Origin of the sequence: Klebsiella sp. HN106 (assembly GCF_051209435.1) — a bacterium.
Classification (GTDB): domain Bacteria; phylum Pseudomonadota; class Gammaproteobacteria; order Enterobacterales; family Enterobacteriaceae; genus Klebsiella; species Klebsiella oxytoca.
The window spans coordinates 57,672-284,995 of record NZ_JBLURD010000002.1; the positions used below are offsets into that span (position 1 = coordinate 57,672).

Below are 227,324 nucleotides of genomic sequence, written 5' to 3' on the forward strand. Positions count from 1 at the left end.
ATCAAACCGGGCAGCTCACGGAAGGCTCGTTGACGGCGCAGCAATGCCTCGCGCACGCGCGGAAAAGCGGCGACTTTAGAGGCCGTATTGGCCACATCCTGAGTGCGGATTTCCGCGCTAACGTCCTCCCCCTCCAGAATGACTTCCAGGCTACCATCAGTGGAGACAAAACGGACATCAAGATGCGCGGCCAGCGGCACCAGCGCCTCTTCGGATTCAACATCAACATGGTGATGCAGCGCAGCGAGAGCAAGAACGCGATAAATCGCCCCAGAATCCAACAGATGCCAGCCCAGCGTTTCTGCCATTGCCTTGCATAACGTGCCTTTGCCCGCACCGCCAGGCCCATCAATGGTGATTACCGGAACTGTTGCCGTCATCTTTTTCTCCTTTAGCAAGGCGCATAAATATATAAACGCCGCGCATTATACGCATCTCTTCGACGGAAAGTGAGCATTGGTTGTAAATTACGGATAACTGGAAATCTAATGCGGAAGAATTGTGCAATTATAGCGGGCTGATGGAGCATCAGCCCGGAAGATGAGGCAGTTTTACTTTTTATCTTCCGCGATACGGTCGCGGATATGCTGCGCGCGTTCAGCTGAAGGCGGGTGTGAATCGAACAGAGATTTACTGTGGCCGGCGTCAAGGCTGGCCAGTTTGTCGAAGCTGCCCACCAGCCCCTGAGTGCTGATGTTGCGCTTTTTCAGCAGATCGTAGGAGAAATCATCAGCATCGGACTCTTGAGAGCGGGAGAAAGCGGAGTTAATCATTCCCTCTGCGATATCGCCCAGCTGAGATTTAGACAAACTTGCAGCCGCTCCGCTGGTGGCTGAAATTGCATCACGCGCGGCAATGGTCGCATAGGCGGTTTGCATCGCTTTGCGCGAATGTCCCAGCGCTACGTGACCCAGCTCATGGCCCAGAACCGCTTCAACTTCATTATCGGTCATCATGTCCATCAGGCCGCTATAGACGCGGACGCAGCCGTTGGCCATTGCCCAGGCGTTGACGTCTGATGTCATGTAAACCTTATAGGTTACCGGCGTGCCGTTGATATTATTTCCTAACGCTTTGGCAATTTTATTCAGACGCTTGGTGTACTTACTTGAAGCGCCGGCCTTTTTATTTTCGCTATCCATTTGCTTACAGGCATCGTCGGAAAGCGCTTTGACTTCAGAGTCAGAAAGCGTTGCCGCTTTGTAGGCCGTCATCCCTGAACTTACGAGGGCGTTGGTGTCCACCCCCTGCATATTTTTACAACCTGCCAACAACGTGGCGGAAACCGCTAAAGCCAGCATTACTTTTGTATTTCTCATATCAATCATCCATTGATTAGCATATTAAATGCTTATAAATCCTGTATTTACAAGCAACCAAGGCTAGCATTTAGTTTTCCGCCCGACAAGCAGACATAAAAAAACGCCGACCCAAGGGTCGGCGTTTTCACCTAAAATTCGCGTGATTCAGGCCAGCGTACTGATTCGCGCCAGCTGTTCGAAGTAGTCCGGGAAAGTTTTTGCCGTACACTTCGGATCAAGGATGGTGACCGGCGTATCGGAAAGCGCCACCAGCGAGAAACACATTGCCATACGATGGTCGTTATAGGTGCCGATTTCAGCGAACTGGAGCTTCGCAGGCGGAGTGATGCGGATGAAATCCTCCCCTTCTTCAACTTCAGCTCCCACTTTACGCAGCTCAGTGGCCATAGCAAACAGGCGGTCAGTCTCCTTGACGCGCCAGTTATAAATATTGCGCAGAGTCGTGGTGCCTTTGGCGAACAGGGCGGCCGTGGCGATAGTCATCGCGGCATCCGGGATATGATTCATATCCATATCGATGGCGTTCAGTTCGCCGCGCGTGCAGGCGATATAATCATCGCCCCAGGTAATGGTTGCGCCCATTTTTTCCAGCACATCGGCAAACCGAATGTCGCCCTGCACGCTATCGCGGCCAATACCGGTGACTTTTACCGTCCCGCCTTTAATGGCTCCGGCGGCGAGGAAGTAGGATGCCGAGGAGGCGTCGCCTTCAACCAGATAATCGCCCGGCGAGCGATAGTGTTGATTGCCGCGCACGATAAATCGCTGATAAGACTGATTTTCAACCTCAACGCCAAAGGTTTTCATCAGGTGCAGCGTAATATCAATATAAGGTTTGGATACCAGATCGCCTTTAATCGCAATGACGGTATCCTGAGGCGCCAGCGGGGCGGTCATCAGGAGCGCGGTCAGAAACTGGCTGGAAACGCTGCCGTCCACTTCAACCTGTCCACCGCTGAAACCACCGCGCAGGCGCAGCGGCGGGTAATTCTCCTGCTCCAGATAATCAATCTGCGCCCCGCCCTGACGCAGCGCGTCAACCAGGTGACCAATCGGCCGCTCTTTCATTCGCGGCTCGCCGGTTAGCACAATATCGTTACTCCCCAGACATAACGCCGCCGCCAGCGGACGCATAGCCGTTCCGGCATTACCGAGGAACAGTTCTAATGCTTCAGCCGCGTGCAGTGGGCCGGCGTTACCGGTGACTTCACAGCGGGTACGGTCGGAAGACAGGGTGTAATGAACTCCCAGCGCGCTCAGGGCATTCAGCATGTGGCGTACATCGTCGCTATCCAGCAAATTGGTCAGCACCGTCGTGCCGCGGGCCAATGCCGCCAGTAGCAAAGCACGGTTAGAAACACTCTTGGACCCGGGCAGGTTAATTGTGCCATCTACGCGTGCGATGGGTTGTAACGTCAGGGATTCCATTAAACTCAACTCTCAAACAAACAGAATAATAACCCCGCAGACGAGCTGCGGGGATGAAAAATACGACAGCGATTAGCCGTGACGGCGTTCGAAGTCCTGCATAAAGTCGGTCAGCGCCTTCACGCCCGCCAGCGGCATGGCGTTATAAATGGAAGCGCGCATGCCGCCCACTACGCGGTGGCCCTTCAGCGCATGCAGACCAGCGGCAAACGACTCTTCGAGGAACAGTTTATCAAGCGCGCTATCGGCCAACTGGAACGGCACGTTCATGCGCGAACGGTTCGCCGCAGCGACATCGTTGCGATAGAAACCACTGTTATCGATGGTGCTATACAACAGGTCGGCTTTCTGCTGGTTGATTTTATCCATAGCGGCAACGCCGCCCTGCTCTTTCAGCCACTTAAACACCAGGCCGGAGAGGTACCAGGCAAACGTCGGCGGCGTGTTAAACATAGAGTCATTGGCCGACAGGATGGAGTAATCAAGAATCGACGGGCAGGCTATGCTGGCTTTACCCAGCAGATCTTCACGCACAATAATCAGCGTCAGACCTGCAGGACCGATGTTTTTCTGCGCGCCTGCGTAAATTACGCCATAACGGCTTACGTCAATTTCACGAGACAAAATAGTCGAGGAGAAATCCGCCGTCACGATGACATCGTCGCCAAAATCAGGCGTTTCTTCAATGGCAATACCATCGATAGTTTCGTTCGGGCAGTAGTGCAGATAGGCCGCGCCCGGAGTCAGCTGCCATTCGCTCATCGGTTTAACCGCGCGCTGGCCGTCAACGGTGATTTTGGCGTCAATCACGTTCGGTTTGCAGTATTTATGCGCTTCTTTAACCGCGCTGGCTGCCCAGTAGCCGGCATCAATGTAGTCGGCAACGGTTTTATCACCCAGCAGGTTCAGCGGGATACCAGCAAACTGTCCGCGACCGCCGCCGTGACAAAATAAGACTTTGTAATTGGAAGGAATATTGAGCAGGGAGCGAAAATCCTGTTCCGCCTCTTCAGCCACCTTGATGAACTCTTTACCACGGTGGCTGATTTCCATCACCGACGTCCCCAAACCGTTCCAGTCGCAAAGCTCCTTTTGCGCCAGTTTGAGGACATCCGCCGGCAGCATTGCCGGGCCTGAACTGAAGTTATAGACCTGAGCCATTTCCCCTCACCACTTGCTATGTTATTTACCCGCGAACCGTCGCGGGCATAAGTTATTCCTGTGGCTATCGGTTTTATCATTCAGTGACACGCACCGCAATGGCTAAAACTGAGCCTGGGGGAAATGCGGACTCGGTCACACAAAAGAATCTGCCAGCTTGACGTCATAAAACCGACATAATTGCTGTCAGGTGACCCTTTTTGCCCGACTGACCTTCGACCATTCTGCATTTGCGCAGCGAGGGCATAATTGTTTATCCCCAGCTCGTAGCGTAAGGATTGCGCTACAGCGAACGCAGGCGTACTCATCATCGTGAGGGATGGTGATAAAACGATCGGTAAAACGGGAAGGCAGAATGGAAAGCCCGGCTTTAACATCTTCATCCTCATAGTAATAAAGGCTGATCTGGCCGTTGGTTTCCAGAATGGCCAGCCGTACCTGACCCAGTTGCTCAACCCCGCTGATTCTCAGTTCCATAAAAAACTCGAATTCGGTCATATTTTCCGCCTGCAGTTTCTCCCAGGCCAGTTCGCCGTTCTCCACAACAATAATCGGCTTACCTTCCAGCAAGTCCTCCAGTTTTTCGCTATGCCCCATCAGCCACATAATCAATCGATACAGCAGAGCCAGGGTAATAAATACCGCCAGTACCGGCAGCATGGGAACATCATCATAAAACGCGACGTCCCCTGCCGCCGAACCGAGGGTCAAAATGATGAGGACTTCGAAAAGAGACATCTGGCGAACGCCACGCCGCCCGGTTATCTTAAGAAAAATAAATACCAGGACGAAGGTATAGAGGCTACGCAGTGCCACCTCGGCCAGAAACTCCACGGGCACTTTATCCAGTGCCATACGATGCCAGTCAAATGTCTTCATGGTTAACGCCTGAACAGTTATTGAGTGACATAAGCATAGCCAGACGATGGAGATAGCACCTGTCATATAAAACCCGTATCATTGCGCGCTTTACGTACGATAAAAGTGACTGCCATGACTCAAACGTTTATTCCCGGCAAAGATGCCGCCCTGGAAGATTCCATCGCTCGCTTCCAGCAGAAGTTGCACGACCTCGGATTTGATATTGAAGAGGCCTCATGGCTCAACCCGGTACCGCACGTCTGGTCAGTGCATATCCGCGATAAAGAGTGCGCCCTGTGCTTCACCAACGGCAAAGGCGCCACCAAAAAAGCCGCGCTGGCCTCGGCCCTTGGAGAGTACTTTGAGCGTCTCTCGACTAACTATTTTTTTGCCGACTTCTGGCTGGGCGAGACCATCGCCAACGCGCCTTTCGTTCACTATCCGAATGAAAAATGGTTCCCTTTAACCGACGATGACGAAGTACCGGAAGGCCTGCTGGATGCCCGCCTGCGCGCGTTCTACGATCCTGACGATCAGTTAACCGCCAGCATGCTGGTCGATCTGCAGTCTGGTAATGACGATCGCGGCGTCTGCGGTTTGCCGTTCACCCGTCAGTCAGATGGCGAAACGGTCTATATTCCGATGAATATCATCGGCAACCTCTACGTTTCTAACGGAATGTCCGCGGGCAACACCCGCAACGAAGCCCGCGTTCAGGGCCTCTCGGAAGTGTTCGAACGCCATATTAAAAACCGCATTATCGCTGAAAGTATCAGCCTCCCGGAGATCCCGGCGGAGGTGATGGCGCGCTATCCGGGCGTGGTTGAATCCATCAACAAGCTGGAGGCCGAAGGTTTCCCGATTTTCGCTTATGACGGTTCGCTCGGCGGCAAATATCCGGTTATCTGCGTTGTGCTGTTTAACCCCGCAAACGGCACCTGTTTCGCCTCGTTTGGCGCGCATCCTGATTTCGGCGTGGCGCTGGAACGTACCGTTACCGAACTGCTGCAGGGCCGCAGCCTGAAAGATCTCGACGTCTTCACGCCGCCAACCTTTGATGATGAAGAAGTCGCCGAACATGCGAATCTTGAAACGCACTTTATCGATTCCAGCGGCCTGATCTCCTGGGATATGTTTAAGCAGGATGCCGACTACCCGTTCGTGGACTGGAGCTTCTCCGGCAGCACGGAGGAAGAGTTCGCCACCCTGATGGCTATCTTTAAACAAGAAGATAAAGAAGTTTACATCGCCGATTACGAACACCTTAGCGTCTACGCCTGCCGGATAATTGTTCCGGGCATGTCTGATATCTATCCGGCGGAAGACCTCTGGCTGGCGAATAACAGCATGGGCGCACCTCTGCGGGAAACGATTCTTTCTCTGCCGGAAAGCGAATGGGAAAAAGAAGATTATCTGGCGCTTATCGAGCAAATGGATGATGAAGGCCTTGATGATTTCACCCGCGTGCGCGAACTGCTCGGTCTGGCGACCGGTAAAGACAACGGCTGGTATACGCTGCGCATTGGCGAGCTAAAAGCAATGCTGGCGCTGGCGGGCGGCGATCTCGAGCAGGCCTTGATCTGGACCGAGTGGACCATGGAATTTAATGCCTCAATCTTTAGCGCCGAACGCGCTAATTACTACCGCTGCCTGCAAACTCTGCTGCTGCTGAGCCAGGAAGAGGAGCGTCAGCCGCTGCAGTATCTCAACGCTTTCGTACGCATGTACGGCGCCGATGCCGTTGAAGCCGCCAGCGCCGCGCTTAGCGGAGAAGCACCGTTCTATGGGCTGCAGGCAGTAGACAGCGATCTGCTCGCTTTCCCGGCTCACCAGTCGCTACTGAAAGCCTACGAAAAGCTACAGCGCGCAAAAGCTGTATTCTGGGGTAAATAAGCTCACTTTACTGCCTGAATCACCGTATGATGAGGGGGCAAATAGGCCCCCTTTTTTTATGTTTTCCACAACCCGCAACCAGGTTGTAGCCATAAAGTTAATTAGTGGTGAGAAATAATAAAATGGTGCCGCAAATATTGTTAATATTTAATAAAAATACCCCATTTTAATTAACCGAAAAACGGGGGTAAAATGAAAATAATCAACATTATTTGTAAAATTTAAAATTTATTTTTTCGTTAAAAATCAAATAATTAGATATAAAAAACATCAATTCCACACACTAAAAGGGCCTATAGTTCCGGTAGGATATGATCTACATCAAATTCCCTTCTATAATGCTTTGTTAGTATCTCACCGCCAACTTACATAAAGAGAGAGTTAGTGTGAAAGCTGACAACCCTTTTGATCTTTTACTCCCTGCTGCCATGGCGAAAGTCGCCGAAGAAGCAGGTGTCTATAAAGCGACAAAACATCCGATAAAGACGTTTTATCTGGCTATCACCGCAGGTGTCTTCATCTCTATCGCTTTTGTTTTCTATATTACCGCGACAACCGGCACGGCCGGGATGCCATTCGGGGTTGCCAAACTGATTGGAGGCATCTGCTTCTCACTGGGTTTGATTCTCTGCGTTATATGCGGTGCCGACCTGTTTACTTCAACCGTTCTTATCGTTGTGGCGAAAGCCAGCGGAAGAATAACATGGGGTCAGCTGGCTAAAAACTGGCTAAACGTCTATGTTGGTAACCTGGTTGGTTGCTTACTCTTTGTATTGCTGATGTGGCTTTCAGGCGAATATATGACTGCCAACGGTCAATGGGGACTTAACGTTCTGCAAACCGCCGACCACAAAATGCACCATACTTTTATTGAAGCTGTGTGCCTGGGTATCCTGGCAAACCTGATGGTCTGCCTTGCGGTATGGATGAGCTACTCCGGCCGTAGCCTGATGGATAAAGCCATGATTATGGTTTTACCGGTGGCAATGTTTGTTGCCAGCGGGTTTGAGCACAGTATCGCGAACATGTTTATGATCCCGCTGGGTATCGTCATTCGCGACTTTGCGAGCCCGGAATTCTGGACCGCAGTTGGTTCAACTCCGGAAAGTTTCTCTCACCTGACCGTCATGAACTTCATCACTGATAACCTGATTCCGGTAACAATCGGGAACATCATCGGCGGTGGTCTGCTGGTTGGGTTGACATACTGGGTCATTTACCTGCGTGGCGACAACCATCACTAAGGGTTGTTTCAGGCAGTAAATAAAAAATCCACTTAAGAAGGTAGGTGTTACATGTCCGAGCTTAATGAAAAGTTAGCCACAGCCTGGGAAGGTTTTGCGAAAGGTGACTGGCAGAACGAAGTCAACGTCCGCGACTTCATCCAGAAAAACTATACCCCGTACGAAGGTGACGAGTCCTTCCTGGCTGGCGCAACTGAAGCGACCACCAAGCTGTGGGACACCGTAATGGAAGGCGTTAAACAGGAAAACCGCACTCACGCGCCTGTTGATTTTGATACTTCCCTTGCGTCCACCATCACCTCTCATGACGCTGGCTACATCGAGAAAGGTCTCGAGAAAATCGTTGGTCTGCAGACTGAAGCGCCGCTGAAACGTGCGATTATCCCGTTCGGTGGTATCAAAATGGTAGAAGGCTCCTGCAAAGCGTACAATCGCGAGCTGGACCCAATGCTGAAGAAAATCTTCACTGAATACCGTAAAACCCACAACCAGGGCGTGTTTGACGTTTACACCAAAGACATCCTGAACTGCCGTAAATCTGGCGTTCTGACCGGTCTGCCGGATGCCTATGGTCGTGGTCGTATCATCGGTGACTATCGTCGCGTTGCGCTGTACGGTATCGACTTCCTGATGAAAGACAAATACGCTCAGTTCGTCTCTCTGCAAGACAAACTGGAAAGCGGTGAAGATCTGGAAGCAACCATCCGTCTGCGTGAAGAAATCTCTGAGCAGCACCGTGCGCTGGGTCAGATCAAAGAAATGGCGGCTAAATATGGCTGCGATATCTCTGGTCCTGCTACCACCGCTCAGGAAGCTATCCAGTGGACCTACTTTGGTTACCTGGCTGCCGTTAAATCTCAGAACGGCGCGGCAATGTCCTTCGGTCGTACCTCCAGCTTCCTGGACATCTTCATCGAACGTGACCTGAAAGCCGGTAAAATCACCGAGCAAGACGCTCAGGAAATGATTGACCACCTGGTCATGAAACTGCGTATGGTTCGTTTCCTGCGTACTCCAGAATATGATGAACTGTTCTCCGGTGACCCGATTTGGGCAACTGAATCCATCGGCGGTATGGGCGTTGACGGCCGTACTCTGGTAACCAAAAACAGCTTCCGTTTCCTGAACACCCTGTACACCATGGGGCCGTCTCCGGAGCCGAACATCACCATTCTGTGGTCTGAAAAACTGCCGCTGAGCTTCAAAAAATTCGCTGCAAAAGTGTCCATCGATACCTCTTCTCTGCAGTATGAGAACGATGACCTGATGCGCCCAGACTTCAACAACGATGACTACGCTATCGCTTGCTGCGTAAGCCCGATGGTTGTTGGTAAGCAAATGCAGTTCTTCGGTGCTCGCGCTAACCTCGCGAAAACCATGCTGTACGCAATCAACGGCGGCGTTGATGAAAAACTGAAAATGCAGGTTGGTCCTAAATCTGAACCGATCAAAGGCGACGTTCTGAACTTCGATGAAGTGATGGACCGCATGGATCACTTCATGGACTGGCTGGCTAAACAGTACGTCACTGCGCTGAACATCATCCACTACATGCACGACAAGTACAGCTACGAAGCCTCCCTGATGGCGCTGCACGACCGTGATGTTATCCGCACTATGGCATGTGGTATCGCAGGTCTGTCCGTTGCTGCTGACTCCCTGTCTGCAATCAAATATGCGAAAGTTAAACCGATTCGTGATGAAAACGGTCTGGCTGTCGACTTCGAAATCGAAGGCGAATACCCGCAGTTTGGTAACAACGACTCTCGCGTCGATGATATGGCCGTTGACCTGGTTGAACGTTTCATGAAGAAAATTCAGAAACTGCACACCTACCGTAACGCTATCCCGACTCAGTCCGTTCTGACCATCACCTCTAACGTTGTGTATGGTAAGAAAACTGGTAACACCCCAGACGGTCGTCGCGCTGGCGCTCCGTTCGGACCAGGTGCTAACCCGATGCACGGCCGTGACCAGAAAGGTGCAGTTGCCTCTCTGACCTCCGTTGCTAAACTGCCGTTTGCTTACGCGAAAGATGGTATCTCTTATACCTTCTCTATCGTTCCGAACGCACTGGGTAAAGACGACGAAGTTCGTAAAACTAACCTCGCAGGCCTGATGGATGGTTACTTCCACCACGAAGCGTCCATCGAAGGCGGTCAGCACCTGAACGTCAACGTCATGAACCGCGAAATGCTGCTCGACGCGATGGAAAACCCGGAAAAATATCCGCAGCTGACCATCCGCGTATCCGGTTATGCAGTACGTTTTAACTCCCTGACTAAAGAACAGCAGCAGGACGTTATTACTCGTACCTTCACTCAGACCATGTAATGGTATTGACTGAAATCGTACTGTAAAAAGCGTACAATAAAGGCTCCACGCAAGTGGGGCCTTTTTAGCAATACCTTCCTGTCCCAGTCTCTTTTGTCCGCTGTCTATACTTTATGGATAACAGCCAAAACAGACTTAACACAGCCGGTTTGAGCTGTGCATGCACAGGCCCCGGACGGGCCGAATCTGGAGATATCACCGCAATGTCAACAATTGGTCGCATTCACTCCTTTGAATCCTGTGGCACCGTCGATGGCCCGGGGATCCGCTTTATCACTTTCTTCCAGGGCTGCCTGATGCGCTGCCTCTATTGCCACAACCGCGATACCTGGGATACCCACGGCGGTAAAGAGATTACCGTTGAAGAGCTGATGAAAGAGGTGGTGACCTATCGCCACTTTATGAACGCTTCCGGCGGCGGCGTAACGGCATCCGGCGGCGAAGCCATTCTGCAGGCCGAATTTGTTCGCGACTGGTTCCGCGCCTGTAAGAAAGAAGGTATTCATACCTGCCTCGACACTAACGGCTTTGTGCGCCGTTATGATCCGGTTATCGATGAACTGCTTGAAGTGACCGATCTGGTGATGCTCGATCTCAAGCAAATGAATGATGAAATTCACCAGAACCTGGTTGGCGTCTCTAACCATCGAACGCTGGAATTTGCCCGCTATCTGTCAAATAAAAACATCAAAGTCTGGATCCGCTACGTGGTGGTCCCTGGCTGGTCCGACGATGATGATTCCGCGCATCGCCTGGGCGAGTTTACCCGCGATATGGGCAACGTCGAGAAAATTGAACTGCTGCCGTATCATGAGCTGGGCAAACATAAATGGGTGGCCATGGGCGAAGAGTACAAGCTGGATGGCGTCCATCCGCCTAAAAAAGAGACCATGGAACGCGTGAAGGGAATTCTGGAACAGTACGGTCATAAAGTGATGTACTAAATTTCCCCACCCGGTAGCGCAAGCGCTACCGGGTTTTTGCCAAACTATGATAAGCATCAGGACATAAAGTATTCCGACAGCTTATTTGCCACGCTTTCAATAGAGAAAATGCGCTTCTGATGCGCTTTACGGTATTCCGCATAGCGTTCATCCTGCTCTTCCAGCGCGCTGAGGATCCGGTCGGCCACCATCATGGCGCCGGCAATTTCCGCAAATCCTGACTCCCCCTCCCCCTGTAAAGCCACCGCCGCCTGAAGATTCCAGTCAGATAAGCGGGCTAACGGCGCGAACGTCCCCCGCGTCAGCGACAATATTTTCACGCCCTGCTGCTTTGCCAGGGACAGGGACTGCATCATATCCGCCGAGGCCTGTTCAGTATGCACGACGATAATGCCGGTTTTTTGGTTATCAGCCAGCAACGGCATCGCCGCCGGATAAGAGCGATCGACAAAGCTGGCCGCCTTACCCATATTGATTAAATTCATTTGCAGGAATAACGCGACCGGCACTGCCGTGCCCACGGCATAGATAGCAATGCTGTTCAGGGCGTTAAGCCAGTCAGCTGCGGCTTTCAGCTCCTGGTAATCCACGATAGCATTACTGTCGCGAATGCTCGCCAGCACCGGCGCAATCTCTTCGTTCTCGTTGATACCGTTGTCTTCCGAACGCGCGGCGCCCTGCTCCATCGCCAGCGCGGTTCTGAAATCCGAGAAACCTTTAAATCCGAATGCCCGACAAAAACGGGTGATACTCCCTTCACTGGTATCAATGGAGTCGGCCAGTTCTGAAATCGTGTGACGCATCACAAAGTCAGGATTTTCCGTAATAAAACGGCTAACTTTCTCCAGTATCGGGCTTAGCCCTGAAGCTCCATTTCTTATGCTTATCAACAAGTTATTGTCTATCTGGCTCATGTTTTGCCTTATTTGCTCAAAATGCAAACACAGTCACATCTTTCGTCCTGCTGCAAAGATAATAATTATTATCTCACACAAACAAATAAAAATAATTATTTTTACAAACAGGAGAACATCGAATGAAAGGTCTCATAGTCTGTCGTACCGGTATGGGCAGCTCCTTAATGCTCAAAATAAAAGCACAAAAAATCATCGACAAACACGGCTGGAATATCGAGCTGGAACACGACGTCCTCTCAGGCTTACGCACCTGGCGAGATATTGATTTTGTCATCACTATGCGCGATCTCACCGATGAAGTCGAAGCCGCCGGATTCAGAGCTGTCGGCATCACCGACCTGATGAACAGTGAAGAGATGGAATCTGCGCTCACCGACATCGTTCAAAGCAACTAACCTCTCCCGGAGGCAATATGGATTTCCTCAGATTTATTGTATTCGACATTCTGGGCGTAACCCCACTTTTAGTTGGCTTTATTGCATTAATCGGCCTGTTAATCCAACGCAAGCCGATTGAAAAAGTGCTTTCCGGCACTTTTAAAACCATCGTCGGCTTTCTGGTATTCGCCGGCGGCGCTGGTCTGGCGGTGACTTCCTTGGGTAACTTTCAGACCTTATTCAGCGATGGTTTTGGCCTGAAGGGCGTAATGCCGCTGGCTGAAGCGCTAACCGGACTGGCGCAAACCAAATTCGCCATGTGCGTTTCGCTGATTATGGTGATTGGTTTTGCCTGGAACCTGTTCTTTGCCCGCGTGACACCGTTTAAATACATCTTTCTTACCGGGCAACATAACCTGTATCTCTCCGCGCTGCTTACCGTGACGCTAAAGGCGCTGGGCTACAGCGACATGACGACCATTATTGTCGGCTCGGTGCTGCTGGGGCTCGCCGCCTGCCTCTATCCGGCTATTGCGCAACCGTGGATGCGAAAAATTACCGGTAACGATGAGATCGCCATGGGGCACTACGTCACGCTGGCCTATGCCGCCTCCGGCTGGATCGGTTCTAAAGTCGGCGATCCTAAACAATCTACCGAAAAGCTGAATCTCCCCGGTTGGCTGGGGATCTTCAAAGATTACATTGTTTCAGTATCGATCTCGGTGAGTATTTTCTATTACATCGCCGCGCTCGCGGCCGGAAAAGCTGCGGTCACCGCAGCGGCCGGCGGCATGCACTGGCTGGTTTACCCGCTCTTTCAGTCGCTGACCTTTACCGCTTCTCTGTACATCATCATTACCGGCGTGCGCCTGCTGCTGTCAGAAATTGTTCCGGCCTTTCTCGGCATCTCGGAGAAGTTTATTCCTAATGCCAAACCCGCGCTCGACTGCCCGGTCGTCTTTCCCTACGCTCCAACCGCCACGGTTCTCGGATTTATCTCGTCTTTTGTCGGCGGGCTGGTGGTGATGGGTTTGCTGGCGATCCTCGGACAAACCGTCATTATCCCGGTCGCTATTCCCTACTTCTTCATCGGCGCCACCGCTGCGGTATTTGGTAATGCCTCCGGCGGCTGGAAAGGCGCGATTGCCGGAAGCTTCATCACCGGGATCCTGATCGGTATTGGCCCTGCGCTGATTTATCCGATTATGGAGTCCGTCGGTCTTTCAGGCACCAGCTTCCCGGAAACTGACTTCGTTGCCCTGGGTCTGGTCGTGTACTACATCGGTAAAATGCTGCCCTAAGAAGGAAAGAACATGAATATTGATGAACTGAAATCCCATGCGCTTGCCGCTCGCCGCGAGATAGTCACCATGATTTACGAATCCGGGATTGGCCATCCGGGCGGGGCATTGTCGATAATCGACATTCTTACCTGGCTCTATTATCAGGAAGTCGATCTGCAAGCCTCCCCGCGCTCGCGCGTGGTGATGAGTAAAGGCCACGCCGTCGCCGCGCAGTACGCCATGCTCTATCAAAAAGGAAAGATCGATCGCAGCGAGTTCCATACGTTCCGGCAGATCAACTCACGCCTGCAGGGACACCCAAGCATTAAATCACTACCGGAGGTCGATGCCACAACCGGTCTGCTGGGTCAGGGGCTGTCGATTGCTTTTGGTATGGCGGCCGCCAAAAAGCGGCGCAACGATCCGCACCGGGTCTTTGCCATCGTTGGCGATGGCGAAATGCATGAAGGCCAAATCTGGGAAACCTTACAGCAGGCTGGTCACATGAAAATGGATAATCTGGTCGCCATCTTCGATTACAACGGCTTCTCTTCCCACGACCCCGTTAATGAAGTCGTTAATCTCGAGCCGCTGGCGGACAAAATCCGCAGCTTTGGCTGGCATGTACTGGAGCTGCACGATGGCAATGATATGCATCAGGTTGCCGATACCCTGATGCTATCCCGCCATCTGAAAGGCAAGCCAGTCGCCATTGTGGCGCACACGACGAAAGGTTCCGGCGTCAGCTATATGGAAAACAACGGCGACTGGCACTCAAAAACCCCGAGCAAAGAACAATTTCAGCAGGCAATGGAGGAGTTACAGTGATGAAAGCACCCCGTGATGAGATCGGTAATGCCCTGATTGCGCTAAAAGAAAAAGGCTATCCCGTCGTTGTTATCGACAGTGATTTAGCCAGCTCAACCCGTACTGACCAGTTTCAGGCCATCTATCCTGAGGCCTTCTTCGAAATGGGCATTGCGGAAGGCTCCGCCATGAGTTTCGCGGTCGGCCAGGCGCTGGAAGGCTTTATGCCCTTCTATGTTAACTTTGCCATGTTCGTCACCGGCACCGCCTGGACCCAGCTGCGGCAGGCCTGCTACGCCAAAGCCAATATAAAACTCGTCGGTAGCCATCCCGGTATGGATGATGGACCTGACGGCGCTTCTCATCATGCGCTGGAGGACTTAGCGCTGACCCGCGTCCTTCCGGGATTAACCATCCTGACGCCAGCAGATGCGGAAGAAATCACCGAGGCCTTCGAGCAGGCGGCAAAAATAAAGGGGCCCGTTTATATCCGCGTTGCCCGCGAACCGATGCCGGTTCGCGACAAAAGCGTCGTGCCGCGGGTGAGCGATATCGCCGCCATCGCCGACAGCGGCAATGATTTTGCGATTCTTTTTGAAGGGACGGTTCTGGAGCAGGCCACCGAGGGTTATGAAAAGTTGGTCGCCAGCGGCAAAAAGGGCAAGCTGATTCACGTCGCAACCCTTAAGCCCTTTAATCAGCAAGAATTTTATCGGCTGGTTAATTATTGCCCACTTATCGCTACGCTTGAAAATCATACCGTCAACGGCGGCCTCGGTGGGCTGATCGCGGAAACCCTGGCGCAAAAGGCGCATCCGGCGCGCCTTACGCGGTTGGGAACACAGGATACATTTACCGAATCGGGTAACAGCAGACAGCTAAAAGCGAAATACGGCATTTCGGGAGAAGCGCTGTTTAATGCTCTACGCTAACCACCAGGCGAGCCGGTCAGATGGCGGTCGGCTCGCGCATAAAAGGAATGTGTATGGAAGAGACGCTGTTTTCCGCCTGTCAGTTCACCAGCCACTGCCTGAACTGGCGCAGCGCTGTTCAGCTCGCCTGCCGCCCGCTAGAGCAACAGGGGAAAATTACCGCCGGGTATGCCGGTGCGATTATCCACGCCACAGAGCAGGATGGCCCCTGGTATATACTGAGCCCGGGATTTGCGCTACCGCATGCGCGTCCGGAAGCGGGCGTGCTGAGCAAAAATAGCGCGCTTTCGCTGCTTTGCTGTAGCGAAGCCGTTGATTTTCCGGATCATCCCGGAATTCGGCTGATAGTCATACTGGCGGCGGCAGATAGCGAACAGCATATTCAGACGATCCAGCGGTTAGTCTGCTGGCTGGATGAGGGGGATAGACTTCAGCGATTCAGCACGGTGCAAAGCCAGACCGAGTTTGCCGCGCTTCTTGCTTCGCATTAAACCATAGCCAGGGCGTGCCCTGGCTATGTTCTGCATAAATCAGGCGTGCGCCACCGGCGTAGGATGGTGGCCCGCTTTGCGCAGCAGCGTCAGCAGATAGATGAATGACACGCTGGCGATCATGATAAACAGCAGATTATCAGAGAAATTCTGCATCAGCATCGCGGTAAGGGTCGGCCCAAGCAGGCTACCCACGGTATAGCTCATTAAGAGCGCCTGGTTCATCGCCACCAGCTGATGACGCTCCACTTTTTCACAAGCCCAGGCCATAGCCACCGGATAGAGCGTAAAGCCGGATGCCCCCAGCACGAACAGCGCTGGTGCCATTGCGGCCTGGCTTAACATTGCCAGACAGCCGAGGATTACCATAAATACCTGAACGCGCAGGACCAGCAGACGCCCGTAGCGATCGGCAAGACGGCCAATCGGCCACTGCCCAACGATACCCGCGCTCACCATTACCGCCATCCAGAAGCCAATGCCGGAATCGCTAACGCCCTGGTGGTTAAGCCATAGCGGCATCAGGCCATACAGCGAACCGAGAACGATGCCGGAAATAATGCAGCCGTTGACCCCATGGCGGGCCTGACGCAGCCGTAGCATTGGCCAGATACGCGCCGGTTCATGCGGTTCATCGGCCTGAGTCGCCACGCGAGCAAACAGCAGCGGCAGGATGGCCGCCAGAGCCAGCGCCGTCACCCACGGCAGAACGCTCATCAGATCCGTCGGCAGTTTGCTGACCATTAGCTGGCCCAGTACCGTGCCGACATAATAAATCATCATATAGGCCGCCAGCAGTCGACCCCGGCTCCGCGAAGTGCCGCTACAGACCAGCGCGCTCTCAACCACCACCCAAATCATCGCGCAGCCGACGCCGGCGATAAAACGCCAGCTGAACCAGCTCCAGAAGCCAATAGTGATACCAAGACCCACGCAGCCCACGGCAAAAATAACCGATGCCAGGTAATAGCTGCGGTTAAACCCCAGGCGCTTAATTACCCATCCGGCGAGCAACGTTCCCACCAGATTACCGGTAAAATAGGACGACCCCACCATTCCAACCTGCCAGGTCGGCATATTTTCATGGGCGAGCCAAAGCGGGACGAGCGTATTTAAAACCGCTATCGCCAGAGTCAACAGAAGCAGGCCACAGAGCAGCATTTGCACTGGCCGGGTGTAGATGGTCATGGATATAAACCGTGATGGAGTTCAGATTTCGTGCGCATCATGCCACTGCTGAAAACATTGTCAATCTACCTGAAATCAGGCCTGACGCGGTTTGCGGGGGAACGATTGAAGTTTTTTATCCAGCGGATCGTCAACAGAATAGTTATTTATATTATTCCATTGTTTTTATTAATTTATTAAAAAAAAGCGGTGGGAATATCAGTAGAAATATTTCATGAATCGACCGCACTTTTTATCGCGCCAGAAATCATAATTCTGGCGCGATAAAGGACGATTAGCTGGCGATTGCCATCCCGACGGTCATATGCAGGCCATAGAAGACGCCGCGGCCGATCGCTTCGCCAACCAGCACCAGCGCAAATGCCAGCCCCAGAAGCGGCAATGCGGGCTGATAGCCTTTGAGCTGCGGAGCTATCCAGCATACCAGCGCCAGCACCAGAGCCACCACGCGCCACGCCATCAGCGAACCATAGTTCGGCACCAGCGCCGAGGCCTGCTGGATAGAGCTATGGATTGTTGTCAGCTCCTGACCCTGCATCAGCACCACGGTCACGCTCACCACCAGCGCCAGCAGAGTCACCGCCGGCAGCAGGCGCATCGCCCAACCGTTGACGTCCGCAAAGCGCAGCAGCAGATACCCCAGCAGCGGACCGCCGATAAACATCGTCAGGAAAAAGCTCAGTGGCGTCCAGACCGTGTACCAGGTGGGCACCGTATCGATGGTGTTATAGACGCGGACCATCATCCAGACAAAGATTATCCCGAGCACCATGGTAATAACCAGCCAGAGGTGACGCAGTCCCGCGGGTAGCTTATTCACCACCGCCAGCAGCCAGCCAATGCCGCCGACGGCAAAGAACAGCGCACCGCTGGCGATTTCGTTGCTGAGCGATGAAGCCCCCACGCGATTAAGCGAGTTAAAAGCGCGCATCGGCGACCCAAGATGCAGAGTCGAGGCAATAAAACCTACGCCCATCAGCACCCACAGGCCAAACATACTTCGCACCACGCGCTGCTGCTGTTCACGCGTTAAATCGCCCTTTATTAGCGCCAGAGCCAGTACAATAAATCCGCCCACGACGCACTGACCCAAGACCGTGAAAATAATCAGCGGCCATTCATGCCATCCACTCCCCATCTCACACCTCCTTCGGGTTAGCCAGGTAGCCGGTGGTATCTCCACACGGTCGGCTGTTGGCATTAGGTTTAATCACAATGCTCGGCTTAGTGAAATGCGCCGAAGGCAGCGGCGCGACGGCAGCCAGCTGACCGTGTTTTTTACGCAGATCTTCAATCGGGCCGAAATCCAACGCGCGCAGCGGGCAAGATTCCACGCAAATCGGTTTTTTGCCGTCGGCGACGCGCTCGTGGCAGCCATCGCATTTGGTCATATGGCCTTTTGTCGCATTGTACTGCGGTGCGCCGTACGGGCAGGCCATATGACAGTAGCGACAGCCGATACAGACATCTTCATCGACGACGACAAAGCCATCTTCACGCTTGTGCATCGCTCCGCTAGGGCAAACTTTAGTGCAGGCAGGATCCTCACAATGGTTGCAGGCGATAGAGAGGTAATAGGCAAAGACGTTTTGCTGCCATACCCCATTATCCTCCTGCCAGTCGCCGCCGGCGTATTCGTAGATACGACGGAAGCTGACTTCCGGCGTAAGGTTTTTATAGTCTTTACAAGCCAGTTCGCAGGTTTTGCAACCGGTGCAACGGGCGGAATCAATAAAAAAACCATATTGAGTTGTCATCGGTTACTCCTTACAGCTTTTCAACCTGGACGAGGTTGGTATGCGATGGATTGCCTTTCGCCAGCGGCGACGGGCGTTGGGTGGTCAGCACGTTGATGCTGCCAGCCTGATCCACGCGGCCTGCGTCCGGGTTATACCAGGCCCCCTCACCCAGCGCGACCACGCCAGGTATCATTCTCGGGGTCACTTTGGCTTCGATATGGACTTCACCACGATCGTTAAAGATGCGGATCCGATCGCCATTAGCGATGCCGCGCTTCTGCGCATCCAGCGGGTTGATCCACATCTCCTGACGGCAAGCCGCTTTCAGCACGTCAACGTTGCCGTAAGTGGAGTGCGTACGGGCTTTATAGTGAAAACCGGTGAGCTGCAGCGGATACTTTTCAGCCAGCGGATCGTCATAGTTTTCAAACCCAGGGCTGTAGATCGGTAGCGGGTCGATGACATCCTGTTCTTTAAGCTCCCAGGTCGCCGCAATTTCCGCCAGCTGCGCAGAGTAAATTTCAATTTTCCCTGACGGCGTCGTTAACGGATTGGCGGCGGGATCTTCACGGAAGGCTTTATAGGCAACGTGGTGACCTTCCGGATCGCGCTGCTTGAAGATTCCCAGCTTGCGGAATTCATCAAACGGCAGCAGTGCCGGGATCGCTTTACGGGATTGTTCATAGAGATGACGTAGCCACTCTTCCTGCGTGCGACCTTCGGTGAAGCGTTGCTCAACGCCCATGCGCTTCGCCAGTTCGCTGGTCATTTCATAAATGGTTTTGCACTCAAAGCGCGGCTTGATGGCCTGGTCGGCAAAAATCACGTAGGACATGTTGCCGCAGGAAGCATCCAGCGCAAAATCCATCTGCTCCGAGGCCGTACAGTCCGGCAGCAGAATATCGGCATATTTTGCTGAGGAGGTCATATGGCAATCAATGACCACAATCATTTCGCACTTCTTGTCATCCTGCAGGATGTCATGGGTACGGTTGATTTCTGAGTGCTGGTTGATAAGACAGTTACCAGCATAGTTCCAGACCATTTTGATAGGGACGTCAAGCTTATCTTTGCCGCGCACGCCGTCGCGCAGCGCGGTCATTTCCGTACCGCGCTCAATCGCATCGGTCCACATAAACATGGAAATACTGGTTTCCACAGGATTATCCAGCGTCGGCATGCGTTCAAAAGGCAGGGAGTAAGAACCTTCACGCGCGCCGGTGTTGCCGCCGTTAATCCCGACGTTACCGGTTAAGATCGCCAGCATTGAAATTGCACGGGATACCAGCTCACCGTTGGCATGACGCTGCGGGCCCCAGCCCTGAGAAATATAGGCAGGTTTAGCGCTGGCGATTTCGCGCGCCAGCTGCACGATACGCGCCTGGGGAATGCCGGTAATCGTCGCCGCCCAGTCAGGGGTCTTCGCGATACCGTCTTTGCCCTGACCGAGAATATAGGCCTTATAGTGGCCATTGGCTGGCGCTCCTTCCGGCAGCGTTTTCTCGTCATAGCCTACGCAGTACTTATCGAGGAAAGGTTGATCAACGAGGTCTTCCGTAATCATCACCCACGCCAGCGCGGAGACCAGCGCGGCGTCGGTTCCCGGGCGAATCGGGATCCACTCGTCTTCGCGTCCGGCACCGGTGTCGGTATAGCGTGGATCGATAATAATCAGCCTGGCGTTGGATTTCTCCCGCGCCTGTTCCAGGTAATAGGTTACCCCGCCGCCGCTCATTCGGGTTTCCCCGGGGTTGTTGCCAAACAATACGACCAGCTTACTGTTTTCGATATCCGACGGGCTATTGCCATCGGCCCAGCCACCGTAGGTGTAGTTCAGGCCAGCGGCGATTTGCGCGGTGGAGTAGTCGCCATAATGGTTGAGATAGCCGCCGCAGCAGTTCATCAGGCGGGCAATCAGGGTTTTTCCCGGTGGCCATGAGCGAGTCAAAGTTCCGCCGAGGGTACCCGTTCCATAGTTCAGATAGATAGACTCATTACCGTACTCTTTTATCAGGCGCTGCATATTGCTGGCGATAGTATCAAATGCTTCTTCCCAGCTGATGCGCTCGAATTTGCCCTCGCCGCGCTTGCCCACGCGCTTCATCGGATATTTCAGGCGGTCCGGGTTGTAGACGCGTCGACGCATCGAGCGGCCACGCAGACAGGCGCGAACCTGATGCAGGCCGTCGTAGCTATCATCGCCGGTATTGTCTGTTTCAACATATTTGATCTCACCATCGACCACATGCATCCGCAGCGGACAGCGGCTACCGCAGTTAACCGTACAGGCGCTCCAGGTAACGGTTTCGCTGGTGGGACTCAGGCTATCCGCAGCGTGGGCAATGCGCGTGAAGGGTAAGGTAAAAGCGCTGCTGGCCATTGCCAGCCCGCCAATCGCCGTGGTTTTCATTAAACCACGCCGGCTCACCTCGGCAGCCAGTAAAGCATCGGGGGTTTTGGTTTTCATAGATACTCGCTTTGGTTGCTCACAATTAACTTAAAGCCGCTATATAGTTTTATATATAACGAAATTAGACTTTATTAGTTTTTTATGCTGGTTAATCCAAAGGGAGTATCTGCGTATTCGCGAAGTCGATTATTGCCCGGTATCAAGAAGGGGGTAAAAAAAAAGCGCCCGCAGGCGCTTTTGAGAAAAGAGTCGAAAAATCAGCCGATAAATTCAAGGCCGCGCATATACGGACGCAGCACTTCCGGAATTTCAATGCGGCCATCCGCCTGCTGATAGTTTTCCATCACCGCGACCAGCGTACGCCCAACCGCCAGGCCAGAACCGTTCAGCGTGTGTACGAGGCGAGTTTTCTTGTCAGACTTGCTGCGGCAGCGCGCCTGCATACGACGCGCCTGGAAATCCCACACGTTGGAGCAGGAAGAGATTTCACGATAGGTATTCTGCGCCGGTACCCACACTTCCAGATCGTAGGTTTTGCAAGCGCTGAAGCCCATGTCGCCAGTGCACAGAGCCACTTTACGATACGGCAGACCCAGCAGCTGCAGCACTTTCTCGGCGTGACCGGTCATCTCTTCCAGCGCGACCATGGAATCTTCCGGACGCACAATCTGCACCATCTCAACTTTGTCGAACTGGTGCATGCGGATCAGACCACGGGTATCACGGCCGTAAGAGCCCGCCTCAGAGCGGAAGCACGGCGTATGGGCGGTCATTTTGATCGGCAGATCGTCTTCATCAATGATTTCATCGCGAACCAGGTTGGTCAGCGGGACTTCCGCCGTTGGGATCAGCGCATAGTTGCTGCTGTCGGCTTCTTCTTCCAGCGGACGGGTATGGAACAGGTCGCCGGCAAATTTTGGTAGCTGACCAGTGCCGTACAGCGTGTCCTGGTTAACCAGATACGGAACATAGTTTTCGCTGTAACCGTGCTGTTCAGTATGCAGATCCAGCATAAACTGCGCCAGCGCGCGGTGCAGGCGTGCCAGCTGGCCCTTCATGACCACAAAGCGAGAACCGGTCAGCTTCACGGCGGCGGCAAAATCCAGCCCTCCGTGCATTTCGCCCAGCGTGACGTGATCGCGAATGTCAAAATCGAACTCGCGCGGGGTTCCCCAGCGGCTGACTTCAACGTTATCGTTTTCATCGCGACCGGCCGGTACGTCATCATGCGGGATGTTTGGAATAGCCAGCGCAATATCGCGGATTTCCGCCAGCAGCGCGTCCAGCTCGGTCTTAGCGGCATCAAGCTGCTCACCGAGCTTGTTCACTTCCAGGCGTAATGGCTCAATATCTTCCCCGCGCGCTTTCGCCTGGCCAATGGATTTCGATCGGGAGTTACGCTCCGCCTGCAGGTTTTCAGTTTGAACCTGCAGAACTTTACGACGCTCTTCCAGAGCGCGAAGTTTATCTACATCCAGCTTAAAGCCCCGGCGTGCCAGTTTTTCTGCGACTGCGTCTGGCTCGGTACGCAGCAGATTGGGATCGAGCATGCTTATCCTGTGCTTATCGAATTAATAAAGAAAAATGGCCGCAGAGCGCGACCACGGAAATAGTGTGACAACCTTACCGCAACGCCTCAATTATCGGTAGCGTTTTATCGGGCTATTTTGATCCTGTTCGGTTAACCAGGCGAGCTTTTCGCCTATTTTGCCCTCCAGCCCCCGGTTTGTCGGCTGATAATAGCGAGTTTGCGCCATTTCCTCCGGGAAGTACTGCTCTCCGGCGGCATAAGCATTAGGTTCATCATGTGCATAGCGGTACGCCTGCCCGTAGCCCATCTCTTTCATCAGCTTCGTGGGGGCATTGCGCAAATGCACCGGGACGTCGTAATCGGGACGTTCGCGCGCGTCGGCCATTGCCGCTTTAAAGGCGGTGTAAACAGCGTTGCTTTTGGGCGCACAGGCAAGATAAACAATGGCCTGAGCAATGGCGCGTTCACCTTCCGCCGGTCCGACGCGGGTAAAGCAGTCCCAGGCGGAGATCGCAACCTGCATCGCGCGCGGATCGGCATTGCCTACATCTTCAGAGGCAATCGCCAGGCAGCGGCGGGCAACGTAGAGGGGATCGCCGCCGGCGGTAATAATCCGCGCGTACCAGTAGAGGGCGGCATCCGGCGCGCTTCCGCGGACCGATTTATGCAGCGCGGAGATTAAATCGTAAAAGCGATCGCCTTTGTTGTCGAAACGCGCGCTGCGCTCGCCGGCAATTTCGGTCAGCAGTTCAACCTGCAACACGCGATTGCCGGAGGCGTCGGTTTCAGCCATATCGGCCATCATTTCCAGCGTATTCAGCGCCCGGCGCGCATCACCGTTGACAAGGTCAGCGATGGCCTTGCGCGTCTCGTCCGGTAGTACAATATTTTGCCCACCGTAGCCGCGCGTTTTGTCGCTCATGGCCTGATTAAGAACCTGTTCGATATCGTCGCTGGTCAGCGACTTCAGCAGATAGACGCGCGCGCGGGATAGCAGTGCAGAATTGAGTTCAAAGGAAGGGTTTTCCGTCGTCGCGCCGATAAAGGTGATAGTTCCATCTTCGATATGCGGCAAAAAGGCATCCTGCTGGCTTTTATTAAACCGATGGACCTCATCGACAAACAGGATCGTGCGGCGACCCGCATTGCGGTTTTGACGCGCGCGTTCAATGGCCTCGCGGATCTCTTTCACTCCGGAGGTAACCGCTGAAATACGTTCAACATCGGCGCTGGCGTAGCGCGCAATGACCTCAGCGAGGGTGGTTTTTCCCGTCCCCGGCGGCCCCCAGAGGATCATCGAGTGCAGGTGCCCGGCTTCAATCGCCCTCGGTAAGGGTTTACCCGGCGCCAGCAGGTGCTGCTGGCCAATGTACTGCGCTAAATTTTCTGGCCGCATACGGGCGGCCAGAGGTTGAAACGCGTTATCGGAAAAATCGAGCGACAGGTTGCTCACGTTCGCCTCTATTTACGTTGATCGTCCACCGTAACCCCTTGCGGCGGCGTAAAGGTGAACTTAGATGCATCCACGGCACCATTTTGTTGCGATTTCAGCTGATAGCTGCTGCGTTGATCGTCCTGTTCCACGGCGCTGAATTGATGAATCGTACCGTCACGACCCACATTGATGGTGAACTGCTTAAGATTACCGCTGCCGTTTTTCGGAGTCAGAACAAAATCGTCACCGTTCTGCTTAATGTTGTAGTTTTGCCAGTCGCTGGCCTGATTACGGGCAATCAGCATAAACGGCGTATTGCTGGTCGCGTCTTTTAACCAGGTGGCGGTGGCCTGCTCAACAAACGGATTGTAAAACCATAGCGTTTTGCCATCAGAAACCAGCACGCTTTCATCTGGCTGAGTCATGTGCCAGTTGAACAGATTTGGCCGCTTGACCCAGAGATCACCCTGCCCGTCCTGAACGGCATTACCGCTGCCGTCGGTGACCTTCTGCGTAAAACTGGAGTGGAAGCTGCTCACTTTATCAAGGCGGCTTTTTAAATCGCTGGCGGCATCCGCCCATACCTGGCTGACAACCAGACCGGACAGTAATGCACAGGTGATTGCGAGTTTTTTCATTATCATTCCTTTATGTGCGTCACTCCCGACGCGGGAGCCTCTTCTGCCAAATTTAGACCCGCTAACGGCGGCTAAACAGCAGAAAAGGCTGATTTTCACTTATTTACCCAGCTTAGCGGTTACTCGAAGGGCGGCGGAGCCAGCACTTCACGGTTACCGTTATGACCCTGCTCGCTCACAATACCCTGGGCTTCCATTTGCTCAATAATACGCGCGGCGCGGTTATAGCCAATGCGGAACTGACGCTGTACCCCAGAAATGGAGGCTTTGCGTTTTTCCGTCACAAAATTCACGGCCTGATCGAATAGCGGATCGAGCTCTTCCCCGCCATCGTAGCCACCGCCGCCGCCTTCGCTTTCGCTGTCGGAGGTGATGCCATCGACATACTGCGGACGACCGCGCGCTTTCCAGTCCTGAACGACAGCGTGAACTTCCTCGTCGCGCACAAAAGCGCCGTGCACGCGCACCGGAATCGTCGAGTTAGGCGCGGAGTAGAGCATATCGCCCATCCCCAGCAGAGATTCCGCACCGCCCTGATCGAGGATGGTACGCGAGTCAATTTTACTCGAGACGGTAAAGGCGATACGCGTCGGGATGTTGGCTTTGATGAGGCCGGTAATCACGTCAACCGAAGGGCGCTGAGTTGCCAGCACCAGGTGGATACCCGCGGCGCGCGCTTTCTGCGCCAGACGGGCGATCAGCTCTTCCACTTTCTTACCAACGGTCATCATCAGGTCGGCAAATTCATCGACCAGCACCACGATATAAGGCTCTTTTTTCAGTACCGGATGGGTTGCATCCATACTGTCGCCAGGCTTCCAGTACGGATCCGGAATTGGCCGTCCCATACGCGCGGCTTCGGCAATTTTCTCGTTGTAACCCGCCAGATTACGCACGCCCAGCGCAGACATCAGCTTATACCGACGCTCCATCTCGTTAACGCTCCAGCGCAAAGCGTTGGCGGCGTCTTTCATATCCGTCACCACCTCGGTCAACAGATGCGGTATGCCTTCATAAACCGACAGCTCGAGCATTTTCGGGTCAATCATGATGAATTTCACATCTTCCGGCTGCGCTTTGTAAAGCATGCTCAGGATCATGGCGTTGACCCCAACAGACTTACCGGAACCGGTAGTACCAGCCACCAGCAGGTGCGGCATCTTCGCCAGGTCGGCGGTTACGGGTTCGCCCGCGATGTCTTTGCCGAGGACCACGGTGAGCGGTGAAGGATTGTCGCGGAATTTCGCGTTATCCAGCACTTCGCGCAGGTAAACGGTTTGCCGTTTTTTATTAGGCAGCTCCAGGCCAACGTAAGGCTTACCCGGAATAACTTCGACTACGCGCACCGCCGCTGTGGACAGGGAACGGGCCAAATCTCGCGACAGGTTGGAAATACGCGCTGCTTTCACGCCCGGCGCCAGGTTAAGCTCAAAGCGAGTGATTACCGGGCCCGGTGAGTAGTTCACCACGTCGGCTTTAATGCGGAAATCGGCCAGACGAGCTTCAACCAGGCGCGCCATCTGCTCAAGCGCAAAGGTATCAATCGGCTCAACTTCAGCCGGGGGCGGCGTAAGCAGGTCAAGAGACGGCAGCAGCGTCGTCGGCTTCTGCAACGGGCGACTGTCGCCATTGCGCATCAACAACGGATGAATGAGACTCTCCTGCGGCTGTGGGGCCGGCTGCTGCGGGGCGTGCCCCTGAGAAGCATGCTGCTGCATCTGCGGATGTTGAGCCGGCTGATGCTGCGCGGATTGATAAGCCTGGTGCTGCACATTTTGCGGTTGCTGAGGGGCGTGCTGATGCGGCATCGGCTGCGGCACGGGCTGCAAATGCTGGACCGGCTGCTGATACTGCGGAGCAGGCTGCTGCACTTCCGGCAATGGCGTGAAGACAGGCTCGCTCGGCGCATCGTCAACTAACGTTTTCATTGGCGAGAATTCATAGTCAGCCGCAGAGAACGGATGCGATCCCGGCGGCTGCTCGCTTGCGTAGCGCTGTTGTTGAGATGCGGCAAACTGACGAGCCAGCTCGGCTTCAGCAGCGGAATCGTCATCTGCCGTTTCATCTTCGGCAGCGTAGCTATCACCATAGCGCTGATTTTGCGCAGCGGCGAACTGACGCGCCAGCTCTCCCTGCTCGAGCTCTGCAACTTCCTCGTCAGACAGCGAATCATCATAGTGCTGATGCTCAGCCTGACGCGCGCGCTCTTCGGCTAACCGCTGCGAAGGCAGCTTGATCCCGTAGGAGGCAAGTTCCCGGCGGGTGGGAACCCGAACGCGATTTGGACGAGGCAATTTCGGGCCAATGCCTTCTTTTACCTGCGCGCGAGGACCGCCCGAAGCCGGGCTAAATAACGGCGCAGCGCCGGATGCGGCAGAAGCGGTTGAGGCCGCGGCGGCGCTAGCTGCAGCCGCACCCGTTGCCTGATGGACCCCGGCCGCCAGTGCGCTCACGGCGGCAACATCTCCCGCCGGTGAAGACGGAGGCGTGATGGGTTTTGTCGCCACCGGACTGACGGGTTCAGGAATCGGCTGATACCAGGCGGCAAGCTGCTCGCGTTCACGCGCGCGTTTCTCTTCTACTTCTTCAAAGTAATACATCGGCGGACGCTGAGGCTTCACCTCCTCTTGCGGAGGCTCAGGCTCAACGGGGGCAGCATAGGGATCGGGCTGGTGCACTGGCGCCTGTTCCGGCTGGTACGCATGCTGCGGCTGCGAGAACGGTTCCGGCTGATAAGCTGGCTGCTGCACCGGAGCCTGCTCCGGATGGTACGCATGCTGTGGCTGTGCGATCGGCTCCGGATGATAAGCTGGCTGCTGCACCGGAGCCTGTTCCGGCTGGTACGCGTGCTGCGGCTGCCATGCCGGTTCCGGCTGATAAGCTGGCTGCTGCACCGGAGCCTGCTCCGGCTGGTACGCGTGCTGCGGCTGCCATGCCGGTTCCGCCTGATAAGCTGGCTGCTGCACCGGAGCCTGTTCCGGCTGGTACGCATGCTGCGGCTGCGAGAACGGTTCCGGCTGATAAGCTGGCTGCTGCACCGGAGCCTGCTCCGGCTGATACACGTGCTGCGGCTGCGCGATCGGTTCCGGCTGATAAGCTGGCTGCTGCATCGGAGACGGCTGCGGCTGGTACGCATGCTGCGGCGGTGTCACTGGTTCGGGCTGATAGACTGGCTGAGCGTCGTACCCTGGCAGTGGTTCAGCCCATGCCTGTGGAGCAGCGGTATCCTGCGCGGCCACTGCTACCGGATCGGCAATGCTATGGCCGTTCAACAGCGGATCGTATGGGTCAAAATCGCCAGGGCGTGCCGCGCTGACTCCGGAGAACAGAACGTCATCGGCATTGGCCGGACGCGCTGCGCTGGAACCAGAAAAGAGCACATCATCAGCGGCAACAGGCGCACCGCTGGCGCTATACTGAATCTCATCTTCCGCATCATCCATCCGCTTACCGGAGAACAGAGCGGCATCAGTTTTACGCCCCATCGGGTTAGCGAATTTTTCGGCCAGGCGCTGGCGGCGGGCTAAGGCGCTGCGTAGAATCCGCGCGCGTCGAGAACCTTGCGGCCTGGCGGGTTCATCATCGTCATATTCTTCTTCATCATCTTCATATTCCCCTTCATCAACCCAGGTGTCGTCACGACGGGTACGGTTGCTGGCAAACGTGAGAACAGAGAGAATCACACCGCCGATTTTTTCGGCAATGCTGACCCAGGACCAGCCGGTAAACAACGTCAATCCGGCCGCCCAGATGCAGAGCAGCGCGATTGTGCCGCCGCTGCTGTGCAGCAGAGGTTGCAGGGTGGTGCTCAGCAGACTGCCGATCACCCCGCCGGAGGCAAAGTACCAGATATCATCAGCGTTGATAGCCGCCAGCCCACAGGACGTGAGAATCAGCGCCAGCGCACCGATCAAACGCAGCGAGACGGCGAAATAATCGATGTACTCGTCGTTTTCCTGATGACGCCAGGCAAACCAGCAGCCGCCGATAATAATGACCGGAATGGTGTAAGCCATTACGCCAAAAATGAAAAATAGCGTATCGGCTAGCCATGCTCCGGGCGTACCGCCTATGTTATGAATAGGCTCGTGCCACGCCGTTTGCGACCAGCTAGGATCCGAGGGATTAAAGCTGAGTAAGGCCGCCATCAACCAGATGGCAAAAAGGGAGCAAAGAATGAGTAATGCCTCAAGGAGACGGCGCCCGCTACTCAGCTTTGTGAACTTGACTTCTTTGTCTTCGGTGTATTCCTGGCTCAAGAAAGGCTCTCCAGGTATCAGGCTGTTTCCTGCCTTCAGCTAAAACGGACAACAGTGCCGGGTCTCCCCGGCACTGTTGCTGTATGGATTAACAGGAGTGTAATCAAACTACGTCGATTTTGCACCTGTTCCGTGTTAGCGCGTCTTAATTACCAGACGATTACTTTGCTTGACTTCTTCCATTACCACATAGGTACGGGTGTCGTTTACGCCCGGCAGGCGCAGCAAGGTCTCGCCCAGTAGTTTACGATACGCAGACATATCCGGCACGCGGGTTTTCAACAGGTAATCGAAATCCCCGGAAACCAGATGACACTCTTGAATTTCTTCAAGTTTTTGCACAGCGGAGTTAAATTGCTCAAACACATCCGGCGCGCCACGATTCAGAGTAATCTCAACAAATACCAGAAGTGATGCATCCAGATAATGCGGGTTGAGCAGCGCTGTATAGCCCTGAATAAAACCCTGTCTTTCCAGTCGACGCACGCGCTCAAGGCAAGGCGTCGGAGAAAGTCCCACCCGTTTAGAAAGCTCGACGTTGGAAATACGCCCGTCTTTTTGCAATTCATTCAAAATATTACGATCAATGCGGTCGAGATCTTTGCCAGGGCGCTTCTTGCTATCTACCATTATTATTGTCTCTCTGTATTCCTTCCCTACTCCTGTTCCGACTCTGAGCCTTCACTGCCAGAGTCCATCCTGTCATTACCCTTACGACGATGGGTAACCCAGGGGTACGTGAGAAGCCCGTTGCCTGACGGCAGTCACCGACATCACGCATGGCGTCTGTCCACACCATGCGTAGATTTCGCTAACCCGGATAAAAATGGCATTTGCGTGCATTAAAATTCGCCACACGCTAAACACTGCTTTTCTTCTTCCATGAATGTTTTCGCAAAAGCACAGGGGATTGTCAAAGCAAAACATCGATTTTTAGTACAAGATGCCAGATATTCATTATCCTCCCCCGTTGATTCTCATGTTTTCCTCTTATAATTGTCCCCCTGACAGTAGAATTAGTTATATTCTTCGTTCGTTAAATCGCCAATTAATCGGCAGCTTCTATTACACATATCGTTAACAAAACTGCCACGCTCTTTTTTTACGTCCACAAATTCCCTACAATCCAGCGCATGTATGCTAATAAATTACGAGGATCTCATGGGCACGGCCAAACACAGTAAACTGCTTATTCTTGGTTCTGGACCTGCGGGATATACCGCTGCGGTCTACGCAGCGCGCGCAAATCTGCAGCCGGTACTGATTACCGGAATGGAAAAAGGCGGTCAGCTGACCACCACCACTGAAGTGGAAAACTGGCCAGGCGATCCTAACGATCTGACCGGACCGCTGCTGATGGAGCGCATGCACGAACATGCCACCAAGTTTGAGACCGAAATTATTTTCGATCATATCAACAGCGTCGATCTACAAAACCGTCCGTTCCGCCTGACCGGCGACAGCGGTGAATACACCTGTGACGCCCTGATTATCGCCACCGGCGCATCAGCGCGTTATCTGGGGCTTCCATCAGAAGAGGCATTTAAAGGCCGCGGCGTTTCTGCCTGCGCCACCTGCGACGGTTTCTTCTATCGTAACCAGAAAGTCGCCGTCATCGGCGGCGGCAATACGGCTGTTGAAGAGGCGCTGTATCTGTCCAACATCGCTTCCGAAGTCCATCTGATCCACCGTCGTGACGGCTTCCGCGCGGAAAAAATCCTCATCAAACGCCTGATGGATAAAGTGGAAAGCGGCAACATCGTGCTGCATACCAACCGCACCCTCGAAGAAGTAACCGGCGATCAGATGGGCGTGAGCGGCCTGCGCTTGCGCGATACGCAGAATGCTGACAATGTTGAATCCCTGGACGTTGCCGGGCTGTTCGTTGCTATCGGGCATAGCCCGAACACGGCGATTTTTGCCGGTCAACTGGAGCTGGAAAACGGCTACATTAAAGTTCAGTCCGGCATCCACGGCAACGCCACCCAGACCAGCATTCCTGGCGTCTTCGCTGCGGGTGACGTGATGGACCATATCTATCGTCAGGCGATTACCTCTGCCGGAACAGGCTGTATGGCTGCGCTGGATGCAGAGCGTTATCTGGATGGTTTAGCCGACGCTTGCAAATAATCTTTACAAGTCAGTAACAAAGGTAAAGAAGGCGACGAAAAGTCGCCTTTATTTTTGCCCCGTTGTAACATTGCCGTGCCCAAAAAACTCATAACTACACCTGCTAAGCGCGCAATGAATAAAACCCGTCAACAAGATTTAACCCGTTGGTTAAAAGATCAAAGCATTATCTCCCGTCGCTGGTTGATGATTTCCCGTCTCCTGGGCGTCGTTAGCGGCCTGCTCATCGTTGCTCAGGCCTGGTTCCTGGCGCGGATCCTTCATCGCATGATTATGGAAAATATTCCCGCCACGGCGCTGCTGCTGCCTTTTGTGTTACTGGTGCTGGTCTTTGTGCTGCGCGCCTGGGTTGTCTGGTTGCGTGAAAGAGTGGGTTTTCAGGCGGGCCAGCATATCCGCGTTGAGATTCGCCGCCAGGTTCTGGATCGCTTACAGCAGGCGGGGCCTGCCTGGATACAGGGGAAACCCGCAGGCAGCTGGGCCACGCTGATCCTTGAGCAGATCGACGATATGCATGACTACTATGCTCGCTATTTACCGCAGATGACGCTGGCGGCCAGCATTCCCTTACTGATCGTCATCACTATTTTCCCCATCAACTGGGCCGCAGCGCTGATTCTGTTGGGCACAGCGCCGCTTATTCCTCTGTTTATGGCGCTGGTTGGCATGGGAGCGGCCGATGCCAACCGACGTAACTTTCTCGCTCTGGCGCGCTTAAGCGGCCATTTTCTCGACCGCCTGCGCGGTATGGAGACGCTGAGAATTTTTCATCGCGGTCAAGCAGAGACGGAAAACATACGCGAGGCTTCTCAGGATTTCCGTCAGCGAACAATGGAAGTGCTGCGTCTGGCGTTTCTCTCCTCCGGCGTGCTGGAATTTTTCACCTCGCTCTCGATTGCGCTGGTAGCCGTTTACTTTGGCTTTTCCTATCTGGGAGAGCTCAACTTTGGCCACTACGGCGCCGGTGTGACGTTGATGGCCGGTTTCCTCGCGCTGATTCTGGCCCCCGAGTTTTTCCAGCCGCTGCGCGATTTAGGCACCTTTTATCATGCGAAAGCGCAGGCTATTGGCGCCGCAGATAGCCTGAAGACCTTTATGGAAACGCCGCTGGCGCAGCCAGAACGTGGGGAAAAAGTATTAAGCGATAATGAAATGATTAGCATCGAAGCCCGCGACCTGCTGATCAAATCCCCTGAGGGTAAAGTGCTGGCCGGGCCGCTGAATTTTTCCCTACGCGCTGGCGAGCGCGTGGTGCTGGTTGGGCAAAGCGGCTCCGGTAAAAGCTCGCTATTGAATACGCTAACGGGTTTTCTTCCCTATGAGGGCTCGCTCAAGGTCAATGGCGTTGAGTTGAAGAGTCTGGATGCCGACCGCTGGCGCCGTCTCCTGAGCTGGGTAGGGCAAAATCCGCAACTGCCGGCGGCAACGCTGCGTGACAACGTCCTGCTGTCATGCCCTGATGCCACCGAAGCACAGCTACAGCTTGCGCTGGATAAAGCGTGGGTCAGCGAGTTCCTCTCCCTTCTGCCGCAGGGTATTAACACGCCTGTCGGCGATCAGGCCGGTCGCCTGTCGGTCGGGCAGGCTCAGCGTGTCGCCGTCGCGCGGGCGCTGTTGGTACCCTGCCGCCTGCTGCTGCTGGACGAACCCGCAGCCAGCCTGGATGCCCATAGTGAGCAGCGCGTGATGCAGGCGCTGACCAATGCATCAACGCAGCAAACCACGCTAATGGTTACCCACCAGCTGGAAGGCCTTGCGAACTGGGATGCAATCTGGGTGATGCAGGATGGTCAAATTGTTGAACAAGGCAGTTATTCGCAACTGGCGACCGCAGGCGGCCCTTTTGCAACCCTGCTTGCTCATCGTCAGGAGGAGATTTAAATGCGCGCATTATGGCCTTACCTGGCGCTGTACAAACGACACAAATGGCTGCTGCTGCTCGGTATCGTGCTGGCGATCGTTACGCTGCTGGCCAGCATTGGCTTATTAACGTTATCCGGCTGGTTCCTGTCGGCATCGGCCGTTGTTGGCGTAGCGGGCATCTACAGCTTTAACTATATGTTGCCAGCCGCGGGCGTACGCGGCGCGGCGATCATTCGCACCGCTGGCCGTTATTTTGAGCGTCTGGTCAGCCATGACGCAACCTTTCGCGTCCTGCAGCATCTGCGGGTATTTACCTTCAGCAAACTGCTACCGCTCTCCCCCGCCGGGCTGGCGCGTTTTCGTCAGGGTGAACTGCTTAACCGGGTGGTTGCAGATGTCGATACCCTGGATCATCTCTATCTGCGCGTCATATCGCCGCTGGTAGGCGCGCTGGTGGTAATTCTCGTCGTCACCGTGGGGCTGAGCGTACTGGACGTTACTCTGGCTCTGACCCTGGGCGGTATTATGCTACTTACCCTGCTGGTGATGCCGCCGCTGTTCTATCGCGCCGGTAAGCCCGCCGGTGAAAGCATGACTCATTTCCGCGGGCAGTATCGCCAGCAGTTGACCTCATGGCTGCAGGGGCAGGCGGAGCTGATGCTGTTCAACGCCAGCGATCGTTACCGGCAGCAAATGGTAAAAACCGAAGCGCATTGGCTGGATGCGCAGCGTCGCCAGGCGGAACTGACGGCCCTCTCCCAGGCGCTGATGCTGCTGATTGGCGGAGTGGCGGTTATTACTATGCTGTGGCTCGCCTCAGCAGGCGTTGGCGGCGATACTCAACCGGGCGCGCTGATCGCGTTGTTTGTCTTCTGCGCGCTGGCGGCGTTTGAAGCGCTGGCGCCGGTAACCGGCGCATTTCAGCATCTGGGGCAGGTGATCGCTTCCGCAAAGCGCATCACGCAAATTACCGAACAAGAGCCGGAAGTCGCCTTCACTCAGGGCGAAAGCCAAAAGCTGGATCGCGTTTCGTTGAGCTTAAATCAGGTTACCTTCAGCTATCCGCAGCAGCCCTCCCCTGCGCTGGAGAAAATATCATTGCAGATCGAGGCCGGTCAGCATATCGCCATCCTGGGACGAACAGGCTGCGGTAAATCGACGCTGTTACAGCTGCTGACCCGTGCCTGGGATCCGGCGGAGGGAGAGATATTACTCAATGATCAGCCGCTGACGCAGCTTAACGAAGCGACGTTGCGCCAGGCGATGAGCGTCGTGCCGCAGCGCGTACATCTGTTCAGCGCGACCCTGCGCGACAACCTGCTGCTGGCTTCTCCGGGGGCCAGCGATGCCCGGCTTGCAGAAACGCTTGAACGCGTCGGTTTAGCCAGGTTGCTGGAAGATAGCGGCCTGAATAGCTGGCTGGGAGAAGGTGGTCGTCAGCTTTCCGGCGGCGAGTTGCGCAGGCTGGCTATCGCTCGCGCCCTGCTTCACGATGCGCCGCTGATGCTGCTGGACGAACCTACTGAAGGCCTTGATGCGACGACCGAAAGCCAAATACTTGATTTACTTGCTGAAGTTATGCGTGAAAAAACCGTGCTGATGGTAACTCATCGTCTGCGCGGGCTGGCGCGGTTTAATCAGATAATAGTCATGGACAACGGAAAGATTATTGAGCAAGGTAGTCACGCAGAATTGCTGGCTGAACAGGGGCGTTACTACCAGTTTAAGCAGCGTCTGTAGGCTACTATTGAATCATTGCCTGATGCGTTGAGGTAAAAATGCGGCTGGTTCAGCTCTCTCATCATTCCATCGCCTTCCCCTCCCCGGAAGGCGCTTTGCGCGAACCTAATGGTCTGTTAGCGCTGGGCGGCGATCTTAGCCCGGCGCGGTTACTGATGGCCTATCAGCGCGGTATTTTTCCATGGTTTTCGCCCGGTGACCCAATTCTCTGGTGGTCCCCCGACCCGCGAGCGGTACTGTGGCCGGAGAAATTCCATCTCAGCCGCAGTATGAAGCGTTTTCATCAGCGCTCCCCGTATCGCGTAACGTTGAATCACGCCTTCGGTCAGGTTATTGAAGGCTGCGCCGATCATCGTGATGAAGGAACATGGATAACGCAGGGTATTGTTCAGGCATACCATCAGCTACATGAGCTGGGGCACGCTCATTCTGTTGAAGTGTGGCAGGGAGAGGAATTAGTGGGTGGCATGTACGGTGTTGCACAGGGGGCGCTGTTTTGCGGAGAATCAATGTTCAGCCGAGCCGAAAATGCCTCCAAAACCGCACTGTTGGTCTTTAGCCAGGCGTTTATGCACGATGGTGGAAAATTAATCGATTGCCAGGTGCTAAACAAGCATACGGCTTCGTTGGGCGCAGTGGAAATTCCTCGCCGCGATTATCTCGACTATCTCTCCGTACTGCGGACGTATCGTCTGCCGGAGCGGTTCTGGGTGCCAAGGGTGCTATTTGCAGGAGAAGCATAAATGTTTTCAGCACATTTTTTGTCGGGATGTTATAATTGCGCGGTAGAGTAGCTTCTGCCCGTTGCCCCGCCGCCGTTTGGGAATAATAAGAGTCAGATAACGCCCATCGTTCTGTCACTCCCCCTTTACGTTTGCGCCTGTCGCCCGGTTTATCCGCGTGAATTACGGGCAATGCGCCAAAACTACTTCGGCGATTTGACGTAAAACTTTACATACTTGCTGAACTTCGGCATTATCTTGCCGGTTCAAAACTACGGTAGTGATACCCCAGAGGACTAGATGGCCAAAGAAGACAATATTGAAATGCAGGGCACCGTACTTGATACGCTGCCTAACACTATGTTCCGCGTAGAACTGGAAAACGGTCACGTGGTAACTGCGCATATTTCCGGTAAAATGCGTAAAAACTACATCCGCATTCTGACGGGCGACAAAGTGACTGTTGAGCTGACCCCGTACGACCTGAGCAAAGGCCGCATTGTCTTCCGTAGTCGCTGATCGTTTTCGCGCTTAACGCGCCAGATGCTGAAGGCCGGGATAATTCCCGGTCTTTTCATTTCTTTTATTCTCACGCCGTTTCCCTCTTCGGCTTTGACGGCCCTGTCTCTGCGCCCGTAAAATAATAGCTGGATTGTCCTGGCGAGAAAGGATACCCAATGAGCGCCCTGCAAATTATCTATCCCAACGATATGCTTCATCCGTCACAACCTGACGAGATGTTTTTAGCTGAGTACACTTATGCCTGCCAAAGCAGTATTACCTGCCTGTTACTCTCATCAGAGGCTGTGGCGCTGGGCGACTACCGCTTTTCATCCAGTTTTTCAGCCAATATGCCGGTACTGTGGCGCGGATGGATGCTGCACCCGGATGAGTACGAAAGTTTATCCCGAGCGGTGGAAAAGCGAGGCGCTCGCTTATTAACGTCATGCCAGCAATATCTTCAATGCCACCATTTGCCGGGCTGGTATGAAAGTTGTCGGGATCTCACGCCAGAAACCATCGTGACTAGCGAAGATGCTGACTTTGCTGCCCTCACTAAGGAATATGGTTGGCCTGCTTATTTTGTGAAGGACTATGTAAAGTCGCTCACAACCTCCCGCGGCTCAATCGCTCGCAATGCGCAAGAAATTGATGAAATCATCACATTGCTTAAACAGTTTCGCGGTGAAATTGAAGGAGGAGTTTGCCTGAGACGCGTGGAGAAATTTGATACATCCAGCGAAAGGCGATTCTTTGTTCTCGATGGCAAAGTTCATGCCGCAAACGGCGATATTCCTGCCAGGGTTAGCGAAATCGCCGCACGTATAAACAGCCCTTTTTACTCTATAGATGTTATCAATGATGAAGCTGGTGCTTTGAGGCTCGTCGAGATGGGTGACGGCCAGGTATCGGATATCAAAGAGTGGTCCGTTGAGCGTTTTGTGAAAATGCTGAGTGACTATGCGGTAAGTCAGGAAATTTAAGGATGGAATGCTGCTTTTACGGCAGTGAACTGGGCAAACCGCACCCCATCATATTGTTATTATTGAAATTAAATAATAAACCTCCTCTGCCATATTATTTTTAACCGGTTTTTTTTATTTAAAATCAACATGTTAAAAAAACGAATAAAAGGATTCAGAAGAGAGGCATAAAAAAACCGGCCCTGAGGCCGGTTTTGACGTTTCACGTAAGCGACTTAATGTGCCGCTTCCGGTTTGTGCTTTTGCGCGCTCTGGAAGGCGTAGGTCAGCGCATTTTTCTCTTTATCCAGCTCAACGATCACCTGACCGCCGTCAACCAGTGAGCCAAACAGCAGCTCGTTGGCCAGCGGTTTTTTCAGGTTGTCCTGAATCACCCTCGCCATCGGACGCGCGCCCATGGCCCGGTCGTAGCCTTTCTCGGCCAGCCAATCGCGGGCTTCCTGGCTTACTTCCAAAGAGACGCCTTTCTGATCCAGCTGGACCTGCAGCTCAACGATAAACTTATCCACCACCTGGTGGATAACCGTCGTGGACAGGTGATCGAACCAGATAATGTTGTCGAGGCGGTTACGGAACTCCGGCGTAAAGATCTTTTTGATCTCATCCATCGCATCCGGACTGTTGTCCTGATGGATAAGGCCAATCGATTTACGCTCGGTTTCACGCACGCCGGCGTTGGTGGTCATCACCAGCACCACGTTGCGGAAATCCGCTTTGCGGCCGTTGTTATCGGTCAGCGTACCGTTATCCATTACCTGCAACAGCAGGTTAAAGACGTCCGGATGCGCTTTTTCAATTTCATCGAGCAGCAGTACCGCGTGCGGATGCTTAATAACCGCATCGGTCAGCAGCCCGCCCTGATCGAAACCGACGTATCCCGGAGGCGCACCAATTAAGCGGCTGACGGTATGACGTTCCATATATTCGGACATATCAAAACGCAGCAGCTCAATACCCAGCGACTTCGCCAGCTGTACAGTAACCTCGGTTTTACCCACCCCGGTAGGCCCGGCAAACAGGAAAGAGCCGACAGGTTTGTGCTCATGGCCAAGCCCGGCGCGCGCCATCTTGATCGCTTCGGTTAAGGCCTCAATCGCTTTATCCTGGCCAAAGACCAGCATTTTCAGGCGATCGCCAAGGTTCTTCAGCGTATCGCGGTCGCTGCGGGAAACGCTCTTCTCAGGAATACGCGCAATTCGCGCCACCACGGACTCAATATCCGCCACGTTGACCGTTTTCTTACGTTTGCTCACCGGCATCAAGCGCGCGCGCGCCCCGGCTTCGTCAATCACGTCAATCGCCTTATCCGGCAGATGACGATCGTTAATGTATTTCACCGCCAGTTCCACCGCCGCACGTACCGCTTTCGCGGTGTAACGCACGTCGTGGTGCGCTTCATACTTCGGCTTCAGACCGTTAATAATCTGCACCGTCTCTTCCACGGAAGGTTCGGTGATATCAATTTTCTGGAAACGACGCGCCAGCGCGCGATCTTTTTCAAAGATGTTGCTGAACTCCTGGTAGGTCGTCGAACCGATAACCCGGATTTTACCGCTGGAAAGCAGCGGCTTAATCAGGTTAGCGGCATCGACCTGCCCGCCGGAAGCCGCGCCCGCACCAATGATAGTGTGGATCTCATCAATGAACAGAATACTGTTGGTATCCTGCTCCAGCTGCTTAAGCAGCGCTTTAAAGCGTTTTTCAAAATCGCCGCGGTATTTAGTGCCAGCCAGCAGCGAGCCAATATCCAGTGAATAGATAGTGCAGTCGGCCATCACTTCCGGTACGTCGCCCTGCACGATACGCCAGGCGAGACCTTCGGCAATTGCGGTCTTACCGACGCCGGATTCCCCCACCAGCAGCGGGTTGTTCTTGCGACGGCGGCACAGAACCTGAATAGCACGTTCCAGCTCTTTCTCGCGGCCGATCAGCGGATCGATACCGCCTACGCGGGCAAGCTGGTTGAGGTTGGTGGTGAAGTTTTCCATACGATCCTCCCCGCCTGCTTGCTCTTCACTGCTGCCAGGCTGGCTTCCGCTGTTATCGGAAGACTGGCTCGGCTCGTCTTTGCGCGTACCGTGAGAGATGAAGTTCACCACATCAAGTCGGCTGACTTCATGTTTACGCAGCAGGTATGCCGCCTGAGACTCCTGTTCGCTGAAAATCGCGACCAGAACGTTGGCGCCGGTCACTTCGCTGCGACCGGATGACTGGACGTGGAAAACAGCACGTTGCAACACGCGCTGGAAGCTCAGCGTCGGCTGAGTGTCGCGCTCTTCTTCCGTTGCAGGCAGTACGGGTGTGGTCTGTTCGATGAAGGCTTCAAGTTCCTGACGCAGCGCGACCAGGTCCACTGAACACGCTTCAAGCGCTTCGCGGGCCGAAGGGTTGCTAAGCAGCGCCAGCAACAAGTGCTCGACGGTCATGAACTCATGACGGTGCTCGCGCGCTCTGGCGAAAGCCATGTTTAAACTGAGTTCCAGTTCTTGATTGAGCATAGGCACCTCCCCCAAGTTTATTGCCTGCATTCAGGCTTTTTCTAGCGTACACAACAACGGATGTTCGTTCTCCCTCGCATATTGGTTCACCATCGATACTTTGGTTTCCGCGACTTCAGCGGTAAACACCCCGCAAATCGCTTTACCTTGATAGTGAACCGTCAGCATCAGTTGCGTTGCACGTTCAACATCATAAGAAAAGAATTTTTGTAACACGTCAATAACAAACTCCATTGGAGTGTAGTCATCATTGACTAATATCACTTTATACATAGATGGCGGTTTTAGCGCATCTTTAACTTCGTCCTCGATTAGCTGATCGAAGTCCAACCAGTCTCTCTTACTCATCGTCAGTGTTCATCATCGGTTGCTGTTGCCAACAGGCGGTGGCCTGTCGATGACCAGAGGCTATGCACATCACAAATCTACAATAGATCATAGATAATTATCATCTATTACTTCCATCCGCGATGTCTGTCACATTCCCCGGCAATAGCGTTAACTGCTTCAAATTTTGACGCATTTTTCACCGTCCCCGGTCGTCAATCGCTTGACGCATTTCCTGATTTCTCTAAATTGTAGTGGCGAGAGTTGGCGAGCAAATGAACAACTCGTCACTCCACTACCGGTTCATTCCATCTTACTTATAAGATTTACGAAGGATGTCGAAGTATGGAAATGGGTACTGTTAAGTGGTTCAACAATGCCAAAGGGTTCGGTTTTATCTGCCCTGAGGGCGGCGGCGAAGACATTTTCGCCCATTACTCGACCATCCAGATGGATGGTTACAGAACGCTAAAAGCCGGACAAGCGGTTCGGTTTGATGTTCACCAGGGGCCAAAAGGTAATCACGCCAGCGTGATCGTCCCTGTTGAAGCGGAAGAAACAGAAACAGCCGCATAACTCTTTTGCTTCATTGTGTACATCCTGCCAGTAAAATGCCAGTCCTTCTGACTGGCATTTTTTTATCGCTACTCCCGTGCCAGGGCGTCGACCGGGTCCAGACGAGCCGCATTGCGCGCCGGGAGCCAGCCAAACAACACTCCGGTCAGCGTCGAGCATAAAAATGCGGTCAGCAGCGCCAGCGGCGAAAAGCCGATTTCCCAGCCGGGCAAAAACAGCTGCAGCACGAAGGCAATCAGCAACGAAAGCGTCACGCCCAGCGCCCCGCCGACCAGGCAAACCAGCACCGCCTCAATCAAAAACTGCTGCAGTACGTCGCTGGCCCGCGCCCCGACAGCCATACGGATACCGATCTCTCGCGTGCGTTCGGTAACAGAGACCAGCATAATATTCATCACGCCAATCCCGCCGACCACCAGCGCAATCACCGCCACCAGGGTCAGAAACAGCTGTAGTGTATGTGTGGTCCGTTCCGCCGTTTTCAAGATGCTGTCCATATTCCAGGTGAAAACATCTTTCTTACCGTGGCGCAGTTCCAGGAGACGTAACAGCTGCTGCTCGGCAAGCGCGCTGTCGTAACCTTCATTGACCCGGACGGTGATGGAGTTCAGCCACGACTGCCCCATAACCCGGCCGGCCATCGTGGTATAGGGTAACCAGACGCGCAGAATTTTGCTGCTGCCAAACATCGACTGTTTTTCATCGGCAACGCCGATGACCGTCGCGGGCATGTTGCCGACAAGAATCACTTCGCCAACGACCCGCGCTTTGTGCGGAAACAGCTGTCGACGCGCGTTGCTATCGAGCACCACCACCTGCGCGCGGCTATTTAGCTGGAGTTCGTTGAAGGTGTTGCCTTCGCTAAAAGTCATACCGTAAACGTTAAAGTACTGCGCCCCCACGCCCTCAGCGCTAGCGGCAACGTCGATATTATCCGCCCGCAGACGCAGGCTTTTGGAGACCGCAGGGGTCGCCGAGCTGACCCAGAGCTGTTTCTGAATAGCAAGCAGATCGTCGTACTTCAGCGACTGCTGATAGCGGGGATCGTCATCGCCGAAATCCTTACCGGGATAAACATCAATGGTATTGGTGCCGATGGCGCGGATATCGGCCAGCACCATTTGCTTCGCGGCATCGCCCACCACCACAATCGACACCACCGATGCAATGCCGATAATGATCCCGAGCATCGTCAGCAGCGTGCGCATTTTATTCGCCGCCATGGCGCGCCAGGCCATGACCAGCGCCTCGCGAAAACCGCTACTGAACTGACGCCATGCCGACGGTTCGGCCGCCGTGCGCTGGCGCAGCGCGCCGCCTTGCGCGGAGCTCAACGCGGGCGGGTTACGCACGATCTCACCGTCGTGTATCTCAATGACCCGCTCAGCCTGAGCCGCCACCTGCGGGTCATGGGTGACGATAATGACCGTATGTCCCTGCGCTTTCAGCTGGTGAAGGATCCCCATGACCTCTTCGCCGGAGCGGCTGTCCAGCGCACCGGTAGGCTCATCCGCCAGAATCACTTCCCCGCCGTTCATCAGGGCGCGGGCGATACTCACCCGCTGCTGTTGGCCGCCGGAGAGCTGTGAAGGTTGATATTCTGCCCGGTCGCCAAGCCCCAGTCGTACCAGCAGCTCATGGGCGCGGGCCAGCCGCGCTTTGCGCTCCGCTCCGGCATAGACCGCCGGCACTTCCACGTTCTGCGCCGCGGTGAGATGCGATAGCAGATGATAGCGCTGAAAAATAAAACCGAAATGTTCCCGCCGCAGGCGCGCCAGCTCATCGCCGTTGAGACGTGCCACGTCGGTTCCGGCAACCCGATAGGTGCCGCTGGTGGGTTTATCCAGACAGCCGAGAATATTCATCAGCGTGGATTTCCCTGAGCCGGAGGCCCCGACAATAGCCACCATCTCGCCGGCGGCAATGCTCAACGTAATACCTTTCAGCACCTCAACGTTGCCATCGCCGGAGGGGTAGCTGCGGCGAATATCACGCAGTTCAAGTAACGCCGTCATTTCGCTGCTCCGGCCGCACCTTCGCCGATAATGACTTCATCCCCCTCTTCCAGCCCTTTCACCACCGCCACATCGGTGTCATTCCGCGCACCGATAACGATTTCACGCTCTTTAACTTCACCGGTACGTAGCAGACGCACGTGATAGCGGTTATCGCCGATGGCCTCCCCCAGCGCGCTCAGCGGGATGGTGATGACGTTTTTGACTTCCGAAAGCTGAATATGCACCTGGGCGGTCATCTCCAGGCGCAGGATGCCCTGCGGGTTCGGTACCTCAAAGCGGGCGTAGTAGAAGATGGCGTCGTTAACCTTTTCAGGCGTCGGTAGAATATCCTTCAGCGTCCCTTCATAGCGCGTCAGCGGATCGCCCAACACCGTAAACCAGGCCTTTTGCCCCGGCTTGAGATGGATGACGTCCGCTTCCGAAACCTGCGCCTTCACCAGCATGGTGCTGAGATCGGCCAGGGTCAAAATATTCGGCGCCTGCTGGGCGGCAATCACCGTCTGCCCCTGCAGGGTGGTGATTTGCGTCACTTCCCCGGACATCGGCGCCAGAATTTTGGTGTAGTCGAGGTTGGTTTTAGCCGTATCCAGGGTGGCCTGATTGCGTTTGACCTGCGCTTCAATCGTGCCGATTTGCGCCTCTTTCACCGCCAGGTCGGTCGCGGCGGTGTCCAGGTCCTGCCGGGAGACCAGCTGACGCTGCGCCAGCTGCTGCTGGCGAGCTAAAGTCGCCGCAGAGAGTTTACGCTCCGCGCGCGCCTGGTTGAGCTGCGCCCGCAGCTCCATCAGCGTCGCTTCAACTTCCTTAATCTGGTTTTCCGCCTGCTCCGGGTCAATAACCCCCAGCAGCTGGTCTTTTTTCACTTTGTCGCCAATCTCGACGCGCAGCGTTTTGAGCTGTCCGCTCACCTGCGCCCCGACATCCACTTTTTTTAACGCATCCAGCTTACCGGTCGCCAGCACGCTCTGCTGCAGATCCCCTTTACGCACCACCAGCGTCTGATATTGCGGCAGCGGCGCATTCAGTATTCGCCATCCCCAGACGGCGAGGGCCAGCACGACAATCGCCAGCAGCCACCAAATTTTCCTGCGCTTTCCATTTAATTTCATAACCATTCCTGATGTTTTAATCCGCAGAACCCGCGTCAATTCTATCTAAATGCGGTAACAGAATAACGTTCATTTTTAGCTGCGCTTAATTTTTGTTTAACTGAGGTTGAGTGACGTGCAGATGCAGACGCGCCGGAATCGCTCCCGGCACGAAGAGATAAACGTTGGTCGCCGCTAATCCGCCCGCCCGCGCGCCAGCCATAGCACGCGAGAAAACATTTTTTTCAACAGCGTCGGAATGGCGTCAACGCCGCGACGTCCGGCCTCCATCGCCACTTCAATCGCCAGGTCAGGCTTAGACGAGCGATGAATCGCTTTGGTGATCACCCGCCGCATATTCATAGGAATATTCATCGGCAGCTGCGCGACCCGATGATAAACATCATCGAATCCCTGACGATACATAAAATGTTCCATATCCATCGCCGGTAGCGCGGTGAGATGGTCTCGCTCCAGCATTTTATCGTCATTCAACAAACTGCGAACGGTGGCGGCGTATTTCTTCCCGGCTTCATCGCCATCCACCAGCACGTGCCACTCAATGCCCATTCGCCGGGCGAACTTAATCAGCGGTTTTAAACCCGACTGGGCAAACTCGATCACCTTCACCCCTTCCGCATCAAAGTGATGGCCGCACTGGCGGGCCAGTTCGTTGATAACCCAGGTTTCCGTCTCGCCTTCCACCAGCAGCCAGCAGCGGGCAAACAGCGATGAAGCGCGGTTAAAACGAATATGAAATGCGATGCGTCGACTGTCTTCTGCATTCATTCCACCAGGCCCCAGCCGCCAGGCCGACACCCGTGACGATTCACGCACCAGTCGGCACACATGCTCGACGGGCGTTAGCGACAGCAGCTCGCCGGAGTTCGTCGTCGTCACCCGCTGCAGCGGCAGCAAATTGAGCAAATGCCAGGCCACGGATAGCATAATGGGGTGCAGTCGGGTTTCCGGATCCTCAATTAACAGCAGCGGCCGCGCATCGCGATCGAGTCTGACGGTCCCTTTCGCCTGCAACAACGTGGAAAAGAGCCCCAATAAAATCACCCGATGGCTACGGCCGCCGGGTTTGTCGATCATACGGTTGATGATGTCCAGATAGCGCCAGCTGCGCTGTTCATCATGTGAATGGCGGCGCATCAGGCGGTGACGAGATTGCGCGCTGCTCTGCTCGGCAAAATAGTGCTCCAACAGCTGCACCATGGCCGACAGCCCCTGTCTGATTTGCCCGTCGGTTAAATTTTGCGGATGGTGCACCAGCTCACGGGAGAGAAAATCGAGCTGGCGGGCGGTAATTTCGATCTGCGGCGAATGCGGCACGGTACCGTTGTGGATCCGCCGCATAAAACGGGCATCGCGCAGGCGCAGCACCGGCATCAGCCGCACCAGGTGACGGGCGAGCTCATCAATATTTTCAACCTCCAGCGCTTCCCCTTCGCCGTTAATAAAGCTGCGCAGAGTCATCACGCTATCATCATCGGCAAGCTCCCCCTCCAGGCGGTAGAACACTCGCTGATAGCCATCGTCGCAGGGTACCCAGCAATTGCTGAGCGGCCGATAGCGGCGGACCCGATGGCGGCCCGGTTCATTTTCACGGAAGGTCAGAATAATATGCAGATGACGCTCGCGCCCCTGAACATCCCCGGGCGGAAACCAAAAATCTTCCCGAACAAAATGATAGAGATCGAACTCAGGCGACAGGAGCAGCGTCAGGGCATCCAGCAGGCTGGATTTACCCCATGCATTTTCGCCAATCAGCACGTTATTTTGCTCCAGCATCAACGATAACCGGTTGATGCCGCGAAAGCCTACTATTTCGACGCGCTCAAGATGCATATCCCCTCCGCTCGGTGGCTACTTTCTCCTTCAGTTATCAGCAGTATAGCGAGGTGGGGAGGAACATGACACACCCGCTACTCCGCGCTGCAGGATAAATCTTAAGCGTATGTATCCGCACGGTGACTATTCAGCTTGCAAATTACTTACCGGGTTGCCAGTTTTTTAATTTGTTCTGTTCTACACTTCAACTCGGTAGACATTACTGAAGGAATCACATCACCTTGCCCTAAATCAAGTTACCTCGATTTATATTGCTAGTGCGACAATGTTGAACGTCCATAAAATAGCGGCGCTTTATTTTTATCGTCGTTATTTATATCGATAAATAAAGACCGGCGCGGTTTTCCGCGCTCGTAACATTATTTTATTGAGGTGGTTATGTTTAGAAAATTAGCAGCAGAATGCTTTGGTACATTCTGGCTGGTGTTTGGTGGTTGCGGCAGCGCCGTTCTGGCGGCGGCCTTCCCGGAATTAGGTATTGGTTTTGCCGGCGTCGCGTTAGCCTTCGGCTTAACGGTATTAACCATGGCGTTTGCCGTCGGTCATATTTCCGGCGGCCACTTTAACCCGGCAGTCACTTTAGGCCTGTGGGCCGGCGGTCGTTTCCCGGCTAAAGAGGTGATTGGCTATATTATCGCCCAGGTTGTCGGCGGTATTATTGCCGCCGCTATTCTGTATATCGTCGCCAGCGGTAAAGCGGGCTTTGACGCCGCCGCCAGCGGGTTCGCGTCGAACGGTTACGGCGAACACTCACCGGGCGGTTTCTCCATGCTCTCCGCAATTGTGATTGAGATTGTCCTGACCTGCGGCTTCCTGTTGGTCATCCACGGCGCCACCGATAAAAACGCTCCGGCGGGCTTCGCCCCTATCGCCATTGGCCTGGCGCTGACCCTTATTCACCTGATCAGCATTCCGGTCACCAACACTTCTGTCAACCCGGCTCGTAGCACCGCGGTAGCGATTTTCCAGGGCGGCTGGGCGCTGCAGCAGCTGTGGCTATTCTGGGTGATGCCGATTATCGGCGGTATTCTCGGCGGCGTGCTCTACCGTACTCTGCTGGAAAAACGCAGTTAAGCACCCTCGCTTCTCTGAAGGCCCGGTTTCCCGGGCCTTTCTTTTTTTCGACTACTTTACTCAGTCCGGCGATTTGGGTAGTGTCAGGGACGCTATTTTCACTCTGCAAGGACCACGTCGTTCATGTTTTCGGGACTATTAATCATTCTGCTGCCGTTAATCGCAGGCTACCTTATTCCTCTCCATCGGCCGTCAGCCCTTAAACTTATCGCACGACTTCTGAGCTGGATCGTTTACGTTATTCTCTTTTTTATGGGAATTAGCCTGGCGTTCCTCGATAATCTGGCCAGCAACCTGTTGTCGATACTTCATTACGCAGCGGTCAGCGTCGTCATTATCCTGCTGTGTAATATTGCGGCTCTGATGTGGCTTGAGCAGAAAATGCCCTGGCAAAATCATCATCGCCAGGAAAAATTACCCTCGCGTCTGGCAATGGCGCTGGAATCCCTTCAGCTATGCGGCGTAGTCCTTATTGGTTTTCTTATTGGCCTGAGCGGCCTGCCTTTTTTACAACACGCCACCGAGGCCAGTGAATATACGCTGATTTTCCTGCTGTTCCTGATCGGTATTCAGCTGCGTAATAATGGCATGACCCTGCGGCAAATCGTTCTGAATCGCCGCGGAATGATGGTTGCGGTGGTGGTGATGGTGAGCTCACTGCTGGGCGGAATCATTAATGCCTTTATTCTCGACCTGCCGCTAAAAACCGGCCTGGCCATGGCCTCCGGCTTTGGCTGGTATTCGCTTTCCGGCATCCTGTTAACAGAATCCTATGGCCCGGTGATTGGTAGCGCCGCCTTCTTTAACGATCTGGCACGAGAGCTGCTGGCGATTATGCTGATCCCGGGGCTGGTACGCCGCAGCCGTTCAACGGCGCTAGGCCTGTGCGGCGCAACATCGATGGATTTTACGCTGCCGGTGCTGCAGCGCTCAGGCGGCGTGGAGATCGTGCCGGCAGCTATTGTTCATGGCTTCATTCTCAGCCTGCTGGTGCCCATCCTGATGGCCTTTTTCTCCGCTTAATACCTCTCAGGCGGTAGCCCTCTGCCGCCAATTTTGCGCTAAATCAATCTCCCTGTAAGTTGTATCAGAAATACCTTTTCTCCTCACGCGCTCGGGCATAACCTTAAACATGTATATTAAATATAACTTTAAAAGGTGTGACCATGTTTTGTGTGCAATGTGAACAAACCATCCGTACTCCGGCAGGAAACGGCTGCTCTTACGCGCAGGGTATGTGCGGGAAAACGGCCGAAACGTCCGATCTGCAGGATCTTCTGATTGCCTCTCTGCAGGGCCTCTCCGCCTGGGCGCTTAAAGCCCGTGAATATGGCATCATCGACCACGACGTCGATAGCTTTGCGCCGCGCGCTTTTTTCTCTACGCTGACTAACGTTAACTTCGACTCCCCGCGTATCGTTGGCTATGCGCGTCAGGCTATCGCCATGCGTGAAGCGCTTAAAGCCCAGTGCCTGAACATTGATGCCCACGCGACGGTTAACAATCCGATGGCCGCTCTGCAACTGGCCAGCGACGATCTGGGCGACCTGCAGCGTCAGGCGGCGGAATTTACTCCGAACAAAGACAAAGCAGCCATCGGCGAGAACATTCTCGGCCTGCGCCTGCTGTGCCTGTACGGCCTTAAAGGCGCTGCGGCCTATATGGAGCACGCGCACGTTCTGGGCCAGTACGACAACGACATCTACGCCCAGTACCATAAAATCATGGCATGGCTGGGTACCTGGCCTGCCGATATGAATGCTCTGCTGGAGTGCTCAATGGAAATCGGCCAGATGAACTTCAAAGTCATGAGCATTCTGGACGCCGGTGAGACCACCAAATACGGTCATCCGACCCCAACCCAGGTCAACGTTAAAGCGACCGAGGGCAAGTGCATCCTGATCTCCGGCCATGACCTGAAAGATCTCTATAACCTGCTGGAGCAGACCGAAGGCACCGGCGTTAACGTCTACACCCACGGGGAAATGCTGCCGGCGCACGGCTATCCGGAGCTGCGTAAATTCAAACACCTGATTGGGAACTACGGCAGCGGCTGGCAGAACCAGCAGGTGGAGTTCGCCCGTTTCCCGGGGCCGATCGTCATGACCTCTAACTGCATCATCGACCCAACCGTCGGCGCCTATGACGATCGTATCTGGACCCGTAGCATCGTTGGCTGGCCGGGCGTGAACCATCTGGAAGGCGAAGATTTCGCCCCGGTTATCGCCCAGGCGCAGCAGATGGCAGGCTTCCCGTACAGCGAGATCCCGCATCTCATCACCGTAGGTTTCGGCCGTCAGACCCTTCTGGGCGCTGCTGATACCCTTATCGATCTGGTGAGCCGGGAAAAACTGCGCCACATCTTCCTGGTTGGCGGCTGCGACGGCGCGCGGGGCGAGCGTAATTACTTCACCGATTTTGCCACCAGCGTACCGGACGACTGCCTGATCCTGACCCTGGCCTGCGGTAAATACCGCTTCAATAAACTCGATTTCGGCGATATTGAAGGCCTGCCGCGTCTGGTCGATGCCGGTCAGTGCAACGACGCTTACTCGGCGATTATCCTGGCGGTGACCCTGGCGGAAAAACTGGGCTGCGGCGTCAATGATCTGCCGCTATCGCTGGTGCTTTCCTGGTTCGAGCAGAAAGCGATTGTCATTCTGCTGACCCTGCTCTCACTGGGCGTGAAAAACATCGTAACCGGCCCGACCGCGCCAGGCTTCTTCACCCCGGATCTGCTGGCCGTGCTCAATGAGAAATTCGGTCTGCGCTCTGTGACCACCGTAGAAGAAGACATGAAGCAACTGCTGAGCGCGTAAGGAGCTATCCATGACCATGCCAACCTCACAATGCCCGTGGCGGATGCAGGTGCATCACATCCATCAGGAAACGCCGGATGTGTGGACCATTTCATTGCTCTGCCATGACTATTATCCGTACCGTGCCGGGCAGTACGCGCTGGTGAGCGTGCGTAATTCGGCAGAGACCCTGCGCGCTTACACTATTTCGTCCACGCCGGGCGTCAGCGAATATATTACGTTGACCGTTCGCCGTATTGACGATGGCGCGGGATCACAGTGGCTCACCCGCGACGTAAAGCGCGGCGACTATATCTGGCTGTCCGACGCGATGGGGGATTTCACCTGCGATGATAAAGCGGACGATAAGTTCCTGATGCTGGCCGCAGGCTGCGGCGTCACGCCGATCATGTCGATGCGCCGCTGGCTGGCAAAATATCGCCCGCAGGCTGATGTGCAGGTGATTTTTAACGTTCGTTCGCCGCAGGATGTGATTTTCGCTGAGGAGTGGCGTCAGTATCCGGTGACGCTGGTGGCGGAAAATAACGCTACCCACGGTTTCGTGGCAGGACGTTTAACGACTGAACTACTGCAAAGCGTGCCGGATCTGGCATCGCGCACCGTGATGACCTGCGGTCCGGCGCCGTATATGGATCTCGTCGAGCAGGAAGTGAAAGCGCTGGGCGCGACGCGCTTCTTTAAAGAGCAGTTCTTTACGCCAGTCGCCGTCGCGGCCACCAGCGGTCTGAAGTTCACCAAACTGCAGCCGGCGAAAACGTTTTATGCCCCGGTCGGCACCACGCTGCTCGAAGCGCTGGAAAGCAATAAGGTGCCGGTTACCGTCGCCTGCCGCGCGGGCGTTTGCGGCTGCTGCAAAACGAAAGTGGTTTCCGGTGAATATACCGTCAGCAGCACCATGACGTTAACCGATGCGGAAATCGCTGAAGGCTACGTGCTGGCCTGCTCCTGCCAGCCGCAGGGAGATTTGGTACTGGCTTAATGTTGTTGCTGGCCATGCTACGCGGTAATCGTCGGGTAGCATGGCTCTTACTGAACTGCCGGAACGGCAGTGAACCAATTCAAAAATGCCGATGCGATCGGTCATCCTTTCTAAGCTGCCTGTACGGCAGTGAACACTAGCCCGGCGCACCTGCCTTATTGTTTTATCATGCAATAATCAATAAAAGGCCCTTTTACCCTTTTTTAGGCAAGAATAAAAATTTTAAAAAATCAATATCTTAAAATAACCCCCAAAAAAAGGGTCTGAAAAACGAGCGGCGACACCCCGGCAAACAGGATGTGGCCAGGGTGAGGCAGAAAACACTGGTGCACTTACCGCAAGGCCGAGTTTCCACCAATGGAATATCGGCCTGCCCCGAGGAAGGCAATCGCCAGCGCGCCAACAAAGAAATAGACCAGACTCTCAATCGCCCACGCGCCTACCGCATCCAGCGCGAAGGTTTTACCCGTCCCGACCATTAGCCAGGCCACAACCATCGTGAATGCCAGCACCAGCGCCGCAGGGCGCGTCAGGATCCCCACAATCAGCAGACATGGCGCAACCACTTCTCCAGCTAAAACCCCATAAGCGATAAAGCCTGGCAGACCTTTCGCCACCAGCATGCTGCTGATGCCCCCCACGCCATCGAATAGCTTGTGTAATCCGTGAAACAGCATCAGGCCGCCAACGGCAAGTCGTAACAAAAGTTTGCCAAAATCATCATGCGACAGCAGTTTATTAACACCATTTAACAGAGATTTAACCATTTGAAATGATTCCTGTTTACCACCGAAGGTCAACACAGCGTATGCGCAATGTCCGACGAATAAAAGCAGCTGAAAATGAGGGGCAAACGGCGGGCGTAATGGTCATTTTCATCTAAGCTTGTAAGCGTTATCACTTAAGGAGATGGAAAACCATGAAACAGACCGTGGCGGCATACATTGCCAAAACTCTAGAACAGGCTGGCGTTAAACGTATTTGGGGCGTGACTGGGGATTCTCTTAATGGCTTAAGCGACAGCCTGAACCGCATGGGGACCATCGACTGGATGCCCACGCGCCATGAAGAAGTTGCCGCCTTCGCCGCCGGAGCGGAAGCGCAGCTTACCGGCGAACTGGCGGTGTGCGCCGGTTCCTGCGGGCCGGGCAACCTGCATCTTATTAACGGTCTTTTCGACTGCCACCGCAACCATGTTCCGGTGCTGGCCATCGCCGCCCATATTCCTTCCAGCGAAATCGGCAGCGGTTACTTTCAGGAAACGCATCCGCAGGAGCTGTTTCGCGAATGCAGCCACTACTGCGAACTGGTCTCCTCGCCGGAGCAGATCCCGCAGGTGCTGGCCATCGCTATGCGCAAAGCGGTGATTAACCGCGGCGTCTCGGTAGTGGTGCTCCCCGGCGACGTTGCGCTAAAACCCGCGCCGGAAAGCGCCAGCAGCCACTGGTACCACGCCCCGCTGCCGCAGGTGACGCCGGCAGAAGAAGAACTGAAAAAACTGGCCCAGCTGCTGCGCTATTCGAGCAATATCGCGCTGATGTGCGGCAGCGGCTGCGCCGGAGCGCATAAAGAGCTGGTAGAGTTCGCCGCGAAGCTGAAAGCGCCTATCGTTCACGCGCTGCGCGGCAAAGAGCACGTTGAATACGATAACCCTTATGATGTTGGGATGACCGGGCTGATAGGCTTCTCCTCCGGTTTCCATACCATGATGAACGCTGACACCCTGGTGCTGCTCGGCACCCAGTTCCCCTATCGCGCCTTCTACCCGACGGACGCAAAAATTATTCAGATCGATATCAACCCCGGCAGTATCGGCGCGCACAGTAAAGTGGACATGGCGCTGATCGGCGATATCAAATCCACCCTCAGCGCGCTGCTGCCGCATCTGGAAGAGAAAACCGACCGCAAGTTCCTCGACAAAGCCCTGGAACACTATCGCGACGCGCGCAAGGGGCTCGATGACCTGGCGAAGCCAAGCGATAAAACCCTTCATCCGCAGTATCTGGCGCAGCGGATCAGCCACTTTGCCGACGACGACGCCATTTTTACCTGTGACGTCGGAACGCCAACCGTGTGGGCTGCGCGCTATTTACAGATGAACGGCAAGCGCCGCCTGATCGGATCGTTCAACCACGGTTCGATGGCTAACGCCATGCCGCAGGCCATCGGCGCGAAGGCCACCGCCCCCGACCGTCAGGTCGTGGCAATGTGCGGCGACGGCGGCTTTAGTATGCTGATGGGGGATTTTCTCTCGCTGGCGCAAATGAAGCTGCCGGTCAAGATCGTTATCTTCAATAACAGCGTCCTGGGCTTTGTCGCGATGGAGATGAAGGCCGGCGGCTATCTGACAGACGGCACCGAGCTGCATGCGACCAACTTTGCCCGCATCGCCGAGGCCTGCGGCATTAAGGGCATCCGTGTCGAAAAAGCGGCTGACGTAGACCAGGCGTTGCAAACCGCCTTCAGTACCGACGGCCCGGTCCTGGTGGATGTGGTGGTCGCCAGTGAAGAACTGGCGATGCCGCCGCAGATCAAACTGGAGCAGGCCAAAGGTTTCAGCCTTTACATGCTGCGCGCGATTATTAGCGGCCGCGGCGATGAGGTTATCGAACTGGCGAAAACTAACTGGCTAAGGTAAAAATATCCTTTTCAATTCATACGCAAAAACATTCGTGTCGCATTAAGGCGGCAAGCCCGAAAATCCCCGGAAGCAGAAATAACGATGTGACCGGGGTTTGAGGGTGCAGCCAACGCAGAGGCAGCGCGAAGGATGAAGTGTATAAGGATATGTCATGATAGATTTACGCAGTGATACCGTCACCCGCCCGGGCCGCGCCATGCGGGAAGCGATGATGGCCGCCCCGGTCGGGGATGACGTGTATGGCGATGACCCGACCGTTAACGAACTCCAGCGCTTTGCCGCCGACCTGGCGGGCAAAGAGGCCGCTATCTTCTTGCCGACCGGCACTCAGGCCAACCTGGTCGCGCTGCTCAGCCACTGCCAGCGCGGCGAAGAGTATATTGTCGGCCAGGGCGCGCATAATTATCTCTACGAAGCCGGCGGCGCGGCGGTGCTCGGCAGTATCCAGCCGCAGCCTATCGACGCCGCAGCTGACGGTTCCCTGCCGCTCGATAAAGTCGCAGCCAAAATCAAACCGGACGATATCCATTTCGCCCCTACCCGGCTACTGTCGCTGGAAAACACCCACAACGGCAAAGTGCTGCCGCGTGAATATCTTAAAGATGCCTGGGAGTTTACGCGTCAGCGCGGCCTGGGGCTGCACGTCGACGGGGCGCGTATCTTTAACGCCGTCGTGGAATACGGCTGCGCGCTGGGTGAGATCACCCGCTACTGCGACTCTTTCACCATCTGTCTGTCTAAAGGTCTCGGCGCGCCGGTAGGCTCGCTGCTGGTGGGGAGCGAAGCGTATATTCGCCGCGCCATCCGCTGGCGGAAAATGGTCGGCGGCGGGATGCGTCAGGCCGGGATTCTGGCCGCGGCGGGCCTGTATGCTTTGCAGAACAACGTCGAGCGTTTAAAAGAGGATCATGATAACGCCGCATGGATGGCAGAACAGCTGCGCGCCGCCGGCGCGGATGTGATGCGTCATGACACCAATATGCTGTTTGTTCGCGTCGGTGAAGCGCGCGCCGCCGCCCTGGGCGAGTATCTGCGCGAACGCGGAGTGCTGATCAACGCCTCGCCCATCGTGCGCCTGGTGACGCATATTGACGTGAACCGTCAGCAGCTTGCCGAGGTGGTTAGCCACTGGCAGACATTTTTAAATCGCTAAGGAGTCCGGCGTGTCGCAGCGAATTCTGGTGCTTGGCGCCAGCGGTTATATCGGCCAGCATCTGGTGACAAGGCTCAGCGAGCAGGGCTTCACCGTGCTGGCGGCGGCACGCCAGATCGACAGACTCAAGAAGCAGCATCTCCCCGGCGTCGAGTGCTATTCGCTCGATTTAAACCAGCCTGACGCGCTACCCGCCCTGCTGGCGCAGGTTGACACCGTTTATTATCTGGTACACGGGATGGGCGAAGGCGGCGACTTTATCCGCCACGAGCGGCAGGTCGCCCTTAACGTCCGCGACGCGCTGCGCAAGACGCCGGTGAACGAAGTCATTTTTCTCAGTTCGTTACAGGTTGCAGAAGAGGAGCAATCCGATCATCTGCGCGCCCGCCAGATCACCGGCGATCTGCTGCGCGAATCGGGCGTACCGGTAGCGGAAGTTCGCGCCGGCATTATCGTCGGCGCCGGTTCCGCCGCGTTCGAAGTGATGCGCGATATGGTTTACAACCTGCCGGTACTGACGCCGCCGCGCTGGGTGCGCTCGCGCACCACGCCGATTGCGCTGGAAAACTTACTCTATTATCTGCTGCAGCTGCTGAACCATCCTGCGGCAGAGCATCGCATTTTTGAAGCCGCCGGGCCGGAAATTTTGAGCTATCAGCAGCAGTTTATCCGCTTTATGGCAGTCAGCGGCAAACGTCGGCCGTTGATCCCCATTCCTTTTCCGACCCGTTGGATTTCGGTGTGGTTTCTCAACATCATTACTTCAGTGCCGTCAACCACGGCCAGGGCGCTAATTCAGGGGCTAAAGCACGATCTGATCGCCGACGACCGCGCCCTGCGGGCGCTCATCCCGCAACCTCTCATCGCTTTTGATGAAGCGGTGCGCCGCACGCTAAAGGAAGAGGAGCAACTGGTGAACTCCAGCGACTGGGGCTACGATGCGCAGGCCTTTGCCCGCTGGCGCCCAGAGTACGGTTACTACCCGAAACAGGCGGGCTGCACCGTTAACACTTCCGCCAGCCTTGCTGCGCTGTGGAAGGTGGTCAACCAAATTGGCGGCAAAGAGGGCTATTTCTTCGGCAACGCTCTGTGGAAAACTCGCGGGGCGATGGATCTGCTGGTCGGTCACCGGCTGGCAAAAGGTCGCCCGGAAAATGAATATCTGCAGACCGGCGATGCGGTGGACAGCTGGAAGGTGATTATCGTCGAGCCGGAAAAGCAGTTGACGCTGTTATTCGGCATGAAAGCGCCCGGCCTTGGCCGCCTGAGCTTTACCCTGCGCGATAAAGGCGACCATCGCGAACTGGACGTCCGCGCCTGGTGGCACCCGCACGGTATGCCGGGACTCTGCTACTGGTTGCTGATGATCCCGGCGCATCTGTTTATTTTTCGCGGTATGGCCCGACGCATCGCGCACCTGGCGGAGCAAATCACCATCAAATAGAGTATAGGTACAGAATTCTTTCATGATTCTCATTGCATCGTAGTCAGAATCACGGAAAAATGCGCACGAAATTCTTTTGTTAAACAGTGGATCGATATGAAGGTACTGGTTACCGGTGCGACCAGCGGATTAGGCCGCAACGCGGTGGAATATCTGCGTAACAGGGGCATTAGCGTCAGAGCGACCGGGCGCAACGAAGCGATGGGCAAGCTTCTGAGCAAAATGGGCGCAGAGTTCGTCCCTGCGGACTTAACCGAGCTGGTCTCTTCGCAGGCCAAAGTGATGCTCGCCGGTATCGATACCCTGTGGCACTGTTCCAGCTTTACTTCACCCTGGGGCACTCAGCAGGCTTTCGATTTAGCCAACGTCCGCGCAACCCGTCGCCTCGGCGAATGGGCGGTTGCCTGGGGCGTACGCAACTTCGTACATATCTCCTCACCGTCGCTCTATTTTGATTACCACCATCATCGCGATGTTCAGGAAGATTTTCGTCCGCAGCGTTTCGCCAACGAATTCGCCCGCAGCAAGGCGGCAAGCGAAGACGTGATCCATCTTCTGGCGCAAGCCAACCCGAATACCCGCTTCACGATCCTGCGTCCGCAAAGCCTGTTTGGCCCGCATGATAAAGTGTTTATTCCGCGTCTGGCGCAGATGATGCAGCACTATGGCAGCGTTCTGTTACCGCGCGGCGGCAGCGCGCTGGTGGACATGACCTATTATGAAAACGCGGTGCACGCGATGTGGCTCGCCAGCCAGCCACAGTGCGACCTTCTGCCCTCGGCCCGGGCGTACAACATCACTAACGGCGAACCGCAAACCTTGCACAGCATCGTGTTGAAACTCATCGATGAGCTGGGGATTAAGTGCCGCATCCGATCGGTTCCCTATCCTATGCTGGATATTATCGCCCGCAGCATGGAGCGCTTTGGCAATAAGTCAGCTAAAGAGCCCGCCTTTACCCACTACGGTGTCTCCAAGCTGAACTTCGATTTTACCCTTGATATCTCTCGCGCTCAGCAGGAGCTGGGCTATCAGCCGGTGGTGAACATGGATGAAGGGATTATCCGCACCGCCGCGTGGTTGAAGGACCACGGCAAGCTGCACTATTAACCGCGCCCGTACTTTTCCAGCAGCGCTTCAGCCATCGCCAGCGTTTGCGCATCGGCAACGCCGTCCCAGCGCGCGGGGCGGAAGTGCATCTGGAAAGCCATAATCACCCGCTTTTGCTGCGCTGGGGTCATTTCCGGCGTCACCTGATAGCCGTAGCGCGCCAGGACGTCCAGCAGCTCGGCAGTGTCTACCGGCTCGTATGACGGACGCCCCTGCAGATAAAACGCCACGCGCCGGGCATCCGGCCATGCGCCAATCCCCTGCTCCGCCAGCCTGTGCCACGGGAACAGCGGCCCCGGATCGTCTTTGCGCTGCGGGGCAATGTCGGCATGCGCGACTACGTTCTGCGGCAGGATCTGATAGCGAGCGATGATGTCCTTCGCCAACGGGATCAGGGCGTCAATCTGCGCCGGATTAAACGGCGTAAAGCTTTTCACCCCCGCCGTTTTTTGCCAGCCGCGATTCTCCAGCTCAATGCCAATCGAGGTATCGTTAATGCGCGTGCTGCCGCGCCAGAAGCTGACCCCCGCATGCCAGGCCAGATCCTCTTCCGGCACCAGCTGCCAGATCCGCGGTTTGCCTCCGTGCAGCGGCGGTTTCTCCGGGATCAGATAGTGAGAGCTCACCTGATTATCCGTCAGCGTCGCTAAGGAAACGTCGAAATCATCGGCGGTATAGTGGATCACCAGCACTTTGATGCGCGGATAAGCGGCCTGCGCCGGATGGCGCGTATCCAGCTGATAGCCATCGCGATCGATAATACCTTTTTCGCTGGCGCAGCCCGCCAGCAGCAGCGCCAGCAGTACGCCTGCCCGGCATCGTTTCATCGGCGGGTCTTCACCGCGGTGCCGCTGACGCTGACCATCAGCATACTGCTGTCTTTTCCCACGGTTTCGTAGTCAATATCAATCCCGACCACCGCATTGGCGCCCAGCGCCTTCGCCTGCTCGCTCAGCTCTTCAAACGCAATTTCGCGGGCCTTGCGCAGCTCTTTTTCATAGGCGCCGGAACGACCGCCGACGATATCGCGAATGCTGGCGAAAAAATCGCGGAATACGTTGGCGCCGAGAATCGCTTCCCCGGTGACGACGCCGCAGTATTCAATGATGGGCTGACCTTCAAGGGTCGGAGTAGTGGAAAATTGCATGATGAAACTCCTTCTTTAGCGTTCAATGCGTTAGCTCTAAGGGTCAAGCACAATCCCTATCTGATACACTATGCTTGAAAAGATATTCTAACGTAGTGAGCTCATAAGGAAATCATCATGCGCTACAAAGTTCTTGCACTCGTCCTCCCCTGCGCGCTGGCGCTCAGCGCCTGTACTACCGTCACGCCTGCCTACAAAGATAACGGCACCCGTAGCGGCCCCTGCATCGAAGGCGGCCCGGATGACGTGGCGCAGAAGTTTTATGACTACCAGCTGCAGAATCGCAATAGCGATTTAACCGCGCTGCGTCCGTACCTGAGCGACGGTCTGGCAAAACTGCTGAACGACGCGCGTCAGGATCCGTCGAACAACGCCCTGCTGCAGTCTAATCTGTTCTCCAGCAGCAGTACCCCGGCCGACAGCGCCGAGGTCGCCAGCGCCTCCACGATCCCCAACCGCGATGCGCGCAACATTCCGCTGCGCGTGGAGCTAAAACAGGGCACCCAAAGCTGGAAGGATGAAGTGCTGATGATTCAGGAAGGCCAGTGCTGGGCGGTAGATGACGTCCGCTACCTCGGCAATAACGGCCATGCGCCGGCAGGCACCCTGCGTCAAAGTCTGGAAAAACGCTAACCGGCCGCTGGCACCTGGCAAAGAATCCCCGGTCTCCTTCAAGGCGCAGACCGGGGGCCGGTAGAGGCGAGGCTCATGGCTGAGCCGGGTAACAAAGCCAACGCTTCTGCGGCCTGAAGTATGACGGGTATAACCCGGTAAAATGTCGGTAATTACTCTGGTATTGCCGACATTTACTTCCCCCGCCTCCACGAAGCCATATTTTGTGCTAACTTTAAATGTAAACGTGGTTTACATTTAACTTTTAACGCATAAATATTGCATAACTATTCTGCCAAAGGTACTATTTGCGGCCTCAATTGCTATTTGTATCAGACTGCCCAGATGAGCATTAAATTAAACGGCATTAATTGCTTCTACGGCGCGCACCAGGCGCTGTTCGACATCACGCTGGATTGCCCGCAGGGGGAAACGCTGGTGCTGCTCGGCCCAAGCGGTGCCGGAAAAAGCTCGCTGCTGCGCGTTCTTAACCTGCTGGAGATGCCGCGTTCCGGCACGCTGAACATCGCCGGGAACCATTTCGACTTTACCAAAGCGCCTTCTGACAAAGCTATCCGCGAGCTGCGCCAGAACGTCGGTATGGTGTTCCAACAGTACAATCTGTGGCCGCATCTGACCGTGCAGCAAAACCTGATTGAAGCGCCTTGCCGCGTGCTCGGTTTAAGCAAAGATCAGGCTTTAGCGCGCGCAGAAAAGCTGCTCGAACGTCTGCGCCTGAAACCCTATAGCGATCGCTACCCGCTGCATCTTTCCGGCGGCCAGCAGCAGCGTGTCGCCATTGCCCGCGCCCTGATGATGGAACCGCAGGTTCTGCTGTTTGATGAACCTACGGCGGCGCTCGATCCAGAAATCACCGCCCAGATCGTCAGTATTATCCGCGAACTGGCTGAAACCGGCATTACGCAGGTCATCGTCACCCACGAAGTGGAAGTGGCGCGTAAAACGGCAAGCCGCGTGGTGTATATGGAAAACGGCCATATCGTTGAACAAGGTGATGCCGGCTGCTTCGCGCATCCGCAGACCGACGCGTTTAAAAACTATCTTTCACATTGATGTTTTCGGGGAAATGACGATGAAAAAAGTACTGATTGCCGCTCTTCTTGCGGGCATGAGCCTCTCCGCTACCGCTGCCCAGACCATTCGTTTCGCCACCGAGGCCTCTTACCCTCCGTTTGAATCGATCGACGCTAATAACAAAATTGTCGGCTTTGACGTCGATCTGGCGAACGCGCTGTGTAAAGAGATTGATGCGACCTGCACCTTTACCAACCAGGCTTTCGACAGCCTGATCCCCAGCCTGAAGTTCCGCCGTTTCGACGCGGTAATGGCCGGGATGGATATCACCCCTGAGCGTGAAAAGCAGGTGCTGTTCACGACCCCGTACTATGAAAACTCTGCGCTGTTCGTCGGCCAGCAGGGTAAATTCACCAGCATCGATCAGCTGAAAGGCAAAAAAGTCGGCGTGCAGAACGGCACCACTCACCAGAAATTCATCACCGACAAACATCCGGAAATCACTACCGTTCCTTACGACAGCTACCAGAATGCGAAGCTGGACCTGCAGAACGGCCGTATTGACGCCGTGTTTGGCGATACCGCAGTGGTGACAGAATGGCTGAAGAGCAATCCGAAGCTGGGAGCAGTCGGCGACAAAGTCACCGATAAAGACTACTTCGGCACCGGTCTCGGCATTGCGCTGCGCCAGGGCAATACCGAGTTGCAGCAGAAATTTAACGCTGCGCTGGAAAAAGTGAAGAGCGATGGGACTTACCAGTCTATCTATAACAAATGGTTCCAGAAGTAACGCTGAATGAACGAATTTTTTCCATTAGCAAGCGCCGCCGGGATGACCGTCGGCCTTGCCGTTTGCGCCCTGATCATCGGTCTGGTGCTGGCGATGCTGTTTGCCGTCCTCGAGTCGGTGAAGCTGCGTCCGGTCGCCTGGCTCGCAACCGGCATTGTCACCCTTTTGCGCGGACTACCGGAAATCCTGGTAGTTCTGTTTATCTATTTTGGTTCCTCTCAGCTGCTGCTGACCCTTTCTGACGGCTTTACTATTAATCTCGGCATTGTGCAGATCCCGGTACAGATGCAGATTGAAAATTTTGACGTCAGCCCGTTCCTGTGTGGGGCTATCGCGCTTTCTCTGCTGTATGCCGCTTACGCATCGCAAACGCTGCGCGGGGCGCTTAAAGCCGTTCCGCAGGGGCAATGGGAATCCGGTCAGGCGCTGGGATTATCAAAAGCCGCTATTTTCTTCCGCCTGGTGATGCCGCAGATGTGGCGCCACGCGCTGCCGGGCCTCGGCAACCAGTGGCTGGTGCTGCTGAAGGATACCGCACTGGTGAGCCTCATTAGCGTCAACGATCTGATGCTGCAAACCAAAAGTATCGCTACCCGAACCCAGGAGCCGTTTAACTGGTATATCATCGCGGCAGCAATCTATCTGGTCATCACCCTGTTGAGTCAGTACATTCTGAAACGTATTGATCAGCGAGCGACGCGCTTCGAACGGAGACCAGGCTGATGCTTGATTACTTACCCGAACTGCTAAAAGGGCTGCATACCAGCCTGACGCTGACCGCGGCCTCGATCGTCGTGGCGCTGATTTTGTCGCTAATCTTCACCATCATCCTGACGTTAAAAACCCCGGGGCTGGTGTGGGTCGTGCGCGGCTATATCACGCTGTTTACCGGCACGCCGCTGCTGGTGCAGATCTTCCTGATTTACTACGGCCCGGGCCAGTTTCCGTCGCTGCAGGAGTATCCGCTGCTCTGGCATCTGATTTCCGAGCCCTGGCTCTGCGCGCTGATTGCCCTTTCTCTTAACAGCGCCGCTTATACCACCCAGCTGTTCTATGGCGCAATCCGCGCCATTCCGGACGGCCAGTGGCAATCCTGCGGCGCGCTGGGGATGAGTAAGAAGGATACGCTGGCGATCCTGCTGCCGTACGCTTTTAAACGCGCCCTCTCCTCCTACTCCAATGAAGTGGTGCTGGTGTTCAAGAGCACGTCCCTGGCCTACACCATTACCCTGATGGAAGTGATGGGCCACAGCCAGCTGCTCTATGGACGCACCTATGATGTAATGGTGTTCGGCGCCGCCGGCATCGTTTATCTGGTGGTCAATGGCCTGCTGACGCTACTGATGCGTCTGGTGGAACATAAAGCGCTGGCCTTTGAGCGACGCAATTAAAAACGCATATCCAGCCAAATCAAGACGGGTAGTTCACTGAATTACCCGTCTTTTTTTATTCAAACCAAAATAAATATCCATATTTATTGAATATAAATTCATTTAGTGGCATTGTTACTGCCAGCCGCAGACACGGCACAACAACATAAGATTGACCGACGGGAGTTCCACGATGAAAAAGTTAGTTCTGGCCGCACTGCTTAGTTCTTTCGCCTTTGGCGCCGCTGCCGCAGAAAAAATCAGCTTTGGCGTTTCTGCAACTTACCCACCGTTTGAATCGATGGACGCCAATAACCAAATCGCCGGTTTCGACATCGACCTGGCCAACGCGCTGTGCAAACAGATGCAGGCCGAGTGTACTTTTACCAACCATGCCTTCGACAGCCTGATCCCGGCGCTCAAATTCAAGAAATATGATGCGGTCATCTCCGGCATGGACATTACCCCGGAGCGCAGCAAGCAGGTGGCGTTTACCGACCCGTACTACGCTAACTCCGCGCTGGTTATCTCGAAGAAAGATGCTTTCCACTCTTTCGCCGATCTGAAAGGCAAGCGCATCGGGATGGAAAACGGCACCACGCACCAGAAATACCTCCAGGATAAACATCCGGAAGTGAAAACCGTGGCTTACGATAGCTACCAGAATGCGTTCATCGACCTGAAAAATGGCCGTATTGATGGGGTGTTTGGCGATACCGCCGTGGTCAACGAGTGGCTGAAAACCAACCCGCAGCTGGGTGCGGCAACGCCGAAAGTCACCGACGCGCAGTACTTCGGTACCGGCCTCGGCATTGCGGTACGCCCGGATAACAAAGCGCTGCTGGAAAAACTGAACGCCGCGCTGAAGGCGATTAAAGCTGACGGTACCTACGATAAAATCAGCAAGCAGTGGTTCCCGGAGTAAACCCTCCCGGAGGCGGCGCTTGACGCGCCTGTCCGGGCTACCGGCCCGCAGACAGCCGTGGACCCGTAGCCCGGGCTAGCGCAGCGCGGCCCGGGAAGAAGCCACGCCAAAGTCTCCATCCCGGCGCATTCCCCGGGTTGCGGCGTAAACGCCTTCCCCGCGCTACCGGCCCGCAGACAACCGTGGCCCCGTAGCCCAGGCAAGCACAGCGCGGCCCGGGAAGAAGCCGCGCCAAAGTCTCCATCCCGGCGCATTCCCCGGATTACGGCGTAAACGCCTTCTCCGGGCTACCGTTGAGCAGACAGCGCTAAACCTGTATCCCGAGCAACCAATCCGCCACCTTAAACCGGCAGGGTAAACTGGAAACAGGCTCCTGCCGGCGCTTCAAGCAGGCGAATATCGCCGCCGTGCAGCTGCAGCATCCGCCGGACAATCATTAATCCCAACCCTCCTCTCGATGCGCTTTGCGCGCCAGGTTCCAGCACCGAAGGTCGTTCAAACAAGGTTGCCCGCAGCTCGCCGGCGATGCCCGGCCCGCTATCGGCCACCTCGACGATAATCTCTGGCCCTGCCCGCCGAGCCGCCAGGCGAATAACCCCCCCCTCCGGCGTATGACGAATGGCGTTATCGAGCAAATTGGTCAACACCCGTTCAATCATTGAGAGATCGGCGGTGACCGGCGGTAATCCGGCAGCCAGCTCCAGCTGCAAACCGATATTGCGCGTCGCGACGGGCAGATCGAATTTTTGCGCCACATCCTGCACCAGCTCGGCCAGCACGAACGTTTCCGGCTGCGGCTTAATCCCACCGTGCTCCAGGCGGGCCAGCTCAAACAGCTGCTGAGAAAGATGGCGCACTTTATTGCCCTGGCGCAGCGCGATATTCAAATACTGCTTGTTCTCTTCCATCGTCAGGCGATCGGCCTTCAGGCTTAACGTTTCCAGATATCCCAGCAAGGAGGTGAGCGGCGTGCGTAAATCATGGGAGATATTGGCAACGAACTCCCGCCGCTGACGGTCGCTATCGGCCAGACGATCCCACTGCCCGGCAATCTGGCGGGCCAGTTCAATAAAGCGGTTATGCAGTACGGCGACTTCGTTTCCCGGATTCGCCTCCGGGGTTTGCGCCGCCAGCGCCTTAATCGCATGGATGCTGTCCTGCTCATTCGTAGCCACCAGCGCGGTGAGCTGACGCACCGGGCGCGTGACCCACCGCCAGGCGAGCAGTCCCGCCAGCAGGCCGAGAGCGGCCACCAGCAGCAGAGTCCACAGCAGCAGGCTGGACAGTGTTTTCAGCCAGGCGCTTGCCGCCAGTTCATTAAAGGTTTCGCCCTGCAGAATGATATAGAGATAGCCGCGTAGCTGACCGTCCTGGCGCAGCGGCGCCACGCTAAATACTTTTTGTTTATCAAGGCTGCGCGGATCGTCGCCGTATACCGGCCACGCGCCGCCGGAAAGGAACGTCTGCACCGGCGCCAGATCGATGCGCTGACGTTTGATATGACCGGGCGGCGCAGCGTCGGCCAGCAGCTCGCCGTCGGGCGAAAGCAGATACAGTTCCACGCTGGGGTTGAAGGTCATCAGCCGGTCGAAAAGCGGTTTCAGCATCCGGCGGTCAACCTGCCCCTGAGCGTCCAGCAGCGGCTCGCGAGCGGCGATTTGCTGCGCCAGCCCGGCGGAAAGACGCTGGACCATCACGTTGCCGTACTGCGCGCTGCTGTAGAGCTGGATCAGGCAAACGGCTAACGCACAAAGCAGCAGTAACGAGGTAAACACCAGCGCCAGGCGCTGGCTGAGGCTGAGACGGCGGATCATGGCTGCGCCTCTTTGCGCTCCACGGCAAATTTATAGCCTTTACCCCAGACGGTCAAAATGATGTCCGGCTCCGCCGGGTCACGCTCAATTTTGGTGCGCAGACGGTTGATATGGGTATTGACCGTATGCTCATAGCCGTCGTGCTGATAGCCCCACACCCGATCGAGCAGCTCAAGACGGGAAAAGACCTCCCCGGGGTGACGAGCAAAATAGTATAAAAGATCGAACTCGCGCGGGGTGAGATCCACCATCTCGCCGCGCAGCTTAACGTCGCGGGATAGAGGATCGATGCTCAAGCCGTGGCTATTGATACGCCCGGCATCCATTAACAAATTTTGCCCCATCGCCTCCTGGCGACGGAACACCGCTTTGACCCGGGCGGTCAGTTCGAGAATCGAAAAGGGTTTGGCCAGATAATCATCCGCTCCCATCTCCAGCCCCTGTACCCGCTGGGTTTCGCTGGCGCGAGCGCTGATAATGATAACCGGCAGATAGCGGGTTTGCTGACGAATGTGCCGACAAATTTCCAGACCGTCTACGCCCGGCAGCATCAGGTCGAGGATCACCGCATCCCAAAGCTCTTTTTCCAGCAGGCGCAGGGCCTGGGCTCCGTCCGCCACGTGGACAATCTGATAGCCCTCATCCAGCAGATTCAGGCGCAGCAGCGCGGCGATATCTTCATCATCTTCAACCAACAGAATTTTTTTTGCCACCGGCAGCACTCCGCTATTCTTACGTTCTGATAAGCCAAGCTTACCCGATCTTTGCCGGCTGAAGAGTTCACATTTTGTTTATACTTCGCGAACCAGCAGGGTCAACACCTCATAGTGGGCGGTATGCGGGAACATATCGAATAGCTGGACGCGCGCGATGCGGTAGCCATTCAACCGGGCGATATCTTTCGCCATCGTGCGGGCGTTGCAGCTGGAGTAGATAATAAAATCCGGCGCCATACGGTTTAAATAGTCGCACAGTCCGTCGCCGATACCCCGACGCGGCGGGTTCACCAGTACCAGATCGGGAATTTCGCCTTCGCCGGCAGCAAACTGCGTGGAATCGAGCGCCTGGAAATGCAGATTCTGCAGTCCGAGCTGCGCCGCCGATTGTCTGGCGCAGGCGATGGCCTCAGCGGCAATCTCAATCCCGGTCAGGCGCATCTCCGGCGTGGCGCAGTGCAGACCAAAGCCGCCAACGCCGCAAAAGAGATCCCACATATGATTAACCGGTAGCTGGCGCACCCAGTCGCGAGCGGTGGCATACAGCCGGCTGGCCACCGCCGGGTTGGTCTGAAAGAAGCTTTGCGGGCGGATCCATAGCGGCACGCCGTTAAAGTTTTCCGCCAGCGCCTGCTGGTCGGTGAGGAAAATTTCCCGCTCTCCTTCCATGATGGCCATATGCACCGGCTGAATATTGGCGGTAATCACCTGCAGCTGCGGCAGCAGCGCCTGAAGCTCCGGCAGCGCGGCGCGCAGCTGGGCAAGCTTGGTCTCCGAACGCAGGACAAAGCGCAGCATCATACCGCCGTCGAACCGGCTTTCGGTCAGCAGAATGTACTTCAGCTCTCCGCGCCTGCGGGCAACGTTATAGGGCGTGAGCCCGGCGCGAGCGATAAACGGCTTGAGCGCAGCGAAGACGGGCGCGAAGCTTTGCGGATAAAGCGGGCAGTCGGTCAGGTCTTCCGGGGCGCCATCACGGTGCAGCATTCCGAGCAGCGGGCGCTCTACGCTACCGCTGACCACCATTTTCGCTTTGTTGCGAAACCCGCTTTCCGGGCCGCAAACCGGCGCGCACCATTCAGCGACGGGCGCATCGGCGAGAAGCGTGCGCAAATCGGCCATTTTATCGGCGAGCTGTTGCGATACCGGCAGTTCCAGCCACTGGCAGGAGCGACAGCGGCCCGCGTCATAGAGTGCGCAGTGCATAACAAGACCTTCAAAAAAACAGGGGCGGGGATTGTATCACCGTTACTGTAAACGGAAAAAGCGTCGGCACGGGGCCGGAACAAACAGCATGGCCAGCACCAGTAGATCCGGCAGCTTTTGCAGCACCAGAGAACGAAATATTTCGCGCTTCGATTCACCGGCAATGCTAAACAGCTCAGGATAACCGTAGCCCAAAGAAGCGGCCCACAGGTAGCCAATCACGATAATCTGCGTCAACAGGAACAGCCAACGCGCCCAGTTGCGCCCTTTTACCAGCGAAAACGCGCACCAGATTTCAATAAATACCAGCACCAGACTTGAGAGAAACACCAGGGTGAGCGCCCACGTCTGCACGCTGCGATGGACAAAATCCGCGATTCCCTGAACGCCAAGCTGGTTGAGGATCATCAGCAAATCCAGGCCGCGGATTAAAATAATGGCGAAGGCCGCCACCTGCACCAGCGCAGGAACGTTAAGACGAGCATGAGACGAACGCGTTTTAGTAAACAATCCCAACGTAAAGTCTTCCATGAAAACGGCGCCACAAATGCGGCGCCGATGTTAACTCTATTGCAGATTTTAGGTGGTTCAGCCGCTTCTTGCACGCTGGATATCGCGCACCCGCTGCTTTTCCGCGCGGGCCATCAAATACCAGGCGATAAAACCAACAATGCCGACCACGCCGAGGATTAACGTTGCCAGGGCATTAATCTCCGGGTTAACCCCCATGCGCACGCTGGAGAAGACCAGCATCGGCAGCGTCGTCGCCCCCGGCCCGGAAACAAAGCTGGCAATAACCAGGTCGTCGAGCGACAACGTAAAGGCCAGCAGCCAACCGGAGACCACCGCCGGCATAATCATCGGCAGCGTAATGACGAAAAAGACCTTCAGCGGCGCGGCGCCCAGATCCATCGCCGCCTCTTCAATAGAGTGGTCCAGCTCACGCAGGCGCGATGAAATGACCACCGCGACGTACGCGGTACAGAAGGTCACGTGCGCCAGCCAGATGGTCAGCATGCCGCGATCTGACGGCCAGCCAATTGAATGCCCCAGCGCGACAAACAGCAGCAGCAGCGACAGGCCGGTAATCACATCGGGCATCACCAGCGGCGCGGTGATCATAAAAGCAAAGCCGTTTGAACCGCGGAAGCGGCCAAAACGCACCATCACCACTGCGGCAATGGTACCGAGGATCGCCGCCGCCGTCGCGGCGCAGGCGGCAATGGTCAGGCTTAAGCCTACCGCGCTCATCATCGCATCGTCATGAAACAGCTCGCGATACCAGCGCGTCGACCATCCGGCCCATACCGTCACCAGCTTTGAGCTGTTGAACGAGTAAATCACCAGCATCAGCATCGGCGCATACAGAAAGGTAAAGCCAAGCAGCAAAATGACGATTCGCCACGGCGAACGGACTACCGGTAAATTATTCATCCGTGTTCCCCCACCTGTTTTTGCTGATGCTTGTGGAACCACATGATCGGTACGATCAGCAACAGCAGCATCACGATCGCTACCGCCGAAGCCACCGGCCAGTCGCGGTTGTTAAAGAACTCCTGCCACAGCACGCGGCCAATCATAATACTGTCCGGGCCGCCCAGCAGTTCCGGGATAACGAACTCCCCTACCGCCGGAATAAACACCAGCATCGACCCGGCAATAATCCCGCCTTTGGTGAGCGGGACGATCACCTGGAAGAAGGTCTTCAGCGGCCGGGCGCCCAGATCCAGCGACGCCTCAACCAGCGAGTAATCGATGCGCGTGAGGGCGGTATAAATCGGTAGCACCATAAACGGCAGATAGGCGTAAACAATACCGATATAGACCGCCAGGTTGGTGTGCAGGATCTCCAGAGGCTGGTCGATAACCCCCAGCCACAGCAGGAAGTTGTTCAGCACGCCGTTGCTTTTCAGCAGCCCCATCCAGGCATAGACGCGGATCAGAAACGACGTCCATGACGGCAGAATGACCAGCAGCAGCAGGATATTCCGGGTCGATGGCTTACTGTGCGCCACCGCCCACGCCAGCGGATAACCCAGCAGCAGACAGCAGAACGTCGAGATCCCTGCCACCTGGAGCGACTGCAGATACGCCTCAAAATAGAGAGGATCGTCGGTAAGCTGCAGGAAATTACCGAGATTCAGCGTTAACGTTAGCTGGCCGTCGGCCCACTCCAGCAGCTCGGTGTAGGGCGGGATCGCCCGCGCCATCTCCGCCAGGCTGATTTTAAAGACGATCAGAAATGGCAGCAGGAACAGCAGGATCAGCCATATGTAAGGCAGCGCAATCACCAGCTTGCGCCCGTGGGCCATCTGCAGCCGCGCCAGCCACAGCGCGAAACCGCCCGGTTTGTTTACGCCTGACGGGGGTTCTAATGTACTCATTGCCCTCTCCTCACACCGTCAGCACGACGCAGCTATCGGCGTCCCAGCATAAACGGACTTCATCGCCCCAGGTTGGCGCACCTTTGCGGTAACGGTGCTCGTTCTGCAGCTGAGCGCTGAGCATCTGCCCGCTTTTCAGGCGCACATGGTAGATAGACAGGTCACCGAGATAGGCAATATAGATAACCTCACCTACCGCGAAGTTATAGCCATCCGCCGGTGGGTCCTCGCAGAGCATAATTTTTTCCGGGCGCAGAGCCACCCACACCGGGACGTTATCGACGACGGAGGCATCGGGATCGACCTTCAGCGGATGCGTCAGGCCCGGGGAATCCAGCACCAGGCCATCTTCCTGGCGCTCTTTTACCAGCCCTTCAAAGACGTTAACCGAGCCGATAAACTCCGCGCTGTAGCGGGTAGTTGGGTGCTCGTAAATTTCCTCCGGCTCGCCGATCTGTACGAACTTGCCGCGGTTCATAATGGCGATACGCCCCGCCATGGTCATCGCCTCTTCCTGATCGTGGGTCACCATCACGCAGGTGACGCCGACGCGCTCAAGAATATCGACCACTTCCAGCTGCATCCTGTCGCGCAGCTTCTTATCCAGCGCGCCCATCGGCTCGTCAAGCAGCAGCAGTTTCGGTCTTTTCGCCAGGCTGCGGGCCAGCGCCACGCGTTGACGCTGACCGCCGGAGAGCTGATGCGGTTTACGCTTTGCGAACTCCTGCATATGCACCAGCGCCAGCATCTCCTGCACCCGACTGGTGATTTCAGCCTTAGGCAATTTGTCCTGCTTGAGGCCAAAGGCGATGTTCTGCTCCACCGTCATATGGGGAAAGAGCGCATAGGACTGAAACATCATGTTAATCGGCCGCTGATACGGCGGCACCCGCGCCAGATCGACGCCATCCAGGACAATCTGCCCGGCGGTAGGCTGTTCGAATCCCGCCAGCATGCGCAGCAGGGTTGACTTGCCGCAGCCGGATGCGCCCAGCAGGGCAAAAATTTCGCCTTTATAAATGGTGAGATTGACATCATCGACGGCGTGCTGGCCATCGAAGGACTTCGTTAAATTACGGATTTCGAGCAGCGGGGTCAGCGCTTTGGGGGTTTTCGCCTGCGGGCGAGGAATTACATCATTCACGGGGTGTTCTCCGGCAGAAATCAAATCATGGTGCAGGCGCACCATAACGGTGCACCTGTTGCCGGCAGCGCGACGCTTATCCGGCCTACAACTCACGGAGAATTACTTACCGCTTTTCACCTTCGTCCATGCGCGAGTACGCACGCGATCGATTTTCGGATCCTGGACTTTCAGGGTGAACAGCTTGGCGAAGACGTCAGCCGGCGGGTAGATGGCCGGATTGCTGCGGATCGCTTCGCTGACCAGCGGCGTAGATGCTTTGTTGCCGTTAGCGTAATAGACATGATCGCTAATATGCGCGATAACGTCCGGACGCATCAGATAGTTCAGGAATTGATAAGCCTCTTCTTTGTTTTTCGCATCTGCCGGCATAGCGAAGACGTCAAAGAACGCCAGCGCGCCCTCTTTCGGGATAAAGTAGGAAACGTTGACCCCGTTCTTCGCTTCTTTCGCCCGGTTAGCCGCCTGCCATACGTCGCCCGCCCAGCCGATCGCGACGCAGATATCGCCGTTCGCCAGGTCGTTGATGTACTGCGAAGAGTGGAAGTAGCGAATATTCGGACGCAGCTTCAGCAGCAGGTCGGTTGCCGGGCCAGTGTAGTCATCGGCTTTGGTGCTATTAGGATCTTTGCCGAGGTAGTTCAGCACGGTGGCGAAAATCTCTTCCGGGGCATCAAGGAAGGAGACGCCGCAGCTTTTCAGTTTCTCCAGATTTTCCGGTTTCATCACCAGATCCCAGCTGTCCAGCGGCGCATCTTTGCCCAGCACGGCTTTCACTTTATCGATGTTATAGCCTATGCCGGTTGTCGCCCACAGGTAGGGAATCGCGTATTTATTGTCCGGGTCGTGCTTCGCGACCAGTTTCAGCACTTCCGGATCGAGATTTTTCCAGTTGGGGAGCTTGCTCTTATCCAGCGGCTGGAACACCCCTGCCGCCAGCTGGCGCTCGAGGAAGCTGGCCGACGGCACCACCAGGTCAAATCCGGTGCTGCCCGCCATAAGCTTACCCTCCAGCACTTCATTGGAGTCAAAAACGTCATACACCACTTTAATACCGGTCTCTTTTTCAAAATTCGCCACCGTATCCGGAGCAATATAATCAGACCAGTTATATACATGCAGGGTTTTTTGTTCGGCTGCGAGCGAACCGGCAGAGACGGCCATCAGCGCACCCGTAACCAGACCTGTTAACCATTTTTTACCAAAGGCGGTCATATCTCTTATTCCTTCTCAATGCCCGTTAACAAGCGGGCTGAATATACGCACTTGTTCGCATGCAATAATCATGCATATTTTTTCAATGCCTAAGAAAAGGAGAGAGGACCTCTCCCGGAATGGTTGCCCGCAACTGGAAGCAGCGTCAGAATAACTGTAGCCAGAATAAGAGGCTATAGCCCAGGAGAAAAAAAGGGCTTTTATCAATTTTTTATGCAATAAGGGTCTATGTGATAAGCCGAAAACGGCGGAATGGCGGTGAAAAATTCTTTACAGAAAGGTTAACAACAGAATAATCGCGGGTAATACGCAGCCACCATGGCAGTGACTGCGCTATTTTTCGCCAGCCTCAGTGAAGAAAATGGTACTGAATATTCTCAGCTATCGGCTCTTCTTCCTCAGACTTATACAGCACCTGGTTAGCACTGGCTTCAAGGATGACCATCGATATCTGTTCTTCGCTCTGGCGGAAAAACCATGCAAACTGATCGATCGTCACGCCGACGCCGACGGTCAACGCCTGGCAAACCACCAGTTTCGGCAGATTATCATCCTGAATATCGAGGAAAGCTTTCACCGTCAACGAGCTGGCGTTAATCGCAGAAAGATCGGCGGAAAGCGGCAGGAGCGCGGAGGGTTTCACCTCAGCCAGCGCGGAGAAAAGCACCACGTTATCAACCAGGTCAAGTTTGGCATCAAAAATGCCTTCGAAATTTTGCATATGCGGCAGGTGCAGTGCCTGGCAGGAATCACACTCAAAAAAGCTGATGCCCAATTCGTCGAGCCATTGACGTAACGTATCAAGACCCGGAACGACCAGTGAATCCATATGACCTGTGACCTCTTACTGTGAAAAATGCGACGCCATAGCTTACGCAAAAAAAGCGCCGTATTCCATGACGGTGTCGCGAAAGGCAGCTATCCCCCCATTTTCAGACAAAATCCGGGCGTCGCTTGTCGTTCAATCCAGGCGATCATCTTGCCGGCAATATCGACGCCGGTGGTGGTTTCAACCCCCTCCAGCCCCGGAGAAGCGTTCACTTCCATCACCAGCGGTCCGCGCGTGGCGCGCAGTATATCCACGCCCGCCACGTCCAGCCCGAGCGTTTGCGCCGCCTTAATGGCCATTTCACGCTCCTGCTCGCTGATAAGCGCCACCGAGGCTACGCCGCCGCGATGCAGGTTGGAGCGAAAATCGCCCTCCTTCGCCCGCCGCTCAATCGCCGCGACCACTTCATTACCCACCACGAGGCAGCGCACGTCCCGGCCTTTCGCCTCGGCGATATACTCCTGAACCAGAATATGCGCATTCAGGCCGCGAAAAGCGTCAATAACGCTCTCTGCCGCCTGGCGCGTTTCGGCCAGCACAACGCCGATCCCCTGCGTCCCCTCCACCAGCTTGACCACCAGCGGCGCGCCGCCAACCATGGCGATCAGATCGCTGGTGTCGTCCGGCGAGTGGGCAATACCGGTGAGCGGCAGGTCGATGCCCTGGCGCGCCAGCAGCTGGAGCGAGCGCAGCTTGTCGCGGGCGCGCGTGATGGCTACCGATTCATTCAGCGGGTAGCTGCCGAGCAGCTCAAACTGACGCAGCGCCGCGGTGCCGTAGTAGGTGATCGCCGTGCCGATACGCGGGATCACGGCGTCAAAATGCGGGAGCTGGCGGCCTTTATAGTGAATTGACGAGGCCACCGGGCTGACGTTCATATAGCAGGAAAGCGGATCGAGGATTTCCACCTGATGACCGCGTTTTTGCGCGGCTTCGCGCAGGCGTCGACATGAATAAAGCGTTCCATCCCGGGATAATATGGCAATTTTCACCCTGCACCTCTGCGAAAAGACCCGCTCTGGCGGGCCTCTGAGTAGCAAACAACGTTTTAAATTAGCGCTGACCTGCGGAATTTCCTTGCGTCAGACCGGGTGCAGTTTACACGCAATCAGCGCGTAGCCCATCCCTGCTTATGCAGATATTCCAGAATAAATGGCCGGCTTTCTTTGACGATAGTCCGGCGGATATGGTCGCTCCAGGTATCGCGACGCGTGTTGCTGCCGCGAGAGAGATAATAGTGCGCCAATTGCTCGTCATATTCAGCAAGGACCGTCTCATCCAGCGGCTGATAGTAATTTTCATGAACCAGCATCGCCGACGGCATGCGCGGTTTCACTTCCGGATTATCGTCAGGCCAGCCAAGGCACAGGCCAAACAGCGGCATTACGTGCTGTGGGAGCTTCAGCAGCTGGGTCACCGCATCAATATTGTTACGCAGCCCGCCGATATAGACGCCGCCCAGGCCAAGAGATTCCGCCGCCACCAGCGCATTCTGCGCCATAATCGCGGTGTCGACGCAGCCCAGCAGGAGCTGTTCGGCGAGACCCAGCTGAGCGTCCGGGCAGATTTGCAGATTGCGGTTAAAATCAGGGCAGAATACCCAGAATTCCGCAGCCTGCGCCACGTGCTGCTGTCCGCCGCTCAGCGGCACCAGCTGTTGACGTATTTCCGGGTCGGTAACGCGAATAATTGAGGTACATTGTAAAAAACTGGAGCTGGAGGCTCCCTGCGCGCTGGCGATAATTGCGGCGCGCTGTTCTTCGCTGATCGGCGCGTCGGTAAAATGGCGAATAGAACGGTGGCTACGCAGCAGCTCAATGGTCGGCGTCATCTCGTTTTTCTCTGTCAGGCAATGATGAAGGGGAATTTTTCGTTTGCGTCAACTGCGGGGCAACAACTTTCGCCACACGCCAGATTAACGCCACGGCGGCCGGAAGCATCAGCAGGATCCCCGCGAAGATCATCAGCAGCGCCGCGGTCGGGCTGGAAAACGGCGCAGGCAGGCTGACGTACTGATTAAGCGAGAGCCAGGCCAGGGTCAACAGCACCATGCCGATAAACTCAACTACCAGAACGCTTTTGGGTAATGCTGCGGGCGATCGCATAACGCTCCTCCGGTCCAAAGCAATCACGCAACCGGGTAAAAAAGTCGCGTATCAGAGGGAGTATAGCGGTTTCATCAGCAGAATATTTAACAAACATAGCCTTAAGCCATCAAAGCAAAAGGCAGAACCTTCTTTTCCCCGTCGCCATAACGCGGCATGATACGCCCCATTCGCCATCCGGCTGAGGTTTAAGGAGAGAGAGTATGTTTACGGTAATTTTTGGTCGTCCAGGTTGCCCATATTGCGTTCGCGCCAAAGAACTGGCGGAAAAACTGAGCAACGAGCGCGATGATTTTAACTATCGCTACATTGATATCCACGCTGAAGGCATCAGCAAAGCCGATCTGGAGAAAACCGTGGGTAAACCGGTTGAAACCGTACCGCAGATTTTTGTCGATCAGAAGCACATTGGCGGCTGCACTGACTTTGAAGCCTGGGCGAAAGAGAATCTCGGTCTGTTTGCCTGAGACGACTCACTCCTCTGACGAGGGCTTGCGTCTGGTATCAAGCCAGGCGCAAATAAATAAAAAGCACAGCGCGCCCAGCGCGCACCAGAACACCGCGCTAAATAGCCACGCCAGTTCCTGCCAGAAAGATCGTTGAGTGACGAAGAATAACCGCATGACGACCAGACAAATAGGCGCAGCCAGCATAGCGCCGATAAGCGGACGCAGCACCCGCTGACCCGGGGAGAGGCAGCTTGCCGCCGCACCGGGTAGCAAAAAGAACAGCAGCCCGAGCTCAGGGTTACCGGTAGCCCGAAAGGCGCCTTTCATATGTAACAGCAGCGATAAGCAAACCACGATAAATAGAAAGAACCCACAGATAATACCGGCCCAAGCACGCTCAGATTTCACGACATCCTCCTGATTTTGCCTCTAACCAACTTCCACTTCGCCCAGTCAGATAAAGATTCTGGCAATCCATGCCAATAAAAGATCCCGTCAAGGTAATAACGATTGTTGCTAGCCGCAGCCCCCAGGAAAGATTAAACTATCGACTATATTTTGCTGGTTATAACGGGATGCCAGAATAGCGTTCGGGACAACGCGAACACTGGACCAACCTTAGACCAAATAACCATTTCCTTCAACAACTTACTAGTAAATGAGAAGTTGGCTTTCGTGAATATAAACGTCGCAGATTTGTTAAACGGGAATTACATCCTGTTATTGTTCGTTGTACTTGCACTGGGACTCTGCCTCGGGAAACTGCGTCTCGGGTCGGTACAACTTGGTAATTCCATTGGCGTTTTAGTGGTTTCCCTATTATTAGGGCAGCAGCATTTCAGTATTAACACTGACGCCCTCAATCTCGGCTTTATGCTGTTTATTTTTTGCGTCGGCGTAGAAGCGGGCCCCAACTTTTTTTCTATTTTTTTTCGCGATGGGAAAAATTACCTGATGCTCGCGCTGGTGATGGTCGGCAGCGCAATGCTGATCGCCATGGGGCTGGGTAAGCTCTTCGGCTGGGATATCGGCCTGACGGCCGGGATGCTCGCCGGCGCGATGACGTCCACTCCCGTGCTGGTCGGCGCCGGGGATACGCTTCGCCACTTCGGCATGCCCAGCGATCAGCTCGCCCTTTCGCTCGATCATCTGAGCCTCGGCTATGCGCTGACCTATCTGATTGGCCTGGTCAGCCTGATCGTCGGCGCCCGCTATATGCCGAAGCTGCAGCATCAGGATTTGCAGACCAGCGCCCAGCAAATCGCCCGCGAGCGCGGTCTCGATACCGACTCCCGGCGTAAGGTCTATTTGCCGGTGATCCGCGCCTACCGCGTCGGTCCGGAGCTGGTGGCGTGGGCTGATGGTAAAAATCTGCGCGAGCTGGGTATTTACCGCCAGACCGGCTGCTACATTGAGCGCATCCGCCGCAACGGCATTCTCGCGAACCCGGACGGCGATGCGGTGCTGCAGATGGGTGATGATATCGCCCTGGTGGGTTACCCGGATGCCCATGCCCGCCTCGACCCAAGCTTCCGTAACGGCAAAGAGGTCTTCGACCGCGATCTGCTCGATATGCGAATCGTCACCGAAGAGATCGTGGTCAAAAACCACAATGCCGTCGGCCGTCGCCTGGCGCAGCTGAAGCTGACCGACCACGGCTGCTTCTTAAACCGCGTCATTCGCAGCCAGATCGAAATGCCTATCGACGATAACGTGGTGCTCAACAAGGGCGATGTGCTGCAGGTCAGCGGCGACGCGCGTCGCGTTAAAACCGTCGCCGATCGTATCGGCTTCATCTCCATTCACAGCCAGGTGACCGACCTGCTCGCCTTCTGCGCCTTCTTTATCGTTGGCCTGATGATCGGCATGATCACCTTCCAGTTCAGTTCGTTCAGCTTCGGCATCGGTAACGCCGCCGGTCTGCTGTTTGCCGGCATTATGCTCGGCTTCCTGCGCGCCAACCATCCGACGTTCGGCTACATCCCGCAGGGCGCGCTGAATATGGTGAAAGAGTTCGGCCTGATGGTATTTATGGCCGGCGTGGGGCTCAGCGCGGGCGCCGGGATTAACAACGGCCTCGGCGCCGTCGGCGGTCAGATGCTGGCGGCGGGCCTGATCGTCAGCCTGGTACCGGTGGTTATCTGCTTCCTGTTCGGCGCGTACATCCTGCGCATGAACCGCGCGATGCTCTTCGGCGCCATGATGGGCGCCCGTACCTGCGCGCCGGCGATGGAAATTATCAGCGATACAGCCCGCAGCAATATCCCGGCGCTGGGATACGCGGGGACCTACGCCATCGCTAACGTATTGTTAACCCTGGCAGGTACGCTGATTGTCATCATCTGGCCGGGACTACAGTGAATTTTTTAAGAAAAAAAACGCGCATACGCAGAACTTTTTTTGCTGGCATCAGTCATAAGTAGTGCCACTGCTTTTCTTTGATGTCCCCATTTTGTGGAGCCCATCAACCCCGCCACTTAGGTTCAAGGTTGATGGGTTTTTTGTTGCCTGAATTTTACGGCCTTTAAAATCATTGAGTTACAAACCCTCTTTTTAAGTCATGGCGACAAAGTGGCGACAGCCTCAAAGAGCCAGCGCAGCCTGGCCTGAATTTGTGAGATGAGGCTGCACAGGATGGGCCTCTTTAGGTGTAGAAATTGAGCGAACAAAAGTCTCATGCGTTACGAACGTATTGCTGCAGTTGATATTCTGGCACTGGTGGTAACGTTCTTTGGTCATTGAAGAGACCTGGAAACTGCTGCGAGTATGGGCTGCACTTCCACATACTGGGCAAATCATCATTTTACATCCCCGCCTTTTTTGCTGAAATCGCAATAATGATACAACATTATTTCATTTCGTGAACTTTAAGTTCTCTTATGAAAACCTCAGTCCATTACTAAATCATCAATTTTCACTTCCAGCTCGATGCTGGTTGTAAATCCGCTATCCGGGTTTACCGTGTGCGTTAACGTGGTGATGGTCCAGCTGACATCATCAATGGGTTGTTTAAAGCCGATGACCTTCACGGGCATTTCCGTATAGAGATCCGCGCGGCCTTCTGCCAGCTGCAGGGAAAATGACGCCACACCACACTGCAGCCGCTTCCAGTTCATTTTTGCTGCGCGTTCCGCATTAGCGCGCTTGGCATAGGTCCGGTTCAGAACCAGGACGTTCTCATCCGTCCCGCTCAGGTAATCTTCTTGCTTTGCTTCCGGCTCTTTTGGTTTTGTCGTCTTCCGGCGGCGCTTCACTTTGGTGGTTTCTTTTTTCTCCAGTTCGCGCGTATGCAACAAGTGAGCAATTACCCCAGTGTACGCTCCCCTGTCCGCCTGGCTGAAGCGATGACTGCCACCGTCCCGGCGGGTAATAGTGATGACCGGCAGCGCTTTACCGCTGGCCGTTTTCCCCTGCCCCTGCCGGATAAACAGCAAATTACGGTCCTTCACTGAGGCAATCGCACCGTCCCGCCAGCTTCATCAAAAAGCTGGCGTCGCTCTCGTTGGTCTGCTCTAGGTGATTTACAGCCTGCCCGCTACATCATTGCCGATGGCAACCTTCAGGCTGTGCCGAGTGGCAATCTTCTTCACCACCTCACCCACTGTCGTTTTGTGCCAGGACTTTTCACGCCGTACATTTAGCGTCTCCCTGAAATCAGCGCTGCGGGCACGGATTGTCAGTCGGTCCGAGCTGCCGCTATGCTCTATCTCATCAACGGTAAATTTCCCTTTTGAAAAAAGCGGCAGGCCTTTCCATCCATATCGCTGATGGTATCGATTGAAAGACCAGTTGTTTCTCTATTAACGCTCAATTGTGATGTGAGGCGTGTTAAGAGTGATTGAAATGTAAGGGGTCATGATGCAACAATCTCCCGTTGGCTTGTGATTATTCTGGTTAAATAGTGACCAAAAACTTCACAATTCGGATAATAGGATCGCAATTTGGTTATATCAACTCAAAAAAACACATTTCGCCACATTAGCGGCAATCTAAAATCATCCATCATACAAAACTGTGGGGGACAGCAAATCATAGAACGCATACTTGCCGCCTACGATTTCACTTCGCGAAAAGCACTATGTAATCATCTGGGTATTCCGCAGAGCACAATGGCCAACAGGTATGCACGGGATACATTTCCTGCTGATTGGGTTGTTATTTGTGGAATTGAGACTGGCGTTTCAATTGAATGGTTATCGTCAGGTGTTGACATAAATGCACCCGTGTATCTCCCCGCAGACTCAACTCCAACACAAGGTATATCTCCGAGCAATCGATGTTCTAACAACACAAAGTACCCAATTGAGAACATAACTAATCTCAATCAAGGAGGAAAGGCGGCTATTGAACGTTTAGTTGAGGCATATGGCTTTACAACTCGGCAGGCCTTGGCAGACCACTTGGGCGTATCTAAAAGCACGCTAGCGAATAGATATATGCGTAATACATTTCCTGCAGATTGGATCATCCAATGTGCTTTGGAAACAGGTGTGCCTCTAGATTGGTTAGTATCCGGTATTGGCGAATCTGTTCATAAATCAACAAATGAAGTTTTCAAGCTTCAAAAATTTTGTCTTACTCAAGGAAATCTTAAGGAGGATGGTGAGTGCGTCTGGGATAAAAATTATATTTCTATCAAGGAAGACTCACTATATATCGTAGTAGATGAGAAACGATCATATATCTGCGATTCGAATTTCAATCATGTTGAAGATGGAAAATGGCTTATAGATATTGATGGGCAAAAAACATTGCGAGACATTGTTCTTTTATCAAATTCAAAAATACAAGTGCGGTATCAAGATAGTACCTTTGTGTATAACAAGAATGATATTACATTCATTAGCTTCGTGAGAGTTATTATTACTGAGGTCAAAAAATGAGTGAAACAAAGCTTCGCTGGTTTTTCTATACCTTTGTCATTGCAATCGTACCATTCATGGTAAGATTCCTTTTAGGTTTTACCACTAACATCAGCCCGCACATATTAACAATCTCTGATTTAGTAGCATTTTCATTAGTAATGCAAGTCTCGACTGTAGGGGCAGCAGAAATATTGAATGATGAGCACAAAAAATTTAAGACTGTTTGTTTTAGCATTACTACCGTCTTGATTCTTTTTTCTGGACTATACTATGCCTTATCCATTATTTCTGAAGAAAATCCAGAAATAATGAATCTCAACAGTAGCATACTTGTATTGTTTATTATTTGTTTATCATCAACACTTTTGAGTTTTACCGCACATCATAAACTTCAAAGCAATGAACAATTGTCAATGGAGGAGATGTAGACATGGAGAAATTTTTCACATATCTCAATTGGGTATCAGTACTAGTCTCTTTGATAGCTATTATTTATAGCGTTTACAATATCAGGAAAACTAAAAAAGAGCTTGATGATTACCAAAAACGATTAGAAATAAAGAAGAATCAATACAAAGATAAAACAAAGGAGATTTAGAATGAGTTCTGAAAATAATAACAATTCTATTAAAAATATAATTTATCTCGATTATGAGAAAATGTATTCACTCAGTGCACAGTTATTTAAAGGTGTTGTTTTTGAATCATTAATTGAAAAAGGATACAGTTTCTCCGAGAAGGATAGCATAAAAAACTTTGAAAACAACAACACGGAGAATGATAGTCGTAAGAATTATGTAAAACCTTATGACTATCATTATTCTATGTTCGAAAATAAGCTACATGAGCTTGACAAAATAACCACCCTATCAAAAGGCGCATTTAATGAAAAGATATCTTTCAACAAAATAAAAAATCATCCATTTATTAAATCCACTGGTGTAATATTAATAACAGACCCGGTTGCACTTACTAATTTAACCAAAGATTTTAACAAATTCAATGACCACCTTGCATATATAACTAATGCTGGAGAGATCAATGAATTATACTCAAAACTAAAAGAACTCACAAAAAATAACAAACAACAAATAGCTGATATACGCTCAAAAATAAAATCACTTGAAGATGAGCTAGCGTATATTCGTACATGTTCAAATCAGAAGTATCATGATAGCCTTGCAGAAATTTTAGAATTCAGTTATGGAACGGAAATAGAAATCAATCAAAACATGGGTGAATATATTATTTCTGGATTCTTTGAGAGGGAATTCCTCAAACAACCAGTGTCAACTATTTTAAAAAGGTACTCCAGAAAAACTGTTACAGAATTCACTATACTTGGTATTACTACTCAGTTTAAAACTGACGAATGGACTATACCTGATGTTGGATTCAATGACTTCAGAGGTGCGATCAAAGGACTTAACGAAGCAAACTATAATGTCGAAAAATCTTTTTTAGATGTAGCTGACAAAGAGTTAATTTTAGAACCTATAGCGATGTACACAGAATTATAGTAGTGCTTGTATGAAATAGCTTATATTATACATTAACCACTATTCTAAAGTACAGTTAAATTTAGCCCTCTGACATGGGGGCCTTTTTATGGCAGTACGTAAATTTGTAAATATGCTCTGCTCATAGTAAAATTGTGATTAGCCCACTTTTCTATTCTCTAAGGCTAACATAGAATCAAGTCATCTACATACAACAAATGAGTATGATTCATGCATACTTTTGCACAAGCACTCGCTTCCTTGCAGGAAGGGGAAAAACCCTCCCTGCTTATGGGAAATGGTTTTTCACAAGCTTGGTCTCCACAAATATTCAATTACCGGAATATTCTCGACAATGCCAACTTTGGTGCTCATGGAGATTTAATAAGAAAATTATTTCAAGAGCTAAATACATTCGATTTTGAGTCAGTAATGGATAAACTTTCATCAGCAAATAGGATAATTAAACACTATGACCCTCATTGCGAAATGATAAATCTAATCAACGAACATCAGGAAGCTCTGAAAACGGCACTTATCAATGCCATTTCTAATTCTCACCCAACATACCCACATCAAATATCAGGCAGGCAATTTTCTTCCGCGAGGTTTTTCTTATCTTGTTTTGAAGGATTGTTCACGCTTAACTATGATTTATTAATGTATTGGGCTAGAAATAAAAACAGCCTTGAGCCTTTAAACTTTGAGACAGATGATGGCTTTAGGGCTGGACGAACATGGCAACGCTATGACACTGATCAAGAAGTATTTTTCTTGCATGGTGCGCTACATTTGTATGAGCAAGGTTCTTTAATAAAGAAACATGCAAGTAGTGATAATGGTAACACTATTATCGAACAAGTTCAGATAAATTTAGATGAAGATGCTTTCCCTCTTTTTGTTTCCGAACCAACAAGTGAAAAGAAAAAAGAGAGAATTCTACACAATCCCTATTTAAACTTTTGCTACGCAGCGTTACGTAGGTTGAAAGGGACATTGTTCATATACGGACATTCAATGGATAAGAACGACAGGCATATATTTGACCAAATCCGAGAGAGTCAAATCACTAAAGTATATGTCAGTATTTATGGCAATGAGAATGATGAAAACAACAAAAAAGCTATAGCAAATGCTTATCGATTTTTATCAAAAGATGGATATAATGTTGTTTTTTTCATCGCAGAAACTGCTCCTATTTGGGGAGAAATACAAATTCCCGCATGATAAATAAACTAACGACAGTAGGAAATTTTGAAATTTACATTCAAACTTACCAACGCAGGAGATACACTCTTCATGAGTTTAAGTGGCGGCAGCGGTTGGCATCGCCCCCCTAATCGCCACTCCTTATAAAGGACCTAACCCGTTGAGAAAGCTATAAATATTTATTATTACCAACCCGCTTACATAAATGTTTTTTTGTCTTCTGCGCCCCGCTCACTCTCCCGCCAGCCTTCCCACCATCAGTCGAATTGCTTCTCTGGATAGCGGCGCTCTGTCGGTCACGAAGTGCAGCGTCATACCCTCGATAAAGGCGTCAAGCCCGCGGGCCGTTGCTGGTTCAAACCACTGTTCCAGAGTCTGCTGGCTGCGCAGCATCCAGTTTTGCATGACTGCTTTTAAATTCGGCTGGCTGCTGCAAAAAGCATACAGCTGATACATCAGCTCCATATTGCGTGCGGTGGTCACCTGGGCGCTGAATATCAGCTCGGCAATCGCGTCACAGGCCTCTTCGCGGCTATGCACATCGGCAAAAAACAGCTGATACTGCGCCGACATCTGGCCGGTAAACAGGCTGAACGCTTCTTCGACCAGCGCCTCGATACCGCTGAAATAGTAGGTCAGCGAGCCCAAAGGCACGCCCGCACAGGTGGCGATTTTCCGATGCGTGACCGCGTGGATGCCGTGTATCGCGATCGTGTCCAGCGTCGCCTGCAAAATCCGCTCCCGACGCTGCGGGTCGTTTGGTCGACGGGCCATCAGTGTTCCTCTCTCATTTAAATAGGCGCTTAATCCCTTAGCGGATGCTGGGCGCATTCCTCAGGCTGAATCGAATCATAGAGGTCAATAAAAAAACATTCTTCAGCAAGCAGCCTGGATGTACAAATGTACACAACCTTGCTACTGTTGTCTGCATCTCTCCACTCTCGGGCATTTACGGATGACAGCGCAAACCTCCCGCAGAGCCCTTCAGCTAAGGCTGTGGGCGCTCTTCATGTTCTTTTTTATCCCTGGATTACTCATGGCCTCATGGGCGACCCGCACGCCGGCGATTCGCGATCTGCTCGCGCTCTCGACGGCGGAAATGGGGATTGTATTATTTGGACTATCAATAGGTTCGATGAGCGGCATCCTCTGCTCAGCGTGGCTGGTCAATCGATTCGGCACCCGAAAAGTGATTCGTACCACCATGTCCTGCGCGGTGGTCGGCATGCTGGTCCTCAGCGCCGCGCTATGGTTTACCTCGGCGGTGCTGTTTGCTGTTGGCTTAGCCATCTTCGGCGCCAGCTTTGGTTCAGCGGAAGTGGCGATTAACGTTGAAGGCGCCGCCGTTGAACGCGAAATGAATAAAACCGTGCTGCCGATGATGCATGGTTTCTACAGCTTCGGCACGCTCGTCGGCGCCGGAATAGGCATGGCGGTCACCGGCTTCGGCCTGCCCGCCGCGCCGCACATTCTGCTGGCGGCGCTGGTGGCTGTCGCCCCCATCGCTATCGCCATTCGCGCAATTCCGGAAGGTACCGGCAAGAATGCAGCGGAAGCGGCGCGCCATGAAGGCAAAGGCCTGCCGATATGGCGAGATGCTCAATTGCTGCTGATTGGCGTCATCGTCCTGGCCATGGCCTTTGCCGAGGGTTCCGCCAACGACTGGCTGCCGCTGCTGATGGTGGACGGCCACGGCTTCAGCCCGACTTCCGGGTCGCTGATTTACGCGGGCTTCACCCTCGGTATGACCCTCGGCCGTTTTACCGGCGGTTGGTTTATTGACCGCTACAGCCGGGTGACTGTGGTTCGCGCCAGCGCGGTCATGGGCGCGCTGGGCATTGGCCTGATTATTTTTGTCGATAACCCGTGGGTCGCCGGCCTCTCGGTACTATTATGGGGCCTCGGCGCATCGCTCGGCTTCCCGCTGACCATTTCCGCCGCCAGCGACACTGGCCCGGATGCGCCGAAGCGCGTCAGCGTGGTGGCGATCACCGGCTACCTCGCCTTCCTCGTCGGGCCGCCGCTGCTGGGCTTCCTCGGCGAGCACTTCGGCCTGCGTAGCGCCATGATGGTAGTGCTGGCATTGGTGCTGGTCGCGGCCATCGTCGCCCGGGCGGTTGCGAAGCCACACTCTGAACCCGTGATGGAGAATAGTTAATGAGCATCAAATTGATTGCGGTAGACATGGATGGCACCTTTCTGAGCGATGCCAAAACCTATAACCGTCAGCGCTTCCTCGCCCAGTATCAGCGGATGCGCGAGCAGGGCATCCGCTTCGTCGTCGCCAGCGGCAACCAGTATTACCAGCTTATCTCCTTCTTCCCGGAGGTAGCGCACGAGATCGCCTTTGTCGCCGAAAACGGCGGCTGGGTGGTCAGCGCCGGAGAAGATGTATTTAACTGCCGGATGCCGCAGGAACATTTCAATACCGTCATCGATCATCTCCAGACGCTGACCAACATTGAAATCATCGCCTGCGGTAAGCGCAGCGCTTATACCCTCAACCAGTATAATGATGAGCTGAAAGCGGTCGCGGCGAAGTACTATCATCGCCTCGAACTGGTCGACGACTTTAATCATATTGCTGATGATGCGATTCTGAAATTTGGCCTCAACGTCCCGGACCAGCTGATCCCTGAGATACAGCCGAAGCTGCACGCCGCGCTTGGCGATATGGTAACCGCAGTCGCTACCGGCTACGGCAGCATTGACCTGATTATTCCTGGGGTACACAAGGCTAACGGCCTGCGCATCCTGCAGGAGCGCTGGGGGATCGAGAATCATGAAGTGGTCGCCTTTGGCGATAGCGGCAACGATATTGAAATGCTGCAGCATGCCGGATTCGGTTACGCGATGGCCAACGCCGCCGCGCCGGTGAAGGCCGTTGCTGGCTATCGTGCGCCGCACAATAACGAAGAAGGCGTACTCCATATCATTGATAAAGTGCTTAATCGCGAAGCGCCGTTCGTCTGAGACAGCGCCTGCTGCGGCGCGTAACGTCGCAGCAGGTCATTGGAGAGTTACTGCGGTTCGAGGGAGCTGCCTACGCGTTTGTCCTTCAGGAAGTAGACCATCATCGCCAGCCAGAGCACCCCGCTAAGCAAATTCAGCAAACTGAAGAGTCCGCTGCCGCCAGACTCATAGGCGTGCTTGCTCACTTCAATACCCACGGTAAAGATCAGCATTTGCAGCATCCCCATCGCCGCCGATACCGTCCCCTTGCTCATTTCGCTGGCAAACAGCGTCAGGCGCACCAGCCCGGCGTTAGCAAGCCCAATGCCGAAGGCGTAAACGCTCAGCCCGGCGGTCATCCACAAATAAGCGTGCGTCGAGGCGACCGTAGCGACGGCGGAAATCAGCAGGCCAAGCATAATTGGCCAGCCGCCGAGGATAATCAACGAACGCACCGTTTTGCGGGAAGTCTGGCGCGCCAGCACCAGGTTACCGGCGATCAACGCGCCAAAGATTGGCACCTGCAGCAAGCCATATTCGTAGCTGGTCGCCTGCTCGCCGCTAATGATAATCACCGGCGACTGGGCTATCCACGCCAGCAGCGGCAGGCTGACAAAACCGGTGGCCAGCGCGCCGGCGACAAAGCGCAGGTTTTTCAGCACTTCACGATAATCACGCCCCAGCTCTTTTACCGAGAGTTTCTCGCCCATGCGGGTGGCGGTTTCCGGCATCGCCCGCTGTAGCCCGAAGAAGGCGATAGCGGCCAGTACGGCAAACAGGACAAACATCATCTCCCACGGCAGGATATGTACCCAGGCCGCGCCCACCAGCGGCCCAAGCAGCGGCGCAATCAGCGCGACGTTGGCCATTAAGGCGGTAATCTTGATGCATACCGCCTCTTCAAAAGACTCCTGTATCGCCGCATAGCCAACCGCGCCAATAAAGCACAGGCTGATACCCTGCAAAAAGCGCAGCAGCGTGAACTGCTCAATAGTTTGCGCCAGCAGCGTCGCCAGGCAGGTCACGATAAACCACACCACCCCGGTCAGCATGACCGGACGGCGGCCGATGCGGTCCGAAAGCGGGCCCAGCAGCCACTGTAAAAACATACCGCCGGCGAGATAGGCGGTCATGGAGGTCGGAACCCATTCATTGCCAACGCCAAACTCTTCCACGACCGAGAGCATGCCCGGCTGGATCATATCATTGCCGATATAGGTGGCGAATTCGTATAACACCAGGCACAGCGGAAAGAGCAGCGCCTGACGTCCGAGGCGTTTGCCTGAAAGTGAAGAATTGTGCATGAAATCTCTTATTTAAATAAAACCGCGCAAAGTTTAATGAAAGTCGTGCCGGGGAGATAGCGAATTGTGAGCGATGGCGAAAAATATCGCCATTCTGCAACCTCTTCGCCACCAGCGAATAAAAAATCCCGCTGTATGTATTTCGTTTATGTTTCAATTAGATTACACACTATATACTCCTTTATTCAGTCTGTTAACGAAGATACATGCAAGATTTCACTCATAACAAACTGATAATTAAGAAAATACTGTTTTACCTTAGCGCCACCGTTTCTTAGGGTGGGCGGCTTGTTGATAACGGATTAAAGAGCCCGGACGTATGCTGGAAAATATTAACTACTCGCTGTTTGCATTACTCAATGCCACTCCCTCGTCCCCGTGGTGGGCGATAGAGATCGCGACGTTTATCGCCAAAGACCTGATTATTATTGTGCCATTATTGGTATTAGCCTTATGGCTTTGGGGTCCAAACCAGCGTCAGCTAGTATTTAAGGTGATGATGGCATTAGCCATTAGTCTTACGCTGTCATGGATATTCGGCGCGCTTTTTCCGCACGAACGGCCGTTCGCCGCCGGTATGGGTTATAACTTCCTGCACCACTCGCCCAACAACTCCTTCCCGAGCAATCACGGCACCATCTGCTTTACCTTTGCGCTGGCCTTTATGTTCTGGCACCGCCTGTGGTCGGGAGTCCTGCTTTTCGCCGTTGCCTGCGCAATTGCCTGGTCCAGGGTCTATCTCGGCGTTCACTGGCCGATGGATATGCTGGGCGGACTTCTCACCGCGATGAGCGCCTGTCTAAGCGCCCAGCTTTTGTGGCAAAGCGGCGGAAAGACCCTTTATCAGCATCTGCAGCGGCTGTACCGCCTGTTCTTTTCGCTACCGATTCGCAAAGGCTGGGTGCGCGAATAACCTGTTTCTCAGCCGCCGGTAAATTGCGGCAGAGCCCAACGCCTGCGCGTGACTAACCCTCTTTCGGCAGGTAAAATCGCCGCTGACGCCCTGTCGATGCAGGGCGCTTTAGCCTAGAGGGAATATGGAAACTCGTCGTGACGAACGCATCAGCCAGCTTATTCAGGCACTCAAGCGCAGTGATAAACTGCATCTAAAAGAAGCGGCCACCCTGCTTGGGGTGTCGGAGATGACTATTCGTCGCGACCTCAACGGCCACAGCGGCCCGGTCGTTTTGCTGGGCGGCTATATCGTTCTGGAGCCGCGCAGCGCGACGCACTATCTGCTAAGCGACCAGAAAACGCGCCTTGTTGATGAAAAACGCCGCGCCGCCCGCCATGCGGCAAAGCTGCTTGAGGCCCATCAGATGGCCTTTTTCGACTGCGGGACCACCACGCCGTGGATTATCGATGCCATCGACAACGCCCTGCCGTTTACCGGGGTCTGCTATTCGCTCAACACCTTCCTTTCCTTGCAGGAAAAGCCACAGTGCCGCGCGATTTTGTGCGGCGGCGAGTTCCACGCCAGCAACGCCATTTTTAAACCGCTGAGCCTGCAGGATACGCTAAGCCATCTTTGCCCGGATATCGCGTTTTATTCCGCCGCGGGCGTCGATTGCGAGCAGGGAGCGACCTGCTTTAACCTCGAGGAGCTGCCGGTTAAACACTGGGCGATGAAAAGCGCGCGCTACCACGTGCTGGTCGTCGATCACAGTAAATTTGGCAAAGTTCGGCCGGCGCGGATGGGCGATTTATCGCAGTTTGACGTGATTGCCAGCGACGTGTGTCCGGATGACGAGCTGCTTACGCTGGCGAAAGAAAAACAGATTTCACTTCTTTACTAAAACCGCGCCCCGCAGGGCGCGGCCTGCATTTTACGAGAACCAGCCGCCGAACCAGCCGTGCAGTTTCATCAGCACGAAATCGATCATCCGGCTAAAGAACCCGCCTTCATTGACCGCTTCCATAACAATCAGCGGCCGCTGTTCAATGGTTTTATCATTCAGTTTAAAGTCGATGGTGCCGACAACCTGACCTTTAGTCAGCGGTGCGGTCAGTTGCGTATCATTCAAAGTGTAGCTGGCCTTCAGGTTTTTCAACTGGCCTTTCGGCAGCGTGATGGAACCGGCATCGCCCGCGCCAAGCTTCGCTTCACTGCTATCGCCAAACCAGACGCGCTGGGTAATGAAGGTGGCATCAGGTTTAATCGGCGTCACGGTTTCATAAAAGCGGAAGCCCCAGGTCAGCAATTTTTCAGATTCGTTAAATCGGATACGGTCAGTTTTGGTACCGAGCACGACGGCAATCAGGCGCATGTCGTTTTGCGTCGCGGAAGAGACCAGATTGTAGCCCGCACCGGCAGTGGTTCCGGTTTTCACGCCGTCAGCGTTAAGGTTCGTGCTCCACAGCAGGCGGTTACGGTTCGGCTGACGGATTTTGTTGAAAGTGAACTCTTTTTCTTTGTGGATCGCATACTCTTCCGGCACATCATGGATCATCGCTTTGGTCAGCAGCGCCATATCGCGGGCGGTACTGAACTGACCCGGCGCATCAAGCCCGTGCACGGTCTTAAAGGTGGTATTGGTGAGGCCCATCTTCTGCGCATAGCCGTTCATCAGGCTGACAAAGGCGTCCTGGCTGCCCGCCACGTAGTCGGCAATCGCGATGCTGGCGTCGTTGCCGGACTGAATGATAACGCCCTTGTTAAGATCTTCCACCGACACCTGCATTCCAGGCTTGAGGAACATCACCGAGGAGCCGCGCAGCGCCGGGTTACCGGTGGCCCACGCATCGCGCCCGATGGTCACCATATCCGTAGACTTAATCTTACCCGCCTTTAGCGCCTGGCCGACAACGTAGCTGGTCATGATCTTGGTCAGGCTTGCCGGATCGAGTTTTTCATCGGCATTGCCTTCGCTGAGTACTTTGCCGCTGGCATAGTCCATCAGGATCCAGGCGCGCGCGTCAATGGATGGCGCATCGGGGAGTTGTTCCGCAGCCTGCACCGCAGGCGCGACGAGAAATAAAAGCGCGCAGCCTGCCGCGAGGCCGCGAAGGGAAAAAGCATCATGCGTCATAAGAGCCACCCAAGTATCCTTTCCAAACAAAAATATGCCGCCACACTCGTTCCGCGCCGCAGCAGCCGGTGAGTAAAGCGTACAAATGACCTTAAAGAAACAGCGAGTTGGTAAAGTTTTTAAAGTTTACGCAATAACCTCGCGCGGCGCTGCAAACAGCGCAATTTTTTTGATCGCGGTTGCCTAAATATTAACTTTATTATGGCATGCAAAAAAATAGTTTAGCAAATTCAATGATCTGCAATATTTTCAACGATATAGCTCGGTTGACTTCGGGACAAATGCGGACAAATGCGGACATTTGATTGCCCCAAACCGTGCCCCAAACGCCATTTTGCCCCAAAATCTGCCCCATTTTTACCCCCTTCAAACAGGGCTATCATCCTGCCTCATATCGTTGATCACGTGCGTTGCAACTCCGAGCACTTCAACCTCATCCATGGCATCACCTTCAATCGACTCCCCCTCTACCGTGATGAACGATCTACCCATTAGCTTTGCAAACTGAAGTTCGCCAGCAGAACGTATGAGCAGAATACTCCCCTGCTTAACCTTTAGAGACAAGTCCAGAACAACATACCCACGGTCGGTTGAGATAACTCGCGAGTTTGCTGTGATGTTGCACAGAGAATTTACTGTTAACGTGCTTTCAATGTAATCCGTAGCCGGTGACGGGAATCCCATGATCTACCCTCCAACAACACTGTTTGTATATACAGTAGTTATATTGAGATGGAAGATCAAGAGTGGTTGCGGCTATCAATTCATAACACAGAACAATGTATCAGTTGATTACTATACTTTTTTTATTTCAGTTAAAATCGTAATGAAAGTCACGGGCCAAAGAACTACAAACATTAAAAGTCCACAGAGGTTATTTAGCACACCTTTCGTTTCATCTGCTCCTGTGACCTGAGCGATAATCCAGAGTAACAATCCAAAACCAAAATACCATTCCATCAGCATTCAACCTCTCATAATTCTAAATTGCCACCTGAGTAGAGCAATTCTGTGCCTGCTGCCGGGTAGTTCCATCCTTCATCTTTATTTATGTTTCGGCAAACCGACAATGTCAGCCTCATAGCCAATTCCATAACGAATTCCGCTTGCATCAACCACTGGGCATCCTACAGACCAGTCGCTTTTATCAACCAGAACGCCCCTAAGCGTTTCGCCTTTTTGGGTTCTGATTATTACCTGCTGTCCTGCCCTTAAATTCAGGATGTTAATTCGTTTCATCCACATTAATCCTCTGATTATCCCGCCATTACTGGCGGGATATTAACTATGCGTCTATCGCGCCGGAAAATCTTGGAAGGCTTTTCAGATAGGCATAGGCCTGAGTTTCCGGGTCGTCTCCATTCAATGCGTACCCCTCATATACAAAATAATCTTCCATTAGTAGCGGGCCGCCTTCAGTGGCATAGAACCCGACATTGAAATTCAGTCTCAAGCGGTCCGGAGAGATAGTTATCGCCCCCACTGTGATAATGCAGTCAGTAACAGAAACGCCGTTAATCGTCTGGTCTAATTTAATTGACATAATTAATCCTTCATGATGAGAGTGACGCCGTATGTTGTTGCCGGAAGTTTGTTCCCTGACAACGTTGGCTTAATAACAATTGAAACAGATGTTGCAGTGGATTCTGCATAATTTGGAAATGCCTCAATTGGAAATGAGAGGCCAGATGGTGATGTTATCTGCGCGGAAACACCAGTCGGACGGCGACTCATATAACAGCGAGGTACAATCGTTAACGTGTGCGAATCAGCCGCCGCGGACAAAGTAAACGCTTCGTACCTGCTATCAATATTCCCCCTGTCCATATCCCCGTTATTATCGAGCACAGGAGAGGTGACGCTAGAGAATCTGTAATTTTTGATGGAAGTGTTGCCGCAACCCGCGCCGTTAGTTACGGCGACATCCGCGAATGAAACTTTAATACCGTCAATGACATTGCGATTACTAGAGTTAACTGTGTTAAATGCTGATGTAACCTTCTCATAGTCCGCGCTGTAAGACTGGCACTGGAAATTACTGATAAAGCAATCAGACATTGCATTCAGGATTATGCCCTGCCGGGTTACACCGGTATTCGTACTGTAGTGCAACACATTAACTTTACTGGCATTGCAGGCCTTTCCGTTACGCAGATGAACAGCGTAATTTGCAGTAGCCACTCCATGGTCATCAAGTAAAGTAAATACATTCTGAATATCTGAGTAGTTAGTATTTACCAGATATATTCCAACCGTTGTTGCATTTATGTGGATATTGCTTAAAGAAGCCTGATAAACGCCCAGCTTTCCTGCCGGGTCTGCTGACCATTTTTCATCGGTCACACCACCTACAATAGCGTTAGTAACATTGACAATATTCCACTTGTCAATAAAAACGCCTTCCGTATAGTCAGGACAATACCAGCAGTATTCAAGGAAATACATCCACGCATCTGAATGGTAGGTCTCCACCGTCCATCCGCCGCCTCGATGAAGTATGCCAATGCCCTGGAATTTATAGTTGTTATCCTTTGTCGAGCACCCCCGGATATTCAATCCATCCGTCTCATACCAGCCAAGAGAAATCAAGTCGAGCGCGACACCCCAGCCGATACCCGAAATCCGGCTGGATGCTGACCCTGCAATCCTCAGGTCCCTGAACATACCACGCCGTCGTGTTCTGTCCCCAATCTGTGCGCCGGCGGATGCCACCAGTCCGGAGCCATCCACTACCAGCGACCGGTTGTCCTCGTTAAAATCCTGCGTCGTCTCCAGCGTAAAACCCTCGTACACAACCGGGTCATCCGTTGCAGACAGCGTCTGAATAATTCCACACGAACCCGAGGTTTGCTGAATTTTTGTTTTATGCTGTCCCTTGCCAGATACAGTAATCCCGCCAGTAAACGTGACAGGTCCAGTAATTACGTAGGTTTTAGCCGCAAGATTCAATGCAAGCCTATTTGCAGAAGCAAACGTAAAAGCGGCCTGCAAATTACCGCCGAACATTTCAGGTGTTATTTCGTTAATAGCAGCATTCAGGAAATCATGCAGATTTTGCGTAACAACACCATCCTGCACGTGAGTGCTCAGCCAGGTACCCATACCCTCTTCGTCTGAACCCAGGTTTTGGCGAAGCGTGTCCCCATCCATCAGAACCAGGTGGGTTACATCGTTAGCAAAGCTTGTTTCATCAGTACCGGTAGTAGTAAAGCCTGTATCAGTCTCTTTACTCAGTCGGAAAAATTGTCCCTGAAAGCGAATATATTGGTTGCGGGCACTAAACTGGAATGGGCCGTCTTCATAGTCACCCAGGAACACATAGCCAGAGCTATCAAGGAAATGAACAAAGCGAGCCTCTTTGTCAGCCTGCGCAGCATCAAATTCAGTTTCCTGGGCTGTAAGTTGGGTGGAGAAACGAGATTCAAAATCCGTAAGTTTTACTGTGAATGCAGATTCCATCCCAAACCATGACATGCGACTACGGCCAAGTCGATCCGTCCAGAATGCCGATGTTATGTCGTTCAGAAAAAGGTCTAAATTCTGCGCATTATCGAATACGTTGCGCATGTCTGCCGACGGGACCGGGTCCCGCGTTAAATAAAATGGCATAGGGGTATTACCTCAGAAATGATGCAACAGAAAGGCTCTGGTTGACAGTATCAATTGATTCTTTGCCATAGCGTTATTCTGTGCTGATCGTTAATCGTTTCCGTTCGCCCCATGCAACGCCACGTTCCACTAAGCGCGGTTGATGAGTGATTACCATCGCCAGTGGCTGGATATAATGCGGATCCACTAACGGTAGCGTTGTACTCTGCAGCACCGTCATACCAGGCAAACGCATACGCGCCAACCTCATTTATTAATGCGGGGGGTTGCTTATTTGAAGGGCTGTAAACACGTTGGCCAGTATCGTAAATTCCCGAACCTGACTTAATATCTCCATCAGTAGCAAACTCTCCACTTTCTTTGAAACGGAAATATTTTCGTGTTCCGCTTTTATAAACAACGACACGATGCTCAAAATGGTCATCAGAAATGTCAGAACTGTAAAACTCAGCCCACATGGTCCCATTGGTACCATATGGATAAAAAATATTGGCTGAAGATCGAACCTCTCCGCCACTGGATGAGCCCGAACCAATAAAATACTGGGCTGAAGACCATGCGTTAGCGCCAGAGAGTAATGGAATTACCTCTCCCTTAGTTCCCGTATCGCGTGTAGATGCGCTACCCAGCCCTAAATTATTGCGAGAAGATGCTTTAGCCTCATCACCAGCATTCGATATTTCAGACAGATAGCTTGCGACCTTAAGATACCGTTCGTCACCACTTTTATTCAGCGCCTGAGTTAACTGAATTAATAACTTCGATGTATCACCATCGTCCAGCACATCCGTTTCTGTTTTATCTGCAATGAACTGAGCCAGAACACTCGCTATGACTGTAGCCTGGCGCAGGGCCTTATTTATCTGGCCGGATCTTGCTATGCCTGCTGTGAATCCTGTAGCTAAAGCAATGAGCGCTTCCCATTCAGGCTGAGTCGCAACATTTGCACCAGCGGCTATTGCGAACGGTTTAAAATTATTTTCCGCCATCAGAAGTTTTCTCCCCATGCGCCAGTTTCAAAGCCAGCGATATAGTCATTATCAACATCAAATCCAAAAAATTTATACCCGTTTGAGGGGGTTACGGTTTCTCTGACCCTGACGCCAGCAGCCTTAACCGTCAAAAGACCGGCGCGTATAACGAAAACAAATTCAGCTGGTAACTTATCAATGGGATTAATATCGTATCTTGAAGGCACGTAATCGGCAGGAAGTGTAATGAACGGCCCCCGGTTCATGCCTGAATCGAATATCAGCCTGTCCGTTACCGACATAAGATATTCTTCATCGATAACAATCAGCACTGAAATAGTCATATCCTGATTATCCAGAATAATCATTTTTATTCCCGTACCTGCAAGCGCAGTCTCCAGGATATTCGGTAGCGTACGGTTCTGGCCGTTCCAGTTATTGATGCCAATTCTTGCTTTCAGAACAATTCGGTAAACGTCGTCGCTCAAATAGGTTAATTCGTCGGTAGACTGGTAATGCCCCAACCACACTCCCTGATCCCAACCGACGCGCTCTTTATCCCACTCCAGAAAGACACCTGATATGGGCGCAGCGACTGTCCGGTCGATACCAATCCATTCACCGAGAATATCAAGCTGATTTCCTACCGCTGTGTCCACATCAAAAGCGGCGACCAGTCCAGAAGTTGCAGTCGACACATCAATCAGTGGGCGTGTTGAAAGGTCAACATGATCGACAAATTTCGGCTTCCCGGCGTGGTAATTGGTTATCAGGTCGGTGTATTTGCTCATGCCGTCACCGTTATCGCTATATTGTCCACGCTACACGACACTGATTCGTCATAGGCTATAACTACGTTGGCCGCTGCAACGGTCGCTTTCGACTTGCCGATCATCAGTTCCATGATGTCGTAATAGCGAGCATTACCGCCGCTGACCACGCCGAGGTTAGCCGGGGAGTAAACACGACTTAGTAACACACTGTCACCGATAGCCAGCGAATTGATATACGCCGCTACTGCCGCTTTAATTTCGTCTCCGACCTGTGAACTGTACCCGGTAAGCGCCTTAAGCGTGATTGAGACGTAAATCGGCACATCAACCGGACGGGAAAAACGAATGGTGTAAGGATTGCCGTATTTGTCGGTAACTATCACCGCTGTTGTGCCGTAGGTTGTTACGCCCTGCCCCTTAACACTGCGGATGGTGTTAGCTATTACCGTCGCATCACCACCCTCGACAATCGCCGAGATCGAGTGCGGAGGCAGTCCGTTAGAATCTGTCACCTCCTGGTCGTTCTCAAACAGCTTGTGACGGGTCACGCCTTCAACGTTAGCAATCGCACCGTCTACAGCATCAAACGGCGTGAGAGACGCCAACGCAACGCTTTGCGACTGCCTTACGCGCAACTGTGCGTCAGTTTCCGCAGCAACGCCCACGGTCGCCGCCAGGGGATTTGTAACCGACACCCAGCCCCGGGTAGGTGTATTGATGGTGGTTATGCTGCCCGCCAGCGCGGCTACTGCGCCGGTGCTGGCACACGTGGCCGTAGCAACCACCGTCCCATCAGTACCGATAATCACCGTCGCAGGCAGATTCCAGATAACGCTGTTGTTATCGCGCACTGAGCCATTCGTGATGGTTGTGCCGACTGTGCCGGTCAGAAGAAGGTCAACGGTTGAATTTGTCGCTGAACGCCGGGTGATGCCGTTAATTTTGACGTTGCTCGTCAGTGCATCCCCCAGCGCCGTCGCTGGTGAAAATGAGCGGTAAACTGAAATTGCGGTATTATTGGCGTCATGGATTGCCAACGCCACCAGCGCGATTAACTGACCATCTTTGCTATCCGGTTCGATATAAGCATCACTGCCGTAAATCTGCTGAAAGTATCCCGTCACAGTAGACAGGATGGTTTGATAGTCAGGCGCACTTATCCCCTCAGCGGTTACCGTTGCCGATAAGCCGAGCGATTCAAGGTCCAGAGCCATTACGCCTCCGAGGTTACTGTCGTGGTTCCGTAGATGGTTTCTACCGTTGCTGTGAACGTTACACGGCGCGTGCGGCCGTCAACGATAGTATTGAATGCGGTAATAGAGCTGACGCCCTGTGTTTCAAGAATGCGCTGGCGAATAGCCAAATTGTAGGTTTCGGGTCGCTGCTTTCCGAGTACGGACTGAATCCACGGCGTACCCTCTGTGGTATCGAGGAACCACTGACCGTACCAGAGCAGGAAGCGCGTTTTAATGGCCTGCGCGACGGCCTCCGGAGAGTTTACCAGCCAGGTGTCATCGCCCTGGCCAAACGTGTAATCCCCATCATCATCTTCTCGACGGTAGCGCATATGTCACCACCAGCGAATAGCCATAATTAATCGGGCGACGCCATACAGAACGACGGTAACAGCGACTGCCCTGATAGCCCATGCGGCTGCTGAGCTGATTTCTTTCGTCACCGGCGCGTCGATTTCTAAACCGTTTTTCATAGTCAACCTCAGTAGAATTCGTTTATAATTCACGCACGGTCTCCTTGCCGTAACAACATGGTCACAGGTTCCTCGTTAGTAACGGTAACGTTGAACATAAAAAACCCCGCACTGCTTGCAACAGTCGGGGTTTTGTTTTTTCCCGATAACAGGAAGTTATTTTTTATTGCTGCGCTGGGCAATTTTATTCGCCAGCGGTAACTATCCTCCCAGCGGAGCTGTATTGCTCCCACCAGATTCAACACCACCATGTGTATGCTTATCGACAATTGAGCCGTCCACCAACTGCAGGCGTCCGTCAGGCAGAATTTGAAGGCCGTTCAGGTTAAAGCCTCCCGGTGCCGTACCGTTGATTGCTCCGCTGGCAGGGTTAAGGCTCAACTTTGCTGACCCATCATCGCTGCGCAGTTCTACCGCGCTGGCGCTGATACCACTGATTTTCTTCGCTTGCGACTGCGGACCCACGATACAAAATGCATCCGACAAATCATGCATGCGGCCGTCTACTGGTTCCTGCACCCCGCCACTCTGCCACCAGAAATCAATGCAGCGGTCGGCAAAGATAACCAGGCACTCATCACCTTCTTTGATCGGGAAAGTCAGCGTACAGCCGCCGCCACGAGGAAAGACGACGGGAACATCCACCAGCAGCGGGAGGTTTACCGAGACCTCGGCACCTGATTCATCCTGCTCTGAGCCTTTAATGGCTGGCTGAACAACAGCAGTGACGGCATCCGTATCAAACGACTGGATGATGCCGGGAATGGAAACGCGCATAGCGGACATGATCGCCTGCGCCAATTGCGCGTCGGCCTGCTCTTTACTGCCGAGCTGAGCGTTAAGTGATACGGGCATTTACTTTACTCCGGGCATTAAAAAACCCGCTCAGAGGCGGGTTACTGATCAAATATCAGGATGTCAAAGGTAGATAATGCGTGTTACTGATCTTTGTTGAAACCTTGGATATGTGCCTTGCTTAAAACCACGGTTACATCGTGATTTGTTGCAAGCCAAATACCACTCAGAAAAAGACGGAAGGCAATTTTAAGCTTCTCTACATAAGGGCCTGATATTTTTATGCCAAAATCAGAAACATCCATAGTTTTACCTCCAGAGATTGGGAACGCAGTGCTACCCTTAATTAAGGATATGATACCACAAGGAGATTATAAGGTTCGCAGAAGAATACGTACTGGAGACTCTCTTGGTGCTGGTCTCGGCGCTTTGGTCGATGTAACCATTATTGTCGCCACCTCTTCACCAGCATGTATAGCTATTGCTTCAATAATCAGGAAATGGATTCAAACCAAACATTCAAAAAAAGTCACAATGACAACCGAAAATGGCTCAATTAAAGTTGAAAACCTTTCCGCAGATGAATTAATAAAGGTTATCAATGAATGCAAGCAATTAAAATTTAAAGATAGATAGCTTCCATTTAAAATAGCCCACAGAGGTGGGCTTAACCAGAAACCTTCTTACACGGAAACGACCCGATCACTTCACCTTTTGGCAGTCGTACGTCCAGAATTCTCTCGGTTCATCCATGTTCTTGCGGATCACTTCAACGTTGAGTATGGGTTTGCCGTTTCGAGCCACAAAATCCATTCCAAGCCAGCGGCCAGATTTAGCATCCGGAAGCATCCACTGTATTTTCACGTTGTTGTAATCATCCTTTGTCTTCAGAAAGGTGATTTTCTGAGACTCAGGCTTAGACCCGTTTATCCTTGCAAACCCATCCTGCGCTTTCCAGTTAATCCCAAACGGTCCGCAGGCCGTATCCGCAAAGGCAGGAGTGGTAAGAAAGAGAGTAAAAATACAAGCAATGATGTTTTTCTTCATGTGTATTGCGCCGCATCCAAACCTTTTGAGTTGAGCAAATCCCGAGCCCCTTTTGCCAGACAGAGTAAATCCATATACCACGCCTGCCCGCGAGTATCGCCAGTATAGTCAATACTGCCGACAATGTAATCACCATCGGTATTGATTGCAGCCAACTGCGCACCGGGAAGACTATCGACATAGATATTGCCGTCTGTGGTGGTTTCACCCAGTCGGCCCGGCAACTGTCCAACCTGGTCATTGCCGAGGGCTGCGCGATACACTGACGCCTGATCCAGCCGGATAAGGCCACCCAGTTTAATATTTGGATTTATCAGGCAGCGCACATTAACGCCCGCGCCCATCGTCTGTTGCGGCATACCCACCAGCCCGGTATCAGCATTAAGCACAATTGCTTCCTGAATATACTTATCCTCAGGAACGATATGCACCTGGTTGTTTTCATACCACCAGTTGGCCTTGCACTGCCCTGCCAGGCTGTACATCAGGCGGCCGGTATTCTGATAGATAACCCGCCCGCGCGGGAAGACCGTTGAACCAAAATCCGGTCTACTCCCTTCGGATATGCCGTACGGCCGTAGTGATTGCATGCCCAAATCAAACAGGTCGGCATGTTTCCAGCCCGCCGCCACTGTCGTTTTCACGCTGGCATTTAAATGCCCTTCCCAGCCATCGATGCACTGGATGAGTATCCAGCTATCGGTAACGTTCTCTTTTCCGGTAATGGTAAAGCGTATATCGCCGTTAAAGATGATACCGACATTTTTATCGGGGTAGTTGCCGCTACTGTCCGGCGTGCCGTTATACCCTGCTATAGCCCTCACGCGGGTAAACTCTTTCCCCATGATCCGGTTCTGAGTCTGAGGGGAGAGATTGTAGATTTTGAAGTTACCCACGAACCCGTTAAAGATTGTCGAGGGCATCTTCTGGATATTGAATGTCACTTTAAATTCCGACAGCGATATCCCATCGCCTTTATCGTCAATAAGTTGCAACTCAAAGTGCCGCATCCAGTTCTGAGACATAATCACTCCGTTACTGCGTAAAGATGGCTCTTAATGCCGAGGTCTGTTTCGGTAGGGTTGTCATTTGCCGGATCGTCGCAATCAACATAAAGGGAAAATCCCAAACCGAGATAGCGATACTGCGCCAGCAGGTCAGCACCTGTGATTAACGGGATGCCCTTTATCAAATCGACACCACTGCTATCCATAATGTCCAGGCACCAGAAAGCAGCACGCCATGTAACAGCCATTTGGAAGTTCTGCCCAGCAAGTGCGATAGCAAACTGCTGATTGTCTGGTGACAGGGGTATTTCAGATACAGCCATTTAACCTCCAGACACGAATCCGATAAACCGGCTCATTAAGGACTCATTTTGCGGAGTCGGCGTTTTTACCCCAGAGTTCTGCACCGCTGAAGTATTCGCCCCTTCTTTCATGTTCTCTTTGGCAGCAACGCTCACTGTCTGTGTCTGCGTTGTGTTTAGCTCCCTCAGGGTGAGGGTAGCCATCAGAACATTTTCACTGGTTTTATCAGTGGTCACATCCAGTACTCGTATGAGCATATTTGTATACTGGCGTTTACCTGTGGTGACACTGAAAGGTTCACGACTGCGCTGAAGGTCTAACAGTTTTTGATATGTTTCTGACGGGCTAATCCCCAGAGAGAGGCCAATTGACGACGTATCAAGCAGATCAAGCAGGGTTCCACCACCGGAGAAGCCGATCTCCATTACTAACTCAGAGGGACGCCGATAAGCATGGTCGGATACAAAACCAACTCCGTCGCTGGTCGGTTTCTCTACGGGGTGTTCTGTTATTTCCAGAGTGTCGCTATGCCGTTCAGTGATAACGACATCCGGAACTATCAGCCCAATTTTTCTCGTCTGCTGCTGAAACAGCGTAGAAAGGATGTCCATCAGCTCGGCCCCTTAGTCAGTTGCTGGGTTGCGCGGGCATTAACATTCCCCTGATTATCAGAAACGATTTTTCCGGCCTCTCTCGGGTCACTGACACCCGAAATATTGATAACCGTGCTCTGATTCAATGTCGCGCCAGCAGCACGATGCGCCAGAGGGCTATTCCAGTTTGAATAACCTTCTTTACGGGCCATGGATTGCATCAGCGCCCCCATCGTATTCGGATCTGACAGATTAAGCGCTGCCGTAGGAGAAACGCCCATCCAGCCAGCCACGTCACGTGCATATTTAGCCGGGTCGTTGTTATCGGCAGCAGGTGCCCAGGTGCTGACGATGTCCATGATGGTCTGTAGGCGCCTGCCGGTAGTTTTCCCGGTAAAGTATCGCATCAGCTGGTTTTTCATGGCCTCCCAACCTTCCAGAGCCGAACCGAACGAGCGAAAGCCACCACCACCTACAGGCCGTATATTTCCCGGATTATTGTTGCGGTCTGCCAGGGTATTACCTTCCCCACGGAAAAAGCGGCCAATGCTGCGAGGGTCAAATCCTGTTTTATCCTTTATCCAGTCGGCGGTGCTGTTAGCGCTGTCAGAAACCCCTGGAAGAGCATTTGGATTTGTACTCCCTTGATTGAGCAATGCCTTGCCAATACGCGCCGCTTCACTCCAGTTGCCGTCCTTTATGGCGTTGAGCAGATCGGCTATCAGGTTCAGCATTTTGCCAAACTCGCCCATCTGCGAGATGAAGTTACTGAAGTCCCATTTTAGAGACCAGGATTTAGGGTCAATACCCAGGAGCTTACCGAGCGCCTTCACCAGAGTAGAAACACTGTCCCGCAGCTCAGTAATGTTGGTGACTGCAGTATCAATCTCGCCTTGCCACTTTTCCCAATCGACGAAGCTTTTTCCACCTTCCTTCCAGGTCTGGTAATCCTCCCAGAGTAGCGCGATTGCCGCCACCAGCCCGAGAACCCACGTTACCGGTGAAGCCATCATTGCCCGATTCAGCAGCCACCACGCAGCAGTAAGCCCACCAATAAGCTCGATCAGTTCCTGAGACTGCCTGTCGAGCGAATCCCACCAGTCGCTGATCCCCTGGCCGACCTGGATAAGTCGATAGACAATCCTCCCTATTACCTCACCAGCCCAAAGGATGCCCTTAATCGTGGCGGTTATCACACCTTCAATTTTCGGGAAATTCTCCATAATCTGACGGCGCAGGGTGTCAATAGAGCCTGCCAGCCCGTTAGCCAGATTAGAGCCGATTTTATCCCGCGCCATGCCTGCCATAAGGCCGAAGGAGCGAAGCGAGGTCATGAACTTATTAGAGCTGACGGCGGCCACATCGGCGTTATAGCCAATCGCCTTCGCCATCGCGGTGTATTCGCCGCTGAACTGGCCAATACCGCGACGCATTGCCATCAGGGTGTTTTCATCCAGCCCCAGCATCTGCGCATACTGGTTAGCGCGATAATACGGCATATTGCTGAGTCGCTGGCCGACGCCGGTAAAGATCGTCGCCATATCCCGCATATTGCCGCTGGCGTCACGGGTCTGGACTCCAAGACGGTTCAGGAAACCTTCCGCGCCTGGGTTATTGCGGATAAACCGTGCCAGATTCTCAAGCGATCCACGCGCTGAGTCGGCGCTGCCGCCTACCTGGCTAACTGCATACCCGATTTGCTTAATGCCCTCTACCGTCGCTCCGGTGCGCTGAGAGGCCCAATAGAGGTTGTCGAGGCTGCTGGCTATTTTGGCGGTGAACGCGACAACAGAAAGAGCTGCCGCTTCGACCTTGACGCCCAGCTCAATCGCTTTCAGCGTCGTACCCGCCACTACAGCATCGAACTTTTTAGCACCGGCCTCATCAACGTTAAACCCAAGCGAGATCAGAAAGTCCTTGAGCGTTTCAGCGTTCATTGTCCTCTCTCCATTTCGCTATGCGATATTCGTTATCGGCTTTTAGGTCAAGCCAGTCATTCATGCGGGCAACATCGGCCAGGTCGACCGAGCCGTCTTTAAGTGCGGTGTAAGTGATGTACCCGGCATCCACCGGGCGCATCAGGAAGCTTTCACCCTCAGGAAGAGTTTCCAGCGTCAGGCCACTGGCGGGGTGGGCGTCTCGCTGGCGGGGAGTTCTTTCAAAAAATTTCCCAGACTATCGGCGACCACCCGCGCCACCAGCTGCAGCATGGTAAACAGGTCCGTATCGTCGAACATCAATACGCCCTGATCGAACACCTTCGCCCAGCCCTTTTCGTGCTGGCGGGACACGACACCCAGACACGGGTAAATCACCGCGTTAACGTCCTCATCCGGCAGCGCGGCCAGCGTATCGGCAATTTTCGGCAGTACGCTTTCCAGCACTGCACCTGAGTTACCCGCAGCGGCCTGCGCTTTCAGCATGGAAAATTCACTAACGAGCCCGGCCAGCACCGGCAGCAGCTTACGGCTGACCTTCAGTTGCTGGAATACGTCGAGTTTAGCGGTTCGGTAATTAACGCCCTTGATTTCAAATTCCATCTGTTAAAACTCCCCCAGCAGCTGGTCAATCTTGCCGCAGTCAAAAACCCACGACACTGTGTTACCAACCTTTGCGTTGGCGTGATCCGGCTGTTTCTGGAAGGCGCAGGAACGCGCTGTCGAGATGTCGCCAGAGACTTTGTTTCGCACTACGATGACGTTGTTACCCCAGGTGGCTGAAGACTGGCTCTGTGCGTTGTACATCAGAGACAGTTTTTTGTTGACCGGGGAGGTCTTAAGCAGCGTTACCGTGATGGTGCCGCTCTTACCGGCGTGTAGGCTGTGCATCACTTCCCCGTCAGCGCCGACAGTCATGGTGTTTTTTGCCTCTGCCATGACTACGGTGATCCCCTCTTCGGAGTTCGCCGATCCGTAACCCAGATCGATACTGCCGGTCGGGCCCGTCAGGGATGCAGAGACGTCAATAAAAGAGTAAGTAGACATTTAGTTCCCCTTAACGAACCACGTTGATCTGTACGTCGCCATAGTGAATGGCACCCGCCAGCTTAATTGCCGCCTGAATCACCGGCGACTTACGCGCTTCCCTGTCGGATTGCGCCTGGTTGGCTACCGCGTCGGCGTAGACGTAATAACCCTTGGTCAGGGTATCGCCGGATTCAATCTGGCCAATCGGGCCACCGTTCCAGACACCCGGAGCAATGAGGCCGTTATTAACCGCCTGATCCAGTGAGGCTTCGACGTTGGTCATTAACCGGGTCACGCCTGCGTCGGTCTGCGGGATTTTGGTGGTCGAGGTGTAAAGCAGGTTATAGAGATTGGTCTGAACGTAGTTCTGCAGCCAGTCCAGACCATGCCGCTCATCAAAGAAATCACCGTTCGCCATCACACCCTGCTGGATAATTGCCGTATCGTTGGCGTAGTAGACGTAGACGTTACCGTTAATGGCATCAATGGCTGCGGCCTGTGCGGTTGTTAGCGTCTCGTAGGTAATACCCGGCTCAGTTTTAAATTTCAGGGTGATGGTGGTATTGCTGCCGGTGAAATTCACCGTGAATGCGCGGCCAAAGGCCGAGATAGCGGCGTATTTGCTGCTTGAACTGTACTGCCAGAATGTACGGGCATAGCCAGCGGCTTTCAGTTTGTAGCCGATATTGTCGGTATTGCCGGCCACCAGCACATTCACATCAGCAGTAGTAACGGCCAGAATGCGGCTTAAGCTGGATGCCTCAATAGCGGCAGCAACGGAAATCACGTCAGCCTCAACCACATCGGCGCTGTCGGCAATTGCCAGCCCGTACCAGTTGGTATACTGAAGGCAGGCATTAACGGCCTGTAGCAGCGTCTCTACGCTACCCTCTTCAGCAGAAACCACCGTCTTCGCCCAACGGCCGATATAGACCAGCGTCGGTTTTGGTGACTGTGAAAAGAAGATGGTCGCCGCTTCGTATTCCGGGGAGTCAACGCCAAAATCATCGCCGATATCTTCAATGGCCGAATACTGGCGAATGCGCTCAGTCAACGGAATAATGGTAGAGGTTCCCAGGATAAGGAGCGCACCGAAGTTACGCCCCGTTGCCGCAACGGCTGACATAATGACGTCAACATTCACGACATTGGAAACAGGTAAGCCCTGTGCCATGTTTTAATCTCCAAAGAATTGAACTGGCGCATCGACCAGCGATTGAATGCCGTACTGGCGGGTAATTTTTCGACGCAGGTCAACGCTGATATCGTAGCGGCGTACCCACTGGTTATTGATGAGTTCGGGAAGGTTGAGGATCCGCCCCTGCTGCATAAACGTCAGCCCGGAGCGGTTAAGTTCTTCGTTATTTTGCGCCACCAGCAGCCCGTCACGAAAGCGCGTTGCCGTTGCCAGTCCCTGAGGACCGTAGAAACACAGAATCAGGCTGATAGTCTCATGCGACCACTGAGCAGTGTTCTCTTCGCCCTGCACATATGCGGGGTTAAAGTCTTCCTGAATACCGGTAATGCCGAATGCACACCAGGTGGTGCCGTTTTTAGGTATCTGCTTTTGTGGGTCGGTCCAGCGTGGGTAAACCAGCTTGGCATCCAGCCCGGTCACGCAGCGAATCCAGCGACTGATTAACCGCTCCAGTTCCGTATCGTAGGGTGGTGAGTCACCGACCGGTGCCAGATAGCCAGCCGATCTGCTGTCATCACTCAATTGGCGTTCCTCCGTCGAATTCCAGCAGCTCGCAATGTGCCTGGACGAACCCGGCACCGTACGCCGTATACGGATCGACAAACGTCACGCGATACTCTCGCCCGCGATAAGTCACGATATCGGCATCTAAGCCGGGCTGGCCCTGCGTCAGTCTGAACTGTGTCACGATGAGGATTGCGCCGTTAATGTTCTGTCCGGCAGCCATGCGCTTTGCTTCAAGCGAACGGTCGACGGTCACCACCCCGGAGAACGGAATATCCTGAGGCGTGTTAATGGGGAAGTTATCCTCATCGACCGTCTGCGTCTGCCGGTGACATACCAGCGTCAGGTCGACAAAATCAGGGTCCAGCAGAACCTCTGTCACATCGAGAAAGGGCATTATTTTTTCCTCACGACGTATTGAATCGCACGCAACAGGAAGCCATGAGCATAGAGAGGCTTATTACCTCGCAAACCAGCAGCACGACGTCGCTGGAGCGTCTTTTCAGATAAGGGTTCCAGCCTCTCACCGTCACCAATAACCGCCTTTGCCGCATCGCGGGCAATCTGGCCTGCGGCTTCAAGGTGCTGCTCCGCCATTGCTGCGTTACCCTCAAGGGCTGACTGAGCCGCAAGCTTTAACCGCTCAGTGGTTTTGTCCCGAGAATCTTCTATACCCATGTCGAGAAACGGCCTGGGCGGAAGAGTTACGGTTTCACCGTCGATCTCCACGGTCGCGCCAGTAGATTGCAGGTAGCCAATTTCAGCGTTGCTCAGTGGGGAATCTTCACGCGGTGGACCCGCAGGAATACCCACCAGCACATCAGTACCGGAAAGCTTATTCAGCGCATCCAGAACATCGGCGTAATTATCTGAGCGTATCGAGAGTCCGCTTTTCATTACGGCGTCCCCAACTGAATTGCTCCTGCACCAAACAGCATCAGATATTCCCAGAATTCAGAACCATACCGGGAGTTGTTCCAGAAGCCCGCGTTAGGGTCCAGTGTCGCGCTGGCGTCATAGCTTACCGAAACCTTATCCACTGATTTTGAAGTCTGTACGCCGCTATTTGCGCCACCAGCAGTACCCACAGCCAAACCACGCATGTCAGCGGCGTAAAGGTACAGATAGTGCGCGACATATAGCCCGACGACGTAAGGGAAAATATCCTCACCAAAACGCGATTCACTCAACAGGACATCAGCGAGAGCAAGCCTCGCCTGAATCATGGGGGTGGGGTACTTTGTTTCGTCATCGAACTGTGGGAATGCGGCTCTGAACTGCTCAGGCGTCGGTAGACTTTGATTTCTTGCCATTGGTGGTAGTCTCCGCCAGCTTCGCTTCGAGTTCTGCAATACGCGCTTCGTACTCAGCAATGCGCGGATCTTCACCCACTGCCGGGGCCTCACCATCAGGTGAGCAATGCGCTTTTACAAACCAATGCTCTGCAATGGCATCATCAACGTCATGAAAGCCTGCAGCGAATGGCGTGATTTTGTCGCCGTCGTTGAAGTTAAACGCGGTCAGTACATAGATTCTCTTCATCGGGATTCCTTAGAAAAAAGCCCCTGTGAAGGGGCTGTATCTGGATTAAATGCCATCCATGTAGTTCAGGGTTTCCGGGTAAACCGGTTCAACTGCACCCAGCTTGCCGTAGTAGGTCACCAGCTGATACAGGCCGCGATACTGGATCGGGACGCTCTGCAGCGGAACCATCGGGAAGCGCACAAACTTCTTATCGTTGGTGTAAGCCACCATGCGATCAGTACCGCCCACACCGCGACCTTTCATCCATTTAACCGGACGAATGTTCAGCGGCTTGCCGTTCTGGTGGTAGGCGATGGTGTTCGTCTCCAGATAGGTCAGAAGAGACTGATTACCGGCGCTGGAAACGATGGTGCTCGCAATAAACGAATACTGTTCAGGCGGGATCAGCAAATCTTCCGGCACTTTGGAGTAAGCGGAACGAGCCCACGCATTGCTCAGTACCTGGTTAATGCTGGCGCGGATCTCGTCGGCAGTGGAGGTCGCCCACGTTTTGGTCGCGTTGGTCGGCGTTACCTGAGACAGATTAAGCAGACCTTTAGCGCCTTTCGCCGCATCACCGATATAAACCTGCTCATCGGTATCCATGTTCCACTTCAGCTGCATGCCATCGTACTTCTGGGTATCGATAGGACGCCCGACCTGTGCCGCAGCATTCAGTTCGATAACGGTCCAGCCAAGCTCCATGCCCCATAATTCCAGCGGGAAGCCCTTTTTCTCGATATCAACATTGACACCTGCAATCGCAGTGGCCAACGGGCTGATCCAGTTTTTACCGTTGGCGTTAGGTGTACCGGCAGCGGCAAAGGTGGTGTTGGTGAAGGAGCTAATTTCGTCAGCGATAGAAACGTCTTCACGCAGCTGAATATCACGGCTCCACGTCTGGGAGGTCAGTGGCAGGTTCAGCGTTTGATCGAGGCGCTCCAGCTCGTGAATCAGAAAGGCACCAGAACTGTCGACTGTTGCCTGGTCAAATGTCATTGGCATTTGCGATTTCCTTAAATGTTAAAGGCCAGTTCAATGTTGCCGTTGGCATCGCCAGGTCCATTGAAATAAGCGTTGGTGAGCTGAACGGTGTTTTCGCCATCAGCAGCAGCGAGGAAGGCACCCAGAGGACTGGTATCGGATGGAGTGGCTACACGCATATAAACCTCACCACCAAGCGCCACTGCGCTGGCATCCGCGCCGAGGTTCACCGTCACATAACCGCGCTTCATGCAGTCGCCCGCGAAGTTATAGCCAGTACCGATCTGACGTACCTTGTCAGGCTGCGAGGCTGTCGGGTACGGGCGAACATAGATACCCACCACAACAGCCGCCGTGTCAGCCGCCTCAATCGGCACAAATTTACCTGCGGAGAACTTTCCGGCGAGTCCGTAGGCGGCAAAAGCCTTCGTGCTGTCCAGTGTCTGAGGTTCAACCGTCAGATCCTGCGGACGTGAAATTGCACCGGCGATGCCCGAAGACATCCGGTAGAGAATAGTGTTGTCCATTGAATGCCTCGTTAGCGTTTAGCCCAGAGTTCCTTCGCGGCAGCGTTAATCTCCGCGATGGATTTGGTGGTGTTGGAGTTGATAGAGCGGAAGCCGTCAGCGGTTTTGGCTGCGGTATTACGGTTTTTCGCCACTTCAGAGACAGCATTGAATGCCATATCAACGGTGGCTTTTTTCAGTTTGCTGATATCGGCATCACCCACGATAGAGCGCACCATCGCCTGATCGGCAGTTGCCAGAACTGAACGCTTGAACGCGGTAGGCTTTGCCGTAGCAGGTAACTGAATGCCAGGCTGAATCAGATCGGCACGATACGCGGCATCACCAGTAACAGCCCCTTCCTTTTCGTCCTTCTCTTCGTCATCGTCGTCTGCATCACCTGTTGCAGATGCCGGGGCGAGTTTAGCGACCGCCTCGATCAGCGCTTTACCCCACGCGGGAATTTCTTCTTCAGCATCACCAGTCCCCGGAAGAGCTGGACCCGGCAGCGGGCTTTGCGGTGAGAGATTAATCACCACACCACCCGGCGTAATCGAAGAACTTACGTCGTCATCACCGGTAATGCTTTCCGGCGCGTTATCGACAAGATTCGCCATTTCAGCGGCGTCATTGGTTTTTCGGGCCTTAAGAAGCCGGGTAAACCAGTTTTTAGTTGTGCTTGGCATAGCATCCCCTATTTTGCAACGAAAGCCAGCACGCCCATTAGGGACGAGGGCCATATGGTTACCGGTTATCGCAGATTGAATTGCGAGGCCGGGTGAAATTTGTTCGTAGTCTGCGTCGTAACCACAGCTCACCTCATCATCGCCATCATCAATTGCCTGGAGTCCTTCAGGGCTTTTGACAATGACATCAGCAAGCAGAAGATCGGACTTGTCGCCCTCCCCGCGCCTGACGTTCTGAATGTGTCCGTGCGCCAGAAGTCGCCAGTTCTCAGGAGCAACAAAAATAATGTCGCCATTGAAATCTCGCGGGTGACCTATCGTTACGGCCATGCCTTCAAAGGACGCCATGGCTCGCTCGCTAAACACCTGTTCAGGTGTCCGCCGTACGATGATTTTCCCCCGCGCATCAGGGGTAAGCTCTGGGCGCTCGGTTTTGTCGTACTCCTGCTCTCCTGTACGGCCGATCGGCACATCCTTGAACAGCACTGAGCCATCAGCGAGCTGGAAACGAGTGTTCCCCAGGCGGGTTTTAAAGAAATATTTCATGGTGTGTCGCCCTGTATCGGCGTCGCCGGTTTTGCCGCCTTTGCGTTGATATCTACGTGATATATCCAGAAATGCTTTTGGGTTGTTATTCAGGAATCGCAGTAACAAATCTCTTGCATCCTTATTTTCAGATGCCTCATTGAAAAGCTGTCGAACCTTTGAATTGAATCTGGCATCGCTGTCGCTTTTTGGTGGTTTTTCCAGTTCGGCTTTCCAGCTTCGGTAGGCAACGCTCTGCTTTTCATTCAGGCTGATTTTGTACTTACCTTCAAATTCCGGTTTCGGCTTCGTCAACTCGTTAACTGGCGTTGATTTTTCCGGCTGCGTTTCTTTATTCTTGGTCTGGGTGATGCTCTGCCCATTAAATTTCCCTCCCATCCCGGCTTTGACAACCCCATCCTCGCCAATCAAAACCGGTGTACCCGTCCCGCCGTTGGGGTGGACGGTTATCCACCTGTCCTCATCGATAAAATTGATTCTCACCATTGGGACTCCCGGGGGGCGTAATAAAAAGGCCGCTCATTGGCGACCTTCAGTAAAGAGATAATTGTTCGAAATACCGGGCTATTTAACATAATGGTTCTTACCCGCACCACCGAAAATGGACTGGATTAAAATGTCCCGCTAAAGCCCTGAAACCAGCATTTATCTGGACAGAAATGAATCCTTTTCGAACACAACATTTTGATAACATTTGACGGGTATGAGGCTTCGGTTAGATTCGCGGGTGAAAGCTGTATTTTCTAAAGTTATTACCTACAGTTTTGTGATGCTCTTTATCACTATTCGTAAAACCTTGGGATTTGCTTGTTGAGCAACGAGAAGCAAGTACCTGGAGTGCTCTTCAATAATCTCGCCATCAGCACAGGATGGCTCAGTGTAGAAGCTGCTATTGCCGCTATACACAGCAACTCCATCTTTGTTAATACCCTCGAAATAAGTGTAATAGTTGTGTTTACTCATTTTCTCGGCTCCGGTATCTGAACTTCCGACCAGCATTTGCAGTTAGGCAAACATCCCGCGTGGCCGGTCATTCCGTCGAGTGTTGGCGGGTTATCCCAGCGCACAAACTTATCTTTCATTTTGCGGTGTGATGGTCGGGTGCCAGCCCCTTCGATACGCCACCAGTAACCTTCAGAACCAACGGCCAGCGCTCGCGCCTGAGTCAGTGCACCGGTTGCGCGTCCAATCTCAGTGCGGGCTATCATTCTGGCCCTGCTGGCTGCAACGTCGCCGGACTGCATGATCATCTCATAGAGCTGATCCGGTCGCTCACCGTTGATAACGGCCTGTATCGCCCGCTGCTGAATGTCCTTAACCCGGTCTGCGGCTTCTATCGGTAGTGACTTCATCAGCTGAATCTGGCGATACACGATATCCTGAGCCACCATACCGACAGGCGTGTTACCCACCACATCGCGCAGCCCAGCGGAGATTTCTTCCGAGACAGAGCGCCACTGGCTCCACTCTTCTTTTTCTACCTGGGCGAACATCTTGCGGCCAACCATTTCGGCCCAATCGTCAATTATCCCGGAATAGTCAACCAGCGTGTTAGCAATGCTGTCAGCGCTTGCCTGTGAACCATCGTAAGAGGCCGTGACGATTTGATTTATCTGGTCGACTATCGCCAACAGGCTTTTGTGATACTGACGCTCCGATCGTCGGCGGAGGTTCGGTTTCAGATTCAGCCTCCTCCCACTCTTTCGCCGCATTTGCTATATCCTCATCAGAAATTGATGCACCTACGCCAGTGACGTCAGACATCTCTCTAAGGTCTGTCAGCGCAGCAGCCGGAGACATACCCAACTCACGCACAGCAGTAGCCAGCGCAGTAGTCGTATTGGTCGCTACCGTGGAGCGGTCGGTATCGCTCATCTGCCACAGGGGATTAAACTCAAAGGTGAAATCTTCCGGCAGCGGTTCGCCAAACTCCGAGCGATGCAGTACATCGAATAGCAAGCGGATGTGAGGCCGTAAATCTCGCTCCTGAAGCGTGCCAACGTCGTCGTAGTAGTTCGCAAGGTCAGCATCACCGGTTGAGAACCCCTTCGGCGACTGACGGAACAGACGAACAAGCGGGATTCCAACAGCCCCCGCAATATCTTCTTTAAACTCGCCAAGCAGGTCTGAAAGGCCCGCGAAAGAATATGAGTGAGTTTCAAATTCGTCCTCCGAATCAAACAGGGACATGCCCTCGTTCGTCTGGAACTGGCGGACCATATCCATATTTTTAATCAGCGCTTCGAATGGCTTACCGCCCACGGCGATAATCTCACGCAGCTTTTTAATCTTTGCCGTTCGCAGATGCGCCTTGTACGCCAACTGAGCAGCGCCAACGCTGGTACTGTCATAGGATGTCAGGCGGTCGAAAATACGCTCGACTATGGACATGCCCCACTCGTTCTCAGTGATTTTCTGCTGATAAGGCAGTTTCACACCATCCATGCGAATCAGGCGGCTGTGATGGACGGTCCACGCTGGAAGCCCCTGCGCTGTCGTCACGATGTCGTAGAACTCAGGCTTGCCGAGGTTAGGCCCAAGCGCTTTAATGCGCCTGGTGAGCTGCGGGTTAATCATCCAGCGGTCAAGTACGGCCAGCCCTTTAAAACTGCCCTTGCCAACCTTGTCCAGAATCAGCGGCGTCAGTGGTGCCTGCCCTTCAATCAGGATCAGCGCTACAGCCCCGCCATATAGCCTGGACCACTTCAACGTTTCGTTGATGCAATCCCACAACTGAAGCTCATCAAAGCGTGATTCCAGAATGCCACGGCGTTTCGGGTCAATCTCGCTGGTAATGCGGACGCCCTTTTTGGTCATGTCGTCCGCTTTCGAATCGACAGCAGCGCCAATAATCCAGGAGGAACGATAAGCCCACTCAATAAGCAGGCGGTTGCGGCTTGTATAGTTTGCCCGGTAGGTCGATGCGGCATGCTGGTTTGGCTGCTGCATGCCGACACGGGCAATAAAGTTATCGTACGAATCCGCCGTGGCGACTCGTACCGTTTTTTTCGCCATGGTGATACTCCGGTTTTTCGATACCCGTGACGGATCAGATAATTTGTTAAAAATCGGCCCGATTTAACATAATGACTGTTACCCGCACCAGCCAGATCCCTCCCATGATGAAATGTCCACCAAAGGCTTATTTCACTGGATTAAGTGGCTAAAAGCGCGTGAATAAAACATGCATAAACAGGGTCAAAAAATGAATAGCGTTAATTTTGCTCGAAGCGGCTATTTTCTGGTGTTTAGCTGTTTCCCAACGCTTCCCAGATATCCATAGCCGTATCGGTAGGAGCGAACGCCATGATGAAGGCATCGGCCACGTTCGGCGATGGCACATCACGCTTTGCGAGGTCCTTTTTGCTCTCCACCATCACGCGACCGTTTTTATCAAAGTCACGGTGTGGGGTGGTAAGTTCCAGCTTGAGCTTTTCCAGCAGCGGGCAGGATGAGTCGATGCTTATCAGCTCATCTACCGGGTACTGCTCACCATTGTTTATGGCGTTGAAGGTGTTACGGAAGCGGTCGGCCACCAACCACCAGGCTTGCGCTTTTAGGTTGGCGAAAAAGTCTTTATTCGGAATGCCAATGTATTCATTGTCCGGCTCGTTCACGCCAGCACCAGCATTGAATCGCTGGTAGTTAATGCGTGAAGCGTTCATGTTCTCACGCTTCCGATCCTCGTTTATCTCTGAGAATTTGGCACCAGCGGAAGCGCCCACCCCTATCGAGTCGTACACGATATCAGCATCACGCCCCAGAGCCGCCTGATAAGTTCGCTGGCAGCTCTTAAGCAATTCGTCTTCTTTCGCCTTCCACTCATCCGCCCAGTACACGACAGAGCCATGGCGATAGACGTTAGCGCACTTATCTGCACCGCTATCAGCAACATCGAAACCAATACGCTTACGCCCGCTTGGCTCGAAGTTAAGAATCTTATGCGCATCTACTGCCGCCTCTATCCATGACAGCTTAATAATAGCCGCATCATCATCAGACTCCGGCACCCCCTCGTAGACGTGCTTAAATCCATCCGGATCGCGCCGCTTGGCGGCCTCGATGACCTTCAGCATTGTGTCAGACAGGAACGGGTTTTCGTCGTAGTTGATTTTGCGTATCAGCGTATCTTCGGGAGGGTCGACCACAAAGTTACGCCATACGAAATCAGTGACCAGTCCAGGGTTAAAGATGAACCAACATTCTGAGCCCTCTTTACGGATGGTAGGCTCCAGTATCTTCCACTGGTACTCCGTCAGCGCGTGGGCCTCTTCAAGCCACAGCACGCTGATACCCTCCAGAGACTTAATCTCTTCAATGTTGCGCCAGAGCCCATAAAACACGAACTCAGACCCGGTGACCCGGTTAATAATTTTGTTGTTCAGAATGCGGAAGCGATGACGCAGGCCAAAACGCTCAATCTGTATTTTGAGCAGGGTATAAACCGACTCTTCAATTTTGTTCTGGATCTGACGGGCGCAACAAAAACGTAGGTTGTATTTGTTTGACAGGAATATAGCAAACCCAGCAGCATCCCATGATTTTGACGATGACCGGCCACCGAAAAGCACCTTGTTACGTGCCTGGGTAGTCCAGAAGTTACGCAGAGTCGGATTCAGCGTCGGTCTGGATGTCAGAGTAGAAGTCATTGAGGTCGCGCTCTCCGTTACCATCATCAATACCAGCATCACGGCGCAGGCGATCAGCCTCAAGAGACACCTTCTCAGTGGCGGCCTTGCGGTAGTCAGTATCAGCAAAGATTTTGCCAACCGTGGCCAGAGTGCCGACGATAGACTCAATCCGTACTGTGTTGCGCATCATGGCTTTGTCTGCCGCCACTATCAGTGCCTGAAGTTTGTCCCGCGCCTCATCGCTTTCCGCATCATCCATTAGGGTTATCCAGCGGCCTATATTCTCAGCTGCCGTCAGGTTATTAGCCCTGAGACGGAATAATTCATCCTCCAACTGTAGGGCTCGGGCATCTTCTATAACCTCATCTTTAAGAAGAAGGCGACGGGCATAACCACCGTGCTTTAATGCATGCTGGTTACCGGGCTTGAATGGGTTGGACGGAGGATCGGTACGCGATCCGCGAATCGGTTTCGTATCGTGTGGAGGTTCAGCTTTTGGTTGCGTACTTTTTTGTGTACGGCTAGCGCTGGCAGGCTTTTCGCTGGTACGCGCCTTGCTTTTTTGCGTACCACTTTGCGTACCGTTTTTGCGTACTTGCGTACCAGCCTTGCGTACCCAACCAAACTTCTTAGCTTTCTTCCTGATAGCCCCTTCAGTTACGCCGTATTGCTCGCCTATATCACGGAGAACAAGGACTCCGGCCCGGTATGCCGATTCGATGGCCTCCCAGTCCGGTTTTGACATGGTTCTTGTCCTTCTGTTAAAGCCATTAAAAAAGCCACCAGTAGGTGGCCTTTGTGATGGCTATAAATAGCTCAATAAGGCAGTTCTACTCACTTGCCTTTCATCGCCTCTTCAATAGCATCTGCCAAGGACTCAACATTTGCGATAGCAAATTTCATGTCCTTTTCTAGTTTGTCTCTCCCTGTGTAGCTGGAAGAGGCTGATACCGATGCTTTGATAATTTCTAAAGCTGCTTTTACAATTTCACCGCGGTTACGCTCTTCTTTTGTCGCGTAGGCATAGTTTTCAAACATGTTTAATCTCCATATAAACCATGCATATCATGGTACTTCTAATATTGGCGACTAATTTTAAATTTCAACGCGATAAGTTGTTTGAGGTCACAAAATTTGACTCTTTCCTGCTATGTTCAGTTCCCCGAATCCCATCTAATTGGCTATTCGCTCTTTTGAAAGCAGAGGCCGGTAATGTGGATTATTTATCCCGATGTGGGATTAAAATGTGGGGTTAAGATTTGGGCAGTTAGCCTGCACTGATTTGTTATGCGCCAGAATGTCGCGCTTCGTCTGACGGTCGAGAACATCGATATCGTGGTCTGTTAGGTAGATAATCCGTACCCAGTTGCACGCGGTATCAACGACTACCGGGGCGGGTAAATTGCTCGCGCAGCTCCCGATCAACATCGTCATCAGGCATATGGCTAACAGTCTGCTGTACATTGCTGGCCTCTTTGGTGACTTCTGCTTTTCTTGCTGCTGCGGCAACGGTAGCAGCGGCATTATCTTCGGTTCGTTGCTGATCGGCTTTGGCTTCCGCTTTATTAGTACCTTGCGCATGGCCTAACCCAAATGCGCCAGCGACAATGGCCAGCAACGCAGTTGCCAGACCAATAATCATTTCAATGCCCATGAGAACCTCACACCAGAACAGATTTAGCTTTCAGGAATCGGGCGCGTCGGTCATCAATGCCGTTCTGACCACCATTGATAATCTGAGTCACGCGCACTAAATCGCCCGGATATTTCAAACAACCGCTTGAGGTATAGAACCATGCGGCGCTGCGGGCTGCGTTAATATCTTTCTCCAGCAGTTCAGGGTTGCTGACTAAATCGAGTCTTAGCGCAGTGCCACATCTCAGGTAGTTATCCAGGAAGGTGATTTGCTTCAGTCCTCGCCCGCGATATTTCCAGCCATCACCTGCTGACTTATTGCCGTAGCGATTGCTGTAGGCCAGATTTGCGATTGCTCTCTGGCGTTCAAGCGGTAGCACCTTCTCCGATGATTTGCGCCCGAGTGAGTTTGCCTGGTCCTGCGTGATACGCTTTGCCTTCACAAAACCAGCCAGTCCGGCAACGCTGTAGTTAAAACTTTCGACCAGCTGGGTAAATGACGTGCTTTCGTGCCCACACTGCGCTATGAACATCGCCTGATCGAGTGGAGCAGTGATACCGAATTCTTTCATCGCAGCATCAATGTGCGGAAACCAGCGCGCAGCTAACCCGGCGCTTATACCAGCCGCCTTCTGGAATTGTGATTTGTTCATCAGTGCCTCAGTGCATCAACCAGTCGCGCCACATTCCCCCTGAACCAGAGAACCGCGCCGCAGATAAGAATGTTCGCCAGCACCACCAGCCAGTGGGATGACTCGTACAGGCCAAACAGGAAACGGAAAGGGATGCTGGCGTAAACCAGCACAGTGAAGTAAGCCATCAGCGATATCATGGGGCGGTGTCTTGACCCGTCGCGCCGGTAGAACATCAACGCAACAACAATTACAGCGCATATCACCGCATTGATGATTGCGCTCGGATCACTTGTTACCATTGCTTGTCCCTCCTCCACGTAAGCGAGAGAGAATCCCAAACAGGCTACCCAGGTCCTGACTGTTAACGAATGTCAGCAATTTAATGGCTATGGCTGCAACGATTACAGCACCTAGTGCATCAAGCGGCCTGTCGCTATACCCCGTCCATTTTGAGAAGTACGAACCAAGGAGAGGCGCGCCGATAACGCCGAAGATGAATGACGTGATGAAGTATCCCACCAGCTTAATGCGGCTAATATTCACCGCCGTTGCTACATAGAACACCGCACCAGCGAACGCACCAAACACCACGCCATAATCAATGCCAGTTGCAAGGCCGAACATGCTGGCCCCCATAAGCCCACCAGCCGCTACCGTAGTGCCAGAAACAGGATCGGACATTTAGCCCCCTCTATTGCTGTGAGTCCTCTCAAAACGAGGGGAGATAAAAAAAAGGGCCACCATTTGGTAGCCCTTTTTTGATATAAAAAATAGGTTTAAATATATGTAAAATATATTATGCGGCAAGAATAAAAGATGCATTTAATTGTTGCAACAAAGTGAAAGTGTCAACATATTGAACACCAAAGTGGTTACAAATGTTAGGAATCAGAAACTTGCGTTTACATTGTAAATCAAGTCTCTCATGCGTAACAATTGTTGCCCCTGTGGACATAGCTTTTGCTATAAGCCATGTATCAGCGCCTCTTAAAAACTCTTCCATTGCACCAACTGACATTGGCACACTCTGCTGTTTATCTGCAACATGTGCGGCAACAACAGCAACATTTCTTTGTGTATCTTCATCACTCATGGGTAGAAAGAAATGACGGTTATCCATAGACCATGTTCGTAACTCATCGTTACCGTTTATCAGCTCTTGATAGATACCTTGAATACTAAAAATATTATGCCCTGCACACTCGCGAAGAAGCCAATCCCAAAAGGCCGGACAAAAGGACATATTATAGTACTTATTTTTCGCCTCGATGAAGACGTTGGCATCAATCAAAAACATTAGTTAGGCACCAATTTCCATAGCATATTGTTTTAACTTTGCAGGAGATATACCGAGTAATTTACCTGCATCCCTCAGAAGCACTTTTCCGCTAAGTGCTTCATTTAATAAAACTTTGCTAAAAAGGGCGCTATTCTTATTCTTGGCAATTGCATAGAAGTTGCCACCACCCCCATCAGCATTGTTGAACTGGTTGATTAATTCTCTGTAATAATCTTGATAAGTATCGTAAGAGACCAAACCAAGATCGAATGCTCTTCGGATGATGACATAGCGACTCACATGGAAAGTCCTTGCGATATCGCTCACATTATCATTCAACTCTTTGTCTTCACTCCAGAGGGCAGTAACCTCCCTTGCGGGAGCCAGAAATTCTCCTGCAACTGCATTACAAAACCGTTCTTCTCTGCGATCCTCAAAAGCACCAACACTGGAAACCCCACTTTGTCCCAGCCACAAATGCGCTAGTTCGTGCAACAATGTGAACAATCTTGCGGAAGGAGCATCACGTAGATTAACAAAAACAACCGGTGCATGATTATCACTTATCGCAAAACCACGAAACTCGGAGACACTTAGAGGACGACGAGTATTGTTTTCAACAATGCCGCTTCGCATTACCAGTATTCCTGCAGCCTCAGCACCCTCGACAATCTTTCTTTGGTATTCTTCCCAATTCAAGCCCCTTGGATTTAAATCCTTAAGTCCAAGAGTCTGTCTGATGCTCTCAGCAACATCATCTGGATTACTATTGACATCATAAGAACCAATAAAACCAAGAGGCTCCGCGTTCTGATCTTTCAAATAATCTTTATACCATTCTTGTCGTCTTACTACAGAAGCAATGGTATCTTTCAAGTCCACGCTAATGTTTGCCAACCCATGATTACCAGGAGTTCTAAGATCAGGTATAGGTAGAACATCGATTGGAGGAGATGGCAGAAAAAAGAATGCGAACGGGATATGTAACTTACTTGCTAATTTTTGAGCCTGTCCAAAAGTTGGCTTTTGATCACCGCTGGACCAACCTATAACTTTTTCTAGCTTAACCCCTAAACTATGAGACAGATCTTCTTCAGACACTTGCGCTCTGGCACGTGCCCAATTGAAAATCTGTGGGTTAATGTAAGCTAAATCAGCCATTTGATTGTTGCCACTTGTGAATAAATTAATGATCCCTTGGGAGAATAGTAACCCACCAGCCATTTTTTACAACAAAAAACCCGCGCAATGGCGGGCCTTCAATGTTGTTGCTCAGTTCGCTTTAACGTCCCGAGCCTAACACAATTCAAGCATTTTCTGCGCAAGAGTTCAAGTAAAACCTGTCGCTATTTGTGCCGAAAGCATCACACATAGGTGCATAAAGCATCGATTCTGCAAGATTTAGCCAAACGTCGATTCTGCTTTCGCATGTGCGCAGACACCATTCTGGGTGTTTTTTGTTAAGGTCGCGAGCCATTGCTTTTTTACTCAGACGCTTGATATATCTGTCTTCTATGAGCGCATACAGACTCTTATGCCCTGAGCGAACCAGTATTTCTCCGAGAACTGAATTGATGGTCAGCGCCTCTTCATCAGTGCAGAACGCCAGTCCACTTTTATTTTTGCCGTTAAGAATCTCCTGAAAGAACGCTTCAAGCTCTGGCTTGGAAATGCCTGATTTCTTCATCCGGCGTAGTGCATCGTTGATAGCTGTTTTCGTTATCTTCCCGGATGCCAGCAATTGATTAAACATATTGCCGCCGCTACCACCGCCAATATACGACCAGCGGCCCCACATACGCAGCTTTCCCTGTATCCAGATGCTTTCCAGAGTGCGGAGGCGAACCATTTCACCTGATTTACCAACCTCAGAAGGGTTAATCATTTATTCACCTCATTTTTGATTTTCGGTTGCTCGGCGGCAAACTGTGCCAGCGTCATAAATGACTGGCCTTTCGCTTCCAATTCGGTACGGTTGATATAACTGAATTTCTCACCTCGCCAGGTCTTATCAAATACAGCTATGGCACCAGCAAAAAACGCGCTGGTCGGCCTTTGTTTGTCGTTGGCGGGTTTAAACCAGACAGGCAGATCGAAACCAATCCGCCCACGGATAAAGCAGACATGATCCGCATCTTCCGGCCACCAGGTTTCGCTCGTTGCGGATTTAACCAGGAAAACATAGCGACCGCCCTTCTCGCGTTGCGCAGCTGCGTAGTGCATGATGTGCGTCATGCCGGTGATGGCTTGCTTTTCGTGGTACTGAGAGCGGCTATATGGAGGATTGCCGAATGCTGCGCCGCCGAGTTCTGCCAGGCGACCAGACCAGTCTTGCGTCAGCGCGTTATCTTCTGCGGTGTACCAGACAGGGCATTTTGCATTGCTGTCATCAGCGAACAGGTCCAGCATCAATGGACCAAACATCGCGTTGATACCCCAGAAAAGCGGATCCGGCGTTCGCCACTGGTCGCCAACCTCTTTTAAATAATGGGATGGCGCATTGCGTAGAGCTGAGAGGGATTCGCAGTACGGATTAGTCATACGACCTCCATATAAGCACGAATGAAAGCCGCAGCTGCCTGGGCGTTTATGGCGTTGCCGTAGCCTTTGAGACGCCCGACGCGGTTGCTGCTTGCCACTCTTGCCACCCCGGGCTCGACTCGTCCCAGGCGTGAGGCAGCCCCATCAACCAGCGGGAATGTTCCGGGTTCAACTGGACGCCATTTGCCATCTCGACAAAAGAGCCAGCCCGCATCTCGCCAAAAACCGTTAACCTCAAGGGTGCTGATAACCCCTGTTCCGCAGCGTAATCCAGCCTGTCGAACGTCCGATCCTTCCCATCGATCCTGATGACAGTTTTCCCGCTCCCTTTGTGATCGCTCGCCGTTGGTGTTGGCCACGCTGCCAGCATTACGGTCCCTGGAAGCTTCAAGCACACTTTCGGTGACCCGTCCACATTCTTCCCACTGTAACAATGGGTTGATCCGGTTGAGTCGTTCGCCACCGGAGTTTGCCAGCCCGTTAATCGTGCCGCTCCGGAGACATGTTGTAATCCGCGCTTCGTCTCCGGCTGTGGATTCGTATTGGCTACCGGCGTGGGCCACCCAGTAAGCTCGCTCTCTGATGTGCGGCGCACCGATGCCCGCTGACGTAAACGGCACAAGCCCGAAGGCGTATCCCACTCCTTCCAGGTCTGCCTGTACAAGGTCGAACCATGTGTTTGCGTTACCGCTTGCAACCTGTTCGCCAAAGACATGCTGAGGTCTGCACTCGCTGATGAGATGGAAGAAGTGGGGCCAAAGGTGCCGCTCGTCAGCAAACCCATCTCCTTTGCCTGCCGCGCTGAAAGGCTGGCATGGGCAGGAACCTGTCCAGATTGGTTTATCGTCAGGCCATCCGGCGAGGCGGAGGGAATGAGACCAGACGCCGATCCCGGTGAAAAAGTGGCACTGGGTAAATCCTCTGAGGTCGTCAGGTGTGACATCTTCAATACTCCGTTCGTCAACTTCGCCAGGCGCGATGTGACCGCCGGCGATTAAATTCCGCAGCCATTCTGCTGCAAAGGGATCGATTTCGTTGTAGTAGGCCACCGGCGTCATACAGTGACCTCCCCCAATTCCTGAAGAACCTGCGCCAGCAACTCGCTCTCAGTACCGAATTTCTCTTCCCATGATTTACGACCGGCATGAATAGCAACGCCGTAACCACCAGTGCGATGGTGAGCGTGGCAAAGAGGAATTACATGGAAGTTATCTGCGCGGACAGACAAGCCAGTGCCAGAGCTGCAGTGATGTATTTCAGCGGGTGATTCACCGTAATCAAGGTTGCGGCAAACTATGCAGCCTAGGGCGGCTACGCGGCTAAGATGAAGCTTTTCAGCTTTTGTTTTGGTTTTGCTCATATCGCACCGCCTTGGCGCGACAGACAAACGGAAACACCGCGCACTGAGGCACGGCGAAAAATGGCGTTGCTGCATTTTTGCGTCATCACTTTACTCCGGTGATGGCGCGATAGGTTCGGTGTTCAGCCGAGGTGATTATTATAAATCAGCTTCTGTCCTGCTGGAAGAAGCTTTTACATTCCTCGTGAGAGGTTTCAGTATTTTTTATCTCACCCGGCTCTATAGGAGTGAGTATATATTTACCGCCTGGAAGGCTATCAAGCACGTAACTACCAGGAATGCGGATAGCCTCTATTAACTCATCAGTATTCATCGACCGCCACCTTATGAAGATATTTTTTCACCAGTGGCAGTTTCTGCCTTACAGTTATTGGTGCCTTTCACATTACCTCCAGTGCGAAATTATCTCGCTAATATCGAGCAGTGGCATCAGAGGTAATGCGCACTACCAATCAAAAATCAGAAAAACCAGTCGTCGGCACTTTCCCACGTTTCCTGCAGGATTTGCTCTATGCGCTTTTTATCACCATCAACGCCGCCCAGAACGGTCAATCCGTCAGTACTTGAGCGCCTTATATTTAGTTTGCAGCCTTCATAGTTTTGATGAAGACGGCGCAGCAATTCAACTTCAAGGGCGGGAATGGCCCCTTCTGGCAGTTTTTTAGTCTTGTCGATGGTTACTTCGATTTTCATATTATCACCCCACTCGATATACTGTATAAATAAACAGTACACCTAACTCATTGAATGAGCAATATCTTAAGAGCACAAAACGTTAATTTTTGTCAGGATTGATAAAAGGAAACCCGCAGCAGCGGGTTGTATTGCATAGAGAATTTACTGAGGTGCCTTTGGCTCGACCTTGCTGTGAACTTCCCAACGACTGATTCCGCAACTACCGCAGAAGTTAGCCAGGTAATCCAACCCGGACCATTCCCGGACACCCCCACGAGCGGCTTCTACGTATACGCCGATTTGCTTATCTCTCCAGAGGCCAAACAGTCGCCAGCTTCCGCTATCTGCATTTCTGACTGCCACAATACGGGTCATAACGCCGGTCTGATACAACTCGGTAAAGGCTGTTTTTTTTCTGGTTATCATTTGCATAAATAACAAACCTTAGATTTGTTGATAACAAATATGGTGTTTGTGTTTTATTGCTTTATCCTCTGCTCAGTATTTTTCAGGTCGTTTTCCGCGAAGAGGATTGCTGTTCTGGCGGAACGTAACCGTGCCTTGGCGTTTTTCTCTTCTCGTTCTAGGTTGGAGACGGCTTCGCGCAGCTCATCACGACGGTTATGAAGCTGCTGAATCTCTCTCACCACAGCCTCGCCATCAGTCGCACACTGAAGAACGTACTGGAAAGGGTCTACAGCGCAGCCGCATTGAAGGCACAGAATGATCCGCGCCTTCTCATCGACTTCAACGGCTTTATGCTTGCAGTGTTGCTGCCTGTAGTCCTTTCTGTCGGTTACGGTGATGTTCAGCAACTTCTCTTCGTCGCGCTTGGGCTGCACCAGAGTGATGACGTTGTCGCTATCATTTTCCATCTGGCACCTCCTGCGGGGCGGCTGCGAGCATGGCCTTGAACGTTTTGATACTGGCGTCATGCTTTGCACGTTCTTCTGGCGTCATGGCGTCAATGTCAGCGTTATAGTCGGCACGGCGTCGCAGTGCAGTCAGCAAAGTCTCTGTTTTGCACCCCTTGCCGATGATAAGACCTGGCTTTAACTCAACGGAGCACGGAAGAGTTGCAGGCACTACCGGCTGCGCGTGGCGATAGAGCGGGACATCTCCCGCCTCTGAGTTCTGCTTGCCCCACAGATATGCCGTCTCCCTCCCTCGGTCGATATAGCCCAGGTTGCGCTCGTCGGTATACGCCACCGGCTCGCTGTCCATTGCGGCTTTGCGGCGTTCCTGTAGCTCAATGCTCAGCAGGACATATCCCGGCATCCATTCGCCAACGTCAGCGATATGGGTGATTTTCACATTGATGTATTCACCTGTCGGGTTACAGCTACCGCGAGGTGTCTCCAGCAGGTGGAGGGTGTCGCCTACCCGATAATCACGGTCATTTTTGCGTAGCTCTGCGCGTTTAACGCCAGTACAGACAGCAGAGAAGAATTCAGGGTAAATTTTCAATTCGTGAGTGATTGCCTCTCTGGTTAATTTGCTGGTCATTTATTCATCCTCCACGCTGTTAGCATGGCAATAATGCTCACCATTCGGGCGCGTAGACGTTACGCCACAGCGCGGACATGGTTCAGGAAACGTTAGAACCAGCTGTTCAACAACCGTTGAAACTTCCTGCTGTTCAGCGTCGTCAAGCTGGCGCTTAAGTTCAAACTCCAGCGAATCGACGACTAAGAAGGAGAAGCCCTCAATTGAACTGCGCATAGCATCAATGATTTTTTCTTTCGTCAGGGCATCAGTCATGGTTGGCCTCCTTACCGCGACTAACAGACAAGTTTTTATTCACGATGGCATCCATCAGGCGTGATGCTGCAGCTTTCTGAGATGAGACATTCGCAATTACCGTTGGCCTTGTTTTCTCGCAGCTGGCGCAAATACCATCCCATGATGAAATGAGGAAGAAATCTTCACGATCGGCAATGCCGGTATTCATTACCAGATCCTCAATCATCAGCGTGACCCCGCGAACTCCCCGACCTTCGCTTAATCTCTGCACTGCGTAGCCGAAGGCGTTAATCATCACAGCATGGAACTGGATATACTCGCGTTTGTACTCGGCCTGGTTCGTACCTCGGCGAATATCATCTAAACCAGTCAGCATCAGCCACGCATTCCACAACCCCTCAAGATCATCTTGTGAACATGAACCGGAAAATTTTGCAGTGGCATCACTAAGGGCTTTGAAGCTCACCCACTTATCGCTTTTCGCGGGAACGACGTTATGCTCAAAATCGGTGACTTCAGAAAAGACATCGTGTGAGCTGATAAAACTAACCATCTCCTGCGCGTTCTTATCGCGCCCGTTATAGGCCATGTTGATAGCCGCAGATGGCTTCGAAACATTGTTGTTAATGTCCGAGAAAAACTGCTGTCGCGTCTTCAGTGGTAACTGGAGAGTAAGCATCATCGGCACATGGATCGGCTCATCAATGGTTCGGCAATACTCCGCAATACCGGCTGCGCGATGCTGACCATCAAACAATTTAATTTCTGCATCCATCGGGAAACGGGCCACCCCGACATTCGTATTACCGAACTCTTCGAATTCAACATACGAGTCGCAGTTACCTACCAGCGGTGGAATGATAAATGGCTCTTTGTTCTCGTATGCCTCAACAAGATACTGATAAAACTTTTTCGCCCTGGCTGGGTTCAGTTCTCGCTGCGAGCGTTCAAGAGTGTCCCCGTAATTATCGCTGGCGAGAACTCGCGTTAGTGTCCGTGCAGGAACAGTCAGCATCAGGACAATTGAACCGCCCTGAGTTCCACGTGATGCAGGGAACTCAAAGAAATGATCTCCTACTTTACTCATAATGTTACCTCCCCAAGTACCCAGCGCAGAGCATCAGCGTATTCACCGCTGGCAGCTTCGAGGGCTTTAGTGATTTCTTTGCGTGATTTGATGCGCGGCTTTGCCTCACCGAGAACCTGGCGCTGACGACGCGCTTTTTCATGACCAGTAGTGCCAGCGGTCGCCGCTTCGATTTCGGCTACCTTTTCCCTCTGTTCTTCGGGTTTTAGTGATGCCAGTTGACGCGCCTGGGTAACTGTTACTGTGCCGGACTCTACCGCGTCTTTGACTGCCTGAGTGGCATCCAGGAGGGATAGGGTAGCGCGTACAGTGGGGACGCTGACGCCGAACATCAGCGCGAGGTCTTCCTCGTCATGCCCGCGCTCCAGCGCATCAGCCATCTTTTTGGCTCTGCCCAGCGGTGTGTCGGCCTGGCGGATTTCGTTTGCGCTGACCATTGCCTGAGCCATGCGAACAGCTGAACCGCGTTTAGTGACTGCCGGAACCAGCAGCGGGGTTTTACCCTCTTTTGCCAGGCGCTTATTAGCTTCTAGGGTATGGCGCACACGCTGACGGCCATCGACCACGCAGGACAGCCCCGTTTCCGGGTCTTTCCACACAATAATCGGCTCCAGAACCCCCTGGTCCATGATGTTCAGCACCATGGCTTCACTGAGAGGTAAGTGAATACGCTCATCGTAAAGCGGGTGTGCCTTGTCAGTGACAATATGCAGATTTTCCGGCTCAAACATCAGAACGTTTGTCTTGCCGCTGGCACCGTATGCGTCGATTGAATTCTTAGCCATTTTTAACCTCGTTTTTATTAACCGTCTCAGCCCATTTTTCTTCCAGCTTTCTTCTGGCTTTATCCTTGCCACCAGCCCAGTAGCTTTGCTGGACTCGGTAATGGTCATACGGGCATTTCAGTGCTCCAGAGCAAGAGCCAAACGTATAATCTTTCCAGTGGTACTCAGGTAACGCGCCGCAATCAGGGCATTTCTGTAATTTCATTGAGCGACCCCACGACATTCCCGCAGAAGGCTTTCAAACCTCGCCCGAAGCCGGTTCGCGCAGCCAAACGGCATATCGTTGAAGCACCACATTGCCGCGCCATTCCGCATGCCGCTTTGGGTAATCTGACCTGTTCCGTGTAACTGGCGAAGCTGATTACCGACCGACGACATACCGCGACCCAGTGCAACGGCAATTTCTCTGGTGGTCAAATCAGGATTGGCCTTGAGAAATTCGATCATCGTGATTTCACCGCTGTATTCTGTTTTCTTGGATTTAGTTGTTTTCATTGAAAAAACTCCTTAGCCCCTGAAACCTTTCGGGATATCTGCCTGAACTTTGCCGCTGAAACCAAGGTTTCCGCCTACAGCAAGGTTTACCGGGCACAGCTTCAGCGCCAGCTCAGGCCATTTGTTACGTAATGTCTTCATGGTTTGAACTTTTGGGCACCAGAACTGATCGCGCTGAATGCGCTCAATCATGGTGCGGATTTGGTCGTGGCTGCAGCCATGTTCCTGGCGAAGCATGCGAACCTCGTTAGCCCATCCAACAAAGTTCGGTTCTCTCGGTCTTGCCAGAGAGCCATCAAATTCGGCGGCGCGTTCGTACATCTCGATGATGGTCGACCAGAACCACATCGCGAGATCGAAGTCATCATCGGTAGCCAGGTTACTGTCTTCGGTAGCGTCAGGAATGTATGCTGCCGGGATGACCGGTTCACGTCCTGACTCAGCAAAGTTATCCACAGGAAGAATCTCTCCCGCGTGGTTTTTATGATCTGTATGTAGTGATCTGTTTTTAAGATCTGTATAGAGATAGGATTCGGCTTGAGAGCCGTTTCCAGGATTCGGCTCTTGGGCCGTTTCCATTCGGCTCTTGGGACGAATGCATTCGGCTTGAGAGCCGTTTCCATTACTTTCAACAACTTGCTTTGATTCGGCTCTTAAGCCGTTTCCATTCGGCTCTTGAGCCGAATCCATGTTTTTCAATGGTTTATTTGAATTTCCCCCTTGCGGGAATATTTTGGCGATTAGTGCGTCCTGATCGACGCGGTAATGCTTCTTCGGCGTGCCGCTTACCTGCCGAAGTTCTTCCTCAATAACTCCCGCCAGGTACTGCTCTGTAATCTTGAACATTGCCTTTCTGACCACATCGCCGTCTTTAGCGCGAATTTCTTTAGCAAGCGCTGCGTGCTCTTTGTAAAACCAGCCATTTTCCAGGCTAGACTTGCCCGACCAGAACACCAGCTGATTGAGAATGGCCGCCAGCAAATGCTGCTGCCTGTCTCCTGCAAAGAAATCCAGATACGGTCCGGGGATCGTTATGCAGTTCCCCTGCCCCGACATGGCCTGAACAATTTCAAAAACCTGATTGTTCATTCCGAAACCTCATTGTGTAGCCGTAAAAACTCTCTCAATCCCACCCAGCCAATAGCCCCGCAGGCTTTGCGGTAGGAAACTTCTTTCTCTGTCGCTGTGAGTACCGTCACCATGTGGCCTTTGTGTCTGTGCTGGAAGCGAGAACCGGCCTTAGGAATGCCAGTGCCTGCACAATCTCCTTCAGACGGCTCATACGCCGGATACGCTCGTTTCAGGCGAGCAATCAATTCAGCAGCAGACTGGTTACACATAGTCACCTCCGGAATCAGTGGTATTTCGTTACTTCAACAGCGACAGGCTGATACGCCTTGCTGTATATGGCTTCAATAGCGTCGTCGTGCGCATCAATAGCCGTTCCGATGGCATGCTGGGCCGCCAGCAATGCCCGACGCTCTATCGTGTCGTAAATGCTCAGACGATGACGGATTTCACGCGGCAGAACGCGCAGGATTGAGGGAAGGAGCAGGCGGATTTTCTCGCGCTGCTGTTCGGTCTCACCCTTCAGCCAACGATGGAAGATATTCTGCTGATTGGCCCACGCTTTGCCCGGTACCAGGCGAAGCTCAGTCCCACCTGAACGCACATACTCTTCAGTAATGGCATTAGCTGCATATGCCTGACCGACTTCAGCAGCCCAGGCCAGCAGAACTATTTCAACGTGCTCGTGTTTGATTTCCATTAATCAGACTCCCTCTGCCGCTTGGTGATAATTTCTTCCGTAAGTCCACTAATCGGTGTTGGATGAAGGTCCGGGCGAAGTTCATGAGGGGTTACTACCCACCCTCCCATGCGACAGAGTGGGATGACGCGATCACTAGGGACGCAATTTCGGTTTATCCAATTTGCTACTGACTGGCTCGACTTAAAGTCGAACATGCGGGCGACATAGGAAACATTCCCAATCGCTCTAACGGCTTTCTCCGTTATGTTTTTGTATGGTGTAGGCATTCTTACCTCCTGTGAGTTGGTAAGTAGAGAATACTACACAAAGTAGAAAATGCAACTACTTAAAATAGAAATGACTAAAAACGCTCTCTGCCGTAATCTTCTACCTATGGTAGAAAAATCGAATAAGCATCAAGACTTCGCAGATCGACTTAACCAAGAGATGAGTAAAAAGAACTTGTCTGTTAAGCAATTAAGTCATGCGGGACAGGTCACCTACGAAATGGCTAGGCGGTATACGCTTGGCACAGCAAAACCGCGCGATGAAAAGCTGATGAGAATTGCGGAGTGGTTGAGCGTGCCTCCAGCCTGGCTAGACTACGGGGCAGTAGAAAACAGTGCTGAATCCAACGCAGCCCTGGAGACCGTCACCCTCACCCAACCAGAGAAAGGCGATGAAACAGAATTCGCGAGCTTAAGCGATGAAGAGAAACGCCTGATTCGAGTCTTCAGAAAATTCCCTGATGCAGAAGCAAACAACATGCTTCTGGCCTTTGAGATTCGCTATAAGAAGCTCCTGGAGTTCTATAGCGAGTACGCAGATCCAGACAAAAAATAAATCAGAAACAACCACACCAAACCCAGCAATGCTGGGTTTTTTTGTGTCTCCGCATCGTCAAAAAAAACTTTTAGTAGATATTTATTTCTACTTTAGGTGTTGACCAATCTACTTTATGTAGTATTCTCTACTTATCGACACAACGGTGCGATAGGTTAAACGTTCGGTTGGCCGCCTGAAGGCTAAAAATCAACAGACTTTGCAATGCAGTGAATGCGGCTATGCGCACGCGGCACAGTTAATCGGTATCACTCGTTTCTAAAAAGAGTGGGGTGGAAAAGAAGCTGTCGATACCAGTTGTTAACTGGCTGGTATCACCGGGAGGCACCCGGCACTGCATTGCAAGGTCTGTTAGGTACTCAACACGCATGAGGGAAAGGAGATGAGCAGAAACGGCTTTCGTTCACTGGTAATTGTTCTGGCTATCGGAATGGTTTTCTGGGTCGGGCTGGCTGTAGAAATTCTTTATGTTACGGGGGTGTTCAATGGCTAATTTTCTGCAAAGCAACCCGGTGGTTAAAGCAGCTCAAAGCAAACTCGCTATTGCGCAATTTATTGGTAACAGTGGCATGTGGTCTGATGCCATGGCGTCAATAAAAGATATTCATGAAGCAGCAAAGCACGAAGAAGACCGTATGTTTTGCGGTCGTACGGATGCGCTTTCAGGGCTTCAATTTCGTGATGTCGTTTTAAATTATGACCTGTATGGAGATTTAATTTCCGTCGATGCTGACTTGCTTACAGGTCAATATAAAGTAAATACCGAAGTTTCATTTTAATTATCACCAAAATATTCAATGCCTTAAATGGCAGGTACCCACACACCTAAACAAAGGAATAATTATGGATGCCGAAAAACTCCATTGCTATAGCTGCGGCGGCTCCTTTGCACGCGAAGAGTTGCAATATCGCCCTTCTGGCCGAGGAGCTTATCGCAAAGTGGCTTATTACTGCCCTATCTGTAACGAAAAGGAAAAAAAGAAAGACCAATTAAAGGCTACGCAGTCTTTAGTTCGTAAGTCATTACCTTCAAGGCCTGCAAACTTTCAATTACGACCAGCAGCGTGGAATAAATAATTATGAAAATAGAATTTAACGATAAAGGTGTAATCGCAACCGCTATTATAACCAGCACGGTATTCGAATTCCGCCTACACAACCGCGCCGTTGATACCGCCTTATTCCTGGCTCCTTCCGTTCGGTCTAAACGTAGCGGGTTCTTCATAATGAAAACAGTTATTTCCGGGAAAACATCACATGTGCTTCGTGCGTATAAAGCGCTTAAAGCGGAGGCTTCACGATGAGCTACACAACAGTAATACGAGTTTGGCCAGGCGAAAAATCAGAGACTGCTGAAGAGTTTCGCAATGCATGGGGCAGCGGTCCCGTAATCTGGAACGACATGGCTATCTGTTATCTGAGAACGGCCCCGCATGGTTATATGGCATGTATCGATAAGCTATGGCCTCTGGCCAATCGTGAGGACATTCCTCTTCATCACCGAGCTGTATTAGCAATGACATATGACCGGATGTATATCCTCAAGGAGCATTACTCCCGTGCAGCTGAATACATCCGGCTTTACCTTGCTGATTTCCCTCCAAATGAAGCCACTGTAAACCACTGGCCTTCTATCGCTGAATTATTTGAGGGAAATCCTGACTGTCCGGCAATTGGGCTATGGCTTACCTCGGTCTGTGAGGACCCATTTGCTGGCGAATGGGATGAAGAAGCGGAAGAGTATATGCAGCCAGACTGGTCGAGATACTGGAGTTTGTTTGATCATCTTGATGGATCCAGTATTTGATTTCCAATAATCAACATTAATCCGGGGAACTGATTATAGTTTCCCGGCCATGAGGTTATTTATGGCCGATATTACTCAAGAAGATGAATGGGTGATGGAAAAGGGAATTGTAGCGAAGATGTATATGACTCCCCGGCAAATTAAATCTTACCGGGAGGGGAGATGGATCGAGGGCATTCATTATAAGAAGCACCCACCAGATCCAAAAGCTTCAGAAGGAAGGGTAACGCTTCTCTACAACTACACCAGGATTAATAGGCTTGTCGGGGAAACATAATGAATATGCCTGCTGGCGTAGAGCTGCATGGGAAAGGAATAAGAATTAGCTTTCTATATCGCGGCATACGTTGCCGCGAAGTTTTGCGAGGCTGGACTGTATCAAATAGCAATATAAGAAAGGCTGGCAATCTCCGCGCTTTAATTATGAGTGAGATTCAGCAAGGTAAATTTGACTATGCAGAGCACTTCCCTGAATCAAAGGCGCTTAAAAAATTCACCACGACGCAAAAAATTAAAACATTCGGTGAATTATGCAAAGTTTATCTTGATGCCAAAAAGCTTGAGGTTTCAGCTGCATCATTCAGAGGCGCGGAATCACGGATAGCAACACTTTGCGCTATCGTCGGAAGTAATACGCATATTGCGGATATTCAGCATACCGACCTGTTGAATTACAGGAACGCGCTATTAACTGGTAACACCTTTAGCGATCACGCGCCCTGGCTTAAAAGAAAAGGTCGCGCTGTATCCACCGTCAACGGCCTGATGAACAACCTGACTGCGCTGCTCAAACTGGCGAACCTGAGCGGCTTTATCGAGCATACCCCTCACGAAGGTATAAAGATGCTTAAGCGCTCCAGGAGAGACCCAGATCCACTTCTCCAGAGTGAATTCGAAGGTTTCATAAAAGCGTTATCTCCTCGGTATGCTTTGCTCTGGACTACAGCTATCTTTACTGGCCTTCGGCATGGAGAGCTAACAGCTTTAGCCTGGGAGGATGTGGACCTTGATAAGGGTGAGGTTCACGTCAGGCGTAACCAGACGAATGAGGGCCTGTTTGTGCCACCCAAAACCGAAGCGGGGATCAGAACTGTAACCCTGCTTGAGCCTGCGCTGAACGCCTTACGTGAGCAATTCAAGCTAACTGGCGCATTAAGCAAAACCGAAATCACTTTCCATCACCGCGAACATGGTTTAACTGAACAACAAAAATTGCGGTTCGTGTTTATCCCGCCCAAAAACTGGCGCGGGGAAACGAAGTATTATGGCTCTCAGTCTCTGGGGTATAGTTGGGAGGCGGGACTAAAGAAGGCGGGAATTAGGAGCAGACGCCCTTACCAGTCGCGCCACACGTTCGCATGCTGGCTTTTAACTGCCGGAGCTAACCCTTCTTTCATCGCCGGGCAGATGGGCCACGAGAACGCGAAGATGGTTTATGAGATTTACTCAAAGTGGATCGGAGAGATGGACCGCAACCAGGTGGAAATGTTGAATAACAGTTTTTCTGACGTTGTGTCCCAAGGGTGCCCCAAACGCAAGGTAGTAGGCATAAAAAACGTTTAGTTTCAGTAGAATAAAATCACTTGCCGGAATATTAACTTTATTCCAACATGAATGCTCACTACGCCGCAATGGCGGCGAAATAAAAAGCAGGAGCGGATATGATTACGCTGTGGGGCAGAAATAACTCAACCAATGTGAAGAAAGTGCGCTGGGTGCTGGAAGAACTCGACCTCCCGTATCAGCAAATTCTGGCAGGCCTGGAGTTCGGTCTGAATCACGATCCGGCCTATCTGGCCATGAACCCCAACGGTCTGGTACCGCTATTGAAAGATGCAACGACCGATGTCGTGCTCTGGGAATCAAACACCATTATCCGCTATCTGGCCGCGCAGTATGGTCAGAATCGCCTGTGGGTGGAGTCGCCAGCCGAGCGCGCCCAGGGAGAAAAATGGATGGACTGGGCCAACGGTTCGCTCTCGCCTGCCCATCGACCCGTTTTAATGGGCCTGGTCAGAACGCCGGTAGAAAAACGCGATCCTGCCGCCATTGAAGCCGGTATTGCCGCCTGCGAGACGCTGTTCGCTATTCTGGACGACGAGCTGTCGCGCCATCAGTGGCTGTCGGGCGATGCCTTCGGCCTCGGCGATATCGCCGTCGCGCCGTTCGTCTACAACCTGCTGGAAACGGTAAAAACCTGGCAGCCGCGCCCGCATCTGCAGCGCTGGTACCAGCAGATCGGCGAACGTCAGGCCTGGCGCAACGTGGTGATGATCCCGGTCACCTGATTTTAACCCGCCGGACTCACCTTCAGCAGCTCACCGTTGGATTCGTCGGTTAACACATACAAATAACCATCGGGTCCAACGCGTACGTCGCGAATGCGTCTACCGCGATCGGTCAGAATGCGCTCCTGCTCCGTGACTTTATTGCCATCAACCTTGAGCACAATGAGCGATTCATCCTTCAGCGCGCCGATAAACAGCCTGTGTTGCCACTGCGGAAAAACCTGCGCGTTGTAAAACGCCATACCGCTCACCGCCGGCGACTTCTCCCAGACAAATAGCGGCGCTTCGGTGCCTTCCGCCTTTTTGCCTTTGGCTTCCGGGATCGGCAGGCCGCTGTAGTTAATGCCGTGCGTCGCCAGCGGCCAGCCGTAGTTTTTACCTTTTTGCACGATATTGATCTCATCCCCGCCGCGCGGCCCGTGCTCATGTAACCACAGCGTATCGCTCCACGGGTTTATCGCCAATCCCTGAGGGTTACGAATTCCGTAAGACCAGATTTCAGGCCTGACGCCAGACTGGCCGACAAAAGGATTATCGGCCGGGACCTTGCCATCAGCCGTTAGCCGCACCACTTTTCCCTGCAGCTTATCGAGATCCTGAGCGGTTGAACGCTGGTTATTCTCTCCGAGACCGATAAACAGATGACCACGACCGTCGAACGCCAGCCGTCCGCCAAAATGATTGCCGGTCGAGAGCTTCGGCTGCTGGCGGAACACCACCTGGAAGTTTTCCAGACGCTGGAGATCCTCGCTCAATCGGCCATAGCCCACCGCGGTCCCGGCTTTATCCTCATCCCCGCCCTCGGCATAGCTCAGCCAGACCCGGCGCGACTGGGCAAAGTCCGGTGCCAGCGCCACGTCCAGCAAACCGCCCTGCCCGTTAGCCCAGACCTGCGGTACGCCCGGGATCGCCGACGAGAGGCCTTTGTCGCGCTGCCAGAGCTTGAGTTCGCCGCCGCGCAGGGTAATCAAAATACCGCGATCGTCCGGCAGGAAGGCCAGCGCCCACGGGTGTTCGAGCTGGTTCTGCAACACCTCCACGCGCTCCCGGGCGGCAAGGACGGCAGTGGGTAACAACAGCGTGGTAAGCGCTATCAGGGTGACGGTCTGGTGCATGGCATACTCCTTTTGTCAGCAATGCTGATAAGGGTAGCCAGCGTGGGGAAGCGGGAAGGGATTTTTACATAACATTAATCAGGGGGAGCAGGCTCCCCCTGTCTCAGGCGTGGGTAATGGGGGCAAAATCATTCAATTTCTGAATGTTTAGCCGCAATACCGCCAGGCAGCTTTCCAGTTTATCTACGTTGACCGCAATGTAGGACGGGCAATCATGATGTCCGCTTAGCAGGCATACCGCCGCGGAAGCGACGGCTTCGCCCGCAAGGCGCAGGGCTTCCTTTTCCTCCGGCGCAACGGCGTGCTGCAGGCGCGGCGCGTATTCACGCATTTCATGGCACAGTTCAAACAAGTTATCACGTAGATGGTCGTTTTCGCTGACTGACATATAGCCTTTTGCTTTACGCAACTGTAAATAAGCATCAAGATCAATGGAGGCATTAATCAGTTTATTCATCAGGTTACGATACAGTCTGTCAACGTTCATCTCAGTTCCTCCTCTATCGTCCTTCACCATAATTATAATATGGTTATTTTTTGTACAAAACGCTGTGTGAGATCAATAATTCTCAGGTCATTAACATTATTTACAATGTTACAACTAAGATTATAATCCTCGCCTGCTCAACCTGCGCCCCTCAAGAAAAAATGTTATACGCTCTCAATCAAGATCAATTCTTTTTCATGTGATGGAAAATTATTTTTTTGCTGCAATGATCACAAATTAGCGCCATTCACATTGCCTGAAAATGTCACCGGGTGTCATATCACCTCACAAATATGTAATACGTATAACAAAACAGGTCGCAGCAGGTTGCTCTATCTTGCTTGTAACCTTTGACGCTATCGCTTGAAGGAACAGAAATGATTAATCCCGGCAGAAGAAACTATATCTTGTTGAGTCTTTTCGACTTCCTCTACCTCTTCGCCTGGTCCTCGACCATGGCATTCTTTGTTATCTGGACGACCCAGCATCTCGGGATTAGCGCCACGAAAACCGGCCTGCTCTACTCGGTTAACGCCTTTATTGCCCTGCTGATGCAGCCCTTCTTTGGCTTTATTTCCGATAAATTCGGCCTGAAAAAACGACTCATCTGGTTTCTCGTCGCCATGCTGCTACCGGTGGGTCCGTTCTTTATTTATTTATATGCACCGCTGCTGGTGCACAGCTTCTGGCTGGGCGCGCTGCTCGGCGGGGTATACCTGGGGATTATTTTTAACTCCGGCTGCGGGGTGATCGATTCGTATATCGATAAAATTTCGCGGCGCTACCAGTTCGAATATGGCCGCGTAAGGATGTGGGGATCGTTAGGCTGGGCCGCCGCGGCGTGGATCGTCGGTAAGTATATCGACAGCAATCCGAACCTTGCTTTCTGGCTGGCCAGCATCGCCATTGTGATTGCCGCGATCTGTTTTATGCTGACCAAAATCGAACTGAGCGAAGCGGAGATGCAGAAAACCAGCGCCCTGAAAGTTTCCCATGCCCTGGAGCTGGCGAAGAACGGGCAGTTCTGGATGCTGCTGGTCTTCACCCTTTTCGTCACGCAAATCTACGATACCTACGATCAGCAGTTTGCCCAGTACTTTTCCCTGCAGTTCCCGACGCCCGAGGAGGGGAATCGCTGGTACGGAATTCTGGCCTCCATTCAGGTGTGCGGGGAGACGCTGTTTTTATGCCTGATGCCGTGGTTTGTAAACCGCACCGGCGCGAAGTGGGCGCTGATCATCGCCGGACTGATCATGTCGGTCCGTATCGTAGGCTCCGCGATCCCGCTGGGTCCGGTGTGGATCGGCGCAGTCAAAATGATGCATGCGCTGGAAAAACCGCTGATCCTGGTGTCGGTATTTAAATTCATTGCCGCCAACTTCGACAACAAGCTGTCATCGACGGTTTACCTGCTGGTGCTGTTTGTCGCCTCCATCGCCACCGCCGTTTACTCGCCGCTGGCGGGGTATTTGTATGACACTATCGGCTTCGCGCAGACGTATTATATCCTGGGCGGTGTTGCCGGGGTATTTACGTTAATTTCGGTATTTACGCTTCGCGATAATAGAGAACCGACCGCGCCGGGGTCTGCGCCAGGCGCTGGCGTTGCGCAAAGCCATTAATCATCAATTCGCCCGGAAGCAGCTTTCGGGCGAATCAACGAAAACTCCACTGCACGCTCACCACAAATATCGCCGGGATAATAATCCCGGTTTCTACGCCGAAATAAGGGGTAAAATTGTACTGCAGGCCATGATAAATATAGGGAGAGAAACCGACGCCGGTCAGTTTCTTCGCCGTTCGATAGGTACCTGAATCGCCGCAATCGCTAAAAGCTTTAAAGAAGAACTCCCCGGTGTAGGCATAGACGCCCTTAAACGTCCAGCCATTTGTCCCCGCATACCAGTCTCTCCTTGCCCCCAGAGAGAGGCAGCGATCGTCAAAACTATTTTTCATGGTCCCGACTAACAGGCTGTACTTCGAATCTGCCGACAGCTTGCGCTCAACGGAAAAAAATTGATTATTGAATTTTTCGTTATATTGGCCGTGATTGCCGGTCATATGATAGACAAATGAACCGGTATTCACTGAATATAACGCCAGCTCGTCGGCATAAACTGGCGCTGTGCCAATCATTACCAGCGCGCACGCTGAACCACCCAACTTTTTAAACATCGGAAACCTGATAAAAAATGAAAATCCATAGCAGTGACTATTTTACTGTCTCTGGCTTAAACCTGATTTAAACCACCCTGCGCTGGCTCCGGCGGCAAAAGATGAATAACGGCGTTATTTTTCTCAACAATACGGATAATCAACGCCGTAAAAAGAGATGCTGCTGTCTGCGGGCTAACAAGAAAAGGAGTATAAACTTTCCGCCGATCTCTGTAGAATCCCTGCCCTGACCATCCCAATAATTGAACACTTTTTAAGCTATGAGCAATGTCACCCCTCAGCCGAAGATCGGCTTTGTCTCTCTGGGCTGCCCGAAAAATCTCGTGGACTCAGAACGTATCCTGACTGAACTGCGTACCGAAGGGTATGATGTGGTTCCCTCCTACGATAACGCTGATATGGTTATCGTTAACACCTGCGGCTTTATCGATAGCGCCGTGCAGGAGTCGCTGGAAGCGATTGGCGAAGCGTTGAAAGAAAACGGCAAAGTGATCGTCACCGGCTGCCTGGGCGCAAAAGAAGATCAGATCCGCGAAGTGCATCCGAAGGTGCTGGAAATTACCGGCCCGCACAGCTATGAACAGGTGCTGGAGCACGTCCACCACTACGCGCCGAAGCCTAAACATAACCCGTTCCTGAGCCTGGTGCCGGAACAGGGCGTGAAGCTGACGCCGCGTCATTACGCTTACTTAAAAATTTCTGAAGGCTGCAACCATCGCTGCACCTTCTGCATCATCCCGTCCATGCGCGGCGATCTCGTCAGCCGTCCGATTGGTGAAGTGCTGGCAGAAGCCAAACGCCTGGCCGACGCGGGGGTAAAAGAGCTGCTGGTGATTTCTCAGGACACCTCCGCCTACGGCGTCGATGTTAAACATCGCAGCGGCTTCCACAACGGTATGCCGGTTAAAACCAGCATGGTTAGCCTGTGCGAAGAACTGGCTAAGCTTGGCATCTGGGTGCGCCTGCACTACGTCTATCCCTATCCGCACGTTGATGATGTGATCCCGCTGATGGCGGAAGGCAAAATTCTGCCCTACCTCGATATCCCGCTGCAGCACGCCAGCCCGCGCATTCTCAAGATGATGAAGCGTCCCGGCTCCGCCGACCGTCAGCTGGCGCGTATCAAGCAGTGGCGCGAAGTCTGCCCGGAACTCACCCTGCGCTCGACCTTTATCGTCGGCTTCCCGGGCGAGACGGAAGAAGATTTCCAGATGCTGCTGGACTTCCTGAAGGAAGCCCGCCTCGACCGAGTCGGCTGCTTCAAGTACAGCCCGGTGGAAGGCGCGACCGCCAACGAACTGGCGGATCAGGTACCGGAAGACGTTAAAGAAGAGCGCTGGAACCGCTTTATGCAGCTTCAGCAGCAGATCTCCGCCGAGCGTCTGCAGGAGAAAGTCGGCCGCGAAATTATGGTGCTGATCGACGAAGTCGATGAAGAAGGAGCCATTGGCCGCAGCATGGCCGATGCGCCAGAAATCGACGGCGCGGTGTACCTCAACGGCGAAAGTAAAGTCAAACCGGGCGACGTTGTGCGAGTGAAAGTCGAACACGCCGACGAATACGATCTGTGGGGCAGCCGGGTTTAATTCCGCCCGCCAACCTGTCCCGGATAGCGGCGCTCATGCGCCCTATCCGGGCGACAAAACCGCACAGGATTAGCGTGCGATGTGCTTTCCCGGACACCTGTCCGGGCTGCACAATCCTCGAACGCCTAACCTTTTATCTTCGGATCCAGCGCATCGCGCAGGCCATCACCCAGCAGGTTAAACGCCAGCACCGTCAGAAAAATGGCAATTGCCGGGAACAGCGCCACGTGCGGCGCCATCACCATATCCGCCCGCGCCTCGTTCAGCATTGCCCCCCACTCCGGCGTCGGCGGCTGCGCGCCAAGGCCCAGAAATGACAGGCTGGCGGCAGAGATAATCGACACTCCGATGCGCATCGTAAAGTAGACCACAATCGATGATACCGTTCCGGGCAAAATGTGGTTAAACAGAATGTTAGCGTCGCTGGCGCCAATGCTGCGCGCCGACTCGATAAAAGTCTGCTGCTTAAGCACCAGCGTATTGCCGCGCACCAGACGCGCAAATGCCGGGATCGAAAAGATCGCCACCGCGATGATGACGTTCGACATTCCGCTGCCCATCACCGCCACGACGGCAATCGCCAGAAGAATGCCAGGGAAAGCAAACAGCACATCGCAGATGCGCATAATGATGCGATCCCACCAGCCTTCGTAATACCCGGCCAGTAGCCCAAGTACGGTGCCGATAGCCGCGCCGATCAATACCGCCAGTACCCCGGCGGCCAGCGAAATCTGCGCGCCGACCAGCACCCGGCTAAAAATATCGCGCCCCAGCGAATCAACGCCGAACCAGTGCATCATCGACGGGCCATCGTTGAGCCGATCGTAGTCAAAATAGTTTTCCGCATTGAACGGCGCGATCCACGGCGCCACGATCGCCACCGCAATCAGCAGCAGCACAAATATCCCCGCGCCCATCGCCACCGGCTGGCCGCGAAACCGCCGCCAGAACTCGTGCCACGGGGTACGTATCTGCCCGGGTTTAACCCCCGGCATCGCGTTGATAACCGCTTGTCTTCTCCAGTTGAGCAATCGCACCTTACTTATACCTGATAGCCGGATTAATGGCGGCATACAGTACGTCCACCACTAAATTAATAAGAATAAACTCCAGCGAAAACAGGAGCACTTCCGCCTGAATCACCGGGTAATCGCGCATCTCCACCGAGTCCACCAGCAGACGTCCGAGACCAGGCCAGTTAAAGACCTTTTCCACCACGATTGAACCGCCGAGCAAAAAGCCGAACTGTAGCCCCATCATAGTGACGACCGGGATCATCGCGTTGCGCAGGCCGTGCTTGAGCACCACCAGCGTTTCGCTGACGCCTTTCGCCCGCGCGGTGCGCATATAGTCTTCATGCAGAACATCGACGAACGAGGCGCGGGTAAAACGCGCCATCACCGCCGCCACCGCCGCGCCCAGGGTGAGCGAAGGCAGAATATAGTGCCGCCAGCTGTCGGCGCCCACCGTTGGCAGCCAGCCCAGTTCAACGGAAAAGATCTGCATCAAAAGCATACCGAGCGCAAAGGCCGGGAACGAGATGCCGGTGACCGCCAGCGCCATGCCTATACGATCCGGCCAGCGATTGCGCCACACGGCCGCCACGATCCCTGCCGCCATCCCGAAGATGACCGCCCAGCCCATACTGGCAATCGTCAGCCAGAAAGTGGGCATAAAACGGCTGGCGATTTCGCTGCTCACCGGGCGGCGGGAAGCCATCGAGGTGCCAAAGTCGCCCTGCAAAATGTTGCTGATATAGTGCCAGAACTGCACGTGCAGCGGGCGATCGAGCCCAAGCTGCTGGCGCACCATTCCCACCACCTGGGCATCGGCTTCCGGCCCGGCAATCAGCCGAGCCGGATCCCCGGGCAGCATATGCACGAACAGAAACACCAGCACCGCTACAATCAGCAGCGTGGGGATCAGCCCCAGCAGGCGTTTAATCACATAATTGAGCATGCTTCTCCTTGCGCAAATTCCCCGCAGCCTGCGCCCGGGGACCCACAACTCTCTACTTAAGATCCGCCTGTTCAAAGCTAAATCCGGTATCCGGCTGGATGTAGAACCCGGTCAGATTTTTACTGTGCGCCGAGACCAGCTTTTCTACGACCAGCGGCACCCACGGCGACTCTTTCCAGATAGTATCCTGCGCGTCTTTATACAGCCGCGTTTTTTCCTGCGCATCGGTGGTTTTCAGCGCGTCATTGAGATCTTTATCGACCTGCGGATTGCTGTAGAAAGCCGTATTAAACAGGGTCGGCGGCCAGTTTTGCGACGCAAACAGCGGCGAAAGCGCCCAGTCGGCTTCCCCGGTCGACGCCGTCCAGCCGGTGTAGAACATGCGTACGCCGCTCTCTTTCTGTCCCTTACCTTCAACTTCCGCCGCGCGCTGGCCCGCATCCATCGCCGTCAGCTGCGCCTTAATGCCCACCTGCGCCAGCTGCTGCTGGGTAAACTGCAGTACTTTCTGCGCCGTGCTGTGGTTGTGCGATGACCATAGCGTCGTGGTAAAGCCATTCGGATAACCCGCCTCTTTCAGCAGCTCACGAGCTTTAGCCGGATCGTACGGCCAGGCGCTGTAGCTTTCAGCATAGGCGATAGACGGCGGCACCACGCCGGTCGCCGGTGTGGCGTAGCCGGCAAAAGCGACTTTTACCAGCGCCTGACGGTTGATAGCGTAGTTAATCGCTTCGCGCACTTTGGGATTATCGAACGGCTTCTGCGTCACGTTCATGCTGATATAGCGCTGCATAATTGACGGGCTGGCCACCAGCTCTAGCTTGCTGTTTTTCTCCAGCAGCGGCGCTTGCTCGTAGGGGATCGGGAATGCAAACTGCGCTTCGCCGGTCTGCAGCATCGCCGCGCGGGTATTATTATCCACGACCGGGCGCCAGGTGATGGAGTCCAGCTTCGGCAGCCCTGGCTGCCAGTAACCGGCGAATTTTTTCACTTTCACAAAATCGGTCTGGTTCCAGGTATCGAGCTGATAAGGCCCGGTGCCAACCGGATGGAAGCCAATCTCTTTACCATATTTCTTCAGCGCCGCCGGAGAAATCATCGCCGTCGCCGGATGGGCCAGAATATTAATGAACGCCGAGAAAGGCTGTTTGAGGGTAATTTTCACCGTGGTCGGGTCTACCGCTTCGGTGCTGGCGATATTTTTATACAGGTTATAACGCTTGAGATGGTTTTCCGGGTTGCTGGCGCGATCGAGGTTCGCCTTAACCGCTTCGGCATTAAACTCGGTACCGTCCTGGAACTTCACCCCCGGATGTAGCTTAATGGTATACACCAGGCCGTCCGGGGAAACGGTATAGCTTTCCGCCAGCACGTTCTGTAGCTTCATCTCTTTATCGAGGCCGAACAGCCCTTGATAGAAGGACTTGGCGACGGCCTGCGACAGCGTGTCGTTAGCATCATACGGGTCGAGGGTCGTAAAATTAGAACCGACCGCCACCACCACATCTTTTGCGGCCAGAGCCGGAGCGGCTGTCAGCGCCGAGGCGACGCCCAGCGCCAACAGCCATTTGCCTGATACGCGTTGAGTCATGTTGTTCTCCTGAAATGCTGCATTATTGGTGTCGTTGTTAGCGCGCCAGCACGTCGGCGGCGGACTCTCTGGCGACAAAGTGCCCCGGCCCCACCTGCTGTAACGGTGTACTGATCCCCTCTTCGCCCCGCTTGAAGATGTTACCCGGCAGCTCGTCGGAGAGCAGCACGCGCTGCGGACGGCGATGCGCAGGGTCAGCCACCGGAACGGCGGCCATCAGTTTACGGGTATAGGGGTGCTGCGGGTTTTCAAACACGGCGCGGCGCGGGCCAATCTCGACAATACGCCCGCGATACATCACCGCCACGCGGTGGCTGATGCGCTCAACCACCGCCATGTCATGGGAGATAAACAGAAATGCGATGCCCATCTCACGCTGTAGATCGAGCATCAGATTGATAATTTGCGCGCGAATCGACACGTCCAGCGCCGATACCGACTCATCGGCAATCACCACTTTCGGATTGAGCGCCAGCGCGCGGGCAATACAGATGCGCTGCCGCTGGCCGCCGGAAAACTCGTGCGGGTAGCGCCACGCATGTTCCGGCTCCAGCCCGACGCGTTCCAGTAGCCAGCTGACCCGTTCACGGGCGGCATCGCCCTCCAGCAGCCGATGCACCCGCAGCGGCTCCATAATCGAATAGCCCACCGTTTGCCGTGGGTCGAGGGAAGCGTACGGGTCCTGAAAAATAAACTGAATATCGCGGCGCAGCGCCTGAAGCTTACTGCCCGTTAGCATATCAATTCGCTGGCCGTTGAAGATAATGCTGCCACCCTGGGTCTCTACCAGCCGCAGCAGCGCCCGGCCGGTCGTCGATTTACCGCACCCGGACTCGCCCACCAGGCTCAGGGTTTCGCCGGGCCATAAATCAAAGCTGACCTTTTCGACCGCATGCACCTCACGGGTTACGCGGTTGAGAATTCCGCTACGCAGCGGGAAGCGCGCCACCAGATCGCGAACTTTAAGGATCGGTTCTCCGGCCACAACGGTGTTCTGCCCCTCCGACGACGGGCTCTGGTTTAACAGCGGGAAGCGACGCGGCAGCGAAGTGCCGCGCATCGCGCCCAGCCGCGGCACCGCGGCCAGCAGCGCCTGGGTATACGGGTGCTTCGGCGCGCGAAAAATCTCTTCCACGCTGCCGGTTTCCACCGCTTCGCCGCGATACATCACCAGCACGCGGTCGGCGATATCGGCGACCACCCCCATATCGTGGGTAATAAAGATAACGCCCATCGCCATCTCTTTTTGCAGGACGGCAATCAGCTGTAAGATCTGCGCCTGGATAGTGACGTCCAGCGCGGTCGTCGGTTCATCGGCAATCAGCACCGCCGGACGACAGGAGAGCGCCATGGCGATCATCACCCGCTGACGCATCCCGCCGGAAAGCTGGTGCGGATAGCGTGAGAGCATGGCTTCCGCTTCCGGAATGCGCACCTGATCGAGCATTTTTTTCGCTTCGCGCAGGGCCTCATCATGCTTCAGGCCCTGATGTAAGCGGATAGATTCGGCAATCTGCTCGCCGATGGTGAAGACCGGATTGAGCGAGGTCATCGGCTCCTGGAAGATCATCGCCATATCCGCGCCGCGCACGCCGCGCATTTCAGCGTCAGACTGTTCGCTCAGCTCAATCACCTGCCGACTGCGACGGCGCAGAAGTAGCGCATCGCTGCGCACTTCGCTGACCGCCCGATCGAGCAGGCGCATCAGGGCCAGCGAAGTCACCGATTTTCCCGAGCCCGACTCGCCGACAATCGCCAGCGTTTCGCCGCGCCGCAGGGTAAACGACAGGTCGCGGACGGCGGAAAAAGCCTGCTGTTGCTGATTAAACACGACATTCAGGCCGCGCACCTGCAGAACATCATCGGCATCGATTTCTTGACTATGCGGCAACGCCCTTTCCTCTTATTCGCGATAAATACCAATCGTGGGCGTATCGCCCGCATAACACCAGGCACGGTACATGCCTTCGCTGTTAAACGGCAGCGCCACGTTGCCTTCTCTGTCGATGGCGATCAGGCCGCCGCTACCGCCCAGCGCCGGAAGCTTCTCCATCACTACCCTTTCGCAGGCCTCCTGCAGGCTGAGCTGGCTATACTCCATCAGCGCCGAAATATCGTAGGCCGCCAGGGTCCGCATAAACACTTCCCCGGTACCGGTACAGGACACGGCGACGCTGGCGTTATTGGCGTAGCAGCCCGCTCCCGGCAGCGGGCTGTCGCCGACGCGTCCCGGTAGCTTATTGGTCATCCCGCCGGTTGAGGTCGCCGCCGCGAGGTTGCCCGTCAGATCCATGGCTACCGCGCCGACGGTCCCCATTTTGTGCCGCTCATCCAGCGGCGCGGCGTGGTGATCGAGCACGATATCGTCGCCTTCCTGCGCCTGACGCAGCTGCAGTAAACGCTCAGGGGTAGAAAACAGGCTGTTATCGACGCGCGCCATACCGCGGGAAGCGGCAAACGCTTCCGCCCCTTCGCCAATCAGCAGCACGTGCGGACTTTGCTCCAGCACCAGCCGCGCCGCCAGCACCGGATTGCGTAAATGCTGAACGCCGGCCACGGCTCCCGCCTGTAGGCTGTAACCATCCATGACGCAGGCATCGAGTTCATGGCGACTATCGCGGGTAAACACGGAGCCAATACCAGCATTAAATAGCGGGCACTCTTCCAGCAGCCGAACTGCTTCGGTTACCGTATCCAGCGCGCTGGCCCCGGCCGCCAGCATTTTTTGTCCACTATCGACAATCGCCGACAGCGCTGCCACGTACTCCCGCTCGCGCTCCGGCGTCATCTGCGCGCGGCTAATCGCCCCGGCTCCGCCGTGAATTGCTATAACCGCCTTCCCCATCGCGCCATTCCTTAACGATAAAGTGTATAAATATCATTATCGTGCTGACTGTCCTATACAATTTTTGAATATAGAAAGAGCGGAGGGTGATGTAAAGCTTGTACCCAGGTGGGTTATAGCCCGTCTCTCTTTTCTGCCATATACCCGTCATACTTCAAGTTGCATGTGCGTTGGCTTCGTTACTCGGCTCATCCATGAGCCTCGCCCTGACGGGCCGCCGTTACACGGCGTTCAAATCTGTTCCGTACAGATTTGTCGCTCACCCCAGTCACTTACTGAAGTAAGCTCCCGGGGATGTAATGAGGGACATCCTTGTCCCTCACCAGAGGCAGCCTTCAGCTGTTCAAATTCGTTCCCGACGAATTTGTCCCTACGTCGCCGCCTGCCTGCAACGCGAATTATTTAAGGTATAATAGGCGTTTTCGATGTTTGCCCGCAGGAGAAACCCATGGATTTTACCGCCGGACTGATGCCGCTCGACACAGCCCTGACCCAGATGCTCAATCGTATTACGCCGCTGAATGCGACGGAAACCGTACCGCTGTTGCAGGCCTTTTCGCGCGTGACCGCCCATGATCTCGTTTCACCGCTCAACGTGCCCGGTTTTGATAACTCGGCAATGGACGGCTATGCGGTACGCCTGGCGGATCTCACCGACGGCGCAGCGCTGCCGGTCACCGGCAAGGCCTTCGCCGGTCAACCTTTTAGCGGTGACTGGCCGGCGGGCACCTGTATCCGCATTATGACCGGCGCTCCGGTGCCGGAAGGCTGCGACGCGGTGGTGATGCAGGAGCAGACGGAACAAACCGATGGGGGCATCCGCTTCCTCGCGCCGGTGAAAAGCGGACAGAATATCCGTCGTCTCGGCGAAGATATCGCCCACGGTGCGGTCGTTTTCCCTGCCGGTACCCGCCTGACCGTTGCCGAGCTGCCGGTTCTGGCCTCGCTGGGGATTGCCGACGTCGAGGTGATACGCAAAGTGCGCGTGGCGGTTTTCTCTACTGGCGATGAACTCCAGCTGCCGGGCCAGCCCCTCGCCGACGGGCAAATTTACGATACTAATCGCCTGGCGGTACACCTGATGCTGCAGGAGCTGGGCTGCGAGGTCATTAACCTCGGCATTATTCCCGACGATCCGGCTAAGCTGCGGGAAGTCTTTATCGAGGCCGATCGACAGGCAGACGTGGTGATTAGCTCCGGCGGCGTCTCCGTCGGCGAAGCAGACTACACCAAAGCGATTCTCGAAGAACTGGGTGAAATCGGCTTCTGGAAGCTGGCGATTAAACCGGGTAAACCTTTCGCTTTCGGCAAGCTCAACCACAGCTGGTTTTGCGGTCTGCCGGGTAACCCGGTTTCCGCAACTCTAACCTTTTACCAGCTGGTCCAGCCGCTGCTGGCGAAGCTCTCCGGCAACGGTGGGCAGGCTCAGCCGATGCGTCTGCGCGTGCGCGCCGCAACCCATCTGAAAAAATCGCCCGGACGACTCGATTTTCAACGCGGCGTGCTGCAGCGCGGTCCGGACGGCGAACTGACGGTTAACAGCACCGGTCACCAGGGATCGCATATCTTCAGCTCATTCAGCCTCGGCAACTGTTTTATCGTGCTGGAGCGCGAGCGCGGCAACGTGGAAGCGGGCGAATGGGTGGACGTTGAGCCCTTTAATCATCTGTTCGGAGGGCTGTAATGAGCGTGGAGCTGAGCGATGCGGAGATGCTGCGCTATAACCGGCAGATTATTCTGCGCGATTTCGATTTTGACGGTCAGGAGCAGCTGAAAGCCTCCCGCGTGCTGGTTGTCGGCCTCGGCGGGCTGGGCTGCGCCGCCGCGCAGTATCTGGCGGCGGCAGGCGTCGGCCTGCTTACCCTGCTCGATTTCGACACCGTTTCGCTCTCCAACCTTCAGCGCCAGACTCTGCACAGTGACGCCACCATCGGCCAGCCGAAGGTCGACTCCGCCCGCGCCGCACTGGCGCGGATTAATCCCCACGTTCAGCTCACGGCGCTCAACGCGCGGCTGGAAGACGAGGCGCTGGCGGCGCAAATCGCCGCCCACGATCTGGTGCTCGACTGTACCGACAACGTCGCGATCCGTAACCAGCTCAACGCCGGATGTTTTCGTCATAAAACACCGCTGGTCTCCGGCGCGGCAATTCGCATGGAAGGGCAAATCAGCGTTTTTACCTGGCAGGAAGATGAACCCTGCTACCGCTGCCTGAGCCGTCTGTTTGGCGAAAACGCCCTCACCTGCGTAGAAGCCGGGGTGATGGCGCCGCTGGTCGGCACCATTGGTTCGCTACAGGCGATGGAAGCGATAAAGTTGCTGACTCGCTACGGCAGCCCGGCGACGGGAAAAATCGTCATGTACGACGCCATGCGCTGCCAGTTCCGCGAAATGAAATTGATGCGTAACCCTCAGTGTGAGGTGTGTGGCACGCCTTAGCCCTTTTCCGGCGACTGCCGTCGCCGGATGATTTGTGACCCGCAGTGGCTTTTTAGCCTCCATTTTCCTCCCTCCTTCTGCTTGTTGATTTATATCAATACAACTTTCATTCGAAAGTAATTTAATCTTCATATGCAAACAAGAGGGTGAATCATGATCTTCAACATTCAGCGTTACTCAACCCATGACGGCCCGGGGATCCGCACTGTCGTATTCCTCAAAGGCTGTTCGCTGGGCTGCCGCTGGTGCCAGAACCCGGAAAGCCGCGCCCGCACGGCGGATTTGCTGTATGACGCCCGCCTTTGCCTGGACGGCTGCGACCTCTGCCAGCAGGCTGCGCCGGAAGTGATTACCCGTAAGCTGGACGGTCTGATTATCCATCGCGAAAAGCTCACCGATGCGCATATCGGCAAATTGCGCGACTGCTGCCCGACGACGGCGTTAACGGTGTGCGGCGAAGAGAAAAGCGTCGAAGAGATTATGGCCACGGTGCTGCGCGACAAACCGTTTTACGACCGCAGCGGCGGCGGCGTCACGCTTTCCGGCGGCGAGCCGTTTATGAATCCCGAGCTGGCCCGACAGCTGTTTGAGGCCAGCCACCGCGCCGGGATCCACACCGCGGTCGAAACCTGCCTGCACGTGCCGTGGAAATACGTCGAACCCGCTTTGCCGTTTATCGATCTGTTTCTCGCCGATCTCAAGCACGTCAACGAAGCGATTTTCCAGCAGTGGACGGACGGCAGCGCCCGTCGGGTACTGGATAACCTGCAGCGCGTCGCGCAGGCCGGAAAGAAAATCATCATTCGCGTACCGCTGATCCAGGGCTTTAACGCCAACGAAAGCGATATCGCCGCCATTACCGATTTTGCCGCTGACCGTTTAAAGGTTGGCGAGATCCACTTTCTGCCTTACCACACGTTAGGCATGAATAAATACCAATTACTCAGTCAGCCCTATACCGCTCCGGATAAACCGCTTGCTGCACCCGAGCTGCTCGCCTTCGCGCAGCACTATGCTCAGAGCAAAGGTTTAACGGCGACTCTACGAGGATAACCTTATGACAACGTTGAAACTGGATACTCTGAGCCCGCGCATACAGGCGCATAAAATGGCGCTGGTGCATATCGTCAAGCCGCCGGTCTGTACCGAACGCGCCCTGCACTATACCCAAGCCTATCAGCAGCATCTGGATAAGCCGATCCCGGTACGCCGCGCGCTGGCGCTGGCCCACCACCTGGCGGAACGCACAATCTGGATCAAGCACGATGAACTGATCGTCGGCAACCAGGCCAGCGAAGTTCGCGCGGCGCCAATCTTCCCGGAATACACCGTTAGCTGGATCGAAAAAGAGATCGACGACCTCGCCGATCGCCCCGGCGCCGGTTTTGCCGTTAGCGAAGAAAACAAACGCGTGCTGCACGAAGTGTGTCCGTGGTGGCGCGGTCAAACGGTACAGGACCGCTGCTACGGCATGTTCACCGATGAGCAAAAAGCGCTGCTGGCCACCGGCATTATCAAAGCGGAAGGCAATATGACCTCCGGCGATGCTCACCTTGCAGTCAACTATCCGCTGCTGCTGGAAAAAGGCCTCGACGGCATGCGCGCGAAAGTCGCCGAGCGCCGTTCGCGCATTAACCTGACCGTACTGGAAGATCTGCACGGCGAGCAGTTCCTGAAAGCCATTGATATCGTGCTGGAAGCGGTGAGCGAACACTGTAAGCGCTATGCCGGGCTGGCGCGCAGCATGGCCGCGACGGAGAGCCGTGAATCCCGCCGCGACGAGCTGCTGGCGATTGCCGAAAACTGCGACATCATCGCCCATGAGCCGCCGAAAACCTTCTGGCAGGCGCTGCAGCTGTGCTATTTCATCCAGCTGATTCTGCAGATCGAGTCCAACGGTCACTCGGTCTCTTTCGGCCGTATGGACCAGTATCTCTACCCTTACTACCGCCGTGACGTTGAGCTGGCACACTCTCTGGATCGCGAACACGCCATTGAGCTACTGCACTGCTGCTGGCTTAAACTGCTGGAGGTGAACAAAATTCGCTCCGGCTCGCACTCCAAGGCTTCCGCCGGGAGCCCGCTGTATCAGAACGTCACCATCGGCGGCCAGAATCTGGTGGACGGTAAAGCGCAGGATGCGGTGAACCCGCTCTCCTACGCCATCCTGGAATCCTGCGGTCGGCTGCGTTCGACTCAGCCTAACCTCAGCGTGCGCTATCACGCGGGCATGAGCAACGACTTCCTCGACGCCTGCGTGCAGGTGATCCGCTGCGGCTTCGGCATGCCGGCGTTCAACAACGATGAAATCGTCATCCCGGAATTTATCAAGCTGGGGATCGAGCCGCAGGATGCCTACGACTATGCCGCTATCGGCTGCATTGAAACCGCCGTCGGCGGTAAATGGGGCTATCGCTGCACCGGGATGAGCTTTATCAACTTCGCCCGCGTCATGCTGGCAACCCTGGAAGGCGGCCGCGACGCCACCAGCGGCCAGGTTTTCCTGCCGCAGGAACATGCGCTGTCAAAAGGCAACTTCGACAACTTTGAACAGATCCTGGCCGACTGGGATACGCAGATCCGCTACTACACGCGCAAATCTATCGAGATTGAGTACGTGGTCGATACCATGCTGGAAGAGAACGTGCACGATATCCTCTGCTCGGCGCTGGTCGATGACTGCATTGAGCGTGCGAAGAGCATCAAGCAGGGCGGCGCGAAATATGACTGGGTATCCGGTCTGCAGGTCGGTATCGCTAACCTCGGCAACAGCCTGGCGGCGGTGAAGAAACTGGTGTTCGACCAGGGCGTCATTGGTCAACAAGAGCTGGCCAAAGCGCTGGCTGAAGACTTCGAAGGCCTGACCCACGAGCAGCTGCGCCAGCGCTTAATCAACGGCGCGCCGAAATACGGTAACGATGAAGATAGCGTCGATATTTTGCTGGCTCGCGCCTACCAGACCTATATTGATGAGCTGAAGCTGTATCATAACCCGCGCTATGGCCGCGGCCCGATCGGCGGTAACTACTACGCCGGCACCTCGTCCATCTCCGCCAACGTGCCGTTTGGCGCTCAAACGATGGCGACGCCGGATGGCCGTAAAGCGCACTCGCCGCTGGCGGAAGGGGCAAGTCCGGCTTCGGGTACCGACCACCTGGGGCCGACCGCCGTGATCAGCTCGGTAGGAAAACTGCCAACCGGCTCAATTCTTGGCGGCGTACTGCTTAACCAGAAGCTGAACCCGGCTACGCTGGAGAATGAGTCGGATAAGCAGAAACTGATGGTGCTGCTGCGCACCTTCTTCGAGGTGCACAAAGGCTGGCATATTCAGTACAACATCGTGTCGCGCGAAACGCTGCTGGAAGCGAAGAAACATCCTGACCAGTATCGTGATTTAGTGGTCCGCGTGGCCGGATACTCGGCGTTCTTTACCGCCCTGTCGCCGGATGCTCAGGACGATATTATCGCCCGTACCGAGCATACGCTGTAAGCCACATCCCCCGGCTTGCGCTGCGCTTAGCCGGGCTACAGGTTCGAAGCCGTTTGCGGGCCGGTAGTCCGGGTAAGGCGTTTACGCCGCAACCCGGGGTTTTATGCTGCACAAGGGTGAACACAAACTTTCATTCGAAATAAATTTGTGCTCCCCATCACATTGTAATTAGAATGTTACTGGTCGAAGTTAAGCCAGGAGCATGTGTTATGACCGTTAAAGTTATCGTCACCGATATGGACGGAACTTTTCTCAATGACGCCAAGCAGTACGATCGCTCGCGTTTTCTTGCGCAGTTCGCGCAACTCCAGCAGCAGGGTATTGAATTTGTGGTCGCCAGCGGCAACCAGTACTATCAGCTGATCTCTTTTTTCCCGGAAATCCGCGACCAAATTTCCTTTGTTGCCGAGAACGGCGCGCTGGTTTTCGAACACGGTCAACAGCTGTTCCACGGTGAACTTACCCGCCATGAATCCCAGGTGGTGATTGGCGAACTGCTCAAAGACCCGCAGCTCAACTTTGTCGCCTGCGGCCTCGAGAGCGCTTACGTCAGCGATCGCGCGCCCGACGCCTTTGTCGCGCTGATGTCAAAGCACTACCATCGTCTGCAGCGTATTGGCAGCTACCATGACATCGACGATAAGCTGTTTAAGTTTTCCCTTAACCTGCCGGATAGCGAAATTCCGCAGCTTATCGACAAACTGCACGTCTCGCTGGACGGCATTATGAAGCCGGTCACCAGCGGTTTTGGCTTCGTCGATTTGATCATCCCCGGCCTGCATAAAGCCAACGGTATCAGCCGCTTGCTTAAGCGCTGGAACATTTCGCCGCAGGCGTGCGTAGCCATCGGCGACAGCGCGAACGACACGGAAATGCTGAAGCTGGTGAGATACTCTTTCGCAATGGCCAATGCCGCCGAAAGCATTAAAGCGGTATCGCGTTATGCTACCGATGACAACAACCACGACGGCGCGCTGAAGGTGATTCAGGCCGTCCTCGACCACGCCACCCCGTTCGACGAGTAACGCCTCTCCGGGGCTTACCGCCCCGATTTTCCATTTTGTGCATCTCCGCATAATTTTAAACTTGCATTAACTTAATTTTAACTTAAATTATCGTATGTAAGATTTAATACTTTCGAATGAAAGATGAGAGGTCATTATGGCTATTACCTGTACCTGTGAAACTTTACCTGCCGACCCAAAAGCGGCCATCCGCCAGATTAAGCAAGAGCTGCGGGCGCAAATTGGCGACGTGCAGGCGGTGTTCGATCGTCTGACGGCGCGAATCGCTGCGCGTGTGGAAGAGATTGATGCCCTTAAAACCAGCGGACAGGACGTCTGGCCGACGATCCCGTTCGCCGATATTGCCCGGGATCGGGTTACGCAAGCCCAGCGCGAGCTCATCAAGCGTCGCGGCTGCGTGGTGATCAAGAGCCATTTTCCCCGCGAACAGGCGCTGGGATGGGATAACTCGATGCTCGCGTATCTGGACCGCAACCATTTCGATGAGGTCTACAAAGGCCCCGGCGATACTTTTTTCGGTTCACTGGAAGCGTCGCGCCCGGAAATCTATCCGATTTACTGGTCCCAGGCGCAGATGCAGGCGCGCCAGAGCGATGAAATGGCCGCCGCACAGTCATTTCTTAACCGCTTGTGGACGTTTAACCACGACGGCAAGCAGTGGTTTAACCCGGATATCAGCGTTATTTACCCGGACCGCATTCGCCGCCGCCCGCCGGGAACCACCTCGAAAGGTCTGGGCGCGCATACCGATTCCGGCGCCCTGGAACGTTGGCTGCTACCGGCCTATCAGAAAGTGTTTGCCGACGTGTTTAACGGCAATGTTGATGCTTACGACCCGTGGGACGCGGCGCACCGTACTGACGTCGAAGAGTACACGGTCGACAATACCACCAAATGCTCGGTATTCCGTACCTTCCAGGGCTGGACCGCGCTCTCCGATATGATCCCCGATCAGGGCCTGCTGCACGTCGTGCCGATCCCGGAAGCTATGGCTTACGTACTGCTGCGTCCGCTGCTCGACGATGTGCCGGAGGATGAACTGTGCGGCGTCGCGCCGGGCAAGGTATTGCCGATTTCGGAAAAATGGCACCCGCTGCTGATCAAAGCCTTAAGTTCTATTCCGGCGCTCAATGCGGGCGATTCGGTATGGTGGCACTGCGACGTCATCCACTCAGTCGCGCCGGTGGAAAATCAGCAAGGCTGGGGCAACGTCATGTATATTCCCGCCGCGCCGATGTGTGAGAAAAACCTCGCCTACGCGCAGAAGGTTAAAGCCGCGCTGGCGCGCGGCGCTTCGCCGGGAGATTTCCCGCGTGAAGATTATGAAACCGACTGGGAAGGCCGCTTCACGCTGGAGGATTTAAATGTCCACGGCAAGCGGGCGCTGGGGATGGCGGATTAATCGTCGTATAACCCCTTAGGCTCAACGGCGGTGCGGCGGTTACCGGCACGTATCCGCCGCACCGAATCACGTACCGCCAGCGTACCATGCAATAATAGTGAGCCGTGCGGCGCATCGGGACGAATCAGCCTCTGCTGCAACAAATGTACTGCTTCAACGCCTAATTCATCGCGCGGGACGTGGACAGCGGTTAACGGCACATCCTGAATCGCCGCCAGGTTAAAGCCGTCGATACTCATGATAGAAATATCCTGCGGCACGCGTAATCCGCGCTTCTGCAGAGCAGCGATCGTCCCTGCCGCCATAAAATCACCGCCTACCAGAAACGCCGTTGGCAGCGGGCCATCACCGCGCTGATCCAGCCACTCGCCCACTTTTGTCTCAGTATCCCGGGCGCTGAAATTGGCGACGTCGATTAAATCCATGCTATCGACGAAGCGCAGATTCCGCGCACGCCACGCCTGCTTAATCCCCAGTAAACGCAGTTCCATGGTATAGCGGCGCAGGCACATCACGTTCATGATCGCCTGGTGCCCCATCTCAAACAGATAGCGGGCGGCGAATTGACCGATCAGTCGATGATCCGGCGCGACGGAAGGGAGGCGCATTCCGGCGTCGTGGCAGTTAATCATCACGCAGGGTTTAGCCAGGTCCGCCGCCAGATCGTGAATATGCGGATCGTCGATTCCCAGTAAGATGGCGGCCTGGGTCGATGTTTCATGCATACGCTGCAAAAACAAATTGGCATCGCTGTCATTCTCCTCCAGCGCGCAGTAGCGCAGATGCACCTCATGGGGCACCAACGCCGAATTGATGCTCTGAATAACGCGATAGTAGTAAATATCTGTACGCTCATCGAACGCCCGCTGAGGGGCAAAGACCACCAGATTATTGAGCAGCATTCTCCCGGCGGCGATACCGTCCATGACGCCCAGCTCGCGAGCGCACTCCAGAACCCTCTGGCGGGCTCTGGCGCTGGTATTCGCTTTCCCTGCCAGCACTCGCGATACCGTACTGACAGAGAGCCCCGTGCGGCCCGCTATTTCGCTCACTTTTAGCTTTTTATCCATTTTGTGATCGCGCTCTAATTTGCTGATGAAAAAATATTCATATTCAGAATATGAATATTTTTAAGGGAATTGCCCGCTTCTTACTGCGATCGCGATCGGCTCATGAAAAAATTTGCAGAATTGCCGCTAGGGTCCACCTCTTTTCTCCCTTAGCCTGAATTGGTCCACCACAAATCAAATAAGTCAACCAATCGTGGCGGAACAGCAGCATTATCGAACAACGAAACAGAAAATTTTAGCGACCACTCAGGAATCAGGCTGGTCAATTTTCCCTACTACATGTCTCGTGGAGAGTTCTATGAGCCAAGGTCTCAATAATGATATGGCGGTGAGTAAATCAGGCCGCATAGTAAAAAATCTGCGCTGGTGGATACTGGTGCTGTTTTTGCTGGGCGTGACCGTGAACTACATTACGCGCAACTCGCTGGGGATTATCGCCCCGGAATTAAAAACCTCGTTGGGTATTACCACCGAACAGTATTCATGGATAGTCGGCGCATTTCAGCTGGCCTATACCATTTTCCAGCCGCTCTGCGGCTGGCTCATCGACGTAATCGGCCTCAAGCTCGGCTTTATGATTTGCGCCACGCTGTGGGCCGTCGCCTGCATTGCCCATGCCGGTGCGGGAAGCTGGCTGCACCTGGCGATCCTGCGCTTTTTTATGGGCGGCGCTGAGGCTGCGGCGACGCCAGCCAACGCCAAAACGCTGGGTGAGTGGTTTCCAAAATCCGAGCGGCCGATAGCGGCTGGCTGGGCTGGCGTCGGTTTCTCGGTCGGCGCCATGCTGGCGCCGCCGATTATCTACTTTGCGCACGCCTCGTTCGGCTGGCAGGGCGCATTCATGTTCACCGGCGCGCTGGCGCTCTTGTGGGTCGTGCTGTGGTGGGCGTTTTATCATAATCCGGAGAAGCACCCTAACCTCGGGAAAGCTGAGCTGGCGCTGATCCAGCAGGATAATGAAGCACCGCCGGTCAAACTGCCCTTCTTTACCGCGCTGAAAACCGTATCAAAAAACAAGCGCTTCTACGGTATCGCCATTCCGGCCTTTATGGCGGAACCCGCCTGGGCGGTGCTGAGCTTCTGGGTACCGCTCTATCTGGCAAAAGAGCACGGAATGGATTTAAAGCAAATCGCTATGTTCGCCTGGCTACCGTTTCTGGCGGCCGACCTCGGCAGCGTCGCCAGCGGCTATCTGACCAAACTGTATACCCGCTGGTTCGGCTGTTCACGGGTGAACTCGGTGGTCGCCAGCTCCGTGACCGGCGCCTTCCTGATGATTTCGCTCGCCACCGTGGCGATCACCCGCGATCCCTATATCACCATCGTACTGATTTCAATAGGCGGCTTCGGTCACCAGATTATCTCCTGCATGCTCAGCGCGCTGGTGGTGGAGTCGTTCGATAAAGGACAGATGGCGACCGTGAACGGCATGCGCGGATCCGCCGCGTGGATCGCCAGCTTTCTGTTCTCACTGTTAATTGGGGTCACCGCCGACAAAATCGGCTTCAACCCGCTGTTTATCGCCATGGGGTTCTTTGACCTGATTGGCGCGGTATTCCTGGTGGCATTTATTGCTGAACGTCGCGCAAAACGCGCCTGAGAGTGGATGTAAAAAATGAAGACTTTGAAAAACTGGACTTTACGCCAACGGCTGGAGCACCACGTTGAGCTGACCGTCGACGGCCAACACACCCTGTGTCTGTACGTTCTGGAAGAGAATATGTTCCGCGTGCTGCTGAAACGGCACGGTCAGCTGGCGGTGGATCGCACCTGGAGTATCGCTCCCGGACAGGATGTGCCGTGGGAAGGCCGTCCGCGCGAAGAGCTAAGCGGCTTTAGCCTCCCCGCCTGGCAGCTCACGGAACAGGAAGGCACCCTCTGTATCGCCACCGAACAGCTGCGCGTTATCGTCCACCAGCCGCTGTGGCTGGAATGGAGCTATCGCGATGAAGCCGGCGAGTGGCAGCCGCTGGCGAACGACCGCCCGACCAGCGCCTATCTGGCGAATGCGCACGGCGACGGCGTTGCTCACTACCTGAGCCGACGTAAAGATGAGCGCTTCTACGGTCTGGGTGAGAAGGCGGGCGATCTGCAGCGTACCGGCAAACGCTATGAGATGCGTAACCTCGACGCGATGGGGTATAACGCGGTGAGCACCGACCCGCTGTATAAACATATTCCATTTACCATCGCGCAGCGTAGCGATGTCAGCTACGGCCTGTTTTACGACAACCTGAGCAGCTGCTGGCTGGATCTCGGTAACGAAATCGATAATTACCATACCGCCTATCGCCGCTGGCAGGCGGAAGCTGGCGATATCGATTACTATCTGTTCACCGGCAAGCGCGTACTGGATATCACTAAAGCCTTCGTTCGCCTGACCGGTAAAACGCTGTTTGGGCCAAAATGGAGCCTCGGCTATAGCGGTTCGACGATGCATTACACCGACGCGCCGGATGCGCAAAACCAGCTGATGAACTTTATCCGTCTGTGCGATGAACACGCCATTCCGTGCGATTCGTTTCAGCTCTCATCCGGCTATACCTCGATTAATGGCAAACGCTATGTCTTTAACTGGAACTACGATAAAGTGCCGCAGCCGCAGGTGATGAGCCAGGCCTTCCACGATGCCGGGCTGAAGCTCGCCGCCAATATTAAGCCCTGCCTGCTGCAGGACCATCCGCGCTATAACGAAGTGGCGGAACGCGGGCTATTTATTCGTGATTCACAGGCCGATGCCCCCGAGCGCTCCAGCTTCTGGGACGACGAAGGGTCGCACCTCGACTTTACCAACCCGCAGACCGTCGCCTGGTGGCAGGAAGGCGTGACAACCCAGCTGCTGGAGATGGGTATCGACGCCACGTGGAACGATAATAACGAGTATGAAGTGTGGGACGGCGAAGCCCGCTGTTATGGGTTTGGCCAGGAGATTGCCATTAAACATATTCGCCCGGTCATGCCGCTGCTGATGATGCGCGCGTCGCTGGAGGCTCAGCAGCGCTTTGCGCCGCACAAACGTCCGTATCTTATCTCTCGTTCCGGCTGCGCCGGGATGCAGCGCTATGTTCAGACCTGGAGCGGTGATAACCGTACTAACTGGGATACGCTGCGCTACAACACCCGGATGGGGCTGGGAATGAGCCTCTCCGGACTGTTCAACGTCGGCCACGATGTTGGCGGCTTCTCTGGCGATAAACCGGACCCGGAACTGTTCGTTCGCTGGGTGCAAAACGGCGTTATGCATCCGCGCTTTACCATTCACTCATGGAATGACGACCAGACGGTTAATGAAGCGTGGATGTATCCGGAAATCACGCCGGCCATCCGTGCGGCCATTGAGCTGCGCTATCGTCTGCTGCCGTACCTCTATACCCTGCTCTGGCAGGCTCACGCCGACGATGAACCGATGCTGCGCCCGACCTTCCTCGATCACGAGCACGATCCGCAGACGTTTGCCGAGTGCGACGACTTCCTGTTGGGTCGCGATCTGCTGGTCGCCAGCGTCGTCGAGCCCGGTGAGCGTCAGCGCCGCGTCTGGCTGCCGGCTAATCAGGACGGCTGGTACGACTTTGATAGCCACCAGTGGTTCGCAGGCGGGCAGTGGATCGTCCTTGATGCGCCGCTGGAAAAGCTGCCGCTGCTGGTTCGTGCCGGAGCAGGCCTGCCGCTCAGCGAACGCATCCGTCACGTCGATGCGCAAAAAGACGATCGTCGTGAGCTGAAACTGTTCCCGCTGAAAGGCGTGGGAACCCGCCGCGGCCTGCTGTTTGAGGATGATGGCGAAAGCTGGGGTTACCAGAATGGCCATGCGCTGTGGGTAGAGTGGGAAATGGTTTGCGATAGCGCCAGCATCAATCTGAAGGTCAGCGCGCGCGGCGATTATCGACCGGCGTGGAAAGCGTTGAAGGTGTCGTTACCGGCAGGGGAAACCCGCAGGCTGCTGGTGAATGGTGAAGAAAGGAGCGAGTGGCGGGTGTAGTGCGGATAAGGCGCAGCAGCGCCTCCGGGGCATTCAACCACTCTGTTCTCTGCAAGGGGCATTCTGCGCGCTGCTCCCGGGGGCGGCGCTCAAAGCGCCTTGCCCGGGCTACAGGTTCATCGCCGATTGCAGTGCGGTAGCCCGGACAGATGCGCAGCATCGACTCCGGGAATTCAGCTGCTCTGTTCTCTGCAAGGGGTATTCTGCGCGCTGCTCCCGGGGGCGGCGCTTAACGCGCCTTGCCCGGGCTACAGGTTCATCGCCGTCTGCAGTGTGGTAGCCCGGACAGATGCGCAGCATCGCCTCCGGGAATTCAGCCGCTCTGTTCTCTACAAGGGGTATTCTGCACGCTGCTCCCGGGGGCGGCGCTTAACGCGCCTTGCCCGGGCTACAGGTTCATCGCCGTCTGCAGTGTGGTAGCCCGTACAGATGCGCAGCATCGCCTCCGGGAATTCAGCCGCTCTGTTCTCTACAAGGGGTATTCTGCACGCTGCTCCCGGGGGCGGCGCTTAACGCGCCTTGCCCGGGCTACAGGTTCATCGCCGTCTGTGGGAGATACCCGGACAAGGCGCGCCAGCGCCGCAATCCGGTACAAACAACAGGAAAATTATTCGATACCTTTGCTGCGCAGATAATCTTCGTAGTTACCGGTGAAGTCCACAACGCGCTCCGGCGTAATTTCAATCACTCGGGTCGCCAGCGAGCTTACAAACTCACGGTCGTGGGAAACGAAAATCAGCGTGCCCTGATACATCTCCAGCGCCATGTTCAGCGATTCGATCGATTCCATATCCAGGTGGTTGGTGGGTTCATCCATCACCAGAATATTCGGTTTTTGCATCATCAGCTTACCGAAAAGCATACGGCCTTTTTCCCCCCCGGAGAGTACTTTCGCCGGCTTCTTGATATCGTCCTGGCTGAACAGCAGTCGACCAAGGATGCTGCGCACCGCCTGCTCATCGTCGCTTTCCTGTTTCCACTGGCTCATCCACTCAAATACCGTCAGATCGTTTTCAAATTCATATTCATGATCCTGCGCGTAGTAGCCAATCTGCGCATTCTCAGACCATTTAACGGTACCGTTGTCCGGCGCCAGATCGCCGACCAGGGTTTTCAGCATCGTGGATTTACCCACGCCGTTGGCGCCCAGAATGGCAACCTTTTCTCCCACTTCCAGCAGCAGGTTGAAGTTTTTAAACAGCGGGCCGTTATCAAAACCTTTAGCCAGCGCTTCCACTTCCAGGGCGTTACGGAACAGCTTCTTATCCTGCTCAAAGCGAATGAACGGGTTCTGGCGGCTGGAGGCTTTCACTTCGTCCAGCTTGATTTTGTCAATCTGACGGGCGCGCGAGGTCGCCTGGCGAGATTTAGAGGCGTTAGCGCTAAAACGGCTGACGAAAGATTGCAGGTCGGCGATCTGCGCTTTTTTCTTGGCGTTGTCAGCCAGCAGACGTTCGCGCGCCTGGGTCGCCGCGGTCATGTATTCATCGTAGTTGCCAGGATAAACGCGCAGTTCGCCGTAATCCAGATCCGCCATGTGGGTACAGACCATATTCAGGAAGTGACGGTCGTGCGAAATGATGATCATGGTGCTATCGCGGTCGTTGAGCGTCTGCTCCAGCCAGCGGATGGTGTCGATGTCCAGGTTGTTCGTCGGTTCGTCGAGCAGCAGAATGTCCGGATTAGAGAACAGCGCCTGCGCCAGCAGCACGCGCAGCTTCCAGCCGGGAGCGACTTCGCTCATCGGACCGTAATGCTGTTCAACCGGGATCCCCACGCCGAGCAGCAGCTCGCCGGCGCGCGCCTCAGCGGAATAGCCGTCCATCTCGCCATATAGCACTTCAAGGTCAGCCACTTTGTAGCCGTCCTCTTCGCTCATCTCCGCCAGGGAGTAGATGCGATCGCGCTCCTGCTTCACTTCCCACAGCTCGCCGTGGCCCATAATCACCGTATCCAGCACGCTGAACTCTTCAAACGCAAACTGATCCTGGCGCAGCTTACCGATACGCTCGTTCGGATCGAGGGAGACGTTGCCCAGCGTCGGCTCAAGATCGCCGCCGAGGATCTTCATAAAGGTCGATTTGCCGCTACCGTTGGCGCCAATCAGGCCGTAACGGTTGCCGCCGCCAAATTTGACGGAAATGTTTTCGAACAGCGGCTTACTGCCGAACTGCATGGTGACGTTGCTGGATACTAGCACGGGGTTATCCTGAAAATAGAGAATGAGAAGTGTGATGAACCAGACATTATGCCAGCAATTGCTTCACTTTTCACGGGCCGTTATAAAATCATCACTGCCGCCTGTGTTAGGGTCGTTGTCACCTTGCGCGGTTATACTACTCAGTGCGTAATTTTTTACCCTAATCTGGAAGGAACCTATGACCACAATCTCCCGCCATCCGGCCTTCTTATCGCTGCAGGGCGGTATCAACTTTCGTGACCTGGGCGGCCAGCGTACCGCCGACGGCCGCCGCGTGCGGTCGGGGAAGCTTTTCCGCTCCGGCTCGCTGCATATGATGACGACCGCTGACTTAACCCACCTGGACGCTATCCCGCTCAGCCGGGTGATAGATTATCGCGATCCGGGAGAAGTGCATCGCAGCCCCGATAAGCTGAACGAAACGGCCCACTATCTCAACGCCCCGGCGAATCCGCACGTTCGCGACGTCAACGCTAAAGTCACCGAGCTCAGCGCCGCCACGCTCAATGCCCTTAACGGCGAGCAGTTTATGCTGGAGCTCTATCGCCAGCTGCCGTTCAACAACGCCGCTTATCGCCAGCTGGCCGGTTGGCTGATGGAACCCTTCGACGGCGCGCTGCTGCAGCACTGCGCGGTGGGCAAAGACCGCACCGGCGTTGGCTGCGCATTGACGCTGTTCGCCCTCGGCTGCGATCGCCATACGGTGATGGAAGAGTACCTGCTGACCCAGGGCATGCTGACTGAGGTCGAGAATTTCATGCTCGATTCCCTCGGCGATGAACTGACCGCTCGCGGCCGGCAGAACCTGGCGGAAATCATGACGGTTCATGAGTCTTATCTTGCTGCCGCGCTTTCTCAAATCGACGACCGCTACGCCAGCGTCGATGCCTGGCTGGAGAAAGAGTATCAGCTTACGCCGCAGGCGCGTGAAGCGCTCCAGTCGCGGCTTCTGGAGGGGTAATCCCCTCCCGTTTTCAGGCGGCAGGGCCAGCGTTGACGGGCTACACTCTCGGTCACAGGAAAAAAATGTGATTTCGTACACATCTCATTTACCTGTTTGGCGGAAAGCACATATAATGCGCTCCCATCGACTCCCTGTTTAAACTGACAAAGGCCTGTGCGGCATTAACATCGCCCACGACATAAAGATTATGAAATTATCAACACTCTTCGCGGCAGCCTTCGCCATCGTGGGCTTTTGCAACACAGCTTCTGCTGTAACTTATCCTCTGCCCACCGACGGCAGCCGTCTGATTGGTCAGAACCAAGTGATCACCATTCCGGAAGGCAACAAGCAGCCGCTGGAATACTTCGCCGCCGAATACCAGATGGGTTTATCCAACATGCTGGAAGCCAACCCGGGCGTGGACACCTTCCTGCCGAAAGGCGGCACCGTGCTAAACATCCCGCAGCAGCTGATCCTGCCGGACACCGTGCATGAAGGTATCGTCATCAACAGTGCGGAAATGCGCCTCTACTACTACCCGAAAGGCACCAACACCGTTATCGTGTTGCCGATCGGTATCGGCCAGTTAGGTAAAGACACGCCGGTCAACTGGGTCACCAAAGTTGAGCGTAAAAAAGCCGGTCCGACCTGGACCCCTACCGCCAAAATGCATGCGGAATACCGCGCGGCTGGCGAACCGCTGCCAGCGGTTGTTCCGGCCGGTCCTGATAACCCGATGGGCCTGTACGCCCTGTATATCGGCCGCCTGTACGCCATTCACGGCACCAACGCCAACTTTGGTATCGGCCTGCGCGTCAGCCACGGCTGCGTGCGTCTGCGTAACGACGACATCAAATTCCTGTTCGAAAACGTGCCGGTCGGCACCCGCGTTGAGTTTATCGATGAGCCGGTAAAAGCGACGACTGAGCCAGACGGCAGCCGCTTCATTGAAGTTCACAACCCGCTGTCCACGACCGAAGAGCAGTTCCAGGGCGGTGAAATCGTGCCGATTAATCTGACCAAATCAGTGCAGGCGATTACCAGCCAGACTGACGTAGACCAGAGCGTGCTCGATCAGGCGATTCAGAACCGTTCCGGTATGCCGGTGCGTCTGAACTAAACGCGCATAATGCAGAGAGTGGCGGGCCCGGTGCCCGCCATTTTTTTAACCGTTATTGACCAGAATGATTCCGCCGTGATCGTAGCGATAGTGGCAATGGGCATACTCCAGCGGCGTACCATCCTCCAGATAGATCACCTGTTCCACCTCCAGCACCGGGTCGGTCGCTTCGCAGTTGAGATGTTCTCTGTCCAGCGCCTGCGGTTTCATCGCCCGCACCACCCGATACGAGCCCATCATTTTAAGCCCCAGCGTCTCCTGTACGTAGCGAAACACCGAGCTTTGCAGAATCGTTTTATTCAGGTCGGGCACCAGCGCAACGGGCATCACGGTGAGATCCAGCGACACGGGCTCCTCATTGAGCAACCGCAGACGGACGAAATCATAGACCGGGGCATCGGCGTCAATCAGCAACGAGCTTTGCTCTTTTTCCGTGGGGAAACGCAGCTCGAAGCGAATCACCCGGCTGGTGACTTCCCCTAAATGTTCCCAGGTTTTGGTGGCGCCAAAATAGTCGCTGCCGGGTAGCTCCCACTGCGAAAGCTGGAGGAAATTTTTGCGCACGAAGGTCCCCTGCCCCTTACGGGTGTAGATAAGGCCTTCGACAATCAGCTGGCGCATCGCCTGTTGAATGGTCATCCTGCTGGTGCTGAACTCTGCCGCCAGGGCGAACTGATCGGGTAACGGCGCGCTGGCGGGATACTGGCGGCTGATAATACGTTTTTTGATTTCCCGCGCGATACTCAGATATTTGGCCGTCATTCCCCGATCCTTTTACGTGACTGATTGTGGCTGGCGGGCAGAATATACCATCTGCCCGCGCGAGGCGCCGCTACATCTCTGCACCATGACTATGGATGACCCGTTTCAGCCAGGCATAGCTTTTCTTCGGTACGCGCTTAAGGTCCTTGAGGTCGTGGTTTTCCCGGTTCACGTAGACAACTCCGTAGCGTTTACGCATATCGCCCTGCGAACTGAGGATATCGATCAACCCCCAGCCCAGGTAGCCAATTACCTGCGCGCCATCGTCAAATATCGCCTCTTTCATGGCGTTGATATGGTCGCGATGATAGGCAATGCGGTAGTCGTCAGCCACCTGGTTTACGCCGTCCCAGGACTCAATCACCCCAATGCCGTTTTCTATCGGGAACACCGGCAGACGCCAGTCGTTGTAGTAGCGGGTAATAATGGTGCGAAAGCCCAGCGGATCAATCTGCCAGCCCCACTCGGTGGCCTCCAGATAGTCATTCTTTTTATCGCCAAACTGCATGTAATAGTTGACCGGCGTGCCCGGCGGGATCGGGTCGCTATCCAGCGCTTTGCTGGCATAGTAGCTAAAGGCCAGATAGTCGATTTTAACCTGCGCCATCAGCGTCAGATCCTCTGCGCGGTAGATATCCTCCAGGCCTTCGCGGGCGACCACGTGCATGACCTCAGGGCTGTAGCCCTCTCCGGCAAAGGCGCGCAGCAGGTTCTGGTTTAAAAACTCGTCCAGCTGCTGGGCGCAAAGAATATCGCGCGGTTTGCAGGTAGCGGGATAGACCAGCGCATGGGCCAGCATCCCGCCCATCAGACACTGCGGCTTAGCCTGGTGCAGATACTGCGTCAGATGAACGTGGGCCATCATCACGTGATGCTGGATCTGATACAGCTCGCGCAGGGTCTTCTCGCCGCGCATATAGCCTGAAATCAGAAACGCGTCCGGCATATGGTAAAGATTCTGCTCATTAAAGGTCAGCCACCACTTCACCTTGTCGCCAAAGCAGTCGATCATCTTCTGCCCGTAACGAATAAAGGCTTCCATCACCCGACGGTCGGTAAAACCATTAAAGCGTTCAGCCAGCGACAGCGGCATATCGAAGTGATACAGGCAAATCATCGGCTCAATGCCACGGGCAATTAACTCGTCGATAAACTGGTGATAGAAAGCAATACCTTCTTCATTGAACTCACCGTCGCCTTCCGGGCAAACGCGGCTCCAGGCAATCTGGAAGCGGTAACAGTTCATGCCCAAATCCTGCATCAGGTCGAAATCTTCCCGATAGCGATGGTAGGAGTCGGTCGCCACCTTCCAGTCGGAAGCAAATTCCGCCGGCTGACGAATATCGTAAACCGACATCCCTTTTCCGCCCTCATTCCACGCCCCTTCGGTTTGCATACTGGAAACCGAGTTACCCCATAAAAAATCTGCCGGCAGTGTTCTGTTCATCTCTCGCCCCTATGACTAGTCATATAATTTTCATGACTAGTCATATAAACGAATTTTCATTAGCAGGCAAAGTCGAGGATCGTTTTTTGTGAGCGCCACGGATAAAAAAAGCCGGATCGCGACGCGGGCGATCCGGCTTAGAGGAAAAGAAATTACTGCTGTGCGAGCTGATTGCGGCGATATTCGCCCTGACGCTCCAGCATCCAGCCCGGATATTCCCGCGGCAGCGCGCTGACCGCATCAAGCCGCGACAGTTCATCCTCGTTCAGGGCAATGCGGGTCGCCGCCAGATTATCGGTAAGCTGTTCGACCCGCTTCGCGCCAATAATCACGCTGCTCACCGCCGGCTGGTGTAGCAGCCAGGCCAGCGCGATTTGCGCCACCGAAACGCCCTTCGCCTCGGCAATCTCGCGCATCACATCAATACAGTCAAAAGCCCGCTCTCTGTTCACCGGCGGGAAATCAAACTCCTGACGACGGCCGCCGCTCGCCGACTGCCCATCGCGATCGTACTTACCGCTGAGCAGACCTCCCGCCAGCGGGCTCCAGACCATCAGGCCCAGCCCTTCGCTCTGCATCATCGGCACCAGCTCGCGCTCCAGATCGCGCCCGGCAAGCGTGTAGTAAGCCTGCAAAGAGGCAAAGCGCGCCAGCCCAAGGCGTTCGGAAATGCCCAGCGCTTTCACTATTTGCCATGCCGCCCAGTTCGACACCCCGATATAGCGGACGTGGCCGTGCTGCACCAGATTATCCAGCGCATACAGCGTCTCTTCGATCGGAGTCGCAGGATCGAAACCATGAAGCTGATAGAGATCGATATGATCGAGCTGCAGACGACGCAGGCTCTCTTTGACGCTGCTGATAATGTGATAGCGCGAACTGCCGCGCGAGTTCACGCCTGCAGTGCCGGTTTCGCCAAAGACTTTAGTCGCCACCACCACGTTTTCACGCGGCACTTTCAGATTCTTTAGCGCCTGGCCGGTAATCTCTTCCGAGCGTCCTTCTGAATAGACATCAGCGGTGTCGATGAAGTTAATGCCCGCATCCAGCGCGTTGCCCACCAGCTGCTCTGCCTCCGCCTGGCGCAGCTGCCCCACTTTCCCCCACAGGCCGCCTTCACCACCGAAGGTCATGGTGCCCAGGCACAGCTCAGAGACAAAAAGGCCGGTATGACCCAATTTTTGATAACGCATAGGACTCTCCTTCAATCAGGGTGATTCACTGCCGTGAAGAGAGTTATACCCCGGAAAAGGAGAACGCGAATGTGGCGTTTCTGTCCGTTTCTTGCCCAATTCTCTGAATATCAGAGCTGCAGCAGGCCGTATCCCACCAGCGCCGCCCACAGCAGCATGGGGAGCGAATAGAGATGGAAGCGCCACCAGATGCGACGATCGCCAGCCATGCGCAGCGCAATCAGGTTGGCCAGGGAGCCCGGCAGCAGGCCAAATCCGCCGACGTTAACCGCCCAGGCCAGCAGCGCCGATGGTGGAACGTAGTTGAGCAGTAAAATAGTTGCCGGAACGTTGCTGATGAACTGCGACAGACCAATCGTGGTCAGCCACAAACCTCCCGCCGAGAGCTGGCCAACGCCGTTGAGCGCATGCTGTAGAACGGGGAGCTGAGTCAACAGGTGAACATCGATAAACATCGCCATAAACACCAGCAGCAGCGTCCAGTCGACGTTAACGATCACCGCCCGCGCGAGCAGCAGGAAACCCAGCGCGATCAGCGCCAGTCCCCACAGCTCCTGTTTTAGCTCCAGGGCGGTCAAAAAGACGACATAGAACGCCAGGCAGCTCCAGACCAGCTTTGGCCGCCAGGAGGGCACCCTGTCGCTGCTCTGATAATTGAGATGCCTGGGGGGGAAACAGAACCAGCACAGCGCCAGCAGTGTCATCATCATCGCTGCTGCCAGCGGCAGCATCTGGCCGATAAAGGCCGGGAATGAGAGGCCGGAGCGCCCCCATAGCAGGATATTTTGCGGGTTACCGATAGGGGTTAACAACGACCCGGCGTTCACCGCCAGCGCTTCGAAAATGATTAACCGGCTGGTCGGAATAGCGCACCATTTTTTCAGGGTCAGCGTGAGCGGCACAACGATAAACAGCGCCACATCGTTGGTTAAGAAGGTGGATAGCAGCGCGGCCGCCAGCACCATAAATATGGCCAGCTGGCGCTCGGTGACAAAACGGCGCGCCATTTTGCGCCCTATTACGTCAAAATAGCCGCTCAGTTCAATGCCTTTGGTCAGTAGCATCAGCCCGCTAAGGGTGATAATCGTATGCCAGTCAATGGCGTGTAGCCAGCCTGCAGGGGCAAACGGTACAAAGAAGCTTAAAACAACGCCGACAACCAGCAGCAGGTGTAGAAAGCGGTCGCGGATCAGCGACTGAACAAAGACGAGGTTCATTCTCCCGATGACCCCTGCTTGAGGGTAAACTGTTTAAACATCGCCAGCGTCTCTTCGCTGACGTGGTGCTCCATACCTTCGGCGTCGCGACGCGCAATCTCCGGGCTAACGCCAATCACCAGTAAAAAGTTTTCCACGATCTGGTGACGTTCGCGGCTTTCATGCGCCAGCTTCTCGCCTTCAGGCGTTAAAAAGATCCCCCGCCAGGGGATCTGTTCGATCAGCCCAACGCTGGCCAGTCTTTTTAACATTTTGGCAACTGTTGGCTGCGACACCCCAAGCCGCGCGGCCATATCCACCTGGCGGGCTTCGCCCACTTCCATTATCAGATCGGAAATCAGCTCCACGTAGTCATCAATCAACTCCCGACGATGCGCCTCGCGTACCTGACGAAATCCCTCAACGTGTTCTTCGACATTCACTAGCTGCGTCACTTTTTTTGTTATTGGCTTACCTGCGCGACGGTTCATTGTGCTTCCTCATTCCTGTGACGCATCAAGCATCATATAAAAGGATCCCCATTGTAATGGATCGCGCACAGAGAACAAAAAATTAACGTTTTAGCCATAGCTATAAAATATAGCCTGTGCTATATCTGTATGTAATACACACATCCTTCAAGGAGCGAAGGACGAAGTTACAGGAGGTCGATATGAATGAATTCAAGAGGTGCTTAAACGTGTTTACCCATTCTCCTTTTAAAGTGCGGTTAATGCTTGTCGGGATGCTGTGCGATCTGATCAACGGCAAACCGCAGCAGGATAAACCCAACAACTAATGCGGCGTCGCGGTACGCCGCTTCATTTTTCTGTCACAAATTCCTGCCACACTGGCTGATTACTCAGCGCTTCAGCGACTTTTTTCAAGTTTTGTAAGCTTTCTCCCAAAACAATCCGTTATGGACTGTTGACCTTACCATTTGCAAGCCCTATCTTTTGTCAGCCCTGCCACTACTGCGGCTCGCAGAGACCCTCTTCACGCACTGTCCAGCAGGTTTTACCCCTTGATGCCAGGGGATACACATGGCTCTTTTTGATTGTTTACTATGAATGTCACGCTGAAAGAAACGCTGGTCGCCCGCAGGCCGGTACTGAACCCATGGACAGGATTCTACTTTTTACAATCGCTGTTTATTAACCTGGCGCTGGGCTATGAGTTTAGTCTGCTCTATACCGTTGCTTTTGCCTGCGTGCTACATCTGCTGTGGCGGAGCTTTCCGCGCGCGCAAAAAGTAGTCGTTGGCGTCTATTCACTGCTGGCGGCTATGTACTATCCGTTTGGCCAGGCCTACGGCGCGCCGAATTTCAACACGCTGCTGGCGCTGCACGCCACGAACATCGAAGAGTCCACCGAAATCCTCACCATTTTCCCGTGGTACAGCTATCTGCTGGCCGTGTTTATCTTTGCGCTCGGGGTGATTGCCGTGCGCCGCAAACCGGAAGCGCCGGCGCGCTGGGGGAAAACAGATACGCTGGGACTGCTGTTCTGCATCGCTATTTTCTTTCTGCAACCGGTGCAAAACCTTGCCTGGGGCGGCGTCTTTAAGGTCATCGATACCGGCTACCCTGCCGTCCGCTTCGTTAAAGATGTGGTCGTGAATAATAGTGAAGTACTGGATGAGCAGGCGCGGATGGCGCAGCTGGCAAATATGAAAGACAGCTGGCACGTGCTGGCGGTAAAGCCAAAGTATCATCTGTACGTGGTAGTTATCGGAGAGAGCGCGCGCCGTGATGCGCTCGGTGCCTTTGGCGGCCACTGGGACAATACGCCGTTCGCCAGCTCGGTCAAAGGCTATTTATTCAACGACTATATCGCCGCCAGCGGTTCAACGCAGAAATCCCTCGGATTGACCCTGAACCGGGTGGTCGATGACAAACCGCAGTTTCAGGATAACTTTGTCACCCTCGCCAACCGTGCCGGTTTTCAGACCTGGTGGTTCTCAAATCAGGGGCAAATTGGTGAATATGATACGGCGATTGCCAGTATCGCCAAACGCGCAGACGAAGTTCAGTTCCTTAAAAACGGCGATTTTGAGGCCAACAAAAACACTCAGGATGAGCAGCTATTAAAGCTGACCGCGCAGGTGCTTGCCACCCGCCGTACCCAGCCGCAGCTAATCGTCCTGCATTTGATGGGCTCACACCCGCAGGCCTGCGATCGCACCAAAGGCAAATACGCCGTTTTCGTGCAGTCGAAAGAGACCTCCTGCTATCTCTACACCATGACGCAAACCGATACGCTGTTGAGCAATCTTTATACTCAGCTACAAAATTCGGGGGAAACCTTCTCGATGACCTATTTTTCCGATCACGGTCTGGCCTTTAAGGAGCGCGGGAAAGAGGTGCAGTATCTGGCACACGACGATAAGTACCAGCAGAATTTCCAGGTGCCGTTTATGGTGATCTCCAGCGATGATAAAGCGCATAAGATCATTAAAGCGCGACGTTCCGCCAACGACTTTCTCAGCTTCTTTTCGCAGTGGACCGGTATCAGCGCTCAGGAGATCAGTCCGCGCTATCGCTTTATCTCAGAGCAGAAAGCTGGCCCTATCTACATCACTAACTTCCAGCTGAAGAAGGTCGACTATACCCATCTGGGTACCGACGCGTTCACCGTCAATTAACACGGTTGCGTGAACCGCAGGCAAAAAAAATCCGCCCCTTGAGGCGGATTTTTTATATCACCGAAGTGATTAGAAGCGGTAACCTACGCCAGCGATCCAGGTGCCAACGTCAACGTTACGAATGCGAGACTGCTCGTAGGAGAAGTCCAGAGCAACGTTTTCGATCGGGTTGAACTGCAGGCCAGCACCGTAAGAGAAACCGTAGTCGCTCATGTCAGTTTTGTTCGGGTAGCTGTTGTTCTGGAATTTACCGTAACCAACACCTACTACGCCGTAGATGCTTGCCCAGTCATTCAGACGGTAAGCCGGACCTGCGGTGATGCCGTAGTACTGGCCTTTTTTGTAAACGCCAGACTCAGAACGATCTTTCTCGGTGTAGGTGAAAGAACCGATAACACCCAGCGGGTTGTTGTCTTGCTCGTAGCGGTACTTCAGGTTGAAACCGCCTGCTTTGTTAGCTTCGCCCTGCATGTCGCTCTGAGCGTAACCACCGGTAACGGTAGAAGTCGCAGCGAAAGCAGTGGTGCCTACGGATGCAGCCAGAACAACGGCCAGTGCTGAAAAACGTGCAATTTTATTCATAACCACCTCAAATGTGTTTCTAATAAGTCCTAAGTCTTAAATATAACAAAAACTTTTGGGAAACTCTTTTCACTTTACATTGTCTAACGTACTTTTTCATGTAACTAAAGGTTTCTACGTTTCTATAACAAACTGGAAAACAAACCTTTTTTACAAATATAGACCTATTAAGGCCTATAAAGCACCCGACGTGTATCCAGATTATTCCTAATCTTCTGGTGAATTTATCTTCGCCCCCGCGCTATTGTACTGCTTTCACTCCCCTTTTTTTCAACAATAGCTCAACCGGCGCGGGGTAATTCATTTACACTGGAACCTTTACCGCATTTGACAAAATTGACAGGAGAAAGGATGCCCGGCTCGTCCCGCAAAGTACCGGCATGGTTGCCGATACTGGTTATTTTAATCGCCATGATTTCCATTCAGAGTGGCGCATCGCTGGCCAAATCGCTGTTTCCGCTCGTCGGCGCGCCCGGCGTTACCGCCCTGCGCCTGGCTCTCGGTACCTTCATCCTGGTGGTTATTTTCAAACCCTGGCGTCTTCGCTTTGCGCCGGAGCAGCGTCTGCCGCTGCTCTTCTATGGCCTGTCGCTGGGCGCAATGAACTACCTGTTCTATTTATCAATTCAGCGCATTCCGCTAGGCGTTGCCGTCGCGCTGGAATTTACCGGCCCCCTGGCGGTGGCGCTCTTTGGCTCCCGCCGCCCGCTGGATTTCGTCTGGGTAGCGCTGGCGGTGCTTGGACTCTGGTTTCTGCTGCCGCTGGGGCAAAGCGTTGCCCAGATCGATCCCATCGGCGCGCTGCTGGCGCTTGGCGCCGGCGCCTGCTGGGCGGTCTACATTCTCACCGGCCAGCGCGCAGGGGAAGAGCATGGTCCTGCCACGGTCGCCATGGGATCGCTCATTGCTGCGGTGGTCTTCGTGCCGATGGGGATGATTCAGGCCAGCGATACGCTATTTCAGTGGGGACTATTGTTACCGGGCCTTGGGATCGCCATTTTATCCACTGCTCTGCCCTATTCTCTGGAGATGGTGGCCCTCACCCGGATGCCCAGCAAGACCTTTGGCACCCTGATGAGCATGGAGCCCGCTTTGGCCGCGCTTTCCGGCATGGTGTTTCTTGGTGAAACGCTAACTGCAACCCAGACCCTGGCGCTCGGGGCGATCATTCTGGCATCAATGGGCTCGACGCTGACAATGCGCCGGGAGACAAAAATTCAGAAAGTCGACATCAGCTAAAGAACAGGCCCTGAGCAAGAAAACCAGTCAGGGCCTTTGATTCATAAAGATTTTTGCCAATCCAACAGCCCTGCGCTATCAGACCGATAGAGACTACCGCCGCTGCAAAGCTCAAATCCGTTGCTATACTTAATTCCGCAAGTTATTGGGATGAGACGCTCCGAATAATTCGAATTTGAAGTATGACGAGTACAAATATCAAGAGGATATGACATTATGAGTACCGCAAAACTGGTTAAAACTAAAGCAACGAATCTGCTCTATACCCGTAACGACGTCGCAGATAGCGCGAAGAAAGCGACCGTTGAGCTGCTGAATCGCCAGGTGATCCAGTTCATTGACCTGTCTCTGATTACTAAACAGGCTCACTGGAATATGCGCGGTGCAAACTTCATTGCCGTTCATGAAATGCTGGACGGCTTCCGCACCGCGCTCGTCAACCACCTTGATACCATGGCTGAACGTGCCGTCCAGCTTGGCGGCGTGGCGCTGGGTACCACTCAGGTCATCAACAGCAAGAGCCCGCTGAAAAGCTATCCGCTGGATATCCATAGCGTCCAGGACCACCTGAAAGAGCTGGCCGACCGCTATGCCATCGTCGCCAACGACGTGCGTAAAGCCATCGACGAAGCAAAAGATGAAGATACCGCTGATATCTTTACCGCCGCTTCCCGCGACCTGGATCAGTTCCTGTGGTTCATCGAAGCGAATATCGAGTAAGCCAACTGCCGTCAGCCACGCTGGCGGCTTTTTTATTTCTTTTCCCCACGCCCCGCTTCGCACCACATTAGTGCATGAGATTGTTCAAAATACGCGCCAAAGTAAATCAATTGTAATAATCACCTCACACAATCGTTACATCAAGATTGTTTTAACATCAGGGTTTGCGTTAAAAATGCTCTTGTTATGCGATGCGCTTATGACGCACCAAAATAGCGCCCCATATCGGTGCGTTTAACGTTATCCCTTATCAAAATCGTGCAGCAGGAATTATCCTGGTTGTTATAAAACAACAGGTTGTAAAACTGGCATGATTTTTTCATAAGGCAACTCGTTCTCGCAGGGGATCGTCCCGTGGATATAAAAGGAAATGCTATGAAGTCTGTATTTAAAGTTTCACTGGCTGCACTGACCCTGGCTTTTGCGGTTTCTTCTCACGCCGCTGATAAAAAACTGGTTGTCGCTACCGACACGGCGTTTGTTCCGTTCGAATTTAAACAGGGCGATAAGTACGTCGGTTTCGACGTTGACCTGTGGGCTGCCATCGCAAAAGAGCTGAAGCTTGACTACACCCTGAAGCCAATGGACTTCAGCGGTATTATTCCGGCGCTGCAAACGAAAAACATCGACCTCGCGCTGGCGGGGATCACTATCACTGACGAGCGTAAAAAAGCCATCGACTTCTCTGACGGCTACTACAAAAGCGGTCTTCTGGTGATGGTGAACGCAAATAATAACGAAATTAAGGATGTCAAAGACCTGAACGGTAAAGTGGTTGCCGTGAAGGGCGGTACCGGCTCGGTTGATTACGCGAAAGCCAATATCAAAACCAAAGATCTGCGCCAGTTCCCGAACATCGATAATGCCTATATGGAACTCGGTACCGGGCGCGCCGATGCGGTTCTGCACGATACGCCAAACATCCTTTACTTCATCAAAACCGCAGGTAACGGTAAGTTCAAAGCGGTAGGCGACTCGCTGGAAGCGCAAAACTACGGTATCGCTTTCCCGAAAGGTAGCGACGAGCTGCGTGAAAAAGTGAACGGCGCGCTGAAAACTCTGCGTGAAAACGGCACTTATAACGAAATTTATAAAAAATGGTTCGGTACTGAACCTAAATAATAATTAGCGATGCTCTCTTCCAGGCCTGCTGTGGTCTGGTAGACCTGGAGCTTTCCGGGCTACCCGTCAGCAGGCCTGAATAGTTTTCTCAGAGGAATTTCCTCTGTTTTCGACACGGTAACAGGAACATATTATGCAGTTTGACTGGAGTGCCATCTGGCCCGCCATCCCCATTTTGCTGGAAGGCGCCAAAATGACGCTGTGGATTTCGGTCCTCGGCCTGGTCGGCGGTCTGATAATCGGTCTGGTAGCCGGTTTCGCCCGCTGTTTCGGCGGCTGGATTGCCAACCACATTGCGCTGGTCTTTATTGAAATCATCCGCGGCACCCCGATTGTGGTGCAGGTCATGTTCATCTACTTCGCTCTGCCGATGGCCTTTAGCGATTTACGTATCGACCCGTTCTCCGCGGCGGTAGTCACCATTATGATCAACTCGGGCGCCTATATTGCGGAAATTACCCGCGGCGCGGTGCTGTCGATTCACAAAGGCTTCCGGGAAGCCGGCCTCGCCCTGGGTCTTTCTCGTCGTGAAACTATTCGCTACGTAATCCTGCCGCTGGCGCTGCGCCGTATGCTGCCGCCGCTGGGCAACCAGTGGATTATCAGCATTAAAGACACCTCGCTGTTTATTGTCATCGGCGTAGCCGAGCTGACCCGCCAGGGCCAGGAAATTATTGCCGGTAACTTCCGCGCGCTGGAGATCTGGAGCGCCGTTGCGGTTATCTATCTGATCATCACCCTGGTGCTGAGCTTTGTTCTGCGTCGTCTTGAAAGAAGGATGAAAATCCTGTGATTGAATTTAAAAACGTTTCCAAGCACTTTGGCCCAACCAAAGTGCTGCATGATATCGATCTGAAGATCAACCAGGGCGAAGTCGTGGTGATTATCGGGCCGTCCGGCTCCGGTAAATCGACCCTGCTGCGCTGTATTAACAAACTCGAAGAGATTACCAGCGGCGAGCTGATCGTCGATGGTCTGAAGGTCAACGACCCGAAGGTTGATGAGCAGCTGATTCGCCAGGAAGCCGGGATGGTGTTCCAGCAGTTTTATCTGTTCCCGCACCTGACCGCGCTGGAAAACGTGATGTTTGGCCCGCTGCGCGTACGCGGCGCCAATAAAGCGGCGGCGGAAAAACTGGCGAAGGATCTGCTGGCAAAAGTGGGCCTCGCGGAACGCGCGCACCACTACCCTTCCGAGCTTTCAGGCGGCCAGCAGCAGCGCGTAGCTATTGCCCGGGCGCTGGCGGTTAAACCTAAAATGATGCTTTTTGATGAGCCAACTTCCGCGCTCGATCCCGAACTGCGTCATGAAGTACTGAAAGTGATGCAGGATCTGGCTGAAGAAGGCATGACCATGGTCATCGTCACCCACGAAATCGGCTTCGCCGAAAAAGTGGCTTCCCGCCTGATCTTTATCGATAAAGGGCGCATTGCCGAAGATGGCGATCCGCAGGTGCTGGTCAACAACCCACCAAGCCCGCGTCTGCGGGAGTTTTTACAGCACGTCGCCTGACCCCAGCCCGGCTCTCCCTTCGCGGGAGAGCCGCTTTCCAGAATCATCCCAACCTCGCGCTCCGGATCTCGTCTTCTATACTTAACGGTTTGAGATGCAATGGAGGTGCCTGTGCCGCGGATTTTGTTCCTGCTCGCTTTACTCTTCACCGCTCCGCTATGGGCCGCGACGCTGCCCGGCGTTCCGGCAACCACAACGGACCACTCCAGCAGTAGCGAACCCGATCTGGCGCAGAAAAAAGCGGCCTACGGCGCGCTGGCCGACGTGCTTGAAAACGCCGATGCCCGCCAGGAGCTTATCGATCAGCTGCGTAAAGCCGCCGCCACGCCGCCGCCGGACAGTACCCCGACGCTGACGCCGCCGGAAATTAAAGACGAAACGACGGTGCTGGAAAACGTCACTCAGATCAGTCGTGAATATGGCGAACAGCTTTCGTCGCGCTTCTCCCAGCTATGGCGCAACATCACCGGCTCTCCGCACAAACCATTTAATTCGCAATCGTTCATCAGCGCCGCCTGGCATTTCCTGCTGCTTGGTGGTCTGGTCTTTGCATTCTGGTGGCTGGTACGCCTGGCTGCCCTGCCGCTGTATCGCAAAATGGGGCACTGGGGACGACATAAAAACCGCGACCGCAGCAACTGGCTACAGCTGCCGGCCACGATTGCCGGCGCATTTATTTTCGACCTGCTTCTGCTGGCCCTGACGCTGTTTGTTGGCCAGCTATTAAGCGATCGCCTGAACGGTAATAATCCCACTATCGCCTTCCAGCAAAGTCTGTTTCTCAATGCCTTTGCGCTGATCGAGTTTTTCAAAGCCATTCTGCGGCTGATTTTCTGCCCACGCATCCCGGAGCTACGCCCGTTTAACCTTAGCGATGAAGCGGCAAAATACTGGAATCTGCGCCTCAGCGCGCTCAGCAGCCTGATTGGCTACGGGCTGATCGTTGCGGTGCCAATTATCTCCAACCAGGTTAACGTGCAGTTCGGGGCGCTGGCCAATGTGGTCATTATGCTGTGCATTACGCTCTGGGCCCTGTATCTGATATTCCACAATAAGCAGTTAATTACCCAAGGGCTTATCCATCTTGCCGACCGATCGCTGGCCTTCTTTAGCCTGTTTATCCGCGCCTTTGCTCTGGTGTGGCACTGGCTGGCCTGCGCCTATTTCATCGTGCTGTTTTTCTTCTCGCTGTTCGACCCCGGTAACAGCCTGAAATTTATGATGGGCGCGACCCTACGCAGCCTGGCCATCGTCGGCGCCGCCGCGCTGGTCTCCGGTATTCTGTCGCGCTGGATTGCGAAAACCATCACCTTGTCGCCGGAAACCCAGCGTAACTATCCTGAACTGCAAAAACGACTTAACGGCTGGATCTCCGCATCGCTGAAGGCCGCGCGCATCCTGACGGTCTGCGTGGCGATTATGCTGCTGCTCAGCGCATGGGGGCTGTTCGATTTCTGGCAGTGGATGCATAACGGCAGCGGGCAAAAAGCGGTTGATGTGCTGATTCGTATCGCGCTGATCCTGTTCTTCTCGGCGATTGGCTGGACGCTGCTCGCCAGCCTGATTGAAAACCGGCTGGCATCGGACATTCACGGTCGCCCGCTGCCCAGCGCCCGCGCCCGAACGCTGCTGACGCTGTTTCGCAACGCGCTGGCGGTGGTGATCAGCACTATTACCATTATGATCCTGCTTTCGGAAGTGGGGGTGAATATCGCCCCGCTGCTGGCTGGCGCGGGCGCGCTGGGCCTGGCAATTTCATTTGGCGCGCAGACCCTGGTCAAAGATATTATTACCGGCATTTTTATTCAGTTCGAGAACGGTATGAATACCGGCGACCTGGTGACGATAGGGCCGCTCACCGGGACGGTGGAGCGCATGTCGATTCGCTCCGTCGGCGTCCGTCAGGATACCGGCGCTTACCATATTATTCCGTGGTCTTCGATAACCACCTTCGCCAACTTCGTTCGCGGTATCGGCTCGGTGGTGGCCAACTATGACGTTGACCGGCATGAAGATCTGGATAAGGCTAACCAGGCGCTGAAGGATGCGGTCGCGGAAGTGATGGCGCAGGAAGAGATTCGCGGGCTGATCATTGGCGAGCCATCCTTCACCGGCGTGGTAGGCTTAAGCAATACCGCCTTCACCCTGCGCGTCACCTTTACCACCCTGCCGCTCAAGCAGTGGACGGTCAGATTCGCCCTCGATACGCAGGTGAAAAGGCATTTTGACCTCGCAGGCGTGCGGGCGCCGGTACAAACTTATCAGGTTCTGCCGATGCCAGCACCCGCAGGACCGCCTGCCCCCGCCGAGCCCACGTTATAGCGTGCGGCGACGTTTGGCCTCATCCATAAAGGTCCAAGCGATAAAGCGACTTTGCTTATTCCCCTGGGCCATCTCTTTCTTCACCACTTTCACCGCGCCGACGTCGGTCAGCGCGCGATATAGCGGCGGCAGGTTGTCGCCGCGAGAAACCAGCGAAGTAAACCATTTAACCTGACGAGCAAAGGGCTTGCTCTCTTCAATCATCTGCGTAATAAAGGCCACCTCGCCGCCTTCGCACCACAGCTCCTGCTGCTGACCGCCAAAGTTCAGCACGCTCTGTTCGCCCAGCCCAAGATTGCGACGTTTACGCTCGCCGCCCGCCTGCGCGCTGGCAGCGGAATCATGAAACGGCGGGTTACAGAGGGTCGCATCGTAGTGTTCATTTTTATGAATAATGCCGTTCAGAATCGCGTTGGCATCTTTTTGACGGCGCAGGCGGATCTGGCGAGTGAGCCCCGGATTGCCGTTGATGATAGCCTGGGCACTGGCGAATGCCTCGGCGTTCACTTCGCTACCCGTAAAGCGCCAGCCGTACTCGTGCGCGCCAATGAGCGGATAGATGCAGTTTGCGCCCACGCCGATATCAAGAATGCTGGCGTTAGCCGGGATCGTCCCGCTATCCAGCGCCAGCAAATCGGCGAGGTGATGGATGTAGTCCGCCCTGCCCGGCACCGGCGGACAGAGAAAGCCGTCGGGAATATCCCAGTGTTTCACCGCGTAAAAATGCGCCAGCAGCGCTTTATTCAGCGCCTTCACCGCCAGCGGGTTGGCAAAGTCGATGGTCTGCTCACCCACCGGATTAAGGGTGATGAAGGCCTGCAGCTCAGGATGGGCCTGGCACAGCGCGGGCAGATCGTAGCGTTGATGGTGACGGTTACGCGGGTGTAACCCCGGTTTCTGGGCTTTCATGGCATTCTCCTTTGAACAGCCGCGTAAGATACCCGTTGACGGCGGCGCGGTAAATAAGTGAGTCTGGATATCTTCTTTATTTGTCACGAGTGTCGTATGTACTTCTACCAACCTTCGCAAGGACACGGGCTGCCGCACGACCCGCTTAACGCGATTATCGGACCACGGCCTATCGGCTGGATAGCTTCCGTGGATAATAGCGGCCAGCATAATCTTGCGCCGTATAGTTTTTTCAACTGCTTTAACTATCGGCCGCCGATTATTGGCTTCGCCAGCAGCGGCTGGAAAGATAGCGTGCAGAATATCGTTGAGACCAAAGAGTTCGTCTGGAACCTCGCCACCCGCCCCCTGGCGGTCGCGATGAACGAAACCTCTGCCAGTATCCCGCGTCACGAAGATGAATTTGTCCGCGCCGGGCTCACTCCCGCCGCCAGCCGCCTCGTCAGCGCCCCCCGGGTAGCCGAAAGTCCGGTCAATTTTGAGTGTCGCCTGTCGCAATGCATCCAGTTAACCACCGCCGAAGGGCTGGCGGTTGATACCTGGCTGGTGCTGGGCGAAGTTGTGGCAGTGCATATTGATGAGTCGCTGCTGGAGGACGGGATTTACCAGACCGCCAGGGCTCAGCCGATTCTGCGCGCGGGCGGTCCCAGCGCCTATTACGCCATTGATGAAAGCCTGCGCTTTGACCTTGTGCGTCCGGACGCCCGCCAGACGTTTATTCCGACTCCCCCGACCGGCAAGCTCCCCGCCGGGCTGGTCGGGAAGCAGCTTTTTATCCGCCTGTTATCATCCCTTTAACCTCCCCTGCGGAGGCCTGCGCGCAAACGCCCTTCAGTATCCCTCTCTCCACTGCCTCACCCCTGGATTTTCTCTGCAGTGAACATGACTCCTTGTCTGGTCATTTTTTGCCCCCATATTTCCTATACTAAAGAAAGACGAGATAGCGAGGTGGACTATGGCTTCAGGCTGGGCAAATGACGACGCGGTGCAGGAACAAATCGATAGCACTATCAATGACGCGATTGCACGGGCGCGAAATGAGCTGTCATCGGGTGAGAGCAACAAATTTTGTGAAGAATGCGGAGAACCGATCCCCGAAGCGCGTCAGCGCGCGGTCGCGGGCGTGAAATACTGCATAAAATGCCAGCAGGAGAAAGATTTACATAACAATACATTTTCAGGATATAATCGTAGAGGTTCCAAAGATAGCCAGCTTCGTTGACCGATATTTACCGTTCATTACCGCATATCGCGTTATCTTTTCGCGCACGTTTTTTGGCAAGCGGCGTGGCAATATGTGCCCTTAAAGCCCTCTGAACTTCATCCTCACGGGTTTTGCTTTTCCCGGCCAAAATAATTTATTAATATTCAATAAATTAATACTTATTCAAAAAATTAGATGGACACTGTTAATTTCCTTCGATTTTATCTCCCGTAAAAAACCGTGATACTTATCACATCGACGCAACATCGTCCCCTGAACAGAACAACCTGCGAGAGATTAACTATGAAAAACATGAAATTTGCTGCCGCTGCCATCGCCCTTTCCGCTTTCTCTTTTGGCGCATTCGCCGCCCAGCCGGTGACCTCGGCTCAGGCAGAAAGCATGAATAAAATTGGTGTAGTTTCCGCTGAAGGCGCGACGACGCTGGATGGACTGGAAGCTAAACTGGCTGAAAAAGCAGAGGCTGCCGGCGCGACCGGTTATAGCATTACCTCAGCTAACAGCAACAACAAACTTAGCGGTACCGCGGTTATCTATAAATAATCGCCGCGACTTGCCGCTATTTCCTGTAGCCACATCCTGTAATGCCACTGTTTTAACCCTGTAAGATCCTTTAATACCCTTGCCTTGCCCGTCCACGCCACTGGACGGGCTTTTTTTTGCCTGCCGCTACGGTTACCAGCGCTCAGCCACCTTTGCCAGGCCCTGTTCAAGAGACGGAACGGCGCCGGTGGCCACAAGACAGCAGGCCAACTGAATTCGCAATGATTGCGGTAGCGGTGCGCTCCCGACGATGCAGCGCTCAATCCAGCGGGCGGTGACTTCAGGATCTTTTGACTCCGGCAGGGCGAGTGCCTGCGCGGCTACGCTATCCTGTCGTTCATTTACCACCCGCATACCAGATGCATCAATCAGGCTAATCTGCGGACAGCGCTGCGGGTTGGCGTAAACCTCCCCTTCGGTACCGTGCATCAGCAGCGCCCGCCCGCCGATTTCGGCAAAGAATTTCGCTACCCGGCCGACGTATTCCGGGTGTGAAACGCTCGACAGGCGCAGCGCCGCCTCTTCCGCAAAGGGTGTCGCCAGCTTGGCCAGCGTGTGGGCGCTGTTGCGCACGCCCATGCGCCAGCGCATCGCCAGCTGTTTTTCCAGCGGTGGGCAAAATGCGCCGACCGGAACGTAAACCGGCTGATGGCTATCCAATCGCGCCTGGGCCTGACCCGCGTGAAGCGTCGCCGGGATACCCATCAGTTCAAAAATCGTTTCCGTCACCACGCGGGTCGGATCGTGGCTCACGCCGTGGACGATGACCGGGAAGCCGAGCTTATGCAGCAGGACGGCGAGCAGAGGGGTCAGGTTTGCCTGTTTACGCGCGCCGTTATAGCTGGGGATCACAATGGGCATCGGTTTGGCGACCGGCGGAGTCAGCTTAATCGTATGCGCCTGCATCGCTTCATAGAAGCCCTTCATCTCCGCTTCGCCTTCGCCTTTAATGCGCAGAGCGATAAGAATGCCGCCGAGCTCAAGCTCAGGCACCTCGCCGTTAAGCATCCGCGAGTAGAGCGCGCGGGCTGTCTCCACATCCAGGTCGCGGGCGTGGTTCTTTCCGCGCCCGACTTCTTTAATAATCTTGCTGTAGTCCATTGCAGGCTCCTCTGAGCTTCTCACATCGTCGACATTGCACCACTATCGCCGCTTGCGACGCGTCGGTTTTGCTTTCGTTTTTACTATAACCTCAGGGACGGCAGGCTGCTCTATCGGAAATACGGGTAATGCGTTCAACAGGCGCTTACCGTAATTTTTGGTTAACAGACGTTTATCATAAATCACCACCTCTCCCCAGCAGCTATGACTGCGGATCAGGCGCCCCACCTGCTGAATCAGGTTGAATGACGCGCTGGGCAGGCTCTGGACTTCGAACGGATAGCGGTTGAGGCTTTTGAGCCATTCACCTTCGGTGATCACCACCGGGCTGTCTATTGGCGGGAAAGCTATCTTATGGATATGCACCTGGCTTAACAGCTCGCCTTTTAAGTCCAGACCTTCCGCAAAGGATTGCAGCCCAACCAGTACGCTGCGCTCGCCGCCTTCAACGCGTTTGCGGTGCAGCTCCACCAGTCGGTAGCGGGGCTTATCGCCCTGAACCAGCAGCAGCAGGCGCAGATCGGTCACGTGCTCGAGAAAACGCTGCATCGCTCTTCCGCTGGCGAACAGCACCAGCATGCCGAGATGCTTTTTGCTCTCGACCTGTTCACGGAAATAGGCGGCCATTTCGGCAATATGCTGCTCTTCGTTATCGATAAGCGGTTCATAATGCATCTGCGGAATGACGATTTTACCCTGTTCGACGTGGTTGAAGGGCGAATCCAGCGCCACAAAGCGATCTCCGGCTTTCTCTTTCAGCCCGCTCATCTCCTGCAGGCGAGAGAAGCTGTTCAGCGAACGCAGCGTCGCAGAGGTGACGACGATATGCGGGACGCTGCGCCAGAGCAGCCTTTCCAGCTGATCGCTGACGCGGATCCCCACGCAGTGGAACCAGATATGCATCTGACCATCGCGCAGATCGCGGGTAACCCATTTAGTCACCGGTGCGCCGGAGGACTGCGCCAGCGACGCCAGCCGCCACAGTTTACTTTGGCTTTCAAACATCCCCAGCGCGCGGTTCATCTGCAGCAGAACCCGGTGCAGACGCACCACATCGTGCGTGCCGGTTTTTTCGCCCAGATCGTTAAGGAACAGCTCCGCCAGGCCGCGCAGCGTTTCGGTGAGTTTCGCCAGCCGCTGGCAGATCTCCATGACTTCCTGCGGCAGTTCCCCCATCGGAAAGCGATGCTCCGCCTCCTGGCCGGCCGGCATGTAGAGATTGAGAATATTATTCAGCGAGGAGATTAGCTCGAACAGCTCCTCGCAGTGTCCAGTCAGACGTTCGGGATTCGCCAGCGGCGGCGTGGTCTTAGGGCGAAACTGCTCCATGCAGGTTGCAACCAGCTTAGTGAACAAATCCAGCTGCAGGCGATACCACGGGGCGGTAATTTCAGCGCTCATTTCCAGCGCATCGCGGGCGACCTCCGGCAGATGGTGGCCTTCATCAAGCACCAGCAGTAGATGCTTCGGCTCCGGCAGCACCGCTTCGCTCTCCATAGCCGCCATCACCAGCGCATGGTTCGCCACCACCACTTCCGCTTCCTGGATTTCCCGTCGGGCGACAAAGAACGGACATTCGCGATAATAATGACAGTTTCGATTCAGGCAGCTGGCTTTATCCGTGCTCAGGCGGCTCCACAGAGAATCATCCACGTTTTTGTCGGTATGATCGCGCAGGCCGTCCCATTTGTAGCTATCGAGATCCGCTTTCAGCGTTGCGCACAGCTTCTGCTCCGCCTGGTTGTTAGGCGTGAGTTCGTCATCAAGAAAGGCCAGCAAATCCTGCTGCGTCGGTTCCGTGCTGGCAAGCGCGGCCAGGTTACGCGGGCAGACGTAGCGCCCGCGGCCAAAGGCGGCGGTAAAGCGCAGATCGGGGATGATTTTGCGCAGCAGCGGCAGATCTTTACTGTAGATTTGGTCCTGCAGCGCAACGTTGGCGGTGCTGACCACCAGCGTTTTTTGCTCTTCGCGGGCAATAGCAATGCCAGGGATCAGATACGACAAGGTTTTGCCGACCCCGGTCGGCGCTTCAATCGCCAGGTGCCGCCCCTCTTCTCCGGCGAGCGTCTTCGCCACATCGGCGATCATCTGCCGCTGCGGAGGCCGGGGAATAAAGTCAGGAATTTGTTCCTGAAGCGCCTTATACCAGGCGGCGATTTGCGCTTTCAGCGCTGCGGTCAAAGCCATGAGAAAACCTGAATACTGTATAAACAGCCACTATTGTGCCATTTTTGCCGGGAGGGAGGTATCCCTTTTTCGGCAAACAGGAAGCGGTCTCGCAGAATCAGGTTGAAGTCGGTTTATGCAGCCACAACCAACGCTCGACATCCACTTAATGAATAATGTGTCATAACGTTATTTTATCCGGGCTGAATATAATTTTCAAAATACCAGCACAGTCACCAAAATCGCTATCAATTTAACTTTATGGGCATTCAAAAAAACATGAAGATGTTTAAAATCATCTAAACGAATTCCGAAAAATATCGTCAAAAAGACCGTGAAATTAAAATTAATCCTTTAATTTCAGATACATTAAGAATATCTACACTCATAATATATTATATCTTAAACGCTAATCCGTATACTGCTTTATGAACCCGCAGGGTCTGTAAATTATTGAGGGTATATATGGTTGCTTTTTTAATGTTATTAGTATCTGTCATTCTTTTGATAGTTGCAGGTTATAACTTTGTTAGTTATTGCAAAAATCGTAAAAATAGTTCATTGCCAAAAGTAAGATCTCATAAAAGATAAATAGCGAGCGGCAACATTGAAGTCAGACTTAGCGGGAGAGTGTTAAATTTTAATCGCGATGTGTTCTCAAAGGAACAAGCTGCGGTAGATTTCCCCACCGCAGCCAGAACAACTTTACTCAGCCGCAGCAGGTTTGCGCGGGCGGCGACGGCGAGGAGGCTTACCGTCCTGAGTGCGCGCTTTCGGCGCTTCGCCATCGGTGCGACGCGGAGCAGCCTGCTGGGCACGACCTTGTCCCTGACCACCACGTCCCTGGCCGCTCCGGCCCTGGCTCTGACCGCCACGACCGCCGCCGCGCTGCTGCTGGCGACCGTTCTGAATCGGCTCGGCTTTGATCGACGGATCCGGCTCGTAACCCGCAATGGCGATGCGCGGGATCTCTTTCTTCAGCAAGCGTTCGATATCATGCAGCAGCTTATGTTCATCTACGCAGACCAGCGACAGCGCTTCGCCCGTTGCCGCAGCGCGCCCGGTACGACCAATACGGTGCACGTAATCTTCCGGCACGTTTGGCAGCTCGTAGTTCACCACGTGCGGCAACTCTTCAATATCCAGACCGCGCGCGGCGATATCGGTTGCGACCAGCACGCGGATGCCGCCGGATTTAAAATCAGCCAACGCTCGGGTACGCGCGCCCTGGCTCTTGTTGCCGTGAATAGCGGCGCTGCGGATGCCGTCTTTATTGAGCTGTTCCGCCAGGTGGTTTGCGCCGTGTTTGGTGCGGGTAAAGACCAGAACCTGCTGCCAGTTACCTTCGCCGATCATCTGCGACAGCAGCTCGCGCTTGCGCTTTTTATCGACAAAATGCACCAGCTGGCTCACCTGCTCAGAAGCGGTGTTACGGCGGGCGACTTCGATTTCCAGCGGGTTATGCAGCAGCTTTTCCGCCAGTGATTTAATGTCGTCGGAGAAAGTTGCGGAGAACAGCAGGTTCTGCCGCTTTGCCGGCAGCTTCGCCAGCACCCGGCGAATATCGTGAATAAAGCCCATATCCAGCATACGGTCGGCTTCATCCAGCACCAGCACTTCGACTTTGTCCAGGCTCACGGCGTTCTGATGCTCAAGGTCCAGCAGACGGCCAGGGGTTGCCACCAGAATATCGACGCCGCTGCGCAGCTTCATCATCTGTGGGTTAATGCTTACGCCGCCGAAAACCACCAGCGAACGAACGTTAAGGTATTTGCTGTAATCCCGGACGTTCTCGCCAATCTGTGCCGCCAGCTCGCGCGTCGGGGTCAGGATCAGGGCGCGCACCGGGCGACGACCTTTGGCGTGGGGTTCTTTTTGGATCAGGTGCTGAAGCAGCGGCAGCGTAAATCCCGCCGTTTTGCCGGTACCCGTCTGGGCGCTGGCCATCAGATCGCGGCCCTGTAATACTGCCGGGATAGCCTGCTGCTGAATAGGGGTTGGCTCTACGTAGCCCTGCTCAGCGACGGCGCGCAGGATTTCAGGATTCAGGCCAAGGGAATCAAAAGACATAACAACTCCGAACCGCCCCGGCCCGTCACAGGCGTAGTTTTCAGGGAGATTATTGCGAAAGAGATGGCAAAAACCACAATGCCATGAAGTTGCGCAGTCTAGCAGATTTTGTGACGAACCGCATAAAATCTGCCGAAAAGAATCCTCTGCCTCACAAACGACAGCTCCCCGTTCTGTCGATGAGAAGCGGCGATGGCGCTTCGCGCCAGGCGTCCTCGAAATAGCACGTTTAATGCCTCGACAGGGAAGCCGCGAACAAAAGCAGAGAAGCGCCGCCGCAGGACGCGGCGGCGAAAGCAATTAACGCAGGCGATACTTAATTTTTTCGACCATCCTCGCGGTGGAAATACCGTAGCGATCGTGCAGGGTCGGCAGCGCGCCGGCCAGCAGGAATTCGTCAGGCAAGCCAACGGTATCCAGCTCGCAGCGCACGCCTTTGCGCATCAGCAACGCGGCAACCGCCTCCCCCAGTCCGCCAACCGAAGTATGGTTCTCGGCAGTAACCACCAGGCGACCGGGCTTCGAGGCCTGTGCAATAATCGTTTCTTCATCAAGCGGTTTGATCGTTGGCACGTGCAGTACGGCTGCGCTGATATTATCGGCCCGCAGCTTTTCGACCGCCTCGAGGGCGCGCATGGTCATCAGCCCGGAAGAGATAATCAGCACATCGTTGCCATCTTCAAGCAGCTTCGCCTTGCCCAGCTCAAACTGATAGTCGTACTTATCCAGCACCAGCGGCACCTTACCGCGCAGCAGGCGCATATATACCGGACCGTTATGGTCGGCAATCGCCGGTACCGCCTGCTCTATCTCCAGCGCATCGCATGGGTCGACGATGACCATGCCGGGAATGCCGCGCATGATCGCCAGATCTTCCGTTGCCTGATGGCTCGGCCCGTAGCCGGTGGTCAGGCCCGGGAGCGCCGCGCAGATCTTCACGTTGAGATGCTCCTCGGCAATGACCTGATGAATAAAATCATAGGCGCGGCGGGTAGCAAAAGCGGCATAGGTGGTGGCGAAGGGAATGAATCCCTCTTTCGCCATTCCTCCCGCCGCCCCCATCAGCAGCTGTTCCGCCATTCCCATCTGGAAAAAGCGATCCGGGAAAGCCTGCGCGAAAATGTGCAGATCGGTGTACTTTGACAGGTCCGCGGTCATACCAACGATTTCTGGTCGCTGCGCCGCCAGCTTCGAGAGCGCAACGCCAAACGGTGCCGGAATCGTCGCCTGACCTTCGTCAGCAATAGAAGCGATCATCGCGGACGTTTTTAAACGTGGTTTACTCTGGCTCATTACAGCACTCCTTCCGGTTTGTTGGCGTCCAGCACCGCAATCGCTTTTTGCCACTCATCGGCATCGACGCGAATAAAATGGTTTTTATCCCGGGTTTCGAGGAACGGGACCCCTTTACCCATCAATGTGTCGCATAAGATGACCCGCGGCTGGTTGCCCGCATGATTTTTCGCGTTATCAAAGGCGGCCATCACCGCCGCCAGATCGTTACCGTCGACGCGCTGCACGTACCAGCCGAAGGCGGCCCATTTTTCATGCAGCGGCTCAAAGCCGAGAATTTTGCGCGAATCGCCGTCCGCCTGCTGTTTATTCACGTCAACGATGTTGATCAGGTTCGTCAGGCCGTAATGCGCCGCCGACATCGCCGCTTCCCAGGTGGAACCTTCATCCAACTCCCCATCCGACATGGAGTTGTAGACCCAGGATGTGCTCCCTTTTTGCCGCAGCCCCAGCGCCATCCCGACGGCAATAGAGAGCCCCTGCCCCAGCGAGCCGCCGGACATCTCCATACCCGGGGTGTAGGTCGCCATTCCCGACATCGGCAGGCGGCTGTCGTCAGAACCGTAGGTTTCCAGCTCCTCTTCCGGGATAATTCCCGCCTCCAGCAGCGCCGCATAGTAGGCGATGGCGTAATGGCCGTGAGAGAGCAGGAAGCGGTCGCGCCCTTCCCACCGCGGCTCTTGCGGACGGTAGGTCATCGCGTGGCTGAACGCGGTGGCCAGTACATCCGCATAGCCTAATGCCTGGCCGATATAGCCCTGACCCTGAACCTCCCCCATGCGCAGGGCATAGCGGCGAATCCGCCACGCCGCCGCGGCGACTTTTTGTGCTTCGGTGATCTTCATCTGCTTGCCTCGCTTAGTGGATTAACATGCCGCCGTTTACGTCAAGAGTGATACCGGTAGAGTAGGAAGAGAGATCGCTGCCGAGGAATAGCGCGGCGCGCGCGATGTCAACCGCATCGCCGAGGCGGTTCATCGGGATTCCGGCGAGGATGTTGGCCGTCATTTCGTCGGTCAGCTTACCGGCGGTGATATCGGTCTGGATCAGCCCCGGGGTAATGCAGTTGACGCGGACGTTGTCCGGACCCAGCTCGCGGGCCATCGCTCGCGCCAGGCCAAGCACTCCGGCCTTTGCCGCACTGTAGTGCGGGCCGCCGAAGATACCGCCGCCGCGCTGGGCGGAAACCGACGAGATACAGACAATGCTGCCCGATTTTTGCGCCCGCATCGCCGGGATAACCGCCTGCGACATCAGCAGCGTACCGCGCAGGCTGACATCCAATACCGCGTCATAGTTGGCACGTTTAATGTCCATCAGCTTCAGCGGCTGGGTGATACCGGCGTTATTCACCAGCACGTCTACCCGACCATATTTCGCCAGAATCTGTTCCATTGCCGCCTGAACCTGAACTTCATCGGCGACGTTTGCCGCCAGCCCGAGATGGCCTTCGCCTAATGCCGTCGCCGCGGCTTTGCTGGCTTCGCCATTGAGGTCGATAATGACCACTTTAGCGCCGTTTTCGGCAAATAACTTCGCGGTAGCAAAACCCAAACCGCGTGCGGAGGCCGCGCCAGTAATAATGGCGACTTTATCTTTTAATAACATATTTTTACTCCATGACATTACGTCATATTAATTAACAGGATATATTTCCGTTATTGTGGCTCATCGAGAAAGAGAATAACCAGCAAACCAATTGCTGCGCAGATACCAAAATAAGTAAATACAGAATTAAAGCTGCCGGTCTGGTCCAGTAAAAATCCCGCAGCCATCGGGGCAACAAATCCGCCAAGGTTGCCACCGCTATTAATAATAGAAGAGGCGATCGGATAGGTTTTACTGTCCGAAACGGCCATACCGTAAGCGGTAAAAGCCGGCCAGCCGATATTTAAACAAAAGCCGACGAAGAACAAACCAATACAGACCGCCAGGGTACTCGCTGGAATATTCAGCATGATTAACATCATGACCACCGTTGAAATAGCGGTAAACATCATGGTGGGTTTACGCCGACGGCCTAATACTTTATCTGAAATCCACCCTCCGGCGATCGCGCCAATAAAACCGCCGATGCACGGCATACTTGCCACAAAGCCCATGCTCATCACATCAAAACCGCGCTCTTTGACTAAATACAGCGGGATCCAGGTTAATAATCCGTACAGTACGCTAACCATCATAAAATAGGCCAGACAGTCACCGAGAATATTTTTTGAGGTAAATAATCCTTTCGCCGTATCGATAGGCGCCATTTTCTTCACTCGAATAATTTTATCCAGCCAGGTAAAACGATTGGCAATTAAGATATTTTCGCGCACAAGGTTATCATCGGTTTCACGCCCGGCATTGATCTCTTCCAGTTCGGCTGGTGAAACAAATCCGCTCTCCGAGGGTTTTGACTTAACCAACAGGTACCACGCTATCGCCGCCACAATCCCCGGTATCGCAAAGGAGAAAAAGACCCACCGCCACCCCCAGGTTACCGCAATCCACACCGCCAGCGGCGGAACGATGATCGGCGCAAACATGGTAGCTGCAATGTAAACGCCCGTCGCCGTGGCTTTCTCTTTCGGCGGGAACCAATTGTTAATGGTTGAAGCCAGTCCTACCGGGCACGGCCCTTCGCTAAGACCCAGTCCCAGACGCACCATTTTCAGACCAAAAACGGAGCTCACGGTGCCCATCAGCCAGGTAAAAGCGGAAAAGCCGAAAATGGATAGCGAAACCAACCCCCGGGTACCGCGTTTGGCAATAAAGAATCCTGCCGGGATCTGACTTACCGCATAGCCCAAAAAAAACATGCTGGCGATGGCCCCGGCTTCAAAGTTATTGATATGAAACTCATCAATGATAAACGGCAGCACCGCGCCGATATTCGTTCTGTCAGCGTAATTTATGGCATACACCAGAAAAATCATCGTCAAAACCACGAAACGATATTTTGTTTTCCTGGCGTCAGTACAGACAACAGTCTCTATACGTGACATAGGGTATCCTCATTATTGTTTTATGTTTTTGTCGCGAACCTTACCGCATCGCGCCTTGGTATCAGGCCTGTGGTTGCAATATAACAACCCAAAAAAGAAAGGGTATTCAAAAAACCTCAATTATGAGTGAGAAAAATTTGCTTCGTGACTGCACGCAAATTCCTGCGAATTATGTTGCCTGGCATCCCTCGCCCTAAAACTGTTAACTTCATCACGAATTACGCCATTACTTATTTTGTCTCTATGTTATGCTGATGTGCCATTGTGGAGATAAGGGCGAGCGTAGCTTCTTGCGAAGTAAAAATAATACCACCAGACATTTTCTATTTGCTGGAGAAATGATGAATCAGCCGCTGCAAAATAAAAGTTTACCGATGCCCTCCTTACGCAATATTCAGGCATTTATTGAAGTGGCGGATACCGGCAGTCTCAATCTGGCCGCAGAGCATCTCAATATTACGGCCTCAGCGGTCAGCCATCAGATAGCCAGCCTGGAACAGTATCTCGGAAAGAAAATATTTTCCCGCAGCAGTAAAGGCATGGTGTTAACCGCAATTGGTGAAAAATATCTTAAAGAGGTTTCCGGAGCGTTAAATATTATTGGCCAGGCCACCAATCAGGTGATTAACGATATCCATCAGGATTATTTACGCATTCACTCCGCGCCCAGCTTTGGGCTCCTGTGGCTGATGCCCCGCCTGAATAAATTTCGCCAGGCCTGGCCCGAGCTTAAAATTAGCCTGACCTGCTCTTATGAAAGTATCCAGTTCTCCCGCGATAATATTGATATCGATATTCGCCATGGGCTCTCACAATGGCCGACTCTGGTGGTCAAAACCATAAAAAATGAACGCATGCTCCCCTATAGCTCATCAACTTATTTAGCCAGCCGCGAAGTTCAGACTATTGAAGACTTACTGGCCTGCGATCTTATCCACTCCGACAGCACGCTGATCGGCTGGAGCAACTGGTTATCCTGGCACAAGGTTCGCGGCTGGAATAAGAGATTTATTTTTAATTTTGACCGTTCCTATATGAGCATTGAGGCCGCACGCATGGGTATGGGCATTATTCTTGAAAGTAATTTGCTGGCCGGTCAGAGCGTTCGGCAACGGCACCTCGAGCCGGTTTTTTCCAGCGACGCGAGTATGCCGGTTAACGCCCATCACTTCGTTTTGCCGCACCCTAACGAGCAAAAAGAGAAAGTGAAGATCTTTTTTAACTGGGTTGCCGAAGAGCTCAGTCATGAGGGATTTCATATCTAATCGTCGATGCTGGACAAAGCAGCAACCTGCGCCTAGAGTTAATCAATCGATTGATTAATTCTTTCAGCGTGATGACCACCACACCGACTACCAGCAAGGGAGAGCAGGCGAAAAGCCAGCTCATCGCCGCCGCTATCGCCCAGTTCGGCGAATACGGCCTGCACGCCACGACCCGCGATATTGCCGCCCAGGCCGGGCAGAATATCGCTGCGATCGCCTACTATTTTGGTTCTAAGGACGATCTCTATCTCGCCTGCGCCCAGTGGATCGCCGATTTTATCGAGCACAATTTCCGCCCCCACGCGCAGGCGGCAGAAGCGCTATTCGCTCAGCCTCTTCCGGACAAAGCCGCCATGCGCACTCTGATTCTGCGCGCCTGTCAGAATATGATTTTGCTGCTGACCCAGGATGATACGGTTAACTTGAGCAAATTTATCTCCCGCGAACAGCTATCGCCGACTGCGGCCTACCGGCTTATCCACGATCAGGTCATTGCTCCGCTACACTGCTACCTGACCCGTTTAATCGCCGCTTATACCGGCCTTAACCCTGACAGCACGCAGATGGTGCTGCACACGCACGCGCTACTTGGCGAAGTGCTCGCCTTTCGTCTTGGTCGGGAAACGGTGCTACGCCGCGCGGGCTGGGCTGAATTCGATCGGCAAAAAACCGAGCAAATTTTTGAAGTTATTACCTGCCATATAGATTTCGTTCTGGAAGGATTATCGCAAAGGGGTCTGGAGTCATGAAAAAACCGCTCATCGTCGTTGTGCTGCTTCTCCTGCTGGCCGCTGTCATTGGCGGAGGCTGGTGGTGGTACCAGAGCAGCCAGCAAAAAGAGCTCACGCTTTATGGCAACGTGGATATTCGCACCGTTAACCTGAGCTTTCGCGTGGGCGGACGGCTGGCATCGCTCAGCGTCGACGAGGGCGATGCGATAAAAGCCGGGCAGACGCTGGGCGAGCTTGATCGCGCGCCCTACGAAAACGCCCTGCAGCAGGCGCAAGCCAACGTTTCCACCGCCCAGGCGCAGTACGACCTGATGATGGCGGGATATCGCTCGGAGGAGATTGCCCAGGCCGCCGCCGCGGTCAACCAGGCGCAGGCGGCTTACGACTATGCGCAGAACTTCTATCAGCGCCAGCTGGGGCTACGCAAAAGCAGCGCCATCTCCGCGAACGATCTGGAAAACGCCCGCTCCTCGCGCGATCAGGCCCAGGCGACGCTGAAATCCGCGCAGGATAAGCTGCGCCAGTATCGCGCGGGGAACCGTCCGCAGGAAATCGCCCAGGCCAGAGCCAGCCTCGAACAGGCGCAGGCCGCGCTGGCGCAGGCGAAGCTGGACCTGCACGATACCACGTTGACCTCGCCGTCCGACGGAACGCTGATGACCCGCGCCGTCGAGCCGGGCAGTATGCTTAGCGCGGGCGGTACCGTAATGACGCTGTCGTTAACCCATCCGGTATGGGTACGCGCCTACATCGATGAAACCAACCTGGGCCAGGCCCTGCCGGGGCGCGAAGTGCTGCTTTACACCGATAGTCGCCCGGATAAACCCTATCGCGGCAAAATCGGCTTCGTCTCCCCTACCGCTGAATTCACGCCGAAAACCGTGGAAACCCCGGACCTGCGCACCGATCTGGTTTATCGCCTGCGAATTGTGGTCACCGATGCCGACGACGCGCTGCGTCAGGGGATGCCGGTCACCGTCGCTTTCAGTCATGGAAACGGCCAATGAGCGAAGACGTGATTACGCTGAGCGGCCTGACCCGGAGCTTTGCCGGGATGGACCGCCCGGCCGTAGCGCCGCTGGACTGCACCATTCACTCCGGCTATGTGACCGGTCTGGTGGGCCCGGATGGCGCCGGAAAAACCACCCTGATGCGCATGCTCGCCGGGCTGCTGAAGCCCGACGCAGGCAGCGCAAAGGTGATCGGCTTCGACCCGATTGCTGACGATAGCGCCCTGCACGCGGTGCTCGGCTATATGCCGCAAAAATTCGGTCTGTATGAAGATCTGACGGTGATGGAAAATCTCACGCTCTACGCCGACCTGCGCAGCGTGACCGGCGAGGCGCGGGAGAAAACCTTCGCCCGGCTGCTGGAGTTTACCTCTCTCGGCCCCTTTACCGGCCGGCTGGCGGGTAAGCTTTCCGGCGGCATGAAGCAGAAACTCGGCCTGGCCTGTACCCTCGTCGGCGAGCCGAAGGTGCTGCTGCTGGATGAGCCCGGCGTCGGCGTCGACCCCATCTCACGCCGCGAGCTGTGGCAGATGGTACACGAGCTGGCGGGCGACGGGATGCTGATCCTCTGGAGCACCTCCTACCTCGACGAGGCCGAGCAGTGCCGGGACGTTCTGTTGATGAACGAGGGCCAGCTGCTTTACCAGGGAGCGCCAAAAGAGCTGACGCAAACCATGGCGGGACGCAGTTTTTTGATTTCCAGTTCCCGGGAGAATAACCGCCGCCTGCTCCAGCGCACCCTGAAGCTACCGCAGGTCAGCGATGGCGTCATTCAGGGTAAATCGGTACGCCTGATCATTAAAAAAGAGGCCAGCATCAGCGAAGTACGGAACGCTGCCGGTATGCCGCCGCTGGAGGTCGCTGAAACCGCGCCGCGTTTTGAAGACGCCTTTATCGACCTGCTCGGCGGTGCCGGTACCGCCGAATCGCCGCTGGGCAAAATTATCCATACCGTGGAAGGCTCCCATGAGGACACGGTGATTGAAGCGCAGACCCTGACCAAGAAATTCGGCGATTTCGCCGCTACCGATCACGTCGATTTTCAGGTCAAACGTGGGGAGATTTTCGGCCTTCTCGGGCCTAACGGCGCGGGTAAGTCTACCACTTTTAAGATGATGTGCGGCCTGTTGGTCCCCACCTCCGGTAAAGCGCTGGTTCTGGGGATGGACCTGAAGGTCAGCTCCGGCAAAGCGCGTCAGCATCTGGGCTATATGGCGCAGAAGTTCTCGCTGTACGGTAACCTTTCCGTTGAGCAGAACCTGCGCTTCTTCTCCGGCGTATACGGCCTGCGCGGACGGGCGCAGAACGACAAAATCGCCAGCATGAGCGAGGCGTTCGGCCTGAAAAGCATCGCCAGGCAGGCCGCCGACGATCTGCCGCTTGGCTATAAACAACGCCTGGCGCTGGCCTGCTCGCTGATGCATGAGCCGGATATCCTGTTTCTTGACGAACCCACTTCCGGCGTCGATCCCCTCACCCGCCGCGAGTTCTGGCTGCATATCAACAGCATGGTCGATAAAGGCGTCACGGTGATGGTGACCACCCACTTTATGGATGAGGCGGAGTATTGCGATCGTATCGGTCTGGTCTATCACGGCAAATTGATCGCCAGCGGCACGCCGGACGATCTGAAGGCGCTGGCGGCGGATGAAAAACAGCCTGACCCAACGATGGAGCAGGCATTTATCACCCTCATCCATGACTGGGATAAGGAGAACGCCGGTGAGCGCTAAACTGCTATCGTGGCGGCGCGTACGCGCCCTGTGCGTGAAAGAGACGCGGCAGATCGTCCGCGACCCCAGCAGCTGGCTGATTGCGGTGGTGATCCCCCTGCTGCTGCTGTTCATTTTTGGCTACGGGATTAACCTCGACTCCAGCAAGCTGCGGGTGGGCGTGCTGCTGGAGCAGCAGAGCGAAGAGGCGCTGGATTTTGTCCATACCATGACCGGCTCCCCCTATATTGACGCCACCATCAGCGATAACCGCCAGGAACTGGTGCAGATGATGCAGGCGGGACGCATTCGCGCCCTGGTCACCCTACCGGTGGACTTCGACCAGAAGATGGCCCGTCCCGGCGACGACGCGCCGATCCAGCTCATCACCGACGGCAGCGAACCCAATACCGCTAACTTCGCCCAGGGCTACGTCGAAGGCATCTGGCAAATCTGGCAGCAGCAGCGGGCGGAAGATCGCGGTGAAACCTTCGAGCCGCTGATCGACGTGCAGATGCGCTACTGGTTTAACCCGGCCGCCATCAGCCAGCATTTTATTATCCCCGGCGCGATTACCATCATTATGACGGTGGTCGGCGCGATCCTGACGTCGCTGGTGGTGGCCCGCGAGTGGGAACGCGGCACGATGGAAGCGCTGCTGTCGACCGAAATTACCCGCGCCGAGCTGCTGCTGTGTAAGCTGATCCCCTACTATTTTCTCGGCATGCTGGCGATGCTGCTGTGTATGCTGGTGGCGGTGTTTATTCTCGGCGTGCCGTTCCGCGGTTCGCTGGTGATTCTGTTTTTTATTACCAGTCTGTTTTTGCTGAGTACCCTGGGCATGGGGCTGCTGATTTCCACCATCACCCGTAACCAGTTTAACGCCGCGCAGGTCGCGCTGAATGCCGCGTTCCTGCCGTCAATCATGCTCTCCGGGTTTATTTTTCAGATAGACAGCATGCCGGCGATAATTCGCGCCGTGACCTACGTGATCCCGGCGCGCTATTTTGTCAGCACTCTGCAAAGCCTGTTTCTGGCGGGCAATATCCCGGTGGTGCTGTTGGTGAACGTGCTGTTCCTGATCGCCTCGGCGGTGATGTTTATCGGCCTGACGTGGCTGAAAACCAAACGACGTCTGGATTAATTTGCCTGCGCGCCCCCCGGTACAAGGGCTGGCAAACGGGTAGCCCGGATAAGCGCAGCGCAATCCGGGGATCACAAAGAGAGAATATGAGATGTTTCATCGCTTATGGACGTTAATCCGCAAAGAGCTACAGTCGCTGCTGCGTGAACCGCAGACGCGGGCGATTTTAATCATGCCGGTACTCATTCAGGTGCTGCTGTTCCCCTTTGCCGCCACGCTGGAGGTGACTAACGCCACCATCGCCATCTATAACGAAGACAACGGCAAGCACGCCGTGGAGCTGACCCAGCGCTTTGCCCGCGCTAAAGCCTTCACCCACGTCCTGCTGCTGAAAAGCCCTCAGGAGATAAGACCGACCATTGACGAACAAAAGGCGCTGCTGGTCGTGCGATTCCCGGCAGATTTTTCGCGCAACCTCGATACCTGGCAGACCTCCCCTCTCCAGCTGTTGCTTGATGGGCGCAACTCCAACAGCGCGCAGATCGCCGCGAACTATCTCCAGCAGATCGTCAAAAACTATCAGCAGGCGTTAATGGAAGGCAAAGCCAAACCAAACAACAGCGAGCTGGTGGTACGCAACTGGTATAACCCGAATCTCGATTACAAATGGTTCGTCGTGCCGTCGCTAATCGCCATGATCACCACCATCGGCGTGATGATCGTCACCTCGCTCTCCGTTGCCCGCGAGCGCGAACAGGGTACGCTCGATCAGCTGCTGGTCTCGCCGCTGGCAACCTGGCAGATCTTTATCGGTAAAGCGGTGCCGGCGCTAATCGTCGCGACCCTGCAGGCCACCATCGTGCTGGGAATTGGTATCTGGGCCTATCAAATCCCCTTTGCCGGCTCGCTGCTGCTGTTTTACTTTACGATGATTGTCTACGGCCTGTCGCTGGTAGGATTCGGCCTGCTGATTTCGTCACTGTGCTCCACGCAGCAGCAGGCGTTTATCGGCGTGTTCGTCTTTATGATGCCGGCAATTCTGCTCTCGGGCTACGTTTCGCCTGTGGAGAATATGCCGCAATGGCTGCAGGATTTGACGTGGGTAAACCCGATACGTCACTTTACCGATATCACCAAGCAGATCTATCTGAAGGATGCGAGTCGGGAAATTGTGTGGGGAAGTTTGTGGCCGCTACTGGTCATAGCGGCCACCACCGGCTCAGCGGCGTATGCGATGTTCCGAAGAAAGATCGCGTAGTTTTTTATCTTTCGCCAGCAGTGAAACCACCGCCGGACCTGCCAGTATGGCCAGCCCGGCGAGGGCTAACAGCAGGTTGTTGTGCAGCACGCGCGACAGCAGCCACAGCACGATTACCGCCGCGCCGAAGTACCAGGTGGTGGTGAGCTCCTCAAGGAAATCACCGACGTCGCGCCAGCGCTCATCGTGGTGACGCTGCAAGAACAGCATCGACAGTAACGTGACGCCGTACAGCACGCACAAACCTAATCCGACGCGCACCAGCGCGCCGCTCATCCAACCCATCACCAGTACTGCCACGACCAGTAGATGCAACATAATCTGCCAGCAACTAAGACCCGTTGCGACGCGTACACGTTGTTGCCACTTCATGGCTTCTCTCCTGAAGGATTTTTCTCTGCTACTCAGAGTACCGCACTTTACGGAAAATTCCGTATCACCGCATCTTTTTGTGACCTCTACTACACTATTTCCTACAGGAAAGTGACATTGCCCAGAGAAATAAGGACAACCAAATGCCGCGATTTTCGCTAAACGTGCTGACAATTAACACTCATAAAGGGTTCACTGCCTTCAATCGCCGCTTTATTTTACCCGAGCTGCGCGAAGCGGTGCGTAGCGTCAGCGCCGACATTGTTTGCCTGCAGGAGGTGATGGGTGCGCACGAAATTCATCCGCTGCATATCGAAAACTGGCCGGATACGACCCACTATGAATTTCTTGCCGATACCATGTGGAGCGATTACGCCTACGGTCGCAATGCGGTTTATCCGGAAGGGCATCACGGCAACGCGGTACTTTCTCGCTTTCCTATAGAACATTATCAAAATCTGGATGTTTCGGTCGGCAACAGCGAAAAGCGCGGCCTGCTCTATTGCCGCATCGTCCCGCCCGAAAGCGGGATCGCTATCCATGTGATCTGCGCGCATCTGGGTCTGCGTTCTCATCAGCGCCAGGCCCAGCTGACGATGCTGGCGGACTGGGTAAACGGTTTGCCCGCGGGCGAGCCGGTGGTAGTGGCCGGTGATTTTAACGACTGGCAGCAGCAGGCTAACCGCCAGCTTAAAGCCCAGGCCGGGCTGGAGGAGATTTTTACCCGCGCCAGAGGGCGCCCGGCGCGAACTTTCCCGGTCAGCTTCCCTCTGCTGCGCCTCGACCGCATATACGTAAAAAACGCCCATGCCAGCCAGCCCAAAGCGCTGGCGTTAAAACAGTGGCGTCATTTGTCCGATCATGCACCGCTTAGCGTGGAGATACATCTGTGAAATGCAGCTGGCAGGAAGGAAACCGCATTCGGCTATTAGAAAATGGCGATAACTATTATCCGGCATTATTTGCCGCTATTGATCGCGCGCAGCAGCGGGTGATTCTGGAATCCTTTATCTGGTTCGAGGATGACGTCGGCAAGCAGCTGCATGCCGTGTTGCTCAAAGCGGCCCAGCGCGGCGTGCGCGTAGAAGTCCTACTGGACGGTTACGGCTCTCCGGATTTGAGCGAAAGCTTTGTGGGCGAACTGACGTCGGCCGGGGTGATTTTTCGCTACTACGATCCGCGCCCGCGGCTGCTCGGCATGCGCACCAATTTATTCCGCCGCATGCATCGTAAAATCGTGGTGATCGACGACGTTACCGCCTTTGTCGGCGGAATTAACTACTCCGCCGAGCATATGACCGATTACGGTCCCGAGGCCAAACAGGACTACGCCGTGCAGGTTGAAGGGCCGGTGGTGCTCGACATTCTGCAGTTTGAACTGGAAAACCTGCCCACCAGCGAAGCCACCCGCCGCTGGTGGCGCCGCCGTCGGCATAAGCCCGAAGTCAACCGCAATCCCGGCGAGGCTCAAGCGCTGTTTATCTGGCGGGATAATCAGGATCATCGCGATGATATCGAACGCCACTATCTGAAAATGCTGACCACCGCCCGCCGGGAAGTGATTATCGCCAACGCCTACTTTTTCCCCGGCTATCGGCTGCTGCATGCGATGCGCAACGCTGCCCGCCGCGGCGTACGCGTCAAGCTTATTGTCCAGGGCGAACCGGATATCCCGATTGTTAAATTCGGCGCACGTCTGCTGTACCACTACCTGGTCAAAGGCGGCGTGCAGATTTTTGAATATCGCCGCCGTCCGCTGCACGGCAAAGTGGCGCTGGCGGACGACCACTGGGCCACCGTCGGCTCCAGCAACCTCGACCCGCTCAGCCTGTCACTCAATCTGGAAGCCAACCTGGTGATCCACGACCGCGAATTCAACCAGACGCTGCGCGATAATCTCAATGGCTTAATCGCCAACGACTGCCGCGAAGTGGATAAGCGCATTTTGTCGAAACGAACCTGGTGGCGGCTCGGGATTAGCGTGCTGGCGTTCCACTTCCTGCGCCACTTCCCCGCGTGGGTCGGATGGCTTCCGGCCCATACGCCCCTGCTGTCGCGCGTTCAGCCTCCGGTTCAGCCAGAAATTGAAACCCAGGATCGCGTGGACCCGGAAAACCAGGAGGTCAAATCCTGATGGCGAAATCTCACCCTCGCTGGCGGATGGCGAAAAAAATCCTGACGGTGCTCTTTTTTATCGCCGTCGTTGTGCTGCTGGTCGTTTACGCACAGAAAATCGACTGGCAGGAAGTGTGGAAAGTGATTCGTGATTACAACCGTACGGCGCTGCTCAGCGCCATAGGCCTGGTTATCGCCAGCTACCTGATCTATGGCTGCTACGACCTGCTGGGACGCGCCTACTGTGGCCACAAGCTGGCTAAACGCCAGGTGATGCTGGTGTCGTTTATTTGCTATGCCTTTAACCTGACGCTCAGCACCTGGGTGGGTGGGATTGGTATGCGCTATCGGCTCTACTCGCGCCTCGGCCTGAGCGGCGCAACCATTACCCGAATTTTTTCGCTGAGCATTACCACCAACTGGCTGGGCTATATTCTGCTCGGCGGCATCATTTTTAGCTCCGGCATGGTGAAGGTGCCCGAGCGCTGGTATATCAGTCAGTCGTCGCTGCAAATTCTCGGCGTCATTTTGCTGCTGATTTCCGCGTTCTATTTATGGGCCTGCGCCTTTGCTAAAAAGCGCCATCTGACGATAAAAGGCCAGCGGCTGGTTCTGCCCTCCTGGCGCTTCGCGATATTGCAGATGGCGGTTTCCAGCCTGAACTGGATGGCGATGGGGGCGATTATCTGGCTACTGCTGGGTCCACAGGTGGACTATTTCCTCGTGCTCGGCGTGCTGCTGGTCAGCAGCATTGCGGGAGTTATCGTGCATATTCCGGCAGGGATTGGCGTGCTTGAGGCGGTGTTTATCGCCATGCTTTCCGGCGAAGAGATTTCGCGCGGCGCGATCATCGCCGCCCTGCTCGCCTATCGCGCGCTGTACTACTTCCTGCCGCTGCTGCTGGCGACCATCGGCTACCTGATTCTGGAGAGCCGGGCAAAGCATCTGCGGGCGAAAAACCAGCGCAAGCTGGCGGGTGAGAAGTAAAAAATCCCCGGTCGCGGATGCTGACCGGGGCTGCAGTTTCACGCGGTTTGGTAGATATCGTGGATATCTGCCGCTATTTTATCCACTCCTCCGTTGATGAACTTGCCCGGTGGCGCTTCGCTGACCGGGCTACAAGTTCACCACCGTCTGAAATCCGGTAGCCCGGAGAGATGCGCAGCATCGCCTCCGGGAAACTTTGCTTCTGACCAAAGCTACAGGTTCATCGTTTTCTGCGGTCTGGTAGCCCGGATAAGCGCATCGCGCCGCCATCCGGGAACAAATTAACGACGGTTGCCGAAAATGCGCAGCAGCATCAGGAACAGGTTGATAAAGTCCAGATACAGCGTCAGAGCCCCAAGAATCGAGTATTTACGCAGCGTCGACGTATCGCGAACGTCAATCTGCTCGCCGATATTTTTCAGCTTCTGGGTGTCATAGGCGGTCAGGCCAACGAATACGATCACCCCGATGTAGGTCACCGCCCACATCAGCGCTTCACTCTTGAGCCAGAAGTTAACCAGCGACGCCAGCACGATACCGATGAGCGCCATAAACAGCATATTGCCGAAGCCGCTCAGATCGCGTTTAGTGGTATAGCCGTAAAGGCTCATCACGCCAAACATCCCGCCGGCAACCACGAAGGTACTGGCGATCGATGAGTAGGTATAGACGAGGAATATACTGGATAAGGTGAGCCCCGTTAGCGCCGAATAGAGCATAAACAGGGTCGTCGCCATACCGGCGCTGAGGCGCTGCACCATGCCCGAGAGCACGAACACCAACCCCAACTGGGCGATAATTAGCCCAAAGAAGGTAATTTTGCTGGAAAAAACAAACATCATCACCGCCGGGGTGTTAGCGGCAAACCACGCGATAAACGCCGTGAGCAGCAGTCCGACCGTCATCCAGCCGTATACCTGCGCCATATAAGTTTGTAGCCCGCTGCGCCCCTGGACGATGGTACCGGAACGAGGATATCTGTCCATGACTGTCTCCTGATTAACGAAATTTATCTTCTAAGCGTACCACACTACCAGCGTTCTGCCGCCTTGCGGTCGCTATCTCGCGCATCCACCCAGCGCTCGCCTTCCGGCGTCGCCTCGCGCTTCCAGAACGGCGCGCGGGTCTTCAGGTAATCCATAATAAACTCTCCCGCCGCAAACGCGCTGCCGCGATGGGCGCTGGTGACGCCGACAAAGACAATCTCTTCCCCGGGCCACATCTCGCCGATACGATGAATCACCGTCACCCGGCCCAGCGGCCAGCGCTCGCGCGCCTGTTCCACGATCTCCGCCAGCGATTTTTCCGTCATTCCCGGATAGTGCTCAAGGGTCAGCGCTTTGACGCTGTCGCCAAGGTTGTGGTTGCGGACTTTACCGGTGAACGTCACCACCGCGCCGTCTTCATCGCGCTCGGCCAGCCAGGGATATTCCTCGCCGACTTTAAAGCGGTCATGGCTGACAATAATACGCGTCTGCGTCATATTAGCCCCCGGTAACCGGCGGGAAAAATGCCACTTCATCCCCGGGCGCCAGCGGATGATCAAAGGTCGTCAGCGTCTGATTTACCGCCGCCAGCAGTTTGCCCTCTTCCAGCGCCAGCGCCCAGCGGTCGCCGCGGGCGATGAGCTGCTGGCGAACGGCTTCAACCGTAGTTAGCCCGTTCGGATCGAGAGTCAGTGAGTCGGTGCCGAGTAGTTCGCGCACCTGGGCAAAAAAAAGAACTTTAATCATGGCTAGCTTCCACTCTGAAATCGCCGGACTTACCGCCGCTTTTCGCCAGCAGGCGCACCGGGCCAATCACCATATCTTTCTGCACCGCCTTGCACATATCGTAAATGGTCAGCGCGGCAACGGAAGCGGCGGTCAGAGCTTCCATCTCGACGCCGGTTTTACCGGTCAAACGGCACAGGGATTCGATACGCACCCGGTTGTGCTCGGGCTGCGCCTGCAGATTCACTTCGACTTTGCTCAGCATCAGCGGATGACAAAGCGGGATCAGCTCCCAGGTGCGTTTGGCCGCCTGAATCCCGGCGATACGCGCGGTGGCGAAGACGTCGCCTTTGTGATGACTGCCGTCGATAATCATCGCCAGCGTCGTCGCCTGCATTTCAACATAGGCCTCGGCGCGCGCCTCGCGAACCGTCTCCGCTTTCCCTGAGACATCGACCATGTGTGCTTCGCCGGCGGCGTTAATATGGGTCAGCTGTGACATAAACTACTTCTTAAGATGAGAGATAAAGTTGCAAGGGCGCGTGCGCGCATCGAGCTGCGGCGCAATGATATTGTCCCATGCGGTACGACAGGCCTTGGTTGAACCAGGCATGGCAAAAATCAGCGTGCGGTTGGCTACCCCGGCAACGGCGCGGGATTGCAGGGTCGAGGTGCCAATCTCCTCAAAGGAGAGCATGCGGAATACCTCACCGAATCCTTCCACCTCGCGGTCAAACAGCGGCAGCAGCGCTTCCGGCGCCTGGTCGCCGTCGGTAAAGCCGGTACCGCCGGTAATCAGCACCACCTGCACCTCATCGCCGGCAATCCACGCCGATACCTGGGCGCGAATGGCGTAGCGGTTCTCTTTAACAATCGCCTTATCGACGATGACGTGCCCCGCCTCCTGGGCGGCATCGCGCAGCCAGTGGCCGGAGGTGTCGTCCTCTTCGCCGCGTCGGCTGGAAACGGTGAGAATAGCAATACGGGTCGGGATAAACTCAGCGCTGGCCTGACTCATTAGATCGCTCCTTAAAATGCATTATCCGCCAATATACGACAGGTTCTGGGTAATACCGGTGTTGCCCTGATGCAGGAAATGGGTCTGTTTTTTATGCGTTAACGCTTCGGAAATCCGCGCTTCCAGCGCCGGCTGCTGCTGCTCATCGGCAAGCAGATCGCGCAGATCGACGCCGCCTTCGCCAAACAGGCACAGGTGCAGTTTTCCTACGGAAGAGACGCGCAGACGGTTGCAGGTGGCGCAGAAGTCTTTTTCATAAGGCATGATCAGGCCGATTTCCCCGGCATAGTCGGGGTGGCAAAACACCTGCGCCGGACCATCGCTGCGCTGGCGGATCTGATGGATCCAGCCGCGGCGCAGCAATTCATCACGCAGCACCATGCCGGATATATGATGGCGGCGGAACAGTTCACTGCCTTCGCCGGTTTCCATCAATTCGATAAAACGTAGCTGAATGCGGCGCGGCTGGATCCACGCGAGAAAGGTATCAAGCTGATGATGGTTAACATCGCGCATCAGCACGGTATTGACCTTCACTTTTTCGAAGCCAGCGGCAAATGCGGCATCGATGCCGTCCATCACCTGACGAAATTTGTCCTGGCCGGTTATAGCATGAAACTGACGGGCGTCGAGGCTATCCACGCTGACGTTAATCGCCGTCAGTCCGGCATCGCGCCAGCTTTCAACATCCCGTGCCAGCCGGTAGCCGTTAGTGGTGACCGCAATCTGGCGAATAGAGGGGTTTTCCCGCACGGCGGCGATGATGTCGGTAAAATCGCGTCGCAGAGAGGGTTCACCGCCGGTCAGGCGCACCTTTTCGGTTCCCAGAGCGGAGAAAGCCCGCGTGACGCGACGCACTTCATCGACGCTGAGAAAGCCTTTATTGGTGACGGCGCCGGGCTTATAGCCATCGGGGAGACAGTAGGTGCAACGAAAGTTGCATACGTCGGTAATCGACAAACGCAGATAGTAAAACTTCCGCGCAAATGCATCGGTAAGCTGTGAAGCCATAGACACCTTTCCAAATACGGGAGACGCGGTCATTTCTTTTCGCGCCCTGGTGGCAACCGAAGTTGTCACGGCCAAAGCACCATATCTTTCGACACAGGCACAGAGGCTAGAGTGTTAGTGGGTTACGCCGAATAGTAGCGCGGAAACCAGGGTTATGCCATACCCACATTTCGTTATGTAACGATGTATATAACGGATTTATCTCGCTTTTTTACGACTAAGCGTGTGAGAAAGCAGCGTAATTTATCCCTCCCTTCTTTGCCTTCGGGCGGTAACAGACCCGTTGAGTATTTTATTTTTCCCGCGTAGTAGGTTATCTGGAGCGCAAAAGCTGTAAAAATATCACCCTGGCAATCGGCGGGAATTCACCAGTACGCTGATATTCTCGCCATTGCCACGCTAAAATATCCTTCATGCCCGGAGAGAACGGACATCGTTTTTTAAGGTGAAATCAGTTACTGTGAGCCCGATTAATTGAGATAAGGATTTTTATGCGCAATCGTACTTTCGCCGATCTTGATCGCGTTGTGGCTCTCGGCGGCGGACACGGGCTGGGACGGGTAATGTCATCGCTTTCTTCGCTGGGTTCGCGCCTGACGGGCATTGTGACTACAACCGATAACGGCGGATCAACAGGACGTATTCGCCGCGCGGAAGGCGGCATCGCCTGGGGCGATATGCGCAACTGTATTAATCAGTTAATTGCTGAACCCAGCGTGGCCTCGGCGATGTTTGAATACCGTTTTAGCGGTAACGGCGAACTTTCCGGGCATAACCTCGGAAACCTGATGCTTAAGGCCCTCGATCATCTGAGCGTTCGGCCGCTTGAAGCGATCAATTTGATCCGCAATTTACTGAAGGTCGATGCGTTTCTGATCCCGATGTCGGAACAGCCGGTCGATCTGATGGCTATCGATCAGGACGGGCACGAAATTTACGGCGAAGTCAATATCGATCAGTTGGCCTGCGTACCGCGCGAGCTTATGCTCTCCCCGCCGGTGCCCACAACCCGGGAGGCGCTAGAAGCTATCGCCGAAGCCGATTTAATCCTCATTGGCCCCGGCAGTTTCTATACCAGCCTGATGCCGATTTTGCTGCTTGATGAACTGGCGCAAGCGCTGCGCCGCACGCCCGCGCCAATGGTATTTATCGATAACCTCGGCAAAGAGCATAGCCCGGCGGCCAGCCTGACGCTGGCCGACAGGGTCGCCATTATGGAGCAACAAATCGGCAAACGAGTAATTGACGCGCTGGTTGTCGGCCCGAAAGCCGATACCGCAGGGGTTGAACAGCGGGTCATCATTCAGACGCCGCTGGACGCCAGCGATGTGCCCTATCGCCACGATCGGCAGCTATTACGCAACGCGCTGGAACAGGCCATTCAGGCGTTAGGTTAATCCTCAAGCGGCTTAATTGTGGCGGCAAAAGCTGGCTGGCTTAAAATCTTAAGGTTGTCTTAAAAAAGAATCGGCAGGATAGCGAACATCTCTTCATGTGGACGTTCGCTATGTCGTTATTTTCTTTACGTCGGCCGGTACTCAGCCGTACGGCCTATTTGCTTCTGTTCGCCTGCTATATCGGCCTCGCGCTGAATCTTGCTTTCTATCGCCAGGCATTTACCCTGCTGCCGGTTAACGGTCTGCATAACTGGCTGGTATTCCTCAGTATGCCGATAGTGGCCATCAGCGTGATGAATATCATCACCACTCTCGCCTCGTTCCTGAAGCTCGACCGCCTCGTGGTTAGCCTGTTTATTTTGCTCAGCGCCTCGGCCCAGTATTTTATCTGGACCTTCGGGGTGGTTATCGATCGGGCGATGATTACCAATATTTTCGATACCACGCCCGCGGAGAGCTTTGCGCTGCTCTCCGGGAAAATGGTGCTGATACTGGGGCTTTCCGGCATTCTGGCCGTCGTCGCGGCATGGTGGATCAAAATTCGCAAACCGCAGACGCTTTGGCGCAGTCTTGCCGTACGGCTGGTGAGCATCGCGGTTTCAGCGCTGCTGATTATTCTGGTCGCCGCCCTCTTCTATAAAGATTACGCTTCGCTGTTTCGCAACAACAAAGAGCTGGTAAAGTCCCTGAGCCCGTCAAACAGCATTGTGGCGGTGAATTCATGGTATGCGCATAACAGAATGGACAATCTTCCGCTGGTCAAAATTGGCGAAGACGCCGTTCAGAAGCCGCAGATGCGCAGCGGACCGCGGAAAAATCTGACCATTGTAGTGTTAGGTGAAACTTCGCGGGCGGCCAACTTCTCCCTGAACGGCTACTCTCGCGAGACCAACCCGCGTCTGAAGCAGGATAACGTGATCTATTTCGCTAATACGACTTCCTGCGGCACCGCTACCGCGGTTTCCGTCCCCTGCATGTTCTCTAATATGCCGCGCGCCCACTATGATGAAGAGCTGGCGCATCATCAGGAAGGCGTGCTGGATATCCTGCAACGGGCGGGAATTAAAGTGCAGTGGAATGACAACGACGGCGGCTGTAAAGGGGCCTGCGACCGGGTGCCGCACGAAAACGTCACCGATCTTAAGCTGAGCGGCCAGTGCATCGACGGCGAGTGCTACGACGAAGTGCTGTTCCATAATCTGGATAGCTATATCGATAATCTACAGCAGGACGGGATTATCGTTCTGCATACCATCGGCAGCCACGGGCCGACCTACTACAATCGCTATCCGGCGCAGTTTAAACAGTTTACGCCGACCTGCGATACCAATGAGATCCAGAGCTGCACCCAGCAACAGCTCACTAATACCTACGACAACACGATTTTGTATGTCGATTATGTGGTCGACAAAGCGATAAAATTACTGCAGTCGAAGCAGGATAAATTTACCACCAGCCTGGTATATCTCTCGGATCACGGAGAGTCGCTTGGCGAGGATGGGGTGTATTTGCACGGGCTGCCGTGGTCCATTGCGCCGGATACGCAAAAACATGTGCCCATGCTGCTGTGGTTGTCAGCGGATTATCAACAGCGCTATGGGGTCTCCAGCCAGTGTTTGCAGCAAAAAGCGAAAACCCAAACGTATTCGCAGGATAACCTTTTCTCCACCCTGCTCGGTCTGCTCGGGGTCAGCACTCACGAGTACCAGGCAACAGACGATATTTTAACGCCATGTAGAGAGGCAGGCCGATGAAAATTTTAGTCATTGAAGACGATGCGCTCCTGTTACAAGGATTAATTCTGGCGATGCAAAGCGAGGGCTACGTGTGCGACGGCGTCTCTACCGCCCACGAAGCCGCGCTCTCGCTGGCCAGCAACCACTACAGTCTGATGGTGCTTGACCTCGGGCTGCCCGATGAGGACGGCCTGCACTTTCTGGCACGCATGCGGCGAGAGAAGTTTAGCCAGCCGGTGCTGATCCTCACCGCCCGCGATACCGTCGATGAACGTATTAGCGGCCTGGATACCGGCGCGGATGACTATCTGGTTAAACCCTTCGCTCTTGAAGAGCTTAACGCGCGCATCCGCGCCCTGCTGCGTCGCCACAACAATCAGGGCGATAACGAGCTGACTATCGGTAACCTGCGCCTGAACGTCACCCGGCGGCTGGTCTGGCTCGGCGAACAGTCCCTGGATCTAACCCCGAAAGAGTACGCGCTGCTCTCCCGCCTGATGATGAAGGCGGGCAGTCCGGTACACCGCGAAATTCTTTATAACGATATCTACAGCTGGGACAACGAACCGGCCACTAATACGCTGGAAGTGCATATCCATAATTTACGCGATAAGGTGGGTAAATCGCGGATCCGCACCGTCCGCGGCTTCGGCTATATGCTGGTCGATAATACAGGAGCCGAATAACGCTATGGCTCTGTTTGTCAGTAAAAACTGGACCATGCGCCATCGGCTGCTGCTGACCATTGGCGCGATACTGGCGGTTTGCCAGCTCATCAGCGTGTTCTGGCTGTGGCATGAAAGCCAGGAACAGATTCAGCTGCTGGTGGCCAGCGCCATCGAAGGTCATAATAATCAGAAGCATATTGAGCATGAGGTTCGTGAAGCGGTAGCCAGTCTGCTGATCCCGAGCCTGCTGATTATCGGCCTGGCGCTCTATATCTCCCTGCTGGCGGTGAAAAAAATCACCAGGCCGCTATCCCGCCTCCAGCAGGAACTTGAAAGCCGTACCCCGGATAACCTGCGGCCTATCGCCCTGCAAGAGTCGGTGCCCGAAGTCACCGCGGTCACTACCGCGATTAATCAGCTGGTCTCCCGCCTTAACTTAACGCTCGATCGCGAACGCCTGTTTACCGCCGACGTCGCCCATGAGCTGCGCACGCCCCTGGCCGGATTGCGTCTGCATCTGGAGCTGCTGGCGAAAGTGCATGGCGTAAGCGTCGCCCCGCTGATCCAGCGCCTCGATCAGATGACCAACAGCATTAATCAACTGCTTCAGCTGGCGCGGGTCGGCCAGTCTTTCTCCGCCGGCAGCTATCAGCAGGTCAGGCTGAAGGAAGATGTGATCGAGCCGCTGCGCAGCGAACTGGAGACGATGCTGGAACAGCGTCAGCAAAAGCTGGTGGTCAGCGACAAAGAGGGTGAAGCGATAGTGTCAGGTGACGCCACGCTGGTGCAGGTGATTTTACGCAATCTGGTAGAAAACGCGCATCGTTACAGCCCGACGGGTTCAACGATTAAAGTGTCGATAGCCCCCGGCTCCACGCCGGTTCTGGCGGTAGAAGATGAAGGTCCGGGCATTGATGAGGCCAAAAGCGGTGAATTGAGCAAAGCGTTCGTCCGCATGGACAGCCGCTACGGTGGTATCGGGCTCGGGTTAAGCATCGTCACCCGCATCGCCCAGCTGCACGACGCCCAGTTCTTTTTACATAACCGTCAGCCCGGGCCCGGCGTTCGCGCGTGGGTGCTTTTTCCCGACACGGTCCGTCAGAACGTCAGCACCCATTGATGAAAAAAGGCAACGACGATAACAAAAGCGCAGGTGACTGCCAGATATTCGCGGAAGGTTAATTTTTGCATGGCGCTATCCTCAGTAGATTGAGGATAGTTTCGCCAAACAATATTAAGCCAACATTAAGCATCACGGAAAATCGCGACAGAGGGGCAATAAATAGACAAAACGTGTTGCGCCTCGTTTTGGCTCATGCGCTCGCTTTTCTCTCGGGTGGTGGCTAACGCCTTACCCGCCCCACGAAAAACACCGCCCGTCCCCCCTGAAGCACCGGTAAAGCCCGGGCGATATTTATCTGGCAACTCCGCTACGAAGCGGCGATAAACAGATCGCGCAGCTGATGAAGCTGGTCGCGAATTTGCGCCGCCTCTTCGAACTCCAGATTCTGCGCGTGCTGCATCATCTGCGCTTCCAGCTCGTGGATCTTCTGCTGCAGCGCCTTCGGCGTGAGCGCCACGACATCCGCCTCAACCGGCGAGCGAGACTTGCCGCGCCCCTTAGTTTTCGTTTTGGCAATATTCTGACCGAGCGCCAGAATGTCGACCACTTTCTTATTCAGCCCCTGCGGAACAATACCGTGCTCTTCGTTATAGGCCTGCTGCTTCTCGCGGCGACGTTCGGTTTCACCGATCGCTTTCGCCATTGACGGCGTAATTTTATCGCCATAGAGAATCGCTTTACCGTTGATGTTGCGCGCCGCGCGGCCAATGGTCTGAATCAGCGAGCGTTCAGAGCGCAGGAAGCCTTCTTTATCGGCGTCCAGGATCGCCACCAGCGAGACTTCCGGCATATCCAGACCTTCACGCAGGAGGTTGATCCCTACCAGCACGTCAAACTCGCCGAGGCGCAGATCGCGGATAATCTCCATACGCTCGACGGTATCGATATCCGAATGCAGGTAGCGCACCCGCTCGCCGTGCTCTTCCAGATATTCGGTTAAGTCTTCCGCCATCCGTTTGGTCAGCGTGGTGACCAATACGCGCTCGTTGATCGCGGTACGCAGGCGAATTTCCGACAGCAGGTCGTCGACCTGAGTGGCTACCGGGCGCACTTCGATGACCGGATCCAGTAGCCCGGTCGGGCGGACAACCTGGTCGACGACTTCGTCGCCGGATTTATCCAGCTCATAGGCGCCCGGCGTTGCCGAAACGTAGATCGTTTGCGGCGCCAGGGCCTCAAACTCTTCAAACTTCATCGGACGGTTATCCAGCGCGGACGGCAGACGGAAACCGTACTCCACCAGCGTCTCTTTACGCGCCCGGTCTCCGCGGTACATGCCGCCGATTTGCGGAATCGTGACGTGGGATTCATCAATCACCAGCAGACCATCCGCCGGCAGGTAGTCGAACAGCGTGGGCGGCGGCTCGCCCGGCCCGCGCCCTGACAGATAGCGCGAGTAGTTTTCAATCCCCGAGCAGTAGCCTAGCTCGTTCATCATTTCGAGATCGAACTGGGTACGCTGGCTGAGGCGCTGCTCTTCCAGCAGCTTATTGTTTTCCAGCAGCGCCTTACGCCGCTCCGCCAGCTCGGTTTTGATCTCTTCCATCGCCTGGACAATACGTTCGCGCGGAGTGACGTAGTGGGTTTTCGGGTAGACGGTAAAGCGCGGGATCGTCGACTCGATGTGGCCGGTGAGCGGGTCGAACAGCGACAGGCGCTCGACTTCTTCATCGAACAGCTCTACGCGCAGCGCGACGTCGTCAGACTCCGCCGGGAAGATATCGATCACCTCGCCGCGCACGCGGAAGGTACCCCGCTGGAAGGCCTGATCGTTGCGGGTATACTGCAGTTCAGCCAGGCGGCGCAAAATGGCGCGCTGGTCGATGATCATGCCGACCGTCAGGTGCAGCATCATCTTCAGATAGAGGTCCGGATCGCCGAGACCGTAGATGGCGGAGACCGAGGCAACCACCACCACGTCACGACGCTCCAGCAGCGCTTTGGTTGCCGACAGACGCATCTGTTCAATATGTTCGTTTACCGAAGCATCTTTCTCGATGAAGGTGTCCGAGCTTGGCACATAGGCTTCCGGCTGATAGTAGTCGTAGTACGAGACGAAATACTCCACCGCGTTCTCCGGGAAGAACTCTTTCATCTCGCCGTATAGCTGCGCCGCCAGCGTTTTGTTCGGCGCCAGCACCATCGTCGGGCGCTGCAGGTCGGCAATGACGTTGGCGATGGTAAAAGTTTTACCTGAGCCGGTCACCCCGAGCAGCGTTTGATGCGCCAGGCCATCTTCCAGCCCCTCTTCCAGGCGACGAATGGCTTCCGGCTGGTCGCCGGAGGGACGGAAAGCAGAATGCAGCTTGAACGGTTTACTCATCTATCAGGACCTGAAGAAGGGTTGAACGGCAGGTCTTTAATTCTACTCGCCAGCACAGCTTTTGCCAATAAAAAATACTGGATATAAAAACAGTATCCTATTATCGTATCCGGGCGAATCAGCCCTTTTTGCCGTCAGAATAGACGAATAAATAGCGCTTTTGCGCATAATCCACCACTCTGTGGGGTTATCCCCAGAAAGTATTGACATTTAACATTTGTCAAGCGAGTGGATGAATGTTTTATGGCAGCCGGTGACACTTTTCTTACAGGCATTGCTTTTATTTAAGCATTTGAAATATAATGAAATTTAATAAAAGACGGGTTTCGCGTCAATTCGCCCGCAGGCCGCGTAGTCTCTAGCTTACCGCAAGTTTTCTAACTCTAATACACAAGGTTATCCACAGGAATAGTGGATAACTGTCTGCAGCCCCTGACCCAAGCCACCCGAACAAAACCGAGCGGACCGGCAAAACCCGCTGCGAAAAAATTTTATTGAATTTTTTTTGCTGTTTATCGGCAAAGATTAGCTGGATTTTTTATTATTTTTTGCACCACATTCCAGCGCGCGGGCACCGGGAAAGTGCAAGCGCCGTCCGCTTTCTGACGCCGCCGCCTGCATTCAACGGCAAAAACCGAGAGTTCTTTTTCCTGGCAAGAGATTTGCAGCATCTTCTCGTCGCCTGATATCTCAGGAAAGGAGAAAACGTCTATGTTGAGTCTACGTGCCGTGAATCACTATTACGGAAGCCAGCACACGCTATGGAATGTTGACCTTGAACTCTGGCCGGGGAAATGCACCTGCGTGATGGGGCGTCAGGGCATGGGTAAAACCACGCTGGTTAACTGTATTACCGGGCATCTGCCGGTCGCCAGCGGCAGTATGACCTGGCAGGACGCGGGGGCGGCTCCTTATGACCTGATGCCGCTCTCCGCCCAGTCGCGCAGCGCTATCGGTATAGGGTACGTCCCGCAGGATAAACGTATTTTTTCGCAGCTAAGCGTTGAGGAAAATCTGCATATAGCCCTTGCTGCGGGCGGCGAATCCGCATCGGGCATGGCCGGAGAGATTTATGAGCTCTTTCCGGAGCTTTACGCGCTGCGCCAAAGTAAAGGGATTACCCTGACCGCCGACGACCAGTACCAGCTCGCGCTGGCGAGGGCGTTGATAACCCGCCCGCGCCTGCTGATCCTCGACGAACCCTCACGCGGCGGCGGCCCGCGCTTTTTGCACAAGCTCGGGGATTTACTGGTACGGTTGAACCGCGATATTGGCCTGACGGTGCTGATCGCCGAACAACACCTGCCGTTTATCCGTCGGGTGGCGGATCGTTTCTGTCTCCTGCACTGCGGACGCAGCGTGGCCCAGGGCGACGTTATGCAGTTGGATGCGCCGCTGCTGGCAAAATGGATGACGCCGGATCCAGCGCGCTGAGATCGAGATACTGGCCGAGATCCTCGCGCTGCTGCGCATTCGCCAGCCACGGAATTTCTCCAAGCAGCGGCGCGGGCAGTACGCGCTCTAGCGTTGCCAGATATTCAGAGTGACGCTTGCCCGGCGGCTGGATATCGTTGGCGATCCATCCCGCCAGCGGCAGTCCGGCCTGCTGCACCGCCTGTGCGGTCAGCATCGCGTGGTTGATGCACCCCAGCTTGACCCCGACGACGAGAATCACCGGTAGCCGCTCCGCCTGTACCCAATCGGCAAAGGTCAGCGTTTCTGACAGCGGCGTAAACCAGCCCCCCGCCCCTTCCACCAGTACCCAATCAGACCGTTCCTCCAGTTCGCGCAGACCCGCAGAGATCGCGGCGGCGTCAATCGGCCTCCCTTCATCGGCGCTAATGATATGCGGCGAGGTCGGCTCGGCAAAGGTAAAGGGATTAACCTGTTCGTAGCGCAGCACCGCGCGGCTATTGCGCTGCAGGGCCAACGCATCTTCATTGCGCAATCCCTGCGCCGTATGGTCGCTGCCGGAGGCCACCGGTTTATAGCCCGCGCTATGAAATCCCGCGCGGTTAGCCGCCTGCAGCAGCGCGCAGCTGGCGACGGTTTTCCCCACTTCGGTGTCGGTACCGGTAACGAAAAAACGTTTAATCACGTTCGATGACTCCTGTAAAAAGTTGGTACGTCAGCGGACTTTGTCCCTGCTGCTGCGGCCAGGCGAGCTGAAGCTGCCGCAGCTTACCGCGGCTGAGCGGCGCAGGGCTGCGTCCGTGGTGCAGATGGGTAGCGCCGATGCCTTTCAGCGAGCGCATCGCGCTGAGCGCATCGGTAAACGGCAGCGTAATGGCATGGACGCGGCCGGTCGCGCGGCGACCGGCCAGCGCATCACGCACCGCCTGCTCGCTGAGAAAACGGTTGGCGTGCGGCTGCTCATCGATAGCTCGCCAGGCCTGGTTCAGCTCCGGCAAAGAGCCCGCCAGTAGGGTGCTGAACGCCACGCGTCCGCCGGGCCGCACCACCCGGGAAAGTTCGTCAAGGGCGGTGACGAGGTTGTCGCACCACTGCACCGCCAGGTTGCTCCACGCCAGGTCGACGCAGCCGTTCGCCAGCGGCAGCGCTTCGATGTCGCCTTCGACGTAGCGATGCGCGCAGCCGCCGCGGCGGGCTTCAGCCAGCATGTCGACGGAAAGGTCCAGCGCCGTCACCCGACTCCCCGCATCAAGCCAGAAGCGGCTCATGCTACCGGGACCGCAACCCGCGTCCAGCACCTCGGGGAAGGTTTTAATATCGAGCTGCGCCAGCAGCAGAGAGGCGCTACGCCGCTGTAATTCGTCATGCAGGGCGTACTGTCCCGCCGCGCGGCCAAACGCCGCCGCTACCGCGCGTTTATTCACCACCGTCATGCAGTACCTCCAGCAGCCGGGCAATATCGGCGGAATCGTGCGCAGCGGTCAACGTCAGGCGCAGGCGGGCGCTACCGACGGGAACCGTCGGCGGGCGGATTGCCGTCGCCCAGCAGCCGCGCTCGCGTAGACAGGCTGCCAGCCGCAGCGCGCGAGCGTTATCGCCGACGATCAGCGGCTGAATCGCGCTGTCAGAATGGGTCAGTTCGCCGGAATAATGGGTCATTTCGCGGCGAAAATCTGCAATATGGCCAGCCAGCTTTTCCCGCCGCTGCCGGCCATCGTCGCTACGTATCACCTCAAGCGCGGCGCTGAGCGCCACTGCCTGCGCCGGGGGCATGGCGGTGCTGTAAATGAGATGGCGGGCAAACTGCAGCAGATAATCCGCCAGCGCTTCGCTACAGAGGACCGCCGCCCCGCTGACGCCAAACGCTTTACCGAAGGTGACGATCAGCAAATCCGGATGAACCTGCTGGCTATAACAGCTGCCTCGCCCCTCTTCGCCGAGCGCGCCGATACCGTGCGCGTCGTCAACCAGCAGAAGCGCCCCGGCCTCCCGCGACGCTTGCTGAACCTCCGCCAGCGGCGCGCTATCGCCGTCCATGCTAAAAATGCCTTCAGTCACCACCAGCTGCTGACCGGATAGCGGTTTCGCCAGCAGTTCCCGCAGATGTCGGGAGTCATTGTGCTGAAAACGCCGCAGCTGCGCCGGGCTAAGGCTGGCGGCTTCCAGCAACGAGGCGTGGCTGAGACGATCGGCGACAATCCGATCCTCTTTGCCCGCGAGAGCGGCAATCACCGCCTGATTCGCGGCAAAGCCGGAAATAAACAGCAGCGCGCGCGGATAGCCCAGCCAGTCGGCCAGCTGGTCTTCCAGCACGTGGTGCGCCTCGCTGTAGCCGCTGACGTGGCCGGAACCGCCGCTGCCGACGCCGTAGCGCTCCGCGCCCTGCTGCCAGGCCTTGACGATCGTTGGATGCTGACTGAGGCCCAGATAATCGTTGCTGGAAAAATTGAGCCAGCGCTGCCCTTCACGAATAAGCCAGCGTCCTGCGCCCTGGGTCACCGGCAGGCGACGGCGCAACGCATCCGCCGCCTGCCGCTCCGCCAGCGCTTGTTCGATACGGTGCTGCCAGCTCATAGCGCCGCCGCGTTGTAATATTCCTCGGTATCCGGGTTCATCAACGCCTGCTCCAGGCGCTGCTGTTGGGCGTTATCGCCTTCCAGCACCGCGGTCTGCTGCGGGTTGATCCCCAGCTTGCGGAACAGCTGCAGGTCTTTATCCTCTTCCGGGTTTGGCGTGGTCAGCAGCTTGCAGCCGTAGAAAATCGAGTTCGCCCCGGCCATAAAGCACATCGCCTGGGTCTGTTCGTTCATCTGTTCGCGACCGGCGGAAAGGCGCACGTGCGAGGTCGGCATCATGATGCGCGCAATGGCGATAGTACGAATAAAATCAAAGGCATCAACGTCGTCATTATCCGCCAGCGGCGTGCCTTTGACCTTTACCAGCATATTGATCGGCACGCTTTCCGGCGGCGTCGGCAGATTGGCCAACTGCAGCAGCAGCCCGGCACGGTCTTTGACCGTTTCCCCGAGCCCGACAATACCGCCGGAGCACACTTTAATTCCGGCATCGCGCACTTTGTCGAGGGTATCGAGGCGCTCCTGATAAGTGCGGGTGGTAATAATATTGCCGTAGAACTCCGGCGAGGTATCGAGGTTGTGGTTGTAGTAATCCAGGCCGGCGCCTGCCAGACGCTGCGCCTGGCTCTCGTTCAGCGTGCCAAGCGTCATACATGCCTCCAGCCCCAGCGCTTTCACCCCTTTTACCATCTGCTCAAGATACGGCATATCGCGATCGTTCGGGTTCTTCCACGCCGCGCCCATACAGAAGCGGGTTGAACCGGCTTGTTTCGCCTGCCGCGCCGACTCCAGCACCTGCTCAACCTCCATCAGGCGTTCGGATTCAAGGCCGGTTTTATAGCGCGCGCTTTGCGGGCAGTATTTGCAATCTTCCGGGCAGGCGCCGGTCTTAATCGACAGCAGCGTGCTGACCTGAACCTGGCGCGGGTCGAAGTGTTGACGGTGGACCTGCTGCGCTTCAAACAGCAGATCCAGAAATGGTTTATTAAATAACTCAGTGACTTGCGACATTGTCCAACGTGGGTGGTGAGCCATTAGCCTCTCCAAAAGTCGTACACGTTCTATTTCACACAGCCTCTTTGTTGGCTGCACTCGCGCACCCCAGTCACATAGTGAACTTTGCTCATGGGGTTTTCTCGTTTGCCGCCTCGATGCTGCGCGAAATATTTTGTGTACGATTCATTGTAAGTTCAGTGTAGACTTGTAAACCTAAATGTTTTCAAAATGGTTTACAAGTCGATTATGACAACGGACGATCTCGCTTTCGATCGGCGCCACATCTGGCACCCTTACACTTCAATGACTTCACCGCTGCCGGTCTATCCGGTAGTGGCCGCCCACGGCTGCGAGCTGACCCTCGCCGGCGGCGAGCAGCTGGTTGACGGCATGTCGTCCTGGTGGGCGGCGATTCATGGCTACAATCACCCGCGCCTGAATGCGGCGATGAAAGCGCAGATCGACCAGATGTCGCACGTCATGTTTGGTGGGATAACCCACCCTTCGGCGGTGGCCCTGTGCCGCCAGCTGGTGGCGATGACCCCGGAAAGCCTTGAGTGCGTGTTCCTCGCCGATTCCGGCTCCGTTGCCGTCGAAGTGGCGATGAAAATGGCGCTACAGTACTGGCAGGCGAAGGGCGACCCGCGCCGGCGCTTTCTTACTTTCCGCAACGGCTATCACGGCGATACCTTCGGCGCGATGTCGGTCTGCGATCCGACGAACTCAATGCACAGCCTGTGGCAAGGTTATTTGCCGGATAACCTCTTCGCCCCGGCGCCGCAGAGCCGCTTCGACGGCGACTGGGATGAGCGGGATATGGCGCCGTTCGCCCGACTGATGGCCGCCCATCGTCATGAAATCGCCGCGGTGATCCTCGAGCCGATTGTTCAGGGCGCGGGCGGAATGCGGATGTACCATCCCGAGTGGCTCCGGCGGATCCGCAGAATGTGCGATCGCGAAGGTATCCTGCTGATCGCCGATGAGATTGCCACCGGGTTCGGCCGCACCGGTAAGCTGTTTGCCTGCGAGCACGCGGGGATTACGGCGGATATTCTGTGCCTTGGCAAAGCGCTAACCGGCGGTACCATGACGCTCTCCGCCACCCTCACCACGCGTCAGGTGGCGGAAACCATCAGCGACGGTGAAGCGGGCTGCTTTATGCACGGACCGACCTTTATGGGCAATCCGCTGGCCTGCGCGGTGGCGACCGAGAGTCTGCGTCTGCTGGAAAGCGGCGAGTGGCAGCAGCAGGTGGCGGGGATCGGAGTGCAGCTCAACGCCGAGCTGGCCCCGGCGCGCGAATCTGAACAGGTTGCCGACGTGCGGGTCTTAGGGGCGATTGGCGTGGTTGAGACGCATCGACCGGTTAATATGGCCGCCCTGCAGCGCTTCTTCGTCGAACAAGGCGTGTGGATACGTCCGTTCGGTCGCCTGATCTATCTGATGCCGCCGTACATCATTACGCCGGAGCAGCTAAGCCGCCTGACGCGGGCGGTTAACATCGCCGTTCAGGATGAAACATTTTTTAGCGAATAAGAGACGGTAAAGGCGCGGCGCACGCGCTACACTTCTTTGCTAATCAGTGAATTAATGCGAGGAGAGACGATGAAATTAATCAGTCATGATTTGCAGGACGGCGAGAAGCTGCCTAATCGCCATGTCTTCAACGGCATGGGCTACGATGGCGATAATATTTCACCGCACCTGGCGTGGGATGAGGTGCCGGCCGGCACTAAAAGCTTTGTGGTGACCTGTTTCGATCCCGATGCGCCGACCGGTTCCGGCTGGTGGCACTGGCTGGTGGCCAACCTTCCCGCCGATACCCGCGTGTTACCGCAGGGAGCCGGTTCCGGCCAGGCCGAACTGCCCGAAGAGGCGATTCAGACTCGTACCGATTTCGGTCAGACCGGATACGGCGGCGCAGCGCCGCCGAAGGGCGAGACCCATCGTTATATCTTTACCGTCCACGCGCTGGACGTCGAAAAAATTGCAGTCGATGAGGGCGCAAGCGGCGCGATGGTCGGCTTTAACGTCCATTTCCACAGCCTCGGCAGCGCGTCGATTACCGCCCTGTTTAGCTAACGATCCCGGAGGCGGTACTGCGCACCGGTCCGGGCTACAAAATCCGCAAACCATACGGACCCGTAGCCCGGACAGGCGTAACGCGCCGCCTCCGGGAAGATTAACTACTCCGTCACCGCCAGCACGGCGTTTTTTCTGACCCGCGCGAACCACACCGCCGTCAGCAGGCCGAGCCACACCAAACCGGCGATCAGCGCAATCCGCGTCTCTTCCACCATCCCCAGCACCGCAATAACCAGTCCCATAAACAGTAGCGTCAGCAGCGGCGCAACCGGCCAGAACGGCACCGGAAACGCGATAGCGCTACGCTCCTCAGCGGACAGACCGCGACGCATCGCAAAGTGGGCCAGCAGGATCATTAACCAGACCCATACCGTCGCGAAGGCCGCCAGCGAGGCAATCAGCACAAACACCTGCTCCGGCATCAGATAATTCAGCACCACCGCTGCCAGCAGCGCCACGCCCATGACCACCACCGTCATCCACGGCACCCCGTTGCTGGCGATGCGCTGGAAGCTCTTCGGCGCCAGCCCCTCTTTCGCCATACCGTACATCATGCGCCCCGCGCCAAAAATATCGCTGTTAATCGCCGAAATGCTGGCGCTGATGACGATGATATTCAGAATGGTGGCCGCTGCCGGAATGCCCAGGCCATCGAATATCAGTACGAAAGGACTACCTCGCTCGCCGAAGCTGTTCCACGGGAAAATCGCCATCAGAATCGCCAGGGTGCAGACATAAAACAGCACGATACGCAGCGGAATCGTATTGATCGCCTGCGGGATCACCTTGTGCGGATTCTTCGCTTCCGCAGCGGTGACGCCGATGATCTCAACGCCGCCAAAGGCAAACATGACGATTCCGAGCGAAGCCACGATCCCCTCCCAGCCGTTAGGGGCAAAGCCGCCGTGACTCCATAGGTTATCCAGCCCGGTTGCCGGGAAGGCGTTACCGAATCCGAAGAAAATAATGCTGCCGCCCGCCACAATCATGGCAATAATCGCCACCACTTTGATTAGCGACAGCCAGAACTCCATCTCGCCGAAAACGCGCACGCTGCACAGGTTCATGGCGCCGATAAAAAAGATAATGCTCAGCACCCAGATCCAGCGCGGAACATCGGGATACCACAGCCCCATGTAGATGCCGAAAGCGGTCACGTCCGCGAGGGCGACGATCACCATCTCAAAGGTGTAGGTCCAGCCGGTAATAAACCCCGCCAGCGGGCCAAGATACTGTCGCGCGTAGCTGCTGAAGGAGCCGGAAACCGGGTTGCGTACCGCCATTTCCCCCAGCGCCCGCATCACGATAAACACCGCCGCGCCGCCAATCAGATAGGCCAGCAGTACCGCCGGGCCTGCGGCCTTGATCGCCGATGCCGAGCCGTAGAACAGCCCGGTGCCGATGGCGGAACCGAGCGCGATAAAACGAATGTGACGGGCATTCAGCCCGCGCAGCAGGTGTGGCTTGTTTTGTTGTTGCATATGCAAGTGTCCTGATAGTTTTTATACGACGACAAATATGCGTGTAGGGTGGCCGGAAGGAAGATATCCTCCCGGCGCAGGTACAGAGAACAGCGATGGTTTAGCGTTGGTCTGAGAGCACGGCAGGCAGCAGCCGCGTAAGATGACGTGCGGCCAGAAGCGCAATGGCGTTTTCGATATCCGGAGCGAAGAAGCGGTCTTCGGTGTAGTGGGTCACCCGCTCGCGCAGCAGGTGGCGCGCCTCTTCCAGCAGCGGACTGCTGGTCAGGCCTTCACGCATATCCAGACCCTGCACGGCAGCCAGCCACTCTACGGCCAGCACGCCGCGGGTATTTTCCGCCATCGCCCACAGCCGGCGACCGGCGGCTGGCGCCATTGAGACGTGGTCTTCCTGGTTAGCGGAGGTCGGCAGGCTGTCCACGCTGTGCGGATGCGACAGCGCTTTGTTTTCGCTGGCCAGCGCCGCCGCCGTCACCTGGGCGATCATAAAGCCGGAGTTGACGCCGCCGTTTTTCACCAGGAAAGGCGGCAGCTGCGACATATGGCTGTCCATCATCAGGGCGATTCGGCGCTCGGACAGCGAGCCAATTTCGGCAATCGCCAGCGCGATATTATCCGCCGCCATCGCCACCGGTTCGGCGTGGAAGTTGCCGCCGGAGATCACGTCGTTCTCGCTGGCAAATACCAGCGGGTTATCGGAGACCGCGTTGGCTTCAACCAGCAGCACTTCCGCCGCCTGGCGAAGCTGGGTCAGGCAGGCTCCCATCACCTGCGGCTGACAGCGCAGAGAATACGGGTCCTGCACCTTGGTGCAATTATGGTGTGATTGGGAAATTGCGCTGTCATCGGTCAATAGGTGGCGATAGAGCGCCGCGGCGTCAATCTGTCCCCGCTGGCCGCGCGCTTCATGAATACGCGGATCAAATGGACGACGCGATCCAAGCGCCGCCTCGGTGGTTAACGCCCCGCAGACCACTGCGGAAGCAAACAGGTCTTCGGCTTCGAACAGCCCGCGCAGGGCAAACGCCGTCGATGCCTGCGTGCCGTTGAGCAGCGCCAGCCCCTCTTTTGCCGCCAGAGTAATCGGCTCAAGCCCCGCCTGACGCAGCGCTTCCGTCGCCGGTAGCCACTCCCCGCCGCGCACCCGCGCTTTCCCCTCGCCAAGCAGGGTTAAGGACATATGCGCCAGCGGCGCGAGATCGCCGGACGCGCCGACCGATCCCTTCGCCGGGATCCACGGCGTTACCCCGGCGTTGACCAGGCCGATCAGCGCCTGAATCACGCTCAGGCGAATGCCGGAAAAGCCGCGCGACAGGCTATTAATTTTCAGCACCATAATCAGACGCGCGAGATCGTCATCCAGCGGTTCGCCGATCCCCGCCGCATGCGACAATACCAGTGAGCGCTGGAGATTTTCCAGGTCTTCGGTGGAGATACGGGTTTGCGCCAGTAGGCCAAAACCGGTGTTGATACCGTAGGCCGTGCGGCCTTCCGCCAGAATCGCGTTGACGCAGGCAACGCTGTCATCAATCGCCGCGAACGCGCTTTCGTCTAGCGTAATGTTCAGCGGCTGGCTGTAGACGTCGCGCAGCTGCGACAGGCTGAGTTGGCCCGGAATCAGTGTTAAAGCGTTCATTTAGCGTGCCCCTGCGTTGCTGCTACCATCGGAAGATTCAAACCTTGTTCTATCGCGCACTCAATAGCGATGTCGTAACCCGCATCGGCATGACGCATGACGCCGGTCGCCGGGTCGTTGTGCAGAACGCGGGCGATACGCGCCGCCGCTTCATCGGTACCGTCGCAGACGATAACCATGCCGGAGTGCTGCGAAAAGCCCATCCCTACCCCACCGCCGTGATGCAGCGACACCCAGGTCGCGCCGCTGGCGGTATTCAGTAAAGCGTTGAGCAGCGGCCAGTCGGAAACGGCGTCGGAACCATCGCGCATCGCTTCCGTTTCGCGGTTCGGGCTGGCGACCGAGCCGGAGTCAAGATGGTCGCGGCCGATGACGATCGGCGCGGAGACTTCGCCGCTGCGCACCATTTCGTTAAACGCCAGCCCCAGCTTCTGCCGCCACTCCAGTCCTACCCAGCAGATACGCGCCGGTAGTCCCTGAAAGCTGATACGCTCGCGGGCCATATCCAGCCAGTGATGCAGGTGCTTATCGTCTTTAACGATCTCTTTCACTTTCGCGTCGGTTTTATAGATGTCTTGCGGGTCGCCGGACAGGGCAACCCAGCGGAACGGACCGATGCCGCGGCAGAACAGCGGGCGGATATAGGCGGGAACGAAGCCCGGGAAAGCAAACGCGTCGTCAACGCCCATCTCCTGAGCCATCTGGCGAATGTTATTGCCGTAGTCAAACGTCGGCACGCCCATTTCGTGGAATGCCAGCATCGCCTGCACGTGGTCGGCCATTGAGCGTTTTGCCGCCAGGATAGTGCCCTGCGGGTCAGACTCGGCTTTAGCCTGATACTCTTCCCAGGTCCAGCCTTTCGGCAGATAACCGTGCAGCGGATCGTGGGCGCTGGTCTGATCGGTCACCATATCCGGACGCACGCCGCGCTTCACCATTTCCGGCACGATTTCCGCCGCGTTGCCGCATAGCGCGATAGAGATAGCCCGGCCTTCGGCGGTATATTTTTTAATGCGCGCCAGCGCGTCATCCAGCGACGTCGCCTGTTCATCAACGTAGCGGGTACGCAGGCGGAAATCGATGCGGCTCTGCTGGCATTCGATATTCAGCGAGCAGGCACCCGCTAAGGTCGCGGCCAGCGGCTGCGCGCCGCCCATGCCGCCCAGACCAGCGGTCAGTACCCAGCGGCCCTTCAGGCTACCCTGATAGTGCTGGCGACCGGCCTCAACAAAGGTCTCATAGGTGCCCTGCACGATGCCCTGGCTGCCGATATAGATCCAGCTGCCGGCGGTCATCTGGCCGTACATCGCCAGCCCTTTGGCATCCAGCTCGTTAAAGTGTTCCCAGGTTGCCCAGTGCGGCACCAGGTTGGAGTTAGCGATCAGCACCCGCGGCGAGTTTTCATGGGTTTTGAAGACGCCCACCGGCTTGCCGGACTGCACCAGCAATGTTTCGTCGCTCTCGAGGTTTTTCAGCGCCTTCACGATGGCGTCGTAGCATTCCCAGTTGCGCGCCGCGCGTCCAATACCACCGTACACCACCAGCTCATGCGGGTTTTCGGCGACATCCGGGTCGAGGTTATTCATGAGCATACGCAGCGGGGCTTCGGTCAGCCAGCTCTTCGCATTTAACGTCGTGCCACGCGGTGCACGTACGTCCTGCTGGCGGTATTTGCTTTGCGACATCGGGGGTTCTCCTGACAATTAACGTTGTGTACGTAAATACATATACTTGTCTATACAAGCATGCGCAAGACAGGATTTAACAGAAATGATACATTTTTGTTATATTGCGTCAGCAATCACGTTTTGCCGACGCGCAGAGCGTTCAGGAGCCAAAATGGCCCTGGAGACGGTAGCGGCTGCCGGGGAAAAGCAGGCGCGCGTGGGAGACAATATGGGTGGTGGACCAGGTACGGCGGCGGATCAGCAGACACGGGTCGTGGGCATGAATATGCAGCAGCGCGCACTCCTCCGCCGTAGCCTGCACTGCCTCAACAATGTGCTCTCCCTCGGTTAAGGGGGCGATCAGCGACAGATAGTCGTGGGGAGTGGTGACGGTGTAGTCCTGATGCAGATAGTCCGGCACCACGGCGGCGTTAACGCAGCGGTCCTCAATCTGTACCGGGATCTCATTTTCAAAATGCACCATCAGCGAATGGAAAATGCGCGTTCCGGCGGCTACGTTCAGCGCTGCGGCCTGAATCAGGTCGGCCTGAGTTTCCTCCAGCAGCAGCACCTCGCAGCGGTGCTGATGATGGCGAGAGGCGATTTCTTCAGCGATGCTGCGCACTTCAAACAGCGCCGACTGCCCTTTTGGCTCCGCAACGAACGTTCCCACTCCCTGTAATCGCACCAGCAGGCCTTCATCGGTCAGCTCGCGCAGCGCCCGGTTAATGGTCATACGGCTAAAGCCAAACTGCGCCACCAGCTCCGCCTCCGAGGGGATGCGATCGTGCGGCCGCCAGACGCCGCTGTGGATCTTTTCGCTAATAGCCTGTTTCACCTTTTCATAGAATGGCGCAGGCGCGGAACGAGGTTGCGATGAGAACATGGCCGGGCTTCCTTGTGCTAATGGGCAGCGAAACGTCCAGAATATACTGAATCGCTATTGCCACCAATGGGCGATTTGCCACGCCAGACGCGCTGCCGCGCGGGCTCCCTGGCTATCAATATCGTACTGCGGGTTAAACTCGACCAGATCAACCGCCTGGAGCTTACCGCTGCGGCACAGCGGCTCGACGATGCGCAGCAGCGTCGCCAGCGGAACGCCGAGCGCGGCCGGCGCGGACACTGCGGGCATTTCACGCGCGGGCAGCACGTCGAGATCGATAGTCAGATACAGGCGATCGTAGCGGGCAATAAGATGCTCGATTTGCGGGATAACCCGCGCTTCAAAGGCGAAGAGCACCGCTAAATCGTCAATGATCGTCACCTCGCGGCGGGCAGCTTCGTCCAGCAGCGCCCGGGTATTAGCGGCGTAACTCACGCCGATACAGGTGTAGTGAAAAGCGCGCCGCTGCGCTTCACAGGCCAGCGCCAGCTGACGAAACGGCGTACCCGAGCTGGCCCGGTCGGCAATACGTAAGTCCAGATGCGCATCAAGGTTAATAATGCCAACCTCATCTGTGGGAAACGCGTCCAGCACGCCGGCGCCGTGGCCGAAAGCCGTCTCGTGACCGCCGCCCAGCACCAGCGTACGCTTGCCCGCGCGTTGGCAGGCCGTAACCGCTTCGCGCAGCGCCTGCTGCGCCGCTTCCAGCGCGTCGCCCTCTACGCTGACGCTCCCCATATCCACGCAGCGGTCGTGGCCGTCGTGGCTGGCCATATTCGCCAGCGCCCGGCGCAGGATTTCCGGGCCTTTAGCAGCGCCGGTTCGTCCTTTATTACGCCGAACCCCTTCGTCGCAGGCGAATCCCAGCAGAGCAATGTCACCGGGCTGCGCCTGCGGTTCAAAACGTTCGACGCGGGCGATAGTCTGAAACAGACGCAGCGCGTTGGCCGCCTCCGAGCTATCGTCGCGTCCCTGCCAAATCTCGGCGGGCGTCGGTTGCCATAGCTTCATACGATCTCTCCTCGCACCACGCGCTGCCAGAGCGGACTGCGCCCCGGCTCATAAACCATCTCAACCGGATGCACCGCATCCCAGATAGCAAAATCGGCAACGAAGCCCGCCGCCAGCTGACCGTGGCTCGCCTGACGGCCCAGCGCCTGCGCCGCATGACGGGTTACGCCTGCCCACGCCTCCTCCGGCGTCAGGCCAAATTTCACGCAAGCCATATTCATCGCCAGATGCAGGCTGGCAAAGGGGCTGGTACCGGGGTTGTAGTCCGTCGCCACCGCCATCGGAACCTGATGTTCGCGCAGCAGTTCAACCGGCGGCCTGCGGGTTTCGTTAAGGAAATAGAACGCGCCGGGCAGAAGCACCGCCACGGTGCCGCTGCGGCTCATCGCCGCCACGCCCTCTGGGGTCAGGTATTCGATATGGTCGGCGGACAGGCCTTTATAGCGGCTCACTAATTCGGCGCCGCCCAGCGAAGAGAGCTGCTCAACGTGACCTTTTACCGGGATACCTAATGCCTGGGCCGTACTGTAAACCCGTTCAGTCTGCGCGGGGGTAAAGCCGACGTTTTCGCAGAAGGCATCGACGCTTTCGAATAACCCCTCTTCCCACAGCGCCGGGAGAATAGTCTGGCACACCAGATCGATATAGCCGTCCGGGTCGCCTTGATACTCCGGCGGCGTGGCGTGGGCGGAAAGCAGCGTTGGCGAAATCTCCACGGCATGCGTCGCGGCAAGCTGTTGTATCACGCGCAGCATTTTGCGCTCGTTTTCAAGGTCCAGCCCGTAGCCGGATTTAATCTCCAGGGTGGTGAGGCCTTCGCGCAGCAGACGAGCCAGCCGCTGGCGGGCCAGCGCCAGCAGCTCCGCTTCGCTGCTTTCCCGGGTGGCGCGCACGGTCGCGTTAATGCCGCCGCCGTTTGCGCTAATGGTCTGGTAGGAAACGCCGTTGAGGCGCTGCTCCCACTCCTGCGCCCGGCTGCCGCCAAAAACCAGATGCGTATGGCAATCGATCAGCCCCGGCGTAAGCAGCCTGCCGCCGAGGTCGATACTTCGGCCGGCTGGCGCATCGCCTTCGGGCACAATGGCCTCAATACGGCCATCGCGCACCAGCAGCACGTGGTCCTCCAGCAGGCCATAAGGCCGGGCGTATCGAGGGTCGAGGGTAGCAAGGCGGACGTTTCGCCAGATTACGCGTTCGGAAAGAGTCTGTGTCATTGCGGTCAACTTGTCATGGGTTGTATAGACATTTATTTTGATTCCACGAGAAATGTCAACTCAGACCGGGGCAAATGTTATTTATTTGTGATCAAAAGCGGCCCGTTTCCGGCGCTGAATATGTAAAGGAAGCAACTTTTTTGCGCTACATCTTCCCGTTTCGCTTAAGTTGGTATAAAACAGCAGGCTTTAAAGGACTTATCCCCTTAATTTATTCTTGCCCGGAGCAACATGAACACATATTCCGTTTCCCGCCTGGCGCTGGCGCTGGCCTTTGGCGTGACGTTGTCCGCCTGTAGTTCGACGCCTGCCGATCAACAGCCCTCAACGCAGACTGCGCCGGGCACGGCCTCTCGTCCTGTTTTAACCGCCGATGAAGCAAAAAACTTTTTACCGGCGAGCTATTTCCAGTCTTTGGATCCTAACGCTGCGGCGTGGAGCCCATCCGCCATCAGCCTGCCGGCGCAGCCGGATTTTGTCGTGGGTCCTGCGGGCGCCCAGGGCGTAACGCATACCACCATTCAGGCCGCGGTGGATGCGGCGATTATCCGCCACTCCAACCGTCGTCAGTTTATCGCCATTATGCCGGGCGAATATGCGGGCACCGTATACGTTCCGGCGGCGCCTGGCGCGCTGACCCTGTACGGCACCGGCGAGAAGCCGATTGACGTCAAAATCAGCACAGCGCTTGATTCAGAAATGGATCCGGTCTCCTGGCGTCACCAGGTCAATCCGGGCGGTAAATATATGCCGGGTAAACCGGCCTGGTATATGTACGACAGCTGCCAGAGCCGACGTGCCGCCACCGTTGGCGTTATGTGTTCCGCGGTATTCTGGTCGCAGAACAACGGCCTGCAGCTGCAGAATCTGACCATCGCCAACAACCTTGGCGACAGCGTTGACGCGGGGACGCATCAGGCGGTGGCGCTGCGTAACGATGGCGATCGGGTACAGATTAACAATGTTAATATCCTTGGCCGCCAGAATACCTTTTTCGTGACCAACAGCGGCGTGCAAAATCGCCTGCAGGATAACCGCCAGACCCGTACGCTGGTCAGCAACAGCTATATAGAAGGCGATGTGGACATCGTTTCCGGTCGCGGAGCGGTCGTGTTTGAGAATACCGACTTCCGCGTAGTCAACTCGCGCACCCAGAAAGAGGCTTACGTTTTCGCCCCTGCCACCCTGAAAAGCGTGACCTACGGCTTCCTGGCGATCAACAGCCGCTTTACGGCGTCCGGCGATAACGTCGCGCAGCTGGGCCGCTCGTTAGACGTTGACGGCAATACCAATGGCCAGGTCGTTATTCGCGACAGCGTCATTAACGAAGGTTTTAACATTGCCAAACCGTGGGCTGATGCGGTCGGTTCCAATCGTCCTTTCAGCGGCAATACCGGAACGGCGGATGCCAAAGGCAACCCGCAGCGTAATCTGAACGACGCTAACTTCAATCGCATGTGGGAATACAATAACCGCGGCGTGGGGAGCTTCGTCGTCGCTGAACCGAAACAGTAACGCCTGACTTGAAGGGGGAGCGCCTCCCCCTTTCTCCTCCTCTTTCCTGCGGCCCCCTTTCCGTTGCAAATCATTACCTGGCGTCATGACGCTCTTTCATCAGAGCAGGCGACAATCCTGTACAAGTTTTTCACATTTTTATTACACCATAAGATAAGTAAAATCATATAGTTAAATTTATTTGTTAAAAAAACCCACTAAATGTACAAAATTTTTCTGCAAAAATTGTACATCCTGAAAATCGTGACTATAGTTATTACGTAAGTT

Annotated in this window: 227 protein-coding genes, 4 pseudogenes and 1 riboswitch (1 of these 232 only partly in view); of the genes and pseudogenes, 91 read left to right on the forward strand and 140 right to left on the reverse strand. The window is 54.6% G+C overall.

What is annotated here, in order from left to right; genetic code table 11:
- The 5 genes from cmk to ACSIPU_RS06830 all read right to left on the reverse strand — a co-directional run.
- Positions 1–380, reverse strand: the 5' portion of a protein-coding gene (cmk, locus tag ACSIPU_RS06810; RefSeq protein ID WP_004100701.1) for a (d)CMP kinase. The gene continues 304 nt to the left of window position 1, outside the view; the window shows 380 of its 684 coding nt (coding positions 1–380); it begins with the start codon at positions 378–380; its stop codon lies beyond the left edge, outside the window.
- Positions 381–551: 171 nt separating this feature from the next.
- Entirely contained in the window at positions 552–1,319 is a 768-nt protein-coding gene (locus tag ACSIPU_RS06815; RefSeq protein WP_196558055.1) for a M48 family metallopeptidase, read from the reverse strand.
- 147 nt (positions 1,320–1,466) lie between these two features.
- Complete coding sequence (gene aroA / locus ACSIPU_RS06820; RefSeq protein WP_004100699.1) at positions 1,467–2,750, reverse strand: 3-phosphoshikimate 1-carboxyvinyltransferase; 1,284 nt, start codon at positions 2,748–2,750, stop codon at positions 1,467–1,469.
- Between the two features lie 72 nt (positions 2,751–2,822).
- A complete protein-coding gene (serC, locus tag ACSIPU_RS06825; protein ID WP_032727993.1) occupies positions 2,823–3,911 on the reverse strand; it encodes a 3-phosphoserine/phosphohydroxythreonine transaminase in 1,089 nt (362 codons plus the stop codon).
- A gap of 186 nt (positions 3,912–4,097) precedes the next feature.
- Positions 4,098–4,790 carry a DUF421 domain-containing protein gene (locus ACSIPU_RS06830; RefSeq protein ID WP_004100689.1) on the reverse strand — a complete coding sequence of 231 codons (693 nt, stop codon included), beginning with the start codon at positions 4,788–4,790 and terminating at the stop codon, positions 4,098–4,100.
- Positions 4,791–4,904: 114 nt separating this feature from the next.
- Here ACSIPU_RS06830 and ycaO point away from each other — a divergent pair, with 114 nt between their 5' ends.
- The 4 genes from ycaO to pflA all read left to right on the forward strand — a co-directional run bounded on the left by ycaO (position 4,905) and on the right by pflA (position 11,187).
- Positions 4,905–6,665 (forward strand): 30S ribosomal protein S12 methylthiotransferase accessory factor YcaO, encoded by a 1,761-nt coding sequence (ycaO, locus tag ACSIPU_RS06835; protein ID WP_196558056.1) that lies wholly within the window; start codon positions 4,905–4,907, stop codon positions 6,663–6,665.
- 386 nt (positions 6,666–7,051) lie between these two features.
- Positions 7,052–7,909 carry a formate transporter FocA gene (gene focA, locus ACSIPU_RS06840; protein ID WP_004100685.1) on the forward strand — a complete coding sequence of 286 codons (858 nt, stop codon included), beginning with the start codon at positions 7,052–7,054 and terminating at the stop codon, positions 7,907–7,909.
- A gap of 51 nt (positions 7,910–7,960) precedes the next feature.
- Positions 7,961–10,243 (forward strand): formate C-acetyltransferase, encoded by a 2,283-nt coding sequence (pflB, locus tag ACSIPU_RS06845; protein WP_004100684.1) that lies wholly within the window; start codon positions 7,961–7,963, stop codon positions 10,241–10,243.
- A gap of 203 nt (positions 10,244–10,446) precedes the next feature.
- Positions 10,447–11,187: a pyruvate formate lyase 1-activating protein gene (gene pflA, locus ACSIPU_RS06850; protein WP_004100682.1), complete on the forward strand. Its 741-nt coding sequence runs from the start codon at positions 10,447–10,449 to the stop codon at positions 11,185–11,187.
- 56 nt (positions 11,188–11,243) lie between these two features.
- On the opposite strand, the gene ACSIPU_RS06855 is transcribed toward pflA, so the two are convergent.
- Positions 11,244–12,101 carry a MurR/RpiR family transcriptional regulator gene (locus tag ACSIPU_RS06855; protein ID WP_196558057.1) on the reverse strand — a complete coding sequence of 286 codons (858 nt, stop codon included), beginning with the start codon at positions 12,099–12,101 and terminating at the stop codon, positions 11,244–11,246.
- 122 nt (positions 12,102–12,223) lie between these two features.
- Here ACSIPU_RS06855 and ACSIPU_RS06860 point away from each other — a divergent pair, with 122 nt between their 5' ends.
- From ACSIPU_RS06860 to ACSIPU_RS06880, 5 genes are read left to right on the forward strand one after another with little or no spacing between them, the layout of a single operon-like run.
- Positions 12,224–12,499, forward strand: coding sequence for a PTS sugar transporter subunit IIB (locus tag ACSIPU_RS06860; protein WP_014228635.1), 276 nt, complete (start codon positions 12,224–12,226; stop codon positions 12,497–12,499).
- Between the two features lie 17 nt (positions 12,500–12,516).
- Entirely contained in the window at positions 12,517–13,782 is a 1,266-nt protein-coding gene (locus ACSIPU_RS06865) for a PTS ascorbate transporter subunit IIC (protein WP_004100670.1), read from the forward strand.
- A 12-nt stretch (positions 13,783–13,794) separates the two neighbouring features.
- Positions 13,795–14,592 (forward strand): transketolase, encoded by a 798-nt coding sequence (locus ACSIPU_RS06870; RefSeq protein WP_016808068.1) that lies wholly within the window; start codon positions 13,795–13,797, stop codon positions 14,590–14,592.
- The gene (locus tag ACSIPU_RS06875; protein WP_196558058.1) at positions 14,592–15,503 is read left to right on the forward strand and encodes a transketolase family protein; all 912 of its coding nucleotides are present in this window, start codon (positions 14,592–14,594) and stop codon (positions 15,501–15,503) included. Before ACSIPU_RS06870 ends, ACSIPU_RS06875 begins: the two co-directional genes overlap by 1 nt.
- A 53-nt stretch (positions 15,504–15,556) precedes the next feature.
- Positions 15,557–15,994: a PTS sugar transporter subunit IIA gene (locus tag ACSIPU_RS06880; protein ID WP_049127754.1), complete on the forward strand. Its 438-nt coding sequence runs from the start codon at positions 15,557–15,559 to the stop codon at positions 15,992–15,994.
- Between the two features lie 39 nt (positions 15,995–16,033).
- On the opposite strand, the gene ACSIPU_RS06885 is transcribed toward ACSIPU_RS06880, so the two are convergent.
- Complete coding sequence (locus ACSIPU_RS06885) at positions 16,034–17,182, reverse strand: MFS transporter (RefSeq protein ID WP_196558059.1); 1,149 nt, start codon at positions 17,180–17,182, stop codon at positions 16,034–16,036.
- Between the two features lie 11 nt (positions 17,183–17,193).
- On the opposite strand from ACSIPU_RS06885, the gene ACSIPU_RS06890 reads away from it, so the two are divergent.
- Complete coding sequence (locus tag ACSIPU_RS06890; RefSeq protein ID WP_123830269.1) at positions 17,194–17,400, forward strand: hypothetical protein; 207 nt, start codon at positions 17,194–17,196, stop codon at positions 17,398–17,400.
- A gap of 56 nt (positions 17,401–17,456) precedes the next feature.
- Here the strand turns inward: ACSIPU_RS06890 and ACSIPU_RS06895 are convergent, their stop codons facing one another.
- The 8 genes from ACSIPU_RS06895 to lrp all read right to left on the reverse strand — a co-directional run bounded on the left by ACSIPU_RS06895 (position 17,457) and on the right by lrp (position 29,824).
- A complete protein-coding gene (locus ACSIPU_RS06895; RefSeq protein WP_004100660.1) occupies positions 17,457–18,320 on the reverse strand; it encodes a dimethyl sulfoxide reductase anchor subunit family protein in 864 nt (287 codons plus the stop codon).
- 1 nt (position 18,321) lies between these two features.
- A complete protein-coding gene (locus ACSIPU_RS06900; RefSeq protein WP_004100653.1) occupies positions 18,322–18,939 on the reverse strand; it encodes a DMSO/selenate family reductase complex B subunit in 618 nt (205 codons plus the stop codon).
- 10 nt (positions 18,940–18,949) lie between these two features.
- Entirely contained in the window at positions 18,950–21,388 is a 2,439-nt protein-coding gene (gene dmsA, locus ACSIPU_RS06905) for a dimethylsulfoxide reductase subunit A (RefSeq protein ID WP_142471842.1), read from the reverse strand.
- Between the two features lie 200 nt (positions 21,389–21,588).
- A complete protein-coding gene (serS, locus tag ACSIPU_RS06910; RefSeq protein ID WP_004100649.1) occupies positions 21,589–22,881 on the reverse strand; it encodes a serine--tRNA ligase in 1,293 nt (430 codons plus the stop codon).
- 90 nt (positions 22,882–22,971) lie between these two features.
- Positions 22,972–24,315, reverse strand: a complete 1,344-nt coding sequence (gene rarA / locus ACSIPU_RS06915; protein ID WP_004100647.1) for a replication-associated recombination protein RarA — start codon at positions 24,313–24,315, stop codon at positions 22,972–22,974.
- A gap of 8 nt (positions 24,316–24,323) precedes the next feature.
- Positions 24,324–24,935, reverse strand: a complete 612-nt coding sequence (lolA, locus tag ACSIPU_RS06920) for an outer membrane lipoprotein chaperone LolA (protein WP_004100642.1) — start codon at positions 24,933–24,935, stop codon at positions 24,324–24,326.
- 119 nt (positions 24,936–25,054) lie between these two features.
- Positions 25,055–29,194: a DNA translocase FtsK gene (gene ftsK, locus ACSIPU_RS06925; protein ID WP_123830267.1), complete on the reverse strand. Its 4,140-nt coding sequence runs from the start codon at positions 29,192–29,194 to the stop codon at positions 25,055–25,057.
- 135 nt (positions 29,195–29,329) lie between these two features.
- Positions 29,330–29,824, reverse strand: a complete 495-nt coding sequence (lrp, locus tag ACSIPU_RS06930; protein ID WP_002439523.1) for a leucine-responsive transcriptional regulator Lrp — start codon at positions 29,822–29,824, stop codon at positions 29,330–29,332.
- A gap of 531 nt (positions 29,825–30,355) precedes the next feature.
- Here lrp and trxB point away from each other — a divergent pair.
- The 6 genes from trxB to ACSIPU_RS06960 all read left to right on the forward strand — a co-directional run bounded on the left by trxB (position 30,356) and on the right by ACSIPU_RS06960 (position 37,133).
- Positions 30,356–31,324, forward strand: coding sequence for a thioredoxin-disulfide reductase (gene trxB / locus ACSIPU_RS06935; RefSeq protein WP_004100637.1), 969 nt, complete (start codon positions 30,356–30,358; stop codon positions 31,322–31,324).
- Between the two features lie 114 nt (positions 31,325–31,438).
- On the forward strand, positions 31,439–33,205 hold the full coding sequence (gene cydD / locus ACSIPU_RS06940; protein ID WP_004100633.1) for a heme ABC transporter permease/ATP-binding protein CydD: 1,767 nt from the start codon (positions 31,439–31,441) through the stop codon (positions 33,203–33,205).
- Positions 33,206–34,927, forward strand: coding sequence for a heme ABC transporter ATP-binding protein/permease CydC (cydC, locus tag ACSIPU_RS06945; protein ID WP_004100632.1), 1,722 nt, complete (start codon positions 33,206–33,208; stop codon positions 34,925–34,927).
- Positions 34,928–34,965: 38 nt separating this feature from the next.
- A complete protein-coding gene (aat, locus tag ACSIPU_RS06950) occupies positions 34,966–35,670 on the forward strand; it encodes a leucyl/phenylalanyl-tRNA--protein transferase (RefSeq protein ID WP_004111858.1) in 705 nt (234 codons plus the stop codon).
- Positions 35,671–35,949: 279 nt separating this feature from the next.
- On the forward strand, positions 35,950–36,168 hold the full coding sequence (gene infA, locus ACSIPU_RS06955) for a translation initiation factor IF-1 (protein ID WP_002211347.1): 219 nt from the start codon (positions 35,950–35,952) through the stop codon (positions 36,166–36,168).
- Between the two features lie 158 nt (positions 36,169–36,326).
- Positions 36,327–37,133 (forward strand): ATP-grasp domain-containing protein, encoded by an 807-nt coding sequence (locus tag ACSIPU_RS06960; RefSeq protein ID WP_049090837.1) that lies wholly within the window; start codon positions 36,327–36,329, stop codon positions 37,131–37,133.
- A 215-nt stretch (positions 37,134–37,348) separates the two neighbouring features.
- Here ACSIPU_RS06960 and clpA read toward each other — a convergent pair whose 3' ends face one another.
- Both clpA and clpS read right to left on the reverse strand, forming a co-directional pair.
- The gene (gene clpA / locus ACSIPU_RS06965) at positions 37,349–39,631 is read right to left on the reverse strand and encodes an ATP-dependent Clp protease ATP-binding subunit ClpA (protein ID WP_004100629.1); all 2,283 of its coding nucleotides are present in this window, start codon (positions 39,629–39,631) and stop codon (positions 37,349–37,351) included.
- A gap of 30 nt (positions 39,632–39,661) precedes the next feature.
- Positions 39,662–39,979: an ATP-dependent Clp protease adapter ClpS gene (gene clpS / locus ACSIPU_RS06970; protein WP_004100628.1), complete on the reverse strand. Its 318-nt coding sequence runs from the start codon at positions 39,977–39,979 to the stop codon at positions 39,662–39,664.
- A 324-nt stretch (positions 39,980–40,303) separates the two neighbouring features.
- Between clpS and cspD the strand changes: the two genes are divergently transcribed.
- Positions 40,304–40,534 carry a cold shock-like protein CspD gene (cspD, locus tag ACSIPU_RS06975; protein ID WP_004100627.1) on the forward strand — a complete coding sequence of 77 codons (231 nt, stop codon included), beginning with the start codon at positions 40,304–40,306 and terminating at the stop codon, positions 40,532–40,534.
- Positions 40,535–40,602: 68 nt separating this feature from the next.
- On the opposite strand, the gene macB is transcribed toward cspD, so the two are convergent.
- The 3 genes from macB to ACSIPU_RS06990 form a co-directional block, all read right to left on the reverse strand.
- Positions 40,603–42,549, reverse strand: coding sequence for a macrolide ABC transporter ATP-binding protein/permease MacB (gene macB, locus ACSIPU_RS06980; RefSeq protein ID WP_016808074.1), 1,947 nt, complete (start codon positions 42,547–42,549; stop codon positions 40,603–40,605).
- A complete protein-coding gene (gene macA / locus ACSIPU_RS06985; RefSeq protein ID WP_004100624.1) occupies positions 42,546–43,661 on the reverse strand; it encodes a macrolide transporter subunit MacA in 1,116 nt (371 codons plus the stop codon). The genes macB and macA overlap by 4 nt, the downstream gene beginning before the upstream one ends.
- A 174-nt stretch (positions 43,662–43,835) precedes the next feature.
- Positions 43,836–45,494, reverse strand: a complete 1,659-nt coding sequence (locus tag ACSIPU_RS06990; RefSeq protein WP_024273968.1) for an ATP-dependent endonuclease — start codon at positions 45,492–45,494, stop codon at positions 43,836–43,838.
- A 381-nt stretch (positions 45,495–45,875) separates the two neighbouring features.
- Here ACSIPU_RS06990 and aqpZ point away from each other — a divergent pair, with 381 nt between their 5' ends.
- The 4 genes from aqpZ to hcr all read left to right on the forward strand — a co-directional run bounded on the left by aqpZ (position 45,876) and on the right by hcr (position 50,369).
- Positions 45,876–46,571: an aquaporin Z gene (gene aqpZ, locus ACSIPU_RS06995; RefSeq protein ID WP_004100621.1), complete on the forward strand. Its 696-nt coding sequence runs from the start codon at positions 45,876–45,878 to the stop codon at positions 46,569–46,571.
- A gap of 123 nt (positions 46,572–46,694) precedes the next feature.
- Positions 46,695–47,594 carry a lysine exporter LysO family protein gene (locus tag ACSIPU_RS07000; protein WP_004100620.1) on the forward strand — a complete coding sequence of 300 codons (900 nt, stop codon included), beginning with the start codon at positions 46,695–46,697 and terminating at the stop codon, positions 47,592–47,594.
- A 143-nt stretch (positions 47,595–47,737) separates the two neighbouring features.
- Positions 47,738–49,390, forward strand: coding sequence for a hydroxylamine reductase (gene hcp / locus ACSIPU_RS07005; RefSeq protein WP_064370608.1), 1,653 nt, complete (start codon positions 47,738–47,740; stop codon positions 49,388–49,390).
- A gap of 10 nt (positions 49,391–49,400) precedes the next feature.
- On the forward strand, positions 49,401–50,369 hold the full coding sequence (hcr, locus tag ACSIPU_RS07010; protein WP_016808077.1) for an NADH oxidoreductase: 969 nt from the start codon (positions 49,401–49,403) through the stop codon (positions 50,367–50,369).
- Between the two features lie 332 nt (positions 50,370–50,701).
- Here hcr and ACSIPU_RS07015 read toward each other — a convergent pair whose 3' ends face one another.
- A complete protein-coding gene (locus ACSIPU_RS07015; protein ID WP_024273966.1) occupies positions 50,702–51,136 on the reverse strand; it encodes a DoxX family protein in 435 nt (144 codons plus the stop codon).
- A 152-nt stretch (positions 51,137–51,288) separates the two neighbouring features.
- Here ACSIPU_RS07015 and poxB point away from each other — a divergent pair, with 152 nt between their 5' ends.
- The 4 genes from poxB (at position 51,289) to ACSIPU_RS07035 (ending at position 56,717) form a co-directional block, all read left to right on the forward strand.
- Positions 51,289–53,007 carry a ubiquinone-dependent pyruvate dehydrogenase gene (gene poxB, locus ACSIPU_RS07020; RefSeq protein WP_004100616.1) on the forward strand — a complete coding sequence of 573 codons (1,719 nt, stop codon included), beginning with the start codon at positions 51,289–51,291 and terminating at the stop codon, positions 53,005–53,007.
- 154 nt (positions 53,008–53,161) lie between these two features.
- Positions 53,162–54,163: a low-specificity L-threonine aldolase gene (ltaE, locus tag ACSIPU_RS07025; RefSeq protein WP_047720081.1), complete on the forward strand. Its 1,002-nt coding sequence runs from the start codon at positions 53,162–53,164 to the stop codon at positions 54,161–54,163.
- Positions 54,164–54,173: 10 nt separating this feature from the next.
- The gene (locus ACSIPU_RS07030) at positions 54,174–55,607 is read left to right on the forward strand and encodes a DUF2867 domain-containing protein (protein WP_017146216.1); all 1,434 of its coding nucleotides are present in this window, start codon (positions 54,174–54,176) and stop codon (positions 55,605–55,607) included.
- A 96-nt stretch (positions 55,608–55,703) separates the two neighbouring features.
- Positions 55,704–56,717, forward strand: a complete 1,014-nt coding sequence (locus tag ACSIPU_RS07035; protein WP_004100611.1) for an NAD-dependent epimerase/dehydratase family protein — start codon at positions 55,704–55,706, stop codon at positions 56,715–56,717.
- Here ACSIPU_RS07035 and ACSIPU_RS07040 read toward each other — a convergent pair.
- Together ACSIPU_RS07040 and ACSIPU_RS07045 are read right to left on the reverse strand one after the other, a co-directional pair.
- Entirely contained in the window at positions 56,714–57,544 is an 831-nt protein-coding gene (locus tag ACSIPU_RS07040; protein WP_024273963.1) for an N-acetylmuramoyl-L-alanine amidase, read from the reverse strand. The two genes, ACSIPU_RS07035 and ACSIPU_RS07040, sit on opposite strands and share 4 nt — an antisense overlap.
- On the reverse strand, positions 57,541–57,864 hold the full coding sequence (locus ACSIPU_RS07045; protein ID WP_004100606.1) for a heavy metal-binding domain-containing protein: 324 nt from the start codon (positions 57,862–57,864) through the stop codon (positions 57,541–57,543). The genes ACSIPU_RS07040 and ACSIPU_RS07045 overlap by 4 nt, the downstream gene beginning before the upstream one ends.
- 117 nt (positions 57,865–57,981) lie before the next feature.
- Between ACSIPU_RS07045 and ACSIPU_RS07050 the strand changes: the two genes are divergently transcribed.
- The 6 genes from ACSIPU_RS07050 (at position 57,982) to artJ (ending at position 62,596) form a co-directional block, all read left to right on the forward strand.
- The gene (locus ACSIPU_RS07050) at positions 57,982–58,497 is read left to right on the forward strand and encodes a lipoprotein (RefSeq protein ID WP_004100604.1); all 516 of its coding nucleotides are present in this window, start codon (positions 57,982–57,984) and stop codon (positions 58,495–58,497) included.
- A gap of 324 nt (positions 58,498–58,821) precedes the next feature.
- The gene (gene artP / locus ACSIPU_RS07055) at positions 58,822–59,550 is read left to right on the forward strand and encodes an arginine ABC transporter ATP-binding protein ArtP (RefSeq protein ID WP_004100602.1); all 729 of its coding nucleotides are present in this window, start codon (positions 58,822–58,824) and stop codon (positions 59,548–59,550) included.
- A 19-nt stretch (positions 59,551–59,569) separates the two neighbouring features.
- Positions 59,570–60,301 carry an arginine ABC transporter substrate-binding protein ArtI gene (artI, locus tag ACSIPU_RS07060; protein ID WP_004111833.1) on the forward strand — a complete coding sequence of 244 codons (732 nt, stop codon included), beginning with the start codon at positions 59,570–59,572 and terminating at the stop codon, positions 60,299–60,301.
- Positions 60,302–60,307: 6 nt separating this feature from the next.
- Positions 60,308–61,024, forward strand: coding sequence for an arginine ABC transporter permease ArtQ (gene artQ, locus ACSIPU_RS07065; protein WP_004100599.1), 717 nt, complete (start codon positions 60,308–60,310; stop codon positions 61,022–61,024).
- Complete coding sequence (artM, locus tag ACSIPU_RS07070) at positions 61,024–61,692, forward strand: arginine ABC transporter permease ArtM (protein ID WP_004100597.1); 669 nt, start codon at positions 61,024–61,026, stop codon at positions 61,690–61,692. The genes artQ and artM overlap by 1 nt, the downstream gene beginning before the upstream one ends.
- 172 nt (positions 61,693–61,864) lie before the next feature.
- Positions 61,865–62,596, forward strand: coding sequence for an arginine ABC transporter substrate-binding protein ArtJ (gene artJ / locus ACSIPU_RS07075; protein ID WP_017146217.1), 732 nt, complete (start codon positions 61,865–61,867; stop codon positions 62,594–62,596).
- 341 nt (positions 62,597–62,937) lie between these two features.
- On the opposite strand, the gene ACSIPU_RS07080 is transcribed toward artJ, so the two are convergent.
- From ACSIPU_RS07080 to ACSIPU_RS07135, 12 genes are all read right to left on the reverse strand, one after another.
- A complete protein-coding gene (locus ACSIPU_RS07080; RefSeq protein ID WP_004100593.1) occupies positions 62,938–64,410 on the reverse strand; it encodes a sensor histidine kinase in 1,473 nt (490 codons plus the stop codon).
- Positions 64,407–65,123 (reverse strand): response regulator transcription factor, encoded by a 717-nt coding sequence (locus tag ACSIPU_RS07085; RefSeq protein WP_142478275.1) that lies wholly within the window; start codon positions 65,121–65,123, stop codon positions 64,407–64,409. The genes ACSIPU_RS07080 and ACSIPU_RS07085 overlap by 4 nt, the downstream gene beginning before the upstream one ends.
- A gap of 78 nt (positions 65,124–65,201) precedes the next feature.
- Entirely contained in the window at positions 65,202–66,332 is a 1,131-nt protein-coding gene (gene rlmC / locus ACSIPU_RS07090; protein WP_435321784.1) for a 23S rRNA (uracil(747)-C(5))-methyltransferase RlmC, read from the reverse strand.
- Between the two features lie 42 nt (positions 66,333–66,374).
- Complete coding sequence (locus ACSIPU_RS07095) at positions 66,375–66,863, reverse strand: YbjO family protein (protein WP_004100588.1); 489 nt, start codon at positions 66,861–66,863, stop codon at positions 66,375–66,377.
- Between the two features lie 57 nt (positions 66,864–66,920).
- A complete protein-coding gene (gene potI, locus ACSIPU_RS07100; RefSeq protein ID WP_004100585.1) occupies positions 66,921–67,766 on the reverse strand; it encodes a putrescine ABC transporter permease PotI in 846 nt (281 codons plus the stop codon).
- Positions 67,763–68,716: a putrescine ABC transporter permease PotH gene (gene potH, locus ACSIPU_RS07105; RefSeq protein WP_032727987.1), complete on the reverse strand. Its 954-nt coding sequence runs from the start codon at positions 68,714–68,716 to the stop codon at positions 67,763–67,765. The genes potI and potH overlap by 4 nt, the downstream gene beginning before the upstream one ends.
- 10 nt (positions 68,717–68,726) lie before the next feature.
- Complete coding sequence (gene potG, locus ACSIPU_RS07110; RefSeq protein ID WP_004134592.1) at positions 68,727–69,860, reverse strand: putrescine ABC transporter ATP-binding subunit PotG; 1,134 nt, start codon at positions 69,858–69,860, stop codon at positions 68,727–68,729.
- A gap of 102 nt (positions 69,861–69,962) precedes the next feature.
- On the reverse strand, positions 69,963–71,075 hold the full coding sequence (gene potF, locus ACSIPU_RS07115; protein WP_016808083.1) for a spermidine/putrescine ABC transporter substrate-binding protein PotF: 1,113 nt from the start codon (positions 71,073–71,075) through the stop codon (positions 69,963–69,965).
- Between the two features lie 349 nt (positions 71,076–71,424).
- Positions 71,425–71,904, reverse strand: a complete 480-nt coding sequence (locus ACSIPU_RS07120; RefSeq protein WP_004100577.1) for a YbjN domain-containing protein — start codon at positions 71,902–71,904, stop codon at positions 71,425–71,427.
- A gap of 89 nt (positions 71,905–71,993) precedes the next feature.
- The gene (gene rimK, locus ACSIPU_RS07125; RefSeq protein WP_004100575.1) at positions 71,994–72,896 is read right to left on the reverse strand and encodes a 30S ribosomal protein S6--L-glutamate ligase; all 903 of its coding nucleotides are present in this window, start codon (positions 72,894–72,896) and stop codon (positions 71,994–71,996) included.
- Positions 72,897–73,012: 116 nt separating this feature from the next.
- On the reverse strand, positions 73,013–73,735 hold the full coding sequence (gene nfsA, locus ACSIPU_RS07130) for a nitroreductase NfsA (protein ID WP_049127549.1): 723 nt from the start codon (positions 73,733–73,735) through the stop codon (positions 73,013–73,015).
- Complete coding sequence (locus tag ACSIPU_RS07135; RefSeq protein WP_004100569.1) at positions 73,719–74,009, reverse strand: YbjC family protein; 291 nt, start codon at positions 74,007–74,009, stop codon at positions 73,719–73,721. Before ACSIPU_RS07135 ends, nfsA begins: the two co-directional genes overlap by 17 nt.
- A gap of 203 nt (positions 74,010–74,212) precedes the next feature.
- On the opposite strand from ACSIPU_RS07135, the gene ACSIPU_RS07140 reads away from it, so the two are divergent.
- Positions 74,213–74,476 (forward strand): GrxA family glutaredoxin, encoded by a 264-nt coding sequence (locus ACSIPU_RS07140; protein ID WP_004100567.1) that lies wholly within the window; start codon positions 74,213–74,215, stop codon positions 74,474–74,476.
- 6 nt (positions 74,477–74,482) lie between these two features.
- Here ACSIPU_RS07140 and ybjM read toward each other — a convergent pair whose 3' ends face one another.
- Positions 74,483–74,866, reverse strand: a complete 384-nt coding sequence (ybjM, locus tag ACSIPU_RS07145) for an inner membrane protein YbjM (protein ID WP_004100565.1) — start codon at positions 74,864–74,866, stop codon at positions 74,483–74,485.
- Between the two features lie 267 nt (positions 74,867–75,133).
- Here ybjM and ACSIPU_RS07150 point away from each other — a divergent pair, with 267 nt between their 5' ends.
- Positions 75,134–76,819 (forward strand): aspartate:alanine antiporter, encoded by a 1,686-nt coding sequence (locus ACSIPU_RS07150; protein WP_004100564.1) that lies wholly within the window; start codon positions 75,134–75,136, stop codon positions 76,817–76,819.
- A 222-nt stretch (positions 76,820–77,041) separates the two neighbouring features.
- On the opposite strand, the gene ACSIPU_RS07155 is transcribed toward ACSIPU_RS07150, so the two are convergent.
- From ACSIPU_RS07155 to ACSIPU_RS07165, 3 genes and pseudogenes are all read right to left on the reverse strand, one after another.
- A complete protein-coding gene (locus tag ACSIPU_RS07155) occupies positions 77,042–77,260 on the reverse strand; it encodes an ogr/Delta-like zinc finger family protein (RefSeq protein ID WP_196558063.1) in 219 nt (72 codons plus the stop codon).
- An 86-nt stretch (positions 77,261–77,346) separates the two neighbouring features.
- Positions 77,347–78,216: pseudogene (locus ACSIPU_RS07160) on the reverse strand (contractile injection system protein, VgrG/Pvc8 family); the annotation flags it as partial.
- Positions 78,198–78,315 (reverse strand): annotated as a pseudogene (locus ACSIPU_RS07165) (regulator); the annotation flags it as partial. The pseudogenes ACSIPU_RS07160 and ACSIPU_RS07165, both read right to left, overlap by 19 nt.
- Before the next feature lie 90 nt (positions 78,316–78,405).
- On the opposite strand from ACSIPU_RS07165, the gene ACSIPU_RS07170 reads away from it, so the two are divergent.
- The 4 genes from ACSIPU_RS07170 (at position 78,406) to ACSIPU_RS07185 (ending at position 82,049) form a co-directional block, all read left to right on the forward strand.
- Positions 78,406–79,341 (forward strand): phage repressor protein CI, encoded by a 936-nt coding sequence (locus ACSIPU_RS07170; RefSeq protein ID WP_196558077.1) that lies wholly within the window; start codon positions 78,406–78,408, stop codon positions 79,339–79,341.
- Positions 79,338–79,751 carry a hypothetical protein gene (locus ACSIPU_RS07175; protein ID WP_196558064.1) on the forward strand — a complete coding sequence of 138 codons (414 nt, stop codon included), beginning with the start codon at positions 79,338–79,340 and terminating at the stop codon, positions 79,749–79,751. Before ACSIPU_RS07170 ends, ACSIPU_RS07175 begins: the two co-directional genes overlap by 4 nt.
- A gap of 171 nt (positions 79,752–79,922) precedes the next feature.
- Positions 79,923–80,843, forward strand: coding sequence for a DUF6414 family protein (locus ACSIPU_RS07180; protein ID WP_196558065.1), 921 nt, complete (start codon positions 79,923–79,925; stop codon positions 80,841–80,843).
- Between the two features lie 210 nt (positions 80,844–81,053).
- Positions 81,054–82,049, forward strand: a complete 996-nt coding sequence (locus tag ACSIPU_RS07185; protein WP_196558066.1) for a DUF4917 family protein — start codon at positions 81,054–81,056, stop codon at positions 82,047–82,049.
- Positions 82,050–82,262: 213 nt separating this feature from the next.
- Here ACSIPU_RS07185 and ACSIPU_RS07190 read toward each other — a convergent pair whose 3' ends face one another.
- The gene (locus ACSIPU_RS07190; RefSeq protein WP_004100562.1) at positions 82,263–82,805 is read right to left on the reverse strand and encodes a TetR/AcrR family transcriptional regulator; all 543 of its coding nucleotides are present in this window, start codon (positions 82,803–82,805) and stop codon (positions 82,263–82,265) included.
- A 181-nt stretch (positions 82,806–82,986) separates the two neighbouring features.
- Between ACSIPU_RS07190 and ACSIPU_RS07195 the strand changes: the two genes are divergently transcribed.
- Positions 82,987–84,189, forward strand: a complete 1,203-nt coding sequence (locus ACSIPU_RS07195; RefSeq protein WP_017146224.1) for an MFS transporter — start codon at positions 82,987–82,989, stop codon at positions 84,187–84,189.
- Positions 84,189–85,004 (forward strand): Cof-type HAD-IIB family hydrolase, encoded by an 816-nt coding sequence (locus tag ACSIPU_RS07200; RefSeq protein WP_016808087.1) that lies wholly within the window; start codon positions 84,189–84,191, stop codon positions 85,002–85,004. Before ACSIPU_RS07195 ends, ACSIPU_RS07200 begins: the two co-directional genes overlap by 1 nt.
- 47 nt (positions 85,005–85,051) lie before the next feature.
- On the opposite strand, the gene ACSIPU_RS07205 is transcribed toward ACSIPU_RS07200, so the two are convergent.
- Entirely contained in the window at positions 85,052–86,287 is a 1,236-nt protein-coding gene (locus ACSIPU_RS07205) for an MFS transporter (protein ID WP_017146226.1), read from the reverse strand.
- A gap of 319 nt (positions 86,288–86,606) precedes the next feature.
- On the opposite strand from ACSIPU_RS07205, the gene ybjG reads away from it, so the two are divergent.
- Together ybjG and deoR are read left to right on the forward strand one after the other, a co-directional pair.
- Positions 86,607–87,200, forward strand: coding sequence for an undecaprenyl-diphosphate phosphatase (ybjG, locus tag ACSIPU_RS07210; RefSeq protein ID WP_004100554.1), 594 nt, complete (start codon positions 86,607–86,609; stop codon positions 87,198–87,200).
- 124 nt (positions 87,201–87,324) lie between these two features.
- Positions 87,325–88,083 (forward strand): DNA-binding transcriptional repressor DeoR, encoded by a 759-nt coding sequence (deoR, locus tag ACSIPU_RS07215; RefSeq protein ID WP_004100552.1) that lies wholly within the window; start codon positions 87,325–87,327, stop codon positions 88,081–88,083.
- 30 nt (positions 88,084–88,113) lie between these two features.
- Here deoR and dacC read toward each other — a convergent pair whose 3' ends face one another.
- The 13 genes from dacC to ACSIPU_RS07280 form a co-directional block, all read right to left on the reverse strand.
- Complete coding sequence (gene dacC / locus ACSIPU_RS07220) at positions 88,114–89,316, reverse strand: serine-type D-Ala-D-Ala carboxypeptidase (protein WP_016808089.1); 1,203 nt, start codon at positions 89,314–89,316, stop codon at positions 88,114–88,116.
- A 366-nt stretch (positions 89,317–89,682) separates the two neighbouring features.
- Positions 89,683–90,000 (reverse strand): hypothetical protein, encoded by a 318-nt coding sequence (locus ACSIPU_RS07225; RefSeq protein ID WP_082237839.1) that lies wholly within the window; start codon positions 89,998–90,000, stop codon positions 89,683–89,685.
- Positions 90,001–90,111: 111 nt separating this feature from the next.
- Positions 90,112–90,282: a hypothetical protein gene (locus tag ACSIPU_RS07230; RefSeq protein WP_319793325.1), complete on the reverse strand. Its 171-nt coding sequence runs from the start codon at positions 90,280–90,282 to the stop codon at positions 90,112–90,114.
- A 78-nt stretch (positions 90,283–90,360) separates the two neighbouring features.
- The gene (locus ACSIPU_RS07235; RefSeq protein ID WP_319793326.1) at positions 90,361–90,555 is read right to left on the reverse strand and encodes a hypothetical protein; all 195 of its coding nucleotides are present in this window, start codon (positions 90,553–90,555) and stop codon (positions 90,361–90,363) included.
- Positions 90,556–90,601: 46 nt separating this feature from the next.
- On the reverse strand, positions 90,602–90,859 hold the full coding sequence (locus ACSIPU_RS07240) for a hypothetical protein (protein WP_319793327.1): 258 nt from the start codon (positions 90,857–90,859) through the stop codon (positions 90,602–90,604).
- Between the two features lie 2 nt (positions 90,860–90,861).
- Entirely contained in the window at positions 90,862–92,925 is a 2,064-nt protein-coding gene (locus tag ACSIPU_RS07245) for a hypothetical protein (protein WP_319793328.1), read from the reverse strand.
- Between the two features lie 50 nt (positions 92,926–92,975).
- Complete coding sequence (locus ACSIPU_RS07250; protein ID WP_435321789.1) at positions 92,976–93,914, reverse strand: hypothetical protein; 939 nt, start codon at positions 93,912–93,914, stop codon at positions 92,976–92,978.
- Positions 93,914–94,687, reverse strand: coding sequence for a DUF2612 domain-containing protein (locus ACSIPU_RS07255; protein WP_435321790.1), 774 nt, complete (start codon positions 94,685–94,687; stop codon positions 93,914–93,916). Before ACSIPU_RS07255 ends, ACSIPU_RS07250 begins: the two co-directional genes overlap by 1 nt.
- The gene (locus ACSIPU_RS07260; RefSeq protein ID WP_435321791.1) at positions 94,684–95,883 is read right to left on the reverse strand and encodes a baseplate J/gp47 family protein; all 1,200 of its coding nucleotides are present in this window, start codon (positions 95,881–95,883) and stop codon (positions 94,684–94,686) included. The genes ACSIPU_RS07255 and ACSIPU_RS07260 overlap by 4 nt, the downstream gene beginning before the upstream one ends.
- On the reverse strand, positions 95,883–96,236 hold the full coding sequence (locus tag ACSIPU_RS07265) for a hypothetical protein (RefSeq protein ID WP_435321792.1): 354 nt from the start codon (positions 96,234–96,236) through the stop codon (positions 95,883–95,885). Before ACSIPU_RS07265 ends, ACSIPU_RS07260 begins: the two co-directional genes overlap by 1 nt.
- 3 nt (positions 96,237–96,239) lie before the next feature.
- On the reverse strand, positions 96,240–96,377 hold the full coding sequence (locus ACSIPU_RS07270) for a hypothetical protein (protein ID WP_187416062.1): 138 nt from the start codon (positions 96,375–96,377) through the stop codon (positions 96,240–96,242).
- Positions 96,378–96,578: 201 nt separating this feature from the next.
- Entirely contained in the window at positions 96,579–97,232 is a 654-nt protein-coding gene (locus tag ACSIPU_RS07275; RefSeq protein WP_319793331.1) for a Gp138 family membrane-puncturing spike protein, read from the reverse strand.
- 83 nt (positions 97,233–97,315) lie between these two features.
- On the reverse strand, positions 97,316–97,477 hold the full coding sequence (locus ACSIPU_RS07280) for a hypothetical protein (protein ID WP_435321794.1): 162 nt from the start codon (positions 97,475–97,477) through the stop codon (positions 97,316–97,318).
- A gap of 49 nt (positions 97,478–97,526) precedes the next feature.
- Between ACSIPU_RS07280 and ACSIPU_RS07285 the strand changes: the two genes are divergently transcribed.
- Positions 97,527–97,808, forward strand: a complete 282-nt coding sequence (locus ACSIPU_RS07285) for an effector-associated constant component EACC1 (protein ID WP_435321795.1) — start codon at positions 97,527–97,529, stop codon at positions 97,806–97,808.
- 66 nt (positions 97,809–97,874) lie between these two features.
- Here ACSIPU_RS07285 and ACSIPU_RS07290 read toward each other — a convergent pair whose 3' ends face one another.
- The 44 genes and pseudogenes from ACSIPU_RS07290 to ACSIPU_RS07505 form a co-directional block, all read right to left on the reverse strand.
- Positions 97,875–98,219, reverse strand: coding sequence for a hypothetical protein (locus ACSIPU_RS07290; RefSeq protein ID WP_304257409.1), 345 nt, complete (start codon positions 98,217–98,219; stop codon positions 97,875–97,877).
- Positions 98,216–99,244, reverse strand: coding sequence for a hypothetical protein (locus ACSIPU_RS07295; protein ID WP_435321796.1), 1,029 nt, complete (start codon positions 99,242–99,244; stop codon positions 98,216–98,218). Before ACSIPU_RS07295 ends, ACSIPU_RS07290 begins: the two co-directional genes overlap by 4 nt.
- A gap of 2 nt (positions 99,245–99,246) precedes the next feature.
- Positions 99,247–99,549: a phage baseplate plug family protein gene (locus ACSIPU_RS07300; RefSeq protein WP_014837667.1), complete on the reverse strand. Its 303-nt coding sequence runs from the start codon at positions 99,547–99,549 to the stop codon at positions 99,247–99,249.
- On the reverse strand, positions 99,550–100,140 hold the full coding sequence (locus tag ACSIPU_RS07305) for a phage baseplate protein (RefSeq protein ID WP_104460124.1): 591 nt from the start codon (positions 100,138–100,140) through the stop codon (positions 99,550–99,552).
- Complete coding sequence (locus tag ACSIPU_RS07310; RefSeq protein WP_319793335.1) at positions 100,140–102,059, reverse strand: hypothetical protein; 1,920 nt, start codon at positions 102,057–102,059, stop codon at positions 100,140–100,142. Before ACSIPU_RS07310 ends, ACSIPU_RS07305 begins: the two co-directional genes overlap by 1 nt.
- A complete protein-coding gene (locus tag ACSIPU_RS07315) occupies positions 102,049–102,201 on the reverse strand; it encodes a DUF6889 family protein (RefSeq protein WP_004152565.1) in 153 nt (50 codons plus the stop codon). Before ACSIPU_RS07315 ends, ACSIPU_RS07310 begins: the two co-directional genes overlap by 11 nt.
- A gap of 35 nt (positions 102,202–102,236) precedes the next feature.
- Complete coding sequence (locus tag ACSIPU_RS07320; protein WP_064363294.1) at positions 102,237–102,662, reverse strand: phage tail assembly chaperone; 426 nt, start codon at positions 102,660–102,662, stop codon at positions 102,237–102,239.
- A gap of 3 nt (positions 102,663–102,665) precedes the next feature.
- Positions 102,666–103,106: a DUF3277 family protein gene (locus ACSIPU_RS07325; protein WP_004199809.1), complete on the reverse strand. Its 441-nt coding sequence runs from the start codon at positions 103,104–103,106 to the stop codon at positions 102,666–102,668.
- 10 nt (positions 103,107–103,116) lie between these two features.
- Positions 103,117–104,262, reverse strand: coding sequence for a DUF3383 family protein (locus tag ACSIPU_RS07330; protein WP_319793336.1), 1,146 nt, complete (start codon positions 104,260–104,262; stop codon positions 103,117–103,119).
- Between the two features lie 3 nt (positions 104,263–104,265).
- On the reverse strand, positions 104,266–104,808 hold the full coding sequence (locus ACSIPU_RS07335) for a phage neck terminator protein (protein WP_406601682.1): 543 nt from the start codon (positions 104,806–104,808) through the stop codon (positions 104,266–104,268).
- Positions 104,801–105,187, reverse strand: coding sequence for a head-tail adaptor (locus ACSIPU_RS07340; RefSeq protein WP_207171709.1), 387 nt, complete (start codon positions 105,185–105,187; stop codon positions 104,801–104,803). Before ACSIPU_RS07340 ends, ACSIPU_RS07335 begins: the two co-directional genes overlap by 8 nt.
- On the reverse strand, positions 105,187–105,687 hold the full coding sequence (locus ACSIPU_RS07345; protein ID WP_319793337.1) for a hypothetical protein: 501 nt from the start codon (positions 105,685–105,687) through the stop codon (positions 105,187–105,189). Before ACSIPU_RS07345 ends, ACSIPU_RS07340 begins: the two co-directional genes overlap by 1 nt.
- The gene (locus ACSIPU_RS07350) at positions 105,687–106,103 is read right to left on the reverse strand and encodes a DUF4054 domain-containing protein (protein ID WP_319793338.1); all 417 of its coding nucleotides are present in this window, start codon (positions 106,101–106,103) and stop codon (positions 105,687–105,689) included. The genes ACSIPU_RS07345 and ACSIPU_RS07350 overlap by 1 nt, the downstream gene beginning before the upstream one ends.
- A complete protein-coding gene (locus ACSIPU_RS07355; protein ID WP_319793339.1) occupies positions 106,072–106,332 on the reverse strand; it encodes an STY1053 family phage-associated protein in 261 nt (86 codons plus the stop codon). Before ACSIPU_RS07355 ends, ACSIPU_RS07350 begins: the two co-directional genes overlap by 32 nt.
- A 45-nt stretch (positions 106,333–106,377) precedes the next feature.
- Positions 106,378–107,319 (reverse strand): DUF2184 domain-containing protein, encoded by a 942-nt coding sequence (locus ACSIPU_RS07360; protein ID WP_014837657.1) that lies wholly within the window; start codon positions 107,317–107,319, stop codon positions 106,378–106,380.
- Between the two features lie 11 nt (positions 107,320–107,330).
- A complete protein-coding gene (locus ACSIPU_RS07365; RefSeq protein WP_128350397.1) occupies positions 107,331–107,825 on the reverse strand; it encodes a structural cement protein Gp24 in 495 nt (164 codons plus the stop codon).
- 11 nt (positions 107,826–107,836) lie between these two features.
- Entirely contained in the window at positions 107,837–109,036 is a 1,200-nt protein-coding gene (locus ACSIPU_RS07370; RefSeq protein WP_319793439.1) for a DUF2213 domain-containing protein, read from the reverse strand.
- A gap of 959 nt (positions 109,037–109,995) precedes the next feature.
- The gene (locus tag ACSIPU_RS07375) at positions 109,996–110,544 is read right to left on the reverse strand and encodes a phage head morphogenesis protein (RefSeq protein ID WP_207172829.1); all 549 of its coding nucleotides are present in this window, start codon (positions 110,542–110,544) and stop codon (positions 109,996–109,998) included.
- A gap of 55 nt (positions 110,545–110,599) precedes the next feature.
- Positions 110,600–112,051 (reverse strand): DUF1073 domain-containing protein, encoded by a 1,452-nt coding sequence (locus ACSIPU_RS07380; protein WP_319793340.1) that lies wholly within the window; start codon positions 112,049–112,051, stop codon positions 110,600–110,602.
- A 233-nt stretch (positions 112,052–112,284) separates the two neighbouring features.
- Positions 112,285–113,685 (reverse strand): PBSX family phage terminase large subunit, encoded by a 1,401-nt coding sequence (locus ACSIPU_RS07385; protein WP_319793341.1) that lies wholly within the window; start codon positions 113,683–113,685, stop codon positions 112,285–112,287.
- Complete coding sequence (locus ACSIPU_RS07390; protein WP_224226768.1) at positions 113,636–114,133, reverse strand: hypothetical protein; 498 nt, start codon at positions 114,131–114,133, stop codon at positions 113,636–113,638. The genes ACSIPU_RS07385 and ACSIPU_RS07390 overlap by 50 nt, the downstream gene beginning before the upstream one ends.
- Positions 114,134–114,501: 368 nt before the next feature.
- Complete coding sequence (locus ACSIPU_RS07395; RefSeq protein ID WP_282388814.1) at positions 114,502–114,705, reverse strand: hypothetical protein; 204 nt, start codon at positions 114,703–114,705, stop codon at positions 114,502–114,504.
- 201 nt (positions 114,706–114,906) lie between these two features.
- Entirely contained in the window at positions 114,907–115,095 is a 189-nt protein-coding gene (locus ACSIPU_RS07400; protein ID WP_319793342.1) for a hypothetical protein, read from the reverse strand.
- On the reverse strand, positions 115,046–115,321 hold the full coding sequence (locus tag ACSIPU_RS07405) for a hypothetical protein (protein ID WP_319793343.1): 276 nt from the start codon (positions 115,319–115,321) through the stop codon (positions 115,046–115,048). The genes ACSIPU_RS07400 and ACSIPU_RS07405 overlap by 50 nt, the downstream gene beginning before the upstream one ends.
- Positions 115,322–115,328: 7 nt before the next feature.
- Positions 115,329–115,955 carry a glycoside hydrolase family 19 protein gene (locus ACSIPU_RS07410; protein WP_319793344.1) on the reverse strand — a complete coding sequence of 209 codons (627 nt, stop codon included), beginning with the start codon at positions 115,953–115,955 and terminating at the stop codon, positions 115,329–115,331.
- Positions 115,955–116,236, reverse strand: a complete 282-nt coding sequence (locus ACSIPU_RS07415; protein ID WP_017145564.1) for a phage holin family protein — start codon at positions 116,234–116,236, stop codon at positions 115,955–115,957. Before ACSIPU_RS07415 ends, ACSIPU_RS07410 begins: the two co-directional genes overlap by 1 nt.
- Positions 116,223–116,618, reverse strand: a complete 396-nt coding sequence (locus ACSIPU_RS07420; RefSeq protein WP_064353266.1) for a phage holin family protein — start codon at positions 116,616–116,618, stop codon at positions 116,223–116,225. Before ACSIPU_RS07420 ends, ACSIPU_RS07415 begins: the two co-directional genes overlap by 14 nt.
- Before the next feature lie 115 nt (positions 116,619–116,733).
- Positions 116,734–117,234, reverse strand: a complete 501-nt coding sequence (locus ACSIPU_RS07425) for a DUF4411 family protein (protein WP_221006742.1) — start codon at positions 117,232–117,234, stop codon at positions 116,734–116,736.
- Between the two features lie 3 nt (positions 117,235–117,237).
- Positions 117,238–118,377: an ImmA/IrrE family metallo-endopeptidase gene (locus ACSIPU_RS07430; protein WP_221006744.1), complete on the reverse strand. Its 1,140-nt coding sequence runs from the start codon at positions 118,375–118,377 to the stop codon at positions 117,238–117,240.
- 145 nt (positions 118,378–118,522) lie between these two features.
- Positions 118,523–119,101, reverse strand: coding sequence for a DUF1133 family protein (locus ACSIPU_RS07435; RefSeq protein ID WP_435321799.1), 579 nt, complete (start codon positions 119,099–119,101; stop codon positions 118,523–118,525).
- A gap of 35 nt (positions 119,102–119,136) precedes the next feature.
- Positions 119,137–119,757: pseudogene (locus ACSIPU_RS07440) on the reverse strand (phage N-6-adenine-methyltransferase); the annotation flags it as partial.
- Entirely contained in the window at positions 119,754–120,815 is a 1,062-nt protein-coding gene (locus ACSIPU_RS07445; RefSeq protein ID WP_435321800.1) for a DNA cytosine methyltransferase, read from the reverse strand. The pseudogene ACSIPU_RS07440 and the gene ACSIPU_RS07445, both read right to left, overlap by 4 nt.
- Positions 120,812–121,117 (reverse strand): Ref family recombination enhancement nuclease, encoded by a 306-nt coding sequence (locus tag ACSIPU_RS07450; RefSeq protein ID WP_435321801.1) that lies wholly within the window; start codon positions 121,115–121,117, stop codon positions 120,812–120,814. Before ACSIPU_RS07450 ends, ACSIPU_RS07445 begins: the two co-directional genes overlap by 4 nt.
- A gap of 145 nt (positions 121,118–121,262) precedes the next feature.
- The gene (locus tag ACSIPU_RS07455; RefSeq protein ID WP_196090314.1) at positions 121,263–121,430 is read right to left on the reverse strand and encodes a hypothetical protein; all 168 of its coding nucleotides are present in this window, start codon (positions 121,428–121,430) and stop codon (positions 121,263–121,265) included.
- Positions 121,431–121,576: 146 nt separating this feature from the next.
- Positions 121,577–121,810, reverse strand: coding sequence for a DinI family protein (locus tag ACSIPU_RS07460; RefSeq protein ID WP_211813494.1), 234 nt, complete (start codon positions 121,808–121,810; stop codon positions 121,577–121,579).
- 461 nt (positions 121,811–122,271) lie between these two features.
- Positions 122,272–122,667 (reverse strand): hypothetical protein, encoded by a 396-nt coding sequence (locus ACSIPU_RS07465; RefSeq protein ID WP_435321804.1) that lies wholly within the window; start codon positions 122,665–122,667, stop codon positions 122,272–122,274.
- Positions 122,657–123,298: a DUF3850 domain-containing protein gene (locus tag ACSIPU_RS07470; protein ID WP_435321805.1), complete on the reverse strand. Its 642-nt coding sequence runs from the start codon at positions 123,296–123,298 to the stop codon at positions 122,657–122,659. The genes ACSIPU_RS07465 and ACSIPU_RS07470 overlap by 11 nt, the downstream gene beginning before the upstream one ends.
- Positions 123,299–123,553 (reverse strand): hypothetical protein, encoded by a 255-nt coding sequence (locus ACSIPU_RS07475; protein ID WP_435321807.1) that lies wholly within the window; start codon positions 123,551–123,553, stop codon positions 123,299–123,301.
- Positions 123,546–124,622: a DGQHR domain-containing protein gene (locus ACSIPU_RS07480; protein ID WP_435321809.1), complete on the reverse strand. Its 1,077-nt coding sequence runs from the start codon at positions 124,620–124,622 to the stop codon at positions 123,546–123,548. The genes ACSIPU_RS07475 and ACSIPU_RS07480 overlap by 8 nt, the downstream gene beginning before the upstream one ends.
- Entirely contained in the window at positions 124,619–125,407 is a 789-nt protein-coding gene (locus ACSIPU_RS07485; protein WP_435321810.1) for a ParB/RepB/Spo0J family partition protein, read from the reverse strand. Before ACSIPU_RS07485 ends, ACSIPU_RS07480 begins: the two co-directional genes overlap by 4 nt.
- Positions 125,400–125,612 carry a hypothetical protein gene (locus ACSIPU_RS07490; RefSeq protein WP_032694889.1) on the reverse strand — a complete coding sequence of 71 codons (213 nt, stop codon included), beginning with the start codon at positions 125,610–125,612 and terminating at the stop codon, positions 125,400–125,402. Before ACSIPU_RS07490 ends, ACSIPU_RS07485 begins: the two co-directional genes overlap by 8 nt.
- Positions 125,609–125,902, reverse strand: coding sequence for a hypothetical protein (locus ACSIPU_RS07495; RefSeq protein WP_435321812.1), 294 nt, complete (start codon positions 125,900–125,902; stop codon positions 125,609–125,611). The genes ACSIPU_RS07490 and ACSIPU_RS07495 overlap by 4 nt, the downstream gene beginning before the upstream one ends.
- 12 nt (positions 125,903–125,914) lie before the next feature.
- Positions 125,915–126,991 (reverse strand): hypothetical protein, encoded by a 1,077-nt coding sequence (locus ACSIPU_RS07500; protein ID WP_435321813.1) that lies wholly within the window; start codon positions 126,989–126,991, stop codon positions 125,915–125,917.
- Between the two features lie 265 nt (positions 126,992–127,256).
- A complete protein-coding gene (locus tag ACSIPU_RS07505; protein WP_017146276.1) occupies positions 127,257–127,670 on the reverse strand; it encodes a toxin YdaT family protein in 414 nt (137 codons plus the stop codon).
- Between the two features lie 318 nt (positions 127,671–127,988).
- On the opposite strand from ACSIPU_RS07505, the gene ACSIPU_RS07510 reads away from it, so the two are divergent.
- The 8 genes from ACSIPU_RS07510 (at position 127,989) to ACSIPU_RS07545 (ending at position 132,590) form a co-directional block, all read left to right on the forward strand.
- Complete coding sequence (locus tag ACSIPU_RS07510; protein ID WP_181511433.1) at positions 127,989–128,495, forward strand: hypothetical protein; 507 nt, start codon at positions 127,989–127,991, stop codon at positions 128,493–128,495.
- A gap of 485 nt (positions 128,496–128,980) precedes the next feature.
- Positions 128,981–129,274 (forward strand): host cell division inhibitory peptide Kil, encoded by a 294-nt coding sequence (locus ACSIPU_RS07515; protein ID WP_435321814.1) that lies wholly within the window; start codon positions 128,981–128,983, stop codon positions 129,272–129,274.
- 64 nt (positions 129,275–129,338) lie between these two features.
- Entirely contained in the window at positions 129,339–129,572 is a 234-nt protein-coding gene (locus ACSIPU_RS07520) for a hypothetical protein (RefSeq protein ID WP_142370433.1), read from the forward strand.
- 2 nt (positions 129,573–129,574) lie between these two features.
- On the forward strand, positions 129,575–129,799 hold the full coding sequence (locus ACSIPU_RS07525; RefSeq protein WP_064351932.1) for a hypothetical protein: 225 nt from the start codon (positions 129,575–129,577) through the stop codon (positions 129,797–129,799).
- A complete protein-coding gene (locus ACSIPU_RS07530) occupies positions 129,796–130,302 on the forward strand; it encodes a hypothetical protein (RefSeq protein WP_435321817.1) in 507 nt (168 codons plus the stop codon). The genes ACSIPU_RS07525 and ACSIPU_RS07530 overlap by 4 nt, the downstream gene beginning before the upstream one ends.
- A 61-nt stretch (positions 130,303–130,363) precedes the next feature.
- Positions 130,364–130,579, forward strand: coding sequence for an excisionase family protein (gene xisR, locus ACSIPU_RS07535; protein WP_004111685.1), 216 nt, complete (start codon positions 130,364–130,366; stop codon positions 130,577–130,579).
- The gene (locus ACSIPU_RS07540; RefSeq protein ID WP_435321819.1) at positions 130,579–131,865 is read left to right on the forward strand and encodes an Arm DNA-binding domain-containing protein; all 1,287 of its coding nucleotides are present in this window, start codon (positions 130,579–130,581) and stop codon (positions 131,863–131,865) included. Before xisR ends, ACSIPU_RS07540 begins: the two co-directional genes overlap by 1 nt.
- Positions 131,866–131,963: 98 nt before the next feature.
- Positions 131,964–132,590, forward strand: a complete 627-nt coding sequence (locus tag ACSIPU_RS07545) for a glutathione S-transferase family protein (RefSeq protein WP_004100548.1) — start codon at positions 131,964–131,966, stop codon at positions 132,588–132,590.
- A gap of 2 nt (positions 132,591–132,592) precedes the next feature.
- Here ACSIPU_RS07545 and ACSIPU_RS07550 read toward each other — a convergent pair whose 3' ends face one another.
- The gene (locus ACSIPU_RS07550; RefSeq protein WP_023320627.1) at positions 132,593–133,705 is read right to left on the reverse strand and encodes a PQQ-dependent sugar dehydrogenase; all 1,113 of its coding nucleotides are present in this window, start codon (positions 133,703–133,705) and stop codon (positions 132,593–132,595) included.
- Positions 133,706–133,808: 103 nt separating this feature from the next.
- Entirely contained in the window at positions 133,809–134,192 is a 384-nt protein-coding gene (bssR, locus tag ACSIPU_RS07555; RefSeq protein WP_023320626.1) for a biofilm formation regulator BssR, read from the reverse strand.
- Between the two features lie 380 nt (positions 134,193–134,572).
- Here bssR and ACSIPU_RS07560 point away from each other — a divergent pair, with 380 nt between their 5' ends.
- Entirely contained in the window at positions 134,573–135,814 is a 1,242-nt protein-coding gene (locus ACSIPU_RS07560; protein WP_162098348.1) for an oligosaccharide MFS transporter, read from the forward strand.
- 34 nt (positions 135,815–135,848) lie between these two features.
- Here ACSIPU_RS07560 and ACSIPU_RS07565 read toward each other — a convergent pair whose 3' ends face one another.
- A complete protein-coding gene (locus ACSIPU_RS07565; protein WP_026055890.1) occupies positions 135,849–136,328 on the reverse strand; it encodes a hypothetical protein in 480 nt (159 codons plus the stop codon).
- A gap of 299 nt (positions 136,329–136,627) precedes the next feature.
- On the opposite strand from ACSIPU_RS07565, the gene rimO reads away from it, so the two are divergent.
- A complete protein-coding gene (gene rimO, locus ACSIPU_RS07570) occupies positions 136,628–137,953 on the forward strand; it encodes a 30S ribosomal protein S12 methylthiotransferase RimO (RefSeq protein ID WP_004100537.1) in 1,326 nt (441 codons plus the stop codon).
- Between the two features lie 125 nt (positions 137,954–138,078).
- Here the strand turns inward: rimO and gsiD are convergent, their stop codons facing one another.
- Genes gsiD through iaaA form a run of 5 tightly spaced genes read right to left on the reverse strand, consistent with a single transcriptional unit; the run spans position 138,079 to position 144,348 of the window.
- Positions 138,079–138,990 carry a glutathione ABC transporter permease GsiD gene (gene gsiD, locus ACSIPU_RS07575; RefSeq protein WP_064351936.1) on the reverse strand — a complete coding sequence of 304 codons (912 nt, stop codon included), beginning with the start codon at positions 138,988–138,990 and terminating at the stop codon, positions 138,079–138,081.
- Between the two features lies 1 nt (position 138,991).
- Entirely contained in the window at positions 138,992–139,912 is a 921-nt protein-coding gene (gene gsiC / locus ACSIPU_RS07580; RefSeq protein WP_004100533.1) for a glutathione ABC transporter permease GsiC, read from the reverse strand.
- 52 nt (positions 139,913–139,964) lie between these two features.
- The gene (gene gsiB, locus ACSIPU_RS07585; RefSeq protein WP_004100531.1) at positions 139,965–141,503 is read right to left on the reverse strand and encodes a glutathione ABC transporter substrate-binding protein GsiB; all 1,539 of its coding nucleotides are present in this window, start codon (positions 141,501–141,503) and stop codon (positions 139,965–139,967) included.
- A gap of 37 nt (positions 141,504–141,540) precedes the next feature.
- Positions 141,541–143,394, reverse strand: coding sequence for a glutathione ABC transporter ATP-binding protein GsiA (gene gsiA / locus ACSIPU_RS07590; RefSeq protein WP_023320624.1), 1,854 nt, complete (start codon positions 143,392–143,394; stop codon positions 141,541–141,543).
- Positions 143,395–143,406: 12 nt separating this feature from the next.
- Complete coding sequence (gene iaaA / locus ACSIPU_RS07595) at positions 143,407–144,348, reverse strand: beta-aspartyl-peptidase (RefSeq protein ID WP_023320623.1); 942 nt, start codon at positions 144,346–144,348, stop codon at positions 143,407–143,409.
- Positions 144,349–144,796: 448 nt separating this feature from the next.
- Here iaaA and moeA point away from each other — a divergent pair, with 448 nt between their 5' ends.
- The 6 genes from moeA to ACSIPU_RS07625 all read left to right on the forward strand — a co-directional run bounded on the left by moeA (position 144,797) and on the right by ACSIPU_RS07625 (position 152,704).
- The gene (gene moeA / locus ACSIPU_RS07600; RefSeq protein WP_435321824.1) at positions 144,797–146,032 is read left to right on the forward strand and encodes a molybdopterin molybdotransferase MoeA; all 1,236 of its coding nucleotides are present in this window, start codon (positions 144,797–144,799) and stop codon (positions 146,030–146,032) included.
- Positions 146,032–146,787 (forward strand): molybdopterin-synthase adenylyltransferase MoeB, encoded by a 756-nt coding sequence (moeB, locus tag ACSIPU_RS07605; protein WP_004100525.1) that lies wholly within the window; start codon positions 146,032–146,034, stop codon positions 146,785–146,787. The genes moeA and moeB overlap by 1 nt, the downstream gene beginning before the upstream one ends.
- Positions 146,788–146,940: 153 nt before the next feature.
- Positions 146,941–147,840 carry a glycyl-radical enzyme activating protein gene (locus ACSIPU_RS07610; protein WP_004111617.1) on the forward strand — a complete coding sequence of 300 codons (900 nt, stop codon included), beginning with the start codon at positions 146,941–146,943 and terminating at the stop codon, positions 147,838–147,840.
- 4 nt (positions 147,841–147,844) lie between these two features.
- Positions 147,845–150,277, forward strand: coding sequence for a formate C-acetyltransferase/glycerol dehydratase family glycyl radical enzyme (locus ACSIPU_RS07615; RefSeq protein WP_049593376.1), 2,433 nt, complete (start codon positions 147,845–147,847; stop codon positions 150,275–150,277).
- Positions 150,278–150,486: 209 nt separating this feature from the next.
- Positions 150,487–151,302, forward strand: coding sequence for a Cof-type HAD-IIB family hydrolase (locus ACSIPU_RS07620; protein ID WP_016808101.1), 816 nt, complete (start codon positions 150,487–150,489; stop codon positions 151,300–151,302).
- 136 nt (positions 151,303–151,438) lie between these two features.
- The gene (locus tag ACSIPU_RS07625; protein ID WP_023320621.1) at positions 151,439–152,704 is read left to right on the forward strand and encodes a DUF1479 domain-containing protein; all 1,266 of its coding nucleotides are present in this window, start codon (positions 151,439–151,441) and stop codon (positions 152,702–152,704) included.
- Here ACSIPU_RS07625 and ACSIPU_RS07630 read toward each other — a convergent pair.
- Positions 152,701–153,774 carry a LacI family DNA-binding transcriptional regulator gene (locus ACSIPU_RS07630; protein WP_004100514.1) on the reverse strand — a complete coding sequence of 358 codons (1,074 nt, stop codon included), beginning with the start codon at positions 153,772–153,774 and terminating at the stop codon, positions 152,701–152,703. The two genes, ACSIPU_RS07625 and ACSIPU_RS07630, sit on opposite strands and share 4 nt — an antisense overlap.
- Positions 153,775–154,072: 298 nt before the next feature.
- Between ACSIPU_RS07630 and ACSIPU_RS07635 the strand changes: the two genes are divergently transcribed.
- Entirely contained in the window at positions 154,073–155,374 is a 1,302-nt protein-coding gene (locus ACSIPU_RS07635) for an MFS transporter (protein WP_004100512.1), read from the forward strand.
- A gap of 15 nt (positions 155,375–155,389) precedes the next feature.
- Positions 155,390–157,753, forward strand: a complete 2,364-nt coding sequence (locus tag ACSIPU_RS07640; RefSeq protein ID WP_196558068.1) for a glycoside hydrolase family 31 protein — start codon at positions 155,390–155,392, stop codon at positions 157,751–157,753.
- A 607-nt stretch (positions 157,754–158,360) separates the two neighbouring features.
- Here ACSIPU_RS07640 and ACSIPU_RS07645 read toward each other — a convergent pair.
- A complete protein-coding gene (locus ACSIPU_RS07645; RefSeq protein WP_016808105.1) occupies positions 158,361–159,953 on the reverse strand; it encodes an ABC-F family ATPase in 1,593 nt (530 codons plus the stop codon).
- 178 nt (positions 159,954–160,131) lie between these two features.
- On the opposite strand from ACSIPU_RS07645, the gene ACSIPU_RS07650 reads away from it, so the two are divergent.
- Positions 160,132–160,914 (forward strand): tyrosine-protein phosphatase, encoded by a 783-nt coding sequence (locus tag ACSIPU_RS07650; protein WP_004100507.1) that lies wholly within the window; start codon positions 160,132–160,134, stop codon positions 160,912–160,914.
- Positions 160,915–161,104: 190 nt separating this feature from the next.
- The gene (gene ldtB / locus ACSIPU_RS07655) at positions 161,105–162,019 is read left to right on the forward strand and encodes a L,D-transpeptidase (RefSeq protein WP_004100506.1); all 915 of its coding nucleotides are present in this window, start codon (positions 161,105–161,107) and stop codon (positions 162,017–162,019) included.
- 45 nt (positions 162,020–162,064) lie between these two features.
- Here ldtB and ACSIPU_RS07660 read toward each other — a convergent pair whose 3' ends face one another.
- From ACSIPU_RS07660 to mntR, 5 genes are all read right to left on the reverse strand, one after another.
- Positions 162,065–162,781 carry a GntR family transcriptional regulator gene (locus ACSIPU_RS07660; protein ID WP_196558069.1) on the reverse strand — a complete coding sequence of 239 codons (717 nt, stop codon included), beginning with the start codon at positions 162,779–162,781 and terminating at the stop codon, positions 162,065–162,067.
- A gap of 70 nt (positions 162,782–162,851) precedes the next feature.
- A complete protein-coding gene (locus ACSIPU_RS07665) occupies positions 162,852–164,228 on the reverse strand; it encodes a glycoside hydrolase family 1 protein (protein ID WP_047720116.1) in 1,377 nt (458 codons plus the stop codon).
- A gap of 152 nt (positions 164,229–164,380) precedes the next feature.
- Positions 164,381–165,421, reverse strand: coding sequence for an aldo/keto reductase (locus tag ACSIPU_RS07670; protein ID WP_064397550.1), 1,041 nt, complete (start codon positions 165,419–165,421; stop codon positions 164,381–164,383).
- Between the two features lie 110 nt (positions 165,422–165,531).
- Positions 165,532–166,638, reverse strand: coding sequence for an anion transporter (locus tag ACSIPU_RS07675; RefSeq protein ID WP_196558070.1), 1,107 nt, complete (start codon positions 166,636–166,638; stop codon positions 165,532–165,534).
- Positions 166,635–167,108 (reverse strand): manganese-binding transcriptional regulator MntR, encoded by a 474-nt coding sequence (mntR, locus tag ACSIPU_RS07680; RefSeq protein ID WP_004100501.1) that lies wholly within the window; start codon positions 167,106–167,108, stop codon positions 166,635–166,637. The genes ACSIPU_RS07675 and mntR overlap by 4 nt, the downstream gene beginning before the upstream one ends.
- Before the next feature lie 182 nt (positions 167,109–167,290).
- Here mntR and mntS point away from each other — a divergent pair, with 182 nt between their 5' ends.
- Positions 167,291–167,416 carry a manganase accumulation protein MntS gene (gene mntS, locus ACSIPU_RS07685; RefSeq protein WP_004100500.1) on the forward strand — a complete coding sequence of 42 codons (126 nt, stop codon included), beginning with the start codon at positions 167,291–167,293 and terminating at the stop codon, positions 167,414–167,416.
- A 267-nt stretch (positions 167,417–167,683) separates the two neighbouring features.
- Positions 167,684–169,261, forward strand: coding sequence for a phosphoethanolamine transferase (locus ACSIPU_RS07690; protein WP_142477552.1), 1,578 nt, complete (start codon positions 167,684–167,686; stop codon positions 169,259–169,261).
- 69 nt (positions 169,262–169,330) lie between these two features.
- Here ACSIPU_RS07690 and ompX read toward each other — a convergent pair whose 3' ends face one another.
- Positions 169,331–169,843, reverse strand: a complete 513-nt coding sequence (ompX, locus tag ACSIPU_RS07695; RefSeq protein ID WP_004100497.1) for an outer membrane protein OmpX — start codon at positions 169,841–169,843, stop codon at positions 169,331–169,333.
- Between the two features lie 351 nt (positions 169,844–170,194).
- On the opposite strand from ompX, the gene rhtA reads away from it, so the two are divergent.
- From rhtA to ybiO, 6 genes are all read left to right on the forward strand, one after another.
- Positions 170,195–171,082, forward strand: a complete 888-nt coding sequence (gene rhtA, locus ACSIPU_RS07700; protein WP_004100495.1) for a threonine/homoserine exporter RhtA — start codon at positions 170,195–170,197, stop codon at positions 171,080–171,082.
- Between the two features lie 216 nt (positions 171,083–171,298).
- Positions 171,299–171,802, forward strand: a complete 504-nt coding sequence (dps, locus tag ACSIPU_RS07705) for a DNA starvation/stationary phase protection protein Dps (protein ID WP_004100493.1) — start codon at positions 171,299–171,301, stop codon at positions 171,800–171,802.
- Between the two features lie 375 nt (positions 171,803–172,177).
- The gene (gene glnH / locus ACSIPU_RS07710) at positions 172,178–172,924 is read left to right on the forward strand and encodes a glutamine ABC transporter substrate-binding protein GlnH (protein ID WP_004100491.1); all 747 of its coding nucleotides are present in this window, start codon (positions 172,178–172,180) and stop codon (positions 172,922–172,924) included.
- 133 nt (positions 172,925–173,057) lie between these two features.
- The gene (glnP, locus tag ACSIPU_RS07715; protein WP_004100490.1) at positions 173,058–173,717 is read left to right on the forward strand and encodes a glutamine ABC transporter permease GlnP; all 660 of its coding nucleotides are present in this window, start codon (positions 173,058–173,060) and stop codon (positions 173,715–173,717) included.
- Complete coding sequence (glnQ, locus tag ACSIPU_RS07720; RefSeq protein WP_196558072.1) at positions 173,714–174,436, forward strand: glutamine ABC transporter ATP-binding protein GlnQ; 723 nt, start codon at positions 173,714–173,716, stop codon at positions 174,434–174,436. Before glnP ends, glnQ begins: the two co-directional genes overlap by 4 nt.
- Before the next feature lie 111 nt (positions 174,437–174,547).
- Positions 174,548–176,758: a mechanosensitive channel protein gene (gene ybiO, locus ACSIPU_RS07725; protein WP_016808139.1), complete on the forward strand. Its 2,211-nt coding sequence runs from the start codon at positions 174,548–174,550 to the stop codon at positions 176,756–176,758.
- On the opposite strand, the gene rlmF is transcribed toward ybiO, so the two are convergent.
- Positions 176,753–177,667: a 23S rRNA (adenine(1618)-N(6))-methyltransferase RlmF gene (gene rlmF / locus ACSIPU_RS07730; RefSeq protein ID WP_016808140.1), complete on the reverse strand. Its 915-nt coding sequence runs from the start codon at positions 177,665–177,667 to the stop codon at positions 176,753–176,755. The genes ybiO and rlmF overlap by 6 nt on opposite strands.
- 96 nt (positions 177,668–177,763) lie before the next feature.
- Between rlmF and ACSIPU_RS07735 the strand changes: the two are divergent.
- From ACSIPU_RS07735 to ybiJ, 3 genes and pseudogenes are all read left to right on the forward strand, one after another.
- A pseudogene (locus ACSIPU_RS07735) lies at positions 177,764–178,375 on the forward strand (flavin reductase family protein); the annotation flags it as partial.
- A gap of 247 nt (positions 178,376–178,622) precedes the next feature.
- The gene (locus tag ACSIPU_RS07740; protein ID WP_004100483.1) at positions 178,623–178,889 is read left to right on the forward strand and encodes a DksA/TraR family C4-type zinc finger protein; all 267 of its coding nucleotides are present in this window, start codon (positions 178,623–178,625) and stop codon (positions 178,887–178,889) included.
- A 285-nt stretch (positions 178,890–179,174) separates the two neighbouring features.
- Positions 179,175–179,435, forward strand: coding sequence for a DUF1471 family protein YbiJ (ybiJ, locus tag ACSIPU_RS07745; protein ID WP_017146297.1), 261 nt, complete (start codon positions 179,175–179,177; stop codon positions 179,433–179,435).
- A 132-nt stretch (positions 179,436–179,567) separates the two neighbouring features.
- On the opposite strand, the gene ybiB is transcribed toward ybiJ, so the two are convergent.
- Positions 179,568–180,536: a DNA-binding protein YbiB gene (gene ybiB / locus ACSIPU_RS07750; RefSeq protein ID WP_004100479.1), complete on the reverse strand. Its 969-nt coding sequence runs from the start codon at positions 180,534–180,536 to the stop codon at positions 179,568–179,570.
- Positions 180,537–180,578: 42 nt separating this feature from the next.
- Entirely contained in the window at positions 180,579–182,723 is a 2,145-nt protein-coding gene (dinG, locus tag ACSIPU_RS07755; RefSeq protein WP_023320613.1) for an ATP-dependent DNA helicase DinG, read from the reverse strand.
- Positions 182,724–183,182: 459 nt separating this feature from the next.
- Between dinG and ACSIPU_RS07760 the strand changes: the two genes are divergently transcribed.
- Positions 183,183–183,293, forward strand: a complete 111-nt coding sequence (locus ACSIPU_RS07760) for a small membrane protein (RefSeq protein ID WP_224226336.1) — start codon at positions 183,183–183,185, stop codon at positions 183,291–183,293.
- Between the two features lie 114 nt (positions 183,294–183,407).
- Here ACSIPU_RS07760 and rhlE read toward each other — a convergent pair whose 3' ends face one another.
- From rhlE to ACSIPU_RS07785, 5 genes are all read right to left on the reverse strand, one after another.
- Entirely contained in the window at positions 183,408–184,772 is a 1,365-nt protein-coding gene (gene rhlE, locus ACSIPU_RS07765) for an ATP-dependent RNA helicase RhlE (RefSeq protein WP_016808143.1), read from the reverse strand.
- Positions 184,773–185,072: 300 nt separating this feature from the next.
- The gene (locus ACSIPU_RS07770; RefSeq protein ID WP_016808144.1) at positions 185,073–186,065 is read right to left on the reverse strand and encodes a transketolase family protein; all 993 of its coding nucleotides are present in this window, start codon (positions 186,063–186,065) and stop codon (positions 185,073–185,075) included.
- Positions 186,065–186,910, reverse strand: coding sequence for a transketolase (locus ACSIPU_RS07775; protein WP_196558073.1), 846 nt, complete (start codon positions 186,908–186,910; stop codon positions 186,065–186,067). Before ACSIPU_RS07775 ends, ACSIPU_RS07770 begins: the two co-directional genes overlap by 1 nt.
- Positions 186,911–186,923: 13 nt before the next feature.
- Complete coding sequence (locus ACSIPU_RS07780) at positions 186,924–187,673, reverse strand: SDR family NAD(P)-dependent oxidoreductase (protein WP_004100470.1); 750 nt, start codon at positions 187,671–187,673, stop codon at positions 186,924–186,926.
- Positions 187,674–187,723: 50 nt separating this feature from the next.
- Positions 187,724–189,055, reverse strand: a complete 1,332-nt coding sequence (locus ACSIPU_RS07785) for an MFS transporter (protein ID WP_004100469.1) — start codon at positions 189,053–189,055, stop codon at positions 187,724–187,726.
- Positions 189,056–189,396: 341 nt separating this feature from the next.
- On the opposite strand from ACSIPU_RS07785, the gene ACSIPU_RS07790 reads away from it, so the two are divergent.
- The 6 genes from ACSIPU_RS07790 to ACSIPU_RS07815 all read left to right on the forward strand — a co-directional run bounded on the left by ACSIPU_RS07790 (position 189,397) and on the right by ACSIPU_RS07815 (position 196,115).
- The gene (locus ACSIPU_RS07790; protein ID WP_196558078.1) at positions 189,397–190,320 is read left to right on the forward strand and encodes a LysR substrate-binding domain-containing protein; all 924 of its coding nucleotides are present in this window, start codon (positions 189,397–189,399) and stop codon (positions 190,318–190,320) included.
- Between the two features lie 71 nt (positions 190,321–190,391).
- Positions 190,392–191,069 carry a transcriptional regulator CecR gene (gene cecR, locus ACSIPU_RS07795; RefSeq protein WP_024273947.1) on the forward strand — a complete coding sequence of 226 codons (678 nt, stop codon included), beginning with the start codon at positions 190,392–190,394 and terminating at the stop codon, positions 191,067–191,069.
- Positions 191,066–192,058, forward strand: a complete 993-nt coding sequence (gene hlyD / locus ACSIPU_RS07800; RefSeq protein ID WP_196558074.1) for a secretion protein HlyD — start codon at positions 191,066–191,068, stop codon at positions 192,056–192,058. Before cecR ends, hlyD begins: the two co-directional genes overlap by 4 nt.
- Positions 192,055–193,794, forward strand: a complete 1,740-nt coding sequence (locus ACSIPU_RS07805) for an ATP-binding cassette domain-containing protein (RefSeq protein WP_196558075.1) — start codon at positions 192,055–192,057, stop codon at positions 193,792–193,794. The genes hlyD and ACSIPU_RS07805 overlap by 4 nt, the downstream gene beginning before the upstream one ends.
- Complete coding sequence (locus ACSIPU_RS07810; RefSeq protein WP_029779306.1) at positions 193,760–194,917, forward strand: ABC transporter permease; 1,158 nt, start codon at positions 193,760–193,762, stop codon at positions 194,915–194,917. The genes ACSIPU_RS07805 and ACSIPU_RS07810 overlap by 35 nt, the downstream gene beginning before the upstream one ends.
- Before the next feature lie 91 nt (positions 194,918–195,008).
- Positions 195,009–196,115 carry an ABC transporter permease gene (locus tag ACSIPU_RS07815; protein WP_196558076.1) on the forward strand — a complete coding sequence of 369 codons (1,107 nt, stop codon included), beginning with the start codon at positions 195,009–195,011 and terminating at the stop codon, positions 196,113–196,115.
- Here the strand turns inward: ACSIPU_RS07815 and ACSIPU_RS07820 are convergent.
- A complete protein-coding gene (locus ACSIPU_RS07820; protein WP_004100459.1) occupies positions 196,077–196,487 on the reverse strand; it encodes a YbhQ family protein in 411 nt (136 codons plus the stop codon). The two genes, ACSIPU_RS07815 and ACSIPU_RS07820, sit on opposite strands and share 39 nt — an antisense overlap.
- A 143-nt stretch (positions 196,488–196,630) precedes the next feature.
- Here ACSIPU_RS07820 and ACSIPU_RS07825 point away from each other — a divergent pair, with 143 nt between their 5' ends.
- From ACSIPU_RS07825 to ACSIPU_RS07835, 3 genes are read left to right on the forward strand one after another with little or no spacing between them, the layout of a single operon-like run.
- On the forward strand, positions 196,631–197,380 hold the full coding sequence (locus tag ACSIPU_RS07825; RefSeq protein WP_004100457.1) for an endonuclease/exonuclease/phosphatase family protein: 750 nt from the start codon (positions 196,631–196,633) through the stop codon (positions 197,378–197,380).
- On the forward strand, positions 197,377–198,621 hold the full coding sequence (clsB, locus tag ACSIPU_RS07830; RefSeq protein WP_004100455.1) for a cardiolipin synthase ClsB: 1,245 nt from the start codon (positions 197,377–197,379) through the stop codon (positions 198,619–198,621). Before ACSIPU_RS07825 ends, clsB begins: the two co-directional genes overlap by 4 nt.
- Positions 198,621–199,589 carry a lysylphosphatidylglycerol synthase transmembrane domain-containing protein gene (locus ACSIPU_RS07835; RefSeq protein WP_004111555.1) on the forward strand — a complete coding sequence of 323 codons (969 nt, stop codon included), beginning with the start codon at positions 198,621–198,623 and terminating at the stop codon, positions 199,587–199,589. Before clsB ends, ACSIPU_RS07835 begins: the two co-directional genes overlap by 1 nt.
- Before the next feature lie 281 nt (positions 199,590–199,870).
- Here the strand turns inward: ACSIPU_RS07835 and ACSIPU_RS07840 are convergent, their stop codons facing one another.
- From ACSIPU_RS07840 to moaA, 6 genes are all read right to left on the reverse strand, one after another.
- Positions 199,871–200,575 carry a Bax inhibitor-1/YccA family protein gene (locus ACSIPU_RS07840; RefSeq protein ID WP_004100449.1) on the reverse strand — a complete coding sequence of 235 codons (705 nt, stop codon included), beginning with the start codon at positions 200,573–200,575 and terminating at the stop codon, positions 199,871–199,873.
- Between the two features lie 44 nt (positions 200,576–200,619).
- The gene (gene moaE / locus ACSIPU_RS07845; RefSeq protein WP_004100447.1) at positions 200,620–201,072 is read right to left on the reverse strand and encodes a molybdopterin synthase catalytic subunit MoaE; all 453 of its coding nucleotides are present in this window, start codon (positions 201,070–201,072) and stop codon (positions 200,620–200,622) included.
- 1 nt (position 201,073) lies between these two features.
- Complete coding sequence (moaD, locus tag ACSIPU_RS07850; protein WP_023320611.1) at positions 201,074–201,322, reverse strand: molybdopterin synthase sulfur carrier subunit; 249 nt, start codon at positions 201,320–201,322, stop codon at positions 201,074–201,076.
- Complete coding sequence (moaC, locus tag ACSIPU_RS07855; protein ID WP_004100440.1) at positions 201,315–201,803, reverse strand: cyclic pyranopterin monophosphate synthase MoaC; 489 nt, start codon at positions 201,801–201,803, stop codon at positions 201,315–201,317. The genes moaD and moaC overlap by 8 nt, the downstream gene beginning before the upstream one ends.
- Before the next feature lie 3 nt (positions 201,804–201,806).
- The gene (gene moaB, locus ACSIPU_RS07860) at positions 201,807–202,319 is read right to left on the reverse strand and encodes a molybdenum cofactor biosynthesis protein B (protein ID WP_004100439.1); all 513 of its coding nucleotides are present in this window, start codon (positions 202,317–202,319) and stop codon (positions 201,807–201,809) included.
- A gap of 21 nt (positions 202,320–202,340) precedes the next feature.
- Positions 202,341–203,330: a GTP 3',8-cyclase MoaA gene (gene moaA / locus ACSIPU_RS07865; protein WP_004111553.1), complete on the reverse strand. Its 990-nt coding sequence runs from the start codon at positions 203,328–203,330 to the stop codon at positions 202,341–202,343.
- A riboswitch (molybdenum cofactor riboswitch) is annotated at positions 203,318–203,456 on the reverse strand. Its footprint overlaps the gene before it by 13 nt.
- Positions 203,457–203,821: 365 nt before the next feature.
- On the opposite strand from moaA, the gene yvcK reads away from it, so the two are divergent.
- The 4 genes from yvcK to pmrB all read left to right on the forward strand — a co-directional run bounded on the left by yvcK (position 203,822) and on the right by pmrB (position 208,251).
- On the forward strand, positions 203,822–204,727 hold the full coding sequence (yvcK, locus tag ACSIPU_RS07870) for a uridine diphosphate-N-acetylglucosamine-binding protein YvcK (protein ID WP_004100435.1): 906 nt from the start codon (positions 203,822–203,824) through the stop codon (positions 204,725–204,727).
- A 110-nt stretch (positions 204,728–204,837) separates the two neighbouring features.
- Entirely contained in the window at positions 204,838–206,481 is a 1,644-nt protein-coding gene (gene eptA, locus ACSIPU_RS07875; RefSeq protein ID WP_017146305.1) for a phosphoethanolamine transferase EptA, read from the forward strand.
- Positions 206,478–207,149: a two-component system response regulator PmrA gene (pmrA, locus tag ACSIPU_RS07880; protein ID WP_017146306.1), complete on the forward strand. Its 672-nt coding sequence runs from the start codon at positions 206,478–206,480 to the stop codon at positions 207,147–207,149. The genes eptA and pmrA overlap by 4 nt, the downstream gene beginning before the upstream one ends.
- A 4-nt stretch (positions 207,150–207,153) precedes the next feature.
- A complete protein-coding gene (gene pmrB / locus ACSIPU_RS07885) occupies positions 207,154–208,251 on the forward strand; it encodes a two-component system sensor histidine kinase PmrB (protein WP_004111547.1) in 1,098 nt (365 codons plus the stop codon).
- 310 nt (positions 208,252–208,561) lie between these two features.
- Here pmrB and uvrB read toward each other — a convergent pair whose 3' ends face one another.
- Entirely contained in the window at positions 208,562–210,577 is a 2,016-nt protein-coding gene (gene uvrB / locus ACSIPU_RS07890; RefSeq protein ID WP_004100419.1) for an excinuclease ABC subunit UvrB, read from the reverse strand.
- A 711-nt stretch (positions 210,578–211,288) separates the two neighbouring features.
- On the opposite strand from uvrB, the gene ACSIPU_RS07895 reads away from it, so the two are divergent.
- Positions 211,289–212,011, forward strand: a complete 723-nt coding sequence (locus ACSIPU_RS07895; RefSeq protein WP_004100417.1) for an ABC transporter ATP-binding protein — start codon at positions 211,289–211,291, stop codon at positions 212,009–212,011.
- On the opposite strand, the gene bioD is transcribed toward ACSIPU_RS07895, so the two are convergent.
- Genes bioD through bioB form a run of 4 tightly spaced genes read right to left on the reverse strand, consistent with a single transcriptional unit; the run spans position 211,953 to position 215,601 of the window.
- Entirely contained in the window at positions 211,953–212,675 is a 723-nt protein-coding gene (bioD, locus tag ACSIPU_RS07900; RefSeq protein ID WP_004100415.1) for a dethiobiotin synthase, read from the reverse strand. The two genes, ACSIPU_RS07895 and bioD, sit on opposite strands and share 59 nt — an antisense overlap.
- Positions 212,668–213,423, reverse strand: a complete 756-nt coding sequence (bioC, locus tag ACSIPU_RS07905) for a malonyl-ACP O-methyltransferase BioC (protein WP_004100413.1) — start codon at positions 213,421–213,423, stop codon at positions 212,668–212,670. Before bioC ends, bioD begins: the two co-directional genes overlap by 8 nt.
- On the reverse strand, positions 213,407–214,564 hold the full coding sequence (gene bioF / locus ACSIPU_RS07910; RefSeq protein WP_004100411.1) for an 8-amino-7-oxononanoate synthase: 1,158 nt from the start codon (positions 214,562–214,564) through the stop codon (positions 213,407–213,409). Before bioF ends, bioC begins: the two co-directional genes overlap by 17 nt.
- Positions 214,561–215,601 carry a biotin synthase BioB gene (gene bioB, locus ACSIPU_RS07915; RefSeq protein WP_004111537.1) on the reverse strand — a complete coding sequence of 347 codons (1,041 nt, stop codon included), beginning with the start codon at positions 215,599–215,601 and terminating at the stop codon, positions 214,561–214,563. Before bioB ends, bioF begins: the two co-directional genes overlap by 4 nt.
- A gap of 207 nt (positions 215,602–215,808) precedes the next feature.
- Between bioB and bioA the strand changes: the two genes are divergently transcribed.
- Together bioA and ACSIPU_RS07925 are read left to right on the forward strand one after the other, a co-directional pair.
- Positions 215,809–217,098, forward strand: coding sequence for an adenosylmethionine--8-amino-7-oxononanoate transaminase (bioA, locus tag ACSIPU_RS07920; RefSeq protein ID WP_024273937.1), 1,290 nt, complete (start codon positions 215,809–215,811; stop codon positions 217,096–217,098).
- A 69-nt stretch (positions 217,099–217,167) separates the two neighbouring features.
- Positions 217,168–217,644: a kinase inhibitor gene (locus tag ACSIPU_RS07925; protein WP_016808907.1), complete on the forward strand. Its 477-nt coding sequence runs from the start codon at positions 217,168–217,170 to the stop codon at positions 217,642–217,644.
- A 104-nt stretch (positions 217,645–217,748) separates the two neighbouring features.
- Here ACSIPU_RS07925 and ACSIPU_RS07930 read toward each other — a convergent pair whose 3' ends face one another.
- The 6 genes from ACSIPU_RS07930 to hutI form a co-directional block, all read right to left on the reverse strand.
- Positions 217,749–219,128 (reverse strand): amino acid permease, encoded by a 1,380-nt coding sequence (locus ACSIPU_RS07930; protein ID WP_004111531.1) that lies wholly within the window; start codon positions 219,126–219,128, stop codon positions 217,749–217,751.
- Positions 219,129–219,228: 100 nt separating this feature from the next.
- On the reverse strand, positions 219,229–220,764 hold the full coding sequence (gene hutH, locus ACSIPU_RS07935) for a histidine ammonia-lyase (RefSeq protein ID WP_016808908.1): 1,536 nt from the start codon (positions 220,762–220,764) through the stop codon (positions 219,229–219,231).
- Positions 220,761–222,449, reverse strand: coding sequence for a urocanate hydratase (hutU, locus tag ACSIPU_RS07940; RefSeq protein ID WP_004100401.1), 1,689 nt, complete (start codon positions 222,447–222,449; stop codon positions 220,761–220,763). The genes hutH and hutU overlap by 4 nt, the downstream gene beginning before the upstream one ends.
- A gap of 142 nt (positions 222,450–222,591) precedes the next feature.
- Positions 222,592–223,317, reverse strand: a complete 726-nt coding sequence (locus tag ACSIPU_RS07945) for a histidine utilization repressor (protein ID WP_004100400.1) — start codon at positions 223,315–223,317, stop codon at positions 222,592–222,594.
- Between the two features lie 54 nt (positions 223,318–223,371).
- Positions 223,372–224,328, reverse strand: a complete 957-nt coding sequence (gene hutG, locus ACSIPU_RS07950) for a formimidoylglutamase (RefSeq protein ID WP_004111517.1) — start codon at positions 224,326–224,328, stop codon at positions 223,372–223,374.
- Positions 224,325–225,542, reverse strand: coding sequence for an imidazolonepropionase (hutI, locus tag ACSIPU_RS07955; protein ID WP_024273933.1), 1,218 nt, complete (start codon positions 225,540–225,542; stop codon positions 224,325–224,327). Before hutI ends, hutG begins: the two co-directional genes overlap by 4 nt.
- Positions 225,543–225,773: 231 nt before the next feature.
- Here hutI and ACSIPU_RS07960 point away from each other — a divergent pair, with 231 nt between their 5' ends.
- Complete coding sequence (locus tag ACSIPU_RS07960; protein ID WP_004111515.1) at positions 225,774–227,057, forward strand: putative acyl-CoA thioester hydrolase; 1,284 nt, start codon at positions 225,774–225,776, stop codon at positions 227,055–227,057.
- Positions 227,058–227,324 lie beyond the last annotated feature (267 nt).

Excerpts from the sequence above, each read along its gene's own strand:
- ACSIPU_RS06815 (WP_196558055.1), bottom strand. The coding sequence starts at position 1,319 with ATGAGAAATACAAAAGTAATGCTGGCTTTAGCGGTTTCCGCCACGTTG.
- aroA (WP_004100699.1), bottom strand. The coding sequence starts at position 2,750 with ATGGAATCCCTGACGTTACAACCCATCGCACGCGTAGATGGCACAATT.
- serC (WP_032727993.1), bottom strand. The coding sequence starts at position 3,911 with ATGGCTCAGGTCTATAACTTCAGTTCAGGCCCGGCAATGCTGCCGGCG.
- ACSIPU_RS06830 (WP_004100689.1), bottom strand. The coding sequence starts at position 4,790 with ATGAAGACATTTGACTGGCATCGTATGGCACTGGATAAAGTGCCCGTG.
- ycaO (WP_196558056.1), top strand. The coding sequence starts at position 4,905 with ATGACTCAAACGTTTATTCCCGGCAAAGATGCCGCCCTGGAAGATTCC.
- pflB (WP_004100684.1), top strand. The coding sequence starts at position 7,961 with ATGTCCGAGCTTAATGAAAAGTTAGCCACAGCCTGGGAAGGTTTTGCG.
- pflA (WP_004100682.1), top strand. The coding sequence starts at position 10,447 with ATGTCAACAATTGGTCGCATTCACTCCTTTGAATCCTGTGGCACCGTC.
- ACSIPU_RS06855 (WP_196558057.1), bottom strand. The coding sequence starts at position 12,101 with ATGAGCCAGATAGACAATAACTTGTTGATAAGCATAAGAAATGGAGCT.
- ACSIPU_RS06860 (WP_014228635.1), top strand. The coding sequence starts at position 12,224 with ATGAAAGGTCTCATAGTCTGTCGTACCGGTATGGGCAGCTCCTTAATG.
- ACSIPU_RS06865 (WP_004100670.1), top strand. The coding sequence starts at position 12,517 with ATGGATTTCCTCAGATTTATTGTATTCGACATTCTGGGCGTAACCCCA.
- ACSIPU_RS06870 (WP_016808068.1), top strand. The coding sequence starts at position 13,795 with ATGAATATTGATGAACTGAAATCCCATGCGCTTGCCGCTCGCCGCGAG.
- ACSIPU_RS06875 (WP_196558058.1), top strand. The coding sequence starts at position 14,592 with ATGAAAGCACCCCGTGATGAGATCGGTAATGCCCTGATTGCGCTAAAA.
- ACSIPU_RS06880 (WP_049127754.1), top strand. The coding sequence starts at position 15,557 with ATGGAAGAGACGCTGTTTTCCGCCTGTCAGTTCACCAGCCACTGCCTG.
- ACSIPU_RS06885 (WP_196558059.1), bottom strand. The coding sequence starts at position 17,182 with ATGACCATCTACACCCGGCCAGTGCAAATGCTGCTCTGTGGCCTGCTT.
- ACSIPU_RS06895 (WP_004100660.1), bottom strand. The coding sequence starts at position 18,320 with ATGGGGAGTGGATGGCATGAATGGCCGCTGATTATTTTCACGGTCTTG.
- ACSIPU_RS06900 (WP_004100653.1), bottom strand. The coding sequence starts at position 18,939 with ATGACAACTCAATATGGTTTTTTTATTGATTCCGCCCGTTGCACCGGT.
- dmsA (WP_142471842.1), bottom strand. The coding sequence starts at position 21,388 with ATGAAAACCAAAACCCCCGATGCTTTACTGGCTGCCGAGGTGAGCCGG.
- serS (WP_004100649.1), bottom strand. The coding sequence starts at position 22,881 with ATGCTCGATCCCAATCTGCTGCGTACCGAGCCAGACGCAGTCGCAGAA.
- lolA (WP_004100642.1), bottom strand. The coding sequence starts at position 24,935 with ATGAAAAAACTCGCAATCACCTGTGCATTACTGTCCGGTCTGGTTGTC.
- lrp (WP_002439523.1), bottom strand. The coding sequence starts at position 29,824 with ATGGTAGATAGCAAGAAGCGCCCTGGCAAAGATCTCGACCGCATTGAT.
- trxB (WP_004100637.1), top strand. The coding sequence starts at position 30,356 with ATGGGCACGGCCAAACACAGTAAACTGCTTATTCTTGGTTCTGGACCT.
- cydD (WP_004100633.1), top strand. The coding sequence starts at position 31,439 with ATGAATAAAACCCGTCAACAAGATTTAACCCGTTGGTTAAAAGATCAA.
- cydC (WP_004100632.1), top strand. The coding sequence starts at position 33,206 with ATGCGCGCATTATGGCCTTACCTGGCGCTGTACAAACGACACAAATGG.
- aat (WP_004111858.1), top strand. The coding sequence starts at position 34,966 with ATGCGGCTGGTTCAGCTCTCTCATCATTCCATCGCCTTCCCCTCCCCG.
- infA (WP_002211347.1), top strand. The coding sequence starts at position 35,950 with ATGGCCAAAGAAGACAATATTGAAATGCAGGGCACCGTACTTGATACG.
- ACSIPU_RS06960 (WP_049090837.1), top strand. The coding sequence starts at position 36,327 with ATGAGCGCCCTGCAAATTATCTATCCCAACGATATGCTTCATCCGTCA.
- clpA (WP_004100629.1), bottom strand. The coding sequence starts at position 39,631 with ATGCTCAATCAAGAACTGGAACTCAGTTTAAACATGGCTTTCGCCAGA.
- clpS (WP_004100628.1), bottom strand. The coding sequence starts at position 39,979 with ATGAGTAAGAGAGACTGGTTGGACTTCGATCAGCTAATCGAGGACGAA.
- cspD (WP_004100627.1), top strand. The coding sequence starts at position 40,304 with ATGGAAATGGGTACTGTTAAGTGGTTCAACAATGCCAAAGGGTTCGGT.
- macB (WP_016808074.1), bottom strand. The coding sequence starts at position 42,549 with ATGACGGCGTTACTTGAACTGCGTGATATTCGCCGCAGCTACCCCTCC.
- macA (WP_004100624.1), bottom strand. The coding sequence starts at position 43,661 with ATGAAATTAAATGGAAAGCGCAGGAAAATTTGGTGGCTGCTGGCGATT.
- ACSIPU_RS06990 (WP_024273968.1), bottom strand. The coding sequence starts at position 45,494 with ATGCATCTTGAGCGCGTCGAAATAGTAGGCTTTCGCGGCATCAACCGG.
- aqpZ (WP_004100621.1), top strand. The coding sequence starts at position 45,876 with ATGTTTAGAAAATTAGCAGCAGAATGCTTTGGTACATTCTGGCTGGTG.
- ACSIPU_RS07000 (WP_004100620.1), top strand. The coding sequence starts at position 46,695 with ATGTTTTCGGGACTATTAATCATTCTGCTGCCGTTAATCGCAGGCTAC.
- hcp (WP_064370608.1), top strand. The coding sequence starts at position 47,738 with ATGTTTTGTGTGCAATGTGAACAAACCATCCGTACTCCGGCAGGAAAC.
- hcr (WP_016808077.1), top strand. The coding sequence starts at position 49,401 with ATGACCATGCCAACCTCACAATGCCCGTGGCGGATGCAGGTGCATCAC.
- ACSIPU_RS07015 (WP_024273966.1), bottom strand. The coding sequence starts at position 51,136 with ATGGTTAAATCTCTGTTAAATGGTGTTAATAAACTGCTGTCGCATGAT.
- poxB (WP_004100616.1), top strand. The coding sequence starts at position 51,289 with ATGAAACAGACCGTGGCGGCATACATTGCCAAAACTCTAGAACAGGCT.
- ltaE (WP_047720081.1), top strand. The coding sequence starts at position 53,162 with ATGATAGATTTACGCAGTGATACCGTCACCCGCCCGGGCCGCGCCATG.
- ACSIPU_RS07035 (WP_004100611.1), top strand. The coding sequence starts at position 55,704 with ATGAAGGTACTGGTTACCGGTGCGACCAGCGGATTAGGCCGCAACGCG.
- ACSIPU_RS07040 (WP_024273963.1), bottom strand. The coding sequence starts at position 57,544 with ATGAAACGATGCCGGGCAGGCGTACTGCTGGCGCTGCTGCTGGCGGGC.
- ACSIPU_RS07045 (WP_004100606.1), bottom strand. The coding sequence starts at position 57,864 with ATGCAATTTTCCACTACTCCGACCCTTGAAGGTCAGCCCATCATTGAA.
- ACSIPU_RS07050 (WP_004100604.1), top strand. The coding sequence starts at position 57,982 with ATGCGCTACAAAGTTCTTGCACTCGTCCTCCCCTGCGCGCTGGCGCTC.
- artP (WP_004100602.1), top strand. The coding sequence starts at position 58,822 with ATGAGCATTAAATTAAACGGCATTAATTGCTTCTACGGCGCGCACCAG.
- artI (WP_004111833.1), top strand. The coding sequence starts at position 59,570 with ATGAAAAAAGTACTGATTGCCGCTCTTCTTGCGGGCATGAGCCTCTCC.
- artQ (WP_004100599.1), top strand. The coding sequence starts at position 60,308 with ATGAACGAATTTTTTCCATTAGCAAGCGCCGCCGGGATGACCGTCGGC.
- artM (WP_004100597.1), top strand. The coding sequence starts at position 61,024 with ATGCTTGATTACTTACCCGAACTGCTAAAAGGGCTGCATACCAGCCTG.
- artJ (WP_017146217.1), top strand. The coding sequence starts at position 61,865 with ATGAAAAAGTTAGTTCTGGCCGCACTGCTTAGTTCTTTCGCCTTTGGC.
- ACSIPU_RS07080 (WP_004100593.1), bottom strand. The coding sequence starts at position 64,410 with ATGATCCGCCGTCTCAGCCTCAGCCAGCGCCTGGCGCTGGTGTTTACC.
- rlmC (WP_435321784.1), bottom strand. The coding sequence starts at position 66,332 with ATGCACTGCGCACTCTATGACGCGGGCCGCTGTCGCTCCTGCCAGTGG.
- ACSIPU_RS07095 (WP_004100588.1), bottom strand. The coding sequence starts at position 66,863 with ATGGAAGACTTTACGTTGGGATTGTTTACTAAAACGCGTTCGTCTCAT.
- potI (WP_004100585.1), bottom strand. The coding sequence starts at position 67,766 with ATGAATAATTTACCGGTAGTCCGTTCGCCGTGGCGAATCGTCATTTTG.
- potH (WP_032727987.1), bottom strand. The coding sequence starts at position 68,716 with ATGAGTACATTAGAACCCCCGTCAGGCGTAAACAAACCGGGCGGTTTC.
- potF (WP_016808083.1), bottom strand. The coding sequence starts at position 71,075 with ATGACCGCCTTTGGTAAAAAATGGTTAACAGGTCTGGTTACGGGTGCG.
- ACSIPU_RS07120 (WP_004100577.1), bottom strand. The coding sequence starts at position 71,904 with ATGGATTCACTGGTCGTTCCGGGTCTTGATACGTTACGTCAATGGCTC.
- nfsA (WP_049127549.1), bottom strand. The coding sequence starts at position 73,735 with ATGACGCCGACCATTGAGCTGCTGCGTAGCCACCGTTCTATTCGCCAT.
- ACSIPU_RS07135 (WP_004100569.1), bottom strand. The coding sequence starts at position 74,009 with ATGCGATCGCCCGCAGCATTACCCAAAAGCGTTCTGGTAGTTGAGTTT.
- ACSIPU_RS07140 (WP_004100567.1), top strand. The coding sequence starts at position 74,213 with ATGTTTACGGTAATTTTTGGTCGTCCAGGTTGCCCATATTGCGTTCGC.
- ACSIPU_RS07155 (WP_196558063.1), bottom strand. The coding sequence starts at position 77,260 with ATGATGATTTGCCCAGTATGTGGAAGTGCAGCCCATACTCGCAGCAGT.
- ACSIPU_RS07175 (WP_196558064.1), top strand. The coding sequence starts at position 79,338 with ATGAGTGAAACAAAGCTTCGCTGGTTTTTCTATACCTTTGTCATTGCA.
- ACSIPU_RS07180 (WP_196558065.1), top strand. The coding sequence starts at position 79,923 with ATGAGTTCTGAAAATAATAACAATTCTATTAAAAATATAATTTATCTC.
- ACSIPU_RS07185 (WP_196558066.1), top strand. The coding sequence starts at position 81,054 with ATGCATACTTTTGCACAAGCACTCGCTTCCTTGCAGGAAGGGGAAAAA.
- ACSIPU_RS07190 (WP_004100562.1), bottom strand. The coding sequence starts at position 82,805 with ATGGCCCGTCGACCAAACGACCCGCAGCGTCGGGAGCGGATTTTGCAG.
- ACSIPU_RS07195 (WP_017146224.1), top strand. The coding sequence starts at position 82,987 with ATGACAGCGCAAACCTCCCGCAGAGCCCTTCAGCTAAGGCTGTGGGCG.
- ACSIPU_RS07200 (WP_016808087.1), top strand. The coding sequence starts at position 84,189 with ATGAGCATCAAATTGATTGCGGTAGACATGGATGGCACCTTTCTGAGC.
- ACSIPU_RS07205 (WP_017146226.1), bottom strand. The coding sequence starts at position 86,287 with ATGCACAATTCTTCACTTTCAGGCAAACGCCTCGGACGTCAGGCGCTG.
- ybjG (WP_004100554.1), top strand. The coding sequence starts at position 86,607 with ATGCTGGAAAATATTAACTACTCGCTGTTTGCATTACTCAATGCCACT.
- deoR (WP_004100552.1), top strand. The coding sequence starts at position 87,325 with ATGGAAACTCGTCGTGACGAACGCATCAGCCAGCTTATTCAGGCACTC.
- dacC (WP_016808089.1), bottom strand. The coding sequence starts at position 89,316 with ATGACGCATGATGCTTTTTCCCTTCGCGGCCTCGCGGCAGGCTGCGCG.
- ACSIPU_RS07225 (WP_082237839.1), bottom strand. The coding sequence starts at position 90,000 with ATGGGATTCCCGTCACCGGCTACGGATTACATTGAAAGCACGTTAACA.
- ACSIPU_RS07230 (WP_319793325.1), bottom strand. The coding sequence starts at position 90,282 with ATGCTGATGGAATGGTATTTTGGTTTTGGATTGTTACTCTGGATTATC.
- ACSIPU_RS07235 (WP_319793326.1), bottom strand. The coding sequence starts at position 90,555 with ATGAAACGAATTAACATCCTGAATTTAAGGGCAGGACAGCAGGTAATA.
- ACSIPU_RS07240 (WP_319793327.1), bottom strand. The coding sequence starts at position 90,859 with ATGTCAATTAAATTAGACCAGACGATTAACGGCGTTTCTGTTACTGAC.
- ACSIPU_RS07245 (WP_319793328.1), bottom strand. The coding sequence starts at position 92,925 with ATGCCATTTTATTTAACGCGGGACCCGGTCCCGTCGGCAGACATGCGC.
- ACSIPU_RS07250 (WP_435321789.1), bottom strand. The coding sequence starts at position 93,914 with ATGGCGGAAAATAATTTTAAACCGTTCGCAATAGCCGCTGGTGCAAAT.
- ACSIPU_RS07255 (WP_435321790.1), bottom strand. The coding sequence starts at position 94,687 with ATGAGCAAATACACCGACCTGATAACCAATTACCACGCCGGGAAGCCG.
- ACSIPU_RS07260 (WP_435321791.1), bottom strand. The coding sequence starts at position 95,883 with ATGGCTCTGGACCTTGAATCGCTCGGCTTATCGGCAACGGTAACCGCT.
- ACSIPU_RS07265 (WP_435321792.1), bottom strand. The coding sequence starts at position 96,236 with ATGCGCTACCGTCGAGAAGATGATGATGGGGATTACACGTTTGGCCAG.
- ACSIPU_RS07270 (WP_187416062.1), bottom strand. The coding sequence starts at position 96,377 with ATGAAAAACGGTTTAGAAATCGACGCGCCGGTGACGAAAGAAATCAGC.
- ACSIPU_RS07275 (WP_319793331.1), bottom strand. The coding sequence starts at position 97,232 with ATGCCCGTATCACTTAACGCTCAGCTCGGCAGTAAAGAGCAGGCCGAC.
- ACSIPU_RS07280 (WP_435321794.1), bottom strand. The coding sequence starts at position 97,477 with ATGGATGTTTCTGATTTTGGCATAAAAATATCAGGCCCTTATGTAGAG.
- ACSIPU_RS07285 (WP_435321795.1), top strand. The coding sequence starts at position 97,527 with ATGATACCACAAGGAGATTATAAGGTTCGCAGAAGAATACGTACTGGA.
- ACSIPU_RS07290 (WP_304257409.1), bottom strand. The coding sequence starts at position 98,219 with ATGAAGAAAAACATCATTGCTTGTATTTTTACTCTCTTTCTTACCACT.
- ACSIPU_RS07295 (WP_435321796.1), bottom strand. The coding sequence starts at position 99,244 with ATGTCTCAGAACTGGATGCGGCACTTTGAGTTGCAACTTATTGACGAT.
- ACSIPU_RS07300 (WP_014837667.1), bottom strand. The coding sequence starts at position 99,549 with ATGGCTGTATCTGAAATACCCCTGTCACCAGACAATCAGCAGTTTGCT.
- ACSIPU_RS07305 (WP_104460124.1), bottom strand. The coding sequence starts at position 100,140 with ATGGACATCCTTTCTACGCTGTTTCAGCAGCAGACGAGAAAAATTGGG.
- ACSIPU_RS07310 (WP_319793335.1), bottom strand. The coding sequence starts at position 102,059 with ATGAACGCTGAAACGCTCAAGGACTTTCTGATCTCGCTTGGGTTTAAC.
- ACSIPU_RS07315 (WP_004152565.1), bottom strand. The coding sequence starts at position 102,201 with ATGCGCCCGGTGGATGCCGGGTACATCACTTACACCGCACTTAAAGAC.
- ACSIPU_RS07320 (WP_064363294.1), bottom strand. The coding sequence starts at position 102,662 with ATGGAATTTGAAATCAAGGGCGTTAATTACCGAACCGCTAAACTCGAC.
- ACSIPU_RS07325 (WP_004199809.1), bottom strand. The coding sequence starts at position 103,106 with ATGTCTACTTACTCTTTTATTGACGTCTCTGCATCCCTGACGGGCCCG.
- ACSIPU_RS07330 (WP_319793336.1), bottom strand. The coding sequence starts at position 104,262 with ATGGCACAGGGCTTACCTGTTTCCAATGTCGTGAATGTTGACGTCATT.
- ACSIPU_RS07340 (WP_207171709.1), bottom strand. The coding sequence starts at position 105,187 with ATGCCCTTTCTCGATGTGACAGAGGTTCTGCTGGACCCTGATTTTGTC.
- ACSIPU_RS07345 (WP_319793337.1), bottom strand. The coding sequence starts at position 105,687 with ATGAAAAGCGGACTCTCGATACGCTCAGATAATTACGCCGATGTTCTG.
- ACSIPU_RS07350 (WP_319793338.1), bottom strand. The coding sequence starts at position 106,103 with ATGGCAAGAAATCAAAGTCTACCGACGCCTGAGCAGTTCAGAGCCGCA.
- ACSIPU_RS07355 (WP_319793339.1), bottom strand. The coding sequence starts at position 106,332 with ATGAAGAGAATCTATGTACTGACCGCGTTTAACTTCAACGACGGCGAC.
- ACSIPU_RS07360 (WP_014837657.1), bottom strand. The coding sequence starts at position 107,319 with ATGCCAATGACATTTGACCAGGCAACAGTCGACAGTTCTGGTGCCTTT.
- ACSIPU_RS07365 (WP_128350397.1), bottom strand. The coding sequence starts at position 107,825 with ATGGACAACACTATTCTCTACCGGATGTCTTCGGGCATCGCCGGTGCA.
- ACSIPU_RS07370 (WP_319793439.1), bottom strand. The coding sequence starts at position 109,036 with ATGAAATATTTCTTTAAAACCCGCCTGGGGAACACTCGTTTCCAGCTC.
- ACSIPU_RS07375 (WP_207172829.1), bottom strand. The coding sequence starts at position 110,544 with ATGGTTGGCCGCAAGATGTTCGCCCAGGTAGAAAAAGAAGAGTGGAGC.
- ACSIPU_RS07380 (WP_319793340.1), bottom strand. The coding sequence starts at position 112,051 with ATGGCGAAAAAAACGGTACGAGTCGCCACGGCGGATTCGTACGATAAC.
- ACSIPU_RS07385 (WP_319793341.1), bottom strand. The coding sequence starts at position 113,685 with ATGACTTCTACTCTGACATCCAGACCGACGCTGAATCCGACTCTGCGT.
- ACSIPU_RS07395 (WP_282388814.1), bottom strand. The coding sequence starts at position 114,705 with ATGTTTGAAAACTATGCCTACGCGACAAAAGAAGAGCGTAACCGCGGT.
- ACSIPU_RS07400 (WP_319793342.1), bottom strand. The coding sequence starts at position 115,095 with ATGTTGATCGGGAGCTGCGCGAGCAATTTACCCGCCCCGGTAGTCGTT.
- ACSIPU_RS07405 (WP_319793343.1), bottom strand. The coding sequence starts at position 115,321 with ATGGGCATTGAAATGATTATTGGTCTGGCAACTGCGTTGCTGGCCATT.
- ACSIPU_RS07410 (WP_319793344.1), bottom strand. The coding sequence starts at position 115,955 with ATGAACAAATCACAATTCCAGAAGGCGGCTGGTATAAGCGCCGGGTTA.
- ACSIPU_RS07415 (WP_017145564.1), bottom strand. The coding sequence starts at position 116,236 with ATGGTAACAAGTGATCCGAGCGCAATCATCAATGCGGTGATATGCGCT.
- ACSIPU_RS07420 (WP_064353266.1), bottom strand. The coding sequence starts at position 116,618 with ATGTCCGATCCTGTTTCTGGCACTACGGTAGCGGCTGGTGGGCTTATG.
- ACSIPU_RS07425 (WP_221006742.1), bottom strand. The coding sequence starts at position 117,234 with ATGTTTTTGATTGATGCCAACGTCTTCATCGAGGCGAAAAATAAGTAC.
- ACSIPU_RS07430 (WP_221006744.1), bottom strand. The coding sequence starts at position 118,377 with ATGGCTGATTTAGCTTACATTAACCCACAGATTTTCAATTGGGCACGT.
- ACSIPU_RS07435 (WP_435321799.1), bottom strand. The coding sequence starts at position 119,101 with ATGATTAACCCTTCTGAGGTTGGTAAATCAGGTGAAATGGTTCGCCTC.
- ACSIPU_RS07445 (WP_435321800.1), bottom strand. The coding sequence starts at position 120,815 with ATGACGCCGGTGGCCTACTACAACGAAATCGATCCCTTTGCAGCAGAA.
- ACSIPU_RS07450 (WP_435321801.1), bottom strand. The coding sequence starts at position 121,117 with ATGAGCAAAACCAAAACAAAAGCTGAAAAGCTTCATCTTAGCCGCGTA.
- ACSIPU_RS07455 (WP_196090314.1), bottom strand. The coding sequence starts at position 121,430 with ATGAATACTGATGAGTTAATAGAGGCTATCCGCATTCCTGGTAGTTAC.
- ACSIPU_RS07460 (WP_211813494.1), bottom strand. The coding sequence starts at position 121,810 with ATGAAAATCGAAGTAACCATCGACAAGACTAAAAAACTGCCAGAAGGG.
- ACSIPU_RS07465 (WP_435321804.1), bottom strand. The coding sequence starts at position 122,667 with ATGGAAAATGATAGCGACAACGTCATCACTCTGGTGCAGCCCAAGCGC.
- ACSIPU_RS07470 (WP_435321805.1), bottom strand. The coding sequence starts at position 123,298 with ATGACCAGCAAATTAACCAGAGAGGCAATCACTCACGAATTGAAAATT.
- ACSIPU_RS07475 (WP_435321807.1), bottom strand. The coding sequence starts at position 123,553 with ATGACTGATGCCCTGACGAAAGAAAAAATCATTGATGCTATGCGCAGT.
- ACSIPU_RS07480 (WP_435321809.1), bottom strand. The coding sequence starts at position 124,622 with ATGAGTAAAGTAGGAGATCATTTCTTTGAGTTCCCTGCATCACGTGGA.
- ACSIPU_RS07485 (WP_435321810.1), bottom strand. The coding sequence starts at position 125,407 with ATGGCTAAGAATTCAATCGACGCATACGGTGCCAGCGGCAAGACAAAC.
- ACSIPU_RS07490 (WP_032694889.1), bottom strand. The coding sequence starts at position 125,612 with ATGAAATTACAGAAATGCCCTGATTGCGGCGCGTTACCTGAGTACCAC.
- ACSIPU_RS07495 (WP_435321812.1), bottom strand. The coding sequence starts at position 125,902 with ATGAAAACAACTAAATCCAAGAAAACAGAATACAGCGGTGAAATCACG.
- ACSIPU_RS07500 (WP_435321813.1), bottom strand. The coding sequence starts at position 126,991 with ATGAACAATCAGGTTTTTGAAATTGTTCAGGCCATGTCGGGGCAGGGG.
- ACSIPU_RS07505 (WP_017146276.1), bottom strand. The coding sequence starts at position 127,670 with ATGGAAATCAAACACGAGCACGTTGAAATAGTTCTGCTGGCCTGGGCT.
- ACSIPU_RS07510 (WP_181511433.1), top strand. The coding sequence starts at position 127,989 with ATGCAACTACTTAAAATAGAAATGACTAAAAACGCTCTCTGCCGTAAT.
- ACSIPU_RS07515 (WP_435321814.1), top strand. The coding sequence starts at position 128,981 with ATGGCTAATTTTCTGCAAAGCAACCCGGTGGTTAAAGCAGCTCAAAGC.
- ACSIPU_RS07520 (WP_142370433.1), top strand. The coding sequence starts at position 129,339 with ATGGATGCCGAAAAACTCCATTGCTATAGCTGCGGCGGCTCCTTTGCA.
- ACSIPU_RS07525 (WP_064351932.1), top strand. The coding sequence starts at position 129,575 with ATGAAAATAGAATTTAACGATAAAGGTGTAATCGCAACCGCTATTATA.
- ACSIPU_RS07530 (WP_435321817.1), top strand. The coding sequence starts at position 129,796 with ATGAGCTACACAACAGTAATACGAGTTTGGCCAGGCGAAAAATCAGAG.
- xisR (WP_004111685.1), top strand. The coding sequence starts at position 130,364 with ATGGCCGATATTACTCAAGAAGATGAATGGGTGATGGAAAAGGGAATT.
- ACSIPU_RS07540 (WP_435321819.1), top strand. The coding sequence starts at position 130,579 with ATGAATATGCCTGCTGGCGTAGAGCTGCATGGGAAAGGAATAAGAATT.
- ACSIPU_RS07545 (WP_004100548.1), top strand. The coding sequence starts at position 131,964 with ATGATTACGCTGTGGGGCAGAAATAACTCAACCAATGTGAAGAAAGTG.
- ACSIPU_RS07550 (WP_023320627.1), bottom strand. The coding sequence starts at position 133,705 with ATGCACCAGACCGTCACCCTGATAGCGCTTACCACGCTGTTGTTACCC.
- bssR (WP_023320626.1), bottom strand. The coding sequence starts at position 134,192 with ATGAACGTTGACAGACTGTATCGTAACCTGATGAATAAACTGATTAAT.
- ACSIPU_RS07565 (WP_026055890.1), bottom strand. The coding sequence starts at position 136,328 with ATGATTGGCACAGCGCCAGTTTATGCCGACGAGCTGGCGTTATATTCA.
- rimO (WP_004100537.1), top strand. The coding sequence starts at position 136,628 with ATGAGCAATGTCACCCCTCAGCCGAAGATCGGCTTTGTCTCTCTGGGC.
- gsiC (WP_004100533.1), bottom strand. The coding sequence starts at position 139,912 with ATGCTCAATTATGTGATTAAACGCCTGCTGGGGCTGATCCCCACGCTG.
- gsiB (WP_004100531.1), bottom strand. The coding sequence starts at position 141,503 with ATGACTCAACGCGTATCAGGCAAATGGCTGTTGGCGCTGGGCGTCGCC.
- iaaA (WP_023320623.1), bottom strand. The coding sequence starts at position 144,348 with ATGGGGAAGGCGGTTATAGCAATTCACGGCGGAGCCGGGGCGATTAGC.
- moeA (WP_435321824.1), top strand. The coding sequence starts at position 144,797 with ATGGATTTTACCGCCGGACTGATGCCGCTCGACACAGCCCTGACCCAG.
- moeB (WP_004100525.1), top strand. The coding sequence starts at position 146,032 with ATGAGCGTGGAGCTGAGCGATGCGGAGATGCTGCGCTATAACCGGCAG.
- ACSIPU_RS07610 (WP_004111617.1), top strand. The coding sequence starts at position 146,941 with ATGATCTTCAACATTCAGCGTTACTCAACCCATGACGGCCCGGGGATC.
- ACSIPU_RS07615 (WP_049593376.1), top strand. The coding sequence starts at position 147,845 with ATGACAACGTTGAAACTGGATACTCTGAGCCCGCGCATACAGGCGCAT.
- ACSIPU_RS07620 (WP_016808101.1), top strand. The coding sequence starts at position 150,487 with ATGACCGTTAAAGTTATCGTCACCGATATGGACGGAACTTTTCTCAAT.
- ACSIPU_RS07625 (WP_023320621.1), top strand. The coding sequence starts at position 151,439 with ATGGCTATTACCTGTACCTGTGAAACTTTACCTGCCGACCCAAAAGCG.
- ACSIPU_RS07630 (WP_004100514.1), bottom strand. The coding sequence starts at position 153,774 with ATGGATAAAAAGCTAAAAGTGAGCGAAATAGCGGGCCGCACGGGGCTC.
- ACSIPU_RS07635 (WP_004100512.1), top strand. The coding sequence starts at position 154,073 with ATGAGCCAAGGTCTCAATAATGATATGGCGGTGAGTAAATCAGGCCGC.
- ACSIPU_RS07640 (WP_196558068.1), top strand. The coding sequence starts at position 155,390 with ATGAAGACTTTGAAAAACTGGACTTTACGCCAACGGCTGGAGCACCAC.
- ACSIPU_RS07650 (WP_004100507.1), top strand. The coding sequence starts at position 160,132 with ATGACCACAATCTCCCGCCATCCGGCCTTCTTATCGCTGCAGGGCGGT.
- ldtB (WP_004100506.1), top strand. The coding sequence starts at position 161,105 with ATGAAATTATCAACACTCTTCGCGGCAGCCTTCGCCATCGTGGGCTTT.
- ACSIPU_RS07660 (WP_196558069.1), bottom strand. The coding sequence starts at position 162,781 with ATGACGGCCAAATATCTGAGTATCGCGCGGGAAATCAAAAAACGTATT.
- ACSIPU_RS07665 (WP_047720116.1), bottom strand. The coding sequence starts at position 164,228 with ATGAACAGAACACTGCCGGCAGATTTTTTATGGGGTAACTCGGTTTCC.
- ACSIPU_RS07670 (WP_064397550.1), bottom strand. The coding sequence starts at position 165,421 with ATGCGTTATCAAAAATTGGGTCATACCGGCCTTTTTGTCTCTGAGCTG.
- ACSIPU_RS07675 (WP_196558070.1), bottom strand. The coding sequence starts at position 166,638 with ATGAACCTCGTCTTTGTTCAGTCGCTGATCCGCGACCGCTTTCTACAC.
- mntR (WP_004100501.1), bottom strand. The coding sequence starts at position 167,108 with ATGAACCGTCGCGCAGGTAAGCCAATAACAAAAAAAGTGACGCAGCTA.
- mntS (WP_004100500.1), top strand. The coding sequence starts at position 167,291 with ATGAATGAATTCAAGAGGTGCTTAAACGTGTTTACCCATTCTCCTTTT.
- ACSIPU_RS07690 (WP_142477552.1), top strand. The coding sequence starts at position 167,684 with ATGAATGTCACGCTGAAAGAAACGCTGGTCGCCCGCAGGCCGGTACTG.
- ompX (WP_004100497.1), bottom strand. The coding sequence starts at position 169,843 with ATGAATAAAATTGCACGTTTTTCAGCACTGGCCGTTGTTCTGGCTGCA.
- rhtA (WP_004100495.1), top strand. The coding sequence starts at position 170,195 with ATGCCCGGCTCGTCCCGCAAAGTACCGGCATGGTTGCCGATACTGGTT.
- dps (WP_004100493.1), top strand. The coding sequence starts at position 171,299 with ATGAGTACCGCAAAACTGGTTAAAACTAAAGCAACGAATCTGCTCTAT.
- glnH (WP_004100491.1), top strand. The coding sequence starts at position 172,178 with ATGAAGTCTGTATTTAAAGTTTCACTGGCTGCACTGACCCTGGCTTTT.
- glnP (WP_004100490.1), top strand. The coding sequence starts at position 173,058 with ATGCAGTTTGACTGGAGTGCCATCTGGCCCGCCATCCCCATTTTGCTG.
- rlmF (WP_016808140.1), bottom strand. The coding sequence starts at position 177,667 with ATGAAAGCCCAGAAACCGGGGTTACACCCGCGTAACCGTCACCATCAA.
- ACSIPU_RS07740 (WP_004100483.1), top strand. The coding sequence starts at position 178,623 with ATGGCTTCAGGCTGGGCAAATGACGACGCGGTGCAGGAACAAATCGAT.
- ybiJ (WP_017146297.1), top strand. The coding sequence starts at position 179,175 with ATGAAAAACATGAAATTTGCTGCCGCTGCCATCGCCCTTTCCGCTTTC.
- ybiB (WP_004100479.1), bottom strand. The coding sequence starts at position 180,536 with ATGGACTACAGCAAGATTATTAAAGAAGTCGGGCGCGGAAAGAACCAC.
- dinG (WP_023320613.1), bottom strand. The coding sequence starts at position 182,723 with ATGGCTTTGACCGCAGCGCTGAAAGCGCAAATCGCCGCCTGGTATAAG.
- ACSIPU_RS07760 (WP_224226336.1), top strand. The coding sequence starts at position 183,183 with ATGTTATTAGTATCTGTCATTCTTTTGATAGTTGCAGGTTATAACTTT.
- rhlE (WP_016808143.1), bottom strand. The coding sequence starts at position 184,772 with ATGTCTTTTGATTCCCTTGGCCTGAATCCTGAAATCCTGCGCGCCGTC.
- ACSIPU_RS07770 (WP_016808144.1), bottom strand. The coding sequence starts at position 186,065 with ATGAGCCAGAGTAAACCACGTTTAAAAACGTCCGCGATGATCGCTTCT.
- ACSIPU_RS07775 (WP_196558073.1), bottom strand. The coding sequence starts at position 186,910 with ATGAAGATCACCGAAGCACAAAAAGTCGCCGCGGCGGCGTGGCGGATT.
- ACSIPU_RS07780 (WP_004100470.1), bottom strand. The coding sequence starts at position 187,673 with ATGTTATTAAAAGATAAAGTCGCCATTATTACTGGCGCGGCCTCCGCA.
- ACSIPU_RS07785 (WP_004100469.1), bottom strand. The coding sequence starts at position 189,055 with ATGTCACGTATAGAGACTGTTGTCTGTACTGACGCCAGGAAAACAAAA.
- ACSIPU_RS07790 (WP_196558078.1), top strand. The coding sequence starts at position 189,397 with ATGAATCAGCCGCTGCAAAATAAAAGTTTACCGATGCCCTCCTTACGC.
- cecR (WP_024273947.1), top strand. The coding sequence starts at position 190,392 with ATGACCACCACACCGACTACCAGCAAGGGAGAGCAGGCGAAAAGCCAG.
- hlyD (WP_196558074.1), top strand. The coding sequence starts at position 191,066 with ATGAAAAAACCGCTCATCGTCGTTGTGCTGCTTCTCCTGCTGGCCGCT.
- ACSIPU_RS07805 (WP_196558075.1), top strand. The coding sequence starts at position 192,055 with ATGAGCGAAGACGTGATTACGCTGAGCGGCCTGACCCGGAGCTTTGCC.
- ACSIPU_RS07810 (WP_029779306.1), top strand. The coding sequence starts at position 193,760 with ATGACTGGGATAAGGAGAACGCCGGTGAGCGCTAAACTGCTATCGTGG.
- ACSIPU_RS07815 (WP_196558076.1), top strand. The coding sequence starts at position 195,009 with ATGTTTCATCGCTTATGGACGTTAATCCGCAAAGAGCTACAGTCGCTG.
- ACSIPU_RS07820 (WP_004100459.1), bottom strand. The coding sequence starts at position 196,487 with ATGAAGTGGCAACAACGTGTACGCGTCGCAACGGGTCTTAGTTGCTGG.
- ACSIPU_RS07825 (WP_004100457.1), top strand. The coding sequence starts at position 196,631 with ATGCCGCGATTTTCGCTAAACGTGCTGACAATTAACACTCATAAAGGG.
- ACSIPU_RS07835 (WP_004111555.1), top strand. The coding sequence starts at position 198,621 with ATGGCGAAATCTCACCCTCGCTGGCGGATGGCGAAAAAAATCCTGACG.
- ACSIPU_RS07840 (WP_004100449.1), bottom strand. The coding sequence starts at position 200,575 with ATGGACAGATATCCTCGTTCCGGTACCATCGTCCAGGGGCGCAGCGGG.
- moaE (WP_004100447.1), bottom strand. The coding sequence starts at position 201,072 with ATGACGCAGACGCGTATTATTGTCAGCCATGACCGCTTTAAAGTCGGC.
- moaD (WP_023320611.1), bottom strand. The coding sequence starts at position 201,322 with ATGATTAAAGTTCTTTTTTTTGCCCAGGTGCGCGAACTACTCGGCACC.
- moaC (WP_004100440.1), bottom strand. The coding sequence starts at position 201,803 with ATGTCACAGCTGACCCATATTAACGCCGCCGGCGAAGCACACATGGTC.
- moaB (WP_004100439.1), bottom strand. The coding sequence starts at position 202,319 with ATGAGTCAGGCCAGCGCTGAGTTTATCCCGACCCGTATTGCTATTCTC.
- moaA (WP_004111553.1), bottom strand. The coding sequence starts at position 203,330 with ATGGCTTCACAGCTTACCGATGCATTTGCGCGGAAGTTTTACTATCTG.
- yvcK (WP_004100435.1), top strand. The coding sequence starts at position 203,822 with ATGCGCAATCGTACTTTCGCCGATCTTGATCGCGTTGTGGCTCTCGGC.
- eptA (WP_017146305.1), top strand. The coding sequence starts at position 204,838 with ATGTCGTTATTTTCTTTACGTCGGCCGGTACTCAGCCGTACGGCCTAT.
- pmrA (WP_017146306.1), top strand. The coding sequence starts at position 206,478 with ATGAAAATTTTAGTCATTGAAGACGATGCGCTCCTGTTACAAGGATTA.
- pmrB (WP_004111547.1), top strand. The coding sequence starts at position 207,154 with ATGGCTCTGTTTGTCAGTAAAAACTGGACCATGCGCCATCGGCTGCTG.
- uvrB (WP_004100419.1), bottom strand. The coding sequence starts at position 210,577 with ATGAGTAAACCGTTCAAGCTGCATTCTGCTTTCCGTCCCTCCGGCGAC.
- ACSIPU_RS07895 (WP_004100417.1), top strand. The coding sequence starts at position 211,289 with ATGTTGAGTCTACGTGCCGTGAATCACTATTACGGAAGCCAGCACACG.
- bioC (WP_004100413.1), bottom strand. The coding sequence starts at position 213,423 with ATGACGGTGGTGAATAAACGCGCGGTAGCGGCGGCGTTTGGCCGCGCG.
- bioF (WP_004100411.1), bottom strand. The coding sequence starts at position 214,564 with ATGAGCTGGCAGCACCGTATCGAACAAGCGCTGGCGGAGCGGCAGGCG.
- bioB (WP_004111537.1), bottom strand. The coding sequence starts at position 215,601 with ATGGCTCACCACCCACGTTGGACAATGTCGCAAGTCACTGAGTTATTT.
- bioA (WP_024273937.1), top strand. The coding sequence starts at position 215,809 with ATGACAACGGACGATCTCGCTTTCGATCGGCGCCACATCTGGCACCCT.
- ACSIPU_RS07925 (WP_016808907.1), top strand. The coding sequence starts at position 217,168 with ATGAAATTAATCAGTCATGATTTGCAGGACGGCGAGAAGCTGCCTAAT.
- ACSIPU_RS07930 (WP_004111531.1), bottom strand. The coding sequence starts at position 219,128 with ATGCAACAACAAAACAAGCCACACCTGCTGCGCGGGCTGAATGCCCGT.
- hutH (WP_016808908.1), bottom strand. The coding sequence starts at position 220,764 with ATGAACGCTTTAACACTGATTCCGGGCCAACTCAGCCTGTCGCAGCTG.
- hutU (WP_004100401.1), bottom strand. The coding sequence starts at position 222,449 with ATGTCGCAAAGCAAATACCGCCAGCAGGACGTACGTGCACCGCGTGGC.
- ACSIPU_RS07945 (WP_004100400.1), bottom strand. The coding sequence starts at position 223,317 with ATGTTCTCATCGCAACCTCGTTCCGCGCCTGCGCCATTCTATGAAAAG.
- hutG (WP_004111517.1), bottom strand. The coding sequence starts at position 224,328 with ATGAAGCTATGGCAACCGACGCCCGCCGAGATTTGGCAGGGACGCGAC.
- hutI (WP_024273933.1), bottom strand. The coding sequence starts at position 225,542 with ATGACACAGACTCTTTCCGAACGCGTAATCTGGCGAAACGTCCGCCTT.
- ACSIPU_RS07960 (WP_004111515.1), top strand. The coding sequence starts at position 225,774 with ATGAACACATATTCCGTTTCCCGCCTGGCGCTGGCGCTGGCCTTTGGC.